The 230,686-nt window shown below is 70.5% G+C and carries 181 protein-coding genes, 2 pseudogenes and 1 riboswitch (2 of these 184 running past the window's edge); of the genes and pseudogenes, 74 read left to right on the forward strand and 109 right to left on the reverse strand.

The features are described from left to right. The 5 genes from OG403_RS06200 to OG403_RS06220 all read right to left on the reverse strand — a co-directional run. Positions 1–1,375 carry the 5' portion of a radical SAM/SPASM domain-containing protein gene (locus tag OG403_RS06200; protein ID WP_329562082.1) on the reverse strand. The gene continues 107 nt to the left of window position 1, outside the view, so 1,375 of the gene's 1,482 nt are visible here — the first part of the coding sequence; its start codon is at positions 1,373–1,375; its stop codon lies beyond the left edge, outside the window. 267 nt (positions 1,376–1,642) lie between these two features. After that, positions 1,643–3,358, reverse strand: a complete 1,716-nt coding sequence (locus OG403_RS06205; protein WP_329562084.1) for a carbamoyltransferase family protein — start codon at positions 3,356–3,358, stop codon at positions 1,643–1,645. A 2-nt stretch (positions 3,359–3,360) separates the two neighbouring features. Continuing rightward, positions 3,361–4,467, reverse strand: a complete 1,107-nt coding sequence (locus OG403_RS06210) for a Gfo/Idh/MocA family protein (RefSeq protein ID WP_329562086.1) — start codon at positions 4,465–4,467, stop codon at positions 3,361–3,363. Next, positions 4,464–5,273: a sugar phosphate isomerase/epimerase family protein gene (locus OG403_RS06215; RefSeq protein ID WP_329562088.1), complete on the reverse strand. Its 810-nt coding sequence runs from the start codon at positions 5,271–5,273 to the stop codon at positions 4,464–4,466. Before OG403_RS06215 ends, OG403_RS06210 begins: the two co-directional genes overlap by 4 nt. Before the next feature lie 236 nt (positions 5,274–5,509). Beyond that, positions 5,510–6,064 carry an ATP-binding protein gene (locus tag OG403_RS06220; RefSeq protein ID WP_329562090.1) on the reverse strand — a complete coding sequence of 185 codons (555 nt, stop codon included), beginning with the start codon at positions 6,062–6,064 and terminating at the stop codon, positions 5,510–5,512. A gap of 293 nt (positions 6,065–6,357) precedes the next feature. Between OG403_RS06220 and OG403_RS06225 the strand changes: the two genes are divergently transcribed. The 4 genes from OG403_RS06225 (at position 6,358) to OG403_RS06240 (ending at position 10,764) form a co-directional block, all read left to right on the forward strand. Next, positions 6,358–7,575 carry a helix-turn-helix domain-containing protein gene (locus OG403_RS06225; protein ID WP_329562092.1) on the forward strand — a complete coding sequence of 406 codons (1,218 nt, stop codon included), beginning with the start codon at positions 6,358–6,360 and terminating at the stop codon, positions 7,573–7,575. 29 nt (positions 7,576–7,604) lie between these two features. After that, the gene (locus OG403_RS06230; RefSeq protein WP_329562094.1) at positions 7,605–8,078 is read left to right on the forward strand and encodes an NUDIX hydrolase; all 474 of its coding nucleotides are present in this window, start codon (positions 7,605–7,607) and stop codon (positions 8,076–8,078) included. A 99-nt stretch (positions 8,079–8,177) separates the two neighbouring features. Then, complete coding sequence (locus tag OG403_RS06235; RefSeq protein WP_329561723.1) at positions 8,178–9,497, forward strand: IS630 family transposase; 1,320 nt, start codon at positions 8,178–8,180, stop codon at positions 9,495–9,497. Between the two features lie 124 nt (positions 9,498–9,621). Then, a complete protein-coding gene (locus tag OG403_RS06240) occupies positions 9,622–10,764 on the forward strand; it encodes an IS630 family transposase (protein ID WP_329562096.1) in 1,143 nt (380 codons plus the stop codon). On the opposite strand, the gene OG403_RS06245 is transcribed toward OG403_RS06240, so the two are convergent. From OG403_RS06245 to OG403_RS06280, 8 genes are all read right to left on the reverse strand, one after another. Then, entirely contained in the window at positions 10,749–11,300 is a 552-nt protein-coding gene (locus OG403_RS06245) for a hypothetical protein (protein ID WP_329562098.1), read from the reverse strand. The two genes, OG403_RS06240 and OG403_RS06245, sit on opposite strands and share 16 nt — an antisense overlap. A 128-nt stretch (positions 11,301–11,428) precedes the next feature. Beyond that, complete coding sequence (locus tag OG403_RS06250) at positions 11,429–12,748, reverse strand: IS630 family transposase (protein WP_329560820.1); 1,320 nt, start codon at positions 12,746–12,748, stop codon at positions 11,429–11,431. A gap of 267 nt (positions 12,749–13,015) precedes the next feature. After that, positions 13,016–14,509, reverse strand: coding sequence for a type I restriction-modification system subunit M (locus tag OG403_RS06255; RefSeq protein WP_329562100.1), 1,494 nt, complete (start codon positions 14,507–14,509; stop codon positions 13,016–13,018). After that, complete coding sequence (locus OG403_RS06260; RefSeq protein ID WP_329562101.1) at positions 14,506–15,756, reverse strand: restriction endonuclease subunit S; 1,251 nt, start codon at positions 15,754–15,756, stop codon at positions 14,506–14,508. Before OG403_RS06260 ends, OG403_RS06255 begins: the two co-directional genes overlap by 4 nt. Positions 15,757–15,932: 176 nt before the next feature. Beyond that, positions 15,933–19,505: a type I restriction endonuclease subunit R gene (locus tag OG403_RS06265; protein ID WP_329562103.1), complete on the reverse strand. Its 3,573-nt coding sequence runs from the start codon at positions 19,503–19,505 to the stop codon at positions 15,933–15,935. 106 nt (positions 19,506–19,611) lie between these two features. Next, entirely contained in the window at positions 19,612–20,928 is a 1,317-nt protein-coding gene (locus OG403_RS06270; protein ID WP_329562105.1) for a hypothetical protein, read from the reverse strand. Then, a complete protein-coding gene (locus OG403_RS06275; protein ID WP_329562107.1) occupies positions 20,925–24,443 on the reverse strand; it encodes a DEAD/DEAH box helicase family protein in 3,519 nt (1,172 codons plus the stop codon). Before OG403_RS06275 ends, OG403_RS06270 begins: the two co-directional genes overlap by 4 nt. Before the next feature lie 374 nt (positions 24,444–24,817). Further along, positions 24,818–26,872, reverse strand: coding sequence for an AIPR family protein (locus OG403_RS06280; protein ID WP_329562109.1), 2,055 nt, complete (start codon positions 26,870–26,872; stop codon positions 24,818–24,820). Between the two features lie 271 nt (positions 26,873–27,143). Between OG403_RS06280 and OG403_RS06285 the strand changes: the two genes are divergently transcribed. Further along, positions 27,144–27,974 carry an IS5 family transposase gene (locus OG403_RS06285; protein WP_329562111.1) on the forward strand — a complete coding sequence of 277 codons (831 nt, stop codon included), beginning with the start codon at positions 27,144–27,146 and terminating at the stop codon, positions 27,972–27,974. After that, entirely contained in the window at positions 27,971–28,399 is a 429-nt protein-coding gene (locus tag OG403_RS06290) for a hypothetical protein (RefSeq protein ID WP_329562112.1), read from the forward strand. The genes OG403_RS06285 and OG403_RS06290 overlap by 4 nt, the downstream gene beginning before the upstream one ends. A 30-nt stretch (positions 28,400–28,429) precedes the next feature. Here OG403_RS06290 and OG403_RS06295 read toward each other — a convergent pair whose 3' ends face one another. After that, a complete protein-coding gene (locus tag OG403_RS06295) occupies positions 28,430–28,696 on the reverse strand; it encodes a helix-turn-helix domain-containing protein (protein ID WP_329562113.1) in 267 nt (88 codons plus the stop codon). Continuing rightward, the gene (locus tag OG403_RS06300; RefSeq protein WP_329562115.1) at positions 28,693–32,838 is read right to left on the reverse strand and encodes a sacsin N-terminal ATP-binding-like domain-containing protein; all 4,146 of its coding nucleotides are present in this window, start codon (positions 32,836–32,838) and stop codon (positions 28,693–28,695) included. The genes OG403_RS06295 and OG403_RS06300 overlap by 4 nt, the downstream gene beginning before the upstream one ends. A gap of 152 nt (positions 32,839–32,990) precedes the next feature. Between OG403_RS06300 and OG403_RS06305 the strand changes: the two genes are divergently transcribed. Continuing rightward, positions 32,991–33,257 (forward strand): helix-turn-helix domain-containing protein, encoded by a 267-nt coding sequence (locus OG403_RS06305; RefSeq protein ID WP_329562113.1) that lies wholly within the window; start codon positions 32,991–32,993, stop codon positions 33,255–33,257. 30 nt (positions 33,258–33,287) lie between these two features. Here OG403_RS06305 and OG403_RS06310 read toward each other — a convergent pair whose 3' ends face one another. The 4 genes from OG403_RS06310 to OG403_RS06325 all read right to left on the reverse strand — a co-directional run bounded on the left by OG403_RS06310 (position 33,288) and on the right by OG403_RS06325 (position 36,408). Then, positions 33,288–33,716: a hypothetical protein gene (locus OG403_RS06310; RefSeq protein ID WP_329562112.1), complete on the reverse strand. Its 429-nt coding sequence runs from the start codon at positions 33,714–33,716 to the stop codon at positions 33,288–33,290. Further along, positions 33,713–34,543: an IS5 family transposase gene (locus OG403_RS06315; protein ID WP_329562111.1), complete on the reverse strand. Its 831-nt coding sequence runs from the start codon at positions 34,541–34,543 to the stop codon at positions 33,713–33,715. The genes OG403_RS06310 and OG403_RS06315 overlap by 4 nt, the downstream gene beginning before the upstream one ends. Before the next feature lie 88 nt (positions 34,544–34,631). Further along, complete coding sequence (locus tag OG403_RS06320) at positions 34,632–34,883, reverse strand: hypothetical protein (RefSeq protein ID WP_329562116.1); 252 nt, start codon at positions 34,881–34,883, stop codon at positions 34,632–34,634. Positions 34,884–35,115: 232 nt separating this feature from the next. Next, positions 35,116–36,408, reverse strand: a complete 1,293-nt coding sequence (locus OG403_RS06325) for a tetratricopeptide repeat protein (protein WP_329572132.1) — start codon at positions 36,406–36,408, stop codon at positions 35,116–35,118. Between OG403_RS06325 and OG403_RS06330 the strand changes: the two genes are divergently transcribed. The 3 genes from OG403_RS06330 to OG403_RS06340 are packed head-to-tail and all read left to right on the forward strand — an operon-like array spanning position 36,340 to position 39,437. Beyond that, positions 36,340–36,771, forward strand: coding sequence for a hypothetical protein (locus tag OG403_RS06330; RefSeq protein WP_329572722.1), 432 nt, complete (start codon positions 36,340–36,342; stop codon positions 36,769–36,771). The genes OG403_RS06325 and OG403_RS06330 overlap by 69 nt on opposite strands. A 39-nt stretch (positions 36,772–36,810) precedes the next feature. Beyond that, complete coding sequence (locus tag OG403_RS06335; protein ID WP_329561174.1) at positions 36,811–37,119, forward strand: transposase; 309 nt, start codon at positions 36,811–36,813, stop codon at positions 37,117–37,119. A gap of 5 nt (positions 37,120–37,124) precedes the next feature. Then, entirely contained in the window at positions 37,125–39,437 is a 2,313-nt protein-coding gene (locus OG403_RS06340) for an IS3 family transposase (RefSeq protein ID WP_329562117.1), read from the forward strand. A 56-nt stretch (positions 39,438–39,493) separates the two neighbouring features. Here the strand turns inward: OG403_RS06340 and OG403_RS06345 are convergent, their stop codons facing one another. Both OG403_RS06345 and OG403_RS06350 read right to left on the reverse strand, forming a co-directional pair. After that, positions 39,494–39,769, reverse strand: a complete 276-nt coding sequence (locus tag OG403_RS06345) for a hypothetical protein (protein WP_329562118.1) — start codon at positions 39,767–39,769, stop codon at positions 39,494–39,496. Between the two features lie 238 nt (positions 39,770–40,007). Continuing rightward, complete coding sequence (locus OG403_RS06350; protein ID WP_329562119.1) at positions 40,008–41,744, reverse strand: IS1634 family transposase; 1,737 nt, start codon at positions 41,742–41,744, stop codon at positions 40,008–40,010. 154 nt (positions 41,745–41,898) lie between these two features. Between OG403_RS06350 and OG403_RS06355 the strand changes: the two genes are divergently transcribed. Beyond that, positions 41,899–42,864 carry a DUF4062 domain-containing protein gene (locus OG403_RS06355; protein WP_329562120.1) on the forward strand — a complete coding sequence of 322 codons (966 nt, stop codon included), beginning with the start codon at positions 41,899–41,901 and terminating at the stop codon, positions 42,862–42,864. 77 nt (positions 42,865–42,941) lie between these two features. On the opposite strand, the gene OG403_RS06360 is transcribed toward OG403_RS06355, so the two are convergent. Next, positions 42,942–44,096 carry an IS701 family transposase gene (locus OG403_RS06360; protein ID WP_442911037.1) on the reverse strand — a complete coding sequence of 385 codons (1,155 nt, stop codon included), beginning with the start codon at positions 44,094–44,096 and terminating at the stop codon, positions 42,942–42,944. A 613-nt stretch (positions 44,097–44,709) separates the two neighbouring features. On the opposite strand from OG403_RS06360, the gene OG403_RS06365 reads away from it, so the two are divergent. After that, the gene (locus OG403_RS06365; protein ID WP_329562122.1) at positions 44,710–45,159 is read left to right on the forward strand and encodes a hypothetical protein; all 450 of its coding nucleotides are present in this window, start codon (positions 44,710–44,712) and stop codon (positions 45,157–45,159) included. 840 nt (positions 45,160–45,999) lie between these two features. Here the strand turns inward: OG403_RS06365 and OG403_RS06370 are convergent. After that, the gene (locus tag OG403_RS06370; protein ID WP_329562124.1) at positions 46,000–46,743 is read right to left on the reverse strand and encodes a LuxR C-terminal-related transcriptional regulator; all 744 of its coding nucleotides are present in this window, start codon (positions 46,741–46,743) and stop codon (positions 46,000–46,002) included. 268 nt (positions 46,744–47,011) lie between these two features. Between OG403_RS06370 and OG403_RS06375 the strand changes: the two genes are divergently transcribed. Then, complete coding sequence (locus OG403_RS06375; protein WP_442910869.1) at positions 47,012–48,724, forward strand: IS1634 family transposase; 1,713 nt, start codon at positions 47,012–47,014, stop codon at positions 48,722–48,724. Positions 48,725–48,849: 125 nt separating this feature from the next. Here the strand turns inward: OG403_RS06375 and OG403_RS06380 are convergent, their stop codons facing one another. Then, entirely contained in the window at positions 48,850–50,865 is a 2,016-nt protein-coding gene (locus tag OG403_RS06380; protein ID WP_329562128.1) for an ATP-binding protein, read from the reverse strand. Between the two features lie 501 nt (positions 50,866–51,366). Between OG403_RS06380 and OG403_RS06385 the strand changes: the two genes are divergently transcribed. After that, a complete protein-coding gene (locus tag OG403_RS06385) occupies positions 51,367–52,290 on the forward strand; it encodes a hypothetical protein (protein ID WP_329562130.1) in 924 nt (307 codons plus the stop codon). A gap of 68 nt (positions 52,291–52,358) precedes the next feature. Here the strand turns inward: OG403_RS06385 and OG403_RS06390 are convergent, their stop codons facing one another. Both OG403_RS06390 and OG403_RS06395 read right to left on the reverse strand, forming a co-directional pair. Beyond that, a complete protein-coding gene (locus OG403_RS06390; RefSeq protein ID WP_329572134.1) occupies positions 52,359–54,911 on the reverse strand; it encodes a protease pro-enzyme activation domain-containing protein in 2,553 nt (850 codons plus the stop codon). A gap of 320 nt (positions 54,912–55,231) precedes the next feature. Further along, complete coding sequence (locus OG403_RS06395) at positions 55,232–57,043, reverse strand: ricin-type beta-trefoil lectin domain protein (protein ID WP_329562131.1); 1,812 nt, start codon at positions 57,041–57,043, stop codon at positions 55,232–55,234. A 574-nt stretch (positions 57,044–57,617) separates the two neighbouring features. Between OG403_RS06395 and OG403_RS06400 the strand changes: the two genes are divergently transcribed. Continuing rightward, positions 57,618–58,895 (forward strand): alkaline phosphatase family protein, encoded by a 1,278-nt coding sequence (locus OG403_RS06400; protein WP_329562133.1) that lies wholly within the window; start codon positions 57,618–57,620, stop codon positions 58,893–58,895. A gap of 114 nt (positions 58,896–59,009) precedes the next feature. Here the strand turns inward: OG403_RS06400 and OG403_RS06405 are convergent, their stop codons facing one another. From OG403_RS06405 to OG403_RS06420, 4 genes are all read right to left on the reverse strand, one after another. Next, entirely contained in the window at positions 59,010–60,641 is a 1,632-nt protein-coding gene (locus tag OG403_RS06405; RefSeq protein WP_329562134.1) for a sphingomyelin phosphodiesterase, read from the reverse strand. Between the two features lie 473 nt (positions 60,642–61,114). Continuing rightward, complete coding sequence (locus OG403_RS06410; protein WP_329562136.1) at positions 61,115–62,176, reverse strand: substrate-binding domain-containing protein; 1,062 nt, start codon at positions 62,174–62,176, stop codon at positions 61,115–61,117. An 80-nt stretch (positions 62,177–62,256) separates the two neighbouring features. Beyond that, positions 62,257–62,763 carry an ATP-binding protein gene (locus tag OG403_RS06415; protein ID WP_329562138.1) on the reverse strand — a complete coding sequence of 169 codons (507 nt, stop codon included), beginning with the start codon at positions 62,761–62,763 and terminating at the stop codon, positions 62,257–62,259. Between the two features lie 347 nt (positions 62,764–63,110). Beyond that, positions 63,111–64,217, reverse strand: coding sequence for a GntR family transcriptional regulator (locus OG403_RS06420; protein WP_329562140.1), 1,107 nt, complete (start codon positions 64,215–64,217; stop codon positions 63,111–63,113). 312 nt (positions 64,218–64,529) lie between these two features. Between OG403_RS06420 and OG403_RS06425 the strand changes: the two genes are divergently transcribed. Beyond that, on the forward strand, positions 64,530–67,487 hold the full coding sequence (locus OG403_RS06425; RefSeq protein WP_329562142.1) for a polysaccharide lyase family 8 super-sandwich domain-containing protein: 2,958 nt from the start codon (positions 64,530–64,532) through the stop codon (positions 67,485–67,487). 178 nt (positions 67,488–67,665) lie between these two features. After that, positions 67,666–68,724, forward strand: coding sequence for a LacI family DNA-binding transcriptional regulator (locus tag OG403_RS06430; protein ID WP_329562143.1), 1,059 nt, complete (start codon positions 67,666–67,668; stop codon positions 68,722–68,724). A 45-nt stretch (positions 68,725–68,769) separates the two neighbouring features. On the opposite strand, the gene OG403_RS06435 is transcribed toward OG403_RS06430, so the two are convergent. Both OG403_RS06435 and OG403_RS06440 read right to left on the reverse strand, forming a co-directional pair. Further along, on the reverse strand, positions 68,770–69,573 hold the full coding sequence (locus OG403_RS06435; protein ID WP_329562145.1) for a sugar phosphate isomerase/epimerase family protein: 804 nt from the start codon (positions 69,571–69,573) through the stop codon (positions 68,770–68,772). A gap of 4 nt (positions 69,574–69,577) precedes the next feature. Next, on the reverse strand, positions 69,578–71,518 hold the full coding sequence (locus OG403_RS06440) for a DUF2264 domain-containing protein (RefSeq protein WP_442910870.1): 1,941 nt from the start codon (positions 71,516–71,518) through the stop codon (positions 69,578–69,580). 302 nt (positions 71,519–71,820) lie between these two features. On the opposite strand from OG403_RS06440, the gene OG403_RS06445 reads away from it, so the two are divergent. From OG403_RS06445 to OG403_RS06480, 8 genes are all read left to right on the forward strand, one after another. Continuing rightward, positions 71,821–73,173 carry an ABC transporter substrate-binding protein gene (locus tag OG403_RS06445; protein ID WP_329562147.1) on the forward strand — a complete coding sequence of 451 codons (1,353 nt, stop codon included), beginning with the start codon at positions 71,821–71,823 and terminating at the stop codon, positions 73,171–73,173. 110 nt (positions 73,174–73,283) lie between these two features. Beyond that, positions 73,284–74,132: a carbohydrate ABC transporter permease gene (locus OG403_RS06450; protein WP_329572138.1), complete on the forward strand. Its 849-nt coding sequence runs from the start codon at positions 73,284–73,286 to the stop codon at positions 74,130–74,132. Then, positions 74,129–75,043 carry a carbohydrate ABC transporter permease gene (locus OG403_RS06455; RefSeq protein WP_329562149.1) on the forward strand — a complete coding sequence of 305 codons (915 nt, stop codon included), beginning with the start codon at positions 74,129–74,131 and terminating at the stop codon, positions 75,041–75,043. Before OG403_RS06450 ends, OG403_RS06455 begins: the two co-directional genes overlap by 4 nt. Before the next feature lie 122 nt (positions 75,044–75,165). Beyond that, complete coding sequence (locus tag OG403_RS06460; RefSeq protein ID WP_329572140.1) at positions 75,166–76,146, forward strand: hydroxyacid dehydrogenase; 981 nt, start codon at positions 75,166–75,168, stop codon at positions 76,144–76,146. A 142-nt stretch (positions 76,147–76,288) separates the two neighbouring features. Next, the gene (locus tag OG403_RS06465) at positions 76,289–77,440 is read left to right on the forward strand and encodes a Gfo/Idh/MocA family protein (protein ID WP_329562151.1); all 1,152 of its coding nucleotides are present in this window, start codon (positions 76,289–76,291) and stop codon (positions 77,438–77,440) included. Further along, the gene (locus OG403_RS06470; RefSeq protein WP_329562153.1) at positions 77,440–78,588 is read left to right on the forward strand and encodes a dihydrodipicolinate synthase family protein; all 1,149 of its coding nucleotides are present in this window, start codon (positions 77,440–77,442) and stop codon (positions 78,586–78,588) included. Before OG403_RS06465 ends, OG403_RS06470 begins: the two co-directional genes overlap by 1 nt. Further along, positions 78,585–79,406 (forward strand): sugar phosphate isomerase/epimerase family protein, encoded by an 822-nt coding sequence (locus OG403_RS06475; protein WP_329562155.1) that lies wholly within the window; start codon positions 78,585–78,587, stop codon positions 79,404–79,406. The genes OG403_RS06470 and OG403_RS06475 overlap by 4 nt, the downstream gene beginning before the upstream one ends. Then, the gene (locus tag OG403_RS06480) at positions 79,403–80,485 is read left to right on the forward strand and encodes a glycerate kinase (protein ID WP_329562157.1); all 1,083 of its coding nucleotides are present in this window, start codon (positions 79,403–79,405) and stop codon (positions 80,483–80,485) included. Before OG403_RS06475 ends, OG403_RS06480 begins: the two co-directional genes overlap by 4 nt. Positions 80,486–80,572: 87 nt before the next feature. Here the strand turns inward: OG403_RS06480 and OG403_RS06485 are convergent, their stop codons facing one another. Further along, positions 80,573–81,058: an ATP-binding protein gene (locus OG403_RS06485; RefSeq protein WP_329562158.1), complete on the reverse strand. Its 486-nt coding sequence runs from the start codon at positions 81,056–81,058 to the stop codon at positions 80,573–80,575. Between the two features lie 390 nt (positions 81,059–81,448). Here OG403_RS06485 and OG403_RS06490 point away from each other — a divergent pair, with 390 nt between their 5' ends. Next, the gene (locus OG403_RS06490; protein WP_329562160.1) at positions 81,449–84,010 is read left to right on the forward strand and encodes an RICIN domain-containing protein; all 2,562 of its coding nucleotides are present in this window, start codon (positions 81,449–81,451) and stop codon (positions 84,008–84,010) included. On the opposite strand, the gene OG403_RS06495 is transcribed toward OG403_RS06490, so the two are convergent. Continuing rightward, positions 83,944–84,609 carry a hypothetical protein gene (locus OG403_RS06495; RefSeq protein ID WP_329562162.1) on the reverse strand — a complete coding sequence of 222 codons (666 nt, stop codon included), beginning with the start codon at positions 84,607–84,609 and terminating at the stop codon, positions 83,944–83,946. The two genes, OG403_RS06490 and OG403_RS06495, sit on opposite strands and share 67 nt — an antisense overlap. Positions 84,610–84,702: 93 nt before the next feature. On the opposite strand from OG403_RS06495, the gene OG403_RS06500 reads away from it, so the two are divergent. Continuing rightward, on the forward strand, positions 84,703–85,794 hold the full coding sequence (locus OG403_RS06500) for an integrase core domain-containing protein (protein WP_329562163.1): 1,092 nt from the start codon (positions 84,703–84,705) through the stop codon (positions 85,792–85,794). A gap of 65 nt (positions 85,795–85,859) precedes the next feature. Here the strand turns inward: OG403_RS06500 and OG403_RS06505 are convergent, their stop codons facing one another. Then, on the reverse strand, positions 85,860–87,551 hold the full coding sequence (locus OG403_RS06505) for a serine/threonine-protein kinase (protein ID WP_329562164.1): 1,692 nt from the start codon (positions 87,549–87,551) through the stop codon (positions 85,860–85,862). A gap of 153 nt (positions 87,552–87,704) precedes the next feature. On the opposite strand from OG403_RS06505, the gene OG403_RS06510 reads away from it, so the two are divergent. Beyond that, positions 87,705–88,499 carry an FHA domain-containing protein gene (locus OG403_RS06510; protein WP_329562166.1) on the forward strand — a complete coding sequence of 265 codons (795 nt, stop codon included), beginning with the start codon at positions 87,705–87,707 and terminating at the stop codon, positions 88,497–88,499. 61 nt (positions 88,500–88,560) lie between these two features. On the opposite strand, the gene OG403_RS06515 is transcribed toward OG403_RS06510, so the two are convergent. From OG403_RS06515 to OG403_RS06525, 3 genes are all read right to left on the reverse strand, one after another. Then, on the reverse strand, positions 88,561–88,803 hold the full coding sequence (locus OG403_RS06515; RefSeq protein WP_101379487.1) for a hypothetical protein: 243 nt from the start codon (positions 88,801–88,803) through the stop codon (positions 88,561–88,563). A 32-nt stretch (positions 88,804–88,835) separates the two neighbouring features. After that, positions 88,836–91,334 (reverse strand): ATP-binding protein, encoded by a 2,499-nt coding sequence (locus OG403_RS06520; RefSeq protein WP_329562170.1) that lies wholly within the window; start codon positions 91,332–91,334, stop codon positions 88,836–88,838. Positions 91,335–91,412: 78 nt separating this feature from the next. Next, a complete protein-coding gene (locus OG403_RS06525; RefSeq protein WP_329562171.1) occupies positions 91,413–92,207 on the reverse strand; it encodes a Crp/Fnr family transcriptional regulator in 795 nt (264 codons plus the stop codon). Between the two features lie 172 nt (positions 92,208–92,379). On the opposite strand from OG403_RS06525, the gene OG403_RS06530 reads away from it, so the two are divergent. The 6 genes from OG403_RS06530 (at position 92,380) to OG403_RS36665 (ending at position 97,661) form a co-directional block, all read left to right on the forward strand. Beyond that, the gene (locus OG403_RS06530) at positions 92,380–93,150 is read left to right on the forward strand and encodes a hypothetical protein (RefSeq protein WP_329562172.1); all 771 of its coding nucleotides are present in this window, start codon (positions 92,380–92,382) and stop codon (positions 93,148–93,150) included. A gap of 7 nt (positions 93,151–93,157) precedes the next feature. After that, complete coding sequence (locus OG403_RS06535) at positions 93,158–93,574, forward strand: hypothetical protein (protein WP_329562173.1); 417 nt, start codon at positions 93,158–93,160, stop codon at positions 93,572–93,574. Then, positions 93,571–94,815 (forward strand): protein phosphatase 2C domain-containing protein, encoded by a 1,245-nt coding sequence (locus tag OG403_RS06540; RefSeq protein WP_329562174.1) that lies wholly within the window; start codon positions 93,571–93,573, stop codon positions 94,813–94,815. The genes OG403_RS06535 and OG403_RS06540 overlap by 4 nt, the downstream gene beginning before the upstream one ends. Further along, positions 94,812–95,999 carry a hypothetical protein gene (locus OG403_RS06545; RefSeq protein ID WP_329562175.1) on the forward strand — a complete coding sequence of 396 codons (1,188 nt, stop codon included), beginning with the start codon at positions 94,812–94,814 and terminating at the stop codon, positions 95,997–95,999. The genes OG403_RS06540 and OG403_RS06545 overlap by 4 nt, the downstream gene beginning before the upstream one ends. 14 nt (positions 96,000–96,013) lie before the next feature. Beyond that, complete coding sequence (locus OG403_RS06550; RefSeq protein WP_101379493.1) at positions 96,014–96,664, forward strand: vWA domain-containing protein; 651 nt, start codon at positions 96,014–96,016, stop codon at positions 96,662–96,664. A gap of 430 nt (positions 96,665–97,094) precedes the next feature. Then, the gene (locus OG403_RS36665; RefSeq protein ID WP_442910871.1) at positions 97,095–97,661 is read left to right on the forward strand and encodes a transposase; all 567 of its coding nucleotides are present in this window, start codon (positions 97,095–97,097) and stop codon (positions 97,659–97,661) included. Between the two features lie 304 nt (positions 97,662–97,965). Here OG403_RS36665 and OG403_RS06555 read toward each other — a convergent pair whose 3' ends face one another. Next, positions 97,966–98,148, reverse strand: coding sequence for a hypothetical protein (locus tag OG403_RS06555; protein ID WP_329562177.1), 183 nt, complete (start codon positions 98,146–98,148; stop codon positions 97,966–97,968). Positions 98,149–98,634: 486 nt separating this feature from the next. Between OG403_RS06555 and OG403_RS06560 the strand changes: the two genes are divergently transcribed. After that, positions 98,635–100,182, forward strand: a complete 1,548-nt coding sequence (locus OG403_RS06560) for a Na+/H+ antiporter (protein ID WP_329562179.1) — start codon at positions 98,635–98,637, stop codon at positions 100,180–100,182. 114 nt (positions 100,183–100,296) lie between these two features. Here the strand turns inward: OG403_RS06560 and OG403_RS06565 are convergent, their stop codons facing one another. Continuing rightward, a complete protein-coding gene (locus tag OG403_RS06565; protein ID WP_329562180.1) occupies positions 100,297–100,809 on the reverse strand; it encodes a MarR family winged helix-turn-helix transcriptional regulator in 513 nt (170 codons plus the stop codon). A gap of 220 nt (positions 100,810–101,029) precedes the next feature. Here OG403_RS06565 and OG403_RS06570 point away from each other — a divergent pair, with 220 nt between their 5' ends. Further along, positions 101,030–102,784: a chloride channel protein gene (locus OG403_RS06570; RefSeq protein WP_442911050.1), complete on the forward strand. Its 1,755-nt coding sequence runs from the start codon at positions 101,030–101,032 to the stop codon at positions 102,782–102,784. Between the two features lie 724 nt (positions 102,785–103,508). Here the strand turns inward: OG403_RS06570 and OG403_RS06575 are convergent. The 3 genes from OG403_RS06575 to OG403_RS06585 form a co-directional block, all read right to left on the reverse strand. After that, positions 103,509–104,000, reverse strand: coding sequence for a hypothetical protein (locus tag OG403_RS06575; protein WP_329562181.1), 492 nt, complete (start codon positions 103,998–104,000; stop codon positions 103,509–103,511). A 193-nt stretch (positions 104,001–104,193) separates the two neighbouring features. Then, a complete protein-coding gene (locus tag OG403_RS06580; protein WP_329562182.1) occupies positions 104,194–105,303 on the reverse strand; it encodes a glycoside hydrolase family 16 protein in 1,110 nt (369 codons plus the stop codon). A gap of 471 nt (positions 105,304–105,774) precedes the next feature. Next, positions 105,775–106,254, reverse strand: a complete 480-nt coding sequence (locus tag OG403_RS06585; RefSeq protein ID WP_329562183.1) for a hypothetical protein — start codon at positions 106,252–106,254, stop codon at positions 105,775–105,777. 539 nt (positions 106,255–106,793) lie between these two features. Between OG403_RS06585 and OG403_RS06590 the strand changes: the two genes are divergently transcribed. Continuing rightward, on the forward strand, positions 106,794–108,005 hold the full coding sequence (locus OG403_RS06590) for a 4-hydroxybenzoate 3-monooxygenase (protein WP_329562184.1): 1,212 nt from the start codon (positions 106,794–106,796) through the stop codon (positions 108,003–108,005). Positions 108,006–108,101: 96 nt separating this feature from the next. Next, entirely contained in the window at positions 108,102–109,847 is a 1,746-nt protein-coding gene (locus tag OG403_RS06595) for a methyltransferase (protein ID WP_329562187.1), read from the forward strand. 107 nt (positions 109,848–109,954) lie between these two features. On the opposite strand, the gene OG403_RS06600 is transcribed toward OG403_RS06595, so the two are convergent. From OG403_RS06600 to OG403_RS06615, 4 genes are all read right to left on the reverse strand, one after another. Next, positions 109,955–111,061 carry a SagB/ThcOx family dehydrogenase gene (locus OG403_RS06600; RefSeq protein WP_329562189.1) on the reverse strand — a complete coding sequence of 369 codons (1,107 nt, stop codon included), beginning with the start codon at positions 111,059–111,061 and terminating at the stop codon, positions 109,955–109,957. A 409-nt stretch (positions 111,062–111,470) separates the two neighbouring features. Beyond that, the gene (locus OG403_RS06605; protein WP_329562191.1) at positions 111,471–113,048 is read right to left on the reverse strand and encodes a fibronectin type III domain-containing protein; all 1,578 of its coding nucleotides are present in this window, start codon (positions 113,046–113,048) and stop codon (positions 111,471–111,473) included. 418 nt (positions 113,049–113,466) lie between these two features. Further along, positions 113,467–114,528, reverse strand: coding sequence for a CU044_5270 family protein (locus OG403_RS06610; protein WP_329562193.1), 1,062 nt, complete (start codon positions 114,526–114,528; stop codon positions 113,467–113,469). Next, positions 114,525–115,154 (reverse strand): RNA polymerase sigma factor, encoded by a 630-nt coding sequence (locus OG403_RS06615; protein ID WP_329562195.1) that lies wholly within the window; start codon positions 115,152–115,154, stop codon positions 114,525–114,527. The genes OG403_RS06610 and OG403_RS06615 overlap by 4 nt, the downstream gene beginning before the upstream one ends. A gap of 258 nt (positions 115,155–115,412) precedes the next feature. Between OG403_RS06615 and OG403_RS06620 the strand changes: the two genes are divergently transcribed. The 5 genes from OG403_RS06620 (at position 115,413) to OG403_RS06640 (ending at position 120,580) form a co-directional block, all read left to right on the forward strand. Next, positions 115,413–116,345, forward strand: coding sequence for a phosphoribosylaminoimidazolesuccinocarboxamide synthase (locus OG403_RS06620; RefSeq protein WP_329562197.1), 933 nt, complete (start codon positions 115,413–115,415; stop codon positions 116,343–116,345). A gap of 698 nt (positions 116,346–117,043) precedes the next feature. Next, positions 117,044–117,643, forward strand: a complete 600-nt coding sequence (locus OG403_RS06625; RefSeq protein ID WP_329562199.1) for a hypothetical protein — start codon at positions 117,044–117,046, stop codon at positions 117,641–117,643. Further along, on the forward strand, positions 117,640–118,521 hold the full coding sequence (gene bufB, locus OG403_RS06630; protein WP_329562200.1) for an MNIO family bufferin maturase: 882 nt from the start codon (positions 117,640–117,642) through the stop codon (positions 118,519–118,521). The genes OG403_RS06625 and bufB overlap by 4 nt, the downstream gene beginning before the upstream one ends. Beyond that, positions 118,514–119,320, forward strand: coding sequence for a DNA-binding domain-containing protein (locus tag OG403_RS06635; protein WP_329562202.1), 807 nt, complete (start codon positions 118,514–118,516; stop codon positions 119,318–119,320). The genes bufB and OG403_RS06635 overlap by 8 nt, the downstream gene beginning before the upstream one ends. A gap of 18 nt (positions 119,321–119,338) precedes the next feature. Continuing rightward, positions 119,339–120,580: a ferritin-like domain-containing protein gene (locus OG403_RS06640; protein WP_329562204.1), complete on the forward strand. Its 1,242-nt coding sequence runs from the start codon at positions 119,339–119,341 to the stop codon at positions 120,578–120,580. 170 nt (positions 120,581–120,750) lie between these two features. On the opposite strand, the gene OG403_RS06645 is transcribed toward OG403_RS06640, so the two are convergent. Genes OG403_RS06645 through OG403_RS06655 form a run of 3 tightly spaced genes read right to left on the reverse strand, consistent with a single transcriptional unit; the run spans position 120,751 to position 124,252 of the window. After that, positions 120,751–121,125 carry a UBP-type zinc finger domain-containing protein gene (locus tag OG403_RS06645; RefSeq protein ID WP_329562206.1) on the reverse strand — a complete coding sequence of 125 codons (375 nt, stop codon included), beginning with the start codon at positions 121,123–121,125 and terminating at the stop codon, positions 120,751–120,753. After that, positions 121,122–122,579, reverse strand: coding sequence for an ATP-binding protein (locus OG403_RS06650; protein WP_329562208.1), 1,458 nt, complete (start codon positions 122,577–122,579; stop codon positions 121,122–121,124). Before OG403_RS06650 ends, OG403_RS06645 begins: the two co-directional genes overlap by 4 nt. After that, entirely contained in the window at positions 122,576–124,252 is a 1,677-nt protein-coding gene (locus tag OG403_RS06655; protein ID WP_329562210.1) for an FAD-dependent oxidoreductase, read from the reverse strand. The genes OG403_RS06650 and OG403_RS06655 overlap by 4 nt, the downstream gene beginning before the upstream one ends. 263 nt (positions 124,253–124,515) lie before the next feature. On the opposite strand from OG403_RS06655, the gene OG403_RS06660 reads away from it, so the two are divergent. After that, the gene (locus OG403_RS06660; protein ID WP_329562212.1) at positions 124,516–124,737 is read left to right on the forward strand and encodes a hypothetical protein; all 222 of its coding nucleotides are present in this window, start codon (positions 124,516–124,518) and stop codon (positions 124,735–124,737) included. 600 nt (positions 124,738–125,337) lie between these two features. Continuing rightward, positions 125,338–125,727, forward strand: a complete 390-nt coding sequence (locus OG403_RS06665; RefSeq protein WP_442910872.1) for a hypothetical protein — start codon at positions 125,338–125,340, stop codon at positions 125,725–125,727. Positions 125,728–126,163: 436 nt separating this feature from the next. Here OG403_RS06665 and OG403_RS06670 read toward each other — a convergent pair whose 3' ends face one another. Continuing rightward, positions 126,164–127,063 carry a hypothetical protein gene (locus OG403_RS06670; RefSeq protein WP_329562213.1) on the reverse strand — a complete coding sequence of 300 codons (900 nt, stop codon included), beginning with the start codon at positions 127,061–127,063 and terminating at the stop codon, positions 126,164–126,166. A gap of 265 nt (positions 127,064–127,328) precedes the next feature. Here OG403_RS06670 and OG403_RS36670 point away from each other — a divergent pair. Continuing rightward, positions 127,329–127,660: pseudogene (locus OG403_RS36670) on the forward strand (IS1380 family transposase); the annotation flags it as partial. Positions 127,661–128,000: 340 nt separating this feature from the next. Here the strand turns inward: OG403_RS36670 and OG403_RS06675 are convergent. From OG403_RS06675 to OG403_RS06695, 5 genes are all read right to left on the reverse strand, one after another. Continuing rightward, positions 128,001–128,471, reverse strand: coding sequence for a hypothetical protein (locus OG403_RS06675; RefSeq protein ID WP_329562215.1), 471 nt, complete (start codon positions 128,469–128,471; stop codon positions 128,001–128,003). A 238-nt stretch (positions 128,472–128,709) separates the two neighbouring features. Next, positions 128,710–129,210: a hypothetical protein gene (locus tag OG403_RS06680; RefSeq protein WP_329562216.1), complete on the reverse strand. Its 501-nt coding sequence runs from the start codon at positions 129,208–129,210 to the stop codon at positions 128,710–128,712. Then, on the reverse strand, positions 129,201–129,764 hold the full coding sequence (locus tag OG403_RS06685) for a hypothetical protein (RefSeq protein WP_329562218.1): 564 nt from the start codon (positions 129,762–129,764) through the stop codon (positions 129,201–129,203). The genes OG403_RS06680 and OG403_RS06685 overlap by 10 nt, the downstream gene beginning before the upstream one ends. A gap of 157 nt (positions 129,765–129,921) precedes the next feature. After that, a complete protein-coding gene (locus OG403_RS06690) occupies positions 129,922–130,413 on the reverse strand; it encodes a hypothetical protein (RefSeq protein WP_329562220.1) in 492 nt (163 codons plus the stop codon). A gap of 105 nt (positions 130,414–130,518) precedes the next feature. After that, positions 130,519–130,866, reverse strand: a complete 348-nt coding sequence (locus OG403_RS06695; protein WP_329562222.1) for a hypothetical protein — start codon at positions 130,864–130,866, stop codon at positions 130,519–130,521. Positions 130,867–131,068: 202 nt separating this feature from the next. Between OG403_RS06695 and OG403_RS06700 the strand changes: the two genes are divergently transcribed. Then, positions 131,069–131,542 (forward strand): hypothetical protein, encoded by a 474-nt coding sequence (locus OG403_RS06700; RefSeq protein ID WP_225446715.1) that lies wholly within the window; start codon positions 131,069–131,071, stop codon positions 131,540–131,542. Further along, a complete protein-coding gene (locus OG403_RS06705) occupies positions 131,539–131,892 on the forward strand; it encodes a hypothetical protein (RefSeq protein ID WP_329562224.1) in 354 nt (117 codons plus the stop codon). The genes OG403_RS06700 and OG403_RS06705 overlap by 4 nt, the downstream gene beginning before the upstream one ends. Before the next feature lie 721 nt (positions 131,893–132,613). On the opposite strand, the gene OG403_RS06710 is transcribed toward OG403_RS06705, so the two are convergent. Next, a complete protein-coding gene (locus OG403_RS06710; protein ID WP_329562226.1) occupies positions 132,614–133,000 on the reverse strand; it encodes a winged helix-turn-helix domain-containing protein in 387 nt (128 codons plus the stop codon). 328 nt (positions 133,001–133,328) lie between these two features. On the opposite strand from OG403_RS06710, the gene OG403_RS06715 reads away from it, so the two are divergent. The 3 genes from OG403_RS06715 to OG403_RS06725 are packed head-to-tail and all read left to right on the forward strand — an operon-like array spanning position 133,329 to position 136,563. Further along, positions 133,329–135,056 carry a replication initiator gene (locus OG403_RS06715; RefSeq protein ID WP_442910873.1) on the forward strand — a complete coding sequence of 576 codons (1,728 nt, stop codon included), beginning with the start codon at positions 133,329–133,331 and terminating at the stop codon, positions 135,054–135,056. After that, a complete protein-coding gene (locus tag OG403_RS06720; protein ID WP_329562228.1) occupies positions 135,053–135,238 on the forward strand; it encodes a helix-turn-helix domain-containing protein in 186 nt (61 codons plus the stop codon). Before OG403_RS06715 ends, OG403_RS06720 begins: the two co-directional genes overlap by 4 nt. Next, on the forward strand, positions 135,238–136,563 hold the full coding sequence (locus OG403_RS06725; protein WP_329562230.1) for a tyrosine-type recombinase/integrase: 1,326 nt from the start codon (positions 135,238–135,240) through the stop codon (positions 136,561–136,563). The genes OG403_RS06720 and OG403_RS06725 overlap by 1 nt, the downstream gene beginning before the upstream one ends. An 88-nt stretch (positions 136,564–136,651) precedes the next feature. Here OG403_RS06725 and OG403_RS06730 read toward each other — a convergent pair whose 3' ends face one another. Continuing rightward, entirely contained in the window at positions 136,652–136,969 is a 318-nt protein-coding gene (locus OG403_RS06730) for an immunity protein TriTu family protein (RefSeq protein WP_329562232.1), read from the reverse strand. Continuing rightward, a complete protein-coding gene (locus tag OG403_RS06735; protein WP_329562234.1) occupies positions 136,969–144,282 on the reverse strand; it encodes a TreTu family toxin in 7,314 nt (2,437 codons plus the stop codon). The genes OG403_RS06730 and OG403_RS06735 overlap by 1 nt, the downstream gene beginning before the upstream one ends. Before the next feature lie 460 nt (positions 144,283–144,742). On the opposite strand from OG403_RS06735, the gene OG403_RS06740 reads away from it, so the two are divergent. Then, complete coding sequence (locus OG403_RS06740; RefSeq protein ID WP_329562236.1) at positions 144,743–148,429, forward strand: RICIN domain-containing protein; 3,687 nt, start codon at positions 144,743–144,745, stop codon at positions 148,427–148,429. Positions 148,430–148,831: 402 nt separating this feature from the next. Here the strand turns inward: OG403_RS06740 and OG403_RS06745 are convergent, their stop codons facing one another. The 6 genes from OG403_RS06745 to OG403_RS06770 form a co-directional block, all read right to left on the reverse strand. Next, positions 148,832–152,086, reverse strand: a complete 3,255-nt coding sequence (locus tag OG403_RS06745) for a S8 family serine peptidase (RefSeq protein WP_329562238.1) — start codon at positions 152,084–152,086, stop codon at positions 148,832–148,834. A 283-nt stretch (positions 152,087–152,369) separates the two neighbouring features. Continuing rightward, a complete protein-coding gene (locus OG403_RS06750) occupies positions 152,370–153,230 on the reverse strand; it encodes an immunity 49 family protein (protein WP_329562239.1) in 861 nt (286 codons plus the stop codon). 13 nt (positions 153,231–153,243) lie between these two features. Further along, entirely contained in the window at positions 153,244–155,799 is a 2,556-nt protein-coding gene (locus OG403_RS06755) for a hypothetical protein (protein ID WP_329562240.1), read from the reverse strand. A 118-nt stretch (positions 155,800–155,917) separates the two neighbouring features. Beyond that, positions 155,918–157,228, reverse strand: coding sequence for an MFS transporter (locus OG403_RS06760; protein WP_442910874.1), 1,311 nt, complete (start codon positions 157,226–157,228; stop codon positions 155,918–155,920). Between the two features lie 141 nt (positions 157,229–157,369). Beyond that, entirely contained in the window at positions 157,370–158,626 is a 1,257-nt protein-coding gene (locus OG403_RS06765; RefSeq protein WP_329562242.1) for an ABC transporter permease, read from the reverse strand. Beyond that, on the reverse strand, positions 158,623–159,537 hold the full coding sequence (locus OG403_RS06770; protein ID WP_329562244.1) for an ABC transporter ATP-binding protein: 915 nt from the start codon (positions 159,535–159,537) through the stop codon (positions 158,623–158,625). Before OG403_RS06770 ends, OG403_RS06765 begins: the two co-directional genes overlap by 4 nt. Positions 159,538–159,646: 109 nt before the next feature. Between OG403_RS06770 and OG403_RS06775 the strand changes: the two genes are divergently transcribed. From OG403_RS06775 to OG403_RS06785, 3 genes are all read left to right on the forward strand, one after another. Continuing rightward, positions 159,647–160,591 (forward strand): SPFH domain-containing protein, encoded by a 945-nt coding sequence (locus OG403_RS06775; protein ID WP_442910875.1) that lies wholly within the window; start codon positions 159,647–159,649, stop codon positions 160,589–160,591. Between the two features lie 6 nt (positions 160,592–160,597). Continuing rightward, positions 160,598–160,876 (forward strand): hypothetical protein, encoded by a 279-nt coding sequence (locus tag OG403_RS06780; protein WP_329572150.1) that lies wholly within the window; start codon positions 160,598–160,600, stop codon positions 160,874–160,876. Positions 160,877–161,011: 135 nt separating this feature from the next. Next, positions 161,012–161,644 carry a GOLPH3/VPS74 family protein gene (locus OG403_RS06785; RefSeq protein WP_329562246.1) on the forward strand — a complete coding sequence of 211 codons (633 nt, stop codon included), beginning with the start codon at positions 161,012–161,014 and terminating at the stop codon, positions 161,642–161,644. 62 nt (positions 161,645–161,706) lie between these two features. Here the strand turns inward: OG403_RS06785 and OG403_RS06790 are convergent, their stop codons facing one another. The 10 genes from OG403_RS06790 to OG403_RS06835 form a co-directional block, all read right to left on the reverse strand. Continuing rightward, complete coding sequence (locus tag OG403_RS06790) at positions 161,707–162,330, reverse strand: GrpB family protein (RefSeq protein ID WP_329562247.1); 624 nt, start codon at positions 162,328–162,330, stop codon at positions 161,707–161,709. Between the two features lie 64 nt (positions 162,331–162,394). Then, positions 162,395–163,444: an NADase-type glycan-binding domain-containing protein gene (locus tag OG403_RS06795; RefSeq protein ID WP_329562248.1), complete on the reverse strand. Its 1,050-nt coding sequence runs from the start codon at positions 163,442–163,444 to the stop codon at positions 162,395–162,397. Positions 163,445–163,447: 3 nt separating this feature from the next. Next, a complete protein-coding gene (locus OG403_RS06800; protein ID WP_329562250.1) occupies positions 163,448–164,011 on the reverse strand; it encodes a phage tail protein in 564 nt (187 codons plus the stop codon). A gap of 22 nt (positions 164,012–164,033) precedes the next feature. After that, on the reverse strand, positions 164,034–165,992 hold the full coding sequence (locus tag OG403_RS06805) for a putative baseplate assembly protein (protein WP_329562251.1): 1,959 nt from the start codon (positions 165,990–165,992) through the stop codon (positions 164,034–164,036). Continuing rightward, positions 165,992–166,414, reverse strand: coding sequence for a GPW/gp25 family protein (locus OG403_RS06810; protein ID WP_329562252.1), 423 nt, complete (start codon positions 166,412–166,414; stop codon positions 165,992–165,994). Before OG403_RS06810 ends, OG403_RS06805 begins: the two co-directional genes overlap by 1 nt. Positions 166,415–166,490: 76 nt before the next feature. Beyond that, entirely contained in the window at positions 166,491–166,799 is a 309-nt protein-coding gene (locus OG403_RS06815) for a PAAR domain-containing protein (RefSeq protein ID WP_329562253.1), read from the reverse strand. 76 nt (positions 166,800–166,875) lie between these two features. After that, positions 166,876–168,702, reverse strand: coding sequence for a VgrG-related protein (locus tag OG403_RS06820; protein WP_329562254.1), 1,827 nt, complete (start codon positions 168,700–168,702; stop codon positions 166,876–166,878). Beyond that, positions 168,699–169,421 (reverse strand): CIS tube protein, encoded by a 723-nt coding sequence (locus tag OG403_RS06825; protein ID WP_329562256.1) that lies wholly within the window; start codon positions 169,419–169,421, stop codon positions 168,699–168,701. The genes OG403_RS06820 and OG403_RS06825 overlap by 4 nt, the downstream gene beginning before the upstream one ends. A 61-nt stretch (positions 169,422–169,482) precedes the next feature. Beyond that, positions 169,483–169,908: a phage tail protein gene (locus OG403_RS06830; RefSeq protein WP_329562258.1), complete on the reverse strand. Its 426-nt coding sequence runs from the start codon at positions 169,906–169,908 to the stop codon at positions 169,483–169,485. A gap of 41 nt (positions 169,909–169,949) precedes the next feature. Continuing rightward, positions 169,950–170,618: a hypothetical protein gene (locus OG403_RS06835; protein ID WP_329562260.1), complete on the reverse strand. Its 669-nt coding sequence runs from the start codon at positions 170,616–170,618 to the stop codon at positions 169,950–169,952. Between the two features lie 2,302 nt (positions 170,619–172,920). Here OG403_RS06835 and OG403_RS06840 point away from each other — a divergent pair. Beyond that, positions 172,921–173,229: a hypothetical protein gene (locus OG403_RS06840; RefSeq protein WP_329562262.1), complete on the forward strand. Its 309-nt coding sequence runs from the start codon at positions 172,921–172,923 to the stop codon at positions 173,227–173,229. Here OG403_RS06840 and OG403_RS06845 read toward each other — a convergent pair. The 8 genes from OG403_RS06845 to OG403_RS06880 form a co-directional block, all read right to left on the reverse strand. Beyond that, on the reverse strand, positions 173,213–173,371 hold the full coding sequence (locus tag OG403_RS06845; RefSeq protein ID WP_329562264.1) for a DUF6760 family protein: 159 nt from the start codon (positions 173,369–173,371) through the stop codon (positions 173,213–173,215). The two genes, OG403_RS06840 and OG403_RS06845, sit on opposite strands and share 17 nt — an antisense overlap. Further along, entirely contained in the window at positions 173,368–173,847 is a 480-nt protein-coding gene (locus OG403_RS06850; RefSeq protein ID WP_329562266.1) for a hypothetical protein, read from the reverse strand. Before OG403_RS06850 ends, OG403_RS06845 begins: the two co-directional genes overlap by 4 nt. Further along, positions 173,844–174,284, reverse strand: a complete 441-nt coding sequence (locus OG403_RS06855) for a phage tail protein (RefSeq protein WP_329562268.1) — start codon at positions 174,282–174,284, stop codon at positions 173,844–173,846. The genes OG403_RS06850 and OG403_RS06855 overlap by 4 nt, the downstream gene beginning before the upstream one ends. Before the next feature lie 39 nt (positions 174,285–174,323). Then, positions 174,324–175,871, reverse strand: a complete 1,548-nt coding sequence (locus OG403_RS06860; RefSeq protein WP_329562269.1) for a phage tail sheath family protein — start codon at positions 175,869–175,871, stop codon at positions 174,324–174,326. 127 nt (positions 175,872–175,998) lie between these two features. Further along, positions 175,999–178,152 carry an ATP-binding protein gene (locus OG403_RS06865; RefSeq protein ID WP_329562271.1) on the reverse strand — a complete coding sequence of 718 codons (2,154 nt, stop codon included), beginning with the start codon at positions 178,150–178,152 and terminating at the stop codon, positions 175,999–176,001. Continuing rightward, a complete protein-coding gene (locus tag OG403_RS06870; RefSeq protein ID WP_329562274.1) occupies positions 178,149–178,883 on the reverse strand; it encodes a DUF4255 domain-containing protein in 735 nt (244 codons plus the stop codon). Before OG403_RS06870 ends, OG403_RS06865 begins: the two co-directional genes overlap by 4 nt. Next, positions 178,880–182,008: a hypothetical protein gene (locus OG403_RS06875; RefSeq protein WP_442911051.1), complete on the reverse strand. Its 3,129-nt coding sequence runs from the start codon at positions 182,006–182,008 to the stop codon at positions 178,880–178,882. Before OG403_RS06875 ends, OG403_RS06870 begins: the two co-directional genes overlap by 4 nt. Before the next feature lie 279 nt (positions 182,009–182,287). Next, the gene (locus OG403_RS06880) at positions 182,288–183,010 is read right to left on the reverse strand and encodes a helix-turn-helix transcriptional regulator (RefSeq protein WP_329562278.1); all 723 of its coding nucleotides are present in this window, start codon (positions 183,008–183,010) and stop codon (positions 182,288–182,290) included. Positions 183,011–183,216: 206 nt separating this feature from the next. On the opposite strand from OG403_RS06880, the gene OG403_RS06885 reads away from it, so the two are divergent. Together OG403_RS06885 and OG403_RS06890 are read left to right on the forward strand one after the other, a co-directional pair. Then, complete coding sequence (locus OG403_RS06885) at positions 183,217–184,539, forward strand: COG1470 family protein (protein ID WP_329562280.1); 1,323 nt, start codon at positions 183,217–183,219, stop codon at positions 184,537–184,539. A gap of 627 nt (positions 184,540–185,166) precedes the next feature. Next, entirely contained in the window at positions 185,167–186,375 is a 1,209-nt protein-coding gene (locus tag OG403_RS06890; RefSeq protein WP_329572152.1) for an eCIS core domain-containing protein, read from the forward strand. 73 nt (positions 186,376–186,448) lie between these two features. Here OG403_RS06890 and OG403_RS06895 read toward each other — a convergent pair whose 3' ends face one another. After that, positions 186,449–186,910: a cupin domain-containing protein gene (locus tag OG403_RS06895; protein ID WP_329562282.1), complete on the reverse strand. Its 462-nt coding sequence runs from the start codon at positions 186,908–186,910 to the stop codon at positions 186,449–186,451. Positions 186,911–187,038: 128 nt separating this feature from the next. Between OG403_RS06895 and OG403_RS06900 the strand changes: the two genes are divergently transcribed. From OG403_RS06900 to OG403_RS06905, 3 genes and pseudogenes are all read left to right on the forward strand, one after another. Then, positions 187,039–187,641 carry a TetR/AcrR family transcriptional regulator gene (locus OG403_RS06900; protein ID WP_329562283.1) on the forward strand — a complete coding sequence of 201 codons (603 nt, stop codon included), beginning with the start codon at positions 187,039–187,041 and terminating at the stop codon, positions 187,639–187,641. Positions 187,642–187,779: 138 nt separating this feature from the next. Continuing rightward, positions 187,780–187,968, forward strand: coding sequence for an NAD-dependent epimerase/dehydratase family protein (locus OG403_RS36675; protein ID WP_442911052.1), 189 nt, complete (start codon positions 187,780–187,782; stop codon positions 187,966–187,968). Next, a pseudogene (locus tag OG403_RS06905) lies at positions 187,949–188,452 on the forward strand (NAD-dependent epimerase/dehydratase family protein); the annotation flags it as partial. The gene OG403_RS36675 and the pseudogene OG403_RS06905, both read left to right, overlap by 20 nt. Here the strand turns inward: OG403_RS06905 and OG403_RS06910 are convergent. The 12 genes from OG403_RS06910 to OG403_RS36680 all read right to left on the reverse strand — a co-directional run bounded on the left by OG403_RS06910 (position 188,427) and on the right by OG403_RS36680 (position 202,077). Next, the gene (locus OG403_RS06910) at positions 188,427–190,025 is read right to left on the reverse strand and encodes an FAD-dependent monooxygenase (RefSeq protein WP_329562287.1); all 1,599 of its coding nucleotides are present in this window, start codon (positions 190,023–190,025) and stop codon (positions 188,427–188,429) included. The pseudogene OG403_RS06905 and the gene OG403_RS06910 overlap by 26 nt on opposite strands. A 156-nt stretch (positions 190,026–190,181) precedes the next feature. Next, positions 190,182–190,874, reverse strand: a complete 693-nt coding sequence (locus OG403_RS06915; RefSeq protein WP_329562289.1) for an acyl-CoA-like ligand-binding transcription factor — start codon at positions 190,872–190,874, stop codon at positions 190,182–190,184. A gap of 70 nt (positions 190,875–190,944) precedes the next feature. Then, entirely contained in the window at positions 190,945–191,610 is a 666-nt protein-coding gene (locus OG403_RS06920) for a TetR/AcrR family transcriptional regulator (RefSeq protein ID WP_329562291.1), read from the reverse strand. Continuing rightward, entirely contained in the window at positions 191,607–193,070 is a 1,464-nt protein-coding gene (locus tag OG403_RS06925; protein WP_329562293.1) for an MFS transporter, read from the reverse strand. Before OG403_RS06925 ends, OG403_RS06920 begins: the two co-directional genes overlap by 4 nt. A gap of 161 nt (positions 193,071–193,231) precedes the next feature. Continuing rightward, positions 193,232–195,379: a phosphocholine-specific phospholipase C gene (locus tag OG403_RS06930; RefSeq protein WP_329562295.1), complete on the reverse strand. Its 2,148-nt coding sequence runs from the start codon at positions 195,377–195,379 to the stop codon at positions 193,232–193,234. Positions 195,380–195,537: 158 nt separating this feature from the next. Continuing rightward, positions 195,538–196,062: a zinc ribbon domain-containing protein gene (locus tag OG403_RS06935; protein WP_329562297.1), complete on the reverse strand. Its 525-nt coding sequence runs from the start codon at positions 196,060–196,062 to the stop codon at positions 195,538–195,540. A gap of 122 nt (positions 196,063–196,184) precedes the next feature. Next, the gene (locus tag OG403_RS06940) at positions 196,185–196,850 is read right to left on the reverse strand and encodes a flavin reductase family protein (RefSeq protein WP_329562299.1); all 666 of its coding nucleotides are present in this window, start codon (positions 196,848–196,850) and stop codon (positions 196,185–196,187) included. Continuing rightward, positions 196,847–197,977: an LLM class flavin-dependent oxidoreductase gene (locus tag OG403_RS06945; protein ID WP_329562301.1), complete on the reverse strand. Its 1,131-nt coding sequence runs from the start codon at positions 197,975–197,977 to the stop codon at positions 196,847–196,849. The genes OG403_RS06940 and OG403_RS06945 overlap by 4 nt, the downstream gene beginning before the upstream one ends. 31 nt (positions 197,978–198,008) lie before the next feature. Continuing rightward, positions 198,009–199,079, reverse strand: a complete 1,071-nt coding sequence (locus tag OG403_RS06950; RefSeq protein ID WP_329562303.1) for an LLM class flavin-dependent oxidoreductase — start codon at positions 199,077–199,079, stop codon at positions 198,009–198,011. Continuing rightward, positions 199,076–200,452: an NtaA/DmoA family FMN-dependent monooxygenase gene (locus tag OG403_RS06955; protein ID WP_329562305.1), complete on the reverse strand. Its 1,377-nt coding sequence runs from the start codon at positions 200,450–200,452 to the stop codon at positions 199,076–199,078. Before OG403_RS06955 ends, OG403_RS06950 begins: the two co-directional genes overlap by 4 nt. 26 nt (positions 200,453–200,478) lie before the next feature. Beyond that, on the reverse strand, positions 200,479–201,708 hold the full coding sequence (locus OG403_RS06960) for an LLM class flavin-dependent oxidoreductase (RefSeq protein ID WP_329562307.1): 1,230 nt from the start codon (positions 201,706–201,708) through the stop codon (positions 200,479–200,481). Positions 201,709–201,837: 129 nt separating this feature from the next. Further along, positions 201,838–202,077 (reverse strand): putative leader peptide, encoded by a 240-nt coding sequence (locus OG403_RS36680; protein WP_442910876.1) that lies wholly within the window; start codon positions 202,075–202,077, stop codon positions 201,838–201,840. Between the two features lie 176 nt (positions 202,078–202,253). Continuing rightward, positions 202,254–202,362, forward strand: a riboswitch (SAM riboswitch). A gap of 309 nt (positions 202,363–202,671) precedes the next feature. On the opposite strand from OG403_RS36680, the gene OG403_RS06965 reads away from it, so the two are divergent. The 3 genes from OG403_RS06965 to OG403_RS06975 all read left to right on the forward strand — a co-directional run bounded on the left by OG403_RS06965 (position 202,672) and on the right by OG403_RS06975 (position 205,671). Next, positions 202,672–203,766, forward strand: a complete 1,095-nt coding sequence (locus OG403_RS06965) for an amino acid ABC transporter permease (RefSeq protein WP_329562308.1) — start codon at positions 202,672–202,674, stop codon at positions 203,764–203,766. Then, positions 203,763–204,572 carry an amino acid ABC transporter ATP-binding protein gene (locus OG403_RS06970; protein ID WP_329562309.1) on the forward strand — a complete coding sequence of 270 codons (810 nt, stop codon included), beginning with the start codon at positions 203,763–203,765 and terminating at the stop codon, positions 204,570–204,572. The genes OG403_RS06965 and OG403_RS06970 overlap by 4 nt, the downstream gene beginning before the upstream one ends. A gap of 70 nt (positions 204,573–204,642) precedes the next feature. After that, complete coding sequence (locus OG403_RS06975; RefSeq protein ID WP_329562311.1) at positions 204,643–205,671, forward strand: ABC transporter substrate-binding protein; 1,029 nt, start codon at positions 204,643–204,645, stop codon at positions 205,669–205,671. 372 nt (positions 205,672–206,043) lie between these two features. Here OG403_RS06975 and OG403_RS06980 read toward each other — a convergent pair whose 3' ends face one another. After that, a complete protein-coding gene (locus tag OG403_RS06980; RefSeq protein WP_329562313.1) occupies positions 206,044–206,454 on the reverse strand; it encodes a Fur family transcriptional regulator in 411 nt (136 codons plus the stop codon). Positions 206,455–206,831: 377 nt separating this feature from the next. Between OG403_RS06980 and katG the strand changes: the two genes are divergently transcribed. Both katG and OG403_RS06990 read left to right on the forward strand, forming a co-directional pair. After that, positions 206,832–209,054: a catalase/peroxidase HPI gene (katG, locus tag OG403_RS06985; RefSeq protein WP_329562314.1), complete on the forward strand. Its 2,223-nt coding sequence runs from the start codon at positions 206,832–206,834 to the stop codon at positions 209,052–209,054. 363 nt (positions 209,055–209,417) lie between these two features. Then, positions 209,418–210,890: a purine-cytosine permease family protein gene (locus tag OG403_RS06990; RefSeq protein WP_329562316.1), complete on the forward strand. Its 1,473-nt coding sequence runs from the start codon at positions 209,418–209,420 to the stop codon at positions 210,888–210,890. Positions 210,891–211,076: 186 nt separating this feature from the next. On the opposite strand, the gene OG403_RS06995 is transcribed toward OG403_RS06990, so the two are convergent. Then, the gene (locus tag OG403_RS06995; protein WP_329562317.1) at positions 211,077–211,346 is read right to left on the reverse strand and encodes a hypothetical protein; all 270 of its coding nucleotides are present in this window, start codon (positions 211,344–211,346) and stop codon (positions 211,077–211,079) included. 239 nt (positions 211,347–211,585) lie between these two features. Between OG403_RS06995 and OG403_RS07000 the strand changes: the two genes are divergently transcribed. Beyond that, entirely contained in the window at positions 211,586–211,738 is a 153-nt protein-coding gene (locus tag OG403_RS07000) for a hypothetical protein (RefSeq protein WP_329562319.1), read from the forward strand. Between the two features lie 228 nt (positions 211,739–211,966). Here OG403_RS07000 and OG403_RS07005 read toward each other — a convergent pair whose 3' ends face one another. Then, positions 211,967–213,100, reverse strand: coding sequence for a family 2 encapsulin nanocompartment cargo protein terpene cyclase (locus OG403_RS07005; protein ID WP_329562321.1), 1,134 nt, complete (start codon positions 213,098–213,100; stop codon positions 211,967–211,969). A gap of 558 nt (positions 213,101–213,658) precedes the next feature. On the opposite strand from OG403_RS07005, the gene OG403_RS07010 reads away from it, so the two are divergent. The 4 genes from OG403_RS07010 to OG403_RS07025 all read left to right on the forward strand — a co-directional run bounded on the left by OG403_RS07010 (position 213,659) and on the right by OG403_RS07025 (position 218,105). After that, entirely contained in the window at positions 213,659–214,501 is an 843-nt protein-coding gene (locus OG403_RS07010; protein ID WP_329562323.1) for a 2,3,4,5-tetrahydropyridine-2,6-dicarboxylate N-succinyltransferase, read from the forward strand. Between the two features lie 95 nt (positions 214,502–214,596). Further along, positions 214,597–215,805, forward strand: coding sequence for an acyl-CoA dehydrogenase family protein (locus OG403_RS07015; RefSeq protein WP_329562325.1), 1,209 nt, complete (start codon positions 214,597–214,599; stop codon positions 215,803–215,805). 33 nt (positions 215,806–215,838) lie between these two features. Beyond that, on the forward strand, positions 215,839–217,425 hold the full coding sequence (locus OG403_RS07020) for an AMP-binding protein (RefSeq protein ID WP_329562327.1): 1,587 nt from the start codon (positions 215,839–215,841) through the stop codon (positions 217,423–217,425). A 146-nt stretch (positions 217,426–217,571) separates the two neighbouring features. Further along, positions 217,572–218,105, forward strand: a complete 534-nt coding sequence (locus OG403_RS07025; RefSeq protein ID WP_329562329.1) for a hypothetical protein — start codon at positions 217,572–217,574, stop codon at positions 218,103–218,105. Positions 218,106–218,114: 9 nt separating this feature from the next. Here OG403_RS07025 and OG403_RS07030 read toward each other — a convergent pair whose 3' ends face one another. From OG403_RS07030 to OG403_RS07045, 4 genes are all read right to left on the reverse strand, one after another. Continuing rightward, positions 218,115–219,320, reverse strand: coding sequence for a UDP-N-acetylglucosamine--N-acetylmuramyl-(pentapeptide) pyrophosphoryl-undecaprenol N-acetylglucosamine transferase (locus OG403_RS07030; protein WP_329562331.1), 1,206 nt, complete (start codon positions 219,318–219,320; stop codon positions 218,115–218,117). Positions 219,321–219,526: 206 nt separating this feature from the next. After that, positions 219,527–220,291, reverse strand: a complete 765-nt coding sequence (locus OG403_RS07035) for an alpha/beta hydrolase (protein WP_329562333.1) — start codon at positions 220,289–220,291, stop codon at positions 219,527–219,529. A gap of 209 nt (positions 220,292–220,500) precedes the next feature. Next, on the reverse strand, positions 220,501–221,226 hold the full coding sequence (locus OG403_RS07040) for an SIR2 family NAD-dependent protein deacylase (protein WP_329562334.1): 726 nt from the start codon (positions 221,224–221,226) through the stop codon (positions 220,501–220,503). A gap of 131 nt (positions 221,227–221,357) precedes the next feature. After that, on the reverse strand, positions 221,358–222,779 hold the full coding sequence (locus OG403_RS07045) for a DUF2252 domain-containing protein (protein ID WP_329562336.1): 1,422 nt from the start codon (positions 222,777–222,779) through the stop codon (positions 221,358–221,360). 221 nt (positions 222,780–223,000) lie between these two features. Here OG403_RS07045 and OG403_RS07050 point away from each other — a divergent pair, with 221 nt between their 5' ends. Together OG403_RS07050 and OG403_RS07055 are read left to right on the forward strand one after the other, a co-directional pair. After that, positions 223,001–223,504 (forward strand): universal stress protein, encoded by a 504-nt coding sequence (locus OG403_RS07050; RefSeq protein ID WP_329562338.1) that lies wholly within the window; start codon positions 223,001–223,003, stop codon positions 223,502–223,504. A gap of 175 nt (positions 223,505–223,679) precedes the next feature. Next, on the forward strand, positions 223,680–224,099 hold the full coding sequence (locus tag OG403_RS07055) for a tetratricopeptide repeat protein (protein WP_442910877.1): 420 nt from the start codon (positions 223,680–223,682) through the stop codon (positions 224,097–224,099). 10 nt (positions 224,100–224,109) lie between these two features. Here the strand turns inward: OG403_RS07055 and OG403_RS07060 are convergent, their stop codons facing one another. From OG403_RS07060 to OG403_RS07070, 3 genes are all read right to left on the reverse strand, one after another. Further along, complete coding sequence (locus OG403_RS07060) at positions 224,110–224,841, reverse strand: response regulator transcription factor (RefSeq protein ID WP_329562339.1); 732 nt, start codon at positions 224,839–224,841, stop codon at positions 224,110–224,112. After that, on the reverse strand, positions 224,841–226,064 hold the full coding sequence (locus OG403_RS07065; RefSeq protein ID WP_329562341.1) for a sensor histidine kinase: 1,224 nt from the start codon (positions 226,062–226,064) through the stop codon (positions 224,841–224,843). Before OG403_RS07065 ends, OG403_RS07060 begins: the two co-directional genes overlap by 1 nt. Positions 226,065–226,216: 152 nt before the next feature. After that, positions 226,217–226,861, reverse strand: coding sequence for a hypothetical protein (locus tag OG403_RS07070; RefSeq protein ID WP_329562342.1), 645 nt, complete (start codon positions 226,859–226,861; stop codon positions 226,217–226,219). A 242-nt stretch (positions 226,862–227,103) separates the two neighbouring features. Here OG403_RS07070 and OG403_RS07075 point away from each other — a divergent pair, with 242 nt between their 5' ends. Further along, complete coding sequence (locus tag OG403_RS07075) at positions 227,104–227,649, forward strand: hypothetical protein (RefSeq protein WP_329562344.1); 546 nt, start codon at positions 227,104–227,106, stop codon at positions 227,647–227,649. Positions 227,650–227,700: 51 nt separating this feature from the next. Here OG403_RS07075 and OG403_RS07080 read toward each other — a convergent pair whose 3' ends face one another. The 3 genes from OG403_RS07080 to OG403_RS07090 all read right to left on the reverse strand — a co-directional run. Then, a complete protein-coding gene (locus tag OG403_RS07080) occupies positions 227,701–229,485 on the reverse strand; it encodes a hydroxysqualene dehydroxylase (RefSeq protein ID WP_329562346.1) in 1,785 nt (594 codons plus the stop codon). Between the two features lie 171 nt (positions 229,486–229,656). After that, the gene (locus tag OG403_RS07085; RefSeq protein ID WP_329562348.1) at positions 229,657–230,223 is read right to left on the reverse strand and encodes a cupin domain-containing protein; all 567 of its coding nucleotides are present in this window, start codon (positions 230,221–230,223) and stop codon (positions 229,657–229,659) included. 59 nt (positions 230,224–230,282) lie between these two features. Continuing rightward, positions 230,283–230,686 carry the end of an MFS transporter gene (locus OG403_RS07090; RefSeq protein ID WP_329562350.1) on the reverse strand. 1,015 nt of this gene lie beyond the right edge of the window, so 404 of the gene's 1,419 nt are visible here — the last part of the coding sequence; its start codon lies beyond the right edge, outside the window — the gene reads right to left on this strand; the stop codon is at positions 230,283–230,285.

The following is a 230,686-nucleotide window of genomic DNA, read 5'->3' on the forward strand; positions in this document are numbered from 1 at the left end:
TGTCGGAAAGCTGCCCCTGGGGTCGAACCTGCTGGAAAAGGTCGTCGATGAAGAGCCTGTTGAACCGCTTCGTGTACTGGCAGCTGCGGATGTCGATGGCCATCTCGTCGCCGGTGTGGACCATCGCGTCGTAGGCGCAGCCGTTGCCGCACATGCCTCGGGCCTGGCAGCCGTCGCAGTGGGTGTAGTAGATGGGCGAGCGCTTGCGCCACTTGTCCACGACGGTGGACCGGTAGGCGTCGATGTCGAGTTGGCGCATGGCGAGCCGGTCCATGACGAGGAAGCTCTTGCACGGCCCGACGTTGCCCTTGGCGTCGACGTTGAGGTTGGTGCCGCCTGCGGCCCCGCAGTCGTGGAACCGGTAGCGCTGCTGCACGAAGGGCTGGAGCTTCCGGTAGACGAGTTCCAGGAACAGCCCGCGATCGCGGAACCGCTGGTGGATGGCATACATCCGGTCGGCGTAGTGGCCCGGGTCGATGAGCTGGTCGTAGTCCTTCTGGTCTGGGGTGGGTGGCTTCATGAAGTTCACGCCGAGGCCGGTGGGCTGGTAGGTGTCGAGGAACCATTCGATGATCCCCTCCGCGCGATCGAGGTTGTGCTGGCCGAGGACCATCGACAGGGAGACCTCCGCGCCCGCCTTTTTGAGCTGACGAACGCCCGCGTCGACCATGCGCCACGAACCACGGCCGCCGTGATTCCGGCGCAGGGCGTCGTGAACGTCGGAGGGGCCGTCCATGGAGACGATGCACTTCACGTCGTGCTCGGCGAGGAACGCGGCCTGACGGTCGCGGATCAGGGTCGCGTTGGTGCCGATGACGAACCAGAAGTTCTCGCCGGGGCGTGCGGCGCGCTCGGCGACCTCGACGATGTGCTGGATCTGGTGGAAGAAGAGCGTCGGCTCGCCTCCGGTGATGTGGATGATCTTCGGGCGGCTGACCTCGGAGTGGGTGAAGAAGAAGTCGATCACCTCCGCGAGGCGGTCGGCGTCCGTCGGTTCGGCCTGCGGGGCGAGGACGTTGGGGATGACCTTGCAGTACGTGCAGGAGAGGTTGCAGACGTCGGTCAGCAGGATGCGCAGCAGGGTGAACGAGGGCTGGACCTCCGTCTTGGTGTCCTCCTGCCGCATCAGGTCGCGGTGGAACGCCTCCGCCTGTCCGCCGGCTGCTGTGATGAAGCCCTGTGCCTGCATCACCTGGGCGAGTGCCGGGTCGGCGGGCTTCCTCCCGGCCTTGAGGTCTTCGAAGGTGTCCCGCAGGACGCGTCCGCCGTAGAGCTGTTCCTGTCGCAGAGCGTGGTTCAGGCACCATGCGCCGCCGCCGAGGTCGATGAGCGCGGTGTTGGTCTCCGGTTGCGGTCCACCCTTGCGGACGACCACGGCCGGAAGGGCGCCAGCGTCGAGGTACACGTGAGTCGTGGCGGTGCCGGTGCTCGTGCTGAGGGCCGGGAGGCCGTCACGACCGTAGTCGTCTGCGGACGGGACGAGGGCCGGACGCAGGCGCGGGATCGGGAGGATGACCTGCGGTGGGGCAGCTGCGGAGGACGAGCATGAACCGCAGCCACCGGCGTCGATGCTGAACGAGGGTTCCACGATAACTCCCAGTAGTTCGAGGTGGGTTGGATCACTCTGGGGACATCAGTCGGGTCAGCGGCGTCGAGGCGTGATGAGGAGACCGTCGAGCACGAGGCAGTCCAGCCCCATGGCGAGGAACTCGGCGATGGCGTCGCCTGGGGTCTCGACGATCGGGTTTCCGGCAGCGTTGAAGGAGGTGTTGAGGAGGACTGGGATTCCCGTGAGCTGGCGGAATCGCTCGATGAGTGCGTGGTAGTCGGCGTCCTGACCCGGGTGTACGACGTGGACTCGGGCCGTGCCGTCGACGTGTACGACGGCGGGGATACGGAACCGCAGATGGCGCCGGACGGGTGCGGCCTGGAGCATGAAGGTGGCGGGAGCGCCGGGAGCGATCTCGCGATCGGTGAGGTCGAACCATTCGGACGCCGACTCGGCGGTGACGCTCGGGGCGTACGGACGGAACGCCTCGCGGCATTTGATCTCAAGGTCCAGGCGGGTCTTGGTCTCGCGCCGTCGCGGGTCCCCGAGGATGCTGCGCTGCCCGAGCGCTCGTATCCCGTACTCGCTGCCGCCGCTGAACCAGCCGACGATCTGTCCTTGGGCGAGCCTGGACGCGACCGCTCCCACCACGTCTGGCGACGGCTCGACGTCGATGTGGGCCCCGTACCCCTCGGCCGCTGCCCGGATCTCGGCCGCCCCATAGGGACGACCGAGTGCCGCGCTTTTCATGGCCCAGCGGCGCGGCTGGCCAAGCAGGCGGTGCCAGGTCCAGAGCGCGTTGCCGAGGGCCTGCCCGACGTCGGAGGCGGCCGGCTGAATGAAGAGGCCGTCGAGATCCAGCTCTCTCGCGATTCTGTGGTTGGCGACGCAGTTCAACGCGGTACCGCCGGCCAGGCAGACCGTACGGATCCCGGTCTCCTCGACGGCGCGGCGCACCAGGTCGAGAAGGGCGCGCTCCAGGGCGGACTGTGCGAGTCCCGCTACTTCGTGGTGGAGGTCGGAGATGGGCTCTCCGGGGTCGCGGCCCTGATCGAGCGAGATCCCGAACTCTGCGGTGAGCCAGTCGGTGACGGCCTCGACCTTCGCGTCGTGCCGCTGCGGAAGTCGGCATCGCAGCCGGCCCTCCTCCCACTCGAAGAGCCGCGAGTCGCGCCACTTCCCCGTGGCGTGGGCCGCCAGGGCCATCGTCTGTCCGGCATCGTGGTAGCTGGAGAAGCCGAGCCACTTGGTGATGTAGTTGTACGCCGCGCCGAGTGAGATCTCGTCAGGCTGGTCTCCATGGCTGGCAATCCGCCGGATCTCCGTCCCGCTGCCACTCGTGCAGGCCCAAACGGTGGTCCGTTCCAGGCTGTTGAGCCAGTACTCGTGCCGGGTGCGCGGCCCGAGGATGTTTCCCTCGTTGTCGGCCACTACCGTGATCGCCTGCTGGTAGGGACTGGCGAGGAAGGCGCTCGCGGCGTGCGAGAGGTGGTGCGACGGCACGACGACGACCTGGTCGTCTCGGACGTCGAGCCCCTGCAGGCGCAGCGAGTGGGCGGCCCAGTCCGCCGGTGGCGGAACCTCGCAGCAGATGCTGACCGCGACGTAGTCGACCGAGCGGATGTCGGTCCCCATCGCGTCGAGGCAGTACTGGCTCGCCTGTTGGACCGATCCGCAGTGCTTCGCGCGGGTGAGTCGCTCTTCTGCGATGGCGACCATCGGCACCCCGTCGCGCAGGAGAACCGCCGCCCCGTCGTACAGGTCGGTGCCGGTGGATGTCCGAGTCAGGTTGACGCCCAGGATGTCCATGCTCAACGCCTCCCCAGTTGTGGTCGCCTGCTTGCGACGGCCGCCCGGTCAGGTACCTCCGCCTGGCCGTCCCGGGCCGTCGAGCGGGCGGCTGCCTCCAGGACGCTCGTGACCGCCACGAGGTGATCCGGTCCGGTCACCGTGGGGCGACCGGTCCGGCAGGCCACGGCGAACTCTTCTAGCTCGACCTTCAGCGGCTCCCGATAGCCGTGCAGGCTGCCACTCCGCGGGCCTTGGTTGCAGCCGTCGACGAGGACGTTGTCGCTCCCTGGACTGCTCTGCGCGCCCGTCCGCGTCAGGGTGTCCTCGCCGTTCACGTGGCCATGGCGGTAGGTCACCGCCCAGTCCTCACCCAGCACGCGCAGCGAGCGCTTCGCGCCAGGGTGTCGCCAGCCCAGATAGACCTCACCGCGGACCCCTGAGGCGAATTCCAGGTCGAGAGTCACGGCGTCCAGATGTCGACCGCTGGGGAATCGGTGGCCCCGCGCTGCCACCTTCAGTACCGGTTCGGCCATCAGGTGAAGCAGGATCGACACGTCGTGCGGCCCGAAGTTCCACAACACGTCGCAGTCGGGCCGGCGTTGGCCGCCGAGTCGCTCGCTACGGAGCAGCCACGGCGTACTCGGGGCGCCCTCCCACAGCCACCGTGCGAGGTTCCGGACAGGCTGGGTGTAGAGGAAGGTGTGGCCCACCGAGACCTGGAGGCCCCTCTCGTCCGCCTCGGCCACCATGGCCTCGGCGTCGGCCGTGCTCGTGGCAGCTGGCTTCTCCACGAGCACGTGGCGGCCGGCACGCAGCGCGGCACCGACCATGTCCGCGTGGGTGTGTGCCGGAGTGGCAATCACCACGGCCTCGACCCGGTCGTCGTCCAGGGCGTGCGCCAGCGTGGACCACACCGGCACGCCGTACCGCTGCCGAGCGAGATCGCGAGCCTCGGGCCGAGGGTCCACTACGCCCTGCAGCCTGACGCCGTGCGCGTCGGTCACCGCTCGGGCATGGTTGGCGCCCCAGCGCCCGTGCCCCACCACGACGACGCTGAGTGGGCTGTCTCCCATAGGCCCTGCGGGTCGGTTCGACAGCACCTCGGGGATGCGAGCGAGCTGGGTCACGGAGTCACCCACTTGCGCAGCGCCGCGATCGAGCGGTCCAGGCCGTCAAGGTCGCCGCGCAGGTGCGACTCCAAGGTGACGGTGCCGGAGTACCCGAGACCGTTGAGCCGGTCGAAGATTTGCGGCCAACGCAGGGTCCCGTCGCCAACCGGTACATACCGCCCGTCCTGACGGTCCTTCACGTGCAGGTCCACCGTCCGGGCCAGCAGTTCCTCGCTGAGCTCGTCGAGCCCGTCGCTGCCCGCCGCGAGGTAGCTATTGCAGGGGTCCACTACAGCGGACAGTCCCGCGAGGGCGGTGAAGCGCTCAAGCTCAGGGAGCGTCCGCACGTAGCAGAAGTACTCGTTCTCCACGGCTGCCAGACGGGCTGGCCAGCCCTCCACGGCCTGCGTGATGCTGTCGATCTGAGGCGCCGTGAGGGTAGCTGCGATCGGCTCCGCTGTCAGGAAGGTGAAGATCCGGACGGTCGGCGCCTGGAAGGCAGCGGCGAGCGCGGGGAGCCGCGCCGCGGCGTCGATGTGATTCGAAAGGATCGGCGGAAAGCCGACGAAGTGAGGATCGACCAGGTGCGGCCCAGGGGTGTCGATGGGGAGGCACTTGAAGAGCGGCGACATGATGGACGTGACCGCGAGGTCGTGCCGCCGGAACAACTCCGCGAGACGCTCGACGTCCTGGTCGTCGCACTGAAGGATGTTCTTCCCCCAGATGGAGCGCACGGCTACGTGCCGGATGCCCTGCGCGACGGCGTACTTGATCGCGACCAGCGGGTCCTGGGAGACCTCATCGGTGATAATCGAGAGCTTCACGCTGTTTCTGTTCCTCTCGTACAAGCGAGGGCGAGGCCCTTCGCGGTTGAAAGCTGACATCGGCAGCAGCAAGCACTCGGGACAGGAACTTCGGCCTTGATCAGGCGAGTTGCGATCCGGGATCCGCTCTACCAGCTGAATACGGCGCTGGTGAGCGCGATGAAGCTACGGCTGTGTCTTTGTGAGGACCGCGGGCCCGCCGGTTGAGGGAGCCGTCACGGGGGCGACCCGCTCCGTCACCGTCTCCTACGTCTTTCACCGATCGGCGACGCGCCGTTGGCGGCGATATCGGGTGCCTGCGTCGGCGTCGGGCCGCTGCCGAGTGCCGGCGCAGTCCGGTCAGGCAGGGCGCACAGGGCCCAGACGACCTTGCCTTCGCCGCTCGGGTACCAGCCCCAGGACTCGCTGAGCTCGCCGACCAGGAGAAGGCCGCGGCCGTCCTCATCCAGATCTGCGGCTCGACGAGGTTCAGGTGCCCGGTCACAGGAATCGGTGACTTCGATCAGCAGACGAGTGCTGTACGGCCGGACGTCCACGTGCACCGTGGCGCCCTCCACCGTTACCGCGCTGGCGTTCTCCACCAGCTCAGTCACGATCAGCTCGAGATCCCCGGCAGTGTCCGGGGTCAGCCGCCCCGCGTACTCGTCCCGCACTGCCCATCTGGCCGTGCGCGCAGCGGCTGGTCCTGCCTCGATGTCACGGGCCAGCCGCGGTATCCCCGCTTGGTGATCGGCCAGTTGGGACAACGCCGGCACCGTGCCAGACCCGCTGATCGTGCCATGACGCAGCATCTGCCCACCTCCTCGTCGCGTTCGGCGGAACCCGATCACCGGGCGGAAGAAGACGCGGTTCTCCCGACGGCCTCCGCCGCCCTCACTACGATCACTACGATGCCGACCAACACCCCGGCCAGTTATGAGCGTTTATGAGCGAGCGGCCCGTCCGCGTCTGCCCTACGCTCCAGCCAACGCATCGTCAGTTCCGAAGTAGAGTCAGAACGCTAGAGCTGGGAAGGGATGACAACCCGGAAAATTCTTCCGGGGTCCGATCGCGGCTGGATGGGACGCTGGGGGGCGAACCAACGATGACCGACGGCTTGAGCATCGGCGAGCGCATCGCGTGGTACCGGCGACGTCGCGGGATGTCTCAGGAGGTGCTCGCCGGCCTCGTCGGGCGGAGCACCGACTGGCTCAGCAAGGTAGAGAACGACCGCATCGCCATGGACCGCCTCGCGGTGATCAGGAGCGTTGCCGACGCGTTGCGCATCCGGCTGGGCGACCTGCTTGATGAGCCCTCAGTCCAGGCCCGGAGGGCAACTGCCCGCGCCAGCGCCGTCGAAGCCCTCCGCGACGCCCTCACGGACTACCGCCGCATCTCGCCCGTGCTGGATCACGGGTCGAATGGAGGACTGATCGAGCTGGACGTCCTCGACGCCCGCCTCCGATCCGCCTGGGACGCCTGCCAGCACGCCCACTACTCAGTCGCGGTCCACCACCTCCCCTCGCTGCTCGCTCACACCCACCAGGCGGCACAGCGACATCACGGAAACGAGCAGTTACGGGCCTACTCCATGCTGGCTCTGACCCACCACCTGGCCGCCACGGTCCTGGCGCGCACCGGCGAAGCGGATCTCGCATGGATCGCAGCCGACCGTGGCCTTACAGCCGCTCAGCACGGCGGCGATCCTCTGGTCATCGGGTCGCTCTTCCGATCCGTGGCGCATAGCTTGCTCTCGTGCGGCCGCTTCACCGCCGCACAAGACGTCACCACCGACGCAGCCAGCTATCTGACGGCCGCCCGGCATCCCGCCTCCCCCGCATTCCTGTCGGTGTACGGCACCCTTCTTCTCGTCGGCGCTATGGCTGCTGCCCGAGATGGCGAGCGGGCCGCCGTCCAGGACTACATGCGAGGTTCGGACCGCGCAGCCGGACAGCTCGGCCACGACGCCAACTACCTCTGGACGGCTTTCGGACCTACCAACGTCGCCATCCACCAAGTCTCCACCGCGGCTGAACTCGGCGACGTTCACATCGCCCTCGACCTCGGCCCCTCGATCGAGGCCGCAGGGCTCCCGGTCGAGCGCCAGGTCCGGCACAAGCTGGAAGTCGCCCGCGCCCACAGCGCTCGTAACCGATTCGACGACGCGCTCACCATCGTGCTCGCCGCCGAGCAGCTCTCCCCCGAGCAGGTCAGAGACCACTTCATCTCCCGCCAGCTGGTTGGCACTTGGGTCCGCACCATACGCGGGAAGCCCAGCTTGCGGCTGGCTGCGCTCGCGCAGCGCCTGCAGATTCTCGAATGACCCTTCATCCACCGACTAAAGTCACAGCCGTGAACACGGCCCAGGACCACGAACCAGTCGCCCAGCCACGCGTCGCCGCCGGCGTGCTCTTCTTCGACGCCTCCGGACACGTCCTGCTGGTCAAACCCACCTACAAGGACGGCTGGGAGATCCCTGGCGGCTACCTGCACCCCGGAGAGACCCCGACCGAAGGGGCCGCCCGCGAGGTCCTCGAAGAGCTCGGCATCACGCCGCCGGTCGGTCGGCTTCTGGTCGCCGACTGGGCACCTCACCCGGCGGAAGGCGACAAGCTGCTCTTCGTCTTCGACGGCGGCGTGCTGGCGGACGAGCACCGCGAGACGATCGTCCTCGATGGCACTGAGATCGGCGAGTACGCCTTCCACCCTGCCAGCGAGATCGACAGCCTCTTGATCCCCCGCCTGGCCCGCCGCGTCCACGCAGCACTGCTGGCAAGAAGTCAGGCCCGTACGGCCTACCTCGAGCACGGAGCGCCGCTTGGCTGAGTCGCCCTCGCCCGTAGATCGCTGGCCCTAGTGTGATGCGCCGCAAATCACGAGGTAAGTTGATACCCTTTTAGAGTGGCGCATCCTGGACCTTCTGCCGTGGCGATCACGCTGTCTGGTGACGAGCGTGCCGAGTTGGTGCGTCGGGCCGGGTCGTGGGACCGGAGAGCGGCCGAGCGGGCCCGGATCATTCTGGCGTGCGCTGACGGTAAGTCGAATGCCGCTGCCGCGGAGCAAGTTGGCGTCCAGGCAAAGACGGTGTCCAAGTGGCGGCGCAAGTTCGCGGCCGAGGGGCTGGCCGGCTTGCAGGATGCGGGCCGTATCGGTCGACCGAAGGCCGACCTGGTCCTGAGTGAGGCCGAGCGGGACCAGTTGGTGCGCTGGGCGAGACGGGCGAAGACCGCGCAGTTTCTCGCGCTGCGGGCCAGGATCGTGCTGCGCTGCGCGGAGGGCGGGACGAACCGGCAGGCGGCGATGGACCTGGGCGTCGACGATTCGACTGTGGAGCGCTGGCGGGCCCGGTTCATCGACAAGCGGCTGGACGGCTTGCAGGATGAGCCGCGTCCAGGCAGGCCGCCCTCGATCCTGCTCGATCAGGTCGAAGACGTCATCGTCGCCACTCTGGAGTCCGCCCCGGGTCAGGACACGCACTGGTCGCGGGCCTCGATGGCCACCCGCACGGGGCTGTCGAAGTCGACCATCGGGCGGATCTGGAAGAGGTTCGACCTCAAGCCCCACCTTCAGGACAGCTTCAAGCTCTCCACCGACCCGCAGTTCGTGGACAAGGTGGTGGACGTCGTCGGGCTCTACCACAACCCGCCCGAGAAGGCCGTCGTACTCTGCGTCGACGAGAAGTCCCAGATCCAGGCGCTGGACCGGTCCCAGCCAGTGCTGCCGATGATGCCAGGCATGCCCGAACGCCGCACCCACGACTACCTGCGGCACGGCATCACCAGCCTGTTCGCGGCCTTCAACATCGCCGACGGAACCGTCATCAGCGAACTCCACCGCCGCCACCGGGCCCTGGAGTTCAAGAAATTCCTGATCACCATAGACAAGGCCGTCCCCGCCCAGCTCGACGTGCACTTGGTGTGTGACAACTACAGCACTCACAACACCGCCGAGATCAGAACCTGGCTCAGCCGGCACCCACGCTTCCACGTCCACTTCACCCCAACCGGCTCATCCTGGATCAACCAAGTCGAGCGCTGGTTCGGCCTGTTGACCGACAAGCTCATCCGCCGCGGCGTCCACACCTCCGTCAAAGCCCTCGAAGACGACATCAAGGCCTGGATCGACACCTGGAACCAGGATCCGAGACCGTTCACCTGGACCAAGACCGCCGATGAAATCCTCAAGTCCCTCGCCGACTACCTCGCCAAGATCAACCCTCCTCGCCAGCAACCATCACAGCAATAGTTACCCTCGTGATTTGCGGCGCATCACACTAGTGCTGTGACCGCATAGGTTCGCCGGGTTGGCTGTGGTGCCGCCTCAACCGGTTGGATATGGAGCGACATCCGATTCGGCGCGGGGAGGCGTGGTGGCGGAACCGGTCAAGGTTCGGAGGTTGACCGATCAGGAGGGCCAGCAGTTACAGCGGATCGTGCGTCGGGGCAGCACCAGCTCGGTGCGCTACCGGCGGGCGATGATGCTGCTGGCCTCGGCCGGTGGCAACCGGGTCCCGGTCATCGCCCGGCTCGTGCAGGCGGACGAGGACACGGTGCGGGATGTGATCCACCGGTTCAACGATATCGGGCTGGCCTGCTTGGACCCTCGGTGGGCGGGAGGCCGTCCCTGCCTACTCAGTCCTGACGACGAGGACTTCGTCGTACAGACGGCCACCACCCGACCCGCCAAGCTCGGCCAGCCCTTCACCCGCTGGTCCGTCCGCAAACTGCTCGCGTACCTGCGTCGTGTCCACGGCCGGGTGATCCGGATCGGCCGTGAGGCCCTGCGCTGCCTGCTCGCCCGACGCGGCGTCACCTTCCAGCGCACCAAGACGTGGAAGGAGTCCACCGACCCCGACCGGGACGCCAAACTCGACCGGATCGAACACGTCCTGGAACGCTTCCCCGACCGCACGTTCGCGTTCGACGAGTTCGGCCCGCTCGGTATCCGCCCCACCTCCGGCAGCTGCTGGGCCAGCGAGGGCCGGCCCGACCGTCTCCCGGCGACCTACAAGCGCACCCACGGCGTGACCTACTTCCACGGCTGCTACTCGATCGGCGACGACACCCTGTGGGGCGTCAACCGCCGCCGCAAGGGCACCACGAACACCCTGGCCGCGCTCAGGTCGATCCGCGCCGCCCGCCCGGACGGTGCCCCGGTCTACGTGATCCTGGACAACCTGTCAGCCCACAAGGGCAAGAGGATCCTGCGCTGGGCCGAGAACAACAACGTCCACCTGTGTTTCACCCCGACGAACGCATCCTGGGCGAACCCGATCGAGGCTCACTTCGGACCGCTGCGACAGTTCACGCTCGCCAACTCCAATCACCCGAACCACCCGGTCCAGACCCGCGCCCTGCACCACTACCTGCGCTGGCGCAACGCCAACGCCCGCCATCCCGACGTCCTCGCGGCCCAGCGCAAGGAACGCGCCCGAATCCGCAGTGAGAAGGGCCTGCGCTGGGGCGGACGACCGCAGCACGTGTCAGCCGCGGACGTTCAGTCCCTCGGGTAAGTGGCATGCCCACGGGCGTGGATGATGCGATCCGGCGGACGGCGAAACCTTTCCGGGCCCGCGACGCCGCCGACCACCAGCCCGGTCCCGGTGTCCGCGAAAACGTAGTCGTACGTGAGACGGCCATCCGACCACCACTCGCGCCGCTCCACCGGCCGGACCAGGATCCGCTCGAACCACTCCGCAGCGATCTCGCCCATGTCCTGTGGGGTGCCCGTCGCTTCGAGCACTTCCACACGCGACTGATCGTCTGGCCGGGGATAGTACGACTGACTGTGAACTTCGCTGCACCGGATGTTAGTGCCGTCGAAGCACGCTCCGAGCGTGAGCAAGCCGAGGCTCCTGGGCTCCATCTCGACGCTGACGTCCAGCACGGCTCGCCAGTACGGGTAGCCGTCCTCAGGCTTCACAAGCTCCGTGTTCTGTGGCCTGCAGGACCAGGTCCTAGCCCTCATGCGCAGATGCGCCAGGAAAGCACGCTCGGCCTGGCTGAGGTCGTCTTCCTTGTCCTCTTCGAACCAGTCGAACTCATTCACGGACGGCACCCTACCGCCGTGACCACCGATTTCAACTGGCTTACGCAGCTGCCACAGAACGAGCCGCCAACCCGGCGAACCTTGCCGGTCAGAGCACTAGTGTGATGCGCCGCAAATCACGAGGGTAACTATTGCTGTGATGGTTGCTGGCGAGGAGGGTTGATCTTGGCGAGGTAGTCGGCGAGGGACTTGAGGATTTCATCGGCGGTCTTGGTCCAGGTGAACGGTCTCGGATCCTGGTTCCAGGTGTCGATCCAGGCCTTGATGTCGTCTTCGAGGGCTTTGACGGAGGTGTGGACGCCGCGGCGGATGAGCTTGTCGGTCAACAGGCCGAACCAGCGCTCGACTTGGTTGATCCAGGATGAGCCGGTTGGGGTGAAGTGGACGTGGAAGCGTGGGTGCCGGCTGAGCCAGGTTCTGATCTCGGCGGTGTTGTGAGTGCTGTAGTTGTCACACACCAAGTGCACGTCGAGCTGGGCGGGGACGGCCTTGTCTATGGTGATCAGGAATTTCTTGAACTCCAGGGCCCGGTGGCGGCGGTGGAGTTCGCTGATGACGGTTCCGTCGGCGATGTTGAAGGCCGCGAACAGGCTGGTGATGCCGTGCCGCAGGTAGTCGTGGGTGCGGCGTTCGGGCATGCCTGGCATCATCGGCAGCACTGGCTGGGACCGGTCCAGCGCCTGGATCTGGGACTTCTCGTCGACGCAGAGTACGACGGCCTTCTCGGGCGGGTTGTGGTAGAGCCCGACGACGTCCACCACCTTGTCCACGAACTGCGGGTCGGTGGAGAGCTTGAAGCTGTCCTGAAGGTGGGGCTTGAGGTCGAACCTCTTCCAGATCCGCCCGATGGTCGACTTCGACAGCCCCGTGCGGGTGGCCATCGAGGCCCGCGACCAGTGCGTGTCCTGACCCGGGGCGGACTCCAGAGTGGCGACGATGACGTCTTCGACCTGATCGAGCAGGATCGAGGGCGGCCTGCCTGGACGCGGCTCATCCTGCAAGCCGTCCAGCCGCTTGTCGATGAACCGGGCCCGCCAGCGCTCCACGGTCGACTCGTCGACGCCCAGGTCCATCGCCGCCTGCCGGTTCGTCCCGCCCTCCGCGCAGCGCAGCACGATCCTGGCCCGCAGCGCGAGAAACTGCGCGGTCTTCGCCCGTCTCGCCCAGCGCACCAACTGGTCCCGCTCGGCCTCACTCAGGACCAGGTCGGCCTTCGGTCGACCGATACGGCCCGCATCCTGCAAGCCGGCCAGCCCCTCGGCCGCGAACTTGCGCCGCCACTTGGACACCGTCTTTGCCTGGACGCCAACTTGCTCCGCGGCAGCGGCATTCGACTTACCGTCAGCGCACGCCAGAATGATCCGGGCCCGCTCGGCCGCTCTCCGGTCCCACGACCCGGCCCGACGCACCAACTCGGCACGCTCGTCACCAGACAGCGTGATCGCCACGGCAGAAGGTCCAGGATGCGCCACTCTAAAAGAGTATCAACTTACCTCGTGATTTGCGGCGCATCACACTAGGAGCACTCCCGGGATGCGATTGGCCGGTCTCCCGCCGCCGACGCGCAGACCGTTTACCACCAGGTGGGACGTCCTCATCGAGGCCGGCCGGGGACGGAGCGGCCCGAACAGCCACGGCTCTGGGCCCAACCGCGGGAGGAGGTTGATGTCCGGTCGCGGCGGGCCCAGGGCCACACTGAGGGTGGCGGCCAGCGTCTACCCCTCGTCAGAGCCCTCAGTGCCGGCCAAGGCCTGGGCGATCGCTGCGAATTCGCTAAGCGCAGCTTCGAGGTCCTCGACGATTTCGCGAGCGATCTGCTCGGGGGGGAGCAGGCTCGCAGCGTCCTCAAGGGAGGGGTCCTTGAGCCAGGTGATGTCGAGGTTGGCCTTGTCACGGGCGATCAGCTCATCGTACGTGAAAGCCTTGAAGCGGTCCGACTCGATGCGCTTATCCAGGTCTTCTCCTGGCATATACGCCTCAACGAACGGCCGGAGCGCTTCCCGGGTCAGCGGGCGGGTCTTAAGGGTGAAGTGCTCGCCAGTACGAAAGTCATAGACCCACAGCTTCTTGGTCCACGGCTCTTCGCGGACCGGCTTGCGTTCGAAGAACACTACGTTGGCCTTGACGCCACCGGCATAGAAGATGCCAGTGGGCAGACGCAGGATGGTGTGCACATCGAACTGCTTGAGCAGACGGCGGCGGATCGCCTCGCCGGCGCCTCCCTCAAACAGCACATTATCGGGCAGGACGACGGCGGCACGGCCGTTGACGGTGAGCATGGAAGTGATGTGCTGGACGAAGTTCAGCTGCTTGTTACCTGTAGAAGCCCAAAAGTCGTCCCGGGTGACGCTGTTCTCGCCCTTCCGCGCCTTACGGCCGTCGTCTCCAATCATGGTCACCGAGGACTTTGTGCCGAACGGCGGGTTGGACAGCACCAGGCTGACCGGCTTGGCCCGTTGGGCAAGGGAGTCGCCGACATCGATGGGCGAGTTGTCGCTAGGCTGGACGATGCCGTGCAACACCATGTTCATCGCAGCGAGGCGAGCCGTGCCATCTACCAGCTCGGTACCACCGATGGAACCCTGACTGATCCGGCGGCGCTGCTCGGTGCTCAGATCCTCCGCTCGGTTCTGCAGGTACTCAAAGGCATTGATGAGGAAGCCGCCGGTGCCACAGGCCGGGTCAGCGATGGTGTCGTCAGGGCGCGGTTGGACACAGTCGATGATCGCCTGAATCAACGGGCGCGGGGTGAAGTACTGACCGGCCCCGGACTTCACATCGGTGGCGCTGTTCTCCAGGAGGTTCTCGTAAGCCTCGCCCTTTACGTCAACGCCTTGCCGGGACCAGTTCTCCTTGCCGATCAAGTCGACGACCAGGCGCTTGAGCTTCGCCGGGTCCTGGACCTTGTTCTGCGCCTTGCGGAAGATAGTGCCGAGGATTCCGGGCTGCTTGCCGAGCGCCGTCAACGTACGGCGATACTGCTCTTCCAGCTCATCACCGTCGGAGTCGACAAGCTTTTGCCAGCTGTACTCGGCCGGGACAACCTGCTCGGGCTTGAGGGGCCGGCGAGCGCGCTCATCGGCCATCTTTAGGAAGAGCAGGTATGTCAGCTGCTCGACGTAGTCGATCGCTGACACGCCGTCATCCCGCAGGACATCGCAGTAGTTCCACAGCTTGGCGACCAGCTGGCGGGTCTGGGCGTCGCTCACGCGGACTGCTCCTTGGTGGTGCGGGGGGTCGGGTTGGCGATAGTGGTCGCGCCGCGCGTTCGCTTGGGTTTGGGCGCGGCGGCACGTTCGGTCCGAATACGAGCCAGGAGTTCCGAGGCGGGCTCATCCACAGGGTCTTGGGTAACGAGCTGTCCCGAGAAAGCCTGCGCCAAGAGGGCGCGTCGGAGCGCGGCAGCCTTGCGCCCCGCAGCCTCCAAAAGCGCCTCTGCATTGTCGGCCAGGGAAATGTTCCGCTCACCTGCTGCGACGAGTTGAGCCTGCAGATCCACTGGAGGAATCGGAACAGGGAACAGCTTTACCTTTTTCAGGCTAATTGAGGCCAAATTTACACTCTGCGTGCCATTAGCCTCAAACCATTTCCGCCCCGCTCCATTGGCATGCCAGGCCAACAGCTTTGGATGAATTGTGCCATTTGTAACCCGGGCACGGAATACATGATTCTGATGGATGCAGTCTGGGATTTGATCCTCCCAAATCCAGCCACGGCCGAGCTTGTCTCGGTCTCCACCCTCATTGAGCAAGACATCCCCCGCGAGGAGGCGCAACTTGGCCGCCTGCGCCTCGGGGATCCTAATCTTCGAAATGGTCGCCAGATCCAGCCTGCCCCGCTGAACATTTGCAACCCGCAAGTAAGGAACTTCAGGGACTGTCGGATCAGACTGCAGCTTACTGTCCTTTGTGACACCGCCAACCACTTCGGCAATTTCGCCCAACCTGCGCCATTCCCAATCCTCGGGAACGCGGGGCAGGATTCCGTCTTGCGTCCCGACGGAAGTGGGAAACGCTGCTGTCCCAGATCCAGAAACGTCGGACACTCCCCGACCCATACTCGCGGAAAACATGATGCCATCACGCAGGAGCCCCAACCGCTTCCGGGCTGATTGGACAAGCGTGCAGGCTCGGTCCCATCTAGACATGTGATCTTCGAGGACAGCGACGATGCGTCGTTGTTCATCAAGGGGCGGCACTGGGACAGGAAGGCCCTGAAGTGCCCGAGAATTAATTTTTGGCAGAACGTTCCGACCCTGATGCTGGCTAGCTACCTCAGTAAATGAGGGCGACAGCATCCACCAGCGAAGATACCTCGCATCGATCATTGAATCAATCGGATACATGTCCGCGCTACAGAGTCCAGAGAATTCGACGATCACCGCTTTGGCCAAATATGGGCGGATCTTCGAATAGAGAATCTGCCCCGGCTGAAATGCATGCTTGGCGCTGATCACGCCATCTTCCGCCACAGTTGCATATGGAAGAAGCCGACCTGTCTGCGACTCGATATGGTTCGGTGCAATGTGTGGAGCTGACGGGTGTTCTGCTGGATCCGTGAGATTGCTCGCGACCACCGCAACGTCTCCGAAGCGGGCCCACACCCAGCTGTCAGGGATTGGGAAAAGACCCGTCACGCGCTCAGCTCCCGGTTCAGTTCGTCAATAAGTTCGGGTGCGCGATCGTCACCGAAGGTTCCGAGGAAGCCCTCGATGCCACCACGCTGGGTGAACGGTACTCGTTCCAGGTCGTCCGCCGTGAATCCGGCGCTTGTGACGACGATGTCCTTGATGTGGTCGATCCACCAAAGTTGGCGGTCGCTCAGCACCATCCCCGCCTGCTCCTGCCGCGCGAGCCAGTCGGCAAGGCGATGCTCTACCAGGCTGCCGTACGCCATCAGCTCCTCGTCCAGCCCCAGCTCATACCGGATGAGAGTGATCAGGTCAGTGACAGTACGCTCCCCTGAAACCTGTGGCGCCTTGCCTAGCCGCTCATACAGCTCCCAGATCTTCTGAGGCGTCCACCGCTGCTCAGTGCGCTGGATACGCGCCGCGAGCTGCTGAAGCTCGTCATACGTGACACGCCCCCTGCCGCCGTAGATGCTCTGCAGCGCAGGGATGTGGTCCCGGTGCTCGTCCAAGTAGGCACGCCAGTCCTCAATCGTCACCGCAGGACGGGCCTCACGCGGGACGGCCCCCGCCGATTCCAGCGTGTCGCTGTTGACCTCGTCGTGGGTGATGTCAAGGGCCCGGCGGATCTCCATGATGCTCTCACGCAGTGGAACGTTCTCAGCGAGCGGCCGGACGGCCTCTGTGACGAGCCTCCGGACGGCTTCCCGGCCCTGCTCCTTTGCCGTGACCAGCTTCTCTGGGGCAATCGCATCGACCAAGCGCCTGGTGATGTCAGTGAGGCGAGCACCGCCGGCCTGCTGGGCAAGCTCGGCACGCTCTTCCTCGCTGATCTGCTGGTTGAGGCGGGCAAGCCGCGAGGCAAGGGTGGAGATCTCGTCTGGGGAAATCGTCCCCTGGCTGGTCTTAGTGAGCAGCTTGGCCAGCGAGATCTGCTTGCCCGTGTCGAGGTCCAGAGGGACAGCCTCTTCGAGCTTATGTTCCTTGTCAGTGACACCCACCGCGTCGACGATAACAAAGCGAGTCTTCTGCTTGACGTCTGGGGTGACCGCCTGAAACTCCTCAGGACCGATGCTGCGCGCGCCGCGGCCCTTCATTTGCTCGAACAGGGCTGCGGACTTAACTGCCCGCATGAACAGCACGCATTCCAGTGCTTTGATATCCGTTCCCGTGGCGATCATGTCGACCGTGACGGCGATGCGCAACTCGGGCGAGTTTCGGAAGGAGCGGATTAGATTCTTGGGGTCCTGGCCATCCCTTTTGCTCTGATAGGTGATCTTCGCCGCGAATTCATTTCCCTTTCCGAAGATCTGCCGAACATATTTGAGCACCTGGTCGGCATGGTAGTCGCTGGCCGCGAAGATTAGGGTCTTGGGGACTGTCCGGTTGGGTAGCCCGGCACGCTCGGGGAAGATCTCGCTAAAGAGGCGGTCGTGGAAGGTCTGGATAACCATCTGGATCTGACCGTCGGAGATCACGGAGTTGCCGAGCTGCCTTCCGGTGTAGCTGAAGTCGTCGTCCAGTTCCTCGTAGCGCCGCTCGCGGGTTTTGCGATCCACCTTCGGCACCACCGTGCCCGTCTCCGGGTCGACCTCGATAGTGTCACCGTGATCGGTCTGGCGGGTGCGGATGCGGTAGACGTCGAAGTCGACGTTGACGCCGTCCGCGACGGCCTGTTCGTAACTGTAGGAAGAGACGAGATTCCGCTCGAAAAAGCCGAAGGTCTGCTTGACCGGTGTGGCGGTCAGACCGACCAGGTAGGCGTCGAAGTACTCCAGGACGGCGCGCCACTTGCCATAGATCGAGCGGTGGCACTCGTCTACCACAATCAAGTCGAAGTACTCTGGTGGCAGCTTGGGGTTGTAGGTGACCTCTGCCGGGTCGTCCAGATCATAGGAGTCCAGTGCGTCGTCGTCCACGTCCGCATTTGGTAGGTCACGGTTCTGGAGGCTGGCGAAAAGCCGTTGCACCGTAGAGATAACGACCTTCGCGGCGTCTGCTTCGCCGTTGCTACCTAGTCGCTGAATGTTGTAAAGGTCGGAAAAGCGTCGGCCGTCATCGGGGGTGAGGTAGTTGGAATACTCGCGTGACGCCTGCTCACCGAGATTGTTGCGGTCGACGAGGAAGAGGATGCGCTGCGCCTTAGCGTGCTTGAGCAACCGGTAGGACGCGCTGACTGCGGTGAACGTTTTGCCCGCACCAGTGGCCATCTGAATCAGTGCCCGAGGCCGGTCGTGGGCGAGGGAGTCCTCCAGGCCGGCGACGGCCGTGTGCTGGGCAGGCCGCAGGCGCCGGTCCATGAGAGCCGGCATGGCTCGCAAACGGGCGCGCAGGGTGGGACGAGCTTCGTCTTCCTCGGCTTCACGCAGCCACCGCGCCAAGGTCTCGGGGCGGTGGAAGGCGAACACCGGGCGGCTGCATGGTTCGGGATCGAGCCGGTTGACGAACTGGGTCTCCACTCCGGTGGCTAGGTAACCGAACGGCAAGCCACCGTCGAAGGTGTCACTACTCCATGCGGTCATTCGCTGATCCGTGGTGAGTCCCGAGCTGTAGCGCGCGAGTTGAAGCTCGGCCCCTGGCAGGCTGGTGCCTTCCCGTTTAGCCTCGATAACGCCAACCATCTTCCGGTCAACGTAGAGCACATAGTCGGCACGGCCTGTGGCCATGGTGACCTCGCGGACTGCAACTGCAGGGAGGTCGCTGCCATTTTGGGTGGCACCGAGGTTCATCTGGTGGGCGTTCTGGATGACCCAGCCTGCGGCGTAGAGCTGCTCGTCTATGGCGCGGCGCGCCTCGGCCTCATTCAGTGGCCCGCGGGACGCCCTTCGGCCGCGCTGGATGAAGTGCTCTCGGTCCTCGGCCTTGACCCTTGGACGCTGTTCGGCGTCGAAGGCCTTGACTTGTCCGGCGAGTTGGTCCTGGAGTTGCTCGATCAGGGCCGCCATCGCGGCCTTCTCTGTGTCGGCGGCCTGGATGGCCGCCTCGGCTTCTCTCTGAGCTGCCGCTACGGCAACCTGTAGATTGTCAAAGCCCTGCAGTTTGAGCTTTGCCTCGGCCAGCTCCTTGCGGTAGACGCTTAGGGCCTCACGCAACTGGCTGCTGCCCTGTGAAATGGCCTTGGTGGGTGGCTGCGGCGGGACGAAGGCAATGGCCGCCCGGTCCTCTGGGTTGAGAGTGCGGTGCAGCCATACGCCGAGGACGAAGCAGGTGCGAACGCACGCAAGCGCAGTGGCCAGGTCGTCATAGTGTGCGTGCGCCGCCTTGTTGCCCGCCGAGCGGATCTTCTCCAGTCCGTCGTAGACCGGCTTCGGGATCACGTCCTGGGCATAGAGGAGGTTGGTGAGGTCGACCAGGTGAGTCTTTCCCTGCGGTGCCGGAGTGCCCGTGGCGCGGATGACCATCTCGGCGACGACCTCGGCGAACTGCCGGGACTTGGTCATCGCACCCTGGGGGTCGGAATACACGGTCAGCTCTGCCCCGCAGCCGTACCACACGAGCAGCGGTGCGTGCTGCAGCAGGCGCCCGAAGTTGGGCGAGGCTGCGGCTAGCTGCTTGATCTTTTCTGCGTGCACTGCCACTGAGTGGACTCCGTATCCCCATCTGAACCGATGAAGCAATGATCTGCTTGCGAGAATAGTGACGAGCACTGACACCTGGCCTAGTGCACAGGTCCCGGCCGCGGCGCTAAGGTCCGGCGCTAGCCGCGCGCGGGATCCTGATCAAGGCTCGCTCGGCGGCCCAGCGCAGCATGTGGATGTAGGGCCACAGAGCCTCACCCTCGCGACTGGCTGGCAGGATCGGATGCTCAACGAAACCATTCCTCGAGGCCCCGCCGTCCTTCGCGTGCACGATGCGGCACCGCAGCTGATACAGCAGCGGTGCAAATATCTCCACGAGGTTCGGCTGACTTGACGACGGCGGCTTCGCAGGCTGTTTGCCGTTCATCCAACCTAGGACGCCGTTAGCTGCCGTAAAGGCCTTGACCGCTCCGGGCTGCTTCAGCGCATTGCTGAACTCGCCATCTTTGACACAGGCGCTCAACACAATCAGCAGCTGCGCCCGCTCGTTATCTCGCTCTTTGCGGACTTCCTCGACCCTGGCGTACCACTCGTCAGACCCCTCTGACAGGTTCGGCTCCCCACGCAGGGTCTCGATCTCCTGCTCCACGGCGTGCTCCATGCGGCGCAAGAAGTAGTACTCCAGGACGCGGTAGTAACCCATGAACTGCTCGGTGGGCTCGACAGCGGTCCTGGCGTGCCGGTAGTAGTGCATAGGGACCCGTTCGTATGCACGGTCCGGATGCCGCCAGCGGTTGACTTCGGTGCGGCGCTGTTCGAAGGGGTCTGCCGGCTTGGTGGCATCGGAGCGAGGCTGGAGCCGATAGCCGATACCACCTCGGGCAGTGCCCACGCTGAACAGGACACCGTCCGCGATTCGCCGTAGTTCCTCTTCCATGTCTGCGGGAAGGGGCTCTTTACCTCGGTGGTAGCGGATGCGAAGGGCAAGGCGGCGGCGGGAGTGCGCATTCCCCGTGACGAGACAGGTCAGCATCGGTGAGGCTGTTCCCAGCGCGATCGACTTCACCCCCGGCGGGCAGTTCTCGATCCGCACTTCCCAATCGTCGCCTTCCGCTGGGCCAAGCGGCGTGAACCCCTCGAACTGCCTTGCTGCAGCGCTGCTCAGGCGGTCCCCGCTACCCGTCGGGTCGATCTCCGCCTCCAGTCGGGCCGCACTTTCCCACCAAACGGCTCGCAGGTCTCCTACGAAGCGAGCCCTGAGGGCACCCGATCCGAGCATGCTGCGTGCTTGGTCGGTTCCCTTAATTGGGACCTCAACCCGGCGACCGTCGACCGTCTGCAGGGCAAGTCGTCTGGCCAGTGGGACCCATTCCAGGCCGAGGGACATGCACGTGTCGGCCAACTCCTTCCACACCAGCTCTGTTTGCTCAGTCTCATGTCCCCCGATGCCCAGACCGGGCACCGGGGTGCCTCCGGCGGTCACAGGCTCAGACTTAGGTTTAGGTCAGCGAGGAGGCTGCCCGCGTCCGGACCGAAGACATCGATGAAACCCTCCAGGCCGCCCCGCGCAGTAAATGGAGTCAGCTCCAGATCGTCGACGCCCACCCCAGCTCCCACGACAACGGTGTCGCGAATGCGGGTGAGCCACCACATTTCCTGGATTCCGAAGCGGCGCCCGGCTGCCTCCTGCTTGACCTGCCATGCAGCGAACCGCCGATTCACCCCGTGCCGGTAGGAGTGCAGCTCCATATCAAGGCCGAGTTCAAAGCGGGCCAGTGGGATGAAATCGGTGGTGGATGTGCGGGTCGGCGGCTCCGGTGCCCTACCCAAGCGGTGATAGGCGGCGTACAGGAGATCAGCGTCCAGCAGGTGCGGCGGCCTTCCGACGCGCACGGACAGCTCCCGCAAAGCCTCGGACGGCGCCACGCCGTTGTCGCCCCGAATCAGCGCTCTCACGGCAATCCCCCCGTCATCCTCTGCCAAGTAGGCCTTCCAGCGAGCGATGATCTCCTCATCAGTCGGCAACTGCCTCGGGACGCCGGCCGCGTGCAAGAGTTCATCGCGGTTGACCTCGTCCACACGGACCTGGAACGCCTTGAGGATTTCCCCGATCCGGTCGCGCAATCTCGCGTTGCTGCTGAACGGCTCAACTGCCTTGGCAACCAAAGCCCTTACCGCACCCTCGCCCTGCTTACGCGCGGCAGCCACGGCAGCCGGCTTCAAAGCGCGGACCAGATGTCCCGTCAATTCCTGCACGCCACGTTGCTCAGGGATCAGCGAGCGCAGCTCCTGGTGGTCAGCGGAGCTCAACTGGCGGGAGAGGCGCGACAGACGCGAAGCGAGGGTGAAGGCCTCATCAATGCCCAGGTCCAGAGGATCGGTGCGACGGAGTAGGTCTGGGAGCGTTGCACTGCGGCTGCGGGACATTGGTACGAGTTCCTCGAGATCCGCGTCCATGATCCCTGCTGCATCGACGATGACGAAGCGCTCCTTCGCGGTAGCGTCCGGGGTCACCGCCTGGAACTGCTCGGCATCGATCGTCCGGGCACCGCGCCCCTTCATCTGCTCGAAGTAAGCCGCAGAACGAACCTCCCGCATGAACAAGACACACTCCAGCGCGGGTACATCAGTACCCGTCGCGATCATGTCGACGGTCACCGCGATCCGGAGCTCCGGACTGTTGCGGAAGCGCTGCAGCCGTTCCTGAGGGTCACCCCCTTCAGCTCGGACGGCTGAGGTGATCTTCGTGGCAAAGTCGTTGCCGCGGCCAAAGACCTCCCGGACCTGCTTAGTGATCTCTTCGGCGTGTGTCTCGCTCTTCGCGAAGATCAAGGTCTTAGGCACAGTAGAGCGTCCAGGGAAGATCTCGGTGAACAACCGGTCGCGGAAGGTGCGCAGCACCAGACGAATCTGATCCTGGGGAATCACGCTGCGTCCGATTACCGACCCTGGATACTCAAAGTCGGCCTCCAGTTGCTCGTACCGCTCCTGTCCCGTGAGCCTGTCTCGGATAGGGATGACCAGGCCGCTCTCAAGGCTGGCGCCGGACCTCGTGATCTCCGTGCGGATACGGTAAACGTCGAAGTCGACGTTCACCCCGTCGGCTACGGCCTCCTCAGACGAGTACTCCGCTACGACATTCTGGCGGAAAAACCCGTAAGTCTGCCGGACGGGGGTCGCCGTGAGACCCACAATCGGGGCGTCGAAGTATTCAAGGACAGGACGCCACTGCCCATAGATCGAACGGTGGCACTCATCCACGATGATCAGGTCAAAGCTCTCCGGTGGGAGCTGCGCGTTGTAGCGAACCTGGACCGGGTACACAAGGAGAGCCTCGGCGTCCTCCGACTGCTCCAGGTGGCCTGATTGTCGCGGGTCCGGCTCCTGTCCGGGCTGGACAGGAGCCCCTCCAGCGCGCAGCAACGCATGCAGGCGCTGAATAGTAGAGACCACCACAGAGGCAGACTCGGGGAAGCCGGCGGCGGTCAGGCGATCAGTTGGGTACGCCGCCCCGAATACGCCCTGCCCATCCGGGAGCGGATAGCCGGTGAATGCTGCCAGTGCCTGGTCACTCAGGTTGACCCTGTCCACCAGAAACAGCACTCGTTTCGCCTTGCTGTGCTTGAGCAGCCGGTAGCTGAAGGCTGCGGCCAGCCGCGTCTTGCCGGTAGCTGGCGCCATCTGGACCAGCGCCCGGCGGTCCCCAGCAACCAGGGACCGTTCGAGGCCGCGCATGGCCTCCTTCTGTGCCTCACGCAAAGAGGGGTCGATGTCCTGTGGGAACCGCTGCATCTGGCTGAGCAGGGTCGGAGAGTCAGGGGCCTCGTCTGCGGCGCGCCACCATCGCAACAGGGTCTGGGGGCGGTGGACCGAGAAGATCTCCCGACTGGCGGCGTGCGTCTCCAGCCTGTTCACGAATCCGGTCTGCGCACCGGTCAGCAGATAACCGAAGGTTAGTGGTTCGTCCTGATTCTCGGCCTGGAGAATCTCCTTCGAGGTCAGTTCTGCCCTCAACACCTGCATCTCTTGTTCCAACGCGCGGATCCCGGAGGAGGGTGCCGCGATCAGCGCGCCAATGAGTAGACCGTCGGTATAGAGCAGATACCGTTGGGCCCCGGAGGCGGCGGGCCGTGGCCAGCGCACCGCGCTGCCATCCGGCATTGTGATGTTGTGACGTCCACTCTCTTGCACTTCCCAGCCGGCGAGCTGGAGCTGGTGTTCCGCGAAGACAGCCAACTGGGTTGGCCCCAAAGCTGGCATCGCAGCCCGTCCGGCCCGCCGCAGGATCTCCTCCCGTTCTGCGGAAGGCACCTCCGGAGGCTCGTTCGCGCGCTGGCGAAGCGCGACCACTCGCTGCTCGAATTCCTGTGCGAGCGATTCCAAGGCGAGAAGGCCGCCCGACCTAACCGACAGGGCCTGCTCTGCCGCGCTGGCCAGTTCCACACGGAGATCCTGCAGGTCGCATCGCTCCTGGACGGCGGCGAGGGTCGTGACGCCGTGGTCAAGGAAGGACTCGCGAGCCTCCTTGGCGTGAACTGCGGCAAGGTGGTCGGTCTCATCGGGGATCTCTGGTGGCACGAACACGCCGTCCACGCGCTTCCCCGTAACGACCTCAACAGCCCATGCCGTGATCTGCCGGCAGCATCGCAGCGCTTTGAGACTGCTGTTGACGCCGAGTTTAGGATCGCCGGTCGCGTCGTCCAGGCTGTCGAGCTCGGTGAGCGCAGTGGCGATTACCGGGGCGAGGAGGCCCGTGGCGCCCAGCAACTGAGTCGTCGTCCGGTTCTGTGACGGCATTGGACTGCCAAGCCATGTGAGGAGTATCGGTCCGACCAGTTCCGCGCAGCGTCGAGCAGACCGCACAGCCTCGCCCGGGTCCGTGTACACAAGAAGCTCGGCCCGGACGGAGAGCCAGAGAAGCTCGCGATATTGCTCTTGGAGGTAAGAGAAGTTGGCGGTGCACTCCACCACGCTGTCCCATGACTCGCCCGCGCCCATCCACCCCGCCCAGCAGTCAATCCATCCGGCGGCCCAGCCTACGAGGCGACTCACCTCAAGCACAACACTCCGCAGCACACGGGGCGTTCCACCACGCTGGTGCTTGGGTGCCGCCCCGACGGCCGCACCCACCATCACCCGAGGGCGATGACTCGGCAGCGGGCGCGGGTGAGCGCGACGTAAAGCTTGCGGTGGTCCTCATTCGCACGGTCCAGGCCCTGGTTCAGGGCACGGACGTCGCTACTGAAGTCGCGAACCTGCTGTCGGCGGCTGCGGCATTTCCGGTGGCCAGCACCCTCTCTGTCAGCCTGGACTCGACTGGCCGCACCCCTGGACTTGCCACGGCCGCCGACAGGCCCCGTTTGCGATGCCCGTCATATCTCGGTCTCGTCGTCCTTCGCCTTAGTGGCGTTCCATAGCTGTTCAGCCAATTCGACTAGAGTCCCCTCACCGGGCAGAGCCCATTGCTTCGGGCCCTGAACAGAACTCCACGCGTTTCCCCAGTCGGCTAGCTTCCACATATGGGTGGTCAGCCCCGTCGGGGAGTAGCGCTTGCCGTCGGCCTCCCAAAGCAGCGGTTTCATCCGATCATTCACCCATGTTGCCTGGCTGCGGAGAGGATCGGCGGCGAGCCACTCGGCCAGCGCCAGGGCTTCCTCCTCGCTACCGGTCTGGTAGACAACCCGTACCCCGTCTTCGATGCGTCCGCCGTCGACGAGGAGCGCAACCGTGGTGGGACGACGAGGCCGTCTGGCCTTCCGCTCCGGTGCATATACCGCGAGGCTCGGAGCCAACGCCCCGCCCGCCAGCTTGTCCAGCACCGAGGTGACAAGCTGCCGACACCGCTGCTCATTCACGAACGTGGTGGAGACGTAGGCAGTACCACCAATCTCCTCATTCACGCAATGGATCAGGTGCGCAAGTACCTGATCCACCCATTTCGGGACAACGGCCAGACCTTTCTCCCAGTCCGAGTCCGGGTCGTCCATCCCCTCTTGGCCGACCAGCTGGAACACCATGTGCGCGACCAGTAGGTCTCCGTGTTCCGCTATCGCCGACGGCCGCTGGGTGAGCGCCAACTGCCGCTGCTGCAGCGTCTCACCGACAGCTCGGTGCAACCGCACGGCCCGCCAGAGCTGATAAGGGGAGGGCTTCCGGCCAAAGAGAATGCGGTAAGCACCCTGTGCACCTGCTGCCCAGAGATTGTCGAGATTCTGCTTTGCTCGGACGACCAGATCCGGGTTGTGATGAGCGCACGCCAAGGCAACAGCGGCCTGGAGCATCGAGCAGCCGGCCTCGGGAGCCGGATCAAGCTCGCCGCGCTTGAAAACGTAAGCCTTCTCCAGCGACAACAGGAAGTCATCCCTGATATCCGAATGCACTGGGTCGCTCGCGATCAAATCGCGTCGCTCGATTCGGTTCTGTGTGTTAGTGCTTCGCGTGATGGCGACGGCGGACTCGGCAGTCTCGCGTCCCACCCGCATGATTCGGACGCTTACATCGGCCTGCCTAACGGCCTCCGGGTTCTGTTGCCAAGCGCGATGAATCGCTGTGACAGTCTGAGCACCGTTGACGACGCTGGCGCCTTTCAGGCTCAGCTCGACAGGCTCATCCCGGGAGCGCCGGCTCCCCCAGAACCGTGCCTCGATTCCATCGCATAGCAGCACGATTCCGTTATTTCGCTCCCAAAAGGACTGCGGTTCCTTCAAGAGAGTGTCGGTGATCCCCTGGTTGACCTCGGTTCGACCGAGCGAGCGCCGTACGTTCTGCTCGAAGAGACGCTCCTCGTACTGCTCGTACCACTCGGCTACGTCGTCGGCCTGCATGACGCCGTAATAGGCCTCGTTCTCTCCCGGCCTGCTGTGCCACTGTCCCATTCGGGCTACGATGCTCAGCGGCTCCGGCGAGACATCATCTTTCACGGTCTGCCAGAAATCGGCCGCAGTCAGTACCTTCTGATCGAGCCAAGGGCCGAAGTGCCCGAATCGCTCCTTGTTGTCGTCAAGGATGGCTTGCACGTCGGGGTGAATGTGACCATCCCCCATGAGAGCGATCACAAGGGTGATTCTCAGGCTGTGGTCGCGCAGCACCGCCTCGACGTCCTTCGCCATGGCCTGAAAACGCTCGTTGAAGCGTCCGAACTCCCGTGACTCGATCTTCTGGAAGCCGTCCACCAGCGCGCGGGCCGCGTTGCCGTCGAAGCCGGCAGTGCCCGTCTCTCTCCACTTGGCCTGAACAAGCCACAGGTGAGGACTGTCCTCAGAGATGGCGACAGCATCGATCCCCTGGTCCGCGCGGCCGTCGATCACGGCTGCGGCGGCTTCAGCGCTATCACAACCGGTGAGCCTACGAACAGCGAGGGCCGCCAGCGCGCGGGACAGAAAGGCCTTCTCGATCTCTGTCGGCTGCGTGCTCTCCGCGTTGCTCATATCGATGAGCTCAGAAAACTCACGCTTCAGCGCGTCCCGGACCTGACGGACAGGGGTCGGAACCACGCCATTGCTACCCCGCCCAGCTCGTGCCACGGGCCCGCCTCCCCCTACTACCTGTCAGAACATCTAGCCATGGTACCGGCTAGCACCTCGTCAAACGGCCCTTAGTGGGCGGAATGAGAGATTAAGTCCGTTCTGTCGTCGCCTGAACGTGTGGCCTTGCTACCTCTGGCAGGTCGCGGGGCTGGCGCCGTGCTGAGGTGACTGCGTGAGCGACCGCAAGCCCTACAAGAGCGACTTGTCCGACGAACGCTGGGCGCTGATCGAGCCGGTGATCACCTCGTGGAAGGTCCAGCATCCCTCGGTCAGCGGCCACGAAGGCCGCTACGAGATGCGGGAGATCGTCAACGCGCTGCTCTACCAGTCCCGGACCGGCTGCCAGTGGGACTACCTCCCGCACGACCTGCCACCCGCCGGCGCGGTGAAGTACTACTTCTACACGTGGCGCAATGACGGCACCGACCAGGTCATTCATGACCTGCTGCGCTGGCAGGTCCGCGAGAAGAGGGGCCGATTAGCCGACCCCAGCCTGGTGGTGCTCGACACCCAGAGCCTGCACGCGGCGGCCGGGGTGCCGGCCAAGACGACGGGACGCGACGTGGCGAAGAAGGTGCCCGGCCGCAAGCGGGGCCTTGCCGTGGACGTGCTGGGCCTGGTGATCGCCGTGGTCGTGCTGGCCGCCTCCGTCCACGACAACGCCTTCGGCACCGCCCTGCTCGACAAGGTCGCAGTAGCCAGTGGCGACACCGTGACGAAGGCCCTGGTGGACCAGGGGTTCAAGAAGACCGTTGTGGACCACGGCAAGCAGGTGGGCATCGACGTCGAAATCGTCGAACGCAACCCTGCCGAGACCGGGTTCGTCCCGCAGCCGATCCGGTGGCGGGTGGAGCAGACGAACGGGATCTTGATGCTGCACCGGCGACTGGTACGTGACTACGAGCACCGCCCCGCCTCGGCCGAGTCCCGGGTCTACTGGGCGATAAGCGACGTGATGACCCGTCGGCTGACCGGCGGCGCGATGTCATGGCGCGGCGCGTGACCAGCGGGGACCTGACCCTGGGGGCGGTGCTGGTGCGTCTGGAGAAGCGCGAGCGAGAGATCGCCGCGCAGGCCGAAGAGACCCGCGAGCAGATCACGCGGCTCATCGCCGTGCTGGACGAGCTCGATCGGGCCGCCGAGGAAGTGCGGATCACCCGCAAGACGCTGCTGGGGCTGCCCGACCCGGACCCGCCCGCGCCGTCGGCGTCCGCCCCGCAGGTGCCGGACGGGGCGGCCTACCAGGAAATCATGGTGGTGTTCGCCCAGGCAGACGGTCCGCTGCGCGCGCGGGGCGTGTGCGAGGCGATGGACCTGGACCCGGCTCCGAACAACATCAACAACGTCCGTTTGAAGCTCAAGCGCCTGACCGGGCGCAACATCCTGGCAGAGCCCGAACCGGGCCTGTTCGCCCTGCCGCGACCGTAGCCGTCCGGCAAGCAGGCCTGACCAGCGCGCCTACTTGAGGCCTGAGCTCGAATCGGCCGATGACACAAGGCCCGTCGCCTCGGACGGCGTGGCCTTGATGCTCCCCGGAGCCCAGCCGAGGACTTCCTCGAACGTTCGGGCCACGGTCGGAGTGGGCAGGCCCGCGCGGTCGCGTTCGAAGGTCCTGATGGTCGCGTGACTCAGCCAGGTACGTCGTGCGAGCTCGCGCTCCGAGATGCCTTCGGCCTCACGGAACTCGACGAGGGCTCGCGCCAGTCGTGCCGATTCCTCACTCATGACCGCAGTATGCCGCTGAGCCCCGGCTGGGACAGCCCTCTGTCCCGATCCCAGGCCGCGAGGGCAGTGGGAGGCCCGCGAACTGCCCTGTCCTGCAGGTCAATCCCGCGACAGGGATAAGTCGGGCGAATCCTTGCGTACCGCCCTCTCAGGTCGCGGAGGTCGTCATCGTCCCGGCTGAGCGCCCTTCGGACAAGATCCAGCGCCACCTTCTCCTGCTCCAGTGTGGTGAACGACCTGGGCCCGGTGCGCCGGACGGTGGCTGCGGAATGCTGCCGGGGCTGTGGTAGGACAGCTCGGGTGCGCGGCTCGCTCGGACTGCTTGTGGCGGGGGCCGCAGTGGGGCTGCCGGTCACCCGCCCCTGCGGCTCCTCCAGGACGAGACGGTTCGGGTCGACCAGGGCCCGTGGCGGCTGACTGGTCCAGGTGACTGCCGACGAACTGGCGGCTGTGCCTCCCTGCGCCGGCAGGCTCGGTTTCGGCGTCAGCTTCTCCCGGCGGACAGAAGCCTCCTCCGCCAGCTCACGCAGCCGTTGTTGACGAACGGCGTCGGCCGCCTCCTGCTGACGTTGTGTCTGCTGGGCTGCCAGGTCCAGATCGATGGGTCGCGCGCCGGCTTGGGCCTGGTCCCAGGCTGCTGGCCAGGCGTTCGCCACCTCACGCTGGCCTCTGGTGAACTGTCCGGCGATCGCCCGGCCCGCCGTGCTCGGACGTGCGAGCAGGTCGATCTCGCGGACGTAGAAGACGCCGGCGTCGCGATCGATCGCCGCGTTCGCCGTGACCTCGACAGTCTGTCCGTCGAGGGGCAGCTTGATCACCCGGCGCAGGTCCGGATCGACCTGGACGGTCAGCTCGCTCAGTTCAGCCCATGAGCAGGTGAGAGCCGTCGCGATGGCCGGTGAGTTGCGCTGCAGGTCCTCGCGCAGGAGCGCCACTGCCTCCCGGGCCAGGTGAGTCCCATACAGGTCGACCTGAGCGAGTGGGGACGGCTTTACGACCATGTCGCCCATCTCGAGCTGGGTGATCCGCAGGACCTCCAGCAGTGGCTGGAAGCTCTGGAGTTCTGCGCCGGGGCGCCATACCGGCAGCTGGGGGGCGAGTGCATCCGCGATCGACGGGTCTTGGACCGCATAGACCGGGCGTTTCCCCGTCCATCCCATACTCGTCCACAGTGGGAGTCTCGTGGGGCGGGCCTCGGATGAAGGCCGGCCGCCCTCGCGGGTTGCCTCTCGTGCGAGCAAGTTCAGGCTCTCCAGGAGGACAGCGTGGGTTGCGGCGTCTGGCTCCGCTCGTCGGTTGGCGTTCTCGGTGCGGGCGACGTCTCGGATGACCGCGCAGGCGTCGTCCGCGCTCGGGAGCTTCACGCCGAGCCTGCTCCATAGCAGGTCGCCCTCCGGTAGCACCGGCGCGAAGTCGCGGAGTCGGCCGAAGATGGGCGGGCCCTGGAGACACTCGGCTGGCTTGCGCCAGCCAGACTGAGTGAGGATCAGCCCGTTGTCTCTATCGAAGGCCCGCTGAATCTCCGTTAGCTCCTTGACATCGCGGGTGGCAGTGGGCAGCCGTTGGGCGAGCGCGCTGTAGACGATTGTCGCTGTGGCCGCCGTGTCCAACTCAATCTCCGGCCCCGACCTGCCCGGTGAATCGCGCAGCGTGACCAGCCGCGCGATCAGGTCCGACACGCTGGCGTCACCGGCAACGCCCAGGGCTTCCAAGACCTCGGCGCGACTGTCGAGCGGGCCCTGGATGGCGTGATGGAGGTACTTCGCCCCGTCGTTCCCGTAGACCACCGCAGTGCTCCTGGTCCGCAGGCGAAGCTCCAACGGGCTGCGCAATTCAGCCTGTTCATCCTCCAGCCACTTCGTCTCGCGCAGCCGCCAGAGCCAAGACGCGGCCGTCGTCCCTTCCTTCTGCCAGGTGTAGTAGTCGCTGACCGCCTCCACCTCGGCGTGGTCCGCGTAGTTTGCCTGCCAGGCGCGCGCCAGCACGTCGACGAGCGCCACCGCACGGCTGCGCCGCAGGGCGGCGTCGGATTCGCTTGCGATGTGCTCGGCGACGGCCTGAAGATCGGGGCTGTCGTAGTCCTCGAGGGTGTAGGTCGCTCGCAGCCTGAGCAGGTCTTCGAACCGCTTGGACGAGTTGTCCTCAAGCCATCGCGGCACGCCTCTCGCCGCTTGGGAGAAGCGATACGAGCGGGACGGATGCGGGCGCAGCCGCGGCGCCGATGCCGCGCCAAGCAGGCGCATGAACCGGGTGGCGCCAAGTCCGGTGCCGCTGCCTTGCAGGACCTCCGCATACCGCGAGCGCAGCCAGGTCGTGCCGGGGGTCGCCCCGGCGGCGAACGCGAAGCCGTCGCGGTCGGTGGAGTCGAGAGCCCGCGGCAGGTACGCGTCCGCCGGACTCGCTGCCACAGTACGGGGCTTCCCATCACTGTCGTACTGGTATGCCTCCAGCAGGACTGCCCGCCCGACATCACGCCCAAGCCCTGGACGCTCGGCGTCCGGAATCGCGACGAAGCCGTCCCGGAGGCTCTTCACCTGTTCGTCCGAGAGCGCCTCAGGGCTCAGCTGCCGGCCTGCGGCGCCGACTGCTGCGAGGCGCCGGATGACGGCGGTCGAGCCGGAGCCGGTGAGCAGCGCGCCGTGTCGGCGCAGCCAGGCCCGGGTGCCTTGCGCCTCCGGCGAGGTGCCCCGGTACGCGGGGTGGAGCCGGCGAGCAATGCCCAGGATCTCGGCGAGCTCACCGCTCGGCTCGGCGAAGACCCAGGCGGCCGATTCGCCTGGCGGCCGGTGCCGGGCGCCCTGGTCGTCGATGATCCAGCGGTAGTCCGTGAGCCGTCCAGCGGACCAGCCGTCCTCGAGGCAGACTGCGGCGAGGGCGAGGGTCGCCTCGGGTGAACGAGCCTGGTCATTAAGCAGCACCATGGCATCGGCCACGCTGACCGGCACCGGGCACTTCCCACCCGCCTCCGACCAATCGGCTAGGACGGCTCGCCAGCGCCCGGCCGCGTCCCGGGCCGAGTCCGGCAGGGCGGCGGGGCAGCCCGCCACCTGAGCCACCTCGGCGCAGGTGAGTACCGACGTGAGCTCCGCTTCCTCAAGTGCCAGGTCGGCCAGACCCAAGGGCTCGTGGCCGCCCGGCACCGCCAGGGTCAGGCGCCGGGACACCTCGGTCCGAGCCTGCTCCGTGATCACGGCCTCCAGCCTGGTGACGAGCGGGGAGGGCGACTGGTCAGTTAGGTCAAGTGGCATCACCTGCCATGCCTGCTTGGGCGACTGGGAGAACATCCGCAGAACCACGGCTGTCCACAGCTCCGCCACGATGTCTGCGAGTGCGCGGTTCCAGGCGTTGTCGGCGATACCTCGGCGACTCGGGACGGGGTCGAATGGCGCGCTCACCCTGAGCGGGAGCCCGGTTGCGACCACCGGCAGGCCAACATGCACGTGGCCCCGCGACGTGCCGCCGCGAGGGATGGCGACCGACACCGTGATCGTCTCAGCCGTGGCCTTGTAAGCGCGGGAGACGCCCTGCGGGGTCGGCACAACTGCCGTGAAGCGCATCCAACGTGTGCCATCCCCCGATACAGCGCTCTGCCGGCGGACCGGCTGCCGGTCCCCGGCGACCCGCAGGACACCTCCCGTTTCCCGGCCTCGTTCCAGACGCAGCTCACGCCGGGTGCGCAGATCGGCGTCGTAGAGAACGATCCGGGTGACGTACCGAAGGAACAGCAGCGCGCTGTCGCTCCAGTCGCCCAACCAGCGATCGATGTCGTCGGCTGTCACGATGCTGTCGGCTGCCGAGCTGGTCTCCGTGAGTGGAATCCTGAGGACGGTCCAGTCCTGGCTCGCAAATTCGGGCGGTACCGTCAGGGCGTCGACGACGCTAATCGTGGGATCGCCGAACTGGGCGTGATAGTGGCCGCAGTGGACCTCCAGCACCGGCGAGATCGCCCTGAGGGTCATCAGCCCGATCCCAAATCGGCCGGTCGCTTCGGCATCCTCCGCCTTGGTGGTCAGCCACGGCGTGGCGAGCGCCAGCACATCAGGCAGCCGTACAGAGGCGCCGTTGTGCGCCAGCAGAAGTTCTCCCTGCCGAACGAGGATCCGCAGCTCGGAAGCACGGAGGTCCTCGGCGTTCTGCACCACCTCAGAGGGCGGTACGCAAGGATTCGCCCGACTTATCCCTGTCGCGGGATTGACCTGCAGGACAGGGCAGTTCGCGGGCCTCCCACTGCCCTCGCGGCCTGGGATCGGGACAGAGGGCTGTCCCAGCCGGGGCTCAGCGGCATACTGCGGTCATGAGTGAGGAATCGGCACGACTGGCGCGAGCCCTCGTCGAGTTCCGTGAGGCCGAAGGCATCTCGGAGCGCGAGCTCGCACGACGTACCTGGCTGAGTCACGCGACCATCAGGACCTTCGAACGCGACCGCGCGGGCCTGCCCACTCCGACCGTGGCCCGAACGTTCGAGGAAGTCCTCGGCTGGGCTCCGGGGAGCATCAAGGCCACGCCGTCCGAGGCGACGGGCCTTGTGTCATCGGCCGATTCGAGCTCAGGCCTCAAGTAGGCGCGCTGGTCAGGCCTGCTTGCCGGACGGCTACGGTCGCGGCAGGGCGAACAGGCCCGGTTCGGGCTCTGCCAGGATGTTGCGCCCGGTCAGGCGCTTGAGCTTCAAACGGACGTTGTTGATGTTGTTCGGAGCCGGGTCCAGGTCCATCGCCTCGCACACGCCCCGCGCGCGCAGCGGACCGTCTGCCTGGGCGAACACCACCATGATTTCCTGGTAGGCCGCCCCGTCCGGCACCTGCGGGGCGGACGCCGACGGCGCGGGCGGGTCCGGGTCGGGCAGCCCCAGCAGCGTCTTGCGGGTGATCCGCACTTCCTCGGCGGCCCGATCGAGCTCGTCCAGCACGGCGATGAGCCGCGTGATCTGCTCGCGGGTCTCTTCGGCCTGCGCGGCGATCTCTCGCTCGCGCTTCTCCAGACGCACCAGCACCGCCCCCAGGGTCAGGTCCCCGCTGGTCACGCGCCGCGCCATGACATCGCGCCGCCGGTCAGCCGACGGGTCATCACGTCGCTTATCGCCCAGTAGACCCGGGACTCGGCCGAGGCGGGGCGGTGCTCGTAGTCACGTACCAGTCGCCGGTGCAGCATCAAGATCCCGTTCGTCTGCTCCACCCGCCACCGGATCGGCTGCGGGACGAACCCGGTCTCGGCAGGGTTGCGTTCGACGATTTCGACGTCGATGCCCACCTGCTTGCCGTGGTCCACAACGGTCTTCTTGAACCCCTGGTCCACCAGGGCCTTCGTCACGGTGTCGCCACTGGCTACTGCGACCTTGTCGAGCAGGGCGGTGCCGAAGGCGTTGTCGTGGACGGAGGCGGCCAGCACGACCACGGCGATCACCAGGCCCAGCACGTCCACGGCAAGGCCCCGCTTGCGGCCGGGCACCTTCTTCGCCACGTCGCGTCCCGTCGTCTTGGCCGGCACCCCGGCCGCCGCGTGCAGGCTCTGGGTGTCGAGCACCACCAGGCTGGGGTCGGCTAATCGGCCCCTCTTCTCGCGGACCTGCCAGCGCAGCAGGTCATGAATGACCTGGTCGGTGCCGTCATTGCGCCACGTGTAGAAGTAGTACTTCACCGCGCCGGCGGGTGGCAGGTCGTGCGGGAGGTAGTCCCACTGGCAGCCGGTCCGGGACTGGTAGAGCAGCGCGTTGACGATCTCCCGCATCTCGTAGCGGCCTTCGTGGCCGCTGACCGAGGGATGCTGGACCTTCCACGAGGTGATCACCGGCTCGATCAGCGCCCAGCGTTCGTCGGACAAGTCGCTCTTGTAGGGCTTGCGGTCGCTCACGCAGTCACCTCAGCACGGCGCCAGCCCCGCGACCTGCCAGAGGTAGCAAGGCCACACGTTCAGGCGACGACAGAACGGACTTAATCTCTCATTCCGCCCACTCAGAGAGGCCTTGCAACGGATCGTCCGAGAGGTTGGCAGCGTGCGCGCCCGAACGGTCCAGGACGTGCTGGACCATACCGGGCAACGCCGCGAACCGCTCACCCAAGCGGGTAACGGCTGCCCGCGCCGCCTCCGCACCCTCCGGCTCGGGTACGACCAGCCCTGGCTCGCGGCCATAGCCGTCGAAGAGCCGGTCTGCCGCCGACACGGCCGCTGCTGTTGAATCGATTGATCTCAAGCGCTTATGCTAGGTAACTGATCTGACACTGCGTCTGGGATTCCGCGCTACCACCTGCGTGGCTCTGGCGAACCAGTTCCCTCCGCCGGAGGGCGATAGCGGCCCTGCACCCACCATCGTCACTCGAACGGGTGAAATCGGCTCGCCTCTACCTGCCTCCCCTACCGCGGTCGCAATGTGGCTGTATAGGCTTCTGCGCAGGCAGCTTCGAGCGCCCGTCCGGCCAGAGTCGTCAGTAGCTCCCCTTTTCACGGAATTCACCAAGCTCCTGCCGCTTTTTCTTCCAATAGGCAAGCTGGGAGAGGGCGTTGAGGGTTGTGGGGTGCGAGGGACCCAGGACGCGCAGCATATCGGCCAGCAGTTCTTTGAACGCCGTAGCGGCCGCCTCCCCATCCCCGGCGTGGCCACGCCAGGCACCAAGGTTGCTTCGGGTCGCGAGGGTGTCGGGGTGATCAGGGCCGAGGATACGGAGCCGGTCAGCCAACACCTCCTCATACTCGGCAGCGGCACCTGCCGCGTCTCCCGCCTCTCCTCGCCAGCCTGCGAGGTTGTTGCGAGTCGCGAGAGTACCCGGGTGGTCAGGACCGAGAATGCGTACTTGGACGGCCAGCAGTTCCTCATAGGCGGTCACGGCCGCAGCTGCATCCCCGGCCTCTCCCCGCCAGCCGGCCAGGTTGTTGCGAGTCACGAGAGTATCGGGGTGGTCAGGACCGAGGATGCGCATCTGGTCGCCCAACAACTCCTCAGTAGCTGTAGCGGCGCCGGCCACATCCCCCGCTTCTCCCCGCCAGCCCGCGAGGTTACTACGGGTGGCGAGGGTATCGGGATGGTCAGGACCCAGGACCCGCAGCCGGTCATCCAGCAGCTCCTCAAAAGCGGATACGGCACCAGTAGCATCCCCCGCTTCCCCTCGCATCGCAGCTTGATCGCTGCGGCTGCTGAGGGTGTCTGGGTGGTCCGCGCCCAGGACACGCAGCCGGTCAACGAACAGCTCCTTGTACGCAGCGGCGGCGCCTTCCAGGTCCCCGGCCTCTCCCCGCCAGAAGGCAAGGTTGCCGCGAGTGGTGAGGGTATGCGGATGGTCAGGTCCGAGCACTCGTCCTAGCTCTTTGAGTAGCGCCTCGAAAACGAACACGGCACCAGCCGTATCGCCGGCATAGCCCTGGATCGCGCCGAGATTGTTGCGGGTGGTGAGCGTGTCAGGGTGGTCAGGGCCCAGAACCCGCAGCCGATCAGCCAGCACCTCCTCATAAGCGACGGCGGCGCCTCCAAGATCCCCCGATTCCGCCCGCCAGTGGGCAATCTCGGCGCGGGTGGCGAGGGTGTCTGGGTGGTCGGCGCCCAGGACCCGAAGCCGGTCGTCCAGCAGATCCTCGTACGCGGCGCTGGCTGCGGCCACATCCCCCATCTGACCTCGCTGGCCGGCGAGGTTCGCGCGGGTGCTGAGAGTTCGAGGGTGATCAGGACCGAGGACCCGAACCTGGTCGGCCAGCAGTTCCTCTGTAGCGCTGGCAGCGGCTGCCACATCCCCTACCGCTCCCCGCCAGTAGGCAATCTCATTGCGGGTGGTGAGGGTGTCAGGATGGTCAAGGCCTTGGACGCGCAGCCGGTTGACGAGCAACCGCTCATATGCGGCGAGAGTGCCTGTCATATCACCCATCTGCCCTCGCCAGAAAGCAACCTCGTGCTGGCTGGCAAAGCTGTGGGGATGGTCAGCGCCCAGATTCTCGCCCGCCGCGTCTGCCAAACGTTCGAAGTGCGCGATCGCGGCCTCGACCTGGCCACTCTCTCCAAGACTGCGGCCAGCGCGGAACAGTACCGGGTGGGCACCGTCCTGCCACAGGCCACGGACGCTCCTGAAGTTCCCCCGTTGATCTGGACAGCTTGATACTGGGACGGTTGAGTCCCGGAGGAAGCAGTCCAGGTAGTGAGTGGCAAGAGCAACATGAGCAAGCGGTACACGGCGGAGTTCAAGCGGGACGCGATCGCGCTCGTCCGGTCCTCGCCCCATCGGAACGTCACCGATATCGCCCGGGAGCTGGGCGTGAGTCCGGAGGGGCTTCGCGGCTGGGTGAAACAGGCGAAGGTCGACCGCGGCGAGGGGGCGCCAGGCGCGCTGACGACGGCGGAGAAGGACGAGCTCCAGCGGCTGCGCAGGGAGAACCGGGAACAGCAGCAGACGATCGAGATCTTGAAAAAAGCCGCGGCCTTCTTCGCGAAGGAGACGATGAAGTAGGCACGTTGTGCCGCTTCATCGACGCGGAGAGGGCTGCCGAGGACAGACCTGACGGCTTCAGTGTCGCGCTGTTGTGCCGGGTTCTGAAGCTCCCGCGCACCAGCTACTACGCCTGGCTCGCCAGTCGGCCGGCCGCCGCCGAGCGGCAGCGGGCAGAAGACGAACTGGCCCAGGAGATAAGGGAGATCCACGCCTCCTCGCGCGGAGCCTACGGCGTCCCGCGCGTGCACGCCGCACTGCGGCGGACGGGCCGTGCGATCAACCGGAAGAAGGTCGAGCGGATCATGCGCGAGCGCGACATCCGGGGTATCACCCGCCGCAGGCGCCGCCACCTGACGAAACAGGACACCAAGGCCGCCCCGGCCCCCGACCTGATCGGCCGCGACTTCACCGCGAAGCGGCCCGGTACGAAGCTCGTCGGCGACATCACATATCTGCCCACGATCGAGGGCTGGTGGTATCTGGCCACGGTCATCGACCTGGCGACCCGCGAGGTGATCGGGTACGCGATGGCCGACCACCACCGCGCCGAACTGGTCACCGACGCCCTGAAAATGGCCGCCGGCCGGGGCGGCCTGAAGCCGGGCTGCATCATGCACACCGACCGCGGCAGCGAGTATACGAGTAGCGAATTCCGCCAGGAGATAAGGAAGTTGAACCTGAGACAGAGTATGGGGCGAACCGGCATATGTTACGATAACGCCGCAGCCGAGAGCTTCTTCGGCTTGCTGAAAGCGGAGATCGGCACCACCGTCTGGGACAGCCGGGAAGCGGCCCGAGCCGACGTCTTCCGCTTCATCGAAGTCGAATACAACCGCACCAGGCTCCGCAGGCACCCCGAGTTCGGGTACCTCACCCCACTCGAAACCCGAGCCAGGCTGCAGCACGACTTCACCCCCCGCAGCGTAAGCACCCGCTGTCCAAGATCAGGGGGGAACTTCAGGCTGATCCCGCGCCTCCCTGCGCAGGAGCCCTGGGTGGTCGACAGCGCTGCACGATACCGGCGTATCGCCCTGATGGCTGCGGCCCTCGAGGCGCGGTACCTGCCCGTCCTCGACCCCGAGCGAATCCGGCTTATCAACGCCGAGCCGGCCCAGTATGACCACTACCGCACGACCTTCGACCCAGCCGCCGTCAGTAGGCACCTCGGCTATTCGGCGGAGCAGGCCCGAATGGACGCGGAGATGCTGCTGATAGCCGCACACCACATCGAGCCTGTCCAAGGCCCGTGGAGCCAGATCCTTCGGCGTGCACCGCGGGACTCCTGGAAGCACCTTAAAGACGCCGCGCTCTCGGCCATGGACCTGCGCGAGACTGCCGAGATCCTGCTGCGCTTCTACGAGGACCTCGCTGCCCAGGGGCTGGCCGACCCGCTGCCTTCGATCGAGCCTCGCCTCGGGTGGCACCCGCTCCACGAGCGGCTCAGCTACCGGCGCGACACGCTGGATCAGAACCTGATGGACGCGGGCATCTCCCCTCACCCGCGTGTCGTACTCGCCGTCGAGGGCTACACCGAAGAACGGCACGCGCCCAGGGTCTGGACCACGCTCGGCTACGCGAAGGCTCCAGAGCTCGTCCGGTTCATGAAGCTGAGCGGCGTAGACACGGACCCCGTCAAGGTCGGCGCCCTCGCGGCGGCCCCGCTCGTCGCACGCAAGGACGAGAGCGGTCGGTTCTGGTGGGTCATCAAGCCGCCCGCTCGTTTCATGATCGCGACCGATCCCGAAGGCAAGTACAGCACCGAGAACGCGGAGAAGACGAGACAGCAGATCCTAAACGAGATCAAGGACGTCCTGACGGCACAAGGCGCGGAAGCGAGTGAAGAGGAGCTGAACCAACTCGTCAGCATTCGGACCTGGACGCAGTCCTGCTACGAGTTCGAGCACTTCACTGACGCAGAGCTGGCGAACGGGATCACGGAAGTTCATGAAACGTGCGACGGCTGGTCCACAGACGAGCTCGAAGAAGCGCTCGCCTACTGGCGCGCCAAGGGCAAGGACATCAAGCGCATCTGGGAAACCGGCCGATTGGACCTCCAAGCCGGCACAGCGAGCGGCAGGTGGAAGCCCGAGGTGTCCAAGACAAAGCTCGCCGAGGCTTTGTGGCCCGTCCTCGAGCAGAAGATCCGCGCCGCGATGTTGGATCCGGACGCCGACATGCCCTCGATCGCAAGCGTCATAGCCGAAGCGCACGCTGTCGCACAGAACTGGCGCTACCAATCCTTCGTGCTGACCGCCCCCGCAGCACCCATTGACGCCACGCGGTCCGCCGGGCCCAACCAGAACATCGGTTCTCCGGAGGCGAGCGCGCTCACCTGATCGATTCAAATCTGCCGTCGATCGGTGCCTGTCCCCACTGCGCACAGCGGCCAACCTCACCTGGTGCCGGAGTGGAAGAGCCGCGCCCACTGCCCGGGACCGACAACATCCAGATGAAGCACCCCGAACAACTGCTGAGCATCTTCTCCCGTCAGACGATGCCGGTCGGCATCCTCAGTGCCGGCCAAGGCCTGGGCGACCAAGTGGATCCGGAGGAGACCGGCCGCGGCGAGGTGAATCGTGCCCTCGGGAAGGCGCTGGGCACGGACCAGCGGACGCGCGCCAGTGGCTGTGTCACCGACTGCGGTGCCAACCTGATTCACGATAAACATGAGCCGACTGAACGGCTACCGGCTTCACCACCGGCGCCCACCACCGGCTTGAACGCTCGGCCACCCGGCTGCAGCGCCAGCGTGCGGTCCTGTCCTGGGCCACAATGAAGACTGTGAAGCCCGACTTCGACAGTTGGTGGGCATGTAAGTGCCCGTGATCATGGGGTTGAGCTGGGGTTTTGGGCAGTGCGGGGGTGAGGGGGCGTGTGCCCACGCTCCCGGAGGATGTTTGGCCTGGTCAGCGCGTGATCGCGGGTTCCAGGCCGTCCGTCTTTGGCGGCATCGGGATGCCGCAGTCCTTGAAGATCTGTGTCTGCAGGTCGGTGGGCTCGGTGAGCTGACGGAGGCTGCCGGCGGGGCCGGTGAGGGTGACCTGGTGCAGGCGGCCGAGCTCGTTCCTGATGGTGCGCCAGGTGGTGCCGGTGCGGCGTTCGGCGACGCGGACCAGCAGCAGGGCGAGCCAGCAGAGCAGCACGTGGGCGCGGATGCGCTCGTCGACGCGGTGGTAGACCGGCCGCAGGTTGAGGGTGCTTTTCATGGTTCGGAAGGCGCGTTCGGCTTCCAGCAGGTTCTTGTAGCCGAGTGCGACGTCCTCGGGTGTGAGGTCGGGGTCGGAGGTGGCGAGCAGGTACTTGCCGTCCAGGTTGGCCTCCGTCTTGACCTTCGCCCGGTCGATGGAGAGCTTCCCCGTGGCGGGGTGGTGCTTGAGCCAGCGGCCCAGGCTGGGGTGGTCGCGTAGGGCGCACTCGGCCTTGCGGTGCGGTGCGTCGGAGGGTTTCGGGGCGCGCTTGAGGCCGGCCTTGGCGGCACGTGCCCGGGCTCGGGCGGCGTCCTGTTCGCGGGCGGTCTTGATCCGTGTCAACTCGTCTTCGATCGCGGCGAGTTGCGCGGTGCGTCGGGTGGCGTCGCGTTCGGCTTCGGCCGGGTTGTGGCAGATGATCCACCGGCGGGTGGGATCGGAGGCCAGGCGCACTTCCTTGACGCGCAGGTTGTCGCGGACGTGCTGGTAGCGGCCCTGGCGGGCGAGGGCTTCGCCGGCCTTTGCGGAGCCGTCGCGCATCTTGACGCCGGCGATGTAGTGGCCGCCCGCGCGGGTCAGGCAGGCCAGGTTCGCCTCGGAGCTGAAGCCGGAGTCGACGACCGTGACCACGCGGCCCAGGCGCCAGGCGCGCATGTCGGCGCGGACCTGCTCGATCACGGTCTGGTCGTTCGTGGAGCCTGGCCAGACCCAGCAGCGGACCGGGATGCCTTCGCGGGTGACCGCGAGCCCGATGACGATCTGCGGCAGGTCGGGGCGGTGGTCCTTGGAGTGCCCGAACCGGCGAAGCGAGCCCTCGGTGTCGGGGGTGTCGCGTTCGAAGTAGGTGCTGGTGGTGTCGAAGAAGACGACATCGACCTCCAGGTCGAGCAGGTTCGCGGCGGCGAAGAACACCGCTTCCTGCACCGCGGTCTGCGTGCTCTCGTTCACGAGCAGGTCCATCGCCCGGTAGGCGTGCTGCTCGGCGACCTCGCCCGCCGCGGGGATCACCACGTCCGAGGTCGCCCAGTCGACGGCGGCCCGCTTGGAGTCGGGGGCGATGGCGCGGTTGGCGACCAGGGCGAACAGCGCGCGTTCCACGTCGGTGCGGAAGTGGCGTGTGTCCAGCACCTTGGCCAGGGCGGTGTCGATGCCCAGCAGCTTCCACAAGCCGTCCAGGAGCCAGGTCGCGCCGATCGCCCGGGACGCGGCCACCTCCAGCGGGCCGTCCTCGCTCACGGCGAGCGGCGCGGCGGCGTCCTCGCCACCATCGCCGAGGTAGCGGTTGAGGGAGGCGACCAGTCGGCGAAGGGAGTCCAGGTCGAGCCGGTCCTCCCGGCCCAGGTTCAGCAGCACCTCGGCCTTCGTGGTGCCGTTGGCACGGTAGTTGGTGGCCAACTGAACATAGCGGACCACGCTGCCGTCCTTGTTCCGGCGCTGGATCCTCCGCACGTACATGCCCGCAGAATGCCGCATCCACCGAGGTCACAGCAGCCGAAGACCGGGATTGCACATGTCCGCCCACCAAGGTGCTCTAGACCACTCGCAGCCCGCTCACCAGCGATAACACCCGATCAGACCCGGACGTGTGCCCGCCAACTGTCGAAGTCGGGTGAAGGTCTTCATCAGCTCGTTGATCAGCGGCTACACGGCCTATCGCGCGGCCGTCGCAGATGCGGTCGAGACACTGGGGCACCAGGTCGTGCGGGCGGAGGACTTCCCGGCGTCACCCGGGACGCCGCAGCAGGCATGCCTCGGCGCTGTCCGTGAGTCTGACCTCATCGTGCTGCTGATCGGCGAGCTCTACGGATACCCGCAAGCGTCTGGGCTCTCGGCTACTCACGAGGAGTACCTAGAAGCGAGAGAGCGCAAGCCGGTGCTCGTCTTTGTTGAGTCCGGGGTGACTCGGGAAGCAGCGCAACAGCCGTTCCTCGACGAGGTTCAAGCCTGGAACACGGGTCACTTCCGGGCCTCGTTCTCTTCGCCCGCAGAGCTGACAGCCGGGGTGCTGCGAGGACTCCACGACTACGAGCTCGCGACAGCCGCAGGGCCAGTCGACGAGGCGGAAATGCTGGCGAGAGCCCGGGCCCTCTTGCCCGACGGCCGCAAACCCGCTGGCGTACCGCAACTAGCCTTCGCTGTGGCTGGTGGTCCACACCAGCAGATCCTCCGACCTGTCGAGCTCGGGCAGGCCGATCTACACCGTGACATCCAGCGCGAGGCGCTCCTTGGTGAGCATCCGATTCTCGATACCGCCGAGGGCACCAGCGCTGCCCACCGTGGAAGTGTCCTGGTGTTTGAGCAGCGAAGCGCGTCGCTCAGCCTGGATCAGACCGGCTCCATCTGCGTCGTCCAGCCCGCCCGCCAGGACACCAACCGGTACCGAGCCGAGATTCCTGCCCTCATCGAGGAAGACCTCGCCGCAGCCCTGGCACGGGCTATCCGATTCTCCGGGTGGCTCCTTGATCGGCTAGACCCACTGCACCGGCTAATACTGCAACCGCATCTGGGGAGTGTGGCCTCGGCGTTTGTAGTGGGATCGGCGTGCTCGGGCTTGGCTGCGTCGTCGGAAGCGTGACCAGTGCAGATGGTGTTCGTTGGTCTGGTGGCGGGGTTTGACGAGGTGGCCCATCAGTCGGCGGATCTCCGGGACGCTCAGGGGTATGAGGTCTTGCTCGTCGTCTGCGGTGCCCCTTTTGTGGCTTCCTGGGCGCGTAGGGCGGTCAGGTAGGCGAGTGCGGCCATGGACAGGGTGATGTGGCGGTACCAGGCGCGGTAGAGCCGGACCTGGTAGTGGTCCAGGCCGCACTCGTTCTTCGCGATCTGAAACGACTCCTCCACGGCCCACCTGGCCGCGGCCACCTTGACCAGGTCTTTCAGGCGGGTGTCGACGGGGCCGTAGCAGACGTAGTGGGCGATCTCGGTGGGGTCGCTCACCGACCTGCGGGCCAGGACCCAGTGCCCGAAGCCGTTCTCCCATACGGGGCGGATCGCGACGCGGGCCCAGTCGTATATCCGTTCGCCGTGTGCGCCCTGCCCGCCGGAAAGGCGTTTCCATGCCTGGCGGGGCAGGGCGGCGATCAGGGAGTCCACGCGGATATCGGCCCAACTGGTGGTGATGACGGTGTCGTTGACCTTGGTGGCCAGCACGTGGGCGACGCCTCGTTCCTCCAGCCAGGAGCGCAGGTGTTTCACCTGCCCGTACGCCTCGTCGGCGGTCACCCATGCGAACGGGACCCCGGCGTCGATCGCGCGCTGCAGCATCCACTTGAGGTGCTCGTTCTTGGTCGCGAACGGGATCTCGTCGTCGATGCCGGCAGCTCGGCAGCGCTCGCGGTCATCTGTCCAGGAGACGGGAAGGTAGAGTTCCCGGTCGATCAGCGCACGGCCCTTGGTCGAGGCGTAGGCCAGGAACGTTCCGATCTGGCTGTTCTCTGTCCGGCCGGCGGTGCCGGTGTACTGGCGTTGGACGCCGGCGGACTTGGTGCCCTTCTTCAGGAAGCCGGTGTCGTCTCCGATCAGGATGCCGTCCCTGGTGCCGATGGTCTCCACCACGTAGTCGCGCACGTCGTCGCGGACCGCGTCCTCGTCCCACTCGGAGTGGTTGAGCAGGCGCTGGACCGAGTCCGGGCGCAGCTGCCCGACCTGCTCGGACAGCGTCCAGCCGTTTTTCCGCTCCAGCGGGGCCAGTAGCCCCCTCAGGTAGTCCAGCGCCCGCTCGCGGGGCTCCGACCTGCCGAAATGGTGGGCGAACCGGGCATGGAACCCGGCTATGCCATCGGACCACGACTCGACCTGCTCAACCGTCAGCTCTTCAGCACACAGTCACTTCAACGAGCCAAAACCATGATCGTCACGCAAGTGCAGTTGCAGTACTAACCGACGTTGTCCCGATCACCCATCTCGCTGGGGCCGGCTACATGGCCTGGCGCACCAGGGCTGAGCACGCTGCCAGCCCCACCGCCGCGACCCTCTCCGAAAACGCCGACGCCGTGACCGCCACGTTGACCCCCGCCCGGCGGCACCGGCAGGCGCTCACGCTGGACTCCGGCCACATCGCCGAGGACCTGATCGTGCTGCTGCGCCGGGAGATACGTGGATGAATGACACCATTCATGACGTAGACGCTCAACGGAGCCGGTGGTTGCGGTACCGGACTAGCCAGGCGCTGACGTCCGACGCCGACGACCGGTTCGCTTGTGGAGGGCTGGGGCGGCAGGTCGACGGTCTCGACTGCAGGTTGCTGTTCCTGCCTGCTGACCCCGACGGGGATGCCGTTCCGATCGATGGGGAGGTGCTGGCGTGGCTTAAGGAGCCACGAGTGTCGCCTTACGGAGGCCCGGGACCAATCTGAGGGCCCGGAGAGCAGAGTGTGAACGGCGCCTTGGCGTGCTATACCCAGTATCGGGACGATGCTGGATGGGTGCGATATCTCGCGCTTCATCGCCACGGCGGTATCGAGATCGGCCTCGGGCACCTTGCCTATCAGGTCGGGAAGGTCCGTGTCTTTCCGTTGCGGCGGATTGTCGGGCTGGCATGGATCACCGCCGCACTCCAGACCGAGGTGGTCGGACGGTGGGCGATTGACGGCCCGTTTGAGATCACAGTCGCGCTCCGAAACACGAGCCGGGCCACGTTGGGAGCATTCGCCGAGGGCTGGGCGGAACCCGGACAGGGTCTTGCGGACTTCGCCACCTGCCTGGACGAACACTTGCTGCTACATCGAGAAACCGACGGCCTGCCCGATCCAGAAACCTTCGCACTCGACCTTGGCGACCGGGTCGAACAGGCATTTGGGACAGTCCACCGTCGGCATCTCGCCCGTCGAGGCGAGCATGAGGGCGGCTTTGACCCTCGCTTCCAGGTGTTCTGAACTTCTGAACACTCGGCCTATTAGTTGAACGGAGCCAAACCGCTCAAGCGCTTACCGATTTGACGCCCGGCAGGCGGGCCAGACTGGCCGCTCCCGTCGAATCCCCACATCGGTCACGCTCCGACCTCCGCGTTCAGCGATACCTCCAAACGTTGTCGGTGTCGACCCGCGAGGTGTCGAGCTATACGAGGCCAGACTGCTCAAAGGCACCCAATACGGAAGGTACTGGACGCACCAGAATCTACCGGGCACAGGACTGTGTCCGCTCCGACCACCGTCCCGGGTGGCCGACGGCGCCTACCTCAACGCCGGCCTGGCGTCCCCCGCCGCAGACGGGCCGAACGGCCGCTCCCGAAGATCCAGCAGTAGCCCAATGCCGGGCCCTGGCCAGGATCGAGCGCACCTTCGCCCACATCCTGCACCACCGCATCGACCTCAAGTCAGTCCGTCCAGACACACTCGAACGGGTGAAACTCAACCGCCGCCGTTGCCCAAGCCCCTCCGTGCTGCCACTATTCCTACATAGGACCGTGGGTCGACCGGCGTCGAACGCTGGCGCGCCTTCCTGTCCACCGCCCAGTGCGGAGATCAGGAACCATCCAGATCCAGGACCGCAGAGGCCCACTCCAGGGTGGACGGTGGTACAAGTCCGTCCTCGGACACGACCCATTCGCCAACGTCGTTGGCGAGGCAATGCAGGTCAGGAGCAATCCTGACCTGCATTTTGCGTTGTGCGTGGTTGTAGTCGCAGCGCGGGCGGGTGAAACCGAGCTGCGCTGTTGGCGCAGGCGGGGGCGGCGGCTCCGCAGCAACATGCCGCCGACAGGCGGCCTCGGCCACTCAGCGGGTCTCGCTCTCGGCGGGGAAGACCCCGTGGACGGATTTCCTGGTGGTCTGGAGTTTCCTGAGGACGTTGGCGACGTGGTGTTCGACCGTGCGGGGGGAGAGGAACAGCGATTCGGCGATGTCCTGGTTGGTGGCGCCTTGGACCAGGAATTCGGCGACCTGCTTCTCACGCGGTGAGAGTTGGCCTCCGTAGCCGCGGCGGCCACGGGTGGGTGTCCGGGCGAGGCCGAGTTCGTGTTGGAGGTGCCGGCAGCGGCCGAGGTCGGCGGTGGCGTCCAGGTCGTTGTAGACGTCGGCGGCCTCGGTCAGGTGGCCGGCGGCGTCCTCGGGGTGCGATCGTGCAAGGGCGTGGCCGAGGTGTTCTGCGGTGTGGGCGCTCTCGTAAAGGTGGCCGATCTGCTGCCAGCGGCGGTGGGAATCGGCGAAGTGCTCGGCGGCGCGGTCCGGTTCGGTGTCGCGTAGCAGCATTCCTCGGGCGGTCTGGAGTTCGGCCGTGCCTGCGGGAGAGTCCGTGCCCTGCAGGGCGCGTGCGGCGTCGGCTGCGAGCTGTTCGGCTTCCTGCCGGTGGCCGCAGGCCAGCGCGGCCTCGACCGCGACCGGTACCAGGGCGGTCTGCTGGGCCCACGTTTGCGAGCGGCGCAGCACGGCGGCGGCGGGCGCGGCGATCGCCCAGGCGTCCTTGGGCGCCTGCTGGGCGAGCCGGATGCCGGCGAGTCCGGCGGCGGTTCGAAGCTCCACGCCGACCTGCGGGTGCCTTTCACCTTGGGCGGCGGCCTTCTTGAACAGTTCGACGGCCTGAGCGTGTCGGCCTCGGGCGCGGGCCAGCTCGCCGAGGAGCGTTGTCTGTTCCCCGCGTTCCGCGTAGTTCGACGGTTCTGGAGACGTCAGCGGGGTGAAGTCGCAGGCCAGGGTGGTGAGGCTGTCGCTGCGGGCCGAAAGTGCCTAGAGACGCGACTTCCGTGATTTGGCTGCGCTGGCCTGTGGCTTCGGCCTATCGTCTGGAGCTGTGTACGTGAAGACGACGAAGCGGGAGAACAAGTCCGGGACGGTCCGGTACCTGCACCTGGCCCACAACGAGTGGGATCCGGTGAAGGGCCGGGCGGTACCGAAGGTGCTGTTCACCTTCGGCCGCGAGGACGACCTGGACCGCGACGCGGTCAGGCGCTTGGTCGCGTCTCTATCGAAGCTGCTGGAGCCGGGTGACGCCCCGGCCGCGACCACGGCGTCGGACCTGGAGTTCACCTCGTCGCGCGCGTTCGGCGGTGCCTACGTGCTCGATCAGCTGTGGCGCCGCCTGCGGATCGACCAGATCCTGGGCCGGGTCGGGCAGCCCAAGCGCGGCAGGCGACGGGACATGACCACCACCGAGCGGGTGCTGTTCGCCCTGGTCGCCAACCGTGCGCTGGCGCCGTCGTCGAAGCTCGCGGCCGCGGACTGGATCACCAACGACGTGCACATCGACGGCCTGTCGGCAACCGACGACGACACCTGCTACCGGGCGATGGACTGGCTGCACGAGGTGACCGGCGACCTGGAGAAGCAGGTGTTCGACGAGGTCGCGAACCTGCTGAACCTGGAGGTGGACCTGCTGTTCTTCGACACCACCAGCACCTACTTCGAGTTGGAGGAGCCGGACGAGCCCGTCGCCCGGGACGACGCGGGCCGCCGCCTGAACACCGAGGATGTGGACGGCGAAGCGAAGCAGGTCGGGTTCCGGACCTACGGCAAGTCGAAGGACTCCCGCGACGACCTGCCGCAGATCGTGATCGGCATGGCGGTCACCAGGGACGGGATCCCGGTCCGCTGCTGGTGCTGGCCGGGCAACGCTTCCGACCAGACCCTGATCCGTCAGGTCAAGGACGAGATGCGGGACTGGACCCTCTCCAAGATCGTGTGGGTGGCCGACCGCGGTTTCTCCTCCGCCGAGAACCGCCGCTACCTGCGAAAGGGCGACCACGCCTACATCATCGGCGAGAAGCTCCGTTCAGGGAGTCCCGAGGTGCAGGCCGCCCTGTCCCGGCAGGGCCGCTACCAGGACGTGGGCGAGAACATGCGCGTCAAGGAGGTGCGGATATCCGACACCGACCGGTTCGTGATCTGCCACAACCCCGAAGCAGCCGAGCGTGACAGACACATGCGCGAACAACTCGTCGCCCAGCTAGCCGACTTGATCACCGATACCGACAAGCTCAGCGACTTCAAGCGGGGCGAACTGCGCGGCCGGATCGCCGACAAGCCCGGCCTGAACCGCTACCTTCGCGCCACCCCGGCCGGCAAGCTCCGCATCGACCAGGCCAAGATCAAGGCGGAGGAGAACCTCGACGGGAAGTACCTCCTGCGCTGCTCGGACCCCCACCTGAGCGCCGAGGACATCGCTCTGGGCTACAAGCAACTGCTCGAAGTCGAGCGCGGCTGGCGCGACATGAAGCAGATCATCGACCTGCGGCCCGTCTACCACCGACTCGAAGAACGCATCCGAGCCCACGTCATCCTGTGCTGGCTCGCCCTCCTGCTGATCCGGATCACCGAGACCACCACCGGCGACACCTGGCCGCACATCCGACGCGAGCTCGACCGCCTCCACCTGGGCACCTTCACCGGCCCCACCGGAACGTTCCAGCAGGTCACCACTCTGACGAAGCCCCAGCGAGACCTGCTCGCGAAGCTGCAGATCCCCATCCCCAAGCAGGTCGTCGCGCTTCAGCCCGCATCCCGCTGACCAGCCGAAACGCGACCGCCTAGAGAAACGCCCTCCAGGCGGCCGAAGCCATGTCCGCCCAGGTCAGACCCCAGATTCGATCCTCCAGGCCCCTGAATTACGCGGAACGCAGGGTTCGGCGTCGGTCAAAAGGATGTCCGGGTACTCGGCGCCGAGCGCGGCGAGCCGCTCCTCGATCCCGTCCAGTGGCCGGCCGCGAATTCCAGCCGCAGCAGGTCGACCCGGCTGTAGCAGTCGACGAGCGGGATGCCCGCGCGCTGGGCCAGCTCCCGGCTCTCCGCGAGCAGGGCCGTGGCCCGGCGGTAGTGGCCGAGGTCGATGGCGCAGTCGCCGCAGTTGAAGAGCGCCCGGGTGGTCTGGCGCAGCACCTCGATGTCGTCCGCATGGCGCGGTAGCCGATCCAGTTGCTCCCAGACCGCAGGATCCCCGGTTTTGGCGAGGACGGTGAGGCGGGACGCCCGGACGGTCGCCCGGATGCCTTCGTCGGTGCTTCCCCGGACAGCCTGCTCGGCACGGTCCAGCCAAGCCTGTGCCTGTTCGGTGCCGCTGCGCTCGTCGATGGTCATAGCGATCATGGCTCTGGCCGCCCGCTCCGGCCGGGTGGCCAGCTCCAGGGCGGCCTTCTCCAGTTCGCGGACACCTGAGCGGTCGGCGCCGTGGTTGATCATGAGCAGTGCCAGTCCCAGGCGGATCTCGCCGCGCGTGGGCTCCGGAAGCTGGGGGTCGGCCAGGATGCGGCGGAGCATGGCGGCGTTGGCCGTGTAGTCCGTGCCGTCGACCACGATCCGGGCCAGGGCCAGGGCGGCGCGCGACCGGAGGGCGGTCTCCACGCCCGGCTGTTCGAGGATCTGGTGGAGCAGGGCGGCGGCGGTGCCGGTGTCGCCCAGGGAAACGGCCTGGTCGGCGGCCTCCTCCGCGCGCTGGAACCAAGCCTCCCGGTCGCCGACCGCCAGGGTGTGGTGCGCGATCTGCACCAGCGGGATCGGCGACCTGGCCTGAAGCTCCGCGATGGCGCGGCGGTGCAGGCGGGCCCGGCGCGGGCCCGGGATGTGCTCGTAGACAGCCCGCTGGGCCAGGGCGTGCCGGAAGACGTAGCGGCCGGAGTCGCTCTCGCTGAGCACCGATGCGCGAAGCGCGTCGGTGAGCCCCTCGGCGCCCTGCTCGGGGTCCAGCCCCGCGACCCGGGTGAGCAGCGACTCCGTTGCGGGCACGGCGAGCACGGCGGCGCTGTCGATGATCGCCGCACCCGCCTCCGACAGCAGGGCCAGGCGCTCGGTGACGGCCTCGCGCAGCCCCACCGGCACCTCGGCGCGATCGAGTTCGGTGACGGCGTCGCGGTAGCCGTGGTTGCTGCCGTACTCACGCAGCGTGATGAGATCTTCCTCGGCGGTCAGCGGCAGGCCCTCGCTGCGCCGGTGCAGGGCCCTGGCGAGTGCGGGTGGCGCGTGGCCGCCGAGTGCGGCGGCGGCTAGCTCCTGGACGTCGCTCTCGGTCATCGGGGTGAGGTGGATCGTGGTGCCGGTGGTGCCGGGTGGACGACGGTAGGCAGCGCCTAGCACGGGGGCGCGGGCCGGCAGGTCCTCGGCCCGGTAGGTGAGGACCAGGCTGAGCTGTTCGGGCAGGTCGCGGGCGAGCAGCAGTAGGAGATCCCGGGTGGCCTCGTCGGCCCAGTGCAGGTCTTCCATGATCAGCACCGCTGGTCCGATCGCGGTCAGGAACGAGCGCACGGCCTGGACCACCTGGAAGCGTTGGCCGGGCACCTCGCCGGGCCGCGGCGGCACGGGCGGCAGCAGGTCGGCCAGGTCGGGCAGCAGCGGGGCCAGCGCGCCCGTGGTCGGTGGGAGGCCGGTAGTGGGCAGCCAGCGGCCCGCCGTGCGCAGCGCGTCCACCACCGGACCGTAGGGGAAGGGTTCGCGCAGCGGATGGCAGAAGCCGGTCAGCACCCTGCGCTCGTCCGGGGCGAGGGCCGCGGCGACCTCTCGGACCAGGCGCGACTTGCCGATCCCGGCCTCGCCCTCGACCAGCACCACCGCCGGAGGGTGCCGGATCGCGGCCAGCAGCAGGCCGAACTCCTGACGACGGCCGACGAAGGGGAAGCCCCCGCCGAACGCCGGTGTACCAGGCTCCAGAACGGCCGCCACACGATCACCTTCTTCGCCTTGACCACGCTAGAGCGGGCCTCCGGCACGAGCAAGCCACCGTCTGCTTGCCGGTGCCGGTAAGGGATCTGCTCGGGCCTGTGCCGGTCAGCGGGGGTCAGGCAGCTGCGGTGTGGCAGTCCGACTCCGCCTCCAGCCGAGCCGCCTGCGCGGTGGACCTGCCTGGCGATGGCCGCGGCGGTGGCACCGGCGGAGGTGACGATGTCGCGCACGCTCATGGGCTCGACGTGCTTCGGCCACAGCCGTCCCAGCTCCAGACCACAACGTCGTCAAAGTCGTCACCACCTCCGGCCACCGCGCCCTGGTGTTCTCCCGCCCGCTGTCCTGCGGGTGGCGTTCGACGATCTCGACGTCGATGCCCGCGCCTCGGGCACCTCGGGCACCGGTCGAGGACCGGCTTGCCGTCTTCGCGATCCCCCTGGACCTTTCTGCCACGCACCTCGATAGTGGTCCGGACGCTGCGGGTCGGTCAGGAGGTACGTGATGCCGGATGGTGTGTCGTCGCTTCCGGTGGACCGGGAGCTGCGCAGGGTGCTGCGGCACGGCACCTTCGCCCAGGTGCTCGACCATGCGCTCAGCGCTCGTGGGCTGAGCCTGGAACGGGTCCAGTTCCACCTCGCCGGGCACGGGGTCCGGGTCAGCCGAGCGGCGTTGAGCTACTGGCGGCACGGGCGCAGTCGTCCGGAGCGGGCGGAGTCGCTGCGGGCGGTGCGGGCGCTGGAAGCCGTGCTCGACCTGCCCGCCGAGTCGTTGGTGTCCCTGCTCGGGCCGCCGCGCCCGCGTGGCCGGCTCAAGGCCGGGCCGGACGCGATCGACCGGCGGCTGCTGTGGCCGGCGCACAGGCCGTTGCTCGCGGCCGTGAACGCACCGCAGGACGACCGGGTTCGGCTCCTCGACGTGCACGAGCACGTCCTGGTCGGGGACGATCGCGGGCTGGTGAGCATGCGGTCGCGGCTGGTGCTGGAGGCAGCGGCCGAGCGGGTGGACCGGTACCTGGTGTTCCTGTGGGCCGAGGGATCGACGGCGGCCGTCCCGGTCGATCCCAAGTACTGCAGGCTGGGCCGGGTGCGGGTCGACGACTCGGCCGGCGCGACCGTCTGCGAACTCCTGCTGGAGCAGCGGCTGGCGGCGGGCGAGCGCACGGTCGTGGAGTTCAGCTCGGAGTTCCCACCGGGGCACGAGTTGACCTTCTTCCACCACCGGTTCACCCGACCGATCCGCCAGTACGTGCTGCAGGTCGAGTTCGCAGGTGCGGTTCCGGTGGGCTGCGTGCCGTTCCGGCAGGCGAACGTGCACGCGCCGCGGCACCTGGGCGCGCCGCTGTGGATCGGGGCGTCGCGGACCGCGCACCTGGTGGTGACGGACAGCCCGCCCGGCATCACGGGCCTGCTCTGGGAATGGGACTGACCGGCAGCCAGGCGGCCGCCGGTCAGTCAGTCGATCAGTCGGTCAATCCTGTGCGTTCGTCAGGACCGTCAGAAGATGAACCAGCTGAACGCCGCCTGGCCGCTCGTGCCGCTGGTGTCCGTGGCGGTCACCGTCACGCTGAAGCCGCTGCTGCTGATCGGCGTGCCGCTGATCAACCCGGTGGAGCTGTTGATCGACAGGCCCGACGGCAGCCCGGCCGCCGACCAGGTGTAGCTGCCGGTGCCGCCGCTGGCCTGCATCTGCAGGCTCACCGGCTGGCCGAGCTGGCCGAACTGGAAGCCCGGGTTCTGCACGGTCACCGGGCCCGCCGTGCCCGACTGCACGGTGAGGGTGAACGTGCTGCTGTGGCTGGTCGCCGCGCTCTTACCGGTGATCGTCACCTGGTAGGTGCCCGCCGGGGTGGACGCGCTGGTGGCGATCGTCACGGTGGACGAGCTACCGGCGCTGACCGAGGTCGGGTTGAACGTCGCGCTCGCGCCCGACGGCAGGCCGCTGGCCGACAGTGCGATGTTCCCGGGGGACGTCTGGGTCGTCGCCGCGGTCGTGACGGTGGTGCCGGCCGACTTCCCGGCGGTCACGGTCGCGGACGTCGGGCTGAGGCTGATCGAGAAGTCGCTCTGCGCGGAGCTGTTGACGGTCAGTGACACCGGTGTGCTGTGGCTGGCGTCAGTGCTCTTGCCGGCCACCGTGACACTGCTCTGTCCCGCCGCCGCCGAGGCGGAAGCGGTCAGGGTCAGGGTCGCGGAGTTGCCCGCCGTCACCGAGGTGGGGCTGAAGGCAGCGGTCACGCCGGCGGGGAGGCCGGTGGCCGAGAGCGCAACGGACTCCGCGCTCCCCTTCGAGACCGTGGTGCTGATGGTCGTGGTCACCGACTGGCCCGGGTTGACGCTCACCGAGGTCGGGCTCGCGGCGATCGTGAAGTCGTTCGACGCGGGCGGGGTGGCGCCGTTGATCAGCGGGTCGGCCAGGTTGTCGCCCTGCGGCGAGCCCCAGCCGGTGCACAGGTCGTAGCCGGTGCCCGCGCTGTAGGTGTTGTTGTTGCCGGTGGTCACGTCGTGGAAGGTGGACGCGTACTGCGAGGACTGCCCGATCGCGTAGATGGTCGGGTTGAGCGCGCCGACGTCGGCCGTGCCGGCCGCCTTGGACTTCTGGTCGACCATGGCGATGTATCCGGCCATCAGCGGCGAGGCCAGGCTGGTGCCGCCGATGTCCTCCCACTTGCCGTTCAGGTTGACGGACAGGGCGCCTGCGCCGTAGTCGGCGTCGAGCGCGATGTCGGGCACCGACCGGTACTGGTTGGTGCCGGTCTGCCAGGACGGCTTGGCGAATATCTGCGAGTAGCCGCCGCCGGAACGGGTGTTGCCGGTGCTGCCCTGGTTCCAGCACGACTCCGACTGGTACGTGCCCGCGCTGTCGCTGGTGAGCAGCTGGGTGCCGCCGACGCCGGTCACCAACGGGTCGCTGGCCGGGTAGTCCGCCTGGACGGTGGTGTTGTCGCCGTTGTAGCCGCAGCCCGTCGCGCCCCAGTCACCGGACGCGGACAGCAGCGTGATGCCCTGCGCGGCCATCTGGGTGAACGAGTTGTGCGAGCCGTTGATCGGCCCGGACTCGCACGACTCCCCGGCGAGCCAGGACCCCGAGAGGATGTTGATCTGGTTGTCGCTGGCGATCTTGGCCATCTCGTCGACCCAGGCGGCATCCGTGTTGGGCGCCTCGTAGGCGATCTGCGCCGCCGCGGGGGCGGTCGAGGCGACGGCGTCGATGTCCAGGGTCACCTCCAGCTGGCCGCTGCCGGGGCTCGAGACGCCGCCGTCCACCGACACGACCTTCGGCGTCACCGACGGCTGGTTGAAGTTGCTGGTCCAGGCGTTGATGTCGGACTGGTTGAAGGCGTCGAACTCGACCAGGCCGACCGTCTGCCCGGCACCGGTGTAGGAACCGGAGAGCTTGGTCATGCCGTAGGCGGTGCGGAACTGGGCCGGCGTGTAGCCGCCGCCGGGACCGGCCGGGCCGGCCGAACCGGCAGCGTGGTGCGCCATCGGCTGGTCGGTCAGGCCGGCCACGGCCTGCACGGTGCCGGCGAGGGAGGACGGCACGCTGGGCGCCGTGTCGTTGGCGTAGAAGTGCGCGCCGGCCGCGTTGGTGTAGTCGCCGATCGAGGTGCCGAAGGCGGCCGCCACCTGCTTGGCCGAACCGCTGGCGTCGATCACCTCCCGGTTGTCCGCGACCTTGGTGACCTTCAGGCCGTTGGCCTTCAGGAACGCGCGCGCCTTGTCCACGTCGGCCTGAAGGGGCGCGTACCGCATGTTGTACTGCGCGCTGGTGAGGTAGTGCCGGTAGTTCGGCGACGCCGGATCGCTGAGCGAGGCGACGAACTGGTCGAGGCCGGCCTGGTCGTGCGGCTTGAGCGAGAGCGCGACCGAGACCTGTCGGTCCGCGGCCGTCGCACTGATCCGGTGCGCGTCGGCCGGCGCCGATCCGTTGAGCCCGAGGGACACCCGCGGGGCGGTGGGGGCAGCCACCGCGGGAGCGGCCGCGGCCATGGCTGCCGCCATGGCCAGGCAGGCCGCCACTGCGACCGTCCGCGCCGATTTGGGCATTCGTGACACGAGTTCCTCCAATTGGGGGGATGGGAACTCGGGCCAAGCTAGCGAGGGGAGCGGCGCCTTCCAGGAGGCAACTGAACATCTCACGATGTTCACGAAGTGCTGTGAACGCGCGGCTCCGTCCCAGGTGGTCGCTGGTGTGTGGAGCCAGTTGTCAACAATGTTTGCAGCGCGGTGAGTTCAATACCGTGGAACACCGCGGGCAGTGGCAGCAGCCCACCGGACGCGGCGTCACCCGACAGGCGTGCGAGGCGGTTCCCGAAGCGGACGCTGCGTCAGGTCTTCGAAGTACTGGGTGCACTCGACCCGTCGGGTCAACACCGAAGGCAGGTGCGAGACCGAGGTCTCGCACCTGCCTTCGGTGGCGTCGCTGTTACTGGGGCAGGGCCCAGAATCTGGTTCTGCTGGTTCGCCTCGGAGACGCCGCAGCCGTCGACGATCAGCGGGTTGCCGTCCGTGGTGGCGGAGTAGTAGTCGTCGAGGCAGTAGTTCAGGCTGGCGTTCTCGAGGAAGCCGTTGCGCTGGTAGGCCCACTGCTCGGTGGCCCGTCCGTCGCAGGTGTTCAGCTTCGCCCAGTACCCGACGTAGCGGCTGTCGGTGGTCTGGTCGACCGCGTCGAGGCACTTGCCGAGGGTCCGCACGATGCCGTCACCGGGGAGGGACCAGCGCTGGTTGCTGTTGCCGCTGCAAGAGTGCAGGGTGACCGGGTTGTTGGCGCCGGTGCCGCTGTACGAGTCGTCGACGCACTTGCCGCCGATGCCGGTGAGCTGTCCGGTGGGCTGCTGTCCGGTGCAGCCGGTGCCAGGGGTGATGCGGTAGATGGCGGTGCCGTGGGCCGGGACGGTCGCGCTGATCGAACCGGTGCTGGTGGACGAGGTGCCCGCCCAGAGGTCCTTGACGGTCGCCGAGCAGCCGGCGCCGGTGAAGCCGACCCCGCCCAGGGTGGTGCTCGCGGTCGTCACGGTGGAGCCGCGGTTGAGCAGGGCGACGGCGCGGTCGCCGTTGGCCAGCGGGCGGGCGAGCACGTCGATGGTGCCGTTCTGGGAGACGATGCCGGCCTGCTTGCCGAGCGTGTCCTGGTCGATCGCGAGGACGCCGCCGTTCTTCAGGGTGGTCAGCGAGGCCGCCGAGAGCGCGGAGACGTCGGTACTGAGGATCAGCGGCGAAGCCATCATCGACCAGAGGGCGAGCTGACTGCGGGACTCGTCGTCGGTCAGGTGGTCGCCGGTGATGAGGAAGTCCGGGTCGTTCCAGCTGCCGGGGGCCGAGTAGCGGGCCAGCAGCGAGTTGTAGCCGTACTGGACCAGCACGCCGGCCTGGTTGCCCGGCTTGTTCCAGGCGGATCCGCCCGCGTTGTACATCTTCACGTCGTAGCCCTCGCGCCACAGTTGGCCGCTCTGGCTCGCCCCGTCGATCACGCTGTACCAGTTGCTGAGGTCGGACACGCCGATGGAGAAGTAGGCGGGCGAGGACTCGGAGAACACCATGTCGCGCTTGCTGGTGTTGGCCTTCATCGCCGCGCCGAAGTCCTTGTACGCCTGGATGTAGCCCGCGGCGGTACTGGAGGCCGAGGGCATGTTGCAGCCGTCGAGCTTGATGTAGTCCACGCCCCAGGAGGCGAAGGTGTTGGCGTCCTGCTGGAAGTGGTTCCAGCTGCCGGGGTAGCCGCCGCAGGTGTAGGTGCCGATGCCCTCGTAGAGGCCGAACTTCATTCCCAGGGAGTGAAGTTGACTACCCAACCAGGCCATGCCGTCGGGGAACCTGGTGGAGTCGGCGACCAGGTTGCCGTTGGCGTCGCGGGCGCCGCCCATCCAGCAGTCGTCGACGGTGACGGTGGTGAAGCCCTTCGCCGCCAGGCCCTGGGTGACCAGGGCGTGGGCCTCGGAGAGGATCAGGCTCTCGCTGTTCCCGAGGTCGCCGGTGTTGGGGTTGTTGGGCGTACAGCCGAACCGCGCCCAGTTGTTGAAGCCCATCGGCGGCGTGACAGCAAGGGAGTTGCCGTTCGGACTGGTCGCCGTCGGCGATGCGACCGCGTTCGGTGCGAGTAGGCCGCTCGACAGCGCGGCGACGGCGCAGGCCATCGCAACGGCCGGGATCAGCGGGCGGATGCGGGTTGGGTTGACCATGGGGGTGATCTCCTGACCGGAGAGGGTGGGCGGCGCTCGCGCACGCCAGGGGGGAGCCCGTCTCGTCCGGAGCCGAGTCACGCCCTTCGGTCGTGAGACTGCGGCCGGGTGCGGCGAAGCGGGGAGAGCGCGTCTATATCGTCAAATGCTCGATGGTGACAAGAGTCACATGTTTTCGAGCAGAAAAGTGCACCCTGGTCTCGCTGTGCGCGCCGTCGAACGGCTCCGACAGCCTGCGGGCACCCGGGCGAGTCCGATCGGTCGCCTTCGCTGGTCAGCGTGATCCGACCGGGTTGCCGACCGGGCCCGGCGCGGTCCTGACGCCCCCTCGGCGATGAGCTCGGCGATCAGCAGGACCACGTCGTCATCGTCGTCGTCCGCCCGCCGCAGGGCGGCCAGCAGGCAGGCGAACCGTCACCGCATCCCGATGAGAGGTCGGCGGAAGTTCTGCCAAAATCTGCTCGGTGTTGGCGCATTGCGAGCAGATCCTCACTACCGTGCTCGCTGCCACGGGTCGTCCGGGCACCGGCCCGCCGACCGTGGAATCCGCTTACCACTCTCCAGGGAAACCTCCGTGAACCGAGTTCTGACTCCTGCCCGCCGCCTCGGTGGGCTGCTCGCCGCCGCACTCGCCGCCGCCGGCGTGCTGGTCGGCCCGGCCGGCACCGCACACGCCGCCGCACTGCCGAACCCCGATCACGTGGTCATCGTGATGATGGAGAACGAGGACTACAGCTCCATCATCGGCAACACCGCGCAGGCCCCGTACATCAACTCCCTCGCCCAGCAGGGCGCGTCGTTCAGCGACTCGCACGGCGTGTACCACCCCAGCCTGCCGAACTACGAGGCCCTGCTGTCCGGTTCGACCCAGGGCCTGACCGACAGCACGCCCCCGCCGGTGGGCTCGATCAACGCCGACAACCTACCCAACGAGCTGATCCAGCACGGTCTCGGCTTCGCGGACTACTCCGACGAGGCCACGCCGGCCGCCTGGCTGCGCTTCGCCGACCTCCCCGGCACCGCCACCGCACCGAACCCGGTCGACAAGTGGCTGAGCTGCCCGTCCCCGACCCCGGGCCAGGGCTGCGGCTTCCCCGCCGGCGCCGCCGGCTACAGCGCCCTGCCCGCCGTCACCTTCGTGCACGGCAACGCCAACCAGTCGATGCACGACGGCAACATCCTCGAAGGCGACACCTGGGTCAAGAACACCGTTGGCGGCTACGCCAGTTGGGCCAGGACCCACAACAGCCTGCTGATCGTCACCTGGGACGAGGACGACTTCACCGCCGCCAACCACATGCCCACCGTCTTCTACGGCGCCAACGTCAAGCCGGGCAGCTACAGCGAGACGATCAACCACTACAACGTCCTGCGCACCGTCGAGGACATGTACGGCCTGCCCGAGCTGGCCAACTCCGCCACCGCCACCCCGATCACCGATGTCTGGGGCTCGACGACCTTCGGCACCGGCTCCGGCCCGGGTGTGGTAAGCGGTTACAGCAACCGCTGCCTGGACGACAGCGGCAGCAGCACCACCAACCTCAACCCGATCGTCCTCTGGTCGTGCACCGGCAACCCGAACCAGTCGTGGACGCTGCCCGGCAACGGCACCGTCCAGGTCTTCGGCAAGTGCATGGACGTCCTGCACAGCGGAACCGCCGACAGCACCCCCGTCGAGCTCTACACCTGCAACGGGGGCGGGGCCCAGCAGTGGGCCGCCCAGGCCGACGGCTCCCTGGTCAACCCGGAGTCCGGCAAGTGCCTGGACGACCCGGGCTCCAGCCTCAGCGGCGCCCAGCTGATCATCTGGGACTGCAACGGCGGCGCCAACCAGAAGTGGGCCCTGCCGTAACCGTCCTCCCCACCGTCAGGGCGGCCCCGGCTACCGGGGCCGCCCTGACGGCCAGTCACCGTCCGGCGGCAGCGGCGGGGCCGCGGGCATGAACGGTGAGTCGTGGGTGGGCCGTCAGGCCAGCTTCTGGCAGAGCAGCGCGTAGGGGCGGGCGGCCCACGACTGCCACCAGGGGTGGCTGTAGGCCACGCCGGCGACGTACTCGTCGTCCGCGCACTGGCCCTTGTAGTCGCCGGGGGCGAAGTCACCGCCGCCGGCCGCCGGCGGGCGGTTGTCACCGCCGTTGAACCACACGGTGCGCGTGGCGGTGCCCAGCGGGACGGCGGACTTCGCGCACAGCACGCCGATGGTGTCGCCGTTGCGGCTGTAGCCGGTGGCGACCGACCCCTGCGGGCACTGGGCCTTGGTGTACCCCGACGCCCAGTCGGTGCTCACGTACGTCTCGCCGTGCACCACGGTGACGTCACGAGCGGCGTCCCACGCGGTGGTTGACGTGGCGTCGGTGCACAGTTCGCGGTCGCCGCCGTAGCTCAGGCCGGCCAACCGCTCGCCGTCGAGGCAGGTCGCCTTGAGGGCACCGGGGTCCCAGTCGGGGCGGTTCTGCATGGTGAGGGAGAGGTTGTCGTCACCGCCGCTGGAGTCGAGCGCCTTCCAGTCCACCGCCGGCATGTTCGTCCGGCCGATGGTGAAGGTGGTCATCACCGGGTAGTGGTCGCTCGGCGCGTAGGTGTCGAGCTGCCCGTTCGCCCAGCCCGGCTGCGGGTCGAAGAGCACCTGCACCGGGGCGACGGCGGCCGGGACGGGCCGCGTCGTGCCGGAGGCGTCGGTGTCGTTCAGGTAGCCGAGGTAGTCGAGGCTGTCGTCGTACGTGCTCGGGAAGCTCTCGATGCCCGACATCGTCTTGCACCAGGCGCCGACGTCGCAGTCCAGGGTGCGGACCGGGGCGTTCGGGTCCTCGACGGTGTGCAGCACCGCGCTGCCCGCCGCGCTCGCCCGGTCGAGGTCCGAGTCGCCCGGCGCGCGCCCGACCTGCCCGTTGAAGTACTCGATGTTGAGGTCGCCGCCCATCAGGACCGGCCCCTGGGTGCCGACGGTGGCGTTCACCCAGTTCTTGATCTCGCCCATCTGCTCGACCCGGGTGGCCCGGGTGGTGTCGACGGACGTGCCGGCCTGGTCGGCCTGCAGGTGCGTGCCGACGACCCAGGACCGGGTGCCGTTCTTGTCGATCTCGGCGAGCACCGCGCCCTTGTTGGAGAACCAGTCCCAGGAGACCGCGTTCTCGAAGACGTAGGCGTGCTGCGCCATGATCGGGTACTTGGAGAGGATCATGGTGCCGCCGCGGATGATGCCCGCGGCGGTCGAGCAGTCGCCGCTGATCGAGTCCCAGCCACCGCCCGAGCAGACCTGGCCGATGTTCGGCGTGTGGTACGGGTACTGGGCGGCGAGGTCCGCGGGGATCTGGTCGGACGAGGTCTGGTTGAACAGCTCGTCGAGGATGACCACGTCGGCGTCGTGCTCGCGGATGACCGCCTCGACGGCGGGGGTCCGTCCGGCGGCGTTCTCACTCTTCGCGGAGTCCACTGCCGAGGTGGCGAGGTCGACGTTGAAGGCCAGGACGGAGAGCGTGCTGGTGCCGGTCGTCGTAGCGGTGGCGGTGGCGGCCGTCGCGGTGCCAACCGAGGCGGACAGCAGCGCGCCGGCCATCGCCAGCGAGCAGGGGAGGACGAGGGTGCGGGTTCTGGACAACTGCGTGTGCTCCATCAATCAGTAGGGAAGCGCATTCCCGGAGGACGAGCAGGAGGCGGACGGACTGTCGGCCGAGCAGGGCGCGGCGGACCGGTCCGCCGGGTGTCGCGGTGTCTCCGACGCGCCGATGCGCCGACGGGCCGGGACGAGGCGGACCGGGTATCCGTCGGCGACCGGCCGGCGCGGGCGCCGACGGGGCGGGAGAAGCGCGGGACAGGGCCCCCGGCTGCCCCGCGGTGAACTTAGCGCACGATTGCTCAGTTTCAGGAGCGGTTGATCACAGTTGATCAGAGCGCGCTTGAGCTTTCATGCCCGCGCCATCTCCGCGTCGCCCCTCCGTCACTCCGGCGGACAGCCACCGCACACCAGTCGCTACGGCTCGTCACCGTCCTGAGCCCCACTCAGTCGCTCCCGGACGCCTCCGAGCAGACGCTCGCGACCTGACGGCGGTCCGCCGTGCCCGCCGGATGCGGTCAGCCGATGGCGCCGCAGGAGCCGCGGACCTTGAGTTCCGGCAGCAGGTCGATGCGGTGGGCGGGCAGGTCGGCCTCGCCTTCGAGCCGGCGCAGCAGGAGTGCCATCGCGGTCGCACCGACCGCCCGCCGGGGCGGTGCGACGGCGGTCAGCGGCGGGGCGGCCAGGGCGGCGAACACGTCGTCGTAGGAGATCAGCGCCAGGTCCTCGGGGAGCCGCAGGCCGCGGGCCCGCAGCAGCATCGAGAGCCGGACGGCCTCGTGGTCGTTGTGCACCAGCACGGCCCGGACGCCGGTGCCGGCGGCCGCCGCGATCCGGTCGGCCAGCCGCTCGATGCCGCCCGGGCCCTCGCCCGGCGCACCGGGGTCGCGGATGTCGAGCACCGGCTGCGGGTCGAGGCCGAGCCGCCGCACGGCCTCGGCGTAGCCGGCCCGGACCTGGTGGGCGGTCCAGCTGTCGTCGCGGGCGGCGAGCAGCACCGCGCAGTGGCCGAGCGCGGCGAGGTGGCGCAGTGCGAGCAGGACGCCGTGGCGGTGGTCGGAGGCCACGGTGTCGAGCGCGACCGCGGGCGCGCCGGGAGCGCCGCGCCGTTCGATCAGCACGGCCGGGACGGGCAGGTCGGCGAGCCAGTCGAGCGGACTGTCCGAGCCGGGCAGCCAGTGCGGGCTGAGCAGCAGTCCGTCCACGGCGGAGCCGAGCAGGTGCTCGACCTGGGCGCGGTCGTCCCGGGCCTGGTAGGAGGAGATGCCGAGGACCAGCCGGGCGCCGGCGGAGGCGGCCCGGGCCCCGGCGATGATCTCGTCGAAGTACGAGCCGACCGTGGGGACCAGCATGCCCACCACCGGCGGCCGCTCCGGCTGCTCGGCGGTCGCCCGGGACGGGGAGCTGACGACACCGTGCGAGCGGTGGAGCCGGCCGTCGGCGGTGAGGGCGGCGAGGTCCCGGCGCAGTGTGACGACGGGGATGCCCAGGTGGGCGGCGAGCTCGATCACCCGAACCGTGCCGAGCCGGTCGACGGCGCCGAGGATTCGGGCGCGTCGTTCTGCCGCCGTGCTGACCACTGCGACCTCCCCTGGGCAGTTGCGTGGATGAGCCGTAAGATCACTTTCTATCATTCGATCTCATTCGGTCCAAGTGTTCATCAGACGGCCAGTCCGTCGGGGCCGACCACCGGATCGGCATCGATCGGGCAGCGAAGCGGCTCCCCCAGCGGTAGTTCGGCTGTTACCCGGGTACCCTCCGCGGTCGGCAGGACGGTGCACCGCGCCGCGTAGGCGCGCACCAGGTCCAGCCCGCGGCCGGAGCACGCCTCCTCCTCCGGGCATGCCGGGGGCTCCGACGGCCGCCAGCGCCCGGAGTCCTGCACGTGCAGCACCAGTCGGCCGTCGCCGCAGCTCATCCGGAGCGCCAGGTCGTCGCTGCCGCTGTGCCGCACCGCGTTCGCGGCCAGTTCGGTCACGATGAGGCCCACCGCCTCCTCCACCGAGTCGGACAGGTGCCACTGCCGGACCACCCGGCGGGCGAAGCGGCGCAGCACGGGAACCGCGGACGTCTCGGCGGCGAGCACGCAGCCGATCGTCCGGATCCGGGCCGCGCACCCGCAGCGCGGGGGGCGGACCGGGGAGACTGCCGCATCGATGCTGGTCATCGGGAGCTCCTTCACGCCCGGGCGGCACACCGGCCGGACTGTGGAAGGGACGTGCTTCGGGGCACGACGGCGCCCGGAGCGGCAGCACGCGGTCGGCGACTCGCGGTGCGGACGGGCGTCGGCGGCGCTGGCGAGGCCGGTCGGGGACCCTGGGGCCCGCGTGCCGACCGTTACCGACGGGAGACGGATGCCGAGAGCGGCATGGACTCACGGTAGGGCGATCGATTGATCGCGTCAATCGGATCTGGTCAGTAATTAGCTCATTTGCTCAGCAAATGAGCGGGAGACGGACCCGTCAGCGGCGGCGGGCCGGAGCACAGCGCTCAGCCCAGGGGCCCCGCGGGCCCCTACCGGGCCGCCCCGCAGGACTCGCGGACGGTGATCGCCGGCCGGAGCAGGATCTGCCGGTGCGAGTCCTCCGGGTGCTCCAGCCGGTTCAGCAGCAGGCCGGCCGCGGTGCGGCCCAGCAGGTGCTTGGGCGGCGACACGGCGGTGAGCGGGACCTCGGCGATGTCGGCGATCTCGTCGTCGTAGGCGATCAGCGCCAGGTCGTCCGGCACCCGCACCCCGGCCCGGCGGGCCGCGGCCTCCAGCAAGGCCGCCTGCCGGTCGCCGAAGCAGACCGCGGCGGTCACGCCGGCCCCGCGCAGGCCGAGCAGGCAGCGGTCGGCCGCAGCCGGGCTCCACTCCTCCAGGGCGGCCCGGAACTCCGTTCCCGCGAGCCCGAGTTCACGCACGGCCTGCTGGAAGCCGCAGTCCACCGGCTCGGTGGTGGGGCTGTTCAGCCGCAGCACCAGCCCGATCCGCCGGTGCCCGAGCCGGGCCAGGTGGCGCACGGCGTCGTACCCCCCGGCCTCGTGGTGGGTGCAGACGCTCTCGGTGACGTCGCCGAGGCTGCGCCCCCGCCGCTCGACCAGCACGACCGGCACCGGTAGCCCGGCCAGCTGGTCCAGGTAGCTCTCCGGGCTCTGCGGACCGGCCAGGGTGGGCGCCAGCAGCAGCCCTTCGGCACCCGCCTCCAGCATGTCGGCGAGCGCCCTCGCCTCGCGGGCCTGGTCGTAGCCGGAGCAGGCGATGACGGACCGTGCGCCGGCCGCCGCCAGCCGCTCCTCGATGCCCCTGAGGACCCGGGGGTAGTAGAAGGCGGTATCGGGCACGATGACGCCGATCAGCGCGGAGCGGCCGCCACCCGCCTTCGGGGCGAGGACGTAGGTGCCGGAGCCCTGCCGCCGCACCACCAGCTCCTCCGCGACCAGGTCGGCGACGGCGCGGCGGACGGTGCTCACCGACGCCTCGTGCGCCCGGGCCAGCTCCTGCTCGGTGGGCAGCCGGCTGCCGGGCGGCCAGACGCCCTCCCCGATCTCCCGGCGCAGGCGGTCCGCGAGCGTGCGGAACTTCAGCCCCCTGGCTCCCGGGGCCGTGGTCCCGGCCGGTCGGTGGGCCGAGCCGGTCATGTGCGCTCCCTGGTCCGTCGCCTGGCGGGGTCCGTGCGACCGACGGCACCGCCACCGCCAGGATTTTCCATGATCCCGCTCCGGTCAACACCCGATCGGGCACATGACTCCCCCATGAATCGATCGGCCGTTCATCCCGTCACGACCCCGCGTCCACTAGGGAAACCGCAGCCCGACGCTGGGTGACGCCTGCCGGCGGCCCCCGGCGAAACATGTGGCCGGTCATGTGCTCCAAGCTCGTTGACCGTCCGAGTCGGGCGCCCTTACGGTCCTCACCAATCGGATCGGGGGGTTCGTCAAGGAGGACGCCCCGTGGACGCCACCCAGCCCACCGCTCGATCCGGCCCGGCCATGAGCCGCCGCCGGCTGCTCCAGATCACCGGTACCGCCGCCGCGCTGGTCGGCGCCGCCCAGCTGCTCCGCCCGACCATGGCCTGGGCCGACACCTACGACTCGATGCGCGGCACCTGGGTGCAACTGCTCACCGGCAGCGGCTTCACCGCCACGGCTGCGCCGTTCTCCACCGTGCTGTCCACCACCGGCTCCCAGGCGAGCGGCTACCAAGGCTCGATGGCACCGACCACCGGCTCGCTCTGGCCGGACCTGCCGATCGGCACCGTCTCCGCCAACGTCACCAGCAGCTACGACCGGCTCCGGACCATGGCGCTGGCGTACGTCCAGCCGAACACCGGCCTCACCGGGAACGCCGCGCTCGCCTCGGCGATCCTGACCGGGCTCGACTGGCTGTACGGCAACGCCTACACCCCCTCCACCACCACCTACAACAACTGGTGGGACTGGCAGATCGGCGCCCCGCAGCGGCTGCTGGACGCCGCGCTGCTGATGTACCCGCAGCTGAGCACCAGCCAGACGGCCAACTACTGCGCGGCGATCGACCACTTCGTCCCGGTCTCCCTGGTCGCGACCTACAGCGGCACCAGTACCGGCGCCAACCGGGTCGACCTCTGCCGGGTGCTGATGCTGCGCGGCGTGCTCGGCAAGAGCACGGCCTCGCTGACCAGCGGGCAGACGGCGCTCTCCCCGGTCTTCCCGTACGTGCTCAGCGGCGACGGCTTCTACTCCGACGGCAGCTTCATCCAGCACACCTACACCCCCTACGCCGGCCACTACGGCGACGTGCTGCTCGGCGACCTGAGCAAGCTGCTCACCCTGACCGCGGGCACCACCTGGGCGATCACGGATCCGGGCGTGCAGAACTTCTACGCGGCGGTGGACTCGGCCTTCGCGCCGTTCGTCTTCAACGGCCTGGTGATGGACGGCGTCTGCGGCCGCGCCGTGAGCCGCGGCATCGGCGCCACCAACAACCCGACGCAGTTCCAGCAGGACGACAACAACCGCGGCCACGGCGTGGTCTCCGACATCCTGCGGCTGGCCACCTCCGGTGCGGCCTCCCCGGCCCAGTCGGCGGCCTGGAAGTCCATGGTCAAGGGCTGGTTGCAGCGCCAGTACTACGAGCCGCTGATGAGCAACACGACCCTCGGCGTCGCCGAACTCGCCCGTGCCCAGGCCCTGCTGAACGACTCCACGGTCACCGCCACCGCCGAACCCGTCAACAGCGTGGTGTTCGGCATGGACCGGGCCGTCCACCGCCGCCCCGGCTGGGCCGCGCAGCTGAGCATCTGCTCCTCCCGCACCACCTTCTACGAGACCGGCAACGGCGAGAACCTCCAGGGCTGGCACCAGAACAGCGGGATGCTCTACTGGTACGGCTCCAACTACGGCGACGGGCAGTACGCGGACGCGTTCTGGCCCACGGTCGACCCCTACAAGCTGCCCGGCACCACCGTCTCCACGCTGGCCCTGGCCAACGCCGCGGGCGGAGCCTGGGGCGCCTCCCACCCCAACTCCGCCTGGGCCGGCGGCGCGACCGACGGCACCTACTCGGTGGTCGGCCAGGACGTGCGCGGCCTGCAGTCCACGCTCACCGGCAAGAAGTCCTGGTTCCTGCTGGACGACTCGGTCCACTGCCTGGGCGCCGGGATCACCTGTACCGACGGCGTGGACGTGCAGACCACCGTCGACAACCGCAACCTCGGCCCGAACAACACCCAGGGCCTCACGGTCGACGGCACCGTCCAGCCGACCACCCTCGGCTGGAGCCAGACCTTCACCGGCAGCCAGTACATGGCCATCGACGGGATGGGCGCCTGGGTCTTCCCCGGCGGCGCGACCGTCAACGCCAAGCGCGAGGCCCGCACCGGCGCCTGGTCGACCATCAACACCAGCTCGGCCACCACCCCGATCACCCGCAACTACCTGACCATGTGGTTCGACCACGGCACCGATCCCAGCGGCGCGAGCTACAGCTACCAGCTGATGCCGGGGGCGACGGCGGCACAGGCGGCCGCCCGCGCCGCGAGCCCGAACGTCACCGTGCTGGCCAACACCGCGACGGTGCAGGCGATCAGCTGCCCCTCGCTCGGGCTCACCATGGCCAACTTCTTCGCCGCCGGCTCGGCCGGCCCGCTCACGGCCTCCGGTCCGTGCTCGGTGCTGGTGCGCGAGCAGGGCGGCACCCTGACCGTCGCCGTCAGCGACCCCACCCGGGCCGCCACCACCGTCCAGGTCGGCATCGCCCGCACCGGCTACGCGGCCGTCAGCTCGGCCGCCGGCATCGCCGTGCTCGCCCCCTCCGGCGGGATCAGCCTGCTGGCGGAGACCGGCGGTACGCACGGCGCGAGCCGCACCGCCGTGCTGACGACCACCGGCAGCGCGCCCGCCACGGCGACCGCCACCCAGCTCACCGCGACGGCGTCCACCTACGTCCGCGACGGGTCCTACGCCAACACCAACTACGGCAACGCGACGACCGTGGTGGTGAAGAACACCAACACGGCCAACAGCGGCTACACCCGCGAGTCGCTGCTCGCCTTCGACGTCTCCGGCCTCACCGGCAAGGTCTCCCGGGCGGTGCTCTGGCTCTACGGCAACGTGCAGGACTCCGCCGGCACCGAGACCACGCTGCAGGCGTTCGGGCTCTCCTCGACCAACTGGACCGAGACCGGCGTCACCTGGAACACCGCCCCGAGCCGCACCACCGCGCTCGGCACCGGCCTGCTCTCGACCGGAGGCGACTGGATCGGCCTCGACGTCACCAGTGCGGTCGCGGCCGCCCAGACCTCGGCCGGCGGCAACGGTACGGCGGCCCTCGCCGTCTTCGAACCGGGCGGGGCCGTCGGACTCGCCGTGGTCCTCGACGCCCGGCTGAGCTCGACCAACCCGCCGCAGCTGGAGGTGGTCAGCTCCTGAGCCCTCCCCTCCCGGTCCCGCCCGGTGGGCCCGCGCCGGCTGTGCGCGGGCCCACCGGGCTTTCCGCTGCGCGGCCAGTCGCCTACTGTGTACTCGATCAACACCTGAGCAAGTGATACACAAGCGGTCTTGGCGGCCTGTCGTCAGCCCGGGTGCACCGGACAGGGAGAAGAGAAGCATGACGATCACCGCGGAGCAGCGGCGGGCCCGGATCCTCGATGTCGTCCGCGAGCTGGGCACGGTCCGGGTGGTGGACCTGGCCGACCGGGTCGGCACCGCCGCGGTCACCGTCCGCCGGGACGTGGCGGCCATGGCCGAGGCCGGCCTGCTGTACCGCTCGCACGGCACGGTCTCCCTCCCCCGCGACAGCTCCGCGCCGGACCGGCCGGACCGCGACCGGATCATCGGCATGCTGGTGCCCACCGTCGGCTCCTACTTCGACGAGATCATCGCCGGGGCCCGCACGGCGGCCACGGCCGCCGGGGCCAGGCTGGTGCTCGGCATCTCGGCCTACGAGTCCTCCGACGACCGGGCCCAGGCGGAGCAGCTGCTCGAGGCCGGGGTCGACGGCCTGCTGCTGAGTCCCAACTGGCGCCCGGCGACCGGCGCGGTGGACACGGCCTGGATCCGCGAACTGCCGGTGCCGGCCGTCCTGGTCGAGCGCCCCGCGCCCGCGGACAGCACCGCCGCCGAGCTGGACTCGGTGAGCTCCGACCACCGGCACGGCGTGCTGCTGGCCCTGCGGCACCTGCTCTCGCTCGGCCACGAGTCGGTGGCACTGGCCGCCCGGCTGGACTCCTGGACGGCCGGCCAGGTACGGGCGGGCTACCAGGAGGGCGTCCGGCTGCTCGGGCTGAAGCCGCAGCCGGTGCTCGACATCACCCGCCCCGGCCTCGACCCCGACGGCCTCGCCGCGCGGATCGCGGAGGCCGTCGGGCAGGGTGTGCGGGCCTTCCTGGTGCACAACGACCAGGAGGCGATCCAGCTGACGCCGCCGCTGCGCGCCCGGGGGCTGCGCGCGCCGGACGACCTGGCGCTGATCTCCTACGACGACGTCTTCGCGGCGCTGGCCTCGCCGCCGCTGACCGCCGTCTCGCCGCCCAAGCACGCGGTGGGCACCGGCGCGGTCGAGCTGATCCTGCGTCGGATCGACGGCGACTCCGAACTGCCGATCCACCACGTCCAGTTGCTGCCGAAGCTCAAGGTCCGCGGCTCCTGCGGCGGCACCAACGGCTGACGGGGCGCCTGCCGGCGCCCCGTCAGCTCGCCAGTCATCGCCCCGTCAGACTGCCGGTCCGTCAGCCCGTCGGTCCGCCAGCCGCGCCAGCAGGGCCGCCCCGGACCCGAGCAGGCCGTCGAGCGGAGCGGCCGACGGGAACCACGGTGCCTCGTACTCCCAGGAGACCCAGCACTCCGGGGGCAGCAGCCCCAGGCACTCGGCCAGCGGCAGCACACCCGCGCCGAGCGGCAGGGGGGTGAGGTCGTCCGGCCCGGCGACGTCCTTGACCTGCACGTAGCCGAGGCTCGGGGCGAGCGCGGCGTGCGACACCGCCGGGGACTCCCCCGCCAGCCAGGTGTGCAGGACGTCCCAGAGCGCCCCGACCGCCGGGTGGTCCACCAGCTCCAGCACCCGGGCCACATCCCGCCCCGCGCGGTGCGAGTCGTGGGTCTCCAACAAGATCCGCACGCCCAGCGACTCGGCCTCGTCCGCCACCGCGGCGAGGCGCCGCGCCGCCCGCCGGTCGGCCCCGACCGCCGGCGCGTCCCCGCCGCGCGGGAAGACCCGCAGGTGGCGGGCGCCGAGGTCGGCGGCCAACCGCAGCTGCCCGCGCAGTTCGGCGACCGGCCTGGCATCCTCCCCGGGGGCTGCCACGGCGGCGTAGCCCGCGAGGGCCAGCGGGGTGACGCCGGCCCGCCACAGTGCCCGGGCGGCGGCGGACCGTTCGGCTGCGGTCATCTCCGGGTGCACCGGCTCGCCCGGCGCGCAGCGCAGTTCCAGGCCGGCCCAGCCGTGCGAGGCAGCCAGCCGGAGGACCTCGGCGAGCGGGCGGCCGGGCAGGCCGAGGGTGGAGAAGGCGAGGCGCATCCGGTCAGCCCTCCGGGCGGTCGGTGGTGACGGTGACCCGGCCGGGGGCGAGGACGGCCTGGTGGGCGCCACCGTCCGGCCAGCGCACCCGGACCCGGTCGCCCGCCACCCGCACCAGCGGCTCCGGAACGGGTCCGGGCGCAGCGGACCGGTCCAGCCTGGCCCGGCTGACGAAGAGTGAGCTCCCGGTCCCAGTGGCTCCGGTGAGCACCGGCACGGCGGCCGCCGTGCCGAACGCCGTGCCGCCGGGCAACCGGTGGCAGTCGGCGTCGGCGAAGCCGTGCAGGCCGGCCAGTGCGGAGACCAGGGGCAGGCCCCGCAGGTCGGTGGCGGTCACCCTGGCGTGCCGCGTGTCCGCCCACTGCTCGGCCGCCGCACCGGCTGCGGCCCACCCGCTCTGCCGCACTCCGGTGCCGGGCTCGGCACCGCTGACCAGGTGGATCCGGACCTCGTCGGCGCCGGCGGCGAGGACCAGCGAGGTGACGGTGACGCCGGGCAGCTCCCGGCCGCCGACCAGCGGGTGGTGGGCGGAGGCGGCCCACCCGTCCCCGGCGCCGAGCGGCCTGATCCGGCCGCGCTCGCTGAGCTCGCCGTCCACCACCAGGCCGAGGTGGTTGTCCGGGGTGCCCTCGAAGGCCGGGCCGGTCGCGGTGGAGTAGGCCAGGCGGGCGTAGAGCGGGTCGTCGGCGTGCACCTGGTCGGCGGGCTGGTCGTCACTGCCGTGGTTGTGCAGCCGGACCAGGCCGTCGGCGGCGGTGGACTGGATCAGCCAGCCCGGCTGCGGGAGGGCGGTGACCGCGTCCGCCGTCTCGGCCGGTCCCGGTTCCTCGACGGCCGTCCACACCGGGTGGTCGGCGGGCAGCAGCAGGCCCAGGAACCCCTTGCTCGCCCAGTACGCCGAGGCCGGTCCGGAGTAGTTCTGGACCATGGCCGGGTAGCGGCCGAACCAGCCGGGCGGGAGCAGGCCGTCGGCGTCGACGGCGCCGCCGTCGACGAAGTACCGCAGCGTGCCGGAGGCCAGCCGGCGGGTGGTACCGGGAGACAGCGGGGTGTGGCCGGTCAGGGTGCCGGCCCAGAGCGGTGCGGCGGCGGCGAACCGGTAGGCGAGCGAGCGGCCCTGGTGCACGGGCGCGCCGTCGGTGCCGAAGGTGCGGGCGTGCCCCGCGAGGTGGGCGGCCAGCCGGGGGCCGTAGGTGTCGAGCAGGCGCTGGTCGCCCGTCAGGTGGGCGTGCAGCACGGGGTAGAGGTGGAAGGCCCAGCCGTTGTAGTGGTCGAAGGCGCGCGGCCGGCCGTCGGTGTACCAGCCGCCGCCGAGGTACCACTGCTCGATCCGGGCCAGTCCGCGGTCGACGGCGCGCTGTCCGGCGCCGTCGTGGTCGAGTCCGGCCTCGACCAGGAAGGCGCCGACCATGGCGGGGAAGAGCCACCAGTTGTTGTCGACCGGGGAGGGCGCCAGGCCCGGGGCGAGCCAGGCGCGGACCTGCTCCCGGGTCCGCCCGTCGAGGGTGTCCCAGAGCCACGGGCGGGTGAGGCGCAGGCCGACGGCGATCGAGGCGGCCTCCACCAGGGCCTGTCGGCGCTCGACGATGCTCGGCCAGGAGACCTGGTCGCCGTCGGCGAGGTCGCCCTCCGCGGTCGGGGTGCGGGTTCCGGCGGCGAGTCCCTCGGCGTACCGGCGCAGCAGGCCGGCGGGGTCGGCGCCACCGGCGCCGGCCACTCGGAACGCGGCGAGCAGGAAGGTCCTGGCGTACCCCTCCAGGCCGTCCGAGCGCCGCCCGGAGATGCTGGGCCGCTCGCCGGGGAGCGGGATCAGCGCGTGCTCGGGGCCGGCGAACCGCGCCACGGACTCCAGCAGGCCGTCCGCGACGGCCTCCCAATGGGCCCTGGTCCATCCGGTGTGCGGGCTGAGCGTCCGGTCTTCCGGTGGCAACTCGATCGCGGGCACGGCAGTACTCCTTGCTCTGGAAGGGGCTGATCGAATCTAGGAACCGTCAGATCATTCGTCAAGCCGATCAGAGCGAATGATCAGCCTGCTCTTGGCGGCAACCATGACAATCCTGATTTAGCTGCAGATTTGGCAGCTCGCACTGGTCACGATTCGATCACCTTGGATCACTTGATCTCTTACTCTTGACTCTGATCGCAGGTGGTCGCAGGATAGCCGCGATCCACCGTCGCCGACCTCGCGACGACCGGTCGCAACCGGCACACCGCCCCCGCCCCGCCCCGCCCCCCAGGAGCCGAGCCATGTCGATCCCCCGCACCAGCGCCCGTTCGCGCAGATCGCGCCTCGCCGCCGCCACCGCCATCGGTGCGCTCTCCCTCTCCCTCGTCGCGGCCTGCGGCAGCAGCGGTTCCAGCACCGGCGCCCCCAGCGCGAGCGCCGGCCCGGTCACGATCACCTTCTGGGGTTGGGCCAAGGGCACCCAGGACGTGGTGAACGCCTTCAACGCCTCGCACAAGGACGTCCAGGTCAACTTCCAGCAGATCCCGTCCGGCGTCGCCGGCGGATACGCCAAGATCTCGGACGCGGTCAAGGCCGGCAACGCCCCGGACGTGTTCAACGTCGAGTACGCGGCGCTGCCCGACTTCGTCAGCCAGGGCGCCGTGCAGGACATCAGCAAGCTCGTCCCGGCGAGCCTCAAGGCGCAGTACCTGCCGCAGTCCGTCGAGCTGACCACCCTGGCCGACAAGACCTGGGGCCTGCCGCTGGACGCCGCTCCGCAGGCGCTCTTCTACCGCAAGGACCTGTTCGCGCAGGCCGGCATCACCACCCCGCCGACCACCTGGGACGAATACCTGGCCGACGCCCAGAAGCTGAAGCAGGCCGAGCCGAACACCCGGATCGGCACCTTCTTCCCCGACGACCCGAGCACCCTGGAGGCGCTCTCCTGGCAGAACGGCGCGCACTGGTTCACCAGTGTCGGCGACACCTGGAACGTCGCGGTCAACAGCCCCCAGACCAAGCGGGTCACCGACTACTGGCAGCAGCTGGTCTCCGGCGACCTGGTGCGGGTGCAGACCTCGTTCAGCCAGCAGTGGGTCGCCTCGCTGCAGAAGGGCGAGACCGCTGCCTACGTCGGTGCCGCCTGGGGTGGCGGCGTGCTCAAGTCCGACCTGGCGAGCTCCCCCGGGGCCGCCGGCAAGTGGGCCGTCGCCCCCATCCCGACCTGGGACGGCAAGCCCGCCAGCGGCATGCTCGGCGGAACCACCTTCGCCGTCTCCAAGGACAGCAAGAAGGCCAAGGCCGCCGTGGAGTTCTCCACCTGGGCGACCACCACGCCCGAGGGCATCCAGGCCCGGATCGCCTCCGGCACCTCCTCGATGTTCCCCGCCGCCCCGACCCTGATCCCGAGCGCCAAGGCCGCGTTCAACACCGACTTCTACGGCGGCCAGGACATCTACTCCGTGTTCGTGGACGAGTCCAAGGCGATCGTGCCCAGCTGGCAGTGGGGCCCGGCCCTGAGCGTCACCAACAGCACCCTGTCGGACGCCTTCGGCAAGCTCGGCAGCGGCGGCAGCATCGGCTCGGCGGTGGACTCCGCCCAGCAGGCCACCGTGGACGCGCTGAAGACCCGCGGGCTCAAGGTCGCCCAGTGACGCAGCCCCGAACAGCGCCTCCGGCGCGGGGCACCACCTCCTCCGTCCGCGCCGCCACCGTCAGGCGGCGCGGGCGGGGCGGGGCCCCCGCCGTGCTCATCGCCCCGTTCATGCTGCTCTTCACCGCGGTGATGCTGGTCCCGATCGGTTACGCGGTCTACCTGAGCCTGTTCACCGAGCAGCGCTCCGGGCTGGGCTTCGGCGACGCCCGGACGGTCTTCACCGGCTTCGGCAACTACGCCCGGGCGCTCGGGGACTCGGCCTACCGGACCGGGTTCCTGACCATCGTCCAGTACTGCGTGATCTACATCCCGGTGATGCTCGGGGTGTCATTGCTGGTGGCTCTGCTGCTGGACTCCGCACTGGCCCGGGCCAAGCGCTTCTTCCAGCTGGCGCTGTTCCTGCCGCACGCCGTGCCGGGCATCATCGCCGCGCTGGTCTGGACGTACCTCTACACCCCCGGCATCAGCCCGGTGCTCGGCGTGCTGCACTCGGCCGGCGGCCAGCTGGACCTGCTCGGCCACCCGCTGCCCGCCGTGGTCAACATGGCGGTCTGGGAGTGGACCGGCTACAACATGGTGATCTTCTACGCCGCCCTGCAGGCCATCCCCCGCGAGGTGCTGGAGGCCGCCGTGGTGGACGGTGCCGGCCCGCTGCGCACCGCGCTCAGCATCAAGCTCCCGCTCATCCGCGCCTCGATCACCATGGTCGGCATGTTCACCGTGATCGGCTCGCTCCAGCTCTTCACCGAGCCGATGATCCTCTACCGCACCGCACCCGCCGTGGTCAGCTCCTGGACGCCCAACATGTACGCCTACACCGCGGCCTTCGACCGCAACGACTACGGCCTGGCGGCCGCCTCCTCCGTACTGCTGGCCCTGGTCGCCGCCGCACTGTCCTTCGTCGTCACCCGGGCCACCCGCAGCCGCGCCGAGCGCCGATCGGAGGCCACCGCATGACCACGCTCTCCTCCCCCGATCGCGCCGCCGCGCGGCGGACCCGGCCGACTCCCGCGCCCGGCCGGGCAGTTCGGCGGCAGTGGAGCCTCTCCAAGGCCGCTGTCAACGGCGCCCTGGTGCTGTTCACGCTCTACACCCTGTTGCCGCTCGGTTGGCTGGTCACCGCTTCGGCCAAGAACACCCCGGACCTGCTCGGCGGCAACACGCTCACGCTGTCCAACATCCACCTCGGGCAGAACCTGCACGACCTGGCCACCGCCGACGGCGGCATCTACTTCCGCTGGTACCTCAACTCCCTGCTCTACGCCGGGATCGGCGCCCTGCTCTGCGCGTTCATCTGCGTCTGCGCGGGCTACGCCTTCGAGGTCTACCGCTTCCGCGGCAAGGAGAAGCTGTTCGGCCTGGTGCTGGTCGGCGTGCTGGTGCCGACCACCGCGCTGGCCCTGCCGATGTACCTGCTGGCATCCAAGGTCGGCCTGGTGAACACCTTCTGGTCGGTCCTGCTGCCCAGCCTGGTCAACCCGTTCGGGGTCTACCTGGCCCGGGTGTTCTGCGCCGGCTACGTGCCCGGCGAGGTGCTGGAGGCGGCCCGGATGGACGGCGCCGGCGAGCTGCGCACCTTCTGGTCGATCGGCCTGAAGATGGTGATGCCCGGCTTCGTGACGGTCTTCCTGTTCCAGTTCACCGCCATCTGGAACAACTTCTTCCTGCCGCTGGTGATGCTCTCCGACAGCAAGCTCTTCCCGGTCAGCCTCGGGCTCTACTCCTGGAACACCCAGACCCGCGGCGAGCCCGGCTACTACCCGCTGGTAGTCACCGGTGCGCTGCTCGCGGTCCTCCCGCTGGTGGTCGCCTTCGTGGCCCTGCAGCGGCACTGGAAGGCCGGTCTCACCGCGGGCAGCGTCAAGTGACCGCCCCTCCCGTCCACTCCACCGACACCCCGGAGAGTCCCGTGTCCGATCCGCAGCCCGCCGCCACGGGCGGGGCGGAGCCGCTGCCCGGCGGACGCCGCCGCCCACGGGCCGTGCTGGCCATGCACCCCGAGCTCGCCCCGCGGCTGCTCGACCAGCGCACGCTCGGGCGGCTCATCAGCCTCGCCGAGCTCGACCCCGGACTCGTCCTCGACGACTTCGGCACCCCCGCGGCACTCGCCGCCCTCGCCGAGGCCGAGGTCATCGTCAGCAGCTGGGGCTGCCCGCCGATCGACGCGGCCGTGCTGGCCGCCGCGCCCCGGCTGCGCGCCGTGCTGCACGCCGCCGGCTCGGTCAAGCACCACGTCACCGACGCCTGCTGGCAGCGCGGCATCCAGGTCACCTCGGCGGCCTGGGCCAACGCCCTGCCGGTCGCCGAGTACACCGTCGCCGCCATCCTGTTCGCCAACAAGCAGGTGCTGCGGATCAGTTCCGAGTACCGGCAGCAGCGCGGCCGGCGCGACTGGCAGCACGCGCACCCGGAGATGGGCAACTACCGCAAGACGGTCGGCATCGTGGGCGCCTCGCAGATCGGCCGCCGGGTGCTGGACCTGCTGCGGCCGTACGACTTCGAACTGCTGCTGCACGACCCGTACGTGACGCCGGAGCAGACGCAGGCGCTCGGCGCCCGCGCCGTGTCGCTGGGCGAACTGTGCACGCTCAGCGACCTGGTGAGCGTGCACGTGCCCGAGCTGCCGACCACCCGCCACCTGATGAGCCGTCAGATGCTGGGGCTGATGCCGGACGGCGCGACCCTGGTCAACACCTCCCGGGGGTCGCTGATCGACCAGGACGCCCTGGTCGAGGAGTTGGTGTCCGGCCGGCTGAGCGCGGTGCTGGACGTCACCACCCCCGAGGTGCTGCCCGCCGACTCGCCGTTGTACGAGCTGCCGAACGTGCTGCTCACCCCGCACCTGGCCGGCTCGCTGGGCAACGAGCTGCACCGGATGGCGGCTGCCGCCGCGGACGAGCTCGCCCGCTTCGCGGCGGGCCTGCCCTTCGCCCACCCGGTCCTGCCGGAGGCGATCCACCAAACGGCCTGACGGTTCGTCAGGCCACCGAGCCCCCGCCGGGGTCCCTGCCAGGGCCCCGGCGGGTCCAGCACCGCGCCGCCGATTTCGGAAAGCGCTTACCATGCTTCGTCCGCACCGGCCGGAGCCCCCACCGCACAAGGAGAGCCGCGACATGTCCCGCAGAGTGATCGGCATCGTGATGAACGGTGTCACCGGCCGGATGGGCTACCGCCAGCACCTGATCCGCTCCATCCTGGCCATCCGTGCGCAGGGCGGCCTCGCCCTGGGCGACGGCGAGGTGCTCTGGCCCGAGCCGATCCTGGTAGGTCGCAGCGAGCAGAAGCTCCGGCAGCTCGCCGATCGGCACTTCCTCGACCACTGGACCACCTCGCTCGACGAGGCGCTGGCCCACCCGCTCGCCGAGATCTACTTCGACGCCCAGGTCACCACCGCCCGGGAGCCGGCGATCCGGCAGGCCATCGCCGCCGGCAAGCACATCTACACCGAGAAGCCGACCGCCGAATCGCTGGACGCCGCGCTGGAGCTGGCCCGGCTGGCGCGAGAGGCCGGCGTCCGCAACGGCGCCGTGCAGGACAAGCTCTTCCTGCCCGGCCTGCTCAAGCTCAAGCGCCTGGTGGACGGCGGCTTCTTCGGCCGGATCCTCTCGGTGCGCGGTGAGTTCGGCTACTGGGTCTTCGAGGGCGACTGGCAGGACGCGCAGCGCCCGTCCTGGAACTACCGGGCCGAGGACGGCGGCGGGATGATCCTGGACATGTTCCCGCACTGGCGCTACGTGCTGGACAACATCATCGCCCCGGTGCGCTCGGTCTACGCCCACACCGCCACCCACATCCCGCAGCGGGTCGGCGAGCAGGGCGAGGCGTACCAGGCGACCGCCGACGACGCGGCCTACGGCATCTTCGAGCTGGAGGGCGGCATCACCGCCCAGATCAACTCCTCCTGGGCGGTCCGGGTGGACCGCGACGAGCTGGTCGAGTTCCAGGTGGACGGCACCGAGGGCAGCGCGGTGGCGGGCCTGCGCAACTGCCGCTTCCAGCACCGGGCGGCGACGCCGAAGCCGGTCTGGAACCCGGACCTGCCGGTCACCGAGTCGTTCCGCGCGCAGTGGCAGCAGGTGCCCGACAACGCCGAGTTCGACAACGGCTTCAAGATCCAGTGGGAGCTCTTCCTCAAGCACGTGGCGACCGGCGCGCCCTACCAGTGGGACCTGCTGGAGGGTGCCAAGGGCGTGCAGCTCGCCGAGCTCGGCCTGCGCTCCGCCGCCGAGGGCCGCCGCCTCGACGTTCCCGAGCTGGAGATCTGATGGCCGAGATCGACCTCCCCGGCAGCGGCACCCACCGGCTGCGCGACCCCGAGCCGCTGGAGCTGCCCGGCACCGCCACCGCCTACCGCACCGTCTTCGCTGCCGCGCACGTGGTGGCCGATCCCCTCGGTGCCAACGCCCCCGGCGCACCCGCCGCCGTGGACTGGGACGCCACCCTGGCCTTCCGCCACCACGTCTGGTCGCTCGGCCTGGGCGTGGCCGACGCGATGGACACCGCCCAGCGCGGTATGGGCCTGGACTGGGACGCCACCCGCCAGTTGATCACCCGCTCCGGGGCCGCCGCCCGCTCGGTCGGCGGCCGGCTCGCCTGCGGTGTCGGCACCGACCAACTCGCCGCTCCCACGGCGACCCTGCCCGCCATCCTGGCCGCCTACGAGGAGCAGCTCGACGTGGTCGAGGCCGCCGGCGCGCAGCCGATCCTGATGGCCAGCCGGGCGCTCGCCGCCACCGCCCAGAGCCCCGACGACTACCTGCGCCTCTACGGCCAGCTGATCGGCCAGGCCCGGCAGCCCGTCGTCCTGCACTGGCTCGGCGAGATGTTCGACCCGGCGCTGCACGGCTACTGGGGCTCCCCCGACCTGGACCGGGCCACCGAGACGGTGCTGGCGCTGATCAAGGAGCACGCCGGGCGGATCGACGGCATCAAGGTCTCGCTGCTCGACGCCGACCGCGAGATCGCCCTGCGCCGCGCCCTGCCGGCGGGCGTGAAGCTCTACACCGGCGACGACTTCAACTACCCGCAGCTCATCCGCGGCGACGAACTGGGCCACAGTCACGCCCTGCTGGGCATCTTCGACCCGATCGCAGCCACGGCCGCCGCCGCCCTGCACGCGCTCGACGCGGGCGACCTGGCACGCTACGACGCGCTGCTCGCCCCGACCCTGCCGCTGGCCCGTCACCTGTTCGCCACGCCGACCTACCACTACAAGACCGGCATCGTCTTCATCGCCTGGCTGGCCGGCCACCAGGACCACTTCACCATGGTGGCCGGCGCGCAGAGCGGTCGCTCCGTGCCGCACCTGGTCGAGCTGTTCCGCCTCGCCGACCGGGCCGGCGTGCTGCCCGATCCGGACCTCGCCGTGCACCGGATGCGCCAGTTCCTCGCCGTGGCGGGGGTGGAGGCATGACCCGGCTGGCACTGAACCAGATCACCACCAAGCACTGGAGCCTGCCCGAGGCCGTCCAGGGCTGCGTGGACGCCGGGATCCCGGCGATCGGACTGTGGCGGGACAAGGTCGCCGAAACCGGCCTGGCCACCGCCGCGAAGCTGGTCCGCGACGCCGGTCTGAGCGTCAGCAGCCTGTGCCGGGGCGGCTTCCTCACCGCTGTCGGGGCCGAGGGCCGGCAGACCGCGCTGGCCGAGAACCTGCGGGCGCTGGAGGAGGCCGCCGAGCTGGGCACGGACACCCTGGTGATGGTGGTCGGCGGTCTGGCCGAGGGCAGTCGCGACCTGGTCGGCGCGCGCGCCCGGGTGGCCGAGCTGCTCAGCGAACTCGCCCTACACGCCGGGGACTTCGGTGTGCGGCTGGCGATCGAGCCGCTGCACCCGATGTTCTGCGCCGACCGGGCGGTGGTCTCCACCCTCGGCCAGGCCCTGGACCTCGCCGAGCAGTTCCCGGTCGAACAGGTCGGCGTCGTGGTGGACAGCTACCACGTCTGGTGGGACCCGGAGTTGGCGCGGCAGATCGCCCGGGCGGGCGACCGCATCGCCTCCTACCAGGTCTGCGACTGGACCCTGCCGCTGCCCGCCGACGCCCTGCTCGGACGCGGCCACGTCGGCGACGGCCACATCGACTTCCGCACCCTGACCGACCAGGTAGCGGCGGCCGGCTACACCGGCTGGATCGAGGTCGAGATCTTCAACGAGACCGTCTGGGGGACCCCGGGCGCGCAGACCCTGCGGACCATGATCGAGCGTCACCACGCCCACGTGGAAACCCCGTGAAGGTCGTTCTCGCGCCCGACTCCTTCAAAGGGACCGTCACCGCCGCTGAGGCCGCCCAGGCCCTGGCCGACGGCTGGCGTTCCATCAGACCGGCGGATCAGCTGCTGATCCGCCCCATGGCTGACGGCGGTGAGGGCACACTGGGCGCCGTCAGGGCCGCCCACCCGGGGATTCCCGTGACCCGGGTGGGCGGCTGCACCGGCCCCGACGGCCGCCTCGTGCCCGGCGCGTTCGCGCTCCTGCCGGACGGCACCGCCGTCGTGGAACTCGCGGTCGCCAGCGGCATCACGCTGATGACCGAGCTCGCCCCGCTCACCGCCACCACGCGCGGCACCGGCGAGCTGATCGCCGCCGCCCTCGACCACAGCGCGACCCGCTTGCTGATCGCCCTGGGCGGCTCCGGCTCCACCGACGGCGGTGCGGGCCTGCTGGCGGCCCTCGGTCTGCGGCTGCTCGACGCCGACGGGGTGCCGCTGCCCGACGGCGGTGGCGAGCTGGTCCGCGCCCACTGGGTGGACCGGGGCCGGTTCCGGGCGGCGCCGACCGGCGGCGTGCGGCTGCTCACCGACGTCACCAACCCGCTGCTCGGGCCCGAGGGCGCCGCCGCCGTGTACGGCCCGCAGAAGGGCGCCTCACCGGCCGACGTCGAGCAGCTCGACCAGGGCCTGCACCGCCTGGCTTCGCTGCTCGGCGGCGACCCGGAGCAGCCCGGGGCGGGCGCGGCCGGCGGCACCGCCTACGGGCTGACAGCTGCCTGGGGCGCCACCGTCACACCCGGCGCCGCGGCCGTCGCCGACCTGCTCGGCCTGGACGAGGCGCTGGCCGGGGCCGACCTGGTGGTCACCGGCGAGGGCCGGTTCGACGCCACCAGCCTCAACGGCAAGGTGGTCGGCGAGGTCCTCGCACGGGCTGAGCGGGCCGGAGCGGCCGCCCGGATCGTCGCCGGCGAGTCGGCCGAACCGGGCGTGCTGACCCTCACCGGGCTGGCCGGCGACCCGGACGAAGCACGCACACACGCCGCCGATTGGCTCCGGGCAGCCGGCGCCGCGCTCGCCGCCGAGGCGGACCCTCGGGGCTGAGCGGGACCGCGGGTCGGACACGGAGAGCCGGACCCTGCTGCGGCGTCAACGCCTTCGGCAGGGTCCGGCTCGTCGGTGGGACGGCGGCTACCGGGTACCGGACCGCAGCGGCACCTTGGCCACCGCACGAGTCCCGTCCGGCCCGCACCACAGGACGCACCCGGTCGAGAACGCGTTCACCAGGGTCAGGCCGCGTCCGCCGACCCGCTCGGTGATGCCGCCCAGCTTCTCGGCCGCGGAGGCCGAGCACCACTGGCCCCGGTCCTTGACCTCCACGGTGACCGCCTCGCGATCCGTGCTGATCAGCACGGCGACGTCCGGGCTGCCGCTGTGCCGGACGGCGTTCGCGGCCAGCTCGGTCACGATCAGCGCGACGGCTTCGTCGATGCCCGCCGGCAGCGCCCAACTGCGGACCACCCGGCGGGCGAAGCGCCGCAGCGCGGGCACGGAGCCGGTCTCCGCCGCCATGACGCAGGCGGCCCGCCGGCCGAGGGCCACACCCGGCGCGGGGCGCTCCATGGTGAGGGTGCTGCGCTCCATGGTGGGGGTGCGGTGCTGGGCGGTGGCGAACATCTCGGACTCCTGGGCTGCTGGACTGTTCTGCTCTGCCTCCCACAGTCCGCCTGCCAACGCCGGGAAGCATCGGGATCACCCCACGATGCGGATACCCATCAATAGGGATGGAGCGGGTGAATCACCCAAAGCCGCCCCCGCTTCCCGCCGCCTGCCGCCCGCCCGGCTGCCCGCGCCGCTGGTCAGCCACCATTCATGTGGTCAGTCATGCGCCGGTTGTGCATTGTCTGCGCCGGTCGCCGCTCCTAGGTTTTCCCCATCGAACAGACCGGTGGGAAAACCGGTCTCGATCTCGCGGTCCGACACCGGGTTCCGCATCCGTCAGCACACGCGACGGCACATCACCCGCGTCAGCCGCTCAGGCTCCCCCCACCTTCCGGAGACGCTGCCATGAACTTCCGAACCCCCAGGCGGGCGCGCGCCGCGCTCGCCTCCCTGGTGCCGCTGGCGCTGGCGGTCACCTGCGTCGCCCCCGTCACGTCGGCCGGCGCGACGACGCCGAGCTACACGATCACGACCGGTACGACCGGCAGCTACGCCTACGCCGACGACACGCCGGCGTACCCCTTCATCGACAGCAACGGCCAGTTCTACTTCCAGTCCTCGCACTCGCTCTACGCGGGCAGCGACAGCCGCGCCTGGAACTTCTACACCGGGACGGACATCGACACCAACGTCAGCAAGGCCGCGATCTCCTCCGCGCCCGACAACGCCGACACCACGGTGCGCTGCAACACCAGCCCGACCGGACAGATGTCCACCTACGACCCGCGCGGCTCCCAGACCTCGGGGTACGCCGAGAAAAACTACTGCGACCTGATCGGCGTCTGGGTCGACCCGGACACCGGCACCTGGTACGGGGCGGTGCACGACGAGTTCACCCCGTCGCCGTTCGGTGACGGGCTGCACTACGACTCGATCGACTACGCGCAGTCCACCGACCACGGCAGCACCTGGACGATCACGGACCACATGATCACCTCGCCGTTCACCACCTGGCGCGAGAACGACCAGTTGTTCACGCCGGCCACCGACGGCAGCGTGCACACCAACGGCGGCCAGTGCCTGGACATCACCGGCGGCGGCACCACCGCCGGCACCGCGGTCGGCAAGTACGGCTGCACCGGCAACGCCAACCAGAAGTGGACCGTCTCCAACGGCACCCTGGTCAACCCGGCCTCGGGCCTGTGCCTGACCGCCTCCGGCACCGGAGCCGGATCCACCTTCACGCTCCAGACCTGCTCCGGCGCGACGACCCAGACCCTCACCACCCCGGCCGCCGGGGCCAAGGGGCAGATCAAGCTGACCGGAACCCCCACCAGCTGCATCGACTCCACCAGCACGCTGCAGCTGGCGGCCTGCAACGACCCGTCCAAGGACGGCAAGGCCCAGTTCCCGAACCAGACCTACTACTACGGCGACGGCGACCCGAAGCTCTTCGTCGACTACGCCTCCGGCTACTTCTACCTCTACTACGACACCCAGATCCTGAACCAGGCCGGCGGCGGCCGGGTGGACCTCGGCCACGTCGCGCGGGCCCCGATCTCCGGCAAGATGGCGCCCTCCTCCTGGACGAAGTGGTACAACGGCAGCTGGACCCAGCCCGGCCAGGGCGGCAAGGAGGCCGACCTGATCGCCTCCGACGGGACCACCAGCGGGTACATCAACGACGCGTACAACCCCGCCAACACCGGCACCACCGCCCAGCAGCTGACGGCCGGTCAGCTGCCCAGCGCCGCGCCACTGGCCTGGCTGGACGTCGCCTACGACGCCTACCTGGGCATGTACATCAGCACGGCGCGACCCGAGAACCCCGTCACGGCCACCCCGCTGCACTTCTACGGCACGACCGACCTGTCCACGCAGAAGTGGGTGGACCTCGGTACGACCAGCAGCCCCAGCGGCGCGGCCTGGTACCGCTCGCTGCTGGACGGCACCAGCAGGACCGCCAACCAGCTGGTCGGCAAGTCCTTCCGCAACTACTGCATGTACAGCTGCGGCACGCTGAGCTCGGCCGGATACGTCAACACCACGATCGACACCGCGGCGGCCAACCTGCCCGTCCCGCCGGTCACCACCGGCAGCGCCTACCAGATCGCCGCCGGCAGCGGACAGTACCTGGCCCAGTCCGGCAGCACACTGACCACTGCGGCCGGCAGCAGCACCTCCGCCTCGCAGGCATGGACGTTCACCGCCACCGGTGACGGCTTCTTCACCATCGCCAACGCCGCCTCCGGCCAGAACATCGGCGTCAACGACACCGCCAACTCCGGCCGCGCCTGGGGCGCCCCGCTCACCCTCAGCACCGGGACCAGCGTCGGCTACCAGTGGTTCGTCCAGGCCGTCAACGACGCCAACCTGCCGTCCGGCAGCTACCGGCTGGTCAACCGCTACAGCGGCCAGGCCCTCAGCCTGACCACCGGCACCGGCGGTGCCGCCACCGCCCCGCAGCGCGACTGGGCCAACACCGGAACCTCCGGCGACACCCACGCCGTCAACGCCCAGACCCTCACCTTCCCGGCCGGCTCCGCGAACGCGAACCTCATCCCCGGCGGGAACTTCGAGTCCGGCAACCTGACCGGCTGGACCGTCCACAACGCCACGATCGTCACCGACGCCGCGGCCCACAGCCCCAGCCACGACCTTCAGCTGGCCGCCCCGGCCGGCGACTACGCCACCATGGAGTACACCGTCACCGGGCTGACCCCGAACACCACCTACACCTACTCCGGCTGGGTCCGCGCCGACTCCGGTGCCTCCACCAGCGTCGGCGTGAAGAACTTCGGCGGCACCCAGGTCACCACCCACAGCACCGCGACCGGTTGGACCCCGGTCTCCAACACCTTCACCACCGGTCCCACCAACAGCACTGCGACCGTCTTCTGCTACTTGCCCGCCGGGGCCGCCACCGCCACCTCCACCTGCGACGACCTCAGCCTGACCACCGGCTGACCGCTCGCCCCGGAGACAGCCTGAGGCCCGCACACCCGCCACGTGCGGGCCTCCGGTGTTCCCAGGCGCTGACGGCACGCCGCTCCGCGGGTGATCCGGGATCCGCCGCCCGCTGGAACAGCCGCGGTAACGGATTCGAACCAATCGACCGAGCCCGCCGGGCCCCGCCGGCATGGACGCAAACCGATCCGGATGCAGGCAACCATCACGACGGTACCAACGCCAGCACCCCCACAGTCCCGGTCCGCCGTGGGGCAACGGTGCGTGTCCCCCCTCGGACACTTCGTTACGCACATAGAAGTTGCGGGTCGAGACTCAACGGTCACGATCCGCTTCTTTGCGTTGTAGACCAGGTTAAGGCCGAATGCCTCGTAGATGGGCGCCTTCCGCTCGGGTTTCGCCTGCATGAGGCGGTCGGTCAGGTTGCCGAGCTTGGCGATCATCGCCTCGATCTGGTCGGCCGTCAGGGTGCGCGGTGCTTCGGCGGTGAGCTGGTTCAGACGCTGCTGGGCGGTGGCCTGACCGAGGCGGGCTTCGTTGATCCACCCGGCGACGGTGGCGGGGTCTGCGGGTGCCGATAATTCATCCGGCCAGGTCATGAGCTTGATCGTCGATCAGAGGCCGTCTGTGATTGCGCCGCTCGCCCCAGCTGTCTTCACGTGGACACGGAGCGAGCGGCATCATGATCTGCCGTGCTGCTGCGCCTGGCTTACCTCGCCGTGACCAACACCTTCATGCTCCTTCGCCTGTGGCCGATGAGCGAGCGGGAGAAGGACATCGAAATCCTCGCGTTGCGGCACCAACTGCTGGTCCTGCAACGCCAGGTCGGCAAGCCCGCGTTCACCAATACTGACCGCGTGGTACTCGCCGGCCTGCTCCACCGCCTTCCGACGGACAAGCTGCGCCAACTCCTGCTCCTGGTGCGCCCGGACACGATCCTTCGCTGGCACCGCGACCTGCTCAAGCGACGCCATGCGGCGACCTGTACGCCGAAGCGGCGTGGACGCCCGCCCACCGTCCGCTCGATCCGCGCTCTCATCCTGCGCCTGGCCCGCGAGAACTCCTCCTGGGGGTACCGCAGGATCCACGGCGAACTCGCCGCCCTCGGCATCAAGGTCGCCGCCTCCACCGTCTGGGAGATCCTGCGCGAGCACGGCATCGCGCCCGCACCGGAACGCGAGAGCACGACCTGGGCCGACTTCCTGCGCAGCCAGACCCACGCACTGCTCGCCTGCGATCTCTTCGAGACCCGCACCCTGACCGGGGCGCGCCTGTACGTCTTCGCGGTCATCGAGCACGCAACACGGCGCGTCCGCATCCTCGGAGCTACCGCGCACCCCACCGCGGACTGGGTGGTGCAGCTCGGGCGCAACCTCGTTATGGACCTCGAGGATGCGGGCAGCAGGGCCAGGTTCCTGATCCGTGACCGGGACTCGAAGTTCACGGCAGCCTTCGACACCGTCCTCGCCGACGCCGGGCTGGAGGTCGTCAAGAGCGGTGTCCAGATGCCGCGAATGAACTCCATCATGGAGCGCTGGATACAGACCTGCCGACGCGAACTGCTAGACCGCACCCTCATATGGGACCAGCGCCACCTGCTCCACGCCCTGCGCGAGTTCGAGTCCTTCTACAACGGGCACCGGCCGCACCGGACCCTGGGCCAAGCGGCTCCGTTCCGCCCACTACCCGAACCGATCACCGAACCAGGGCAAACCACGCCGCTGGAGATACAACGACGAGACCGACTCGGCGGAACCCTCCACGAGTACCAACACGCCGCTTGACCTGGGCGGACGATTAATCGGCACCCACAGTGTCGTCCGGGGCCGTTCGCGTTGCCGGGTGGGCGTCACTGGTGCACCGGGGTGGTGCCGTTCATGGCGAAGTGCGGGGAGCACTGCTCGTCCGACTGGGCGCTCGCGTTCCAGACGCAGATCCACATCGTGGTGCCGGCGTTCGGGAGGGAGCTGGTCCGGGCGGCGCCCCAGGAGGCACGGAAGGTATAGGCGACGCCGTCGCTGCGGTAGAGCTCGGCGACGCAGGTCTGACCCAGCGAGGTGTTGAGCACGCCGGAGAGGCCCCCCGCGCCATCGGTGTCCAGCCAGGCGGAGCAGGCGGCGTCGTTGCCGACCCAGTCGGTGTCCGCCTCGGATCCCTTGACCTGGGCCGGGTCGTCGCCGCCGTTGATGCCGCTGATCGACGAGGAGGTGGGGGTGGGGACGGCCGCCGAGGGCGCGGGGGAGGAAGCGAGGGCCGGGTTCGGAACCGGGGCCGGGGCCGGGCTCGTGCTGCGGCTGGTGGGAGTGCCGGGGGTGCTGCGGGGGCCGGGAGTGCCCGGGCTGCCCGGGCTGCCGGGGGGAGCTGGCTGGGGGGCTCCGGCGGAGGCCGCCGGGGTCGGCGGAGTGCTCTGGGCGGTTGGGGCGGCCTGGGTGGGCGACGGGCTCGCGGTGGGCGGCTGGGTGGTGCCGGCCGCGAGCTGGGTGGTGACCGGCGAACTGCCGGACGGCCGGGCGGCGCCGCCCTGCGGCGATGCTGAAGGGCTGAACAGGAACGCCGCCACCGAGCCGAGGGCGATCACGGCGGCGGCCGGTACCAGCAGGCGGCGCCTGGCTCCGGGCCGGGCCGCGGACTTCGGAACCGGCTCGGGTTCGGGTTCCAGGTCCGGCGGCGGGACTGTCTCCAACTTGCTGACTGGCGTGGCGGCGAAGTCGCGTCGTGCGGCGATCCGCGCCGCGACCTCCGGGGGCCAGGACGGGAGCGGAGCGGGCAGCTGTGCGCGGGTCGCCTCGACGAGCTCGTGGGCGGTGGGCCGCGCACCGGGGTCGGCGGCGAGGCAGGGCGCGAGGACGGCGGCGAGCTCGGCATCCACCGTGCGCAGCGGTTCGAGGTCGGGGACGACACCGGGCGTCCGACCCGAGGCGGCGTAGAGCAGCAGCGCGCCGAGCGAGTAGACGTCCGCGGGTGCGGCCACCTCCTCGGCCCCGGCCTGCTGCTCGGGCGCCGAGAATCCCTGCGTGCCGAAGCCGCCACCGCTCCTGGTGAGCTTGGCCTGGTCGGCGGCGCGCGCGATGCCGAAGTCGATCAGCTTCACGCCGTCGCGCACCAGCATCACGTTGCCCGGCTTGACGTCGCGGTGCACGATCCCGGAGGTGTGCACGGCACGCAGCTGGACGGCCGTCTCGGCCAGCAGCAGCCACAGTGCGCCGGCGGGCAGCGGCCCGCGCAGCCGGACCGCCTCGTCCACGGTGAGGCCGGGCACGTACTCGGTGGCGAACCAGGGGCGTTCCGCGGTGCCGTCGCTCGCCAGCACCCGCGGCCCGACGCCGAACGGCACGCGGTAGAGGATGCCGACCTCGCGCTCGAACCGCTCGGGGGAGACCAGCCGGGGTCGCACGCGCTTGACGGCGGCGTAGCCCCGGTCCGACGCCCCGAGGTAGACCTCGCCCATCCCGCCGACGCCGAGCACGCCGATGACGGTGAAGCTGCCGATCTCCTGCGGATCGTCCGGACCGAGTGGTTCGGCGATCGTGCTGTCGATCATCAGCAGGTTTCCGGTTCCCGACCGATCGCGCTCACGGCGGGTAGATTATCGAGCAAGTTCACCGTATGCAACACAAGTTGACGGAGCATCCGGGAGGACCGGTCCCCGGGGCGTGTTCGTACACTGGCCCGAGCCGAGCCGGAGGTACGCGAGATGGCGCACGGAAGCTTCCCACCCCAGATACTGCCGCCGGGCAGCCCCGCCGACCGGGTGCCGGCGGCACCGCCGAGGACGATCTTCGTGCTGGGCCCGGAGGGCGGGTACGCCGTGCCGCCGCGCCGGTACACGCTGCTGTTCGGGCGCGACCGCGAGGACGTGCACGTTCCGGTCGGCGTGGACGACCCGACCGTCAGCCGGCGGCACGGCATCCTCACCTGCACCGGCGCGGACCGGAACTGGTGGCTGGTCAACACCGGCAACCTGCCGATCGAACTGCCAGGCGGCGTGCTGGTGCTCACCGGTCACAAGCGGATCGTCGAGCCCGGGTACACCCCGCTGGTGATCAACTCGTCCAAACGGCGCTCGCACCTGGTGGAGGTCCGTGTCGTGGACGGGGACGACAGGCAACCCCGGTCCACCACCGGCGCGGAGACGGTGGATCCCGAGACGGTCTACGAACTCTCGCCGCACGAACGGCTGGTGCTCACCGCGCTGGCCCGGCGCTACCTGCTGGGTCAGGACGCCTTCCCGCTCCCGCTGGCCTGGGAGGACACCGCCCGGCTGGCCAACTCCTCGCCCTACGCGGCCAAGTCCTGGACTCACAAGTCGGTCGCGAACACGGTCGAGGACGTGCGCGAGCGGCTGCACCGGCGGGGCGTGCGCGGACTGCTGCGGGACGAGGTCGGTGAGCCGGTCGGCTCGACGTTGAGCGTCAACCTGATTCGGGAGCTGCTGAGGACGGCGACGCTGAGCGCCCAGGACCTGGAGCTGCTGTCGGGCGAGGAGTGAGTGGGCGGGCAAGAGGGGAAGCGTGCCCCGGTCGGTTGTCGGCCGGGGCACGCGGGTTTGTTCAGTGGTCCGGTGCGGGGTCTTCGGTGGCGGGGTGGTTGTGCTGGTTGTAGGTGACGTGCATGGTGCCGTGTTCAACCGCGAAGACGGCGGCCTGGTCCTCGGCGGAGTTCTGCTGGTGCGGTTGGGGTTGCGCTGGTTCGGGGGTGTGCGTCGTGGTCGTCACCTGGTTGTTGTCGCCGACGATGACGGTGCCGGAGACGTCTCCGGTGTGGATGGTGGGGTGGGTGGGGCCGGTGGGCATAGGGCTGCCCTTTCAGTTGATGTGATCGACCATCAGTCGTAACAGGTCGAGATCAGATTGAGGTCTGCGGAGTTCATGGCGGTTGACTGGCTCGAGTCGTCGTACGTGCGGGTCTGACCGCTCTCGAACGCTTGGTACAGCTGGATGTCCTGCTGGGTGGGAGTCAGCATGCCGTTGAGGTCTGCCACCACGGAGGAGTCCTGGGCCTGCGACAAGGCGCTGTGCAGTGTGGCCTCCATGGAGTTCAGATCGCCGACGACGGTGCCGGCGTCGGAGTGCATCGTGCTGTCGTCCGGAGTGGTCGACGTTTGACCCGAGTTGTACGAGTCCACGGCGCGGTTGTAGGCGTCGGTAGCGGCGCCGAGAGTGGAGCCGTCGGTATTGAACTGGTCGATCTCCGACGGCCAGGCGGGATACACGATGGCGCACGCAGGATCGGTGGTGGGCGTGGGCGTGCTGTCGTCGACGGGGGGCGTCCAGGGAGCGGGGACCGGCGGGAAAGTGGGCACCGGCGGGAAACTGAAGCTGGGGAACGACGTGACGACCGGTGCCGCGCTCGGCTGGTTGTCCGCATAGACCACGGCCCCCACGCCGACCACGGCGACGAGACCGAGGGTGCAGGTGAGGGCGAGCGCGGACAGGCCGCCCTTGGCGCCTGCTGCGCCGACGGCGGCGACCGTGCCGTGGCCGGTGCCGGCCGCGGTGGCCCCGGTCGCGGCGTGCGCGGGTTGGGCGGCCGTGGTGGCGCTGTTCGCGGCGTGTGTGGAGTGGGTGGCCGTGGTGGCCTGGGTGTGGGCCTGGGTGTGGGCCTGTGCGTTGATCTGCGTGTGCGCCTGGTTCTGCGCCTGCGTGTTCGCGTTCGAGAGGTCGACGCGTGACTGCGTGACCTGGGTGGGAACGTGCGGCGCGGGGGCGTGTGCAGCGGGCACGTGGGGGGCGGTCGAGGGGGGCTGCGGCGCGGAGTTGGACAGGTTGACGACTGGCCGCACCACGGTCGGGTGCACGGGAGGCGGCGGGCCGGGCGTAGGTGGCACGGGGTGGGCGATCGTCGGCGGGTGCACCGGTGGGGCCGGACTGCCCGGCGGCGGGGGGAAGCTCGCCTGAGCGCCGATCTGATGGGCCGTCGAGTGCGCTCGCAGAGCGGCGAGTTCGTGCCAGAGTGCCTCGGCCTCCAGTACCAGGGCCGTCCGCTGCAGGCCCGTGCCGATCGCCTTGCGGCGGCTGCGCGCCTCGCGCACGAAGAACTCCTCGGCCGCCGTGTTTCCGGTGCTCTTCGCCACCGCCCAACCGGTGCCGAGTAGGCTGCCCCATGCGTCGAACTGCCGGGACAGCGCCAGCTTCGGCGAGGCGGCCCGGGCCAGCGCGAGGCCGAGTTGCGCCTGTCCGCCCCGCTCCGCGCGCAGCACGGCGGCGTCCAGCGCCCGGAAGTGCGCCGCGACGTCGTCCGGCGCGGTATCCCGCGCCTCCACCCACGCGGTGAGCGCCCGGCAGAGCGGCTCGGCGGGGTACTCCGTCATCCGGCTATTCAGCACGCAGTCGGCGACGTCTGGCGGGCAGCCGTAGCCGGTCTCCGAGGCGATCAGCAGGCCGTGCCGCACCAGGCCCTCGGCGATCCCCTCGGCGTCGGTGCGGCCGAGCAGGGTGTTGAGCTGCCGGGCGGCCAGCTCGGCGCCGGAGAGCGTGCTGAGCAGGTGCAGCAGGTCGCGCTCGGCGGGCGTGAGCGTGTTGAGCAGCGCGGGGAGCAGTCCGGGGAGGTCGGTGATGCCCGGCAGGCCCCGGCCGCTCGCGGCCGAGGAGGCGATCCGGCGCAGCCGGAGCGGGTTGCCGTCCACGGCGTTGCTCAGCGCCGTGACGGTGCGCACCTCGTCGGGGCGCAGTTCGCGGGGCAGTACCGCCTGGACCAGGCGCGCCCCCGCCGCGGCCGACAGCCCGGCGAGCCGGATCTGGTGCACTCCGTTGGCGGCGGACGGCTGCTGCGAGGTGAAGACGAACGCGGACTGCTTGGCCATGTCGAAGAGCCGGCGCAGCTCCGCGTGGTCGAGTCCGGTGTCGTCCAGGTAGATCCGCAGGTACAGGGTCTCCAGGTGCTGCTTCAGCACCTCTGCCGACGGCTTGTAGTTCGGCGCGTCGAAGCTGATGTCGAAGATCGCCTGCGCGATGTCGTCGGCCGTCCGGCCGCCGGCCTCGATGTAGGCCACGCCGTCGGACCCGCCCGGCAGCGTGCAGGCGAGGTGGCGCAGCAGGGCGCTCTTGCCGACCCCGGCCGTGCCCCAGAGCTGCACCACCTTGTTCGCTCCGAGGGCGGCGCGGAGGGTCTGGAGGTCCTCCTCGCGGCCGATCAGCGGCTCGGTGGCGGGCCGCGGGAGCTGGGAGATCGGGTGGCGCTTGACCGGGTCCGGCAGCGGGCCCGTGTGGACGATGACGTTCGAGTCGGAGTCGGCGTGGATCGTTAGCTGGTTGACGGTGTTCCCGTCGCCCACGATGACCGCTCCGGACACGTTGCCGAACTGCATGGCCTGTTTCTCTGGCACCTGCTTACCCCCTGTCCAACGGACGGACCCCCGCATCAGGTCATGCTGGCGCCGACCCGGTGCGCGAACCCGGTACTGTTACGTGTTCGGCGAGATCCCCGGCGAGCCGGTCGGCCCGGCCGCGGCGGCGATCCGGGCGAGGTGGTCGAGGTCGAGGATGGTGATCCTGCGGTAGCCCGTGACGATCGCGCCCGACTCCCGCAGGGCCCGCAGGGCTTTGTGGACCGAGGACTCGGCTGCGCCGACCAGGGTGGCCATTTCCGGCTGGGTCAGCGGGAGTTGGGCGTCGTTGCGGCCGGGGCGCCGGTAGGTGACGGCGAGGTGGTGCAGGATCCTGGCCAGCCGTCCGAGCACGTCGCAGCCGGTGAAGTCGACGATCCGTCCGGTCGCCGTGCGCAGCTTGGCCACCACGCTCGCGCTGACGGCGAGTCCGATGGCCGGGTGCTGCTTCGTGCACTCCAGCAGCTCGGAGCGCAGGATGTAGCGGGCCAGCACCCGGCCGCAGGCGGTCACGGTGGCGATCCGCGGCTGGCCGTCGATCCCGGCGAGCTCGCCGACCAGGTCGCCGGCCATCCGCACGGCGAGCAGCGCCTCGCGGCCGTCCTGGGCGCGCGCGGTGGCCTTCACCGTGCCGCCGATCAGCAGCAGTGCGAAGTCCGAGGTGTCGGCCTCGCGGATGGTGATCTGCCCGGCCGGGTAGGCCACGCCGTGGCCGAGCCCGAGCAGGACCCGGCGGTTGGCCTCGTCGACCCGGCCGAGCAGCCCGGCCGGCGGCCAGTAGGGCTCGGCCCCGCGCACCCGTGTCCCGCCGGCCGGTGTCCCGCCGACCCGTGTGCTGCCCACCCGTGCGCTGCTCGCTCGCGTGCTGCCCATCGGCCACTCCTCTTCCTCGACCGGCCGAAGCCGGACAAGCGGTATTAGTAGCCGTTCTACCCGAGGACCCCTCCCCTACGATCTCGTCAATCATCGTGACGGCATCGCCAGTTCGGTGCTCCGGCAACTCGATCTCCGGTTTGCCGGCCCCCGTCGTGATCGCGGAGGGAAAGTGAACCCGAGGTACGAGTACCGAGCCCTGCTGGCGTGCGACATCGCCGGTTCCGCGGGCCGTGGCGAGCACCGGTTGCAGGAGATCCGGAGGGTGCTGCGAGCGGCGCTGTCCGGGGGGCTGGCCGTCGCGGACCTGGGCCCGAGGGACTTCGGTTACGTGGACACCGGCGACGGCTGCCAGCTCATCGCCCCGGCCGGGTTGCCCAAGGCCGCGCTGCTGGTCCCGCTGCTGCCGGAGCTGAGCGTGCGGATCCGCGAGCACAACGAGCAGGCCTGCCCGAACGCCCGGTTGCGGGTGCGGGTTTCGGCGCACGCGGGCGAACTCCGGTTCGAGCCGGCCGGTGCCGTCTCCGGCACGCCCTTCGAAGCGCTCGCCCGGCTGCTCGACTCGGACCCGCTGCGGCAGGCCTCGCTGGCCGGGCCGGAGGGCACCCCGGTGGCCGCGATCCTCTCGCGGCACGTCTACGAGGAGACGGTGGGGCACGGCTACCCGGGGCTGGAGCGCGGCGCCTTCACCGCGGCCGAGGTCCGGGTCAAGGAGTACGCCGCCGAGGCCTGGCTCTGGTACCCGGGCAGCCCGGTCGGGCCGCAGCCCGCTGCCGGCCGGGGCACCGACTCCGGCACCGGCACCAGCCCCGACGAGCGGCCCGAGCGGCCCGAGGGGGGCGAGCCGCGCCGCGTGGAGCAACTCGTCCAGGCCCGCGGGCGCAGTGCCGTCTTCGCCGTCAGCCGCGGCGAACAGCACGTCCACTACACCGAACGGAGCTGACACCCCGATGAACGAGGAACTCGCCGAGCTGGCCGCGAGCGGCGCCACCGCCCTGGTGTCCGCGATGGGCACCGACCTCTGGCAGGAGGCGAGGCGGCTGATGGGCGGCGTGCTCGCGCGGGCCCGGGGCAGCCGGCACGAGGAGCTGTCCGCGGCGCTGGAACGGCGGTCGACCGCCGCAAGGGGAGCGGTCGACCGCACGGTCGTGGACTACTGGGCCGAGGCGCTGTACCAGTTGCTCGACCGGGACCCGGCGCTCGCCCAGGAGGTCAGGGCGCTGGCCGCGCTGCGGGTGTCCGAGCGGCCGGACATCGCGGTCCAGAACAACTCCGCGACCGATTCGGGCGAGGTGTTCGCGGTGCAGTACGGCAGCCAGCACTTCGGCTCCGGCCCCCGGTCCCGCGATTCCGGGGGCCGGCCGTGAGCGAGGACGGCATCCGGCTGGACGGCCGGAGCGGTCGGGGCGGCCTGCTGGACGGGTGGGTGCGGGCGCTGTTCCTCGCGGCCGTGGTCGTCGGGGCGTTCGTCGAGGTCAGCACGGCGCACCGGCACTTCGGCCGGCTGGTGGACCTGCTCGCCCTCGCGGCGGTGGGCCTGGTCGGCGCGGCGGCGGTGCTGGGTTCCGAGGCCGCCGCGACGCTCACCCGGGAAGACGAACGGGAGCAGGACAGGGTGCGGGAGCGGACCGACCGGGAACCCCAGCCGGAAGCGACGGCACCGATCTGCCGCTACGTCGCGGCAGCGGTGGCGCCGACGACCCGGCCCGCGCAGCCCCGGCCGTTCCTGCGCGAGCGGCCGACCGACCTGAGCGTGCCCCGCTTCGGCGAGGGCGCCCCCGCGCAGGGCTACCCGTGGCTGCTGCCGGAGCGCACGGTGCAGAACGGGATCGCCGCCGACGAGGCCCAGGTCGGTGTGCTCGGCGTCCGCGCGGCCTCCGTGGTCGGGCCCGGCCACCGCTGCGGCCGGCCTGCCGGGCCGCGGCAGGACTCCTACCGGATCGGGCGGAGCAGGGACAGCCGGTACGTCATCGTGGCCGTGGCCGACGGCCTGTCCAGCGCGGCCCTCTCCGACACCGGGGCCACCATGGCCTCCAGCCAGGCCGTCACCCTGCTGCGCGAGCACGTCGAGGCGGTCGGCTTCGACCGGCTCGACGTCGCGGGGCTGTTCGGGCGGATCGCGGAGTCAATCACCGCGCACGCGGCCGGCCGCGGCATCGACGCCGCGCACCTGGCCACCGTGCTGGTCACCGCAGTGGTGGCCGAGCCGGACGCGAACGGTGTGGCGCGGGCCTGGATCGGGTCGCTCGGCGACAGTTCGGCCTGGACCCTCGACCCGCGGGTCGCGCAGTGGCGGTTCGCCGCCGGAGAGGCCAAGGACCGCGCGGCCGAGGTGGTCTCGAACGAGGTCGCCGGGCGGCTGCCGGACACCCCGCAGCTGGCCGTCGCCCGCTACCTCAGCCTGCCCGCCGGTGCCGCGCTGGCCCTGGTCACCGACGGGATCGGCGACGCCTGGGCGGACCCGGCGGGCAGCGTCAACGAGTACTTCGCGAACGCCTGGCGGGCACCCGTGCCGGCCACCCGGTTCACCGCCGACGTCGGCTTCGACGCGCCGCAGTGCCTGGACGACCGCACCGCGGTCGTGGTGTGGAACGGCGGTGGGGCATGACCGGCCCGGAACCCCTGGTCGACACCGTGCCCGACGGCAAGGTGCCCAACGGAACCGTGCCCGACGGCAAGGTGCCCAACGGGACCGTCCCCGGCGGCAGCCCGGAACCGCGGGGCTGGGCGCTGCCGCGGGCCGTGCCGCTCGCCGCACTCGGCGCGCTGGCCGAGCCGATCTCCGAGCACAACGGCCAGGCCGTCGCGGTGCGGCCGCTGACGGACCATCCGGGCTGGCTGGCCAAGCTCTACCGGCCGGACCTGCCGACCGATGACGCCCGTCGGATGGACCGGCTGATCGCGGCCCCGGACGCGCTGCCGGAGGCGGACCGGGCGCTGCTGTACGCCGGCACCTGCTGGCCGGCGGCGCGGATCGAGGAACCGGGGAACCCGGTCGTCGGCTGTGTGATCCCGATGGCGCCCGAGCAGTACCGCGCCGAGCTGCGGCGCGGCGCGTTCGCCGAGCGCCGGTTCGTCGAGATCGACTGGCTGGCGAAGTCCGACGAGTCGATCCGCGGCGTCGGGCTGCCGTCCCCCGGGTTCGAGGGCCGGCTGGCGGCCTGCCGCGAACTGACCCGGCTCGCCGCGGTCCTGGAGGGCCTGGGCCTGGTCTACTCGGACTGGTCGTTCTCCAACGCGTTCTGGAGTCCGGACCGGCGCTCAGTCTACCTGATCGACGTCGACGGCTGCCGGCCGGCAACGATGCCCGACATCCACCAGCCGAACTGGGCCGACCCGCTCACGCCGCCGGGCGTCGACGCGGACCGGTACACCGACCGCTACCGGATCGGCCTGCTCGCCGCCAAGTGCCTGACCGGCCGGCGCGGGGCGGACGCCTTCCACGCCGTCGCCGCGTCGCACTGGCCGAACCAGGCCGCTGTCGCCGAGGTGCTGCTGGACATGCTGTTCGCGATCGACCGCGAGCGGCGCCCCTCGGCGGCCCAGTTGAACCAGGCGCTGAACAGCGGGCCCTACCTCAGGGCCGTGCCGCGTCCGGTCCGCAGCCCGCTGCCTCCGCTGCCCTCGCGACCCGCGCCGGCTCCGTCGGCGGATCCGGTCGTCCAGCCCCCCGCCGGCGACGGCCCGGTCGTGCCGGAGCCGCCCAAGCCAGGGGCCCCCTCGTACGCCGGGTGGGTCTGCGTGGTCGTCATCGCCGTGTTGCTGATCGTCCTGCTCGCCGTCAACCACTGACCCAGAGGTGCCCAATGCCCCAGTGCCTGCCGACCTACGTGGTGATCGACGCGTCCGCGTCGATGAAACCGCAGGAGGCCGTGCTCAACGCGACCCTCGCGCGCCTGCACTACAACCTGGCGACCAACCCCAAGGTTTCGGAGTTCGCCCGGATCTGCGTGATCGCCTTCTCCACCGACGTGCACGAGGTGATCCCGATGTCGGACATGGAGCAGGTGCCGAGCATGCCGGAGGTGATCTGCGGCGGGCGCACGGAGTACGGCAAGGCCTTCGCCCGGCTGCGGCAGAGCATCGAACGGGACGTCAGCGACCTGCGGGCGCAGCACTACAGCGTGCTGCGGCCGACGGTCTTCTTCCTGACCGACGGCGGCCCGACCGACCCGAACTGGCAGGACGCCTTCCGCGCCCTGGTGGACCGGAGCTGGCCGCGCCACCCGCACGTGATCGCCTACGGTTTCGGCGGCGCCAAGCGCGACGTGCTGGAACGGGTGGCGACCAAGGCGCTGTTCGTCGCCGACGGGTCGGACACCGAGTCAGCGCTGAGCGGAGCGATCTCCAGCCTGCTCAACACGCTGATCGCCTCCTCGCAGACCGGCAAGATGACGATCCCCACCGACGTCAAGGGCTTCGAGTACATCCAGGTCGCCCAGGAATACGTGGACTGAGGATGGACTCCGACCCGCGTACTACGCCGTCCCGGGCGCTGCGCGCCGCCGTCGGGCTGAGCGTGCTGGCCGCAGCGCTGCTCGCTTGCGGCGGCGCGGTCGAGGCGGCCGGCAACCTGTTCGGCCCGACGGCGGACGCCGGCGGCGGAGGCGGCACCCGCCCTGCGACCGTGCTGCGGCCGACCTTCGGCCCTCCGACCGTCCCGCCCACCGTCACCGCTTCGCCCTCGCCAAGTTGCCCCCTGCCCACACCGCCCCTGCCCACACCGCCACCGCCCACGCCGCTGCCCGAGCCCAGCGGTACGGCTACCACCAGGGGGTTTCCGACCGGGCACCCGCCTGGTCGGGAGCGGACACCCCCGACCAGGCCTGCCGATCAGTGACCCGGAGGCCTCCGGGCGCTGACGTGCCGGGGGGCGGTTGGCTCAGGGTGGGGGGATGGGGGACACGAACGAGGCTGAGGTCCTGGTGTACCTGGTGCCAACTGGGCCGGACGCCCGGCGGGATCCCCCTCCATGTGATCACCACCGCGGCCAACGTCAACGACGTCACTCAGACCCTCGCGCTGGTCGACGGCGTCCCGCCCGTCACCGGCCGCGTCGGCCACCCGCGAAAGCGCCCCGACGCCCTCCTTGGCGACAAGGGCTACGACAGCAACCCCAACCGCCGCGAGCTGTACAAACGCGGGATCCTTCCGGTCATCTCCGCAAGGGCCGACCCGACATCAAGGGCCTGGGCAAGCTCCGCTACGTGGTGGAGCAGACCTTCGCCCTGCTCCACCAGTTCAGCGCCTGGCCGTCCGCTGGGAACGCCGCCTCGACCTCCACAACGCCCTCGTGTCCTTGGCCTGCTCACTGATCTGCCGGCGCCGCCTCAAGAAGGCTGCCACGTGATCGCGTTACGAGCTCATAGGAATCGATTCAGAGGTCGTGCTAGAGCTCGAACCCGCTCTAGCGCCGGTCGGCGCAGCAGGCTCCCTGAAAGCCTCCAAGAGTGACTCTAAGTGATATCCAGGTCCCCACGCCACACCGGCATGTGCGTATGGTTCAACTCCCCCCTCGGACACCAGCAGATACCCCACTTCATGTGGGGTTTTTCTGTTTCCAGACCCTGAGCGTGACCAACCAGGTGACCAACAGGGCCAGGAACGGGCTAGACGCCCCATCCGCCGCGCGCTCCCAGCGGCGAGCTTCACAGCCCCGTCCTTACGACGATGTCCGTACCGAGCCATCGTGTAGCCGGGCGAGTGGTGCCTGACGTTCGCCGACACCTCTACCGGCCCCCTGCTTCCAGGTCGTTGGTCACCTTGCTGTGACCCAGTCATGGATGCGGAAGTCCTCCGGCAGATGCAGCCGGTTGCGAAGGACAGTGAGCCGATGACGCAGTGCGAGGATCTCCACATCCTTGTCCCGGTCGCTCATCGGCAACAGCCGCAGGGCGGCGAACGCGTTGGTGACAGTCAGGTATGCCAGGCGAAGCAACACGTGATCAGCCTGCCGCAACCGCCGACCAAGTCCTTGAACTGCATGGATGACATTCTCGGCAGGCGCAGAGATGTACCGCAGCCTCGGCTTCGACGGCCTCTGCCGCTACACGTACCTCGGGTAATGCGCGGCCTTGCGTCGGACGCGAAGCCGCCACGGAGCGCGTGCCCTTGCGACCCGTGCTCTCTGTCGGTTGGGCGTCGGTCTCGGGCCGGTCCCCAACGACCGGGCGGGAGTGGGCAGGGCGCTGCCGAGGTGGTGATCTTGCCTTGGCTGCAATCGAGTTCGCGCCACGAGCCTGGGGCCGTGGAAGCGCGATGGCCGGTTGTAGCAGCCTCGGTCCTTTCGAGCCAGCCGGTGGTCTGTCCAGGCCCGCTAGAATCCCGATAAAATTACCTTTGGTGTGCCGGGAAGCCTGGTCGGCTCGGGGGATGACTGCAGCGATCGGCGGCAGCGACCCCGCTTGTCGTGATGGGGTTTTCGTAGATGCGCGCAGTCGGGGTCGTTCTCTTCCTGGTGGTGCTGGCCACCGCGGTGGCGACGTTCGCCCGGCGCTGGCGGGTGCCCGCGCCCTCGCTGCTGGTCCTGGCGGGTCTCGGGGTGGCGCTGATACCCGGGGTGCCCGCGCTGCACGTGCCGCCGCAGACGATCGGCCTGGTCGTGCTCCCGCCGCTGCTCTACGCCTCCGCCGAGGAGTTGTCGCTGCGCGACCTGCGGATGGTCTGGCGGCCGGTGACGATCCTGGCCTTCGGGCTGGTCTTCGTCTCGGCGGCGGCGGTGGGCTTCGTGGCGGTCGCGGTCACCGGGCTGCCGCCCGCGATGGCCTTTGTCCTCGGCGCCGTACTGGCCAGCACGGACCCGGTGGCCGTCACCGCGCTCGGCCGCCGACTCGCCCTGCCGGGCCGGGTCCAGGTGCTGGTGCAGGCGGAGAGCCTGTTCAACGACGCGACCTCGCTGGTGCTGTTCAAGGTCGCCGTCGGTATCGCGGTGGCCGTCGGGGGCACAGTGAGTATTCCCGCGGCCGGTGGGGAGTTCCTGCTACTGGGCGGCGGCGGCAGCGTGATCGGTGCCGTCGTCGCGGGCCTGGTGTGGCTGATCCGCCGCCGCACCACCGATCCGGTGCTGGAGACCGTGATCGCCCTGGTCACCCCGTACGCGGCCTACGTGCTGGCGGAGTCCGCGCACACCTCCGGCATCACCTCCGTGGTCGTCGCCGGCGTCCTGCTCGGCCGCTCCGGCCACCGGCTCACCGATGCGCACAGCCGCCTGCAACTGCACGCGGTCTACGCGGTCGTGGTGTTCGTGCTGGAGAGCGTCGTCTTCAGCATCGTCGGCCTGGAACTGCCCGCGCTGGTGCGCGGCCTGCCGACGGACAGCGGCTGGTGGCCGCTGCAGGCCCTGGCCCTGGCCGGCGTGCTGATCGCGGTGCGCGTGCTGTCGACCCTGCCGCTGACCCGCGCCGTCAAGCCCAGCGGCGGGCGGCTGTCCTGGCGGGTGGCCGGGGTCGTCACCTGGGCCGGCACCCGCGGGGTGATGCCACTGGCCGCAGCCCTGTCCATCCCTCTTGTCGCGGACAACGGCACCGCGCTGGCCGGGCGGCCCCTACTGCTGGTCCTGACCACCGCGGTCGTGGTCTTCACCCTCGTCGTCCAGGGCCTGAGCCTGGCCGCCGTGGTCAACCGCTCCGGGCTGGCCCTGGAACCCGAACACACCGCCCGTGAGGAGGACGACGCCCGCGACAGCCTCAACCACGCCGCGCTCAGCCACGTCGACCACCTCGCCACCCTCGAAGCCATGCCCGAACCGGCCATCGACCGGGTCCGCCGCGCCCTGCACGCCCGCCTCGACCGCGACGACGAGACCCCCGACGGCACCTCCGTCGACACCGCCCTGCGCGCACTGCGCCACGAGGTCCTGGCCGTCCAGAACACCCAACTGCGCCGCCTCTACGACGAACACCGGATCAGCGACGCCACCCGCCGAAGCCTCCAGCACGACCTCGACCGCCAGGAAGCCGCCCTCGGCGGCCGGTGACAACCCGCAGGAGACCGACCCCACGCCGCCGGCGGCGCGTCGTGCCGCCGGACGAAGGACGACGGGACGGGCGCTGAGCCGGGGCACGACCCATGGCTCTGCGCCCTCCTGAGCTCACCAGCCGAGCAGATCCAACTGCCTGAGCGGCGCCGCCGGCTCGCTGCCGGCCTCGGCGAACGCCCGCAGCGCCGCGACCAGGCCAGAGCGCTGCTCCGGCGGCATCGCCGCGACCACCTGGGCGATCTCGGCCCGGCGCCGGTCGGTGGCGTCCACCACCGTGCGAACCCCCTCCTCGGTGAGGACGATGCGCACCTCGCGCCGGTCCTGCAGGCCCGTCTCGCGCACCACCATGCCAGCCGCGACCAGACGCTCGATCATCCGCATCGCCGTGGACGGGTTGACCGCCAGGAACTCCGCCAGCCGGGACAGGCTCATCGCGCCACGGCTCTGCAGCACGACCAGCATCCGGAACTGAGGCAGCGTCAAGGACTCCTCCACCTCGCCCAGCGACCTCGCGGAGATCGCGACCAGGACCCGCGAGGCGGTGAGTACCGCCGTGACGAGGTCCTCCTCCGCGCTGAGCGGGGACGGATCGGTGGCGGGCGGCTGGGCGCGGTCGTGCGGCATGCCTCCTTTCTACCTCCCGCACGCCGTGGCGTGCGCCGCTCCGGGGGCGTACGCGCTCCACAGGGCCCGCCGTGCGCCCGCCTGTCCCACATCGCGGATCGGGCGTCTCGAAACGGGAGACCCTTGCGCAATGCAAAGATATTATTTGCATAATGCAAGAGTGACCGCAGCCGAAACCACACCCCCAAGCCCCCAGCCCCTCGACACCCGTGCCCCCGTCGTGCGGCGCGGCCTGGCCGCCACCCCCACCGCCCTGCGCGACTCCAAGGGCGGCCTGCTCGTCCTGGCACTGCTGGTCGGCGCCGGCGCCGGCCTCGGGGCGATCGCCTTCCGCTGGCTGATCAAGACGTTCACCCTGGCGCTGTCCGGCCACCCCGACTACGCCGCCGCCGGGCACGCCGCCAATCCGCACGTCCCCTGGCTGGGACGCTGGTTCGTCCTGCTGGCTCCTGTCGTCGCCGGCCTCCTGTACGGGCCGCTGGTGCAGCGCTTCGCCCGCGAGGCACGCGGCCACGGCGTACCCGAGGTCATGTACGCCGTCGCCCGGCGCGGCGGACGGATCGCCCCGCAGGTCGCCCTGGTCAAGTCCCTCGCCTCCGCGCTGACCATCGGCGGCGGCGGATCCGTCGGCCGCGAGGGCCCGATCGTCCAGATCGGCTCCGCGCTCGGCTCCACCCTGGGCCGCGTGGTCAGGGTGCCCGAGGAGCGGATGAAGGTGCTGGTGGCCTGCGGAGCGGCGGGCGGCATCGCCGCCACCTTCAACGCCCCGCTGGCCGGGGTGTTCTTCGCGATGGAACTGATCCTGCGCGACTTCACCGCCGAAGCCTTCGGCATGGTCGTCCTCTCCTCCGCGACCTCCTCGGTCATCGGACGGGCCGCCTTCGGCAACACCCCCTTCCTCCAACTGCCCGCCTTCGGCGTCCACCACCTCTCCCAGTACCTGCTCTTCGCGCTCCTGGGCGTGATCGCCGGCGCGGTCGGCGTGGGCTTCACCCGCATCCTGTACTGGATCGAGGACGCCTGCGACTACGTGTGGCGCGGCCCCGAATGGGCCCGCCCCGCCATCGGCGGACTCCTCCTCGGCCTACTCCTGCTCGCCCTGCCGCAGATGTACGGCGTCGGCTACCCGGTGCTGGAGAACGCCGTCAACGGCAAGTACGTCATCGCCTTCCTCCTCCTGCTCCTGGTGGCGAAGATCGCCGCGACCAGCCTCACCATCGGCATCGGCGGCTCCGGCGGCGTCTTCGCCCCCTCCCTCTTCATGGGCGCCATGCTCGGCGCCGCCTTCGGCGCCACCGCCCAGCACCTCGCCCCCGGCATCACCGGACCCCTCGGCGCCTACGGCCTGATCGGCATGGGCGCCGTCTTCGCCGGCGCCGCCCGCGCCCCCATCACCGCCGTCATCATCCTCTTCGAACTCACCGGCGAATACACGATCATCCTGCCCCTGATGACCGCCATCGTGCTGGCCACCGGCGTCAGCCGCGCCCTGTCCCGCGACACCATCTACAGCCTCAAACTGCGCCGCCGCGGCATCGACCTCGACGAGAACCCGACCACCTCACCCTTCGCCGGCCTCACCGTCGCCGCAGTGATGGAGCCGCCGCCCGAGGCCCTCAACGAGATGATGCCGCTGACCACGGCCGCGGACATCCTCGCCGCCTCCCGGCACGGTGTCCTGCCCGTCCTGGCCACCGATGGCAGCTACCTCGGCACCGCCACCGCCCGCGCAGCCGCCGAAACCCTCGCCGACGGCACCCACTCCACCGTCGGCGCCATCACCCACCAGCCACACCAGGTCACCACGGACACCGACCCGGCCCGGGCGCTCGACGCCCTCGTGGCAGCAGATGAAGCCGGTCTCCCTGTTCTCGACCCCACCCGCGCCCACCTCGCCGGGTGGCTCACCCACCAATCCGTCCTCGCAGCCCTCCACCGCATCCCGGACCAGGAGAACTCCAGCTCCGCTACCTGATCCGTCTGGATTGTCCCGATAGTCCCAGATGTTCACGGTCCACGGCACAGCGGTCCGTTGTGGCGCCTGCTGGTCAGCTCAGCCGCCACGCCTCACAGCCGGTCCAACTCCATTACCGCAGAGGCCCATTCCTGGTTGGCCAATGATTCTCGGACACACTTTTTGTACACGGTGCTCGGTTTTCGGACAGCGGTCATCGGCGCCCGTTCCTGGCCTTCGGCGAGGAACGGGCGTTCGCCGTTTCACCCCCTGCCCTGGTGGGCGTCGACACTGCGCCTGCCGAACATTCGTCCACCCAGGTCAAGCGGCATGTCGGTACTCGCGGAGTACTCCTGAAGGGTGTCAGAACTGCGATCAGGCCGCTGATCTGGGTCTTTCCGTCGGGTCGACGGGCCGAGGCGTCGGGATGGCGTGGTACTCGTTGAGCAGGCCACCGAGCGCTCGGCGGCGCCTGACTGCGGCGGCTCCCAGGGGGATGACATTCGGTTCGTCATCCGGGGCGCGCAGGTCGAGGCTGCGATGGCTCTTCAGAGCACTCGACGCAGCCCTCGCCTCGGCCGTCCTCGGCCGGCTCCTGCCGTGAACGGCCGAGGACGGGACCGGACCGTGACTGTCCGTAGACAACGGAGAGTGAACACGGTCCCCGGTCGGGTGATCTCCGATTGTCCCGGTCAGTGCGCCTGCCGGCTGTCTGCGACTACTGGTGGCCCTGGGCGCCCTGGCGCTACGGCGTGACGATGTCGAACTCCACGTCACGGAGCGGGCTGACCGCGTCGTCGGCGCTGCTGAGGTGCACCCAGCCGCCGGACAGCTCACTGTGGACCGGAGCGGTCGGGGCGATCTGAACCGGGATCAGCACGGTGGCCGTCCGCAGTGCGGGCAGGCCCGGCGGGAAGGTACAGGTGACGACCGTGCCCTGCGCGCTGGTCGTGCATGCCGAGGGGAAGGTCGCGCCCGGTGTGCTGGCGCCGTCGGGCAGGGTGACCCGCACGCTGTGGGGGGATGCACTCGTGTCCGGGCCGTTGTTGACAACCAGGACGTTCACGGTCGTCGTCCCGCCGGGGGGAGCGGGCGGGACGGTGACACCGACCACGGCGTAGTGCGAGTTCGAGGGGGCGGGGGCCGGGGCGGCCATCGCCGGTGTTGCGCCGGCCGTGCATACGGCGGCGACCGCCCACAGCGCCAGCTGTCGGCGCGGGCGTGGTGCGCGAGTCATGGACATCACCTGTCTTGTCTGGGATTTCACGTGCGGGAGTGTGTGCGCTGCCGTGGACCTGGGGGGGTGATCCGCCGCACTGGGCCGCTTCCTCGCAGCGGCTGTGGACGGCGGGTCCCTGAAGGCCTGTCGGCGGGACGGAGCCTTCCGTAGGTGTGGCGTCCGATGCGGTCGGGGAAGACGGTGGGCGTGCTCACCGGTAGACGCGCACGTAGTCCGCTGCCGAGGTGATCGGGGTGTTGTTCTGGGGCGCGGGGTGGTAAGTCCCGGCGTCCACTGACAGGTTCAGGATGAGGTAGGCGGAGAACGACGTGCCGACGCCGGTGGTGTCGGAGAAGACCTCGACGCCGTTCACGTACCAGCTGACCGAGTTGGCACCGTAGAGGACCCCGATGGTCACCCAGTCGCCGGGGGCGACCGCGGCGGCGTTGGTGTAGTAGTCCTGGGAGGGCTTGACGTGGTTGGTCAGCTCCAGCAGGTTCGGGTTGTCGGGGTGGTACTCGTACTTGTCGATCTCGGTGTCGCCGTTGCGCCAGCTCCACAGCGCGGGCCAGGCGCCGATGCCGGAGGGCATCTGGACCCGGGTTTCGATGTAGTCGTTCGTCCGGACCTGGAATCCCTCGGACGAGCCCTCGGTGGTGAGCAGCCCGGTGTTCCACGCCTGCTTGCCGTTTTCCAGGGTGTGGGTGCTGGGCTGGGCGGTGAAGGTGGCGACTCCGCCCGCGACGGTCACGGCGGACTGCTGCAGCCAGTCGAGTTTGTCGTCGTTGGGGTTGTGGTTGCCGTACTGATAGGCGCTGGTGGTGGTGCCGATCCAGCGTGTCCCGTAGGCGATGGGCTGGTTGAACTCCTCGTCGAAGGTGAGGCTCTTCCCTTGGGCCGGGTTCGAGGGAGTCCCTGATGGCGCGGCCACCGTCAGCGTCTGTGCGGTCAGGTTGTGGTATCCGGCGCTGTCCAGGTAGTAGCCGAATTCCGTGTAGGTGCCGGCAAGGAAGGTGCGTGCGCCCGAGGTGTAGGTGAATCCCGACGGACAGATGGTCACGTTGCTCAGCGAGTTCGGGAAGTCGAAGTTGCGCCCGGCCGAGTCGCGCACGGCGACACCGAGCTGTTTTACCGTGGTGCAGCTGGTCGAGTGGACCTTCAGGGTGGCCGTAGTGGAGATTCCGGGCGAGGTGCTGGTCGGGGTGAGGCTGTCCTGCGTGATCGTGGTGGCCGCATGAGCCGGCCCGGGGACAGCGAGGACGATCGTCAGGGCTGCCGCGGCAGTTGCCGCGGCAGCCCTGATACGGCCAAGTGTGGGCATGGGTTCGATCCTTCTTCGGGGAAGTGGGTCGTCGGGGGCGCTCGGAGAGCTCGCCTCGAAGGAATCAACACGTGTTCCGAATCTGGCGGCCGTTCATGGGATAGGTGGGCCATGCCACCTGCGGAGAGATGTCCGCGCCGGGGACCCAGTCGCGCTCGCGCCGCCGAAGGCACGGATCATCTACTCGCAGCGCGCCCCCCATGTGCGACTCCCGCCGTTGGAGGTGCGGCCCACGGGCACCTGCCGAGCTGACGGCCCGACCGCCCCCAGGGCTATCGCCCATCACCTCCTGTTACGAAGAGTGTCTGCTTTCTGTGAGCAGAGTAGCGGTGCGCCGTCTCGAATGAGCGTATACGACCGGATATGCGAACCGCGTCCCATCAGGTGACGCCACGCCACCGCACAGCGCGGCAGGTCCGCCGCCACGTGATCTTCGCGTGCGCACTCCCCGCATCGGGCCCGGTTCGAGCGTCACCTGCCGGGCCCGCAAGGCGGCGAGGAGATCGGGCGCCACCTCGACCTGCAGATCATCGACCAGGTCGTGGCGGCAGTCGAAGTGCCGTTTCGCGATATGGCGCTCTGCCGGCAGACCGGCTGCCGGTCCCCCGCGACCCGCAGGACGCCTTCCGTTTCCTGGCCTCGATCCAGGCGCAGCTCGCGCCGGATGCGCAGATCGGCATCGTAGACAGCGATCCGGGTGACGCACCGAAAGAACAGCAGCGCGCTGTCGCTCCAGCCCTCCAGCCAGCGATCGACTTCATCGGCTGTCACGCGGCTCTCGGCTGTCGCGGCGCTCTCCGTGAGCGGAATCCTGAGGACGATCCAGTCCTGAACCGCAAATTCAGCCGGTCCCGTCAGGGCATCAACCACGCTAGTCGTGGGATCGCCGAACTGGGCATGGTAGTGGCCGCAGTGGACCTCCAGCAAGAGCGAGATCGCCCTGAGGGTCATCAGCCCGATCCCGAATCAGCCGGTGGCTTCCGCATCCTCTGCCTTGGTAGTCAGCCACGGCGTGGCGAGCGCCAGCACATCAGGCAGCCGTACGGGGGCGCCGTTGTGCGCCGGCAGGAGCTCTCCCTGCCGAATGAGGATCCGCAGCTCGGAAGCGCGGAGAGCCTCGGCATTTTGCACCACCTCAGAGAGGCCTTGCAACAAACAGCTTCAAGCGCCCGCGCCGCGAACATCAGGGGCCATCCAGCTCCAGCACCGCAGACGCCCACTCCACGTTGGCCAATGGTTCAAGTCCCCCCTCGGACACATTCGTCAGATGACCTGATCAGCTTGCTGATCAGGTCATCTGCTTTTTGGTCTGCATTGGGCACGTTTTCGCCCACGCGGAGACCCTGGAAGATCTCCTCGGCGGCCGACCCACCTCGCCCCCACCACAACGACGGCGTCAGGTCGTCCGTGACGATCAGTCCTGGCACCTTGCGACCATATGGGTGATTTTCAGTAATCCGTGCAGTTTTCAGTGATTATGATCCACCTCTGTGACAGAAAGTCAGAACCTCCAGGCAGCAGAGAACTTAGCCGACGTGGTCATCCTCGGCGCAGGGCCGGCCGGCCTGGTCCTCGGCAGCCTCCTCCACAGCAGCGGGATCGACTGCGTCATCGTGGAACGTGCGAGCCGTGAACACCTGCGGGCCCGGGCGCGGGCCGGTTTCCTCGCTGCGAACACGGTGCGGATCCTGGACAGGCACGGGCTGGGCGAGGATCTGCATCGCTACGGCCGGGAGCACGGTGTGTGCGAGTTCCGCACCGAGGACGGCCGGTTCAGCCTGGATTACGGCCGCCTCGGCAGCGGCGAGCGGCACACCGTCTACCCGCAGCAGGAGTTGGTCAGCGGCTTGCTGACGCGGTTCCTGGACTCCGGCGGGCGGGTTCACTTCGAGACCGAGGCACTGGCCGTGCTCGACGCCGACAGCCGGCGCCCGTCGGTGACGGTGCGTGGAGCGGACGGCCGGCGCGGCCGGTGGCGGGCCAGGTACGTCGCGGGCTGTGATGGCCGGCACGGTGCGGCACGGCGCTCACTTCCGCCCGGTGCGGTCCGCCACTACCGGCGCGACCATCACGTGTCCTGGCTGGGCGTACTGGCCGAGGCGGCGCCGAGTCTCGACGCCGTGGGCTACGCGGTGCATCGTCGGGGCTTCGCCGGGCACATGGCGCGCTCGGCCGAGGTTACGCGCTACTACCTGGAGTGCGAGCGTGGTGCGTCGGCCGAGACGTGGTCCGAGGACCGGATCTGGGACGAGCTGGCACTGCGGATGCGTGCGGCGGACTACGGTCCCCTGCGTACGGGGCGGATCATCCAAGCCGGCGTCGTCGAGCTGGAGTCCGATGTCCTGGACCCACTGCGTCACGGCTCGCTCTTCCTGGTGGGCGACGCGGCAAGTCTGATCAGCCCGTCCGCCGCCAAGGGCGCGAACCTCGCGGTACTGGAGGCGGAGATCCTCGCGCGCGCCCTGGTCGACGACCTCGCGCACGGCGACCCCGAACCGCTCGCTCGCTACTCGGCGCGGTGCCTGGCGCACATCTGGCGGGCGCAGGAGTTCTCGGCCTGGATGATCCGGCTGCTGCACGGCACGCCCGGCTCGGACAGCGAGTCGCTGTTCCAGGACTCCCTGCGCCGTTCCCGCCTCGAGTCGCTGCGTCTTTCACGCACGCAACAGGACTGGTTCGCCGAGAACTACGTCGGCGTCTGAGACCTGTTGCCCCTTCCCCTTTCCCTGAAGAACCACCACTTTCCCTGAAGAACCGCCACCGACCGGAACGAGGATCTCCTCGCAATGACGACGACGATGACATCTGGCGACACGGCCCGCCTGCGCGCGACGGTCGACTTCGTCACGAACCAGGACACCGGCACCTTGCTCCCGCTGCTGCTGCCCGGCCTCGACGGCCCGGAGCTGCGGGCGTTAGCGGACCGCTGCCGCTTCGCGCACGCCGCGCTGCTCGTCTTCCCCGCCGATCCGCCGATGCTGCGCGCGGAGCTGGCCGCCTGCGGGCTGACCGCCGACGTGACGGAGCAGCCGAGTGTCGTCGTCCGCAAGCGGCTGGCCCTGCGGTACCAGCGCGACGCCGCGGAGCTTGACGTAAGGATTCTCCGGCCCACGGTGCACGGCCCGGAAGGGGAACACCGGGTCGTCGAGGTGTTCACGCTGACCGTCCCACCGGGCTCGGAGCTGGCCACGATCGCCGTGCACGAACGTATCCAGGAGAACGAGGCGCACCTGGCCTTCGAGGTCGAGCGGCCGGATCCGCTGGTGCTGCGCGGCCTGTCCTCGATCCTCGAGCGACACGGCGCGGTCGCCGACGGCGGCGGGTACAACCCGCACGAGGACGGCACGGTGTTCTACTTCACCGCTCCCGCCGACTCGAAGGCCGGGTACCGGCGAGTGGAGCTCTACGCGAGCGGTGACCATCGGGACGTACTCGCCTCCCACGTGGGCTCGGACCGCACCGACGAACCTGCTGAAACGCTCCTGCGCCTGTTGACCGGTGCCTGGACGACCCAGGCTCTCGCGACCTGCGCACAACTGCGGCTGCCCGAGGCCCTGGACACCCGGACCGCCGTGGACGTCGAGGCGCTGGCACAGACGGTCAACGCCCATCCGGACAGCCTCGCGACGCTACTGCGCTATCTCGCGATGCTGGGTGTGGTGTCGCAGGGCCCGGACGGATTCCGGCTCACCGAACTCGGGGCGCTGCTGCGCGCGAACGCCTCCGGATCGATGCGGCCGCTGGCCCTCATGTACGGCGGCCCGTTCTACCACTCCTTCGCGCTCCTCTCCCATGCCGTACGAAACGGGCAGACGGGCTTCGAGCAGCTCTTCGGCGAGAACCACTTCGACTACTTCGCCCGCCACCCCGAACTCGCCGAGCGATTCGACCGGTCGATGGCCGCGAGCTCGCGCATGTTCGAACCGCTCCCCGCGCATCCGGTCCTCACCACGGCAGGCCGGGCGGCCGAACCCAGGACGATCGTCGACGTCGCGGGCGGCAACGGGGCACTGCTCGGCCGCGTGCTGGCCGCACACCCGAGCCTGCGCGGCATCCTGCTCGAACGCCCGAACGTCATCGAGGCCGCCCGCCGATCTCTCGTCCCCACCGTCGGCGACCGTTGCACCTACCACGCGGGCGACTTCGCCGACGTGCCACCGGGCGCAGACGTCTACGTCCTCTCCCGCGTGCTGCACGACTGGGACGACGATCGCTGCCGGGAGATCCTGCGCGACTGCGCCCGTGCGATGCCCGCCCACGCCGACCTGCTCATCATCGAACGCCTGCTGCCGGCCGACGGCTCGGCCTCGCTCGCGACCGCCTGGGACCTTCACATGATGTGCAACGTCGGCGGCCGTGAACGGCGCGCCGACCACTACTCCCGACTACTGGAGAGCGCGGGGCTCCACCTCGTCGACCGCTCGCCGCTGCCGTTGGACGCCCACGTGCTGCACGCCCGCAAGGTCGCCTCCCCCGCGTATGTGCCGGCTCCGCACCGCGTGGCAGCGAGCTGCTTCGAAGGATCGCGCCCCGCTTCCCGCTGAGCCTGTCCCCGGTCCTGATTCTGCTGTAGAGCGCGGCTCGGTCGGCGGGTTCGGCGTCGGCGAGGATGGCGACCTTCCTCGCCGGCGACGATTCCGTCCGAACAGCCTCAGTCGTTGAGGGTGCGGGTGCGGCGGAAGGCGGCGAGTCCCGCGGTGGCCTCGTCGGATCCGGCTGCCGGGGTGCCGGCGGCGAGGGCGTAGAGGGCGACGTGGGTGGTGCCGTCGATGCCCAGGAGGTCTTCGACGGCGGTGTCGTGGAAGGCGGCGCTCTGGTAGGGGCCCAGGCCGAGCGCGGTGGCGGTCAGGGCGAAGGTCTGGCCGAGGTGGCCGGCGTTGAGGAGGCTGACCCGGTAGGCGCGCGGGTGACGGTACTTGACCCGCATGCGGTCCAGCACGGCGGTGACGAAGACCACGAACGCCACTTGCCCGGCGGCGGGTTGGTCGGGGAGCAGGCTGCGGGCCTCGGGGCGGGTGAAGCCTTCGGTGAGCAGTTCCAGGCTGTGTTCGAGCACGTTGTAGTGGTAGACGCCCGGTTCGAGCCCGGCCACGTTGATGATGCCGAGGTAGGCCTCCAGTTCCTGGCGCGCGCCACCGGCGGCGCTGGTGCGGCGCATCAGGGCCCCGTACTCCTCGGCGTCGATGAAGTCCGCCGGGCCGAAGACGTGGGCGAGCAGCGTGGCCAGCGTGGGCAGGGTGACGGGCTCGGTGGTGAAGGCACGGTGGGTGCGGCGCTGGTGCAGGACCTGCTCGAAGGGGGCGGTGGCCGGGATGCGGGTGCGTGGCAGGAGGATGCGGTCGGCCCGCGGGTAGCTGGTGAACAGGCCGGGTTGTCCGTCGCGGGTCAGTTCGCGGCGCAGTTCGGGTGTGGCGGCTTCGAAGGGGGTGTCGCGGGTGGCGTAGTGGAAGAACGCGGCCTCCGGTGCCCACGGGCCCCAACTGCCGGCCAGTCCTTCGTCGCGTGCGGCTTCGGGGCTTGCCTCCTCGCAGAGCAGGCCGAGCTGGTGGAGTGCGGCCACCGCGTCGTCGACGGTCCGCTGGTCCAGGTGGTCGAGCGCGGCGGCTGCTTCCTTGGGCGTGGTCCAGGTATCGAAGGCCGCGAGGACTTCGGCGGCCGCGGAGTGGATCTCCACCGGTCCGGGCTGGGGGTAGCCGTGGATGACGAAGGAGCCGTCGTACCAGTAGCAGGTCAGGCATCGCAGCCGACGAAGCCGCACCGGGTCTCTCCCTTGGACGTATGAGCTATCTGGGGGGCGGAGCCGGCGTGCGGGGCCGGCCCCGCCGCGCGGTCACTTCCCGTAGTAGACGCTGGTGCGGCGGTCCGTGCGCTCCAGCGGCTGCGGCTTGATGACGATCTGACGCATGCTCTTCACCTCCCTCCGATGGTCTTGGCCGCATCCCTGCCCTTGTCCCTGTCCCGGGACGCAGGGGTGGTGGGAACCGGACAGCCGTCGGCCGGACATTGGCGTGATCGACGATGCTCCGCACGGCCGACTCCGTGACAGAGCCGGCCGTGGCCAGAGCTGCGGACGGTTCGCGCCGAACGGCGCCGCCGCGTGCGGCATCCCAGGAGCGGTAACCAAGCTTCCCGACAGCGTCAGGTGCTCGGTAGGGCTTGGCCGGGGCTCACTTCTGGTACGTGGCGATGATCTTGGTGAAGTCGAAGGGCTGCTGGTCGACGCCGGTGCCCTGGGCCATGGCGCCCGGGTCGGCGTCGCGGTTGGCGGTCCAGCCCGAGAGGCAGCCAATGCTGCGCTCGGTGGCGAAGGCGGCGAGCTGGCGCATGTTCTCCAGCGTGAAGACCTTGTCGTTGAAGTTGCGGCCGAACATGGGGCAGGCGCCGATCCGCCGCCACACCTTGGCGCTGTCCCAGTCGGGCCAGACGGCCTGGAGCTGGGTGAACATACCGTTCAGCGCGTTCTTGCTCGCCTCGAAGACGCCAGCGGGCGCGCCCGGCCCGAACCCCATCAGCGCGCCGTTGATCAGGGCGGGCTGGATGCCGGCGGCCGCCAGGCGCTGCAGCAGCCGCACGCTCTCCCCGGTCAGGCCCAGCAGGCCGGTGGGGTCACCGTCGGCGGGCAGGGTGTAGGAGAGCTTGAGCGTGGGGTTGTCCTGCAGGAGCCGGCCGATCGCGGCGACGTGCCGGGTCTGGGCGTCGTTGTCGTACAGCAGCGCACCGTCGAAGCTGAAGTCCAGGTGGCTGACCTGGTAGTTGTCCAGGACTCCCTGGTAGGACGCCGTCAGGCTGGGGACGTCGGTCTCGATGATTTCCAGCGGCTCGCCGAACCCGCCGAAGGACAGGACCACGGTTCCGCCGGCCTCGGTGAAGGCCGTGAAGTCAGCCTTGCCGAAGTCGCTCACCGTGGCGTCCTGCGATGCATCGCCCCCGTCGCCGGATCCCGTCACCCAGCAGGGCTTCTTCGTGCCGCCAAAGCCACGGGTCACGGATCCCACGAGGAAGCCGTCGACGCCCGACTCCTTCGCGTAGGCGGCGATCTGCGGGATCGGGTCGTCGAGGTAGTTGACGACGGCGGCCCGGGGCACGTCCCAGTCCCCGTGGTCGGCGGGCGCGGCGGTGGTGGTCCCCGTGACCGCTTCGGACTGGTCCGAGAAGTTGTCGGAGTAGTCGAAGGCCCGCACCCGCACGGTGTACTCGGTGGCGGGCGTCAGCTGGTACAGGACGACCGAGGGCCGCACGGTCCTGACGGTGAACGCGCTGTCGCCGGCCGAGTAGGCGACCTCGTAGCCCGCGACCGCGGTGTTGTCGCCGGCCGCGTCCCAGTCCAGGGCCAGCGAGGCGGCCGAGGCCGAACCGACGCGCAGGTTCAGCGGAGTGGTGGGCGCTTCCTTGTCCTGGGACGGGTCGATGGAGGCACCGTTGGCCGTGAAGGTGTCGGGCAGCCATGCGGGCGGCGTGCTGTCACCGCCCCGCAGGTTGAACCCGACGGTGAGCTCCTGCACGGTGCCGGCCGCGATGGTGTTCTGGTAGGAGGGCAGGAGCGCGGTGACCGTGTTGCCGTCCTGGCTGACCTCACCGCTGTAGGACGAGGCGGTGACACCGTTCGGCACCCGGAACGAGATCGTCGGGTTGACCACGTCGGTGTCACCGTAGTTGGTCAGTGTCACCCGGCAGGTGGAGTACCACTGGTTACCACCGGGCAGCCACTGGGCCTTGGCGACGAGGCTGATCTGGTTCGCACTCACAGACAGGCTTCCTTAAGACGTTCGGCGAGGAGACCCGGCCCTCCCACGGGCACGGGGCATGCGGGCACGCCGAAACGGCGCCTGGCGGCGGCCGCTTCGGACGGCGGCATAACGGAATGTACCGATCCGGACACCTACGGCGATACGGCCGGATTCGGCCGCCCACGACACCCGTGGCGTAAAACCGCTCGGGCCATGGGGGGAGCGCTGGAGCGTCACCGTGGCGCGGGCGGCGGGAGCGCTGGGGGGTCAGGCATCCACCCGTGGTACTGGGCCGCGGCGTTGTTCTCGCGCAGGTGGGCGACGGAAGAGGTGCCGGGGATCAGGACGGTGGTGGCCGAGGGAGTCCAACTCTGCTCACAGGGCTCCGCCCGCTGCCTCGCCCGAGTCTCCGGGGCGGGGCAGCGGGCGAATGCCGTCAGGCCTGTGCGTTGCCCGGCCGGTTGCCCGGGGCGTCGGCGGCGGCGCGCTTGAGGACGGCGGTGTTGGCGGTGACGGTACCGGGCTCGACCCCGTCGGCCTCGGTGACCTGGACGCTGCACTCGCCCAGGAAGGCGTACGAGGTGCGGTCGAAGATGATCTCGTCGCGGGAGCCGCTGGCGGTGTTGGTGCGGGCGATGGCGATGCCGGTGCGCCCGGCGGCGTCGGTGGCGGCGTCGACCAGGACGACGCCGGGGATACTGGCCGCGGCCTGGTAGAGCGCGGCGGCGAGCTTGCCGGGCACGGCCTGTTCGCGGATCAGGTCGCCGATGGTGACGAAGGCCTCCTGGTCCGGCCCGCTGCCGGCCCCCCTCGTCTCGGCGTAGATCTTCCGCAGCAGTTCCTGCGGGTCGGTGGGCAGGGTGCGCAGGTAGTCGTAGGAGGGGCTGTTCAGGGAGGCGCCGCTGTCCGAGTTGAGCGCCTGGCCGCCTTCCGGGGTCTTGCCTTCCTCGGTGAGCCAGCCGGTGCGGCCGTCGGCCGAGAACCACACCTGCCGCTGGTGGGGCTTGTCGACCCACACCTTCGACGTGCCGCTGCTGAGGTCGACGGAGCCCTCGAGATGGGACACGGTGCTGTCGATGTAGACGTACTGCCCCGGTCGCAGGACAAGGTCGGGCGCGGCCTGCGCGGCCGAGGAGATCCGCTCCACCACGCCGGCCAGGCCCGTGGTGGAGCCGACCGTGACCGGGACGACGGGGGCCGCGACGCGCCCGCTGCGCGCGGGGGCTGCCGCTTGGCCGCCGTGGGTGAGGACCGCCACGGTGGCGGCCAGGGCGAAGGCCGCCACCGTGGCGGGCACGGCGATCAGCAGCCGGCGCCGGCTGCTGGCCGCCGGGCGGACCGGCACTGCGCCTTCGGGGGTGCGGGTGATCTCGCTCATCAGGAACTCCTCGATCTGGCGTCGCCGGCCGAGCGGGGCGGCAGCTACTGCGGCCGCGGGCAGCAGGTGCTTCAGCTCCGTGTCGTCAAGCGGCTGCCGCCGCCGCGGGATGCTGGTCATCTGTTCCACTCCTTGTCCGACCGGGCCGGAACCATCCGGCCACCCTGTACTTGTCCGGCGCCCCGCAGGGGTTCCGGGCGAGTTTTCGAAGCCCGCCGCAGTTCCTTGTCGGCCAGGGAACGCAGCCGGGTGCGGGCCCTGGAGAGCCTGGAGCGCACGGTGCCGACCGGGATGCCCAGTGCCTCAGCGGCCTCGGGATAGCTGAGGCCGGCCCACACGCACAGCGAGAAAACCTCACGCTCCGCACGACGGAGTTTCTCCAATGCCGCTTTGGCTGCCAGGAGTTGCTCGTGGTCGGCGAGACGGCCGACCAACTCGTCGGCGAAGTCCGGGGCCGGTTCGGTCAGCGGCATGCGGGCGAGGGCGGCCGCATGCCGGCGGGCGGCCCGGGCTCGGTTGCGCAGCACGTTGACGGTGATGCCCATCAGCCAGGGGCGGGGAGTGGTCCCCTCGTCGCGCAGCTTGTCCCTCAGCCGCCAAGCCTCCAGGAAGACCACCGCCATGACGTCCTCGGCCCCGGCGCGGTCCCCGCTCACCCGGACAGCGTGCGCCAGGACCGCCTGCGCGTGCTCCTGGAACAACTGCCGGAAGGCGCCGGGATCCCCGGCTCTGATCCGTTCGTGCATCGAAAAGTCCACACCTCTGGTTGTCCGGCCGGCCCGGAGCAGTTCCGGTGACCCGCGTCACACAGGTGCCCCGGGCAGCCCCGTCGGCCGGCGGAAGCCGGTCAAGGCACCCGGGGAAGCATCGGGCCCCGGTCCGCTCCCGGCGCGCTCGGGTCCTGGCGTCGTCGTACACCAGGTCCTTCGGGGCGTCGGACTCCCCCGGTTGCTTCTCGCCGTAAGGCCGGTCCAGCGAAAGCACCCCGAATCCGGTACGGAAGAATGATCGTCAACACCCCTGTCGAGGAGGACAATTTATCTGGATTTGTCGTGAAGCCCGACCCCGTTCAGGTACCGGGGCTGGTGCACCTGCACACCGGGAAGGTACGTGACCTCTACCGGAACGCCGCCGGTGAGTTGGTGATGGTGGCCAGCGATCGTACGTCCGTGTATGACTGGGTGCTGCCGAGCGAGATTCCGGACAAGGGTCGTATTCTCACGAAGCTCTCGCTCTGGTGGTTCGACCAGTTCACCGACCTGGTTCCCCATCACGTCGTCTCCACCGACGTGCCTGAGGGCGCGCCGGACGACTGGGTGGGTCGCACGATGATCTGCCGGCCGCTGCGCATGGTGCCGGTGGAGTGCGTGGCGCGCGGCTACCTGGCCGGCTCCGGCTTCACCGAGTACCAGGAGCGGCGCACCGCCTGCGGAGTGGCGCTGCCCGAGGGGCTGGTGAGCGGTTCGGAGCTGCCGGATGCCATCTTCACCCCGGCGACCAAGGCCGAGGTGGGCGAGCACGACGAGAACGTCACCTTCGAGGAGGTGGTGCGTACGGTCGGCGCCGACACCGCGGAACTGCTCCGCTCGACCACGCTCGCGGTCTACGGCCGGGCTCGTGAGATCGCCCGGGACCGCGGAATCGTCCTCGCCGACACCAAGTTCGAGTTCGGCTTCGACGGTGACCAGCTGGTCCTGGCCGACGAGGTGCTGACCCCGGACTGCTCCCGCTTCTGGCCCGGCGAGCAGTGGGAGCCCGGCAAGCCGCAGGCGTCGTTCGACAAGCAGTTCATCCGCGACTGGCTGACCTCCCCGGCCGCGGGCTGGGACCGTCACGGCGAGCTCGCGCCGCCCGTGCTGCCGGCCGAGATCGTCGAGCAGTCCCGGGCCCGGTACGTCGAGGCCTACGAGCGGCTGACCGGCACGACCTGGTCATAGTCCGGTGGCGCCGGACCGACCACGCGGAGGCCCTCGCGGCCAGCCTCGTGGTCCATACGGCCAGGCCGCGATCATCACGACCTCGCTCGCCTGGCGGGCTCCCCGGATGACCGGGATCAGCAGCACGAGCGGGATCGGGACGACTACCAGCAGGATCGCCAGCGCGAGGGCCGAGTGCATCCCCATGTGCGCGGCGACGGGCCCTCGCCGGCTTGGACACGGCCGACGCCGCGCCGTAGCAGACGGCGGCGACCGGGAGCAGCGCGACGCTGCCGTGGCCACCCAGGATGAGCAGCACGACCGTGCTCTGCACGACGGCCAGGGTGAGGTCCGAACCGACCAGGACCCGCTGCCTCGGCAGCCGGTCGGCCGACACTGCGCCTGCCGGATATCTCATCCGGCCAGGTCAGGCCGCGTGTTGGTACTCGTGGATCACTCATCCGAGTCGGTCGTGTCGGCGTATGTCCAGACAGGCGATCTGTCGCGAGGTCCTTCGTCGAGCGCGACACCGACCCGCAGACGGCCGGGCGCCGACCGTAGGCGGCCGGACGCTCACCCGCCAGGCGATCAAGACGCGACTCGGCGGCAAAGCCATGCGCGACACGCACCATGACCGCGCAGTCACCGTGAGTCACCCGGGCTACTCTTTTGATCTGCCTACGCACGAACTGCCGGCAGGAATCCGAAGGAGGCCTGACTTGGAGCCACAACAGCAGGGCGACGGGCACGTTGGCGATTTCTTCGACGGGCTGCTGACCGACGCCGACGAGATCAGCCTGCTCATCTCCGGCGGCGAGATCGGCGAGACCAAGCGCAAGGATGCTTCCGAGGCGGGCCCGGTGCGCACCGAGGCCAAGGAACTGCAGGCGGCGGTCGAGCTCCACGTCTGCATGGGCCTGAACGCCTGTGCGGGCCACGGCTTCGACGGCACCGGCGTGCTGGCGGGCATGGGCCAGTGCGCGACCGTCCAGCACGTCTGCCACGGCGCCAACGAGTGCCGGGCGCAGGGTGGTTGTGGGTACTCCGGCTCGGACGCGGAGCAGGCCAAGCCGGGCGACCAGGCCTGCCGGCAGAACGGCAGCTGCGCCAGCCCGATCAACGAGAGCCGGGTGCACGCGGCCGGCCCCTACCGGGGCACCAGCGTCTGGAAGCGGGCCCGGGCCATCTTCGAGCACCGCATGTACGAGGCGGGCGTCCCGTTCGGACCCGCGCCGGGCGAGGGATACCCCGACGACCTCGTCCCCAGCTACGAGACGCCGCGCGGCGTCCAGAACGCCGACGACTCAGCCGGCTCATGACCCACGGTACCTCCGGTCAGCCTCCGCGCAGCCTGGAGTTGGGGCTGGGGCTCGGCCTGCGGTCCCAGCACCTGCGCCACGTAGTGGAAACCTGGCCCGAGGTCGGCTGGTTCGAGATCATCTCGGAGAACTTCATGGACTCCGGCGGCTATCCGCGCCACGCCCTGGACCGGATCGCCGAGCGGTATCCGATCGTCATGCACGGAGTCTCACTGTCGATCGGCAGCACCGACCCGCTCGACCTCGACTACCTCCACCGGCTGCGCCGACTCGCACAGGCGACCGGAGCACGCTGGGTCTCCGACCACATCTGCTGGACCGGGGTGGCCGGGGTGAACACCCACGACCTGTTGCCAGTGCCCTTCACCGAGGAGGCACTGGCCCACCTGGTCCGCCGGGTCCACCTCGTCCAGGACGTCTTGGAGCGGCAGTTGGTGCTGGAGAATCCCAGCAGCTACGCGACCTTCGCGGGGGCGACCATGCCCGAGTGGGAGTTCGTCGCACGGCTGGCCATCGAGTCCGGCTGCGGCCTGCTGCTCGACGTCAACAACGTCTACGTCTCCGCCGTCAACCACGACTTCGACCCCGAGCAGTACCTGCGGGCGCTGCCCGCCGAGCAGGTGAAGCAGCTCCACCTGGCCGGCCACACCGATCTGGGCAGCCACCTGATCGACACCCATGACCAACCGGTGGCCGAACCGGTGTGGGAGCTCTACCGGTTGGCGACCAGCCTGACCGGTCCGGTGCCCGCCCTGCTCGAATGGGATGACCGCATCCCACCGTTTCCGCAGCTGCTCGCCGAGTTGGACAAGGCCCGCCAGTACACCGCAGGCCCACCTGCCGCCCACCCCGCCCTCGCCCCGGTGCGCTGTGGCTGAGGCACCCGGGCTGGCCGAGCAGCAACACTGGCTCCAGCGGGCCGTGCTGGCCCCGGCCGGGCCGCAGTCCGCGGAGCCGGCCGAGGCCATGCTGACCGCCTCCGCGCGCCTCGGCGCCGGCCAGCGGCTCGACATCTACCGGCGCGGCTACCGGCTGCGCTTGCTGGAGGCGATGCGCGGACTCCATCCGGGCCTGTGCGCACTGCTCGGTCGCGAGCTCTTCGAAGACTTCACCCTGGAGTACCTGGACGCCTGCCCCTCGCGCTCCCCCTCCCTGCACCAGCTGAACCGGCACTTCGCCGACCATCTCGCCAAGCGTCGCCCCGACCGGGACAGGCCACCGGAGCTACGCGAGCGGTGGATCGACGTGGTCATCGATCTCGCCCGCTACGAGCAGGTGTTCGCCGAGGTCTACGACGGCCCGGGGATCGAAGGCGGCAGCAGCCAACTCACCCCTGAGCTGATCAGGTTGGACACAACCATCCAACCAGCGCCGTGCCTGCGACTGTTGGCACTCTGCGCCCCGGTGCACGGCTACGTCGCGGCCGTACGCCGCGGCGGACGGCCCGCTCCCCCCGAACAGCGCCCGGTGCGGCTTGCGGTGTCGCGCCGCTCCTACCTCGTCACCAGCACCGAACTCGCCTCCGACGCCTACGAATTCCTCGCTGCCCTGCTGCTCGGTGCCACCGTCGAGGCGGCGGCCGCCAAGACCGAGCTCGCCCTGCCCGCCGCCGCCCAACTGCTGCGCGACTGGGCGGCGGACGGATGGCTGTGCCGGCAACCTCCCCACCCCGCCTGACCTGAGGAGACACCGACCATGACCGTAACCACTCCACGGCGGAGCAGCGCGCCCCCCATTCTCACCAGTGCGCCGATCGACGCCAGTATCGAGATCACCACGCTGGAGCAACTGGTCAACCACCTCAAGCAGGCGGCCTACCTGGAGTTGTCCACCATCCCGATGTACCTGTACGCGGGCTTCTCGATCGGCTCGCGCGGCTACTCCCAGTGGAACCCGGGCATGGGCGCCTTCCGGCTGATCCGCAGCATCGTGGTGGAGGAGATGCTGCACCTGTGCCTGGCCCGCAACCTCCTGGTGGCGCTCGGGCATGGCGACGACATCACCTTCTACCAGGAGCAGTTCATCCCGGCCTACCCCGCGCCGATGCTGCACCGCCACCCGGAGCTCACCCTCCATCTCGGCCCGTGCAGCGAGAAGTTGGTGCGCGACGTCTTCATGGAGTTCGAACGGCCAAAGCCCGCCAAGGGCGAGAGCAAGCCGCCCGCGGGGCAGTACGCCACCATCGGCGAGTTCTACAAGGCCGTGGCCAAGGGGCTGACCACGCTCGACAAGACGATGGGGCCCAGCCTCTGGGCGAAGAACAAGCTGGACCTCCAGTACGTCGCCGCGTACTGGAACAAGGACGGCGGTGGCGAGCCGGTGCTCGTCCACGACCTGAAGAGCGCCCTGGACGCCGTGAAGATCATCGTGGAGCAGGGCGAGGGCATCGACCCCGACAAGCCCTCGGTGCCGATCGACCCGCTCAAGCCCATCCCCGGACTGGACGAGCTGCCGCACTACACCAAGTTCAAGCGGATCGCGGACCGCGTCGAGCCGCTGGGCGCCGTGTGGGCGCTGCCCGAGGACCCCAAGACCTCGGACTACGCGAAGGACAGCGCCGTCACCAGCATCAACACCCTGTTCAATGCGGTCTACTGCTATGTGTTGCACATGCTGGACGTGATCTACCGGACCTCCTGGAAGGAGATGAAGCCAGGGGAGCCGAACCCGCGCTATCACTACGAGCGCACCTTCATGTCAGCGATGCAGGGCATCCTGGTCACGGTGGCGGACCTGATGACCGCCACCCAGATCACGGCCGGCAAGTTCAACGGCAAGTTCAACGCCGGGCCAAGCTTCCAGTACTACGAGCTGCCCGCGACCGGAAAGAAGGAGCACCTCATCAAGCTCTGCGACCAGGCGATGGCCTACTACCCCAAGCTTGGTGGCGACAACAGCGTGCGGTGGCTGATCGGCAAGCTCCCTGACGGACTGTGAGCACCGCTGGGGCCCGCGCTCCTGCCTGGGAGCGCGGGCTATGACGGACGAGTTGAAGACGACTGGCCTCGTGGGCACGTCCGTCGAGATGGAACTCGCAGCCTCCCGGCGGGGCGCTCTCGGGACGCCGCCGGGCGGCTGGGACGCTCACGCCGGCGGGCGACGCGCTGTCATGCTCCGCGGGCGGCGTCGCGAGCGCTCAGCTGCTCTGCCCAGTCGGCCGGCACCCGGCCGGCCGGGCCCGGGACCGGCTGCTCCGGGGGGTGGTTGTCGGGCGGGACCAGCTGCGGACCGGACTCGTAGAACTCGGAGGTGTCGTAGTTCCAGAACCAGCTCTCGCCCGGTTCGAAGCTGCGGATCACCGGGTGGCCGGTGGCCCTGGCGTGTGCGGTGGCGTGCTGGGAGAGCGAGTCGTCGCAGCAGCCGATGTGGCCGCAGCGCGCGCAGCGCCGCAGGTGGAACCACCAGCCGCCGGCCGCGTCGCACTCGACGCAGCCGGTCCCGCTCGGCGGCACGGTGGGATCGATCGGGGTCTCGGTGTTCATGGCTGCTCCAGCGGGGTGTCGGGCGTGGCGGGGTTGATCGGGAGGCGGACCTGGAAGCGGGTGTCGCCCGGCACGGATGCGAGCCGCAGGTCGCCGCCATGGCGGTTGACGATGATGCGCCAGGAGATGTCCAGGCCGAGCCCCGTGCCTTCGCCGACCGGTTTGGTGGTGAAGAACGGGTCGAAGACGCGGTCGCGCACCTCGGGGGGCACGCCGGGGCCGGTGTCGCGGAACTCGACCAGCACGTGGTCCCCGTCCTGCGCGGTGCGAACGGTGAGGGTCCCGCCGGAGCCGGTGCTGCGCATGGCCCACACCGCGTTGTCGATCAGGTTCGTCCACACCTGGTTCAGCTCGGCGGGGTACCCGGGGATGCGGGGCAGGGTGGGGTCGTAGTCGCGCACCACGGTGATGTTCGGCCCGATCTTCGCGGCGAGCATCATCAGCGTGCTGTCCAGCAGCTCGTGTACGTCGGCGTTCTGGTACGGGGCCCGGTCCAGTTGCGTGTACTGCTTCGCCGCGCCGACGAGTGCGGAGATGCGGTGCGTGGCGTCGTCGATCTCGTTCAGCAGCAGTTCGGTCTCAACCGTGCAGCCCAGCCAGTTCAGGGCGCTGCCGAGCATGTCCTCGGGCAGGGCCGCGGCGATCCGGTTGAGCCAGTCGGTGCCCAGGTTCGCCTGGACGAGGACCGGCGCCAGCTGCCGGCCGTCCTCGATGCCGTGCTCCTCCAGCCAGTCGCCGAGCTCGTCCTCGTGGTCCGCGGCCTGCAGCGGGCTGAGCGGCTGGGCCTGGCCGATCCGGCCGACGGTCATGTCCGTGAGCTCGCCCAGCCGGGCCAGGTCCTCGCCTCGGTGCGGTCCGGCCGCGAGTTCGCCGAACTCGCGGCGTACCGCGGCGATGCGTTCCCGCAGTGCGGCGGCGGCGCGCACCGCGGCGGCAGCAGGGTTGTTGAGCTCGTGGGTGAGCCCGGCGGTCGCCGAACCGAGCGCCAGCAGCCGCTCGCGCTGGCCGACCGCCTCCTGGGTGTTCTTGAACCCGAAGAACAGGCCCTCCAGCAGGTGGACGGCCATGGGGAACCAGCCGCGCATGATCTGCGCGAACGCCTCCGCGGGCAGCACGAAGAACCGGGACCGCTCGGTCACCCGCATCGAGTTGTTGTACACCTGGGGCACCTGGTCGCCGAGGTACGCCTGGAAGGCCCCGGCATAGACGCCGGGCGCGGACGTGCGGCTGAAGTCCACCTCCTGGCCGCCGACGGTGCGCGAGAGGATCACGGTTCCCTGGAACAGCACGTACAGGTTCGCGGCCGGATCGCCTTCCCGGTACACCGGGCCCGGGTCGAACCACTCCACGTGGCCGTCGCGGCACAGCCGCGCCAACTGGTCGGACCCCAGCTTCTCGAACAGGAACAGCGAACGCAGCTCGCCCTCCTCGCACCGCACCGGGCCGCCGGTCATGACTGCTCCAGATAGCGGTGCACGAGCATGACGGCCATGGCACCCTCGCCGACCGCGGAGGCGACCCGCTTGGCGGACTCGGCGCGGGCGTCCCCCGCCACGAAGACCCCGGGCACGTCCGTCTCCAGATGGTACGGCGGCCGGTCCAGCGCCCATCCGGCCGGCGGGCGCCCGTCGGCCGTCAGGTCGGGGCCGGTGGGGAGGAAGCCGTGCGAGTCCCTGGTCACCGTGCCGTCCAGCCAGTCGGTCATGGGGGCCGCGCCGATGAACACGAACATCCACTGCGCGTCGACCTCTTCGGTCTCCCCGCTCACGGTGTTGCGCAGGGTCAGCCCCTCCAGATGCTCCTTGCCGTGGACGGCCGCCACGACCACGTCGGTGCGTACCGAGATCGTGGGGGCGTCCTCGACGCGCTGCAGCAGGTAGTGCGACATGGAGGCCGACAGCGACGGGCCGCGCACCAGCAGGGTGACCGACTTGGCGCCCCGGGCCAGGAACGTCGCGGCCTGGCCGGCGGAGTTCGCGCCGCCGACGATGTACACGTCGTGGTCCTGGCAGGCGGCGGCCTCGGTCAGCGCCGAGCCGTAGTACAGACCGCGCCCGGTCATCTCGGCCGCTCCCGGCACGTCCAGTTGCCGGTAGGACACGCCGGTCGCGAGGATCACGCAGTGCGCCGAGACGGTGGAGCCGTCCGAGAACCGCAGTGTGCGGGCGGCGCCGTTCACCTCCAGGGCGGTGACCTCGCGCGCCGTCAGCATCTCGGCGCCGAACTTCGCCGCCTGCCGGCGGGCCCGATCCGTGAGCTGCGCGCCGGAGACGCCGTCGGGGAAGCCGAGGTAGTTCTCGATCCGTGAGCTCTGGCCCGCCTGGCCCCCGGTCGCCGAGCGCTCGACCAGGACCGTCCGCAGCCCCTCCGAGGCGCCGTACACGGCCGCGCCCAGTCCCGCGGGCCCGCCGCCGACGATGACGAGGTCGTAGAAGTCGGCCGCCGGTGTCGTCGAAAGACCCACCCGCGTGGCCAGCTCCCGTTCCTCCGGCTCGACGAGCGTCGCGCCGTCGGGAGTGACCACGAGTGGCAGCCGGAGCCCGTCCTGCCCCGCGGCGGAGAGCAGCCTGCGGCCCTCCGGCTCGTCGGAGTTGTACCAGCGGTAGGGCACCTGGTTGCGGGCCAGGAACTCCCGGATCTGCGAGGACTGCGCCGACCAGCGGTGCCCGACGACTTTGATGGTGCCCGCCGTCCGGCCGTCGGTGGCCCGCCAGGACTCCAGCAGATCGTCCACCACGGGGTAGAGCTTCTCCTCCGGCGGCTCCCACGGCTTGAGCAGGTAGTGGTCGAGGTCGACGACGTTGATGGCGTCGATCGCCGCGTCGGTGTCGGCGTAGGCGGTCAGCAGCACCCGCCGCGCGCCGGGGAACAGGTCCAGGGCCTGCTCCAGGAACTCGATGCCGTCCATCTGCGGCATCCGGTAGTCGGCCAGGATCATCGCGACCGGGGTACCCCGCAGCTTCAGCTCCCCCAGGGCGTCGAGCGCCGCCGCGCCCGACTCGGCACGCACGATGCGGTACACGTCGCCGTAGCGGCGGCGCAGGTCGCGCGCGACGGCCCGGGACACCGCGGGATCGTCGTCCACGGTCAAGATCACGGTCCGTGCCGCGTCGGTGGTCTCCGCCATGGTTCACCGCCCAGACTGTCGCGGGGCCGGAGAGGCAACAACTCCTCCAGTGTGCTCGCCGAGACGCGGTACGGCCCGATGTCGCCGGGCCGTCGGGCCGTCGGGCCGTCGGGCCGTCGGGCCGGGCGTCGGGTTGCGGCCTTGCGTAGAACACCGGCCGGGGCCTCGAGCGTTCGGTCCGAACTGGGCGGGGCGGGGCGGTGCGGCCTGGGGGCCGGGAGCGGAGTTGGGAGGTGTGCCGGTCCCGGGCGAGAATGAGGCCCATGAACGAGAACACCCCCGACGCACCCACCTCGGCCATCGAGAGACGAGACCAGCTCCTTCAGGCGATACGGCAGGACGGCGGCGCCTGGGACTGGGTGCGCGCCCGCACAAGCTATGTGGTCGAGCCCGACCCGCGCACCGTGCGGCGGGACCTGGAGCAGCTGCGCAAGTCGGGCGCGATCTACCGCGACCGGGAGACGGGGAAGTACCAGGCCGCTTAGCCGCTTAGTACGCCTCAGTACGCCTCAGTACGCCGGCGGCGGTTCCCCGCGCAGCGACGGCATGTAGGCAGGGTTCAAGTCGATCCTCGGACACCAGCAGAGACCCCACTTCCGGTGGGGTTTTCTGTTTCCAGGCCCTGGGCGTGACCAACCACGTGACCATCAGGATCAGGAACGGGCTGGACCAGACCGGACAGCCCTGTGCGTGCCGACAACGCTGTCCCCCTATGCGACCTGCGTGTATTCGTGGATGAGACCGCCAAGGCGGTCGCGCCGGATGACACGCGATTGATCATTGGCGGCGGGCAGTGCGGGCGGGCCGACACCGTCGGGGCATTGTTGTCCTCACAGAACGGTTGGTGCTGCGTGGAGGTGAGGGTACCCGTGGTAGACGTCTCCGAGTCCTCGCCCGTAGCCGGGTTGTCCACGGTGAAGGTCAGATCTGTGAAGGCCTGGTCGTCCGGAATGACAGGCAGGCACCGGGCGCGGACGGGCTGCGGGCCGGGCGGTGCGGGTCGGCTGATGGTCAGTCAGCCGCTGGGGTCGTAGGGTTGAGGGCAGAAGCTCGACAGGGAGGGGTGCACGGTGGATCCGGTTTCAGTGAGCATGCTGCTCGCGGCGTTCGCGGGCGGGGCCGGCGGCGAGGCGGGCAAGCAGGCGCTGGAGGGGGCCTGGAAGCTGGTGCGGCGGCCGTTCCAGCGACCCGCGCACCTGCCGGTCGCGAGTAGCGGGGAGGCGGAGCTCGTCGCGCTGGAGCAGGCGCCCGCCGATCCGGCGCTGGCCCAGCAGTTGAGCATGGCACTGGGGATGCGGGCGGCGATGGACCCGGAGTTCGCCAGTGAGCTGACCGCCTGGGAGGGCCAGGCGAAGTTGGTGCGGATCGAGAACAGCACGGTGTACAACAACACGATCAACGGCGGCATCCACGGAATGACGATCCAGGCCGGGAGGATCAACCACGTCTACAACCAGACAGAAGCCAAGAGCTGACGTGGTGCCAGAAAGCGCAACAGGGCGCCCGGCCCCCTGGACGTGTGGTCAATTCCGAGCCCTCTTTCGTGACGTCGGCTCCCAAGACCCGGTTGTGGTCTTGGGAGCCGACGTCGTCGTTTGGGGAGGATGTCAGATGTTGAAGTTCCACCCGCGGTTGGACGCTCTCCGTCTACGCCGCGAGGGTGTGACCTTGTAGGTGCCGTTGCCGGATCTCGAGTGGCGTGAGGTAGCCCCAATCGGGGTGCCCGCGTGGACGCCTGTGGTTACAGCAGGTCTCGATGAACGCGAAGACCTCAGCGCGGGCGGGGCGGTGGCACGGTCCGGCCAGACCAGCGTGCCGATCTCTTCCTTCCATGGTCGGCCGCGTCAAGAACCAGCGCCTGGCCACAGTCGGCTACGTCTGGGGGTGAGGGACCGCGGCGATGGCGACGGTTCACTGGGTACGGGCCGGATCGGCTTCTCGGTCGACGTCAACCTGGGCTCCGGCGATCCTGCCGTTGGCAATCGCACGTAGGAACGCCTTTCTGTCCGTCAGCGGAACAGAAGGATCCTCCTTGGCTGCCAGCCCGACCACGTTCGACACCAGACTCGTGAAGGCGGTCTCCAGATTGGACTGGTCGTCCGCGAGCTGATGGATCTTCGGAAGCCCGAACGTCGCCGGCGGCACGACGAGCAGCGTGACGCTGCTCCGCGCAGTCAGGAGATCCGCCACGCCTGGATCCGCCCCACCGGATCCGCCCGAACCGATGAAGACGCCAGCACTGGAAACCGCCTTGCGCCCAGGGACGCCGACGACCGCGTTCAGAGCGCCCTGCGGCGTCAGGAGCACCCTCCACTCCGGCGCCTTTGGCAGGTCGGCCAGCCCGGTCACGACGGAGAGGCGCTCGAAGCCGTCCTGCTCGACCAGCGCCTCGAGGACGTCGCTGACCGCAGTGACCGTCCCATCGGCCTCCTCATGGAAGATGATCCCGGTGTTCTGCAGCTCTACAACGAGCACCAGGTGCTCCGCTCCGTCGGCCGCCGGAACCCTCTCGAAGAAGTAGAACCCGTGGCCGATCTGTTGCCCGAACCACCGGCCGTCGGCGCGATCCCGCTCGGCGCTGTCCATCTCGACCAACTGGGATGGTGCACATAGCGGGTGGCTGAGCGTGTAGGTGAACTGATCCTCTGTGTCGGTCACGCGGCAGACGATCAGGTTCGCGGGTTCGATGCGAAGGTCGATGGTCTGCCCGCACTCATCGCAACGCTGGTACGGCGCAAAGGTGAAGGCCGCACACAGGCGCTTCCAGTCCCTGTCAGGAATCGCGGCGCGCACCTCCTCCGCAACGGTCACGGTGGGCATCATCTCACCGGTATCCAAAGGTCATAACCCTATTCAACCGCATGCCGAGATCCGTAACAGAGAGATAGAGAATTCTGCGCAACGCGACGTCCTTTCAGTGGCGTCGCCAAGTTGTTGATGGTGCGCCTGGTCGCGGGTGAGTCGGAGATCGTGGCGTTGCAAGCTCAGGCTACCGCGGGCACGGTGTCACGCCGGTGACACAGTCCCAGAAGGCGAAGCGGATGATCATCCCAGTGCGGCAGGGGGGTGCGGTCATCAGGAACGGCAGTACCCCGGCGCCCTTTGCGCTTCACCGGGCCGACGGGATGCGGCTGACCTGTTCGCCACCGGCACCCCGATCACGCGCCTGGGGCCGCGGCGCCGCCAGCGCGCCCCCGCCGAGGACCGCCGCATTCGCGCCGCCTGCGACACCGGCCTGCGTAACCCGCCCTGCACGACACCGCCCAGAACCGCACCCGGCTGGAGATCGTCCGGGCTCGCGCTCGACCTGCTGGCCTGAACGCCCATGCTCGCCCCGACCGGCCAGCCGGCCAGTGGGAACCCAAACGCCTGCGGCTGCGGCTGTTCTCCGCCTCCATCCAGTCCATCGCGATTTCATAAGTGCCCTTCTCCTGCTGCGTCTGACAGGCTGGCCGGAGAGCACGCTGCCCTGCGGCCAGCCCGAACAAATCGCATGCTGCGAGGGCTGACCAGTACACCGGATCACTGCCGCCAGCGGTTCGCGGTTGTTCTAGCTTCGAAGACAGTTCCTCTGGCCATCACCGCCCCGAGGACCAGCATCCCAATGGCTGGCGAGGCGACCTGGCCGCCCACAAGCACATTGGTACTGCCGGTCGAGGTCACCTGGTACGTGCCCAGCGTGCCGCCACCCCTTGCATAGACCCGAGGGGGCGGGCCCATCAGTGATGGACCTGCCCCCTCGTCTGTCTTACGCCGGATGCAGAGTGACGCCCTGGGCAGTGAGCTCCCGCTCCTTCTCCCTGACAAGGCCGACAAGTTCGCCGACTGCCATGGGAAGCGACCGGCTGATCACAAAGGACAGACCGCTGTGCACCCGCACCCGCTCGGAGAGCGTCAGCCCCGGCGGGATCCGCGGGATCCGACCGCGTGCGGCCGCGATCACCGACTCGCTCACCGCGCGGTCCGGGACACGCGGGCTCTGGCGACGCTCGAAGTCCTCCAGCAGCCCGGCCTCACTGGTACCGTCCATGGCCAGATAGCGGTCCAACAGTACCTTGAAGACCTCAGCCAGGATCGACACTTGGTCCAGCTCATTCGGGACGTCGCCGAACCGGCCGGCGTAATGCCGCCCGACTTCCACCTCGTCAGTCAACTCGGCAACCAGCCACCGACCAACCAGCGAATCCGGTTCGGCGGCCCGGCCTTTCAGATGCTTCAAGGCGCCTCCCCATCCACTTATCTGCCATGCCCTTCAGCTCTCTGCACACCCGCAAGACGAAGCAGCGCCGGCGATCAAGCCCATCCCAAGCGCCCGACCAACACGGACGCCATTTCCGGCACACACACCGTCAGGAGGTCAGGCGCTGGCCCAGGAACCACCGCCGCTGCAACCCGTAGCGTCTCCTGGCGGCCGCTCAGAGAGGTGGGCCACCGGGGTGGCCCACCTCTCAGGCGAACTACGGCGCGATCAGCTGAACGCCGCTGGAAGCCACCCAGTCCTCGGCCTCGACCACCAGCCGCGTGACCTGCTCGGGCGCAAGCCCCTTCTCGCGAATGATCGCGGCAACGAACCCGCCGCGGATCCTGGTCGCCAAGTCTTGATCGATTCCCGACAAGGAGACACTTTCCTCCCCGAGGGCGTGCCGGATCAACGCCTCGGCCTCCAACCGGCCGAACCGCACGGACCGGTCCATGGCCATCACAATGGCCGCGACGTAGTCCGAAATGTCGCGCACCGGCTGGCCGGGCATGAAGCGCATCGCCACGAGCCGCATGAAGAGCCTGTCACTGATCGCGGACTGAGAGTTGCCTTGCTCCATCGTCAACTTTCCCAGCGGTTCGCCGTAATGCTCGATCAGCTCCGGCGGCCCGTAAAGCAGGGCGAGCAGCCACCGGCCGTAGAGCGACCTCGGCTCCGGCTTCGCCCGGCGGAAGTGACGCCGCCATTTCATGTCCACCTCACTGAGTCTGTCTCGTCCACGAGCTCGTCCAACTCCGCCTGGCCAAGGTCACGCCAGGCGAAGATCCGATCTAGCTTCAGATCCGTCAGGGCTGCAAGAGGCCGATGGTCCGTGGCCACCTGTGCCGTGATCCGGCGTAGCTCAGCGAAGTCCGAGGGGTTCGCCACCGCCTCCTCGAAGGCGAACCGGGTGACCATCATCATGGCGCTCCGCACTGGGATCGCGTCGATCGGGATGTCGGCCACGAGATCGGCCTCGCCGTTCAGCTCCGCCCTGATGAAGGCTTCCGCCTCCCGCACGGCCAGTTGGTTGTCCACCCCCGCGGGGAGCAGGGCCAGCCAGCCGGCGAGCGCCCGGCTGACCTCGCGCGGGTCGCATGGCGCCGGAAACCGCCACCGGATCGCCGCCCGGAAGAAGCGGACGGCCGCCACCGGGTGGAGCGAGTTGTTCCGGGCGAGCGCCAACGCGACCTCCTTGGCGGTGCCCGCCGCCCACACGGCGGCCACGTCCTCAGCGAGTCCTTCCGGCACCCCAAGCTGACGCTCAGCCATCTCTCTCAACTCACTTCCTCACTATTCCGGCGCGAAGCAAGCCACCCCCCAGACCTCGATGGCGCCACCGTCTACGACCTGACGGCGCCGACCTCCTGACCCGCCGTCATCAGGACGCGCGCGGGGGCGGGCCACCATAGGTGGCCCGCCCCTGGTCTCACGCCGGGTGCAGGGCGATACCCCGGACGGTGAGCTCCTGCTCCTTCTCCCGGACCAGGTCGACAACCTGAGGGTACGGAAGGTCGAGGCGGGGCATCATCAGCATCGCCAGCGTGCCGTGCGCCACCAGCGCGGGCAGCCACAGGTCCGGCGGGACCCGCGGAATCCGGCCGAGCGCGGCGTAGATCGCCACCTTGCCCACCGCCCGCTCGGGCACGTCCGGCCGCCCGATGCCCTCGTACTCATCGAGCAGCCCGTCCTCGCTGGTGCCCTCCAGGGCCAGATAGCGCTCCAGAAGCCGGCCGAACACCTCCTGGACGATCAAGCCCTGCTCCGGCTCGTCGGGGACCTCGCCGAACCGCGCCACGTACCGCTTGCGCTCCTCGGGCCGGTCGACCAGGCGGGTGACCAGCCACCGTCCGAGCAGTGACTGCGGCTCGACCTCCTCCTTTCCCAGCAATCGCCGGAATCCGGCTCCCAGACCGCTCATCTGCGCTTTCTCCCCTCTGTCTCGCCGGTACCAATGTCGCGCGCCCGGGTGGCCGGAAGAACCTCCTGCGACGCCACGGCCCGGGTCAGGCCTGCCCTGCGGTGACTACCCGGTCGTGCCCCGCCACCGTTTGGCGATGTCCTTCCCGCTCAGGACGGCGGCTCGCAGGAGCACGGTCGCGGTGACCAGGACGTCGCTCGCCCCTGACGAGTTCGGCGCTTCCAGCGGCGAGGCCGGCAGCTTGCCCACTGTGGTGCTCAGCGGCCCGGCGCCGGGCCCACGCGCGGCCAGGTGGTCGCCAATGCTCTCCAGCTCGCCCAGCGCGTCCGTGATGGACTTCAGGTGGGTCCGCTTCGTGATCGGGTTCTTGATACACGTGCACTCGTCGTCAGTGTGGATACCCAGCGGGCACACGTCGTTGTGAACCAGGACCAGGATCCCGTCGGCTACCACATAGTACGTGTGGCACGCGGTCGCTCGCTACCTGCATTTTCGCTGGTCAAGGGCTATATAACGGTCCGTCGAGGTGTGCCGATGTGCGTCGGTGTGCGTGATTGTTGCCGTCACTACTGCCGCCAGAGGTCTAGTCCATTGGGGAAGAGTCAACCGCCGCGCCGTCTGTCCATCGATTGACATCCGAGCTACTGTGGATGTCATGACTGCGGCCTACGAGGACATGCCCTTCAGTGAGCTTCTCCACCATCCCGCCGCGACTACGCGTCGGCTCGACGCCGTCCGCGCGCTGCGGCTGCGCAGACGCGACGCGGAGGACCTGGCCCTGATGCGCGTCGACCAAATGGAGCGCGACACCACCGTCGTGGACTTCACCTCCCGCCTGCTCGCCGGGCTGGTCCGGACCGAGAACATCGGCGCCCTGCGCCAGGCGCTGCCTGAAGCCCTCCCCTGGAGCACCTTCCTGCCCGCCGAGGACATCGACACCCTGCTCGCCGAGCTGGTCGACACGGCGCGCGGCGCGGTGGCCCTGGACAACCTCTCGCCGATCGCACTGCTGCTCGCCCAGTGGAGGCACAGCGCCGAGATCTATGCGGACCCTGCCTTGCACGCACTGCTCACCCGTGAACCCGAGGGCGACCTCGGCCCCGTCCCCGCGCCCGGGGCAGCGGAGTGAGCCCGAAGCGCGGAGACCGGGCCGCGCCACCCCCGACCGGCGACGAGTACGACCTCCGGTTCGCCAACACCGAGGCCGCCGACGGCTGGGAACACCTGGGCCGCCAGGCACCGGGCAACCTGCGCCGCGCCTTCGAGCGGATCCGCTCCACTCCCCGCGCCGGCGACATCCCCGACCGCCAGCACCGACTCAAGGGCAAACTCGGTACCACCACCTACAAGGGGCAAACCCTGGAACGCTGGCAGTACGAAGTCACTGGTGGAGGACGTATCTGGTACCTGCTCGACGATGCCAACCGCACCGCCTGGATCACCTACGCCGGCACCGGCCACCCCAAGGCCACGGACTGACGTGCTCACGGGCGACTGTCCGGCAGAGCACGCACGACCCGCCCCCGGGTCAGCCCCTCTTCCCGTTGGATAGCCCGTTGGGATATCCAACGGGACAACTTGCTCTGCCAGGAGCCCGGTTCCGGTCAGCCCGTCGTGCTGGCCGGTTGTCGCTTCCGCTGCCCCACCGTCTCGTCGGCTCGGCTTGTCGCTGAACTGCTCGCGTCCTGACCGTCCCGACCGCGCGGGGGCGAGTTCGGGGAACTGCTGGTCGGAGTCCCGGCACACGGCACGGCTCGTCCGTGGGCCGGTCGCTCGGCACGGGTGCGGTCAGTGGGTCGGCGCGACGTCGGCCGCCGCCCTCGGCGAGCGTGACGATAGAAACGAAGAGTCGGCCCCCTGGCCGACCCCGTGCCTGCGATCCGGCCGTAGGACGGTCGCAGGCGACAACTTGCCCGACCCGCAAGGCGCAAGGAGTCCTTCCCCCACAACTTGCTCCGACCTGGTCGGTGCCGGGGTAAGCAGCGCTTACCCCACAACTTGCTTTCATCGGGCACCGGTTGAACCTGCCCACGACCCGGCTGACTGCTGACCGCCGACATCCGCGAGGGCCTCGGGTGCTGGTCCGGCCTGGGTCGGTCGGCGACGTCGGGCCAGCTCCAACGAGCGGAGCCCGCCTTGAACCTCGTAGAGAAAATCTGGACGCACAGCTACAGCCCCTGGCCCTCCAGCGGCCGACGGGTCAGCGGCCTCGCTCGGCGTTGCCCGCTTCAAGGGCTTCGACGCGGGCACGCAGAGCGGTGAGCTGATCAAGCGTCTCGGCCAGTGCCAGCTCCAGTGCCTCGATGCGGGCCGCCGTCCCGCCGACGGTCGTGTTCCCAGCCTCCCCGTCACCTGGGTCAGTGTCGGTGTCGGCGTCGGGGTGGGCGACGAAGGCTCCCTTGCCGGGTCGGGAGATCGCGTAGCCGTCCTGCTTCAGCAGGGCCATGGCCTTCTGCACCGACAGGCTGGAGGCCCCGTACTCCGCCATCAACACGGCCTGCGTCGGCAGCGCATCCCCCGGCTTCAGCCCACCGGAGCGGATCCGCTCCCGCAGGGCCTCGGCAATGACCTCGAACGTCAGCAGCACCGTGCCGCCCGCCGGTCTACGCCCCCGCCGCCCCACCGTCACCGCAGGTCACCCCGCCCTCTCTGCGCCATTACCACCGAAACCCGGCCCGTCCAAAACGGAAAACCAGGCCACAGTACCCGCATCCGAACCACCCACCGAAACAGATGAGGATGGATGCACTTGAATGCGCCCTTGAAGCGATGCTACCTTCACGCACCGCCGGTGAACACCACCGCTGACCAGGCCAGACGCCCCCGGCCCACGGCCCGCGCCCGCCGTTCCCTCGCGCGCCGGCCACTCGGTTCACCTCTCCTCTTCTCCCGACTCCTGCCGGAGGTCTGTCCCCATGCCCGCACAGCTCCAACTCCTCTCCCCCGCAACCATCTCCGCTCCGGCTAACGGGGCATCCGCCGCACCGGCGCTCGCCAGGAGCGCCGACGCGTCCGCGAACAGGGACTCGGCGCTGGAACGCCGGGGTCGCCTGACGGCCCGGTTGGCCAAGCTCGCCGCCGCCGGTTACTTCGCGCCCCTGGCCCGGCAAGTCGGCTCGCTGGGCGGCTGCGCCCGCCCGATCCGCATGACAGGGCACCGCACCCGCCTGGACACCGCCACCGGGCAGATCCTCGACCACTTCGACACCCGCCATCTGCCCGCCGGCGAACTCCTGGTGCGCTGCGGCAACCGCCGCACCACCCGCTGCCCGTCCTGCTCGAACGTCTACCGCTACGACACTTACCAGCTCATCGCCGCCGGACTACGCGGCGGCAAGACCGTCCCCACCAGCGTCGCCACCCACCCCCGCGTCTTCGCCACCCTCACCGCCCCCGGCTTCGGCCCCGTCCACAACCAGCCCGGTGCCGCCCCCTGCACCTGCGGTACCCGGCACGCCGACGGCGACCCGCTCCTCGGCACCCCGTTGAACCCGGAGCGGTACGACTACGCCGGTGCGGTGCTATGGAACGCCCACGCACCCGCTCTGTGGGCCCGCTTCACCACCCACCTGCGGCGTGAGATCGCCCACGCCGCCGGACTCACCCAGCGCACCCTGCGCCACCACGCCACGCTCTCCTACGCCAAGGTCGCCGAGTACCAAAAGCGCGGCCAGATCCACTTCCACACCGTCATCCGCATCGACGGACCCACCGGCCCCGCCAGCGGCCCGCCTGCCTGGGCCACCACCGCGCTCCTCGACCACGCCGTCCGCGCCGCTGCGAAGCGGGCCCGCGTCCGGCACCAACACCGCTCCGCGTCCGGGGAGACCGACGGGATGCAGCCGTCGGAGTCCACGGTGTTCCGGTTCGGGCGGCAGATCGACGTCCGTGCGATCCGCAGTACCGACTTCACCGGCGACGCCCCCGTCACCGACCGCCACGTCGCCGCCTACATCGCCAAGTACGCCACCAAGGGCGCCGAAACCACCACCGGCACCCTCGACCGCCGACTGCGCTTCCTGGCCGAACTCGCCCAGCACGACCTCACCGACCACGCCCGCCGCATGATCCACACCGCCTGGCACCTCGGAGCTCAGCCCCAGCACACCCACCTCCGCCTGCGCCAGTGGGCCCACATGCTCGGCTTCCGAGGCCACTTCTCCACCCGCACCCGCCACTACTCCACCACCCTCACCCAACTCCGCGCCGAACGCACCACCTGGCGCACCCGTCAAGACGAAACCGCCACCTCGACGCCGACCGACCCGGCAATCGTCGGCGGACACGCCGGTCAGGAACCGGCCGGTGCAGGCCAGTCGATCACTGACCGGCACGGTCACCGCGATGACCGCGCTGACCTGACCGCCGGTCACAGTGACCCCGGTCCCGGTCACCATGCCGGTCACCGCACCAGGGACGGGCGACGCAGCAGCACCGACACGACTCTGGTGATCTCGCACTGGCAGTACACCGGATCCGGCCTGTTGCCCGAACTCGCCCACCTCGCCGAGCTCCTGGCCACCGCACCGAAGTCTCGGCCCGAGCAACCGAGCCGTCCCCGGCGCGCACGGCGCACCAGTGACCGAGCCGGCTACTCCGCCGGTCCGCTGACCGTCGCCGTCCAGACGGAGGTGATCGCGTGACCGCCGACGCCGAGCTACTGACCGTCCCTGAGGTCATGGCCCGCCTGAACATCAGCCGCTCCACCGTCTACGACCTCATTCGCACCCGGCGGCTGGCCTCGATCACCATCGGCCGCGCCCGCCGCATCCCCGCCCACGCCCTGACCGCCCTCGTCCACCACCAACTCGCAGAGGCAGCCTGATGACCAGCTCCGAAACCAACCCCGGCCCCAGCACCAGCACCAGTTCTCGCAGGGTCCGCGCCAACGGCGACGGCACCGTCTACCAGCGCAAGGACGGACGCTGGGAAGCCGCTGGCTACGTGCTGGCCGTCGGCGACACCCGCAAGCGCGTCCGCGTCTACGGCAGCACCCGCAAGGACGCATTGACGAAACTCACCGAGAAGATCGCCACCAGCAACCGCGGCGTCCCCGCCCCCTCCGCTCAGGGCAGCGTTGCGGCGTTCCTCACCTACTGGCTGGAGACCGTCGCTGTCCACCGGCTCCGCGAGAACACCCACACCCGCTACACCGCCTGCACCCGTCTCTACCTCATCCCCGGCCTCGGCCGGAAGAAGCTCGCCAAGCTCACCGCCAAGGACGTCCGCACCTGGCTCGACCAGCTTCGCGTGACCTGCCAGTGCTGCGCACGCGGCCTTGACGCCGCTCGCGAGCAGCCCCAGTGCTGCGCAACCGGGACCTGCTGCCGCAGGTGGCTGTCGCCGCTGACGCTGGCCTACGTGCACTCCGTCCTCAAGTCCGCCCTGGAGCACGCCGTCCGCGAGGAGGAGATCCCCCGCAACGTCGCCCGCAACGTCCGCATGGGCACACCCCGACCCCGCCGCTTCGAACCCCTCACCACCGAAGAAGCCCGCGCGCTCCTGACCGCCACGGACGGGCACCGGCTGAGCGCGCTGTTCGAACTCGCCCTGCGCACCGGGCTCCGCAAGGGCGAACTCCTCGGCCTGCGCTGGGAAGACCTCGACCTCACCGGCGGAACCGCCAGCATCCGCCGCACCCTCCAACGCACCAACTCCGCCGGCCTGACCGCCCTACCGACCAAGACCCACAGCTCGGAACGACGCATCGCCCTGCCCACCGAGTGCCTGCACTCCCTCGAACAGCACCGCGAACGCCAGGCCCATGAACGCGGGGCGGCGGGGGCAGCCTGGAAGGCGAGTGGGTACGTCTTCACCCGGCCCGACGGCTCCCCCATCGAGGGCGCCACCCTCACCCGGCACTTCAACGCCCTACTCCGCCGAGCCACCCTACGACGCATCAGGTTTCACGATCTTCGGCACTCGGCGGCCACCCTCCTACTGGAGCAGGGCGTCGAGCTCGTGGTGATCAAGGAACTGTTGGGCCATGCCCACATCGGGGTGACCGCGACGGTGTACGCCCACGTCCGACTCCGGCTCCAACGCGACGCCATAGACCTCCTCAGCAACGCCCTCCGCAACCCCGTCGAACCCGCCACCCGATCCGAGAACAGGGACGAACAACACCTTCGTGCAGCACCCGTCCGCTGACGTTGCCGTCAACTACTGCCGTCAGACGCCTCGGAGGCCCCCGCCGGAAGCTCATCCGGCAGGGGCCTCTATCGTTATCTCACGATCATCACGAATTCCTCGAGATTCGAAAGACCCAAGAGGCCAATCTGTCGGCGATCACCGGCAGATCTCCAGCCGGGACGTTCTCGCGGTACTCCTCCTTGGGAGCGGAGTCAGTATCCAGGTCGATCGACGAGATCTGGATTTCTCCGGAATCCCAAGCTGTCAAGTACGAAATCCTTGAGCCCAGCTCGAAGGAAATACCGAAGGAATTCTTATCTCGCCCCTCAGGTGATTCAAAAATTCCAACCTTGACGCCTCTCTCCACTAGCAGAGGGGACTTCCGCTCATGCCATTCTTTGAGACTTGACAGCAGGTCAGGCATCACTTCACCGTCCCATCCCAGAACAGGTTTTCAAAACTCGGCATCTCCGGCGGCGGTAGTCCACGCCTCGCATTTAGCGGTCCGTAGATCGGGTGGTTTGGGCCAGGGATTTGGGCCCAACCCGGCTCCCCGCCCGGCTTCAGTGAAGCCGTCGGGACATCAAACTGCACATACCTGCTACCTGGAGCAGCCTGCCTGAAATACGCCTCAGGATCCGCAGGATTAGCTACATAGGTAGAAGTCCCACCACTACCCGCCTGAACCTTTCCAGTGTCAATCATTGCCTGGTGCTCCTCTGGCGACATCCACCTTCCCACCGTCGTGGTCGGGCAGGCACCATCCGTATTGTGCACCAAGATCGGCGTGGTCCCGGCGAGTACATAGTACGTGTGCAGGTCAGCGACCGACAGGTTGTAGGCGGTGCGCGGTGCGGTCTGGTAGTTGCGGATGGTCAGGACGGTGGCGGTGCCGAGGTTCGTGCCGGAGGCCACCTTGTCGCCGACTTGGAGGTCGGCGGCGTCGGTCCAGCGCTTGGTGGTGGCGTCCCAGTACGGGTGGTGCTGGGTGGAGGTGATGGCGCCGTCGGTGGGCACCGTCGCGACCGCCGCACCGGCCTGGCTGACCGTGGGCTGCGCTTGCGGCGTCTGGCCGACGGCCGGGGCGTCGGTGGCGAAGGTCAGGTCGGTGAACTGGGTGTCGTTCGGCGTGATGATGGTCTGGGTGACCGTCTCCGCCGAGGTCTGGCCGGTCTGCGGGTCGGCTGAGGCCACCTGGTCGCCGACTGCAAGGGTGTTGATCGCCTTGGTCGAGCCGTTGGCCAGCAGCACCAGGGTGCCTGCTGGGAAGCTGTTGGCACAGGTGGTCACGGCCCTGCTGGCCTTGGTCGCAAGCCAGTTGCCGGCATCTCCGAGCAGTGGTGCGGCCTTCTGCAGGGCGGCGCGGCCGGCGATGTTGGCGCCCTCGCCCACGACGGCTCCACCGGCTCCGAAGAGTGCGCCGCTGGCGATGTCCGTGAGGGCTCCGCCTGGTGTGGTGGGCCCGTCGGGGCTGAGTAGGTCGTAGGTGGCGGCGCCGGCCGCGCCTGCGGCGGCGCCGCAGCCGGCCACCGCCATGAGGCTGGCGCCTCCGGTTTCGGCCGCGCCGGCGACGGATCCGCCGATGCAACCGCTGTAGACGACGGTCTCCACCACCGCCTGACCGATGTCGGCCCGGTGGTTCCAGGCCCACTTGGCGCCGCTGACGGTGCCGCCGGCGACGTCCTTGGCGCCGCTGGTGACGACGCCACCGACCTTCTTCGCGGCGTGCTTGAACCAGCCCAGCACCGAGCTCCCGTTGTCCGCCTTGCCACCGCCGTTGCTCGGCGTGCTGGGGTGGGCGGAGGTGTCCGGCAGCGGAAGGTTGTCGACCGTCGGCAGGGTGGCCTGGCAGGCGGTGTCGCAGGAGCCGTTGTCGCCGCTGCCGTCGTAGAAGTCGGCCTGGTGCATGGCGCCGGTGGGGTCGCTGCTGGAGACCGGGTCGTTGTCGCTGTACGCGTAGCCGTTCCACTGCTGCGGACTGGCGACGTCCAGGAGTGGGTCGGGGTTGAGGAACCGGCCGTGGACCGGGTCGTACTCACGAGCGCCGAGATTGGTCAGGCCGGTGGCGGTGTCGAGCGTGCCGCCGACGAAGCCCTTGTCACCGGACCAGGCACCGGAGGCGGGCTGGGTGCCGCGCGGGTTGCCGAACGGGTCCATCGGACGACGGGTGACCGTCTGCGCCGGGTCGGTGTTGATCTGGACCTGCGCGGTGTTGTGCGGGTCGGACGCCTGGTAGACCAGGGTGCCGCCGCCGGTGGCCGCGGTGACCCGGGTGATCGTCAGACCGCCCGGCGAGGGGTAGTAGCGGACATCGGAGAGTGAGCCGCTGGCGGTGTCCAGCGTGAGCTCGTCCGTCCCCAGTTCGAGGGTGGTCTTGCCCGGATCGCGGCGGATCAGCTGGTTGCCGTCCGCGTCGTACAGGTAGGTGGTACCGCCCTGCTGGGCGGTCGCCTGGACAGCGCCGAGGGTGTCGTCGCCGTTCCACGTCAGCGTGGTGGTTCCGGTGGTGCCGGTGATGGCTGTGGTGTTGCCGAGCTGGTCGTACTGGAAAGTGGTCTTCTGTGTCCCACCGCTCTGCGAGCTGGTGGTCGAGGAGAGCAGCGCGTGCGGGCCGCCGGAGCCGGTGTTGAGCTGGCCGGGGGTGCCGAACGTCTGGGTGGTGGTGGCGTCGTTGGCGGTGTTGCCGGTGACGTCGTGCTGCACCAACTGCGTGCGGTTGCCGGTGGAGTCGTAGCCGTAGGACTGCCAGTACGGCGAAGGACCGCCGACGCTCGGGGTACTGCCGGTCATCGCCGGACCGCTCGCGTTGGTGCAGCCACCGATACCCGGTACCGAGACCGGGGTGCCGGAGCCGCTGCTGGCGCCGGAGGTGTCGGTCCAGGTGCCGGTGGGCTTGGTGGTGACGGTGCCGGTGTCGGTCCACGCCTGGGACAGGCGGCCCAGGTAGTCGTAGCTGAAGCACTGGCGGTCGCTGGCCGAGGCGTTCTGCAGGTCGGTGGCCGAGGTCAGCATGCCGGCCGGGTTGTAGGTGTAGCCGGTCTGGTCGAGCGAGGTGGTACCGACCTGCCGGTCCAGGAAGGATGCGACGACCTGACCGGTGGCGATGTCGTACTGCTGGGTGGAGACCACCTGGGTGCCGTAGTCACCGAGTGTGGTGCGGATCGCGTTGCCGTAGGCGTCGTACTGGACGTCCTGCACGAGGGTGTTGTTGCCCCAGGAGTTCTGCAGGTTGCCGGCGATGTCGTAGACGTTGCTGACGGTCTCGGACGGCAGGCCGCCCATCGCCGGCAGCGTGGTGCTGGCCAGCGTGCCCAGGATGTTGTTGTAGGTGTTGCTGGTGGAGTACGTACCGGCCAGCGCACCCTCGGCCGACGGGATGGAAACCGTCGTGCCCAGCGGGCGGTAGGCCGTGTCGTAGCCCGTGATCGCCTGGGTGTAGGCCGTTCCGGTGGCGCCGCCGACGTAGCGCGTGGAGCCGGTGGGCTTGCCCTTGGCGAGCGTGTCGTAGCTCCACGAGGCCAGCTCGTTGGCCGGAGCCACCGAGCCGTTGTACTCCCCGGTCTTACGACCCAGCAGGTCGTAGCTGTAGGCCAGGGTGTTGCCCTTGGCGTCGGTGGTGTGGTCGATCCGCGAGTTGACGTCGTAGAACGTCTTGGTAGTGCCGGTGTCGGGGTCGCTGGAGGAGATCTCGCGGCCCATCAGGTCGTAACCGTAGGACCAGGTGTTGCCCGCGGCGTCCGTGCGGGTCGCCGGCGAACCGGCCGGTGTGTAGGTGTAGGTGGTGACGTCCGCGTCGGAGGCGTTGCCGGTCGGCGCGGAGCCGTGGTACTGCCACACTGCGCTGGTGTTGCCGCGCGCGTCGGTGAACGTCGACGTCGGCGTGCCGCCCTGAGGCGGGGTGACGTCGGTGCGGTCCGCGCCGGGGTAGGCGGTGGTCGTCGACCACTGCGGCTGGGCGTAGGACATGAACGCCGAGTTGGTAACCCGGCCCTGTCCGTCATAGGTCAGCCAGGTCTGCGAGGGGACCTGAGAGTCCTGCGGCAGGTAGATGGTGCTGTTGGGGAAGGTGGTCTTCTCGTAGTACGGAGCCGACTTCTTGATGACCCAGCCGTGCGAGTCGTAGATCACGTCGGAGATCAGGCGGCCGACACCGATGGTCGGCGAGGTGGCCTGGGTCTGACGCAAGCGGCCCAGGCCGTCGTAGAGCTGGGTCTGGTACGAGTAGGTGCTGTCCTCGTTCAGCCACTGACTGGTGACCACCGAGGGGCCGGTGACGCCGTTGACGGCGTAGGAGTACTTGTAGCTGGCGTTGGCGTTGGTGGGCTGCTGCGGCAGCCAGACAGCGGTCAGCCGGCCCAGGCCGTCGTACTGCTCGGTGGTGGCCCGGCCGTTGGCGTCGGTGGAGACCAGTGGCAGTCCGCGGCCCGGATCCTGGGACACGGTGGTCGCCCAGGAGGCGCCCATCGGGCCGGTCAGGGTGACCTCGGTCGGCAGCGCGCCGGTCGCCGGGGCGTAGGTGGTGGTGGAAGTCGCAGCTGGGGCGGCCGGGTTGGGGCCGGTCAGCTGGTTGCCGTTGACGTCGTAGGTGGAACCGTCGGTCTCGCTGGTGGAGGCCGGCCGACCGTAGACGTCGAAGGTGGCACGCGCGGAGTTCACGAACACCGGGTTGCCCGAGCTGTCGTAGTGGTCGATCTGCTGCGAGCTGGTGGTCTCGCCCAGCGAACCGGCCTGACCGAACGGCTGGTTGTCGTAGATGCTGCGGGTATCGCTGATCGTGTTCGTCGCGTTCGCCAGGGTGTTGCAGGACCCGGCGACGGACTTCTTCTCGTCCAGCAGGGTCAGCAGCATCGGGTTGCTGCTGCTGGTGGCGTAGGAGTCGGTGGTGCAGACCTCGGGCGTGGCGGCGGTGCCGTCGCCCTGGTCGTCGACCTGCTTCTCGCGGTTGCCGTTCGCCGGGTCGCTGGTGGCCACCGTGCTGGTGGTCCGCCAACTTCCGTTCGCGAGCAGTTCCTTGTTGACCGTGGTCATCTGCGAGGCGGGGTAGCGGGCGACCAGGTCGGGCATCCCGCCGGACTGCTTGTGGGTGGCGGTGGCCTGCTGCCCGTTGGTGGTGCTGCCGCTCATCGCGGTGACCGTGCCGCCGGCCTGGTTGTAGACCTGGGTCGCCACCTCGTTGCCGGCCAGCCAGTCGCTGTCGGTGACAGAACCGCCGAGCGGGCTGGTCACGCTCACGCTGCGGGTGTTGCTGTTGGCCAGCACATCGCCGTCCATGCCCCGCAGGTACGTGACCGTCTGCTGAGTCTTCGGGGCCTCACCCGTGTACCCGGAACCGGTGATCGTGTCCACCGACTGGTAGCCGCGGAAGCTGTCCCATGTACGGGTCTTGGGGTCGGTGAACTCCGCGTCGTTGCGGTGCCACGCCGCACCGCCGTTGTAGGTGTAGCTGGTCGCCTTGATCAGCGAACCGGTCACCGCGTCCTGCTCGCTGACGGAGGTGACCAAGTACTTGTTGAACCAGTCATTCACGGGGGTGTTGGACGAGGAGTCCGGCAGGTACCAGTGCACCGGCATGCAGGCCATCGTGTTGCTGTCCTCGGAGGACGGCATGGTGTTGTTGACCCGCGAGCACTGCGGTGAGCTGTAGGCGACGTCGATCTGACCGCCGGTCTCGGTGGTGATCTGCTGGATGCGCGGCCGGTTGAAGATGGGAGCGGCCGGCACCAGCCCGTCCACCCGGTTCGGCAGCTCCCGGGCGGTGAAGGTCACCGCGGGCAGCGGGGTCTTCGCCTGCCCGTTGAAACCGGTGCGCAGAATCGAGGCCAGCCACAGTGTGGGCTTGGTCCCGTCCCCCGGGTCGGGGAGGGTATGGGTCAGCGCATAGGTGTCCACTGTGCGGTAGGTCGACCCTACGAGCACCTGGGTGGTGATCGATGTCAGCCGCTTGGTGGTGAAGAACGCCGGGCTGTTGTTGGTGCACGGCGTCCCGGTGCACACCTGGTCCAGCGGCACGTCCGGCCACAATGAGGCGTTGGCGGTGGTGCGCTGCGAGGGGTCGCAGGTGATCGAACCGGACGGCAGGCACCGCTCCGAGGTACCGAAGACCACCTGCGCGGCGGGCTGGAGCGTGCCGTGCGCCGCCACCTGCTCGGTCAGGCGCTGGCCCCAGGAGATCTGGGTCGGGTAGCCACCGCGGACGTACGAGGTCAGCGAGCCGGCGCCGTTGTTCTGGCCGCCACCGCGGTTGTAGGAGTTGGTCTCGGTCGCGTAGTCGTAGGTGACCAGGTTCTGGTGGGTGTCCACCACGTAGTCCAGGTTCCAGCGCCAGCCCATGGTGCAGTTGGAGCCCTGCCCCGAGCCGGAGCTGTAGCACGGGTCGCCACTGTTGGGCGAGTAGACCGGCTCACCCCACGCCGAGTTGGTGGCCGGGTCGGTGCCGTCGCCACCGGGCAGGTGGTTCTGCCCGAAGTAGTACTGGGTGCCGTCGCCGGTGGTGACCCTCCAGTACTCGCCGTTGTTCAGTCCGTTCGGCGCACCCGTCAGCTGCTCGATCTTCGAACCGTCGTCACTCTGCAGGTGCCACACGCCGGTGGTGTCGTCGCGCACCAGCGTCCCGGAATGGCCGCCCAGCGACAGCGTCGCGTTCTGCCCGCCCCAGCACAGGTCGCCCGAGTTGGCGATCCCGTCGTTGCTGCACGACTTGTAGGAGCGCTCGATGAAGCCGGGCGAGTAGCTCCACCCGTCACCGATCCACGAGGACTGGGAGTTGGTGGAGGACGTCATGCCGTCCACCGCCGACGAGTCGTAGGACAGTTCGACGTTGGGTGCCTTGCCGCCCATGCCGCCCGGCAGCTGGATCGGGTACGAGTACGTGAAGTTGCCCAGGTTCGACCCCGCGCCCCAACTCATCGACGGCGTCAGCGAGGTCGCCGCGTAGGAACCACCTGAGCCGGAGGGGCCGGACGTTGCCGCCAGCACCATGGGCGCGGCTGCGGACATACCCGCGGCGGTCGCGTCCAGGCCCATCACGTTCGCCTTGACCTCACCGGCGGCCGGCTTCGGCAGCCCGACCTCGGCGGTCAGCTTCCCCGAGGCTGGGTTGACTTGGGCGGCCACCGGGGTCTGCGTCTGGCACTGCGCCAGCTGCGGAGTGGTCAGCGCACACGCCGGCAGCTCGACCAGCCTGGCGCGGTCCGCCCACAGCCCGCCGCCCAACGCCTTGAGGTCGATTCCGACGTCCACCGTGTGACCGCCGTCACCGGCTGCGGTATCGGCATCGGAAAGCGCCACCACCGGCCCGCTCACCCCGGCGGCCCTGGCCTTGGCCGGATCCGCCAGCTCGACCTTCACCGGGTGCGCGCCGCTGCTGTCCTTGGCAGACGGCGCCAGCGAGACCGGCAGCGAGCCCGCTTGCACCGCGTTACTACCTCCGGCCGCCGGCGAGGCACCGCCGGCGGTGGCCAGCTGGGCCCGAACTGCCGGCGTGTCGGCACCCACCATGACGGTGGCCGAACCGGACACGTTCGACATCGCCACGGCCGCCGGCTGCCACGCCTTCGGCACCGGGTACTTCGGCGGCTCCACTGGGCCGATCTTCAGATTCGCACCCGGGACCGACTTGGTCGCGGCGCCCAACGGAGTGCCCGGCGGCACCCATGTCTTGCCGTGCGGCCGCCGCGCGGCCCAAGCCTCCGTCGAGGGCGCCGCCAGCAGCGTCATCGCCAGCACCAGAACCGACATGACGCTAAGCCAGGGATGCTCCCGGCTCATCAGCCAGCGTCCGAAACGCGTACGCGAGCGCCAAGTCCCCACTGCCACAGACCCCCCAGAGCCGACTTGTCGCACACGAGTGCGACGATCGGATCGACCCTATGGCCGTGACTGATCATCACACCACCACTACCTAGCGCCAGACTGAGAAATTTTGTGAACCCATTACCTTTGGGTCATGGGCTAATTGGGACAAGTCATGACAAGGCTTCAATGCGCTTGACCACCCCCGCAGGAACAAGCATCGTTCAGACGCGAACAGTGCACCAAGTGCGCCCCGATCGAGCGGCGCCCCAGCGACTCTTCTCAATCACCATCAAAGCCACGAAGACCACCACAAGGTAGCCATCACATGTCGAGCCTGATACCCAGGCACCGAAGCCGACTGATCAGCCTTACCGCCGGAACGGCGATCAGCCTGCTCCTGTCCGTGGGCACACCGTTCGCACACGCGGACGCACCCAGTACCCCGACCGCAACCCCCAGTCCACAACCGCAGCTGACGGCAGCGGCCAAGGCCGTCGCCGACGCGCGCGCCCAGGCGAAGGCGACCGGACAGCCCGTCCCCGTCGACGCGTTGACCACCGAAGCCTCGGACACCGTGGTCGACCCGGACGGCAAGCTGGCCACCACCAGCTACGCCCAGCCCGTCCGGGTTCAGCGCGGCAGCTCCTGGACGGCCATCGACACCACGCTGCACGCCAACGCCGACGGCACTGTCAGCCCGGCCGTCACCCCGCAGTCACTCACCCTCTCCGGCGGCGGCAGCGGCACACTGGCCACCCTGACCACCGGCGACGGCAAGACGCTCGCTGTCGGCAGCCCCTTCACCCTCCCCAAACCGACCCTCAGCGGCTCCACCGCGACCTACAGCGGCGTGCTCGGCCCCGACGTCGACCTCCAGGTCACCGCCGAGCCCGACGGCGGCTGGCGCGACGTCATCGTGGTGCGCACCGCCACGGCCGCCGCCGACCCGGCCCTGACCAAGCTGCACTTCCCGCTCACCACCACCGGCCTGCAGACCGCGCAGGACAACGCGGGCAACCTGTCGTTCACCGACAGCAGCGGCAAGGTCCGCCTGCACGCGCCCACCGCCTTCCAGTGGGACTCCACCGTCGCCGCGCCCGCGCCCAAGGCTGCCACTGCCCCGGCAGCCGCGCCGGCCCGCGTCAAGGCGCAGGGCACCGAGCCGCTGGACGCGACACCGGCCGCCCCGGTCTCAGGCCCGGACGGGCCGGGCGACTCCGCGGTGGTCTCGCCGATCACCACCGCCGCTTCCGGTGACGGCATCGACCTGACCCCGGACCGGAGCACCTTCGGACACGGCACCGGCCCCTGGTTCCTGGACCCGACGATCACCGCCGACAGCGGCACCCAGGCCTCCGTCCAGGTCCAGGAGAACTTCCCGGACACCAAGAACTACAACGTGCTGAGCGACCTGGGCACCGGCTACTGCGGCTACTCCGACTGCAAGGGCTACGGCCGCTACCGCGCCTACTTCCAGCTGGGCATCAACTCCGCGATCTACACGACGCCCAGCGGTGCGCCTGCCGCGCCGACGGTCTACAGCTCGACGCTGTACACCAACGTCTCCAGCCAGGCCAACCCGAAAACCCCAACCCCGATGGGCGTCTACTCGACCGGAACAGCAACGATCGACGGCAACACCACCTGGAACCAGCAGCCCTGCCTCAGCAACCTGTCCAACTGCGGGAAAGTGGCCGACAAGACCATCACCGGCATCGGCGGACTGACCTTCGACGTGACCTCCACGGTCCAGCAACTCGCCACGAGCCACGCCGGCACCTGGACCTTCGCGCTGATCCCGGACGACGAGAACAACCTGAACTACCGCGTCCACTTCAGCAACAACCCGCACGTCACCACCACGTACGACATCACCCCCAGCACCTGGAGCCCGGCCACCTCGCCACAACCCGGCTGGGCGAACCCGCCGGCCGGCCTGCCCGCCAACTACCAGTGCAACAGCGGGGTCGGCAATCCCTGGGACTACGTCGGCTGGATCGGCGCCAACCAGAACATCACCCTGTCGGCCAGCAGTTGGTCACCCGCCGGCCTCGGCCTGACGACCAACTTCCACATGTGGGACGACAACAACTCGACCTGGTCCCTCAACCAGAACTCCGCGCCCGGCGGCGGCTGGAACACCGGCAACGGCGCGCTGAGCATCACGGCCGGCTCCCTCACCGACGGCCACCAGTACGGCTGGACAGCCCAGTCCACCGACGGCCAGCTCACCTCGCCCAACACGCCCTGGTGCTACTTCCGCGTGGACAAGACGCCCCCGACCGTCGGCCTCACGTCGACCGACTTCCCACCCTCGGGCACACCCAACCCGACCCCGAAGATCTTCGCCGGAGACCCGAACCACCCCGGCACGTTCACTCTCACCGGCGCCGACCCGGCACCAGCCGGCGGCAACGCATCCGGCGTCGCCTGCATGCGCTGGACCAGCATCCCCACCGACGCCACCGTCACCGGCTGGCACTGCGGCGACCCCAGCGGCAAGTCGGAGGGGATCGTCACGGGAACCAACGGCACGTTCACCTACAGCCCGGGCACCTGGGGCACCAACACCATCTGGTTCCAGGCCCAGGACAACGCCGGCAATTACAGCCAGGTCGGCGCCTACACCTTCTACGCCCCCTGGAACAGCAACCACACCCCCGTCTTCGGCAACGTCACCGGCGACAACCAGCCGGACATCCTGACCGCGGACGGCAGCGGCAACCTGCGGGTCATGGAAGGCAACACCGACCCCGACACCGTCCCCAGTGCCCCGGCCGCCGCCGCACCCGGAGCACGGGACCCCCTGTACCAGGGCACCACCTGGGCCAACTACCAGATCACCCACCGCGCCAGCCTCAGCAAGAGCGCCTCCAACGACGACGTCCTGGTCCACAACACCACTACCGGCAGTGACCTGGCCAAGCACCTCTACAAAGCGAAGAACGACGGCAACGGGCACTTCGACGGCCTGCCGACCGACATCTCCAAACCCACCATCTGCTTCAACGCCGCCAGCACCACGTCGGTCGACTGCGGCACCCTGAACTACAACTCCACCGACTGGTCGACCACCAGCCAGATCCTCGCACTCGGCACACCAACCGGCGAGAGCAGCGCGAAGGTCACCCTGCCCGACCCCAACAACCCCGGCCAGACGATCACGAAGTACGTCATCTCCCAGACGTCACTGCTCACCGTCGAGAACGGCGCGCTGTGGCTCTACACCCCCACCCCCGGGGGCACCCTGGCCAACGCGCGCAAGCTGTCGAACGACAACATGTGGAACGGCTATGACCTGATCAACCCCGGCCCCGCCGCCGGCAACAACCAGGCCACCCTGTGGGCCCGCAACCAGGCCACCGGACAGATCCGCTCCTACGCCATCACCGGCGGTACCACTCCCGACTACAGCCTCCTCGCCGACCCCGCCAAGGGCACCCTGATCCTCGACGGCAGCGGCACCACCGCGGCCAACTACCCGCAGATCGGCTCCTCCGGCGACCTCGACGGCGACGGCCTGCCGGACCTGTGGACCATCGACACCAAGGGCCAGTTCGCCATCTGGAAGGGCACCACCACCAGCACCACCCCCGGCACCAACCAGGTCACCGGCTTCCTCAACCCCCTCGCCATGGGCTACGCCAACGCCACCGTCCAGATCCAGTCGAACTACGCACCCAGCCCGTGCATGGACGCGGACGGCGGCCCGGCGATCGGCAACAGCATCGACATCTGGTCCTGCTGGAACGGCATCAACCAGCGCTTCTCGATGGCCTTCGACGGCACCCTCCAGGTCGGCGGCGCTTGCGTCACCCTGGCCGGGAACGCCACCGGCAACGGCACCAAGGTGGTCCTCGCCACCTGCGTATCCGCCACCACGGACGCCGCCACCGCCACCGCCCAGCAATGGCGCTACGACCCCACCACCGGCCGCATCACCAGCCCGGCCACCGCGTCCACCGGCGTTGCCGCCCGCTGCCTGGAAGAACCCGGCTGGGCCACCGCCAACGGCACCCTGCTCGACGTCTGGGACTGCACCGGCGGCGCCAACCAGTCCTGGACCCTCAACCCGCAGAACAGCGGCTGATCCACCAGGCACGCCGACACCGGCGCTCCAACAGCCGGGGCCGACGGGCAAACCCGTCGGCCCCGGCCCACACGACCCCGTGGGACTACCGCACCACCAGCACACCCCGCACCATCGGCATGTGCGTATGGTTCAAGTCCCCCTCGGACACCAGCAGATACCCCACTTCAGGTGGGGTTTTTCTGTTTCAGACCCTGGGCGCCCCGGGGGTGGCCAACCACGTGACCAACAGGATCAGGACCGGGCTCCGCCGGACCTGTCGTGCCGGGCTGATCCCGACGGCTGCCGCCGTCGGGATCAGCGCCGGTCCTGCGGAGTTGGGGCCGACGGTCGGCAACCTGCCTGCGAGCCGGGCCGCTTGTGTCGGCAGTCCGCTCGCCCACCCCGCGTCCTGTTCGGCTCTCAGCCGATCGTGTAGTGGTAGGGGAACGCGAGGAGTTGGTCTCCCGTGGGCGTGTAGCCGTTCTGGCTGAGCGAGCTGGCGTCGTCGAGGTAGAGGTTGCCGGAGACCGTGCTTCCGGTGGGGCCGCTCGGCGTGATGTTCAGGTAGAGCGTGGTGCTCTGGCCCGGCTGGACGACGATCGGGGTGAACGGTGCGGTCGGGTGCAGGCCGAGCTCCCACAGGTCGCCCGAGGGTGAGGTGGCGGACGGATCGAAGGCCTGCGTGGTCGCGGTGAGCCCCAGGGTCGCCACCGAGGAGGGCGCCGGGGCGGCTCCGAGCGGACCGGTGGGCTGCGGCACGATGTCCCAGTCGCCCTGGGTGAGGTTCGGCATCGTGTAGCTGCCGTAGGCGTTGTTGCCGGCGGCCGTCGAGGCGAGATCGGGTTCGCCGTTCGCGGGCGAGAAGTCGAACATGACGGGTGCCGTCGAGTTGGCCGTCGCCACCAGCTGCGAGGTGCCGGTCGGTACGATCCACTGCGGCTCGGGCGCGGTCGCGCTCAAGGGCAGCGTCAGGTTGCTCGACGGGGTGAACGAGCTGAGCGGCAGGGTGGCCTGCTGGTCGAGCCGGGCGTCGAGGAAGTACGACTCGACGGCAGTCGAGTCGTTGTGCACGGTGACGCCGACCAGGTGCGACGTGCCGGCGGCCAGCACGCCACCGGTCGGCACGCCGGTGGTGCTCGCCGCGACCGGTGCGAAGTCGACCGTACCGTCGAGCGGCGTCGACTGTGCGTTCCCGGTCACCGGGTTGCTGAAGCTGACGATCAGCGTCCACGAGCCCGCGGCCGGCGCGAGCACGTGCAACCGGGCGGCGGAGGTGGCGACCACGGTCTGGTTCGCGCCGGGCGGTCCCACCAGCACCTGGTTGCCGGCGCGCGCCGGGTTCTGGCCGTCCGGTGCGACCAGGTAGGCCGTGAACGGATCGGTGGCATCGTTGCCCAGCGCCAGCCGCACGTCGAGCGCCGGTTGTCCCGCGGGCACGTTCACGTCGTAGAAGAGGGTCTGCGCCGGTACCTCGCCGCGGCCGTTCCCGCCGACCACGGTCCCGGTGAACCGGCCGACGCCGTCGTGTACCGCGATGACCGAACGCAGTGTCATCGGGACGGAACTCGGGCCGGCCTGCGGCGAGTCGATCGCCAGCGACGCGCTCTGGTCGCCGGCCTGCGCGGGAAGCGGAGCGGTGACGCGCACCGTGGTCGAGGCGCCGGGTGCGAGGGTGACCCGCGACGGCGTCACCGTGCCGAAGGTGTGGAACGACGCGACCGTGGCGGCGAAGCTCACCGGACCGGTGTACCCCGTGGGACCGGAGGCGGGGGTGCCGAGGAAGTCGGTGATCACCGCGGTCCAGTTGCCCGGTGCCGGGGCACGCAGGTCGATGTGCCCGTGGTTGCCGTCGCCCTGCGGCAGGCTGTAGCCGGTGAGCCGGCCGCGCGGATCCAGCAGGGTCAGGTCGGCGGGTTGCTGGCTGCTGGTCCCCGGATACGCGATGTTCGCGTCGAGCCGGTCCGCGCCGGGAGGCACGGTGAAGGTGAACCGGGCCACGTTGTGGGTCAGCCCGGACGCGTCCTGGTAGGTGGGGCCACCGTCGCGCAGCGTCGCGGTCCTGCTGTCGATCAGTCGGCTCGCGCCGAGCGTGCGACCGGCGAGTGACACCGTCTGCGGGTCGCGGCCGGTGTTGGTCAGCTGCAGTGAAAGCGGCGCGGTGGTACCGGGATTGCCCGTCGCGTCGAGCTGGTCGGTGCTGGTCAGCAGCGTGTCACCGACCGGCTGCGGGGCACCGTCGCCGGTGGCGACGGAGCGCGCGGCCTCGACGGCCCGGTAGGCGTCGACCAGGCCGCCGCCCTGCTCCGAACCGACGACGCCGAGGTCGTCGGCGGTGCTGGTGATGAGCTGGTCGACCAGTTGCGGGGTCGGGCCGGCGCCACCGTGCGTGTCCCGGTACGCCTGGATCACCAGCGCGGCCACGCCCGCCACCAGCGGTCCCGCCTCGCTGGTGCCGCCGGACTGGAACACGCCGGTCGGCAGGCCGCGGGCGTTCAGGCAGTCGGGCGAGATCGACGTGTTCGCCGTACAGATCGCCCAGTCCAGGTCGCCCGGCGCGACCACGTCGATGCTCCGCCCCTGCTCGGTCGAGCCACCGGAGGACAGCGAGCTGATGTTGTCACTGACCCAGCCGTGCGCGCCGATGCTGTCGTAGCCGGCCGAGTCCGCCTGGGCGTAGGAGCGGAAGGTGGTGGACGCACCGACGGAGATCACGCCGGGCTGGGACGCAGGCGACCAGATGGTGCTCTCGGGGCCCGCGTCGTAGGAGGGCACCGTGATGGTCACCCCGGCCGCCATCGCGTTGGCGTTGGCCTGCTTGATCAGGTCCGCGCTGGTGTCCGGCATCGGGAACGAGCCGGCCTCCTCGTTCAGCACGTTCACGTGGTCGACGCCGACCGCGTAGTCGATCGCTTCGAGGAAGGCGGAGGTGGTGGTGAAGTCGTTGGTGGCGTACACCTTGTAGGCGTCCAGCGTCACCTGCGGCGCGACGCCTTCGAGCCGGATCCGGCAGGGCTGCGCCAGCGGGTGCGCGGTGTAGTCGGCGAGGTCGTACACCTGCCGGCCCTGCGCGGCGATCATGCCGTCGTCGAGGAACGACTCCAGGTCCTCGGACTCCACCGAGCCGCCTTCGCCGGTGAAGTCCTTGTAGTCGGCGATGACGTGTGAGCCGTCGGCTCGGATCAGCTCGGGCGTGTTCACATCGATGCTGCCGGCGATGTCACCGACGATCACGCCCTTGCCGGTCGCGCCGAGCGAACGCGCGGTCTGCTCGCCCGGGTTGTCGGAGTCCGCGTGCACTGCCCCGATCGCCTCGGGGTCGAGTTGCACACCGCCCGCCGGTGCGCAGCTGCCGGGCGGCGGGCCGGCCGGCGGCTGGGACCCGCCCGGGGCGCCGTGGGCCGCGGCCGGCGACACCGGCGGCGCGGGCTGGTCGATCACCTTGACAGCGGCGTCGGGCACGACTTCGGCGACGCCTGAGTCGGACCGCAGCGCGGCCTCCTCCTGCGTCGAGACCGTGGCAGCCACGGCGTTCAGCACGTTCATCGAGTGGATGTTCTTGGCGCCGGCGGCGTGCAACGCGTTGATCACCGGGGTCTGTGACGCGGCCACCGCCGAGTCGCGGGCGCCCCCCATGGCGCGTGTGTCCGGCAGGTTCTGGTGCTGGTCCGTGAGCACCACGATCACCGGCCGGCCCGGTCCGGCGGATAACGCGGTCGCTCCTGGCGACGCGACCGCGGCCGGCATCGATCCGAGAGCCAGCGCGGTGGCTGCCAGAACGCTGACAGCCACCCCGGTCTTCGGTTTCACGCGCCTCATGAGTCCCTCCCCATCCCCGCGCCACCTGAGTCGCGGCGCGGCGATTATCGTCGCCATGCACCTGCCAGCGCTAGAGGGAAATCCCCGGGCCTTCTTCGGACTTGAGCGCCGCGCGGGGGTACTTCGCGGCACCAGTCGTGACTCAGGTGTCGAACTCGCCGAGCCAGCTGCGCTGCAGCAGGTGCTTGGGCAGGTACTCGGACTCGACCTCGATCGGGAACCCGGCGTCGTAGGCCAGGCAGGCGATGGCCAGTGGGCCGAGCGCCACCAACCCCCTGATGTCACAGGCCCGTTCGGCGTCCTTGGTCCAGTACTCCTGGTGCCACCGCAGGGCGTTGGCGAGTTCGGCGTTGAACCGCTCGTGGTCCTGCCGAAGGAAGCGGTAGAAGAGGTTGATCGGCGGATAGAGCTGCTTCAGCACCAGCTCGCGGTCGGCCACCCGCAGCACCTCGGGATCGGTGCCGTCCATGGCGGCGCCCAGCTTCTCGACCAGCTCGGGTCCTTGCAGCCAGTACGTCTGCAGGGTGTCCACCCAGGCGTAGGCGTACTCGTCGATGACCACCCCGGACTCGCGCAGCAGGCTGAGCGGCACGTTGGCCAGCTGGGTCATCCGCCCCTGCTCCCGGCAGATGACGGCCAGCCAGAAGGAGGTGAGCCACTGAGCCGGATTGGCGTAGTACTGCGGGCCGGAAGCCGCGATCGTCCGCGTCTTGCCCGCGATCCGACACTGCACCGTCCCCTCGGTCGCGACGGCCGAGGCGAACAGCGCGGAGCCGACCTGCATCGCCGAGACGTACGCCTCCCAGGTCGCGAACTTGTCCGCGACGGGATCCACGGCACAGTGCGCCTGCGCCGTCATCAGCGCCGCGCTCAGCGCGTTGTTGAACCAGCGCGGCGAGTCCTCCAGGTCGTCGATCGCCTCCCTGGTGTCCTCGCCGAGCGTCTCCAGGCCCTGTACGGCGTTGGCCGTGGGGAAATCGTGCCGCGTTACCGTGACAGCCACCCGCGCTGCTCCTCTAGTCGATATTGAAGTACTTCATCAGGTAGCCAGCATACTGGCCGGCTCCGTCGTCCTTTCCCTTCACCAGCAGGTAGCTGACATCACCCTGCTTCAGGGCCTTCTGCAGTTCCCTGCGGAGAGCGGCCTCCTGCGGGTCGTGGAAACCGCGCGTACGCATTTCCTCGAGGATGCTGTCGAAGTACTCGCGAGTCCCCTGCATGGCCCGGATTCCGCCGCCCACCTGGCGGTCACCGAGCTGCGTGTGAGGTCCGCCCTTGGCCTCCACGATGATGTAGTGGCCATCCTCGGTTTTCCAGATCTGGTCGAATCGATTGTTTCCGGTGGCCCGGTTGTCGATCCGTACCGCGTCGGGAAAGTGTTCCGGAACCGCGTGGAATTCCGCGGTGCGGTCCCCGTGGGACTCGCTGTTCACGGTCATTTCCGTGTGCGGCGCCTTGTGTGCCAGCTTTCCCTGGTCGATCTGGTGCTGCGCGTCGGCGATGGCCTGCGGATCGCCGGTGTGCACAGCGGCTTGGTGCGCGTTTTTGAGCTGTTCCAGCTGCTTGTGGGCGGCCTGGTCGACAGAGATCGCGTGGTGCCGCGCGGCCGCCGAATCGTCGAGCTTCGGGAGCTGCGGGTGGTCCTCCGGCAGCCGGTACCCGTGGACGTAGTCGGGGGTGTGGAACCGCGGGGCGATCGGCGGCGGCCCGTCCGTCGCCAGGACCCACTTCGGACCGTTGGGATCGGGGTTCGCCCGCAGCTGCGGCACTTCGTTGCCGTTGTCGTCCAGCGCCTGGATGGAGTCCCGGTGGCCGTTGACGTGGTAGTACTTCTTGAAGTACGCCGGATCGTCGTTGGCGCGTTCGACCTGCTTGCGGACGATCTCCTCGCGCTGCGCCTGCGTGAGGTGCTGGTTGCCCTGGTGGCCGGTGCCCTGGTGGCCCGCGTCGCCACCGCCGCCGGACCCACCGTGGCCGCGCTGTCCGGGCAGCCCGCCGTCCGGCCCCGACCCCGGCTGGTGCGAACCGTGGCCCGCCGTCGTCCCCGAGCCGTCGGGGTGCCCCGCGTGCCCGCCGGCCGCCGTCGCGTCGCCGCCGGTGTGGCTCGGAGCGTGAGCCGTGTCCGCACCGCCGCCGCCCACCGAGTTGTGGACTTGGTGGCCCGCCCCGCCACCCCCCAGGGACGGCTCGTGCCCGCCCGGGACGTGGCCCAACTCGTGGGTGCCGCCGCCGACATGGGCACCGACGAGCTCCCGGGGAGCCGGGACCTGCGTGTGGGCCAGGACCGGGGACGGCTCGCGGAACGCCGGGGGCTTGATCTCACCGTTGGGCAGGCGGAGGTCGCCGTTGCGGTACAGCACGGAGCCGTCGGGGAGCTTGAGGGAGCCGTCGGGCAGCTCCGTGCTGTGCAGGCTGCTCAGGTCGTCGAGGCCCTTGAGGTCACTGCCCCTCAGGTGGTCGAGGGCGGCGGTGAGTTGAGCGACGGTGGGGAGCCTGCCGAGCAGCGGGCTGAGCGCCTTGCTCACGTAGGTCATCGGGTCGATGACCTCGCCGACCTTGGCCAAGGCGCTGAGCGCCTTGGCGCCGGTGCCGGCCTCGCCTGCCTCGCCGAGGGCGCCCAGCTTGCCGATCTTCAGCGGGGCGATGACGCAGGTCAGGATGTTGAAGGAGACCGAGCCGGCGGCCGTGGCGGGGTTCTTCTTCCACTCGTCCCAGGCGACCATGCTCTTGGCGAAGGCGATCGGGGCGTTCTTGGCGTCCTTCAGCCAGCCGGGCAGCATCGAGTCGGGGGTGGCGAGGAAGGCCGGGTCGAACTGCGTGATGGTCAGGCCCAGGGCGAGCTCGCCGATGCCCTTCCAGGCCTGTTCGAAGTTCTTCAGGCCGCCGAAGCCGACCAGCGTGCCCAGGCCCTTGATGGTGCCCCAGATCCCGTCGACGATCAGGCCGTCCCAGACGAAGCTCTTCGTCCAGTAGCCGACGTCGTACCAGTGGTGGGACTGCTGCTCGGTGCTGCCCCACGGCACCTGCGCGCCGTCCAGCTGGTCACCGGTGTAGCCGTACATGTCGGCCTTGTTGCTGCCGTCGTTGCCGACGTACTGGGTGCCGCCGAAGACCGAGTCGATCTTGTTCGCCGCGGTCCGCTCGGCGGCCCAGAACGCGGCCACCGCCGTGTCGACCTGGTGCAGCAGGTCGTTGTTGTGGTCGACCTTGTTCTTGTCGTACTTCCAGTCGTCGTCACCCTTGACGCTGGCCACGAAGGTGGCCGCCTGCGTCTGCAGGTCCTTCAGCTTCGCCGCGATCGGCCGCACCTCGGAGGCGTACGAGCTCAGCGCGGACGCCACCTTCTCCACGTCCGAGGCGAACGAGTCCGCCTGCGTGGAGACCGGCTTGGTGGTCGCGAACAACTGGTCCGCGTCCGGCGAGTGGTAGTACGCCGACAGACCCTGGAAGGTGCTGTGGATGTTCGAACCGTCGGTGCGGATGTTCCCCGCGTCCGTGGTCAGCGACTTGGCGTCCGCCTCGAGCTGGTCCAGGTTCCCGGCGAACTGCGGGATGTCCTCAGGCTTGATCACTTCTTGCTCCGCCTTCCCCGACCCGGAGGGGACTTGAGCCCGTTCGACTCCCCCGTGCCCTTAACCTCCGCGCGCTCCGGCGATCATACAGTGGCCTCCCGCAGCACCTGATTGATAATCAGCAGCCACTTACCGACACCGGCTGCGCCTCTGGGGTGTCGGCTGCGAACCGGCGCAGGCCGGGTGTGGTCGCGCCGATCGCCGCGACCGCGGCGACGCACAGCAGGCCGCCGCTGACCAGCGCGGCGGTGCCCGAGGTCGCCCCCGCCAGCAGGCCGCCGCGCAGGTTGCCGAGGTCGGGGCCGGCCTGGCCGACGACCTGTTCGGCGGCGCTGACCCGGCCCAGCAGGGCGTTCGGGGTGTGCAGTTGCACGATCGTGCTCCGGGAGACGACGGAGACCGTGTCGGCCGCGCCCGCCAGCACCAGGAAGCCCAGCCCGACCCACGGGTTGTCCGACAGGCCGAAGAGCGCCAACGCCGCTCCCCAGGTGGCCGAGCCGGCGAGCATCAGCAGTCCGGGGCGGGCCAGCCGGGTCATCGCCCCCGACAGGACGGAGGCGGCCACCCCGCCGACGGCGATGGCGGTCAGGAAGAGCCCGAGGGTGCGTGGATCGTCGTGGAACCGTTCGGCGTTGATCAGCGGAAAGAGGCTGATCGGCATCGACAGGACGGTGGCGGCCAGATCGGTGAGCAGCGCGCCGCGCACCGCGGGGTTGCGGGCCATGAAGGCGAGGCCGTCGCGCACACCGGCCAGGCCCGGTCGGGACGGCTCCCCTTCGGGTCGCATCGGCGGCAGCCCGAACGCGCCGTAGAACGACGCCCCGAAGGTCAGCGCGTCGATCAGGTAGCAGCCACCGACGCCGAACCGGCCGAGGACCAGCCCGCCCAGGGCCGGTCCCAGCAGCATCGCGCCCTGGAACGAGATCCGCTGCAGGGCCAGTCCGGCCGCGAGCCGGTCCTTCGGCAGCAGGTGCGGGACGAAGGTGCGGGCGGCGGGCCCGCCGCCGGCCGTGCAGCAGGACTGTGCCGCGACCAGCAGCAGCAGCCCGGCCGCCGGCAGGTGGCCGAACAGGCCCTGGACCGCCAGCAGGGCCGAGCAGGCGGCCTGGCCGGTGGTGGTGGCCAGGTAGAGCCTGCGCCGGTCCACCCGGTCCACGAGCGAGCCGGCGAAGAGTCCGAACGCGATCAGCGGGAGGGCCTGGGCCAGGCCGACAGCGCCGGTCCAGGCGGTGCTGCCGGTGGTCTGCCAGACCTGGAACATCACGGCGACGACGGTCAGTTGGCTGCCGAGGCCGGAGCAGGTCCGGCCGATCCAGAGCCGCCGGAAGGCCGGCGAGGTCCGCAGCGGCGAGAGGTCGATCAGCGCGCGTCTCAGGTCCAGTCGCCGTTGGCTCTGCTCGGTCGGATCGAGTGCGCTGTCCTCGGCCATGGGCGCATCGTAACAGTACTTATATAAGGGCTGTCGGAAGTTCCCGACTCCCCCGCTGTCAGCCCGGTACCGCCTCGGCGGGGCGGGACGGCGCCGGTGCCGGCCTGGGCGATCCGGGCGCGATCCAGGGCGACCGGGTCACTACGCCGCCTTCAGCGCCTCCCGCCAGCTCACCCGGGCGCCGCTGCGCAGCACGGAGTTGCGGTAGATCCGGGCGGCGAACCGGATCAGCAGTGCGGCCAGCAGCAGGGTCAGCGCGAGCGCCGTGACGCTCTGCCAGACCGGCACCACCCCGAGCGCGATCCGCATCGGCATCAGCACCGGCGCGAACAGCGGGACCATCGACAGGACGGTCAGCAGCGTGTTGTCCGGGTTGTGCGGCAGCACCGAGATGCCGATGACCCAGGAGGCCATGATCGGCATGATCAGCGGGAACTGCACACCGCCCAGGTCCTCCTGACGGGAGACCAGCGCACCCGCCGCGGCGAACAGGTTCGCGTAGAGGGCGAAGCCGGCCAGGTACCAGGCCACCGCCCACAGGACGGCCGAGGCCGAGCCGCCCAGCGAGAGCGACAGGGCGCCGGTCAGCCGGCCCGCGGCCACGCCCGCGCCGCTGACCACGGCGATCTGGATCAGGCCGAGCACTCCGATGCCGAGCACCTTGCCCGCCATCAGCTGCCAGGGGCGCAGGGTGGCCAGCAGCAGTTCGACCACCCGGCTGCTCTTCTCCTCGACCACGCCCTGCGCGATCAGCGGACCGCAGGTCATCAGCGAGAGGTAGATCAGGAAGCCGGCGACGATCCCCACGATCAGGTGCTGGGTGTGGGCGGGCTTGGCCGGCTGCAGGGTCGCCACCCGCACGTTCGCCGCGCTCACGGCCTCGGTCACCTGGCCCGGGTCGCCGCCCAGCCGGGTGATCTGGGCATCCAGCGCCTGCTCGCGCGCGATCGCGCCGAGCGCTCCGCGCATCGTGCCGTCCAGCGACTTGTCGACAGTGACCTGCAGCCCCTGGGGCACGCTCACCACCAGGGCACTGAGCTGCCCCGCGCGCACCTGGGCCTGGCCGGTCGCCTGGTCCGGGACGATCCGGGTCGCGATGTGCTCCCCGGCCGCCGTGCCCGCGACCTCCAGCGGCGCTGCCAGCGAGACGTCCTGGCGCAGCAGGCCGACGGTCCTGGTGCTCGGCCCGCCGGCGTGCACGAAGTGGAAGATGACGCTCGTCGCGACCACCGCCAGCACCATGACGGCCAGGCTGATCCGGAACGCCTTGGAGCGGATCCGGGTGCCCAGCTCCCGCCGGGCGACCAGGGTGACGGCGTCCCGCGAGCTCAGCCGGAGGTCGTGATCGTCCGTTCGGTCCGTTCGGTCCGTTCGGTCCGTTGCGTTCAGGTCGGTCATGACGCGTCCTCCTGCTCACTCACCACGTGCCGGAACAGTTCGGTCAGCGACGGCCGCCGCCGGGCGAACTCGCGGACCGGCCCGGTGGCCAGTGCCGCCGCCAGCACCGCTTGGTCGTCGGCCCCCGCCGCCAGTTCCAGCACGGTCCGCCCGCCGTCGGTGCCGCGCACGGTGACGCCGGACAGCCCGCTCGCCCAGCCGCTCGCGGCCTGCGGCGCGTCCACCTCCAGCAGCTCGGTGCCGCCGGTGCGCAGCTCGTCGACCGTGCCGCAGGCGACCATCGCGCCGGACCGGACGATGCCGACCCGGTCGCAGAGCCGCTCCACCAGCTCCAGCTGGTGGCTGGAGAAGATCACCGGCACCCCCGCCGCCGCCTTGTCCCTGAGCACCTCGCTCATCACGTCCACCGCCACCGGGTCCAGCCCGGAGAACGGCTCGTCCAGCACCAGGATCACCGGGTCGTGCACCAGGGCAGCGGCGAGCTGGACCCGCTGCTGGTTGCCCAGGCTGAGCTTCTGCACCTCGTCGCCGATCCGGGCCGCCACCCCCAGCCGCTCGGTCCACTCGCGGGTGGCCCGGGTGGCCGCGGTCGCGCTCAGGCCGTGCAGCCTGGCCAGGTACTCCAGCTGCTCGCCGACCCGCATCCGCGGGTAGAGGCCGCGCTCCTCGGGCATGTAGCCGATCCGGCTGCGGGTGCGCAGGGTGACCCGCTCCCCGCCCCAGCGGACCTCGCCGGCGTCCGCCGCCAGCACGCCGAGCACGATCCGCATCGTGGTCGTCTTGCCCGCGCCGTTGCTGCCCACGAAGCCGAATATCTCGCCGGCGCGGACCTCGAAGGTCATCTCCCGCAGGGCCACGGTGTCCCCGTAGCGCTTGGAGATGCCGTCCACCTCCAGCCTTCGGTCGCTCACGTTCACTGCCCGCTCCTCCCGTTGTCGGGCGGTTCCGGTTCCGACCACCCAATAAAGTGATATCACTATGCTAGATTGATGCCAACAGCAAGACGGAAGGAAACTCGCGATGAGCCAGAACCAGCAGCCTCCGGTCAACGACCTTCCGGCCATGCCCGCACCCAAGGTCCGCGAGCGCGCCATCAGCGGCGCCCCCGGGCTGGCGATGCTGGGCCTGTGCCTGCTCCTCCTGCTCGGCGGAATCGCGCTGGGCGTCACCGGCCTGGTGATCACCACCAAGCACCACAACGGCCTCGGCATCACGCTGCTCGCGGTCGGCGTCCTGGTCCTGCTCGGCGGCCTGCTCTGCTGCCGCGGCCTGGCCGTGGTCGCCCCCGGGCAGGCCAAGGTGGTCCTGCTGTTCGGCCGCTACCTCGGCACCCTGCGCAGCCCCGGCCTGACCTGGGTCAACCCGTTCGCCAACCGGTCCACGGTGTCCACCAGGATCCGCAACCAGGAGACCGAGACGGTCAAGGTCAACGACCTCGACGGCAACCCGATCGAGATGGCCGCGGTGGTCGTCTGGCAGGTCGAGGACACCGCGAAGGCCGTCTTCGAGGTGGACGACTTCCGCAAGTTCGTCGCGATCCAGTCCGAGACCGCCGTGCGGCACATCGCCAACAGCTACCCCTACGACGCCCGCGAGGAGGGCCGGCTCTCGCTGCGCGACAGCGCCGAGGAGATCACCCAGACCCTCTCCGCCGAGATCTCCGCCCGGGTCGCCTCCGCCGGCGTGAGCGTGATCGAGTCCCGTATCACCCGGCTGGCCTACGCCCCCGAGATCGCCCAGGTCATGCTGCAGCGCCAGCAGGCCGGCGCGGTGGTCGCGGCCCGGACCCGGATCGTCGAAGGCGCCGTCGGCATGGTCGAACTCGCCCTGGCCCGGCTCGCCGAACACGACATCGTCGAGCTCGACGAGGAGCGCAAGGCCGCCATGGTGAGCAACCTGCTGGTGGTGCTCTGCGGCGACCGCGGTACGCAGCCGGTGGTCAACACCGGTTCGCTCTACCAGTGAGCCCCGCTGGTGACCACCGAACGCAAGAAGATCCTGCTGCGCCTCGACCCGGCCGTGCACGACGCGCTGGCCCGCTGGGCCAGTGACGAACTGCGCAGCACCAACGCGCAGATCGAGTTCCTGCTGCGCCGCGCGCTCAGCGAGGCCGGACGGATGCCGCGCGACGCGGGGGGCATGGCCCGCCGGGGGCGGCCACCGAAGGCGGAGCGGGTGCCGGAGACCGGGGAGCAGGAGACCGGGGAGCAGGAGGCCGGGGAGCGGGAGGAGCGGGCGGACCAGGCCTGACCGCTCGCGCCGAACCGCCCCGCCGACTTCCCAATCCCGGCGGCCCGCTGATCGGCCGCCGAGCGCACAACACACCCGCCGCCTGGGAATGAACCGCTCTGGACGGCGTCGCCCTTACCGGATTGGAGCAGCTCGATGGACCTCCCCGACACCCTCCCCGGCCGGCTCTACCTGCTCGCCTACCCGCCCGACTCCGACCGCCTGCGCTACCGCTCCGACCTGGATCTGCTGCTGCGCGCGGCGGCCCTGACCGACCTGCTCCAGCGCGGCCTGCTGGCCGACCGGGACGGCCGCCCGGAGCCCGACGGCCCGGCCCCCAGCCGGCTCGACCCGGTCCTGGTCACCGTGCTGGACGAGGTCGCCGAGTCCCGTCCGCGCAGATGGGAGCACTGGGTCAGGGTGAAGGGCCGAGCCATCAAGCCGGCGGTCCGCGACCGGCTCGGCGAGCAGGGCTACCTGGACCTGGTCGAGCACCGGGTGCTGGGGCTCTTCCCCACGCTGCGCCCGGTGCCGCGCGAGCCCGACGTGCGCCGCCGCCTCGCCGCCGAGTTCGAGGCCGCGTTCACCAGGCCGGCCGCGGAGGTCGAGCCCTGCCAGGCCGCCGCCGTCGCCCTGGCCGCGGCCGGCGAGATGCGCACGGTGCTGAGCCGCCAACGCCAGCGCGCCGAGCGGGACCGGATCGCCGAACTGACCGCCCGCACCGGCCCGGTCCCCCGGGCCCTGCGCAGCGCCATCCAGGGCCGGCGCGCCGCGCACTCGGCGGGCTGACGGGCCGGGCCGGCCGGGCCGGTGCCCTGGTCCGACGGCTGATCAGTTCCGGTCAGTTCCGGTCAGTTCCGCTCGGATCCGGGGCCCGTTGCGGCGTGCGGTGTCCAACCGGCCTCGCCGGCCCAGGACTCGGCGACCGTGATGACCAAGTCGACGACGGGATCCTTGACGTCGGCGTAGCTTCCGATCTCCCTGACGTTGTCGGCCAGGACCCTCTTGAAGGCGGCATAGGCGGGCACCGCCTCGGGGTGGGCCCGGAACCAGTCGCGGAACAGCAGGGCGAGCCGCTCGTTGGGCGAACCGAGGAGGCGGACGTGCAGGTTGACGTCCGCCTCCTGCGAGTGTCCCCCGCGCCGTGACCACAGCCTCTTCGCCCAGCGCTGCGGGTCGTCGTCGCGGCCGGCGGGGACGTGGTCGTGCTGGTAGCGGGACCGCTGGAACCCTCGGTCGGCCAGCGGCTGGTCGAACGCGTCCTCGGCCTGCCGCAGGTCCAGCACGCTGACCTGGAGGTCGAACATCGGTTTGGCCGCCATGCCGGGGATGGCGGTGCTGCCGATGTGCTCGACGTGCAGGGCCAGTGGCGCGAGCAGCGAGCGCAGTTCGCTTGCCAGGGCGATTCCCTGGGCCTGCCAGGCGGGATCGGGGTCGACCACGATCGGGGCGGCGGGCTTGGTGTCCTTGGGCATCTGAGCAAGTGTAGGGAACGGGAACCGGCACGGCCCGCGCTCGGGCCGGCGCAGGCCGCGCGACTCAGGTGCGTTTGAAGAACTCCACCTCGGCCAGCGCGAGGTCGCGTCCGGGACCCGTGCCGGCGGCGGTGCGGACGACGAGCGTCACGCGCACCACGTCGCTGACTCCGGTCACCACGGTCTGCGGGCCCGGCTTGTCGTTCAGGGTCACCTTCTGGTCCTTCACCTTTCCGTCCGACGCCGTGACCCGCAGGTCCAGGCTCGTGGGCCGGGCCTCCTGCAGGTACTGCTGCGGATCGGTGGAGCAGCCGGTGTGGATGATGAGGTCCACCAGCCGGAACGGGCCCGGGAAGGCGAAGGCGATCGAGTCCCCGAGCTGCGGCGCTCCCCAGTAGGTGTTCGTCAGGCCGTCGACGGCCGCCGACGCGGGATGGCCAGGGTCAGCGGCACTCGCCGAGACCGCCGTGGGGGTGATCGCCGACGCGCTGCGGAGCTTGTCCAGCACGTCCTGGTAGGCGTTTCGGCCGGCCGGGTACAGCACGATCCCCGCGACCACCAGCGCCACCACCACGAGCAGCGCGATGATCCGGCGCAGGGCGTTGCCGGAGCCGCCGATCCGCACCCGGCGGCGGAACGGCCAGCGGGTGCGCCACCACGGCAGGGCGGCCACGGGCGCGGCGACGGTGAGCGGCGCGGCGCAGCGCCGACAGAACCGCCGGTCGGGCCGGTTGGGCGTGCCGCACCGGGGGCAGGGCGGACCGTCCTGGGCGTCCTCGGCCGCCGACGACCGGACGACCGGGCGGGGCGCGACGGGCCTGGCGGGCTGCACCGCCACCGGGTCGGCCTCGGCGGCGGGGGCAGGCGAACTCGGCGGCTCGGCAACGGGCGTGGGGGGCTTCGGCTGCGGCTGGGGCTTCGGCTGGGGCTTCGGCTGCGGCTGCGGCTCGCCAGGAGTGCCGGTGTCGGTGGCCGCCTCGGTGGCGGGCTCGGTGGTCGCCTCGCTGGCGGGCTCGGTGGTCGGCGATGCCTGCCAGCCGAGATACGCACCGCAGTTGCCGCAGAAGTCGTCCCCGTCCTCGTTGGCCACTCCGCAGTCGGGACACGTACGCATCCGTCAGCTCTCCTCTCTCCCGGGTGGGCCGGGCAGAATCTGCACCCGGTAGCTGAGATGGACCGGGCAGGACGCCCTGACCACGGCCAGTACCTGTTCCTCGTCCACCTCCGGAGTGCGCTCGGGCCAGACGCGGACCAGCAGTTCCCCCGAGGGCGCGGGCGGCAGCGCGGGGGCCGGGCTGGTGGACCAGGCCACGCCGCCGCCGTCCACGATCTGCGCGCCGACTCCGAGGACCAGGCCCAGCCGTTCCTGGAGTCCGCGCCGGGTGCCGCGCCAGCGGTGCAGCTCCGTCGCGCGCTGGACCACGGTGCGGCAGACCTCCTCCGGCCAGGCGGGGTCGGCCTCCACGGCCAGCCAGGTCGCCAGCCAGGCGAGGAAGTCCGCCGGGGCCAGGCGTGGTTGGAAGTAGGCGGGCAGGTTGTCCAGGGTGGCGAAGACCGGGGCGAGGACGGTGTCCAGACCGGCCGTGAACCGCTGGGCGAAGTCGTCGTCGGCGTAGAGCGCGGGCAGCAGCTCGCCGATCGGGTGCGGGCTGGGCAGCCCCGGGACGGCGGCCCGGCTCATCCGCCCACCTCCAACTCGCCCATCACAGGCCGCCCGGGGCGACCGTGCTGACCGCCACCTGGTGCTGGTGGGAGAAGACCAGCGCGTCCGGCGCGACGTCGACCCGCTCGGCGGGCGCGCCCCGGCGACCGGTGACCGGGTCCGCCGGGAACAGGCGCAGTTCCTCCACCGCGGCTCCGCCGGCCACCTGCTGGAGCACGGCGAAGATCTCCCCGTACTGCACCGCCCGGCCGAACGGCCAACCCGTTCCGTCGGCGCCGCCGGACAGCGGGTCGAGGTAGCGGAACAGCGCCGCGAGCGCCGCCTCCCGCACCCGGTCGGCGTCCGGGGACCGGGTGGTGAGCCGGGCGACCACCGTCACCCCCTGGTAGTCCGGGGGTTGCACGACGAGCCGGGTGCCGATCAGCCGCCGCTCGTCGAGGGCCACCGCGATGGCGGAGAGCATCTGCTCGGCGGGGATCAGCTGCTCGAACCGCAGCCGGCCGCCCTCGTCCGCCACCGCGCCGGGCACCACGAGCACCCGCACCGCACCCGCTTCCCCCGCGACGGCCGGCACGCACTTGACCCGGGCCGCGGCCGGCGCGGCCTGCCGGGCGATCAGCTCGAAGTCCCCCGCGGTGACGGCCCGTTCCTGCAAGCGCAGCAGATGGGGGGCGCGCAGCTTGGCGTTCTCCACCGTCTCACCGTCGACCCCGCCCGTGGCCGCCTCGCGGTTGTCGACACTGGCCACGTACGGGACGGAGCTGCGCAGCACCGAGATCGTGCCCCGGGCGACGTTTCCGGCGCTCCCGCCGCCCGTGCGGTAGTGCGGCACCCGCAGCTGGGCCCCCTTGGGCGGCACCGCGCCGAAGGCGCGCAGGCTGCCGTCGGGCTCCCGGACGGCGGGCGGGAAGCTGAACTCCCCCGTGGTCGCGTCGATCACCACGTGCCGGTCGGTCGGTGCCGAGTCGCCGAAGTGCTCGACGGCCGTCCACCGCTCCCAGCCGTCACCGGCCGAGACCTCGACCGCCGGGGGCTCGCCGTCCAGCAGGACGGGCAGCCGCGCGAGGCGGAAGCGCTGGCCCGCGACCCCTTCCGAGGTGCCCAGCGGCGCGTCGGTCACGGACTGCGCGTGGCCGACGGTCGCGGTGCCGCCGACCGTGAACACCTCGGCCCGGCGGATCGTGGGGGACTCGGAGTAGAACGGCTGGCCCGGCGCCGGTTCGGTCACCCGGCAGCGCAGCCAGCCCGCCCGGCGCCCGGCGACCACCGAGGCGGCCTGCCCGGCGGGCACGAACACCACCACCTCACCGGGCCGGTTGAGGCCGCCGGTGGTGTCGGAGCCGGTCTCGCAGGCGATCCACCGCACGCCGTCCCAGACCTCCCAGACGATCGGCGGCTGCCGCGGGTCGACGCCGACGCCCTCCACCCGGCTGTCCAGCCGGACCACGAGGATGCACCGCGGCACGACGGCCGGCAGCGCGAAGAGCATGGCGTCGCCGACCTCGGGGCGCAGTTGGAAGCACGGCACGTCCACGCCGTCGGCCAGCCGGCCCGTGACGTCACTCTGGTCGCCCGAGACGGAGATGGTGACCAGCCGTTCGAGCGAGCTGGGGACGATGGGGAGGTCCTCGACCGTGGTGAAGACCACCGCCTCCTCGGTCTCGGTCCGCAGTGTGGAGACCTCGGTGCCCGCCCGCAGCAGGACGGTCTCGGGCTGCGGGGCCGACAGCCAGAAGTCGACCTCGGCAGTCGCGGCGGACGGTGGGAAGAGCCGGATGCCCAGCAGGTCGAGGAAGGCGGAGTAGTTCTTCTCCGGCACCCGGTTCAGCCGGTACAGGAGTTGGTCCACCAGGTAGGCGAAGGTCTCGATCAGGGTGACCCCCGGATCGGAGACGTTGTGGTCGGTCCACTCCGGCGCGCGCTGCTGCACGTAGCGCTTGGCCTCGTCGACGAGTTGCTGGAAGCGGCGGTCGTCCAGGTTCGGGGAGGGCAGCGCCATCAGCTCGCTCCCCCGTCCTGGGCGTCCGGGGCGACCGGGATGGTGTAGAAGGGGAAGACGAGGTTGCGGCGGTCGTTGGTGGACCGCACGGTGTAGTGCACGTCGATGTAGAGCGTGCCCTCCTCGACGCTGTCGAAGGCGATCACGACGTCGTCGACCTCGATCCGGGGCTCCCAGCGTTCCAGCGCGATGCGCACCTCGCGCGCGATCCGGCCCGCCGTGGTGCCGTCGCCCGGTGCGAACACGTACTCGTGCACGCCGCAGCCGAACTCCGGGCGCATCGGCCGCTCGCCGGGCGCGGTGCCGAGGATGAGCCGGATGGCCTCGGCGATCTCCCGGTCCCGGTCGACCATGCCGATGCCGCCGGTGGCGTTCACCCGGAGCGGGAAGGCCCAGCCGCGGCCGATGAAGCCACCGCTCATGCGACCGCCTCGCAGAGCTCGGCAGGCGCTTCGCGGCACGCGCACCTGCTAATGATGACCTCGCTCCGCTCGCTCATCACACCCCTCCGATCAGCACGTTGAAGGCGCCGACCACGATGGTGGCGCCGCAGACCGTCTTGTCCCCCAGCCGCGCCGCGGGCAGCCCGCCGATCAGGACCACGCCCCCGGCCGCCGCCGCGAGACTGGGCATCACCAGGTTGGCGGGCCCGAGTTCCACGTGCGGAACGCATTCGTGCAGGCTGCCGGTGACGGCGGCCGGCCGACCGCCGATCAGCACGGTCTCCACCGCGATGGCGCCGGGTGGCGCGGTGGTGAGGACGCCGCCGTGGTCGGTGGCGTCACCCGTCCGGGCTGCGGGAGGCATGTGCACTCTCCAATCAAGGTGGTTCGAGTCCAAGGTGGTTCGAGTCCAAGGTGGTTCGAGTCGATGGCGGCGGCGGTCAGTTGATCTCGACGAGGTCGGCCTTGAGCACCGCCAGCGCGCCGCCGTTCACCGTGACGTCCGTCTCGCCGTTGACGCTCACCGATGCCCCGCGCAGGTTCACGGCCGTCTGGCCGTTGACGGTCACCGAACCGCCGCGCACGGTGACCTCGCCCGTGCCGGCGTCGATGGTGATGCCGGACTCGGCCAGCCGCACCGAACTCGCCGCCGCCGCACCGCCCGCGCTGTAGACGGTCAGCACGATCTCGCCGCGCTGCTCGTCCAGCCTGACCTCCAACTTCTTGTCGCCGCTGGCCAGTCGGACGCCGGACGGGCCGCCCGGCACGTCCAGCAGTTCCAACCGGTTGCCCGAACGGGAGACCAGCGAGCGGCGGTTGACCTTGCCGGCGGCCGGGTCGATCAGCGGCACGTCGTGCGGCGAGGGCTTGTCGAGGCCGTTGTAGAGGCCGCCCAGCACGTAGGGGCTGTCCAGGCAGCCCTGTTCGAAGCCGACCAGCACCTCGTCGTTGACCTCGGGGCTGAACACGCCGCCGCCCCCCTGGCCACCCCACTGGACCGTGCGCACCCAGTCGGAGACGTAACTGTCGTCCAGCCACGGGAACTTCAGCCGGACCCAGCCGCGTTCCGCGCCGCCCGGCTCCCGGACGTCGGTGACCACGGCGATCGCCACCCCCGGCAGTCGCGGGCCGCGCGGCGGCGCGTTGCCGCCGGTGGCGAGCCCGGCCAGCGAGCGGTCCGGGGCGGCGCTGACCACCACGGTGGTGCGGTAGCCGCGGTAGGGCTCGAGCAGATGGCGAACCGCCGTGGCGGTGTAGCGGCCGGAGAAGGCGGCGCCGACGTTGCCCAGGGCGACGGGTGTGCCCGCCCGCAGCCTCGGGCTGCCCTCCACCACGGCCTCCAGCTCACCGAATCCGGCGGCGACCGAGGCGGCCAGCGACTGGGCCGCGGCCGTCGTCTCCGCCTGGGTGCGGTACGGCGTGTCGGCGGTGGTCAGCCGGCTGGGACCGGTGAAGGCGGCGGTCACCACCGACGGGCTGAGGCCCGGTTGCACGCTCTGGCCGGTCACCGACGGCTCGGTGGCGACCAGGGCGTTCTTGGTGGTGACGTTCCAACCGCGCACCTCGACCGTGTCCGCGCCGCCGGCGCCGGTCAGCACCCCGCGCAGCTCCAGCAGGTTGCGGCCGTACTCCAGGACCATCGGGTTCTGCGGCGCGGGGGTGCTGGGGGCCGGGGCGCCGGCCGCGGGCTCGGGCTTGACGAACTCCAGCAGCCCGTTGTCGTCCACCCGCACCTGGGCGCCGCTCTCCTGCGCCAGGTACTGGAGGAACTCCCAGTCGGAGACGTTGGCTTGCGAGAGCTGCTGGTGGACCACCGCGAACGCGTCGACCCGCCCGCACTCCAGCCCCGCGCCGGCGGCGACCTCGCGCACGATGTCCGCGGTCGTCATGTTGCGGAACGCCTTCACCCGACGCCCGCGCATCAGGCGGTGGGTGATCGCCGACGCCCGCACCACGGTGTAGGAGCCCGTCCCGTCCACCTCGAGCTCCAGCGCGGTCACCTCGCCGGCGAACAGCCGCACCTGCGCGTGCCCTTGGACGGTGACCACCGAGACCCGCAGCCGGGTCCCGATGGTGATCCCGGTCGCGGCAAGGAACTTGTGCTTCTCGTCGCGGAACGACAGGACAGCGGTGTCGGGCAGGCCGACGCTCTCCTCGATGTCGCAGCAGACCAACTCGGTCGCCCAGATCGGCGGCAGCGGACCCGGCGCCTCGACGACGGGCTCCGCGGCGAAGGACCGGCCACCGCGTGCCTCGGGAGTGGTCACGGCCGCCCGCCCTGGCCGAGTTCGTCGATGCCCGGCACGATCAGTTCCGTTCCCGGGACCAGCACCAAGGGGTCGTCGATGTCGTTGGCCTCGGCGATGGTGCGCCAGACCGTCGCGTCGCCGTACTCGCGCCAGGCGAGCAGCGGCAGGCTGTCGCCCGCGATCACCCGGTGGGTGCTGCGGGCCTCCGGCGAGCCGGAGGTCGGGTTCTGGCCCGCCGGATCGACGCTGGCCTCCTGGATGGTGAGCGAGCAACTGGCCCGCAGCGGCTTGCCGTCGACGTCGAAGAGCGTGTAGGTGACCGAGAGGCCGGTCAGCACCCCGTTGAACGAGGTGGTCTTCGAGGTGCCCCAGTCCAGCCGGATCCACGGGCTCGCCGGGGTCTTCTGCGCCAGGCTGCTCGGGGTGGGGACGCAGGCCGTCAGCAGCTGCTCCACGGCCTTCTCCACCGCGTCGTCGTGGGTCGCCGTCGCGTCCAGGAAGACGTCGAGGGAGAGCGTGCGCGGTCCGCTGCCGACGAACTCGGGCAGCGCGGACTGGCCCGCCATCCGCGACGGGGTGCGGCGCCACTCCGTGGACTTGCTCAGCACCAGGGTCGCCGGGTTGAACTGGAGCGGAAGCCTGGCGATCGTCCCGCCGGGCTGCGCGCCGACCGTCGAAGGGGGCTCCATGATGGTCAGTTGGGCGCGGGTGACACTCGCGGGGACCGCTGACGACATTCCGTACCTCCTTCCGTGGGGTTTCCTGTGAAGTGTCGTGTGAGCCGTTTCTGACGGTGCGTCATGACGGGCGCAGACCCACGTGCGCGATCTCCAGTGTCTCCATGGCGGCTTGGGAGTTGGCGGGGTCGAACGACGGGCCCTGCCAGCGCACCGGGACGATGCCGAGCACCTGCCAGCTGACGATGCGACTCAAGTCCGGCCGCAGCGCCACGATTTCGCCGTCCTTGGGCTCCACCCGGCGGACGATCTCGTCCAGCCAGCGCGCGATCTTGGCGGTGTCCGCGGTGACCGCGCGGGTCAGCGTGATGTTCGACCAGGTGATGCGGCCCGGCAGTTGCCAGGAGAAGCCGTTGTTGCCGCCCTCCGCGTACTGCTCGATCTCGACCTGGGCGCCGAGTCCCGAGCAGGTCGCGAACTCCCCCAGGTCGTTGCCGCCGATCGTGAGCGTGAAGAACACGCTCGTCGCGAAGATGTTGTCGGTCATCCCTGCCTCCGTCGTCTGCCCGCCGATACCCTGCCGCGCGCTCAGCGGCGACCGTCGTACGGCCGCCCGGCGCGCTCTCTTCCCCTGCGCAGTTCGGCGCGCAGCAGCCGTCCGACGGGTTCGATCAGGCGCCGGGCCAGTTCGTCGATGTCGACACTCGCGGCGGCCGCGACCGGTGAAGCGGTACTCCGCTGCACCGGTGCGGCGGCCGGGGGCGACGCGGTGGCCGGGGGCGCGGAGACGGTCGGCGTGCGGGCCGGTACCGCGGTCAACGGCACTCCGGACAGGCCCGCTTGCTCGGCCACCCGCTGCAACACCCGTGCGGTGGCGGCGGGCGAAGGCTGCGAACTCCAGGACAGCCCGGGAGAACCGGCCGCACCGTCGGACGGCGGCGTCGGCCGCGACACGGTACGCACCGGCGCGACGGCGGGACCCGGCGCCGCTTCCCGGTCCGCACCCACTGCGACCACGCCGCCCGGCGCGAGGCCGCGCAGCGTCCAGCTGACGCCGCTCGGCGGCTGCGTCTGGAACGGCTGCGCGGGCCGGGCACCGACCATCGGCAGCCGCTGGACCGCCGCCGGGGCCGCTCCCGGGGCCGCTGCCGCCGCGCTCGGCGGTGCGAGGCGTACCTGTACCCGGGGAACGCCCTGCGGGGCGGTCGCGGAGGCCGAGGTCTCGATGGGCGGCGGGGTGCGGTCGCCGCCGCGCACCCGCCGGGCGGGGGCTGCGGCAGGGGCTGCGGCAGGCGACGGGGCGGGCGACGCGGTGGGCGCTGAAGCGCTGGTGAGCGGCGCCGGTTGCGCGTTCGGTGCCGACGGGCGGGGACTGCCGGACACCGCACGCTGCACGCTCGGACGCTCCACGCGAGCGGCGCCGCGCTCCGGAGGTCGTGGGCTCGGCGGCGCCGCGTCGCCTGGGCCGACGGCCGTCGACGGGTGCGGGACGGGGGACGGGGCGCTCGGGGCTCCGGGGCGCGACGGCCTCAGCTCCGGCCCGGTACCGCCGGGGTTGACCGGTGACGCTGGTGACGCCGGTGACGCTGATGGCTCCGGGTGCGAGGCATCGGGTCGGCGGGCCGCCGCGCGCCTCGGGAGCCGCAGGACGGCGGTGGCGCGATGCCGCCAAGTCCCGCCTGTCGCCGACTCGGTGGCCGACCGGACGGCCGGCTGGGTGGCCGGCTGGTCGACGGTGCGTGCGGGCGGTTCCTGAGGCTGGTCCTGGCGCCAGACGGCCCGGACGACGGGTGTGGCCGACGCCGCCGCCCGGCCGGTGCCCCTGGCAGGCATTCCCGTCGTCGCGGGCACCGTCGCGGGTGCGACGAGGGCGAACACCGGCCGACGCTCACCGAGCAGTCCTCGCGCGCGCTGGATGGGCTTGACCGTGCGCGTCACGATGCCGCCGATCGGGATCGGCGAGCGTGCCGGGGCTGTTGGGGCTGTTGGGGCTGCTGTGGCCCCTGGGACAGCCGACTCGGCGTCGGTCTGCGGCACGACAGGCGGCAGGCTCCCACCGGTGCTGCGGGGGCGGCCGGCCGGCGGCTGCGGCGCAGCGGAGTCACCCGAACTCCTCGGCGCGGCGCCGTCACGCTGCCCGCCCGTGCCCGTGCGCGTATCCGCGTTTGGACTTCGGACACCGGAGACTGCGGGGAACCCGGGTCCGGAAGGTCCGTCAACAGCCCCGCGCTGGATCGCCGTTGCATCCGATGCGGCGTCGCGGGGAGTGCCTTCGCCGCGCAGCGCCATCCCGACCCGCGCGGCCGGCTGCGGTGGCGTGGGGACGGTGGGCGCGCCGTGCTCCCGCGCGGATCCGCTTCCCCCGGCCGTGCCGCCGGTCGGCGCCGTGCCCGTGATCCGCCGAGCGGGGCCGCGCCTGCCGAGCAGCGCGGCCGTGCCGCCAGGCACGCCTGCGGTCGGCGGCAGCGCGCTGAGGGGGGCGCCCAGTCCGCCACGGATGCGCGCGGGGGCGGCGTCGGCGCGCGACAGTGTGCTGGGCTGCGCACCGGGCGCTGCCGTGCGCGGTGCGACGGAGGAGCCACCGCCCGGAGCGGGCGCCCGCTGCACCTGGGTGGCGCCGGGCTGTCCGGGCACGGGGCGGGACTGTGCCGGTCCACCCGCTTGCGGGTCAGGGGCAGGGGCCGGGCCGACCGGTTGGGCGGCGGGCGAGGGGACGATCGGCAGCGGTCCGGACGCGGGGCCTGACGCGTCGTCGGCACGGCCGAGGTCGCCCGTCGTCGGCCGGGGCACAGCGCCGGCGGGCCGGGGCACGGCGGTCGCGGGCAGTGCGGCCAGCGGCGCGCCGAGGACCGGCCGCCCCGTACCGGCGCCGCCCGCCGCAGCACGCCGCAGCGCGCCGTCGGTGGTGTGCGGGGCCGACGAAGCGGCCGGCGAAGGGGCTGCTGCGTCGGCCGGGCTCGGGTCGGCTCCGGCTCGCCGCGCCACGGTCGGCATGGCGGGCTCGGGCGGGCGGGTGACGGCGGTCGGCTCCGCTGTCATGACGGGCTGCGCCACGACAGCGGGCCGCTGGGTCGGCGCCGCACCCGCAGGCCGCTCCGCCACGCGGGGCGGCACCACGGTGAGCGTGCGGGCGGGCAGCGTCCGGGGACGCCGCGCCACGATCAGCGGCTCGCCGACGGAGCGCGGCACGACGGGGCGAGGCTGCGGCGAGCGGGGCTTCGGCGAGCGGGGCTGCGCCGTGCCGGCCACGCCACCGGGAGCCGCCGGGGCGCCCGAGACAGCCGTACCGCCGTCGGCAGTTGCCGCAACGGCCCGCCCGGCGGCGCGGACCCCGGGAGCCGCCGGGGTGGCCGATCTGACGGGAAGCCGGCGGCGGACGGCAGCGGACCGCTGCACCTGCCGCACCGGCCCGGGCTGCGCTCCCCCGGGCTCCCCCAACTCCGCCGCTGGCTCAGGCCCCAACTCGGGTGCCTGCGGCGGCAGTAGGGCGTACCGCAGCGCGGGCCCGTCGGCGCCGGCGGAGGTCGCCGGACCGAGCGGCCGTGCCACCGCCCGCAGGATGCCCGCCGGAGCCGAGTCGAGCACCGCGTGGCCGAGCGTGCCGCACCGGGACGGGTCCTGCCAGGCGGCGAGCCGGGAGCGGAACCGCAGGCCGTCGCTGACCCCGGCCGCCGACCCCGAGACGGTCGTGGCCAACGGCGTCACCGCCCGCCAACCCCCGTCCCGGGCGCCGCCGGAGCGCTGCACGGCGGGCGCGGCGGGCGCGGCGGGCGCGGCGGGAGCGGCCGGAGCGGCAGCCCCCGCGCCCCCGGCACCCCGGCCCGTGAACCTGTCCCAGAACCCCATGCCGCTCACCCGCCCTCGTTGACACGGGTGTTGATCCGCGCGATCTCCCGCACCCACTGGCGGCGTTCACCGTGGGAGAGGTCGAGGATGTCCTCCCGCTGCCAGTGGAAGTGGTAGGCGATGTACGCGATCTCCTCGTACAGCCGGGTGGTCGCGTACGTCACGATTCCCCCAGGCGCCCACCAGCGAGGTCCACCTCGAAGGAACCGTCGCAGTGCGGGCAGGTCACCGCGGCGAGCGTGTGGCCCTCGCTGTTGATCCGCTGGTAGAAGTCCTGGAGGAACGCGACGTCGGTGGCGTACATCCGCTCGACGACACCGGCGTGCACGTCGGTGACGCTCCCGAGCCTGGTGATCACGTGGCTCAGCAGCACCACGCTCAGGTACGCCGGGTTCTCCTTGACCCGCTGGTCGATCTGCGGCATCAGCTCGTCGCGCGCGGTGGCCAGCCGCATCGCGCCGTGCCGGTGCAGCGTGCCCTCGTCGTCGACGTACCCGCGCGGCAGCTCGAACTCGAACTCGGTTCGCAGCGCGTGTCCCTGGGGCTCGCGCTGCCGCTGCGGCGCGCTGCTCGGCGGCGCCGCCGGAGCCGGTACCGGTGCCTTCTCCAGGAGTTCGTCCAGGCCGATCCGTCGCCTCATTCGACGGTGATCTCCTCGAACACGATGGTCACCGTCTCGGTCGCGGCATTGGACTCGCCCGCGGTGAGCGTGGGGCCCTGCCACCGGCTTGCCCAGGCGTTCATCAGCTGGATGCGCCGCAGGGTGGCGCCGGTGGTGTCCTTGACCTCGATGGTGAGGTTCTGCCGCGCGGTGTTGATCGCGCCGTTGTTGAGGGTCTCCTTGATCCAGTCCGTGAACGCCCCGCTCTTGTCGAGACCGCGGGTGATCGTCACCTCGCCCGGCAGCCGCGCGCCGGGCTGCTTGCGGACGATCAACTTGCCCTGCTGCGTGACCTGCTTGTACTCGACGACATCCTGGTCGACGGTGAGGTTGCTGATCTCCTTGACGGATTCGACGTTGTAGCCGCCGAGTTGGACGCCGAAGATATGTGTGGAGAGCGGATCGCCATCAGCCATGACTTGCTGTCACCTTCCGGTCTGTTCGGGCCCTGCTGGTCACTCGTTGACGAGGCTGGTGCTGTCGGAGAACTGGGCCAGCCGGAACACCACGAACTCGGCGGGCTTCACCGGAGCGACCCCGATCTCGCAGACCACCCGGCCGAGGTCGATGGACTCCTGGGGGTTGTTGTCGCGATCGCACTTGACGTAGAAGGCCTCCGCGGCGGTCTGGCCGAACAGCGCGCCGCGCCGCCACTCCTCGCTCAGGAACGCGGTGATGTTGCGGCGGATGCTGGACCAGAGCCGGTCGTCGTTGGGCTCGAACACCACCCACTGGGTCCCCAGCAGGATGGACTCCTCCAGGTAGTTGAAGAGCCGCCGCACGTTGAGGTACCGCCACGCCGGGTCCGAGGAGAGGGTCCGCGCACCCCAGATCCGGATACCGCGCCCGGGGAAGGCCCGCACGCAGTTGACGCCGATCGGGTTCAGCAGGTCCTGCTCGCCCTTGCTGAGCCGGATCTCCAGGTCCACCGCACCGCGGATGATCTCGTTGGCCGGCGCCTTGTGCACGCCGCGTTCGGCGTCGCTGCGCGCCCACACCCCGGCGGCGTGCCCGCTCGGCGGGACCAGGATGTTCCGGCCGCTGGCCGGGTCGAACACCTTGATCCACGGGTAGTACAGGGCGGCGTAGCGGGAGTCGTAGCCCGCCTCGTCGTGGCGCCAGTTGCGCGCCTGCTGCGCGCTCAGGCCCGGCGGGGTGTCCAGCACGGCGATCCGGTCGCCCATCTGCTCGCAGTGCGACATCACCGCCAGTTGGACGGTCCGCACCCCCTCGGCGTCGATGTCGCCGCGCTGGAAGGCGCTCATCAGGTCGGGCACCGCGACCATGGTGATCTCGTCGATCGCCTCCAGCCCGGCGAATCCGGTGCGGGCCGAGGCGTCGCCCACGTACTCGGCGGGGTCGAGCCGGGCGGCGGGGGCCGCCGTCGCGGGCGCGGGCGCGGGGGCGTCGGCGAGCGCGAGGGTCTGGCGCTCCGGGCGGCTCGGCGCGGTGCCGGGCTGCTCGGTGACCGCGACCAGCTTCGACTCCCGCAGCTGGGTGACGACGTATCCCTTGTTGTTCCGGCGGGTCGAGACCTCGTACGTCTCGACCACCGCGCCGCCCTGGTGGACCAGCAGCTTGAACCGGTCGTCCGGGACGTTCTCCCCTTCGAGGTCGGCGATCTCGACGGACACGCCGCCGCCCGCACCGGGCAGGGCCGAGAAGAGGAAGCCGGCGACCGGGGTGGGCGCGGGCGCCTCGCGGACCGGGACCGGTCCGCTGCCGGCGGCCGTCCGGGCGGACTCGCCGATCCGGACCACGAAGACGGAGCCGCCGCCGTTGGCGAAGAAGCCGTAGACGGCGTGCGCCAGGTAGGTGCCTTCGGTGAAGCCGCCGAACAGCTGCACGTACTGGTCCCAGTTGGTCACCAGGGTGGGCTCGTGGAAGGGACCGGTCTCGGCGAAGCCGACCAGGGCGGCGACGGCGGTGCCGACTCCCTCGATCGGCCGGGCACCGGACTGGACCTCCTCCACGTAGACGCCCGGGGTGAGGTACGACGGCATACGCGCTCCTTCGGGTGGCCCGATCAATTCGCCACCGAGTCTGCGGCCGGGGCGGCCTGTCGGGACATGTCCCGCGGTCCCGGACCAGGGGCAAGGACGCTGCCCCGGCGGGCATCGCGGCGGGTACTCAGCGGTCGGCGGCCGGCCTGCCCGGCGCGGGCTGCCCGGCGGAGTACCACGGCCCGAACTCGCTCTCCAGCACCAGCCGGCCGAGCTTGCGGTACTCCAGCAGCACCGCGGAGACCAGCTGCGCCATGCCCAACGGCCCGCCGGCCTCGGCGGCCAGGTAGGCCGCGGTCACCGCGCAGGCCCGGATGGAGCCGCCGGCCAGCTCGAAGTGGAGCGCGCAGAAGTCCAGGTCGAGGTCGTCACCGCGCGGGAGCTGCGGGCCGAGGCAGCGGTCCCACAGGGCGCGCCGCCGCTCCTCGTCCGGCACCGGGAACTCGGCGATGACGTCCAGCCGCCGGGTGAACGCCTCGTCGAGGTTGGCGCGCAGGTTCGTGGTCAGCACCGCGATCCCGTCGAAGGACTCCATGCGCTGCAGCAGGTAGGCGGACTCCACGTTCGCGTGCCGGTCGTGGGCGTCCTTGACCTGCGAGCGCTTCCCGAAGATCGCGTCCGCCTCGTCGAACAGCAGGACGCCGTTCACCTGGGACGCCTCGGTGAAGACCCGCTCCAGGTTCTTCTCCGTCTCACCGATGTACTTGTCCACCACGGTGGAGAGGTCCACGACGTACAGCTCCATGCCGAGTTCGGCCGCGACCACTTCGGCCGACATCGTCTTGCCGGTGCCCGACTCCCCCGCGAACAGCGCGATCACCCCGCGCCCGCGCCCGCCGCCCGGCCGCATCCGCCACCGGCCGAGCACCTGGTCGCGGTGCCGGGCGCGCAGCGCCAGCTCGCGCAGCTGGCGCTCGGTGGTTTCGGGCAGCACCAGGTCGTCCCAGCCGACCGCGGGCTCGATCCGCCGGGCCAGCCGCGCCAGTCCCGCCCCGTTCTGCGCCCGCACCGCGGCGCGCAGGTCGTCGGCGCGCACCGGGCGGCGTTCGGCCGCCGCCGTCCTGGCCGCCACCTCGGCGGCCCTGGCCAGCTGCTCCTCGTCCAGCCGGTACGGGGCGAGCGCCTCGGCCAACTCGCCGCTCAGCGCGGCGTACCCGTCCGGCGGCGCGCAGCCGTCCGCCGCTCCCGGCGGCCCGCTCAGCGCGCGCGCCCACTGCTCGGCCCGCCGGCGCGGGTCCGGCGGCGGCAGCACGATCACCACCGGGCTCTCCCGGGCCCAGGTCGGATCCCAGCCGTGGCTGCCGTGCGTGATCAGCGGAACGCCGGCCAGCTCCGCGCAGAGCTCGCGCAACAGCCGTGCCCGCTCAGGGCGTTCGGGTTCCAGGCCGTCCAGCGGGCCGAGCACCACGCCGCTGCCGCTGAGCCGCGCCTCGCGGGCGAGCGCGCGCACGACGGCCTGCGCGGGGCGGTCGGCGAGCGGGGCGCGGTCGGCGAGCGCGGCCAGGTCGACCAGCAGCGGCCGCCGGACCAGGCCCGCGAGGGCGTCCACCGCCAGTCGGCCGGCGCTGCCGCCCTGGTCCAGCAGGTGCACCAGGCCGCTGCCGCTCGACGCGGCGGCGCGGATCCGGCGGGCCGGCTCGGTGGCGCGGTCGGCGCCGGGCCGGCCGACCCGGACCACTCCGCGCAGCGCGCCGTCGAGTTCGTCGTCCCCGAGCAGATGGGCCGTCACCCGGTCGGGCACCCGCAGGCCCCGGGAGAGCAGCGGGCGTTCCGGCTCGGTGATCTCCAGCAGGCCGCCGGCGATCAGCGGGGCCTGCGCGGAGAACCGGAAGCGGCCGGCACCCGCCCCCGGCAGACCGCACAGTTCGAGCGCGAGCCCGATGGTCGGCCGGCGCAGCGTCAGGTCGTCGTTGAGGTAGCCGTAGAGCCGTTCGAACCGGGTGTCGAGGTCGGGGGCGATCGCCACCAGCAGGAGTTCGAGGTCGACCGGGAGCAGGCCGAAGGTGTCGATGAGCCGCTCGGTCCTCGATCCGGGTGGCGGCGCCGGAGGTTCACCGAGCTGCGCGCCGGCCCGGCCGTCCGGAGCGGCTGCCGCCAGGATCCGCTCCGCCGCCGCCGGGGTGAGGTACTGGCCGCGGTACGGGTCGTCCGGGTCCGGGTCCTCGGCCCTGCGCGCGCGGACCGCCGCGCTGACCCGCTGCTCGAGGCGGCCCAGCCGGTCCCACAGGTGATCGGGGCCGACCGAGGGCTCGCTGCTGACCGCCTCGACGTCGATGGTCATCGCGCCGCACCGCCGCGCCGCCGGCGACCGGGCGGCAACGGGCGCTGCCGCAGCGCCGCGAACCCGTCCGGACCGGGATCCGTGCCGTCGCGGTAGCGCAACCGGCGACCGGGGTCGCTGCCGCCGGCCTGGCCGGCCGCCTCTGTTGTCACGGATGCGTCGGAGGTGTCGGTGGCACGCAGCACCAGCCCCTCGGTGACCGGCGGCTGCGCGGGGCTGCGCCGGCCGGGCAGCGGGGCGAGCACCCGCAGGTCGATCGAGGGTTTCAACTCCCCGCCGAGGGCGGACCAGACGTCGGAGACCGAGGGCATGCCCTCGCTACTGCCGGCGATGTCGAGCCCGACGGTGAGCCCGAGTCCGGCGAGGCTGCCGGTGAGCAGCTCCGCCGGCAGCACATCCGATGCCGTCAGGCACTGCAGCGCCTGGGACAGCAGCCGGTGCTCGTCCTGCGGCCGGTTGGTCCACGCGGTCACCAGGTAGGCCAGTTCGAACCAGCGGGGTGCGGTGTGCCAGGCCACCAGCACGCCGTCCGCGTCATGCTCCTCGGCGGCGCCGGCCTGCCTGCGGGCCGTCTCCTCGCGGATCCCGTAGAGGAAGACGCTGACCGTCGGGGCGTTGCGCCGGGCGGCCCAGTCCCGGGTGGGCGGGTCGAAGACCAGCTCGACCCCGCGCTCGCGCAGACCGCTGTCGGCGAGCAGCAGCCGCAGCGCTTCGTCGACCTCGTGGATCACCGCCGCTCCACCTCCCCCGGCGGGCCGATGCTGCCGGCCACCACCAGGAAGGGGCAGGTCACCGGGGAGAACCCGGGACCGCTCGCGGTGATGGTCCGCGGCCCCGTCTCGTCCTTGGGCAGGATGAGCAGCTGGCCGGCGAAGGTCCCGTCGGCCCGGGCGACGGTGGGCGCCGCGGCGGCGGTGATGCCGGGCTGCCAGCTGAACCGCACCGGCACGCCCGGCGGGAAGTCGGTGCCGCGCACCGAGGTCACGAACCCGGGCTTGCCGATCGGCGGCACCGCGACGATGCGGGGCTGGAGGATGCTCAGCGGGGTGCTCGCCAGGTGGTCACCCGGGTCGGCGTCGGTGCCGGTGGTGGTCAGCACGGTGGTGATGGTGGTCCGCAGCGCCGCGTCGGGTGAGAGCACCACCTGCACGACCTCGGTGCCGCCCGGCGAGAGGTCGCCCAGCTCGCACACCCCGCCCGGACAGCCGGGCGGCAGCGGCTCGGTGGGGACCCCGGCGGGCAGTCCGAGCGACAGGCGCAGCCCGGTCGCCAGCGCCTGGCCGCTGTTGCGCACCGTGTAGCTGACGGTCACGTGGCCGCCGACGTATCCGGGATCCGGCTGCGCGCCGATCGACACGCCGGGGCCGGCCTTCGCCGGGGGCGGCCTGAGCTGCGGTGACAGCGAGGGCGCCGGTGACGAGGGGGGCGCGCCGGAGGCGGGCGGCGAGGAGGGCGGCGGTGACACCGGGGGCGGCGCGGCCACCACGGGCACCACCGTCTGCGCCGCGTTGTCTCCGGGGTTCGCGTTGACCACCGACCCGGTGACGCTCCAGCCGAACTGCTGGTCGCCGAGCTGGGTGCCGATGACGGTGGCGGTCACCTGCACGCTCGCGCCCGGTGCCAGGGTGCCGAGGTCGCACCGCAGCGCCCCGGCGTCGCACTGCCCGACCGGGGCCGTCAGCGCGCCGAGTCGGGCGCCCGCCGGTACCGATGCCGTGAGGACGGTGCCCGGCGAGGGCGCGGGTCCGTGGTTGGTCACGGTGATGCCCACGGTCGTGCTGCCGCCCGGCACGACCGCGGGCGTGCTGGCCGGCGCGCTCAGCGACAGGTCGACCGACTGCTGGACGCTCGGCTCCTTCTGCCGTCCCGGCAGGTTCCAGTCGACGGGGGTGAGCTGACCGGTCGCGAAGTCGTAGACCGACAGCCCCTCCGGCGAGTTCGGCGCCAGCGCCCGGCGGGAGGTCAGCACCAGCTGCGAGCCGTCCGCCGTGTAGGAGACGTCGCGGGGCTGGAACGGGCCGGTGGCGGAGGGGTCGGGCAGCGGGTTCAGGCAGGCGTTCTTGTCCTGGCTCAGCCCCGCGGGCAGGATCACCGTGCAGCCGGTGCCGGTCGACGAGATGACCAGGATGCCGTCCTGCTGGTTGTCCCCGCCGTCGCCGCCCTTGCGGTTGAACGCGATGCTCCGGCCGTCCGGCGAGAACGCGGGGCTGTCGTCGATGACGGCGCAGGCGCCTGGGCAGGCCGTGCGGCTCAGGTCGGTCTGCTGGCCGAGCGCGTCGACGGGGACGGTCCACACGTGCTTGTTGCCGCCCCGGTCGTCGATCACCTCGGTCCTGGTGAAGACGAGCAGCTTGCCGTCCGGGGACCAGGAGGGCTGGGCGTCGTAGGCTCCCTGCTGGTCGGCCGGCGGCTCGATGGTGCCGACGATCGCGCCCGTCGACACCTGCGCGATCACCACCCGTCCCGGCCCGGAGGCCGCGCCGACCCCGCCGGGCGAGGTCCGGGTGAAGGCGATCAGCGTGCCGTCCGGGGAGATCTCCGGGTCGGTGTCCCAGTCGTTCGGCCCGCGCCCGGCGATGTTCATCGGCTGCGGATCGGAACCGTCCGCATTGGCCAGCCAGATCCGTTCGATCCGGCCGGCGGGCGAGTCCTCGAAGCGGGTCACCACGATCTGCCGGCCGTCCGGGGTGTAGTCCTGCCGCTCGAACCACGGGTCGTAGCCGGGGGCGGGGTTGAACAGCGGGTCGACGTCGGGATTCGTGTTGGTGTCGGCGGCCGGGTCCTCCCGCAGCACGCTGATGCCCAGGTCGCGCGGGTCCGTTCCGTCGGGCAGCATGTCCTCGACGTCGGCCACGTCGGCGGCGGCGGCGCTGCTCTCCGCCACCACCGGCCCGCCCTGGCTCAGGGTGCCCAGCCAGGTCGGTGTCGCGATCAGGCGGTCGTCGCCGTAGATCAGTTGGGGCGGGGTGCAGGAGCAGGTCGGCGCGCGGTACACGTTCTCGAACGGCGTCGGACCGCCCTCGGCCCGGTTGGGGCTCAGGAAGAGCACCCCGCTCCCGTCGGGCAGCCAGGCGGCCGATCCGGTCTGCCAGTCGGAGCCGGTCGCGGGGAAGAACGCCTTGTCGCCGCCGGTGGGCGAGGTGAGCCGCAGCGAGGGACCGGTCTGGCCGCCCTGGTCCCAGGTGTAGACGATCTGGTTGCGGTGCGCGTCGTCGTCCACCGGGTTCCAGGCCGGGTCGATGGCACTGCCGGTGGTCACGTCGGTGATCCGCGTCGCGGCGCCGCCGGCCAGCGGCTGGACGTAGATCTGGAGGTGCGCCGGGTCGGCGTCGCAGGTGTACGCGACCCAGTCGCCGTCCGGCGAGACCGTCGGCGACGTCTCGTTGGAGGAGGTGTCGGTCAGCCGGCGCAGCCCGGTGCCGTCGCTGCCGACCACCCAGAGGTCCCGCTGCTGCTGCCCGTTGAGCCCACCGGGTTCCAGCGCGTCGAACACGACGGACTTGCCGTCCGGGGTCAGCGTCGGGTCGGCGGTGTCCATGCCGGTGGTGAGCTTGTGCACCGCGCCGGACGCGTCGCGCAGGTACACCTGGGGCTTCGGCTCGTCCCGCAGGCTGGTGAAGACCAGCTGGCCGCCGCGCGCCGAGGGGTCCTCGTCGAAGTGGGCGGGGCCGGGCCCGAACAGCGGTGTGCTGGAGGCCGTCCCGGTCACCTGCGCCAGGCTGCGGTGGTCGGTGCCGGCGAAGAGGATCCGCCCGGCGGTCGACGGGTCCGCGGCGGCCGCCGGGACCGGGCCCGCCGCCTGCCCGCCGGGGCCGGCGGTGCCCAGCGTCACCACGGCGGCGGCCACGGACAGCACGATGGCGGCGGCGGCTCTCGCCGACCGCCGGATGGAGCGGGGACTACCGGTGGCGCCGATCACGCTCAACCTCACAGACCGAGAAGGGCGTTGCTCCCGGCAGTCTCCCCGGCCCGGGTGCCCGGGGACAGACCCCAGGTACCCGAGCCGGGGGTAGCGGGCGGTGCCCCCGAGGGCAATCCGCCACTGCCGGTCGGTGCCGGGCCGGGCCGGGCGGTCACGGGCCGTTCGCTGCCGGGCCGTTCGGTGGCGGCTCGGAGGCTCGGGGGCCGGTCGGTCTCAGATGAGACCGTGGCGCATGGCGTACCCCACCGCGTGGGCCCGGTTGCGCAGCCCCAGCCGCGTGGTGATCTCGTGCAGCACGTTCTTGACCGTGCGTTCGGAGTACGAGGTCTGCGCCGCGATCTCGCCGGTGTCGAAGCCGTCGGCGACCAGCCGGAGCATCTCCGCCTCCCGCGCCGTCAGGGTGGACAGGGTCAGGCCCCGGGGGTCGAGCATCGTGCGCTGGAGGTTCCCGACCCGGTCGAGCAGCCTGCCCAGCAGGTCCCCGGGCATAACGCCCTCACCGTTCGCCAGGGCCGTGACGAGGTGCACCAGCCGGTCCTGGTCGGCATCCGAGCGGCGCAGCACGGCGGCGACCCCGCACTCGATGACGGTCTGCAGCCCGCCGGCCTCGAAGTGGCCCACCACCAGGCCGGTCCGGCTCGAGGTGCTCAGCCGCAGCCCGCGCAGCCGTTCGGCCACCGCCTCGGTCAGCCGGTCGACCACCATCAGGGAGACCTCGGCCTTCGCGGCCTCGGCGTCCGTGAGCAGCTCCACCTCCGGCCGCTGCCGCAACTGCTGGACCACACCGGTGTACAGGATGATGTCCTCCGCGTACACCGCTACCAGCACCCGGCTCGGCTTGACCCGCGGCTGGGCGGATCCATCGGGTCCGGGCCGCTGGGCGGGGACGAACTGCGGTGCCACGGCAGTCTCGTGGGGTGTGTCGATCGTCGTCATCAACCGCTCCGTTCTACTTCTACGGCGCCTATGGACGTGTGGTGCTGCCGACCGGGCCGCCCTGTCGCGAGGTCGGCCGGGGGCATCGGTGGGGCGGGGGCGACAACACCGGGCAGGGCCGGATTGTTCGCGCGGGCAAGGCGTCTGCCCGTGGCTTGCCCGCGCGTCCCTCTCCCCGGGGTGTCCGGCGGTCCTACCGTCGCGACATGACCACATCCGCCGAACTCGGCCTTCCCGCGCTGACGGTGTCGCCCGGAGGGGTGGCGACGACGACCCTGACCGTCCGCAACGAGACCGACATCGTCGAGGCGTACTCGCTGGAAGTGGTCGGCGCCTGCGCCCCGTGGACGACGGTCGAGCCGGCCCGCGTCTCGCTCTACCCGGGAACCTCCGAGACGGTGACGGTGCGCCTGGCGCCGGCCCGCTCCCCGGACGTGCGGGCAGGTGAATTCCCACTCGGTATCCGGGTGTTGCCGGCCGAGCGGGCTGATCTGGTGACCGTTCCCGAGACCACGGTCACCGTCACGGCGTTCCACGAGCTGCGCGCCGAGCTGGCACCCCGGCGCCGCCGCGGCTGGCTGCGCGCGCGCTACCGGACCTCGGCGCAGAACCTGGGGAACGCGCCCACCACGGTGGCCTTCACCCCCGCACAGGCCGGCGAGGACCTGCGCTTCCGGGCCGCCCCGAGCTCGCTGCGCCTGGAGCCCGGCGAATCCGGCGAGGCCCGGTTGCGGGTCCGCACCCGCAAGTTGATCTGGTTCGGCAAACCGGTCACCCGGGCCTTCGAGGTCACCGCCGGCCAGGACGTCGCGGCCGCCGACCAGGGCAAGCCGGCGGCGGCCGAGCGCCGGCCCGTGCTGAACGGCGAGTTCGTCCAGCTCTCGATCTTTCCCAAGTGGCTGCTCGCGCTGCTGGCGGCGCTGATCGCGCTGCTGCTGGCCTGGTTCGCCCTGGTGCGGCCGGCCGTGCAGAGCTCCGCGAAGCAGGCCGCGGCGCAGGCCGTCGACCAGAAGGTCGCGGCACTCGCTCCGACCCCCACCCCCGTAACCCCGCCGGGCTCGACCGGCGGGCAGCCGAGCGGCCAGGGCCAGCCGGGCGCCGGGCAGCCGAGCAGCACCACCGGCGGCGGCGGTTCCGGCACGGACGCCGGCCCGGCGGTGCCGGGGACCGGCCAGCAGAGTTCGGCCACGATCGACGTGCAGACCGCCGGCGGCGGCTCCGCGGTGGGCAGTTACCAGGTACCGCAGGACAAGGTCTTCGGCATCACCGACATCGTCATCGCCAACTTCCAGGGCGATCAGGGATTGTTGACCATCAAGTTCGGCGATCAGACGATCACGACCATCGCCTTGGAGACCTTCCGCAACCAGGACTACCACTGGGTGACTCCCATCAACGTCTCCGCGGGCCAGACCGTGACGGCGAGCGTGACCTGCCAGCAGCCGGGCACGCCGGCCTCGGGAAAGCAGGCCTCCGGGTGCCACGAACTGCTCAATGCCAGCGGAGAACTGAGCGATCTCAAGCCTTGAGGCGGCGTGCAGGGCAGCCCTCCCTTCCCCGAACGGCCCGTCCGGAGGTCTCCGGACGGGCCGGGGCCGGTACCGGCCCCAGGGGCGTCGGTCGCCCGGACCTGCCGGCCGGAACCGACCGGTTCATCCGTGCATCACCACTCCCCCTTTGCTCCCCTTCATACTTTCTTACACCATGCCCCTGCCAACCCAGCAGGCTCGGTAATGCCGGTGCGAGAAGTCGATTCCAGCAGTACAGGACTCAGGTGGGACAACGGAAAACCGAGCGGTGCCCCGAGCCGCCGGGGGTGCGGATTATCCGCCCGGGACAGTCAGCACGTCCCTTTCGAACAACGAAGTATGCCCCGGTGAACAACTGACTCATCGCCAGGCCCGTTGTAACGTTACGGGGTTGCGCGGCCCGGCCGTCAGGAGAACCGCATCGCACACCGACCGCTGCGGACCGGCGCACCGACGGAAAGGACCCTCGCCGTGCGCGCTCACGAAGCATCCCGAGAAGCCGGCCACGGCAGCCCGCCCAGGAGCGCCCAGCCGGCGCGGCGGACGCCGCACCCGTCCCCGGGCGTCCGGGGACCGGCGGCAGCGCTCGCGCTGCAGCGGACGGTGGGAAACGCCGCCGTGGCGCGCATGATCGAGGAGGAGCGGCGCGGGTCGGGCGGCGACCCCGCCCCGGTGCGGCAGGACGCGGAGCCCGTCCAGCGCTCCTCGGTGCACCAGGTACTGCGCAGCGCCGGGCGGCCGTTGGACGGGGCCACCCGCCACGAGATGGAGTCCCGCCTCGGCGCCGACTTCTCCGACGTGCGCCTGCACACCGGCAGCACGGCCCGCGCCTCGGCGGCCGAGGTCGGCGCCCGTGCCTACACCTCCGGCAACCACGTGGTGATCGGGGAAGGCGGCGCCGACCGGCACACCCTGGCACATGAGCTCACCCATGTCATCCAGCAGCGCCAGGGGCCGGTGGCGGGCACCGACAACGGCGCGGGCCTCAGGGTCTCCGACCCGTCCGACCACTACGAGCGCGAGGCGGAGGCCAACGCCACCCGCGCGCTCGCCACGCCGCTCGCCGCCGACCGCGCTGGGGCGTTCGGCGACGGCGTGCCGCCGCCGGAGGCCGGGACCCAGGTGCAGCGGACCGGGGCGCGACGGACCGGGGCGCAGCGGACCGCAGTGCAGCGGATGCCCCCCAAGCGCGACACGGACACCGCGGAGATCAGGGGGAACAGCCCGCCGCGCCGCCACACCCGCGCCAAGTCCCGCGCGGAGAACCTCGATCTCAACCGGCCCACCCTGGAGTTCGAGTCCAGCTATGACGGCCCGCAGGAACAGCGGATGCACGCCAACCAGAGCATCGGGTTCACTCAGGTGGCCAAGCTGAAGAACCCCGAGGGCGCCCCTCAACGAGTCTCCACCAACTACCACTTCTGGCAGGAGGTCACCGACTCCAACACGCAGATCGTCGAGGCCGACGGCCCGCACGGCCAGGACTCCGAGCGCCCCTGGGCGCAGGACGGCCCCTACCGCCCGCCCTACACGAACCCGGTCATCACCGACGCCCAGAACAGCATCAGCTTCACCGACGACCCCGGTTTCTCCACCAACCGGAGCATGACCTCCGGGTACTGGCTGCGGTCCTACCAGGTCTCGTTCCGCTGGAAGGTCGCCCGGAGGACGGGCGCCTGGAACCGGAACCTGCCGAGCTGGACCAGCCCCGTGGTCACCCACACCCTGGAGTCGGTCTTCGACCCGGAGAACCCGGAGGCGTCCGCTCCGATCACCCATGAAGCGGCGGGAGACCACACCTGGGCCGTCGACCTGTCCGCGGTGGGCGACGCGTAGGGCCCATCCAGCCTCGGGTCCTGTCCGGCGAGCCGGGAGCGCGGCGACTCCGGGTCAGCGCGACGGCCCCGGATCAGCGCGGCGGGCCGATGATCACGTTGCCGTACTTGTCGGCGATGGCGGGATCGGGCTTCACCTGGAAGCCGGGCGGGCGCGGCGTGGCACGGTCGCGACCGGTCTCCCGGAACATCCCCTCGATACCGGCCGGCGTGTTGATCACCAGCAGGTCGGCCTTCTTGGAGGTGATCCGGTAGCCGTGCGGGACCTGCTTGGGCAGGAACACCACGCCGCCCTCGGCGAGTTCGTACTCCTGGTCGTCGCACCACACCAGGGCGGTGCCCTTGATCAGCAGGAAGATCTCGTCCTCCCGGGTGTGCAGGTGGTACGGCGGCGCCTCGCCCTCCGCGACGTCGAAGCGCCCCATCATCAACTGGCCGTCGGTGGCCTTGCCGTCGAGCAGCATCGCCAGCGTGCCGCCGTCGAGCCACTCGAGTTGCTGCTGCTGTTCGGCTTGTGCGAGATAGGCCATGCTCATCGCGGGCTCCGTTCGGGTACGGGACGCTCATGCAGGCGGAACAAGCGGACGGTATCGTCCACTTGATGGAGTGTCAACAACGCCTCCGGGGTGCCGGCGGGGGCTGCGGTGGTGCCATCATCGACGGTGTGACGAAGGCACACACGAGCGACGGCACCGCGCGGCGGGAACTGCGCCGGGACGCGGCGGACAACCGTGACCGGGTGCTGGCGGCCGCCGCCGCGGCGGTCCGGCGGGAGGGCACCGCGGTGCCGATGGCGACCGTCGCCGCGGACGCGGGAGTCGGCGTCGGCACCGTCTACCGCCACTTCCCGTCGCGCGAAGCCCTGCTCGGCGCCCTGACCCGGCGCTCCTTGCGGCTCGTGCTGGACGCGGCCGGCCGGGCCGCCGAGGGCGACCGGTCCGGCCTCGAAGCCGTGCGCGGCTTCCTCGACCGGACCGTCGAGCACGGGCCCGACCTCGTGCTGCCGCTGCACGGCGGCCCGCCGATCGTCGACCAGGAGACCCTCGCGATCCAGGCCGAGGTGCACCACGCGCTCGGCTCACTGCTCCAGCGGGGCCGGCGGGACGGCACGATCCGCCACGACGTGTGCACGGCCGACCTGGTGGTCTTCGGCGCGCTGCTGGCGCAGCGGCTGCCGCACCTCACCGACTGGCGTCGCACCGCGCGACGCCAGGTGGACATCTACCTCGCCGGCCTGGCGCCGACGGCGCGGCCGCTCAGGCGCTGAGTCCGGCCGCCGGGTTCGCTCGCCTCGGTATACCGATATGCCGATTCCGGTCGACGGCGATCCGTCATTTCTGTCAGGTGTTCCCGCTCGGGTACTGAGCTTTTTCCTGACCACTCGTGAGGCGGGAAAGGGCCGGTGGTGCTGCCGTGGCAGAGGGAATTCGTCCTCGCCACCGAACGCGTCCGGTCGGCCTGCGAGGAAGCCGGGGTGCCCCGCCTGGTCTACGCCTCCTCCTCCAGCGTCTACGGGACCAGGAGCGGCGCCACCCCACGAGGAGACGGCGCCGAGCCCCGAATCCCCCTACGCGGTCAGCAAACTCGCCGATGAGCAGCTCTGCCTGGCCCACGCGGGCCAGGCCGGCGCCACGATCACCGCGGTGGCGCTGCGCCTGTTCACCGTCTACGGGCCCCGCCAGCGCCCCGACATGCTGATCGGCCGCGCCCTGACGGCGGCGCTCGGCGGCCCGGAGCTGAACCTCTACGGGGACGGCAGCCACCGGCGCGACTTCACCTACGTCGGCGACGTGGTCCGCGCCGCCATCGCCGCCGCGACCGCGCGGACCGGCACGACCGTCCTCAACATCGGGGCCGGGGTCAGCACCAGCGTGCTCGATGTGCTCAGCGCCGTCGAGCAGTTGACCGGCCGCCCGGTGCCGGTCAACAAGCTCCCCGCCCAGGCCGGCGACGTGGACGCCACCCTCGCCGACCGCTCCAGGGCCGCCGCCCTGCTGGACTGGCGGCCCCGCACCGCACTCGCCCAGGGCATCGCGCAGCAGCTGCGCCGGCTCAGCGCCGACTCCCGGCAGCCGTGAGGCCGCAGGCGTCGCTGTCGGTCGCGGCGCCGAACCACCGCTGCGCGGCGGTGCGCAGGGCCGCCAGGTCGGCCGGGTCGGGGTGGGGTGCGGCCGCTGCCCAGGCGACGTAGCAGTCGGGACGCAGCAGCAGGGCGGTCGCCCCGGGTGCGGGTGACTGGGGACGTGCGGTGATGACGTCCACCCGGTCGCGCCACGGTGCGAGGGCTCCGGCGAACGACGAGTCCTCGGTCAGGTCGAGCAGCAACGGCCGTGCGGTTCTGGTGAGTTCGGCCAGCCGGACCGTCCCGGTCGGCGTGCGCAGGTCCAGGTCCGGGGCGAACCGGCCGATCAGCGGGTGTCCGTCCGGGTCGACCGGGTCGTAGCGGATGTCGGCGCCCGCGGTGAGGTCGGCGAGGTGCTGGACGGTGTCCGGTTGACCGAGGAGTTCGGTGAACAGCTCGCGCAGCGCGGTGACATCGCTGCCCGGGGCGGTGAGCGCGGACTGCGCCTGGGCGTTGACGACCATGCGGTGGGCGGCTTTCCGGCGCTCGCTCTGGTAGCTGTCGAGCAGGTCGGACGGGGCGCTGCCGTGGATCTCGGCGGCGAGCTTCCAGCCGAGGTTGACCGCGTCCTGCAGGCCGAGGTTCAACCCGGGCCCGCCCCCTGAGGCGTAGACGTGGGCGGCGTCGCCGATCAGGAACACCCGGCGGTCCCGGAACCGTTCGGCCACCCGGGTGTTGCCGCCGACCAGCCGGCGCAGCACGTGCGGTCCCTCCCCGACCGGCGGGCTCAGCGGCAGGTCGGCGCCGAGCACGCGGTGGATGCTCGCCCCGAGTTCGTCCAGGCTCATCGGCGCCCCGGGCTCGGGCTGGTCCCACTCGACGGTGCTGATCAGCGGCGGGTGGCCGGGGAAGGGCGCGTAGGAGAACCCTCCGTGGTCGGTGCGCTGGGGCAGGAACGGCAGGACGGTGCCGTGGCCGGGTACGTTCAGCGCGCCGGTCGCGGGATCCACCCAGTCGGCCGGCACGGTGGCATGCGCCGTCCGGGTGGTCGTGCGGTCGTAGCTGATGCCGGGGAAGCCGATGCCGGACAGCTTGCGCGTGATGCTGCGCGCGCCGTCCGCACCGACGACGTAGCGGGCCCGCAGCCGGTGGGCGCCGTCCGGCCCCGCGATGTCCAGGGTGACCGCCTGCTCGTCCTGCGCCAGGGCGACGACCTGGTGTCCCCGCCTGAGCTCCACCCCCAGTTCGCCGGCCCGCTCCTCCAGGACCTGGACGAGGTGCTGCTGCGGAGCCGCCAGACCGTAGATCGGACTGTCCGGCAGCAGACTCAGGTTCAGCGGCAGCCCGGCGAACATGAAGTAGGCCGAGTTCGGCCGCGGCGGCCCCGGCAGCGCGCTGAGGCGCTCGTGGAGCCCTCGCCGGTCGACCAGCTTCACGACCTGACCGAGCAGCCCGTTCGCCTTCGGCTCGGTGCTGGGCGTGGCCCGGCTCTCCAGCACCACCGGCCGGACTCCGGCCAGGGCCAGTTCGCAGGCCAGCATCAGCCCGTTCGGGCCGCCCCCGACGATGACGACATCCGTGATGGTCAAGGTGTCCCCCCTTGTGTGAACTTACGCGTGGGCTTCCGTACGGACGTCCGTGCGGACTCCGGAAGCAGGATCGAGGAAAGCAGGATCGAGGAAAGCAGGATCGAGGAAAGCAGGATCGAGCAGCCCGGCAACTGCCGGGCGGGATCGGTTCGTTCGCTACGGAGTTGGCAGGCCCGCGGTGACCCGGTCGAACACCTCGCGCAGGACCGGGCCGAGCGGGGCGGGCGGATCCGCGCGCAGGCAGTGCTCCACCGCCACGGCGCTGCCGGCGCCGATGACCGCGGCGACCAGCGTCGGGTACACGTCCCGGGCCGCGTCGGTGCCGGTGCGCTCGGCGACCGCCCGGGCCAGTTCCTGCTGCGCGGCCGCGTTCGCCTTGACGACCTCCCCCTGCAGGGCCGGTTCGGCCAGCATGAGCCGCAGCCCGTCCGCCCAGCGCTGGTCGGCGTGGTCCGGGTGGTCGGGTTGTCCGGGTTGGTCGGGTTGGCCGGGGTGGTCGGGGTGGTCGGGGTGAGCCCCCGCGGCGGCCTCGCCCGGCGGCGCGAACTGGGCCTGGACCACGTGGGCGACCGACTCCCAGAGCGGCTCGCCGACCGGTCGCGCCCGCAGGTCGTCGGCGATCCGCAGCATGCGCTCCAGGTGGCCGGCGGCGATCGCCTCGGCCTTGTTGGCGAAGTAGTTGCGGAAGGTGCGCACGGACACGTTCGCCGCGGCGGCGATGTCCTCCACCGTCACGTTGTCCCAGCCGCGTTGGATGCACAGCCCGATGGTGGCCCGGCTCAGCGCGACGCGGGTCTCCCGCTTCTTGCGCTCCCGCAGCCCGACGCCGGTGTCGTCTCCCTCTGTCATGACGACCACCGTAGCAAATCTTGCCGGATGTGCAAGATTGCCGAGACGGCAAGATTATTTGGCGGCAGGCTCAGCGGCGGGACGGGCGCGGCGGCACGCCGGTGGCCACCAGCGAGTCGTCGGCGGGCCGGTGCTCCAGCGGGTGGTCGGCGGGGCGGAAGCCGGCCAGGTGGACGGAGAGGTAGCGGCGCCAGATCTCGGGGGCCTGGGCTGCGGTGTCCTCGATGAGGCTGCGCAGCGACAGGACGCAGAGGTAGACGTCGGTGAGGGTCAGGTCGGCGCGGACCTCGCCCGCCTGGCGGGCCTGTTGCAGCAGGGTGTCGACCAGTGCCCAGAACTCCGCGCGCCGGGTGTCCGCGGTGGGCGGGACCACCTGCCACAGGCGCGAGAGGCAGCCGCAGTGCGAGGACATGGCCGTCCCCATGTGCCACAGCGCGGCCTCCAGGCCCAGGCCGTGCGGCTGTTCGGCGAGCAGCCGGCGGCTGCTGTCCAGCAGGTGGTCGAGGAACTCGTCGTTGAGCGCGGTGATCAGCGCGTCCTTGGTGGGGAAGCGCCGGTAGAGGGTGCCCATGCCGACCCCGGCCCGCCGGGCGATCTCCTCCACGCCCGCGTCGGGGCCGAGTTCGCCGAAGACCTCCCAGGCGGCACGCAGCAACCGCTCCCGGTTCTCCGCCGCGTCACGGCGCAGCGCCCTGGTGCCGGTCGGTGCGGGCCCGCCTGGGTGGCTCGTGGTCATACGACGGTCGATTCCTCGTGTCCGGTTGCCTGGGTCGGTACGGCCCGCTGCTCCGGCGCGGCGTCCGCCGTGCCCTTGCGGAGCGTCGGGATGAGCAGTGCGGCGACCGCCGCGAGCACCGCGGCCCCCGCGAGGAACCAGAAGGTGCTGGTGTAGCCCGAGTCCGGCGGGAACGGGTGCGTGGCGGTCACCCTGGAGGCCAGGATACTGGCCGCCACACTGCTGCCGATCGCGCCGCCGATGGTGCGGATGTTGGCGTTCATGCCGCTGGCCACGCCGGTCTGCACCGGCGGCACCGCCTCGACCACGATCGAGGACATCGAGGAGAACGCCAGCCCCATGCCGATGCCCATCAGGCTGGAGGAGAGGTAGATCTCCCAGCCCTTGTCGTGGCCGAGCGAGAGCAGCACGAACGGCACGATGGTGACGGCGCCGCCGGCGACCAGCACCAGCTTGGAGCCGAACCGGGCGGCGAGCGGCCCGGTCAGGACGCCGAGGATGAACATGCCGATGGTCATCGGCAGCATGTAGATGCCGGACTGGGTGATGCTGGCGCTGAAGCCGTAGCCGGCCAGCTTGGCGGGCGTCTGCACCAGCTGCGGCAGGAAGGTCATCACGGTGTACATCACGACGCCGAAGAGCAGCGCGACCAGGTTGGCGGTCCAGACGGCGGGTATCCGCATCATCCGCATGTCGATCAGCGGGGCGTCCGACCGGAGTTCGACCAGGATCCAGACGGCGGCGAAGACCACGGCCGCGGCGAACAGGCCCAGGATGCGCGCCGAGCCCCAGCCCCAGCTGGGTCCCTCGCTGACCGCGAGCAGCAGCGCGACCAGCCAGACGGAGAGCAGCAGCGCGGCGCCCCAGCTGATCCGGCCCGGGGTGCGCACCGGGGACTCGGGGACGAACAGGTAGGTGGCGACGGTGGCGATCGCCGTCATGATCATCGGGAACCAGAACAGCCAGTGGTAGTCCAGGTTGTCCACGATGGGCCCGGCCAGCAGCAGGCCGAGGCCGCCGCCGACGGCGGTCAGCGCGGCGGTGATGCCGACGGCGCTGCGCACCCGGGCGGCCGGGAACTCGTCGCGGATGATGCCGAAGGCCAGCGGCAGCACGCCACCGCCCAGGCCCTGGATGACGCGGGCCACGATCATCAGGCCGATCGAGTGCGACAGTCCGGCCAGAGCGGAACCGGCGGTCAGCGCGACCAGCGTGACGATGAGCATCCGCTCCTTGCCGGCCTTGTCGCCGATCCGGCCCAGGATCGGTGTGGCGACGGAGGCCGACAGCAGGTAGCCGGTCATCAGCCAGGTCACGGTGTCCTGGCTGGTGTGCAGGTGCAGCATCAGGGTCGGCAGCACCGGGATGATCAGCGACTGCAGCAGGGAGTAGGCCGCGACCCCGACGAGCAGGACCGCGAAGGTGACGTTGTAGTGCGGACGGGACGTGGTCCGAGCCATAGGTGTGGGCCCCAGGTGAGTAGGAACCGGAGATTAAACTCCGGATAAGGAAGTTAGCAGAACCGGAGAATCAACTCCGCATGAGGTGGCCACCACGGACACCGGCCCCGCCGCCCGCACCTGGTGGGGGCGCGGGCGGCGGGGCCGGTGGGCAGGACAGGTCAGTTCGCGACCGGCCCCGGGTCACTGGTGCTGTGCTCGCCGTTCTCCAGGTGGCCGGCGTAGCGGCGGCCGAAGGCGGGACCGTCCACGGCGGTCACCAGCACGTCGTACCAGTTGCCCTGACCGCCGGTCTGCCAGCTGTACTCCAGGCTGTCGTGGGCCTTGAGCACCCTGGTGGCCTGCGCCTTCCCGTCGCGCTGGTAGCTGTTGGCCACCCGCACCGTGCGCCGGTCCTTGCCGTGGTTGCGGATCCGCACCCGGACCTCGTCGCGGCCGTGCTGCGAGAACTCCACCACCAGGTCGTCGCCGCCCTGCCCCTGGAACTCGAACTGACTGCCGTTGGGGCCGTAGGCGGCGAGCTGGTAGCGCGCCCCGTCGGCCACGGTCCAGAAGTCCCGCAGCCCGTCCTGCGCGGCCACGGTGTAACGGCGCGGCACGGACTGCGGGTTCTGCCGGTCGTAGACCTGGAACGCGGCGCCGATCCGGCCGTGGTTGCGCAGTTCGAGCTGGAGCGTGCCGCTCTTCCGCGGGCCCTCGTTGACCAGCGCCTTGTACTGCAGCGGACGGGCCGGGCGGGTGCCGGACTCCTGGACGGGCATCGACTGCGGCACCGGAACGCTGTACGGCTTGCCCTGGCTCGCGATCGGGTCGGGCACCTGGAAGTGCACCGGAGTGGTGTCGGCCTTGCCCTTGAAGTCGAACATCGAGGTGAGGTCACCGCAGACGGAGCGGCGCCAGTCGCTGATGTACGGGGAGGCGATGCCGAAGCGCTGCTCCAGGAAGCGCAGCACCGAGGTGTGGTCGAAGGTCTCCGAGCAGACGTAACCGCCGCGCGACCAGGGCGAGATGGCGATCATCGGCACCCGCGGGCCGAGCCCGATCGGCTGCGGGCCGGTGGGGCCGACGGTGCCCGCGGGGCTGGTCCACGGGAGGCCGGTCATGTCCAGGAACTCGTCCTGCAGGCTGGTCAGCAGGCTGTCGGAGACCATCCCCTCGCCGCCCGGGGCGCTGTGCAGCGGCGGCACCGGCGGCACGACGTGGTCGAACAGGCCGTCGTTCTCGTCGTAGTCGAGCAGCAGCACGGTGCTCCCCCACACCTCCGGGTTGGCGGTCAGCGCCTCCATCACCAGGTTGATGTAGTAGGCGCCGTCGGTCGGCGAGGAGGACGGGTGCTCGGAGTACTTGGCCGGCGGCACGATCCAGGTCACCTGCGGGAGCGTGCCGTTCTTCACGTCGGCGGCGAACTCGACCAGGGTGTGGTCCGAGGCGCCCTTCTGCACCAGCGCGCTGTTCGGGTCCGCGCCGTCGGCGGGCTGGAAGTTGTGGAAGAACATCAGCGAGTTGTCGGTGAAGTTGTCCGTGGGCTGGCCGGGGATCCCGCTGCCGCCCTGGTACAGCTTCCAGCTGACGCCCGCCTGCTCCAGCAGCTCGGGGTAGGTGGTCCAGGTGTAGCCGTTGGTGTCGTCGCGCTCGCCGGTGCCGGGACCGTTGAGCTTGGTCTTCCCGTAGACGTTGCGCGGGTCCATCGTCCCGGTCCACAGGTAGATGCGGTTGGGCGCGGTGTCGGCGTGCACCGAGCAGTGGTACGCGTCGCCGATGGTGAAGGCCTCGGCCAGCGCGAAGTGGTAGAGCAGGTCCTGGCGCTTGAGGTGACCCATCGTCAGCACATCCTGCTTCTGGGTCACCCAGGAGTCCCAGTGGCCGTCGTTCCACGCCTGGTGGCCGCTGGCCCAGCCGTGGTCGGTGCCCGCGGTGTGCTCGGTCGTGCTGCGCGGGTCGATGTACCAGGGCAGCACCTCGCTCTCGCTCGCGGGCAGGTTGCGACCCTGGTAGCGGGCGGTCTTGAGGGCGGCGGTCGGCTGGTGGAACACCGGCTTGCCGTTCGGCAGCAGCGCCGGACGCGGGTCGGCGAAGCCGCGCACCCCGCGCAGGGTGCCGAAGTAGTGGTCGAAGGAGCGGTTCTCCTGCATCAGGATCACGACGTGCTGGACGTCCTTGATCGACTTGGTGCGGGAGATCGCCGGCAGCGCCATCGCCTTGGCGATGGCCGGCGGGAACACGGAGAGCCCGGCGGCCGCGGCACCGGCGCCGCCGAGCTGGAGGAACCTGCGACGGCCGAGCTGGGGGGAGGTTTCGGAAGAACCCATGGATCTGCCATTTCTGCCGACTTGTCTGGACAACTGGACCATTCAGGGAGCCAGGGACCGGCAGGGGGCGAGCAGGGGGCGACCATGTGATCATCCGGGCAACGTTTGACCTTTCCTTTGCACAATCCGCCTCGGGCTCGGGCTGCGAGGCTCGGGGCTCAGGCCTCGCGGACGGGCAGCGGCTCGCCGCAGCGGCTGCAGTAGCGGGCGCCGGGCTCGGAGCTGACCCGGTCGCAGGCCGGGCAGATCCGGTCCAGCAGGCAGGGCGCCTCACCGCCCTCACCGGCCACCGCGAGAGCCCCGCCCACCGCGTTCCTGATGCCCAGTCCGGGGCGGCGCTGATGGACCGTGAGGTAGCTCAGGCCCTGCGGGCCGGCGCTCAGCGAGCGGCGGGCGGAGCGCGGCAGCCAGACCAGGGCATGGGGTTCCAGGGCCAGGTCGCCGGCGCGGAGGCTGATGACCCCGCTGCCCTCGACCACGAGCAGCAGGACGTCCAGGTCGTCCTCGGCGTGCTCCCCCACCGCGGCGCCGGCCGGCAGCCGCACCAGGTTCGCGTCCAGCTGGCGGCCGGGCTCGGCGAGGCGCCAGAGCGCTCCGCCCTGGCTGTCGGCCGCCTGCGCGGCGGCCAGGGCCAGGTCGGTGAGGATGCGGGGAGTGGCGGGGGTGGTGGGGGTGGTGGGCATCGGTGACCGTCTCCGTCATAGGCCGCCGGGTGGGCAGCGTTCAGCACATCGGTTCGCACCGCCCATGGTGCCCGACGCCTGCCCGGTTCTCTGCTGCTCTCTGCTCTCTGCCGCCCGGACCGTCAGGTGGACTCCTGGTCGCCGGCCGGGCGCGGGTCACCCGGCGACCGGCTCTCGGCGGCGGACTCCAGGCGGCGGAACCGGCTGGCGTGGAAGACCAGCGGCGCCACCGCGCGGTCGGCGTCCAGCGCGTGGACCCGGAGCAGCACGATGTCGTGGTCGCCGGCCCGGAGGTGCTGCTCGATGCCGCACTCGAACCAGGCCCCGGCTCCCTCGATCAGCACCGCCCCGGCGGGGGTGACCCGCCAGTCGAGGCCCTGGAAGCGGTCGCCGTCGCGCGCGGCGAGCCGGCGGCAGGCGCTCTCCTGGTGGGCGCCGAGCACGCTGACGCCGATCCGGGCCCGGTCCCGCAGCAGCGGCCAGGTGGTCGAGGTGTGGGCCACGCAGACCGAGACCAGCGGCGGGTCGAGGGAGACCGTGGTGAAGGAGCTGGCGGCCAGGCCCACCGGTGTCCCGTCCACCAGCGCGGCGATCGCCGTCACCCCGGTCGGGAACGCCCCGAACACCCGCCGCAGCTCGTCGGGTTGCGGGGGCCGGCCGGTGCCGGCGGCGTGCTCCGGATCGGCCCGGCGCTCGGCGGCACCGGTGACCGCGGCGGGCCGGGCGGGTTGCCGGGGACCGTGCCGGTCGTGGCGGGTCTCGGGGCACTGCGCTCGGGTCGCGGTCATCGTCGGCTCCACTCGTCGGCGAGCAGCTCGTAGGAGCGGACCCGGTCGGCGTGGTCATGGGTGATGGTGGTGATGATCAGCTCGTCGGCACCGGTGGCATCGCGCAGCGTCTCCAACTGGTCGGCGACCTGCGACGGTGACCCGACGAACTGGGTGTCGGTGCGATCGGCGACCAGCGCCCGGTCCGCTTCGGTCCAGACGTGCGCGCGGGCCTCGTCCGGTGTGGGGAAGGCGATCGCCCCCTCGCCGCTGCGGATGCTGCGCACCCACAGGCCGTATCCGGTGGCCAGTTCGCGGGCGGTGGCCTCGTCCTCGGCGACCACGACGTCCGCGGAGACGCTGACGTACGGACGCGCCAGCTCGGCGGAGGGCGTGAACGCGGCGCGGTAGCCTGCCGCGGCCTCCAGCACGGTGGCCGGGCTGACGTGGTAGTTCGCCGCGAAGCGCAGCCCGTGCGCGCCCGCGACCTCGGCGCTGATCCCGGCGCTGCTGCCGAGGATCCACACCTGCAGGTCGGCACCTTCGCCGGGCACCACGTGCGCCTCGACTCCGTCGGCGGTCGCGTAGCTGCCGGCCAGCAGGGCGAGGATGTCGGCGATCTGCTCGTCGTAGGGCTGGGATTCGGCCCGCGGCTGCTGGAGCAGCTTCCGGTGCAGGGCGAACCGCGGGGAGCCCAGCAGGTGTTCGAAGGAGAACCGGGCCGGGATCTTCAGGCCGCCTCGGGTGCGGCCGTCGGCCACGGCCGCCGCGCCGACCAGCGCCGGCTGCCGGGTGGCCGGTGCGGGCCTGCCGCCGGAGCGGCCCAGGCCCAGGTCGAACCGGCCGGGGTGCAGCGCGTCGAGCAGCCCGAACTCCTCGACGGTGGACAGCGCGGTGCGGTGTCCGAGCTGGACCGCGCCGGCGCCGAGCCGGATGGTGGAGGTCGCCGCCGCGGTGAGCGCCAGGACGACGGCCGGAGAGGTGCCCGCGACACCGGGGTTGAGGTGGTGCTCGGCGAACCAGTAGCGGGTGTAGCCGAGTTGCTCGGCCCGCTGGGCCAGGTCGATGCTGTTGCGCAGTGCCCGGGTCGCGGTGGATCCGGAGGAGATCGGCACGAGGTCCAGCACTGCGAGGGGCGTGTTGGCCATGAGGGTGCTCCTAATCAGTTGGCCGTCGTGGTCAGTCGGCCGTCGCGGGCGCGACCGGGCCCCAGCCGAACGGCGGGTCGGGGATGTCACGGCGCAGCGTGGGGGCGATCTCGGACTGGAACAGCGCGAGGCTGTCCCGGTGCTGGGCGTCGGTGAGACCGCCGGCGTCGGCATGCAGATGAAGCACGCTGTGGCCGAGCCGCTCGTGGTAGCGGTGCACCTTCTCGATCACCTGCTGCGGGCTGCCGATCAGCGCGGAGCTGCGCTCGACGAAGTCCTCCAGGCTGGTGAAGACCGGTTCCAGTCCGAGGCTCTTCTGGAAGGCCAACTGGCCTTCGAAGACCGGTCGGTAGACCTTCAGGGCGTCCTGCGAGGTGGGTGCGGCGTAGTAGCCGGCGGTGCCGGCGCCGACCGTCGCCAACGCCGGGTCGTGGCCGTAGTGCTCCCAGCGCTCCCGGTAGTGGCGGACGAGTTCGGCGTACGGCTCTATCGGATGGGTGACGTTGGCGGAGAAGACCGGGTCGCCGTAGCGGGCGGCGAGGTCGACCGATTCGCGGCTGGTCGCGCTGCCGTGCCAGACCCGGATCGGCTGCTGCAGCGGCCGGGGCCAGACCTCGGCCTCGGCCAACTCCGGTCGGAAGCGCGCCGGGTAGGTCACCTTGTCCTGCCGCCAGATGCGGCGGAACAGCTCGTAGGACTCGGCGTTGCGCTCCCACTGGTCCTCGGGGGTGACCTGGAAGAGCTCGCGCTGGGCCGCGCCGTTGCCCTTGCCGATGATCAGTTCGAGTCTGCCCCCGGAGAGGTGGTCCAGGGTCGCGTAGTCCTCGTAGGCGCGCACCGGGTCGAGCAGGCTCAGTGTCGTCACCGCCGTGAACAGCCGGATCCGCCTGGTGAGGGCGGCGAGGTGGCTGAGCACCACCGGCGGCGAGGAGGAGATGAACGGCCGCTCGTGGCGCTCGCCGACGCCGAAGCCGTCGAAGCCCAACTCCTCGGCGAGCAGCGCGTTGTCGATCACCTCGCGGAAGCGGTCCTGGGTCGACTTCCGCGCGCCGGTCACCCGGTCCGGCGCGTGCACGATCAGGGTGATGGCCAGGAACTTCACGAGGCCACCCGCTCGCTCGCCGCGTCGGCGTCGGGGTGGGCCAGGCCGAGGTGGTCGCGCAGGGTGCTGCCCTGGTACTCGGTGCGGAAGACGCCGCGCTCCTGGAGCAGCGGGACCACGGTGTCGGCGAAGGCGTCCAACCCGCCGGGGGTGAGGTGCGGGACGAGGATGAATCCGTCACTGGCGTCGGCCTGGACGAAGGAGTTGATGGTCTGCGCCACGGTGGCCGGGGAGCCGACGAAGGACTGGCGGTTGCCGGTCTCGATGACCAGCTCGCGGATCGACCACTTGTTGGCGGCGGCGAGTTCCCGCCACTGCCGGGCGGTGGCCAGCGGGTCGCGGTACATCCGCACCTGGGCGCGGCCCTGGGCGATCGCGTGCTCGCCGGGGTCCGGATCGATCTCGGGCAGCGGGCCGTCCGGGTCGTAGCCGGACAGGTCGCGGTTCCAGACGAACTCCAGGTGCTTGAGCGCGGTGGCGCCGCTGACCTGCTGACGGCGCACCTCGCGGGCCAACTCCTGTGCCTGGGCGTCGGTGTCACCGAGCACGAAGGTCGCGGCGGGCAGGATCAGCAGCTGGTCGCGGGTGCGGCCGTGCCGGGCCAGCCGGCCCTTGACGTCCGTGTAGAACGCGCGCCCCTCCTCGAAGGTGCTGTAGCGGCTGAAGATCGCGTCCGCGCTCGACGCGGCGAACTCGCGCCCCTCCTCCGAGTCGCCGGCCTGGAAGATCACCGGGCGGCCCTGCGGGCTGCGCGGGACGTTGAACTGTCCCTGGATGTCGAAGTGCTGCCCCCGGTGGACGAACGCACCGGCCCGCGCCTCCCGCAGGAAGCTGCCGGACTGCTGGTCGGCGGCGATCTCGTTCCCCTGCCAGGAGTCGAACAACTCGGTGGCGGTGCTCAGGAACTCCTTCGCCCGCGAGTAGCGCTCGTGCTGCGGCAGGAAGCCGCCGCGGCGGAAGTTCTCGCCGGTGAAGGCGTCCCACGAGGTGACCACGTTCCAGGCGGCCCGGCCGCCCGACAGATGGTCGAGGCTGGCGAACTGGCGGGCCACCTCGTAGGGCTCGTTGAAGGTCGAGTTGATCGTGCCGGCCAGGCCCAGGCGTTCGGTGACGGCGGCCAGCGCGGCCAGCACGGTGAAGGTGTCGGGTCGCCCGACGACGTCCAAGTCGTAGATCTCTCCGCCCTGTTCGCGCAGCCGCAGCCCCTCGGCGAGAAAGAGGAAGTCGAACTTGGCTCGTTCGGCGGTCTGCGCGAAGTGCCGGAACGAGCTGAACTCGACGTGGCTGCCCGCCTCCGGGTCGCTCCAGACGGTGGTGTTGTTGACGCCCGGGAAGTGGGCGGCGAGGTGGATCTGCTTGACAGGCTTGCTCATGGTCCTGACGTCCTTCTGACCTGGAATCAGACAGCGGCGGTGGCATAGCGGTTGGCCGGGCGAGGCAGGCCGAGCAGCCCGCGCAGGGTGTTCGCCCGGTACGCGGTGCGGAAGGCATCGCGGCGCTGGAGTTCGGGCACCAGGTGGCGGGTGATCTGCTCCAGGTCGTGCGGCAGCACGGCGGGCCGCAGCCGGAATCCGGTGAGCCCGGCCTGCTGCAACTCCTGTAGCAGATCGGCGAGTTGCTCGGGCGTGCCAGTGAAGACCGGCGCGTCGCCGGTGAATTCGCCACCGGCGCTCTGGTCCAGGCGGGCCCGGCGCTCGGCGGCGGCGCCGGGGTCACTGTCGAGGAAGACGGTGAGGTCGCCGAAGACGTGCACCGTCTCCTCGGCCCGGCCGGCCGCGGCCTGCTCGCCACGGATCTCGGCCACGATCGACCGGGCGTGCCCGGTGTCGCGCGGGGTGACGAATCCCAGGTCGGCCGAGCGGGCCACCAGCCGGTACGGCACGGTGGCGTGCGCCAGCGCGGCGACAACGGGCTGGCCCTGCGGCGGGCGTGGCGTGATGGACGGCCCCCGGACGCTGAACCTGCTGCCCTCGAAGTCGATGTAGTGCAGCTTGCGGCGGTCGATGAAGCGCCCGCTCCCGGCGTCGCGGATCTCCGCGTCGTCCTCCCAGCTGTCCCACAGCCGCCGCAGCACCTCGACCCAGTCGCCGGCCTCGTCGAAGAGCTCCGCGAGCAGCGCCTGCCCGGCCGGCGAGGCCAACTCCTCGATCCGCAGCGGCGGCACCGTGCGGCGGCCGAAGTGCGCGGCCTCGTCGGAGCGGCCGGACACCTGCACCCGGACCCCGGCCCGCCCACCGCTCACGTAGTCGAGGGTCGCGATCGCCTTCGAGAGGTGGAACGGTTCGGTGTGGGTGACCACCGCGGTCGGCACCAGCCCGATGTGCCGGGTCAGCGGCGCCACCCGGGCGGCGATCAGTACCGCGTCCAGCCGCCCCCGCACCTGGTCGGTCCGCCCGTCCGGGCCGGTGTACCGGGAGGACTGCAGGCTCAGCGAGTCCTCGATGGTCACGAAGTCCAGCAGGCCCCGCTCGGCTTCGGCGACCAGCTCGGACCAGTACCGCGCGGTGAGCAGCTCACCGGGCCGGGCACCCGGCTCCCGCCAGGCCGCGGGATGCCAGCCGGCGCCGTCGAGGGCAACGGCCAGGTGGATAGGTGGAGTTGACGGTCCGGGCTGGGCTGGTCCAGGCATGGGCGAACTGCTCCCTGTGGGCATGCCGACATCACGTCCACGTCCACGCCCGTACGGCGGCCGGGCTGGCGGGTCGGCAGGTCGGCGAAAAGGAGGAAAGCGGGGAAAGGATGCGAAAGCGACTAGCGACTAAGCGGCGATGCGCTGGTACGCCGGACAGAGGGCGGCGGCGACGCGCTGCAGATCGATGTGGCGCCGCGAGTACGTGGTGGCGACGCGGCACCGGGCCTTGGCGACGACCGCGGTGGCAGGCTCAGCGGCTTCCCGCACCCTCGCCACCTCCATCCCGGTCGGCTCTCGGCCGTTCACGTTCGCGCGTGCCGGGACTTGACGCCGACACTCACAACCTGACTGCAAGCTACCCGGCATCCCGGTCGGACACAATCCTCTTCGGGAGAACACGGATCATGACCGGCCGTGTTCCCCCGGGTGCGGGCACGACCGGGCCGACCGGCCGACACCGCCCCGCCCGCGCCGCCGTCTCACCCTGCGGCCGGGCAACGTTGACGCACATCCCGACCAGGGCCTACTGTCCGGCGCAGAACGGTCATGAGCGTCAGCGACAAGCCCTGGCTTGCTGACCGGCAACCCTCGCGTCGCGGTGGGGTGCCCCAGGTGACGACCGGGCCGAGACGATTTCGGTAAGCGCGAGGCCCTGCGGGGCGGATGGCGATGGTGGCGGCGATGTACGCAGGTTCGGGGACGGCGGCCGGCCGGCGTCATCGCCGTGCCGCCGCCTACCTGAGCCGTCACATCGACCTGCTCCGCGTCAGCAGCGCACTCTGTACGGCCACCCGCAGCGCCCGTTGTCCGCGCTGACGACTTCCTGACGCCCGCCCCGCGCGGCGCTCCCCTCCCGTCCGTCCCACCCGGTGCGATGTGCTGTGCCACGCCCGGGTGTCCTCGCTCCGCCGGGCCGCGACCACGCGGCGGGTGGAGTGCGGGAACTCGCTGGAGTCCTCGATGAGTGAATCCCTTGTCCCTGCCGTGCCGTTGGGCGCGGCACCGCCATCCGAGGCGGTCCCTCCCCCGCCGCCGACCAGCACGCCCGCCCAACCCGCCGAGCCCGCCGAGCCCGCCGAGCCCATCGAGCCCACCGACACGGCGCCGCCGCGCCCGCGGTCCGCCGTGGGGGTGCCCCCGGCCGCAGGCCGGGGGCGGGTCATCCCGCTGCGGCATCCCGGCCGGTGGATCGGCACCGCGGCGATCCTGGTGCTGCTCGCCCAGCTCGGGCACGGGCTGGTCACCAACCGGTTCTACCAGTGGGACCGGTTCCAGTACTGGTTCGCCCGCCCGGTGATCACCCACGGCCTGTTCGTCACGCTGCAGGTGACGGCCTACAGCGCCGTCCTCGGACTGCTGGGCGGCATCCTGCTCGCCCTGGCCCGGCAGTCCAGCAACCCGGTCCTGCGGTCGGCCAGTTGGGTCTACATCTGGCTGTTCCGCTCGGTGCCGCTGATCGTGGTGCTGCTGTTCCTCTACAACTTCAGTGCGCTGTACCACAGTTTGAGCATCGGAGTGCCGTTCGGACCCGCCTTCGCGCACTTCGACGAGTCGAAGCTGGCCACCGACCTCGTGGTGGCGGTTGTCGGGCTGAGCCTGAACGAGGCCGCGTACGCCGCGGAAGTGGTGCGGGCCGGCCTGCTCTCCGTCGACCAGGGCCAGCACGAGGCGGCAGCCGCACTCGGACTGCCCAGGCGCTACCAGTTCGCCCGGATCGTCTTCCCCCAGGCCCTGCGGGCCATCATCCCCTCCTACGTCAACCAGCTGATCGGCCTGGTGAAGAGCACCTCGCTGGTCTTCTACGTCTCGCTGCTCGACCTGTTCGGCTCCGTGCAGAGCCTGGGCAGCACCTACCCCGGCGACATCGTGCCGCCGCTGCTGGTCGCCACCGTCTGGTACGTGATCCTCACCAGCGTGGTCTCGGTCGCCCAGTTCTACGTGGAGCGCCACTACGCACGCGGAGCGCTGCGCGCTCTTCCACCAACCCCGTTGCAGCGGCTGCGTGTCGGCCTGCGAACCGTGCGGGCGCGCCTGCGACAGGAGACGGCGGTATGAGCACCCTGACCCCGAGGACCCCGAGGATCCCGGTCGACGCAGCCGCCCCGGCCGCCGTCGCGGTCCATGACGTGCACAAGTGGTACGGCACCCACCGGGTGCTCGACGGCGTGGACCTGACGGTCCCGGCCGGTCAGGTCACCGCGATCCTGGGGCCGTCCGGCTCGGGCAAGTCGACCCTGCTGCGCGTGATCAACCACCTGGAGAAGCCCGACATCGGCCACGTCAGCGTCAACGGCGAGCTGATCGGCGTACGTCGGCACGGCGAACGGCTGAAGGAGCTGAGCGAGCGGGCGATCCTCACCCAACGCGGCCGGATCGGCTTCGTCTTCCAGAACTTCAACCTCTTCCCGCACCTGACCGTGCTGGACAACGTGGCCGCCGCTCCGGTGGCCACCGGAGCGCTGCGCAAGCCCCAGGCCCAGGAGCTGGCACGCACCCTGCTGGGCCGGGTGGGGCTGGCCGACCGGACCGGCGCCTATCCGCGCCAGCTGTCCGGCGGGCAGCAGCAGCGGGTGGCGATCGCGCGGGCGCTGGCGCTGCGACCGGGGGTGATCCTCTTCGACGAACCCACCTCCGCGCTGGACCCGGAGCTGGTCGGCGAGGTGCTGGCCGTCATCAAGGACCTGGCCACCAGCGGCGCCACCCTGATCATCGTCACCCACGAGATCGGCTTCGCCCGCGAGGTCGCCGACCACATCGTCTTCCTCGACGGCGGCCGGATCCTCGAACAGGGCCCGCCCGCCGAGGTATTGGACAACCCGCGGCAGCCGCGGACCAGGGAGTTCCTGAGCAGGGTGCTCTGACCCGCGGACCGCCCCTCCCCACCTGCCCATCTGCCCGCCCGGCAGCCACCCCGAACGATCAAGGACAACCATGCCCAGCTCCAGCCTCCGCAGCAGACTCCTGCGCGGCCTCGCCGCCGGCACCGCGGTCACCACCCTCAGCGTCAGCCTCGCCGCCTGCGGGAGCGACGCCGGCTCGACCACCGCGTCCACCGACCAGGCCGCAGCCGGTGTGGTCACGGTGGGCGCCCTGTCCAACGGGGCCGCGAAGCAGGCCGATCTCAAGGTGTCCGAGGTGGCCGCCATCCGGGCCGAGCTGCCGAAACCGCTGATCAGCAGCGGAAAGCTGGCCATCGGGGTCGGCGCGCTGCCCGCCGGGTTCCCACCGCTGGCGTACGTCGGCAGCGACCAGCAGACCCTCACCGGCGCCGAGCCCGACCTCGGCCGCCTGGTGGCGGCGGTCCTCGGCCTCAAGCCGGTGGTCTCCAACGCCACCTGGGAGAACCTGTTCGTGGGCATCGACAGCGGCCGGACCGATGTCGGCTTCTCCAACATCACCGACACCGAAGACCGCAAGAAGAAGTACGACTTCGCCTCCTACCGCCAGGACAACCTGGCCTTCGAGGTCCTGAAGAGCAGCAACTGGAACTTCGACGGCGACTACGAGAGTCTGGCGGGCAAGACGGTCGCGGTGGGCTCCGGCACCAACCAGGAGAAGATCCTGCTGGAGTGGCAGGCCAAGCTCAAGGCCGAGGGCAAGGACCTGACCGTCAAGTACTTCCCGGACAACAACGCCGTCTACCTGGCGCTGGCCGGCGGGAAGATCGACGCCTACTTCGGCCCCAACCCCGGCATTGCCTACCACATCACCCAGGACGCGGCGACCACCAACCCGACCCGCAACGCGGGCAAGTTCTCCGGAGCGGGCGCCACGCTCCAGGGGCTGATCGGCGCGACCGTGAAGAAGGACAGCGGCCTGGCCAAACCCATCGCGGACGCCATCAACTACCTGATCGAGAACGGACAGTACGCGCAGTGGCTGGCCGCCTGGAACCTGTCCAACGAAGCCGTCAGCAGCTCGCAGGTCAACCCGCCCGGCCTGCCCCTGAGCAACTCGTGACGCGGCGCGACTCCTGACGCCGCGTCATTTCTGACGCCGCGTGATGTGTGACGCCCGGCTGCCCCGCCGAACGCGAGCGGGGCAGCCGGGCGAACGGTGTGCCAGTCGCCGAAGTCGCCGGCGGCCCGCACCGAGCGGGTGACGTCCGACATGCCACACCGCGCGTCAATGCGCGGTGAAGCCCCCCAACTCCCGCGCGGGCCGCTAAGGTGCAGGCAGTCCGCGCCGACGAGCGGCGGCAAGTCCTCGGGGAGCGTGGTGGGGCATCAACTCGCGGCTCGCGCTGGTGGCGGAGCCCGACGGTCGGACCGGGGTGGTCCCCCGGGTGTCCCGGGCGTACCTGTCCCACCTGTCGCCGCGCTGCCGGGTCCCTCAGGCGCAGGCCGGGCACAACCCGCGGTAGGTGACCTCGACTTCGGAGACCGTGAAGCCGAACCGCTCCTCGGCCGGCAGGTCGGCCAGCGGGTTGCCCACCGGGTGGACGTCGCGGATGGCGCCGCAGCTGGAGCAGACCAGGTGCTGGTGCGGCGTGTGCGCGTTGGGGTCGTAGCGCTTGGCGCGGCCGTCGGTGGCCACCTCGCTGACCTCGCCGAGCGAGACCAGCTCGCCCAGGGTGTTGTAGACGGTCGCCCGGGAGATCTCGGGCAGCCGCTGTGCCGCGCGGGCGTGCACCTCGTCGGCGGTCAGGTGCACGTGGTCGCCGTCGAGGACCTCTGCCACGACCCGTCGCTGCGAGGTCAGCCGCCAGCCACGCCCGCGCAGTCGTTCCAGCAGGTCACTCATATCGGTTCACCTAACTCGGCTTCGGCGGGAAACCCCGGAGTTTACCAGTGGGCGTCCGGGCTCCGATCGGATATGGGATTGGCATGCTTCTTGACTTGGACTCTGTCCATCGTAGGATCGGATTGGGTTGTAAGCCAAGGGACGGGAAGGCTCCGGTACGGGCAGGAGACCAGGACGTGACGAACCGCCGCGGCGTAGCCGCGCGGCGACGGTCCCCGCAGCCGACGGCCGTCGGTCTCGCACCGCGCCGCTGCCGGCGCCCGCGGTTCTCCGAGCGACGAGGCCGAGGTCATCCACCGGTACCCGGACCCACCCGGACCATTTCACCACCTGCAGTTCTTGAGCACCGTAGTCCGCCTGGTCAGGAAGGATTCACCATGTCTGAGAACCATGAGGCAATCGTCGTAGACGCGAAGTCGGAGGGCACGGGCGGCTGTCCGGTGGCCCACGGGCGTGCCGCGCACCCCACCCAGGGGGGCGGGAACCGCCAGTGGTGGCCGGAGCGGCTCAACCTGAAGATCCTCGCCAAGAACCCCGCCGTGGCCAACCCGCTCGGTGCGGACTTCGACTACGCCGAGGCGTTCAACTCCCTCGACCTGCCGACCGTGAAGCGGGACATCGCCGGGGTGCTGACCACCTCGCAGGACTGGTGGCCCGCCGACTACGGCAACTACGGCCCGTTCATCATCCGGATGGCCTGGCACAGCGCGGGCACCTACCGGATCAGCGACGGCCGCGGCGGCGCCGGGGCCGGCCAGCAGCGCTTCGCCCCGCTCAACAGCTGGCCGGACAACGCGAGCCTCGACAAGGCCCGCCGCCTGCTGTGGCCGGTCAAGCAGAAGTACGGCCAGTCGCTCTCCTGGGCCGACCTGATGATCCTGGCGGGCAACGTCGCCCTGGAGGAGATGGGCTTCGAGACCTTCGGCTTCGGCGGCGGCCGGGCCGACGTCTGGGAGCCCGACGAGGACGTCTACTGGGGCCCCGAGACCACCTGGCTCGGCGATGAGCGCTACACCGGCGACCGGCAGCTGGAGGACCCGCTCGGCGCGGTCCAGATGGGCCTGATCTACGTCAACCCGGAGGGCCCCAACGGCAACCCGGACCCGCTCGCCGCGGCCCGCGACATCCGCGAGACGTTCCGCCGGATGGCGATGAACGACGAGGAGACCGTCGCCCTGATCGCGGGCGGCCACACCTTCGGCAAGACCCACGGCGCGGGCCCGGCGGACAGCGTCGGCCCCGACCCCGAGGCGGCCCCGCTGGAGCAGCAGGGCCTCGGCTGGAAGAACTCGTTCGGCACCGGCAAGGGCGCCGACACGATCACCAGCGGTCTTGAGGGCGCCTGGACGACCACCCCGGTGACCTGGGACAACACCTTCTTCGAGATCCTCTTCGGCTACGAGTGGGAGCTCACCAAGAGCCCCGCCGGCGCGCACCAGTGGAAGCCGAAGAACGGCGGCGGAGCGGGCACCGTCCCCGACGCCCACGACCCGTCGAAGACGCACGCCCCGACGATGCTGACGACCGACCTCGCGCTGCGCACCGACCCGGCCTACGAGCAGATCTCGCGCCGCTTCCTGGAGAACCCGGCCGAGCTCGCGGACGCCTTCGCCCGGGCGTGGTTCAAGCTGACCCACCGCGACATGGGCCCGGTCGTGCGCTACCTCGGCCCGGAGGTCCCGAGCGAGAGCCTGCTGTGGCAGGACCCGCTGCCGGCGGTCACCCAGCAGCCCGTCGACGCCGCGGACGTCGCCGCCCTCAAGGCGCAGATCCTCGCCTCGGGCCTGTCGGTCTCCCAGCTGGTCTCCACCGCGTGGGCGTCGGCCTCGTCCTTCCGCGGCAGCGACAAGCGCGGCGGCGCCAACGGTGCGCGCATCCGCCTGCAGCCGCAGAGCGGATGGGAGGCCAACGAGCCCGACCAGCTGGCCACCGTGCTGCGCACCCTGGAGGGCATCCAGCAGGCCTTCAACGCCGGCGGCAAGCAGGTCTCGCTCGCCGACCTGATCGTGCTGGCCGGCGGCGCGGCCGTCGAGCAGGCCGCCAAGGCGGCCGGCTTCGACGTCGAGGTGCCGTTCACGCCGGGCCGGGTGGACGCGTCGCAGGAGCAGACGGACGTGGAGTCGTTCGCCGCGCTGGAGCCGACCGCCGACGGGTTCCGCAACTACCTCGGCAAGGGCAGCCGACTGCCGGCCGAGTACCTGCTGATCGACCGGGCGAACCTGCTGACCCTGAGCGCCCCCGAGCTGACGGTCCTGGTCGGCGGTCTGCGCGTGCTGGGCGCCAACCACCAGCAGTCCTCGCTCGGCGTCTTCACCGCCACCCCCGGGTCGCTGACCAACGACTTCTTCGTCAACCTGCTCGACCTGGGCACCACCTGGCAGGCGACCTCCGGGGACGCCAACACCTTCGAGGGCCGCGACGCCGCGACCGGCCAGGTCAAGTGGACCGGCAGCCGTGCCGACCTGGTCTTCGGCTCGAACTCCGAGCTGCGCGCGCTCGCCGAGGTCTACGGGAGCGACGACGCGAAGCAGAAGTTCGTGACGGACTTCGTCGCGGCGTGGGCCAAGGTGATGGACCTCGACCGGTTCGACGTCGCCTGAGCACCGATCGCTGAACAGCTGACCGAACACTGAACACGGCGTCCAGGCCGGCCCGCACGGGTCGGCCTGGACGCCGTTTTCAGTGGGGCACTGCCGCGGGGCACGTCCAGGCGGGCAGGACGGACCATGAGCCAACTGTGACCACGGTCACACCAGGACAGATTGGCCAAGCCAGGCCCTTGCCGCCCGGCCGACATGCGCCCCGATCCGCATCTTCCGGTAGCCCCCGGGGGTAATGGCGTCAATCGGGTCACATCTGGAACAAAGTAGGATGACTTAACTCGCGTGCTACGCGGGAAGAGTTCCACAAATGTTCCACATGTCCGGTTTATCTCCCCGCTTCACACGCACGGAGCCACCCTCATGGACAACCTGTCCACCGCCGACACCGACGGCGCGATAGAGACCCGCGGTATCGAGCCCGTCCCGGACCACGAGCGACGCGGCAGAGTCCGCGAGCTCTTCCCGACCTGGGTCGCGGCGAACATCAGCGTCCTGCTTCTCACCATGGGTGCGGCCCTGGTGGTGTTCAACTCGTTGAACTTCTGGCAGGTCCTGATCGTCGCGGCGTGCGCCGCGGCCGTCTCCTTCGGCATGGTCGGCGTGGTGTCGGTCTCCGGGAAGTGGGGCGGCGCCCCGGGTGCCACGCTCTCGCGGGCCACCTTCGGGGTGCGCGGCAACCTCTTCCCCGGCGCGATCCTCTGGGTCGCCCGGTTCGGCTGGGAGACGATCAACGCGGTCACCGGCGCCTACGCCGTGCTGACCGTGCTCGACCTGCTCTTCGGCGTCAAGAGCAACACCGCGCTGATCGTCGTCACGCTGTTCGTCTTCGTCGCCTGTACGTTCCTGGTCTCCGGCCTGGGCCGCAAGGCGCTGAACGTCTGCAACACCTGGTCGACGTACCTCTTCGGCATCTTCAGCGTCCTGGTGCTGGGCTACCTGATCGCGCACATCCACTGGAGCGAGGTCTTCTCCAAGCCCGCGGGCACCACCGCGATGATGATCGCCGGCATCGGGACCATCGCCGCCGGTGGCATCAGCTGGGTCCCCACCGGCCCGGACTTCGCCCGCTACCTGCCGCACGCCGCCTCCGGCAAGAAGATCGTCGGTGTGACGGTCTCGGGTGCCGGTCTGGTGATGGTGCCGATGGTGCTGATGGGCGCCGTGATGGCGGTGGCCTCGCCCGGCCTGGCACAGGCCTCGGACCCGGTCTCCTTCCTCGGTGACCTGCTGCCGACCTGGCTGGCCGTGCCGTACCTGCTGACCGCGATCGTGGGCATGCTGCTGATCAACAGCCTCTCGATGTACTCGGCCGGTTTCACCGCCCAGACCATGGGCGTCAAGCTGCCGCGCGCCATGGCCGTCAGCATCAACGCCGTGATCTCGCTGGTCGGCGGCCTGATGCTGATGCTGGTCGCGAAGAGCTTCCTGGGTTCCTTCATCACCTTCCTGATCCTGCTCGCCGTCTCCTTCTCGGCCTGGATCGGCGTCTACGCGGTGGACATGTTCCGGCGCCGCTCGCGTGCGGTGCGCTACGACGCCGCCGCGCTGATGGACACCAGCCGAACCAGCCGGTACTGGTACAAGGGCGGCTTCTGCTGGCAGGCGATGGTCTCCTGGGTGCTCGCGCTGCTGATCGGGCTCGCCTTCACCAAGTGCGACTGGTTCGCCGGCCCGTTCTCCAGCACGCCGATCGGCAAGTACGGGCTCGCCTGGGCGGCGACCATCGTGATCTCCGGTGCGATCATGGCCGTGCTCCCGACGCCCAAGGAGAACACCTCCGCCGCCACCGCCGAGACCGAGCAGGCCGAGCAGGCCGAGCGGGTCACCGTCTGACGCGAAGACCGCAACGGCGCGGACGGCAGCGGGCCGCGCGACCCTGGGCAGGGTCGCGCGGCCCGCTGCCGTCCGCGGTCAGCTGTCCCGGCCACGGCGGCGGGTCTTCGCGGTGCGGGCGGTGCTGATCACCTCGGCCAGGTACCGGGGCAGGTCATCCGTTCGGGGCGGGGCCTCGACGTAGGTTCAGCTGTAGAAGTACTTCTCGGTCTCCTCCTGGAGGCGGGCGGGTCGGGCGGGTCGGGCGTCCTCGGCGGGGGCGGCCAGCTCCGGGACGATCCGGTCGCCCGGCGCGGTGAGCCAGACCGGGCGGGCCAAGGCGTCGAAGGCGGTCGCGATGTCGTCGAGGAAGTCGGGTTCGACGGCGAGCTGGAGCTCCTGGACGGACTCGCAGGCGATGAGCCACTGGTCCTCGTCGAAGAGCAGGATCGGATAGCGCGGAGCGGTCACGGTCACGGCTACCACTTTCCCTGCCACGGGCGGTGATTGCCGATATTGCCACCGCCGCGGCGGTGGTAGTGCACGACCTTCCAGCGCGACATGCCGCGGATCCGGTGGCTGTGGATGCGGAAGTTGTAGGCGTAAGGTCGGTGATGGTGTAACCGCCGGGCAGGCCCTGGGAGATGACGTCCCCGTCGGCGTCGTAGCCGACCTTGGTGGTCAGCGCGAGGCCGCCGGCGTCCTTGATCTGCTGGGTGGCCACGCCGAGCGTCCAGTCGAAGACGCTCCGGTCGGTGCGGGTCTCGACGAACAGCTCCGGCCAGGAGCGCAACCAGCCGTCCGAGACGGTGCTGGTGACCTGGTCCTTCACCTTGGCGGAGCCGTCGGTCGGCCGGCCCTCGTCATAGCTCCTGGCGACGTGGGTGCGGGAGACCACCTGGGTGCCGGCCTTGGCCACCGGGGTGCTGCCCGCCACGGCGTCGGCCGCCAGGGTCACCCGGTGCAGCGGGCCGTAGGAGTCGGTCTCGCGCTGCCCGTCGGCGCTGTAGACGGTGCTCTGCGAGAGCAGTTGGGCCCGCTCACCGGAGACGGGGCCGTTCAGCCCGCCACAGAGGCCACCGGCGGGGCCACCGGCATCACGGCGAAGTGGCGTACCGGGTACCGACGTTGCCCACGTGCCATTCGTGGTTGCCGCTGACCCAGTTCGCCAAACCGGTCATGAACCGACCGACGACGGGATCGACCGCGAGAGCCGCCGCCTGCTCCTCGAACTGGTGCATGAGCTCGTTGTGGACCTCGATCGCCTTGTCGAAGGCCTCGTGGATGGAGCACCCCTCCTCGGCCGCGATCACCGTGGGCAGGCTGTAGTGGAAGCGCTCGCTCGCCTGCTCCTTGCGCAGCGAGTAGAGGTCGTTGCAGATGGTCGCCGCGTTGGAGGAGAGCGCGACGGCTCGCTGGACACCCGGGTCCGCGAACAGGTGCGCGGGAAGCTCGTAGCCGCCGACGCTGTCCGTGATCGTCAGGCACGGACGGAAGTTGTTGAACTGCCGCTGCACCAGGTACTCCCAGACCGCCGGCGTGCGTTCCTGGGCGATGCAGTCGCCCTCGGCGTTGTAGCCGAGGTAGAGGTTGGCGATGTCGTGCCGGTAGCGGTGCGCCTGTGCCGGGGTGGCCAGCTGGTGGAAGTAGCCCATCGCCGACCACATCGCGCGCAGGGCGGGATGGGCGGCCAGCGCGGCCCGCCAGTCCGCCTCGTAGCGGGGCGTGTTGTGCGCGGGGTCGATCGCGGACTGGGCGACGACCAGGGCGGCGCCACGCCGGTCCGCGGTACCGCCGTACTCGGCCTCGCAGAGGTAGTCGTCAACGGCGTTCTCGGCGATCAGCAGCCGGGCGGCGGCCATCAGGTGGTCGATACCGGGCGCGTCCGGGTGGCAGAGGACCACCGACCGGCCGGCGTCGAAGCCGAGCAGGGCCGCGCGCAGGTCGGCGTCGGGGTACAGGTTCACCTCCCGCTCCGCCCAGTCGACGATCCGGGCGTTGACCTCGTCCGCCAGCACCCGGTCGTCGCGTACGGCCGGCGGGCAGTACAGACCCTCGATCCCCCGCGACGGCTCCGCCTGGTCCGGCTGGTCCGCCTGGCTCGCCTGGCTCGGCGATTGCGCCGGGTCGGCGCGCGGACCCGCGGGGCGCGGCCGGGCCAAGCCGGTACCCAGCCCGTTCGGCCCGGACAGCAGCCCCTGCAACCGACTGACCGACCTGTCATCGAGCATGGCCGACCCCGCCCCCAGCAGCCTTTCGCGACACCTCAAGGTGCACCGAGCACGCCTTCATCCTCACTCCATTCCGCGCCGCAGCGCACAGACCCGCTTCGCCGGCCGACGGCTAGGAGCCTTCCTGGGCCCGCGACACAAAAACCCGACAGCGCCGAGAAGTTCGCGCATCCGGTCTCGAACGCCACCGCACGCGCCCCACGAAGACGCCATGCGCCGCTCCTCACCTCCGGACGGCGGCGCCGACCCGGAGGCCACCAATAAGCGCACCTTTGGAAGACGCAAAACTTTACTTTTCAACCTTTCATTTGATGCCAAATGGCCGGTTTGATCTACGAATCGCAGGTATGCAAGGCTGTGTCCTGGCCGGCAGTTACCGAGAGATAACCCGCCGTGCCCATCGCGTGCTGACGTCCTGAGGGAGTGACGGACGTCGCGCGCCGCAGCCGGGACGGCATGGAGGGCACGTCCGTGCCAGCCGTCCGGCGCCAGGCCCCGGTGTTCACCGGAAGGGCCTGCCGATCCGAACCCGATCCGAACCAGGGAATGTGGAGAACGATGCCCAAGCGCGGTGCCGATGTGGCGATCTTGCAGAGCGAGATCGAGGACCTCTGGGAGCGGCGGGACGACGTCTCGCTCCAGTCCGCCGAGGCGGTGGCCGCCGTCGACGCGGCGATCGACCTGCTGGACACCGGCCACGCGCGGGTGGCCGAACTCGTGGCCGGCGAGGTCGTGGTGCACGAGTGGCTGAAGAACGCGATCCTGCTGCTCTACAAGCAGGCCAAGCCCGCGAACTCGCAGTTCGGCCCGTTCGAGTGCGCCGACAAGATCCCGCTGAAGTCCGGGATCAGCTCCTCCGGCGTCCAGGTGTCGCCGGGTGCCGTGATCCGGCGGGGCAGCTACCAGGAGCCGGGCGCCGTGGTGATGCCGAGTCACATCGGCATCGGCTCCTACGTCGGCGAGGGCACCCTGGTGGACTCGTGGGTCGGCATCGGTTCGTGCGCCCAGATCGGCCGCAACGTCCACCTGTCGGGCGGGGTCGGCCTCGGCGGCATGATCGAGCCGCCGATGGCCCGGCCGGTGGTGATCGAGGACGACGCCTTCATCGGCGCCCGGGCCATGGTCTACAGCGGTGCCCGGGTCGGCGAGGGCGCGCTGCTGGGGGCCGGTGCCCTGCTGACCGACACCATTCCGGTGATCGACGCCGCCACCGGCGAGGAACTGAGCCGGGGCGAGGTCCCGCCGTGGACGGTCGCCGTTCCCGGCAGCCGTCCGCGCGAGTTCGCCGGCGGCACCTTCGGCCTGCCCTGCCTGCTGGTGATCAAGCACCTGAAGAAGGGCGAGCGGCACGACAAGGCCAAGCTCAACGACGCGGTGCGGGCGCAGCCCCCCGTCCTGTGACGCCGGGCCCCGCCGCCGACCCCGCCGCTCACCTCGCCACTCCCTCCGCCTCCCAGCAACCCGCCTCCCATCGACCCGTTCGAGGAACCCTCACCATGTCTGCCACCGGTACCAACCCGGTTCTGAACCGTCACCCCGAGCTCAGGGAACTCCAGTCCCGGCTCCTGGACTTCCTGGACGCCCAACTGCCCGCACCGGTGTGCGAGAGCGACCCCCGGCCCGACTGGCTCGGGCTGCGCGCACAGGCCGCCGCCGCCGGGCTCACCGGCATCGACGTCGCAACGACCGACGGGCCGGGCCGAGTTGCCCAGGGGCTGGCCATGTTCCTCGCGGGGCAACGGGATTGCGACGCGCGGGAGATCTTCAGCACCGGCCACGGCGCGATGCCGCTGCGCTACGGGTCGCCGGCGCTGGTCCGGCAGACGCGCGAACAGGTGGTGGTGGGCGGGAAGTTGGCGGGCGTCGCGGCGAGCGAGCCGCACTCCGGCTCGGACCTGCGGGGATTTCGGACCGTCCTGGTCGACCACGGTGACCACTTCGTGCTGTCGGGCTCCAAGGGGCTGCTCAGCAGGGTCGAAGAGGCGTACGGGTTCGTCGTGTTCTGCAAGCTCGTCGACCGGCAGCAGGTCGGCGCGGTCGACCTGCGTGAGGTACCGCTGTCCGCGGTGTGGGTGCCGATGGACACCAAGGGCGTGCTGACCGAGACCACCGACCCGCTGGGGATGCGGGGTTGGAGCTTCGGGCACCTGCACTTCGTCGACACCCGGCTGGACAAGGACCTGCTGCTCGGCGAGCCCGGCGACGGCCGCCGGATCTTCGACGCGCACTTCTCCGCCTGGCGGTTGATGATGTCCCTGGTCTGCCTCGGCGCCGCCACCGCGGCGATCCAGGAGTCGGCGGCTCGCACCCGCCGGCGCAGCGTGGGCCGGCTGCCACTGGCCGCCATCCCCTCGGTGGCCGCCCGCCTGGGCACCTGCGCGGCCGAGGTCGAGGCCGCAACCGCCTGGTGCTTCTCGCTGCTGGAGCGGATCGACCAGGGCGACCTCGACGTCGCCGCCTGCTCGGCCGCCAAGGCGCTGGCCACCGACGCCGCCTACCGGGCCGTGGACCTCGCCCTCCAACTGCACGGCAGCGAGGGGTACACCCGGCACACCCCGATGGAGAAGCGACTGCGGGACATCCGCGGACTGCGGATCGCCGACGGCCCCAACGACACGCTCTACAGCGTGCTGGCCCACTCCCTGCTGACCGAGCAGCACCAGGACCGGCCGACCCCGGACGCCCAACTCCTCACCCACCACTGACCACTGACCACTGACAGAGGCGACGAAGCGCAGATGCCCGCCACCACGACCACGACCACGCCCCCACCACCGCCCTTCCGAACCGAAGTGGCCCAGATCCTCGACGTCCTGGGCACCCACCCCGACCGTACCGCCCTGGTCCACCACGACCGCCGCGTCACCGCCGGTGAACTGCTCGGCCTCACCCACCGGTTGGCCCGCGCGATGCACAACCGGGGCATCGGGCGCGGCCAGACCGTCACGCTGCTGAGCGGCAACCTGCCGGAGGCCATTGCCGCGCGCTACGCGGCCAACCTGCTCGGCTGCCGCGTCAACCAGCTCTACAACAAGCTGCCGGTCGACACCCAGGCCACCATGGTCCGGGACGTCGAGACGCGCGTGCTGATCGTCGATCCCCGCCATGCGGACCGGGCCGCCGGGATCACGGAGCGGGTCCCGGTCGAGGCCGTCCTGGTGCTCGGCCCCATCGACTCGGGCCCCGCCGGACTGGGCTCCACCGGACTGGGCGCGGACCTGCTGGCGCTGGCCGAGGAGCAGTCGGCCGACCCGTTCCCCTGCCTGGCCCGGCCGCAGGACGTGCGCACCATCCGGCACTCCGGCGGGACCACCGGCCACTCCAAGGGGATCTGCGTCGGCTACGGGCAGGTCCGCAGGTTCGGCCCCGACCTGCCCGACGCCCCGCCGGAGCAGCTGCGCCTGCTGGTGTGCACCACCATCGCCCACGCCGCCGGCCAGCTGACCGACAAGATGCTGCGGGCCGGCGGCAGCGCGCTGCTGCTGGACGACTTCGATCCGGCCACCGTGCTCGCCACGATCGAGCGGGAACGCATCACCGACGTGTTCCTGATGCCGCCGCTGCTCTACCAGCTGATGGACCACCCGCGGGCGGACCGCACCGACACCTCCAGCCTGCGCCGCCTCACCTACGGCGGCTGCCAGGCCTCCCCGGCCCGGCTCACCGACGCGATCCGCCGCTTCGGGCCGGTGCTGGTCCAGCTCTACGGCCAGCACGAGGCCGGCATCGTCAGCGTCCTGGACACCGCGGACCACGATCCGCGGCGCCCGGACCGGCTGCGGTCGGTGGGCCGGATCGCGCCCGGCTACCAGGTGGCGATCCGCGACGAGGCCGGCCGCGACCTGCCCACCGGTGAGCGCGGCGAGGTCTGCGTGCGCTCCGAGAGCCTGATGCGGGGCTACTGGCAGCAGCCCGAGCTGACCGCCGCCGTGCTCAGGGACGGCTGGCTGCACACCGGCGACATCGGGTACCTGGACGGCGACGGCTATCTGACCATCGTCGACCGGCTGAAGGACCTGATCAACACCGGCGGCGGCCACGTGTACACCTCCGAGCTGGAGGACCTGCTCAACTCCCACCCCGGGGTCCGGCAGAGCGCGGTCTTCGGCGTCCCGGACCCGAACCAGGTGGAGCGGGTGCACGCCGTGGTCGTCCCGGTGCCGGGCAGCCAGGTCGACGCCGGCGAACTGCGCGCCCTGGTACGGGCGCGGCGCGGCGCGCTGTACGAGCCGTCCTGCCTCACGTTCCGCGACGCACTGCCGCTGACCGACGCGGGCAAGCCGGACAAGAAGCTGCTGCGCCAGCAGGCCCGGCAGCTCGGCTGAGCCGACCTGGTCCTCCCCCTCGGCATCGGCGCATCGGCACCTCAGCAGCTCGGCGGCGCCGTGCCGTGGGCCCGCCATCGTGATCAACTGGACATAACCGGCGCCAGGGTCGCGGAGGTCGTCGGGTGACCGAGGAGGGCAGGCTCATGAGTGACGAAGTGAGTGACGAGGCGGCGGCAGAGCGCGACACCTCCCCCGCAACGCTCGTCGACGGCTGGCAACAGGCCGCGGACCGGCACCTCTCCCCCATGCGGAAGTCGCTGATCGTGACCTGGCTCGCGTTCGGCACGACGTTCGGCACCGTACGGGTGATCACCCACGGCATCCGCGGCGGCTGGCTGCCCTGGGGCAACATCTCCGCCGGCGGACGGCACCTGCACCACTACAACATCGGCATCGCGGCCCTGGCCGGGGTCGGCCTGGTCGCGGTACGCGGTGACCGGATCGCCGTCGGCCACCCCGTCGTGGCCGCGTCCTACGGCTGCGGCGCGGCGCTGATCGCCGACGAGTTCGCGCTGCTGCTCGACCTCCAGGACGTCTACTGGGCCAAGGAGGGCCGGGTCAGCGTCGACGTCTCCGTCGGCATCCTGTCCGCACTGGGCGCCTACCTCGCGGCCGTACCCTTCTGGCACGAGCTGGTCCGCGTCACCCGCGACGCCGCCCTCCCGAGCCGCTCCTGACCCCGCCGCTCAGGCCGCCCGGCCGACCAGCCGCACGCCCGCAGCGGAGAGCAGGACGTCCACCAGCCGCTCCGCGGCATCCGGTCGGCCCTGCTCCCGGGCCCGCTGCGCGACCTGGTCGCGCACCGTCCGGTCCGCGAGCAGCGGCGCGAGCGCGTCCCGCAGGACCTGCGCGGTCGCCCGCCCCAGCAGCGCCACCGCGGCGCCGGACTGGTGCAGGTGCCGCGCGTTGTGCTCCTGCTCGCCGCCCGCCGACGTCGCCAGCGGGACGAGGACCGCTGCCTTCCCGAGCGCCGTCAGCTCGGCGATCGTCCCGGCACCGGAGCGCGAGACCACCACGTCGGCCAGCGCCAGGACGTCCGGCAGTTCGGCCTTCACGAACCCCGTCACCAGGTAGCGGCAGGCCAACCCGGGCGGCAGCGACACGGCCCCCTGCCGCAGCCCTTCTAGGTTCGCCGGGCCGCACTGGTGGATGACGTTGGCGCGCTCCAGCAGCCACGGCAGGCAGCCCGCAACCAGGTCGTTGATCTGCTGCGAGCCCTGCGCACCGCCCGTGACGTACACGGTCGGCAGCGACCGGTCGAAGCCGTCCAGGCCCAGCACCTCGATCGCGCCCTCGGCCCGGCCGGCCAGCAGCTGCGGCCGCACCGGGTTGCCCGTGACCACCGCCGTCCCGCGGGCCGCCTCCGGCAGGAACTCCAGCGTCGAGGCGGACGACACGGCGAAGCACGAAGCCGCCCGCGCCAGGCCCCGGTTCGCCAGCCCGAGCCGGACGGTCTGCTCGTGCACCACCAGCGGCCGACGGCAGATCCGCGCCGCGAGGCCGACGGGCACCGCCACATAGCCCCCGGTGGCCAGGACCACCTCCGGGGCGAAGTCCGCGACGATGCTCCGTGCCTGCGCCACGCCCAGCGGCACCCGGCCCATGTCCTTCAGGTTCGCGGCGGACGCCATCTTCAGCGGATTGCCGCTGCGCCGGATCTTCCCGGTCGCCACGGCCCGGAACGGGATGTTCTCCTCGGCCGCGACCCGGGCCTCGAGTCCGTCGGAGGTGCCGACCCACAGCACCTCCAACCGCCGGCCCGCAGCCGCCAGACGCCGCTCCAACGCGCGTACGGCGGTGAGCGCCGGGTACGTGTGGCCGCCCGTCCCGCCGCCGGTGACGACCAACCGGAACGGCGGCTGTCCGACTCCGCCGACACCGTCACTGTTCACCAGGAACTCCCACTCTCGCGGACGCTGAACCAACTGCCACACCGACGTGGCACGTTGGGCAGCAAACGAGTCTCCTCCACAACACCCCGGCGCGGCGGCCGGACACGCCAGGAACGGTTCGGCGCGGTGAGCGGGCAGGCGGCCGACTGGAACAGGAAAAAGGGCCACGGTAGCGGCGTCCGGCCGGACGCCGCTACCGCTCACCTTCAGGACGGTGAGTTGACCGCCCCGCCAAGATGCCGGGCGAGGAACCGGACCGCGCTGTCGGCCTCGAACCTGGGCAGGTCGAAGTGCGTGCCCGCGTTGGCGTGCAGCGTCTTCTCCTTGGAGGCGAAGGCGTCGAAGAGCGCGAGGCTGGCCTCGCGCGGGATGCGCTCGTTGTCCCACTGCATGGCGAACTCGATCGGGATGGTGATCCGCTTCGCCTGCTCGAACAGGGCATCGGGCCAGTGCATGCCGAAGACCGCGGCCGTGATCCTGGGCTCGACCACCACCAGCGGCAGGCCGATCGCGGTGCCCAGGCCGATGCCGAAGTAGCCGACCGGCCCGTCGGCGCCGATCTCCGGAAGTTCCTGGAGGGCGTCCAGGGTCGCCCGCCACTCGGGCAAGGCGAGCTCCGCCAGGCGGGCGTTGTAGCGGACCACGATCGGGCCTTCCGGCTCGCCCGCCGCCTGCGCCTTGCGCAGCTCGGCGATCTCCCGCTCGTCCTGCGCGGTGCGCGGCCGGTCGCCGTGACCGGGCGCGTCGATGACGGCGACGTGGAAGCCGCAGCCGGTCACCAGGCGCTGGGCCCGGCCCGCCATCGCCGGGTGCTTCTTGTGGGCGCCGCCGCCGTGGCCCATCAGGACCAGGGGCGCGCGCTCGGTGGCGGAGGCCGGCGACCAGAGGACGCCGGGGACCTCGCCCACCGTGAAGCCGCGCTCGACCATGCCGTTCGACGACGAATCGGCGGTGAACTGCAGAGAATGCATGAGGTGTTGCCTTTCGGGAGTGCCTTGTTGTCCAGGCGCTCCCGGCGACAGCTACGTCAATCGCCCGACCGTGACGGCAAGGGGGAGCACCCACATCGATACAGCGTTCATGGGTCTCACCTCCTCGGGCGGTGTCGCGGTCAACGGCAAGGTATCAGCCCGGTCATCATCGCTCCAATCCCTTTCCGGGAAAGATCAATCGGCAGGTGTCACCCGGTCAGCCTGGTGACCAGCTGCGGCAGGGCGGTGGAGATCGGCTCGCGGATCACCTCGGCCGCCAACTCGTCGTAGGGGGTGGGCTCGCCGTTGACCACGATCAGCCGGGCACCGTGCTCCAGGGCGATCCGGGGCAGCGCCGCCGCCGGGTAGACCTGCAGCGAGCTGCCGACGGCGAGGAAGACGTCGCAGGCCTTGGCGATCGCGTCGGCCTGCTCGAGCACCACCGGGTCCAGCGTCTCGCCGAACATCACGGTGGCCGGCTTGAGCACGCCGCCGCAGTGCGGGCAGCCGGGGTCCGGCTCGCCGGCCGAGACCCGGGCCAGCGCCTGGCTCATCTCGCCGTAGCGCTTGCAGGCCACGCACTGGGTGCGCCGCACGGTGCCGTGCAGTTCGAGCACCTTTCGGTCGGGCAGTCCGGCCTTCTGGTGCAGGCCGTCGACGTTCTGGGTGAGCACCCGGACCGGGAGCTTCGCCGCCAGCTCGACCAGCGCGCGGTGACCGGCGTTGGGCTCGGCGGCCAGCGCCCCGGTCTCCAGGCGCAGCTGCCAGGAGCGGCGGCGGACCTGCGGGTCGGCCAGGTAGGGGCCGATGGTCACCAGCTGCTGCGCCTGCGGGTCGCGCTGCCAAAGGCCGTTCGGGCCCCGGTAGTCGGGGATGCCGGAGTCGGTGGAGATGCCGGCGCCGGTGAGCACGGCGACGAGCGGACGTCGGTTCATGAAGGGGACGGTAGGCGGTGCGGCGGACGGCCGCACGCGACTTTCCGGTGCGAGGGGCGAACGGCGTCCGCGCTCGTCTCCCGCACCGGGACCGGCCGTGCCGGTCAGGCCGGTCAGGCCGGTCAGGCCGGTCAGGCCGCTTCGGCGCGCACCCGGCCGCTCGCGGCCGCGTCGATCAGCGCCTGGTGGTCGCGCTCGTTCTGGTCGGCGTAGCTCTCCGCGAAGTGCACCAGGGCCCGGTCGAAGACGTCGCTGCGGCCCAGGTAGGCGGCGATGGCGATCCGGTCGCCGGACCTGGCGTGGGCCCGTGCGAGGGTGGCGCCGCACAGCTCGCCGAAGACGCCCAGGCCACGGGGCACCATCTGGGACGGGTCGGCGATGCCCTTCCAGTCGCGCAGCTGGCGCACGTAGAAGTCCCGTTCCCGGCCGTCCGGCGCGTGGACGTGCTCCCAGCCGAGGAAGATGTCGCTGGTGGCCTGCATCAGCCGCTGCCCGGCGACCACCCGCTGGCCCTGCGTGGCGTAGCGGCTCGCGCCGACGTGCGCCGCCAGCACGGACTCGTCGGCCTCCTTGGCCTGCAGGAACAGCGGGTCCTCGCCGTCCCGGCCGAGCAGCAGCAGGATCCAGCAGCGCGTGCCGACGCTGCCGACGCCCACCACCTTGCGCGCCATGTCGACCAGGGTGAACTGGCTGAGCAGGTGCTGCCGGTCCGACTGGAGGCTGGCGCGGTACCGGCCGACCAGGTCGCGGATCATCTTCTCCAGCGCCGCGCCCTCGAGGCCGGGCAGCAGCTCGCCGATCCGCGTGATCACCGGCGGCTGGGAGGCGATCCGCCGCTTGCCGTCGACCACTTCGGTGAGCTTGTCGAAGGCCTGCATGCTGTCATGGGTGCGCGCTTTGGCCAGCGCCTCGGAGAACTTGCGGCGCCCACGGCTGTGCAACCGCCCGGCCGCGAGGGCCTGCAGCTGCTCGGCCTCGGCCCTGGTGTACCAGACGTCCAGGTTGCCCATCCCGGCGAAGCGGCGCATCTGTTCGCGGTAGGAGCGCACGGTCGCCCGCACGATCGCGGCGCGCTCCGCTTGGGTGAACTCGTTCTCCCGGCCGGCGATCACCATGCTGGCGGCCAGCCGTTTGACGTCCCACTCCCAGGGGCCGGGCAGCGTCTCGTCGAAGTCGTTGATGTCGAAGACCAGTTTCCGCTCCGGGGAGGCCAGCAGGCGGAAGTTCAACAGGTGTGCGTCACCGCACAGTTGGGCCCGCAGACCGGAGACCGGGGTGGTGGCCAGATCACTGGCCATGATCGCGGCGGCGCCCCGGTAGAAGCGGAACGGCGACTCCGACATGCGTCCGTAGCGGATCGGCACCAGCTCCTGGACCCGGGCGGCCGACTGCTTCTCGATGATGTCCACCGGGTCCGGCCGGCGCGGACCCGGCTCGAACTCGGCGTGGCTGGACCGTGGTGTGTGCGCACGGGCCGCCCTGCCCCGCTCGGCGTGGTCCCGAGGGGACGGCGCCAGGACGTCAGGACCGGCGATCGTAGGGGTCCGGGTCATCGCAGCCTCCTGTCCGGCACGGCCGCCGAACCGACGGCCGGTGGCTTCCCCCTCAAAGGTGATGCCCGATCCCGCCCGAAGGACGCATCCACGGGCGGACCGCCGACCCCCGATCGCATCGGAGCCCGCCGCAGCCCGCCGCGTCGCGCCGGGCCGTGGCACCGGGAGGAGCATGGGAGGAGACGGGCTCGCCGCGCCTGCCGAGCCCCTTGGAGGTCCTGATGACCGAGACTCCCGCCACCGGTGCGGCCCGCCCGATCGTGGTGGGCACGGACGGCTCACCGCCCGCCCGCCAGGCCGTGCTCTTCGCCCTCCGCGAGGCGCAGCTGCGCGGCGTCACCCTGCGGGCGGTGTGCGCCTACGACTACGTCCCGGCCCGGCACACCGGCATGGAGCGGATGGCCTGGCCGGGCACCAGCGGTGCCTATCCCCCGCAGCAGTCCGACCTCGTCACGCAGGCGGTGACCGACTCGGTCGCCGAGCTCCAGCGGCAGCTCGGCGGGCCCGCGGTGGAGGTGGAGGTCAGGTGCGAACCGGGGCGTCCGGCGCAGGTCCTGCTGGAGGGGAGCAAGGACGCCGGCCTGCTCGTGGTGGGCACCCGGGGTTCGAGCGCCTGGGGCCGGCTGACCCTCGGCTCGACCAGCACCGAGGTCGTCCACCACGCGCACCTCCCGGTGGTGGTCGTGCCCGCCGGGCCGGACGACCCCCCGGCATCCCCGGCCTGAAGCCGGCACCACGCCCGGCCAGTCCAGCTCCCGGTCCAGCTCCCGGCCCAGCTGCCGGCCTGCCGCGCCCCTGGGGAATCGAACGGTGTAGTTGATGGTTCAACCATCAACTGGCCCGGCTCGGCCTCGAGAACGCCGAGCGGATGCCCCAGCCGACAGCCGGAGAGGACAACCCGTGACCGACCGCTTCACCACCGGGGACTTCAGTACCGACCGGTGGACCACCGAACTGCCGCCGTTCACCGACCGGAACGGCTCGACCCGCACCGAGACCGTCGCCGAGCGCTGGGCGCGGGCCGGCCTCTTCTTCGAGGCCGCGGACTACGCCGAGGCCGCCCGCCTGCTCGCCGGCATCGTCGAGCGGGTGCCCGAGCAGGTCGCCCCCCGGCTGCTGCTGGCCCGTGCCTACTACCACTCGGCGCAGTTGCGCCGTGCCGAGGAGCAGCTGCGCGCGGTGATCGCCCGCGACCCGGGCGAGCACTACGCCCACCTGATGCTGGGCCGCACGCTGGAGCGCCAGGGACGCGCCGCCGAGGCGGCGCCGTGGCTGCGGATGGCCGCCGCCTTCGCCGGCGACGGCGTGGCGGGCGACTGAGCGGGCGGGGTCAGGCCAGGTCGTGGCGGTGGGCGTAGCCGATGGCGGCGGCCCGGTCGCGGGAACCGGTCTTGGCGAAGATCCGGTTGATGTGGGTCTTGATCGTGTTGTTGCTCAGGTAGAGGCGGGCGGCGATCTCCGGGTTGGTCAGCCCCTCGGCGACCAGGTGGAGGATCTCGGCCTCGCGCTGGGTGAGGCCGTCGGGCAGCTGGGCGGGCCGGGGCGCCTCCTGCCGCCGGTCCGACTGCTGCCGCTCCGACTGCTGCCGGGCCTCGGCCGGGGCCGCCGGTGCGGGGCGCTGACCCCCCGCGGCCAGCAGCGCGGCCTGGACCCGGGGATCCAGCACCGCGAGGCCGCCGGCCGCGGCGTGCAGGGCGCGGGCGATGTCGGTGCGGTCGGCGTCCTTGGTCAGGTAGCTGCGGGCGCCGGCCCGCAGCGCGTCCAGCACCGAGGCGTCATCCGCGTAGGTGGTCAGCACCACCACGGCGGTCTGCGGGTACTCGGCGGTCAGCCGGCGGGTGGCCTCGATGCCGTTCATCACCGGCATGTTCAGGTCGAGCAGGATGGCGTCGGGCCGGTGCTGCCCGACCAGCCGCACGGCCTGCTGCCCGTCGGCCGCCGAGGCCACCACCACGATGTCGGGCAGCGTGTCGAGCAGCAGCACCAGCCCTTCGCGGACGCTGGCCTGGTCGTCGGCGACGATCACGCGCAGCGGAGCGGGCGGGGCGGCATCGGCGCTCATCAGGTGGCACTCCCCGGTGCGGGTGGGGTGGGTGAGGGGGCGGGCGGCTCGGTCGCCGGCCGGGTCGCGGCGGACGGCACCTCCGCCGTGACGGTCCAGGTGTCCCGCAGCCGGGCCACCTGGAGGGTGCCGTGCAGCAGCAGGAGCCGTTCGCGCATACCGGTCAGACCGTATCCCATGTCGGCGGTGCTCAGCGGGGCGCTGCCCGGGGCGGTGGGGCCGGGGCCCAGCGGGTTGCTGACGGTCAGGCAGACACTGTGCCCGGTGTGCTCGAGGGTCAGGTCGATGGCCTGTCCGGGGGCGTGCTTGGCGCAGTTGACCAGGGCCTCCTGCGCGGTGCGCAGCAAGGCGACGGTGGCCTCGGGTGTCACCGGGACGGGCGTGCCGCCGGCGTGGTGGCGGACCGCGACCTGGTGGCGTTCGGCGTGTTCGGCCGCGGTGCGGGCGAGTTCCTCGGCCAGCGGCAGGGTGTCCGTGCGCAGCGCCTGAACCGCCCGACGGGTCTCCACCAGGCCGTCCGAGGCCATCCGCTGGGCCGTGGCGAGCACCGCCAGCGCGCGCTCGATGTCCTGGCTGTCCGTCAGCAGCGCCCGGGCGGCCTGGACCTGGATGCCGAGGGCGCCCAGCGAGTGGGCGAGCACGTCGTGGATCTCGCGGGCGATCCGGGACCGTTCGTCCAGCACGTCGGCCCGGCGCTGCTCGGAGCGCAGCCGCTCGTACTGCTCCAGCAGGGCCGCCGACTGCTCGGCCTGCACCCGGTAGGCGCGCCGGTTGCGTCCCACCGTCAGGCCCAGCACCAGCAGCACCGGGTACCCGAGCACGGGGCCGACCCCGAGGCCGAACAGCACGGCACCGGTCTCGACTGCCAGCAGGGCCACCCCGCCCACGGTCAGCGCCAGGGAGAGCGGCAGTTCGGTGCCGGCCGTCAGCAGGGCGACCACGGTGTAGGCGACCAGGCTGTCGCCGCCCCCGCCCGCGGGGCCGGCCAGTCCGGTGACGGCGGCCATGACGGCCAGCACCACGGTGAGCGCCGCAGGGTGCGCCCGGGCCGGGCCGGGGCACAGGTCCAGCACCGCCCAGGCGACCAGCATCAGCCCGAGGACCGCGAAGGCCACCGTCTGGGTGACGGCGCCGAGGTGGCCGGCGGGCGGGTTCAGGAAGGTCAGCAGACCGACGACCAGGTAGCCCATCACCCGGGTGACCCAGGCGGCGCTGCGCAACATGCTCCGAGTATCGCGCAGCCGCCCCGACCGGTGGGCGCCCAGGGCCCACGCGCCGGCGCGGAGCCCGGCCGCGCCACCGCCCCCGGCCGGCTCGGGGGCACGGGCCGGGGGCGGCACGGCGGGCGGCGGGGCCGGCCGGGTCGCGGCGGAGGTCACCGCCGCCGCCCGCCCAGGTCGGCGGAGCCGAGCAACTGCCGTACCGCGTCGACCGCCGAGGGGATCGCGTGCTGGTCCCGGGTCGGCTGCTGACGGCTCGACCGGCGCGGGCTCGGCGGGACGGTGGTGTCGCGCTGGAAGGCGCCGGCCATGAAGGTCCGCCCGTCCTTCTCCGGTGCGAACGGCACCCGGGCCGCCATGGCGCGCGGCACGACGACGGCCGCCTGCGCCAGCCGGTTGAGCCCCAGGCCGAAGAGCAGTGTCGAGGACGAGGCGGCGACATGGGCGTGCAGCCCACTCGCCAGCACCACGACCGCCACCCGCCAGGCGACCAGTGCGGCCCACAGCCACAGCCCGCGCAGCGGCATCCGGGCCCACAGCACGCCGTCCCGGGACTCCAGTCGCATGATCGCCCCGAAGCCGAGGCCGATGGCGAGGGACCCCGCCGCGCCGATGGCCAGGCACACGGTGTCCACCGGCCGCAGCTGCCCGGCGCTGCCGTGCAGCTCGCTGAAGCCGATCGCGGTCAGCACCAGCGGCAGGACCACGGTGCGCTTGCCGCTCAGGTGCTGGCCCCTGAGCTGCTGGACGATGACCAGGGCGACGATCGCGATGACTGCCAGGATCTCCAGACCGGACATCTCTCCTCCTTCTCCCACCACACGAGGGTCGGACCGCAGCGGATGGCGACCGATCACCACCGACGCTACGGACGGGGGCGGTACCACCGCGTCACACCACGGGGTGGTGCTCGGGGTGAGCGCGCGGTACCAGCCGGGCCGCCGCGCGTCATGCCCCCGGTCACCCCGTGCTGCGATCCGCGCACGGCGGCGGACGGCGATCGTGGAGCCATCAGCAACCGACCGACCGTCAGGAGCAGCCGATGTTCTCCGAACTGACCCAAGCCATGATCATCAACGGCGCGGTGCTGACCGCGACCCTGCACGGCGACCTCGGCCGCTCCCGCAAGATCGGCCCGATGCGCGTCCTGCGCCCGCTGGTGACCGCCGGCGCCGTGGTCCCGCTCTTCATCGAGCCGCTCGTCACCCACGGCAGCGGGCTGGCGGTCGAGCTGGCCGGCCTCGCCGCCGGGGCCCTGGGCGGTCTGGGCGCGCTCGCCCTGCTGCACGTCCACCGCAGCCCGGAGACCGGGAAACCGGTCAGCCGCGCCACCTGGCCCTACGCGCTGCTCTGGATCCTGGTCATCGGCGCCCGGGCCGCGTTCTCCTACGGCGCCGTCCACTGGTTCCCCCGGCAGCTGACCGACTGGTGCATCGCGCACCAGGTCACCGGCGCCGCCATCACCAACGGCCTGATCCTGATGGCCGTCACGATGCTGCTGGTCCGCACGGTCGGCCTGGGCCTGCGGGCCGCCCACCTGCCGCCCGCCCGGTCGGCGTCGGCCGGCCCCGCCCTGGTGCGCCACTGAACCGGACCGGCGCGGGCCCCGGACCGGCCTGGCTGGTCCGGGGCCCGCCGTTCAGCCCAGGTCGAAGGTGTTGGGCAGGCCGAGCTGGAAGCGCAACTCGTCCACGCGCTTGAGCGGTTCCAGCTCCGGGGGCCGGAACAGGGTCCAGATCCGGCAGCGTTCGGCGCTGGAGCCGTCCGCGTCGAGCAGCGCGTTGACCGCCCGCCTGGCCGACTCGTTGGCGCCCTCCATGGTGGCCAGGTCCACGTCGGTGCGCACGTAGTCCCCGGCCAGGAAGAAGTTGGGGATCGCCGTGGCGGCGGAGGGCCGGTGGTAGAGGGTCCCGGCCGGGTGGACCAGGAGTTGCTCGCGGTTCGCCGGGGTGGGCCCGCCGATGCCGGTGACGGCCGGATCCATGAACCAGGAGTGCAGGTCGGCATCGTCCAGGACGGTTCGGCCGGTGTCGTTGAGCGCGTCCTTGCACTGCGCCCAGGCCTCCTGGGCCACCTGCTCGCGGGTGCACTCCTTGGCGGTCCTGCCGTACAGGATTCCGGGCAGGTTCCACTCGGACACGCAGACCGAGAGGCAGTCGGTCACGGTGCCGTCCCCGTAGTCGGCGGGGAAGTCGCGGCCGTCCCAGAACTGGGCCTGGTTGACGGTGGTGACCGACCAGGGCGAGTCGATGTAGTCGGCGTGTCCGTGGACGATCCGCACCGGCTTCCTCAGGTAGAACTGCACGCCGACCATCCAGTCGGTGCGCAGCTCGTCGCAGCGCGCCAACTGCGGATCGGCTGCCCTGAGTTCCGCGCCCCAGGTGGTCCGGGCGTGCTCCACCGGGAGGGCCGAGACGTAGTGGTCGGCGGTGATGGTCCGGGCCGCGCCGCCGTCCGGGGCGGCCACCCGCACCCCGGTGATCCGGCCGTTGCCGTACACCACCTCCCGTACCTCGGTGCCGAGTTCGAAGACCACGCCGAGCGCGCGCAGCCGCGCCGCCCACGGGTCGATCCAGGCCTCGCTGGTCGGCGCGTTGAGCACCCGGTCGGGCTCGCCGTCCACGCCCCGGCCCAGCACGCCGTTGATGATGAAGGCCTCCAGGACGGTCCGGGCGACGGTGCGGGTGCTGGCCTCCTCCGCCTTGGTGGCAACGAGGTTGCGGGTCAGGCCGACACCGAGCAGCCGCTGGTAGTCCTCGGACATCTCGGCGGCCCGGATGAAGTCCCACCAGGGCACCTTCTCCCACTGCTCCTCGCGGCGCCGGTCGCAGCTGGTCAGGTGGACCAGGACCCGGCTCGCGAAGTAGGCGACCTCGGTGGCGGGCAGGTGCAGCGCGGTGTCGAGCAGGCCGCTGATCGTCTGCAGCAGGGAGTCCGGGGTGAGTTCACTCGGATCCGGGGGCGCGGTGAGGGTACGCAAGGGCAGCCGGAGGTCGGGGCGGCCACCGTTGCGGGCGAGCAGCGCTTCCGTGCCGTTGCGCAGGTTGCCGTGGACCCCGTCGGCGTTGCCGGCGAACGGGATCCGGCGCATGGTGTCGGGCAGGTTGCGGTAGAAGCCGGGGAAGAACCGGAAGCCGTGCTCGCCCGGCAGCGGCCGGCGGCCCTGGGTAGCGGTGCCCGGCACGTCCATGCTGCGGGCCTTGCCGCCGAGCGCCTGGTAGTACTCGTACACCGTCACCGCGTAGCCGCGCTCGGCGAGTTCATGGGCGACGCTCAGCCCCGACACGCCGCCGCCCAGCACCGCGACGCTGGTTCTGCCGTCAGCGGCGGCAGTTGCCGGAGTCGAGGCGGCCGCCAGGGCGACCGCACCGCCGATCCCGCCGGCTGCGGCGAGGAACTGCCGCCGTGACCTGCTCGCCGTCATGCTGCCGGGCCCCTTACTGACGTACCGTCATGTCCAGGGCGCAGCATACGAACGATCCGACCCGCCGGTCCCGCGGATCGCCGCCGGACTACACCACCCTCACACGGCGTTCGACTCGCGCGCGAAGCCCCGGCCGGGCGGCCGGGGCTTCGCGGGTGGCAGCGTCAGGCGTCAGGCGACGGGGTCGGCCGCGCCGGCCACCTCGGCGCCGAGGAAGACGCAGGCCAGCAGGGCCGGGACGGTGCCGCGGTTGTGCCAGGCGTGCCGGGCGCCGCGCTGGACCACGCAACTGCCCTGGGTGAACACGGTCTCGCTGCCGTCATCGAGTTCCAGGACGAGCTCGCCCTCCAGGACGATGCCCAGGTCCACCGTGTCGGTGGCGTGCAGACCGGCCTCGTCGGGCTGGACGGCGCCGAGCAGACCGGGCAGCACCCGCTCCATCTCGCCCAGCAGCGCCGCGGGGTCCTCGGTGCCGCCCTCGGCGGCCGCCACCGGGCCCTGCTCCGGCGGGAAGCTCACCACCACGAAGCGGAAGCCGCCGTCGGCCTTCGGGAAGTACGGTGCGAACTCCGGTGCGCTGCCGCCGGTGCCGATCACCGGCGTGCCGTTGCCGCCCCAGATCCGGAAGAACTCCACTCCGGGCATCGCCCGGACGGTCACCGGCTCGACCGCGCCCTGCGCGTCGACGACCGAAGTACCGTCCGGTCCTTGGCCGGAGACGAACCGTCGTATCTCCATCTGTTTCTCTCCTCAACGCAGTCGTGAACCGCGGACGTGGGCAGGACAGCCGGAACCGCTCAGGCCGGTTCCGCGTGATGGCGCCTCGGCAGCAGGAGCGCCACCGTCGCCGTGGCGAGCAGCAGGGCGACGGCGGCCACCAGCAGGGCCGTGTGCATGCCGGTCATGAAGCCACTGGTCCCGGCGATCAGCGCACCGAACACCGCCACGCCGATCGCACCGCCGATCTGGCGGGCCGAGTTGAGGATGCCGGAGGCCAGGCCGGCCCGCTCGGCGTCCACCGCCTCCAGCATCGCCGAGGTCAGCGGCGGCACGGCCAGCCCACCGCCGATGCCCAGCGGCACCAGAAGCAGCAGGATCACCGGGGTCGCGGTGTGCCGGCCCACCGCCAGCAGCGCCAGCAGGTCGGCCGCCTGGATCAGCATCCCCAGGATCATCGGGAACCGGTGGCCGTACCGGTTGG

The sequence above is a fragment of the Kitasatospora sp. NBC_01266 genome (assembly GCF_036242395.1).
Classification (GTDB): Bacteria; Actinomycetota; Actinomycetes; order Streptomycetales; family Streptomycetaceae; genus Kitasatospora.

Excerpts from the sequence above, each read along its gene's own strand:
- OG403_RS06205 (WP_329562084.1), bottom strand. The coding sequence starts at position 3,358 with ATGGACATCCTGGGCGTCAACCTGACTCGGACATCCACCGGCACCGAC.
- OG403_RS06220 (WP_329562090.1), bottom strand. The coding sequence starts at position 6,064 with ATGCTGCGTCATGGCACGATCAGCGGGTCTGGCACGGTGCCGGCGTTG.
- OG403_RS06225 (WP_329562092.1), top strand. The coding sequence starts at position 6,358 with ATGACCGACGGCTTGAGCATCGGCGAGCGCATCGCGTGGTACCGGCGA.
- OG403_RS06275 (WP_329562107.1), bottom strand. The coding sequence starts at position 24,443 with ATGGGCGCGGGCGAGTCATGGGACAGCGTGGTGGAGTGCACCGCCAAC.
- OG403_RS06280 (WP_329562109.1), bottom strand. The coding sequence starts at position 26,872 with ATGAGCAACGCGGAGAGCACGCAGCCGACAGAGATCGAGAAGGCCTTT.
- OG403_RS06295 (WP_329562113.1), bottom strand. The coding sequence starts at position 28,696 with ATGAGTGAGGAATCGGCACGACTGGCGCGAGCCCTCGTCGAGTTCCGT.
- OG403_RS06305 (WP_329562113.1), top strand. The coding sequence starts at position 32,991 with ATGAGTGAGGAATCGGCACGACTGGCGCGAGCCCTCGTCGAGTTCCGT.
- OG403_RS06345 (WP_329562118.1), bottom strand. The coding sequence starts at position 39,769 with ATGTTTATCGTGAATCAGGTTGGCACCGCAGTCGGTGACACAGCCACT.
- OG403_RS06350 (WP_329562119.1), bottom strand. The coding sequence starts at position 41,744 with ATGTACGTGCGGAGGATCCAGCGCCGGAACAAGGACGGCAGCGTGGTC.
- OG403_RS06385 (WP_329562130.1), top strand. The coding sequence starts at position 51,367 with ATGCCGGATGGTGTGTCGTCGCTTCCGGTGGACCGGGAGCTGCGCAGG.
- OG403_RS06390 (WP_329572134.1), bottom strand. The coding sequence starts at position 54,911 with ATGCCCAAATCGGCGCGGACGGTCGCAGTGGCGGCCTGCCTGGCCATG.
- OG403_RS06395 (WP_329562131.1), bottom strand. The coding sequence starts at position 57,043 with ATGGTCAACCCAACCCGCATCCGCCCGCTGATCCCGGCCGTTGCGATG.
- OG403_RS06415 (WP_329562138.1), bottom strand. The coding sequence starts at position 62,763 with ATGACCAGCATCGATGCGGCAGTCTCCCCGGTCCGCCCCCCGCGCTGC.
- OG403_RS06420 (WP_329562140.1), bottom strand. The coding sequence starts at position 64,217 with ATGACCGGCTCGGCCCACCGACCGGCCGGGACCACGGCCCCGGGAGCC.
- OG403_RS06430 (WP_329562143.1), top strand. The coding sequence starts at position 67,666 with ATGACGATCACCGCGGAGCAGCGGCGGGCCCGGATCCTCGATGTCGTC.
- OG403_RS06435 (WP_329562145.1), bottom strand. The coding sequence starts at position 69,573 with ATGCGCCTCGCCTTCTCCACCCTCGGCCTGCCCGGCCGCCCGCTCGCC.
- OG403_RS06445 (WP_329562147.1), top strand. The coding sequence starts at position 71,821 with ATGTCGATCCCCCGCACCAGCGCCCGTTCGCGCAGATCGCGCCTCGCC.
- OG403_RS06450 (WP_329572138.1), top strand. The coding sequence starts at position 73,284 with ATGCTGCTCTTCACCGCGGTGATGCTGGTCCCGATCGGTTACGCGGTC.
- OG403_RS06455 (WP_329562149.1), top strand. The coding sequence starts at position 74,129 with ATGACCACGCTCTCCTCCCCCGATCGCGCCGCCGCGCGGCGGACCCGG.
- OG403_RS06460 (WP_329572140.1), top strand. The coding sequence starts at position 75,166 with ATGCACCCCGAGCTCGCCCCGCGGCTGCTCGACCAGCGCACGCTCGGG.
- OG403_RS06465 (WP_329562151.1), top strand. The coding sequence starts at position 76,289 with ATGTCCCGCAGAGTGATCGGCATCGTGATGAACGGTGTCACCGGCCGG.
- OG403_RS06470 (WP_329562153.1), top strand. The coding sequence starts at position 77,440 with ATGGCCGAGATCGACCTCCCCGGCAGCGGCACCCACCGGCTGCGCGAC.
- OG403_RS06475 (WP_329562155.1), top strand. The coding sequence starts at position 78,585 with ATGACCCGGCTGGCACTGAACCAGATCACCACCAAGCACTGGAGCCTG.
- OG403_RS06485 (WP_329562158.1), bottom strand. The coding sequence starts at position 81,058 with ATGTTCGCCACCGCCCAGCACCGCACCCCCACCATGGAGCGCAGCACC.
- OG403_RS06490 (WP_329562160.1), top strand. The coding sequence starts at position 81,449 with ATGAACTTCCGAACCCCCAGGCGGGCGCGCGCCGCGCTCGCCTCCCTG.
- OG403_RS06495 (WP_329562162.1), bottom strand. The coding sequence starts at position 84,609 with ATGACCTGGCCGGATGAATTATCGGCACCCGCAGACCCCGCCACCGTC.
- OG403_RS06505 (WP_329562164.1), bottom strand. The coding sequence starts at position 87,551 with ATGATCGACAGCACGATCGCCGAACCACTCGGTCCGGACGATCCGCAG.
- OG403_RS06510 (WP_329562166.1), top strand. The coding sequence starts at position 87,705 with ATGGCGCACGGAAGCTTCCCACCCCAGATACTGCCGCCGGGCAGCCCC.
- OG403_RS06515 (WP_101379487.1), bottom strand. The coding sequence starts at position 88,803 with ATGCCCACCGGCCCCACCCACCCCACCATCCACACCGGAGACGTCTCC.
- OG403_RS06525 (WP_329562171.1), bottom strand. The coding sequence starts at position 92,207 with ATGGGCAGCACGCGAGCGAGCAGCGCACGGGTGGGCAGCACACGGGTC.
- OG403_RS06535 (WP_329562173.1), top strand. The coding sequence starts at position 93,158 with ATGAACGAGGAACTCGCCGAGCTGGCCGCGAGCGGCGCCACCGCCCTG.
- OG403_RS06545 (WP_329562175.1), top strand. The coding sequence starts at position 94,812 with ATGACCGGCCCGGAACCCCTGGTCGACACCGTGCCCGACGGCAAGGTG.
- OG403_RS06550 (WP_101379493.1), top strand. The coding sequence starts at position 96,014 with ATGCCCCAGTGCCTGCCGACCTACGTGGTGATCGACGCGTCCGCGTCG.
- OG403_RS06560 (WP_329562179.1), top strand. The coding sequence starts at position 98,635 with ATGCGCGCAGTCGGGGTCGTTCTCTTCCTGGTGGTGCTGGCCACCGCG.
- OG403_RS06565 (WP_329562180.1), bottom strand. The coding sequence starts at position 100,809 with ATGCCGCACGACCGCGCCCAGCCGCCCGCCACCGATCCGTCCCCGCTC.
- OG403_RS06575 (WP_329562181.1), bottom strand. The coding sequence starts at position 104,000 with ATGACTCGCGCACCACGCCCGCGCCGACAGCTGGCGCTGTGGGCGGTC.
- OG403_RS06580 (WP_329562182.1), bottom strand. The coding sequence starts at position 105,303 with ATGCCCACACTTGGCCGTATCAGGGCTGCCGCGGCAACTGCCGCGGCA.
- OG403_RS06585 (WP_329562183.1), bottom strand. The coding sequence starts at position 106,254 with ATGACCCTCAGGGCGATCTCGCTCTTGCTGGAGGTCCACTGCGGCCAC.
- OG403_RS06595 (WP_329562187.1), top strand. The coding sequence starts at position 108,102 with ATGACATCTGGCGACACGGCCCGCCTGCGCGCGACGGTCGACTTCGTC.
- OG403_RS06610 (WP_329562193.1), bottom strand. The coding sequence starts at position 114,528 with ATGACCAGCATCCCGCGGCGGCGGCAGCCGCTTGACGACACGGAGCTG.
- OG403_RS06615 (WP_329562195.1), bottom strand. The coding sequence starts at position 115,154 with ATGCACGAACGGATCAGAGCCGGGGATCCCGGCGCCTTCCGGCAGTTG.
- OG403_RS06620 (WP_329562197.1), top strand. The coding sequence starts at position 115,413 with ATGATCGTCAACACCCCTGTCGAGGAGGACAATTTATCTGGATTTGTC.
- bufB (WP_329562200.1), top strand. The coding sequence starts at position 117,640 with ATGACCCACGGTACCTCCGGTCAGCCTCCGCGCAGCCTGGAGTTGGGG.
- OG403_RS06640 (WP_329562204.1), top strand. The coding sequence starts at position 119,339 with ATGACCGTAACCACTCCACGGCGGAGCAGCGCGCCCCCCATTCTCACC.
- OG403_RS06645 (WP_329562206.1), bottom strand. The coding sequence starts at position 121,125 with ATGAACACCGAGACCCCGATCGATCCCACCGTGCCGCCGAGCGGGACC.
- OG403_RS06650 (WP_329562208.1), bottom strand. The coding sequence starts at position 122,579 with ATGACCGGCGGCCCGGTGCGGTGCGAGGAGGGCGAGCTGCGTTCGCTG.
- OG403_RS06655 (WP_329562210.1), bottom strand. The coding sequence starts at position 124,252 with ATGGCGGAGACCACCGACGCGGCACGGACCGTGATCTTGACCGTGGAC.
- OG403_RS06660 (WP_329562212.1), top strand. The coding sequence starts at position 124,516 with ATGAACGAGAACACCCCCGACGCACCCACCTCGGCCATCGAGAGACGA.
- OG403_RS06685 (WP_329562218.1), bottom strand. The coding sequence starts at position 129,764 with ATGGCTGAGCGTCAGCTTGGGGTGCCGGAAGGACTCGCTGAGGACGTG.
- OG403_RS06690 (WP_329562220.1), bottom strand. The coding sequence starts at position 130,413 with ATGAGCGGTCTGGGAGCCGGATTCCGGCGATTGCTGGGAAAGGAGGAG.
- OG403_RS06700 (WP_225446715.1), top strand. The coding sequence starts at position 131,069 with ATGACTGCGGCCTACGAGGACATGCCCTTCAGTGAGCTTCTCCACCAT.
- OG403_RS06715 (WP_442910873.1), top strand. The coding sequence starts at position 133,329 with ATGCCCGCACAGCTCCAACTCCTCTCCCCCGCAACCATCTCCGCTCCG.
- OG403_RS06725 (WP_329562230.1), top strand. The coding sequence starts at position 135,238 with ATGACCAGCTCCGAAACCAACCCCGGCCCCAGCACCAGCACCAGTTCT.
- OG403_RS06730 (WP_329562232.1), bottom strand. The coding sequence starts at position 136,969 with ATGCCTGACCTGCTGTCAAGTCTCAAAGAATGGCATGAGCGGAAGTCC.
- OG403_RS06735 (WP_329562234.1), bottom strand. The coding sequence starts at position 144,282 with ATGTCGGTTCTGGTGCTGGCGATGACGCTGCTGGCGGCGCCCTCGACG.
- OG403_RS06760 (WP_442910874.1), bottom strand. The coding sequence starts at position 157,228 with ATGGCCGAGGACAGCGCACTCGATCCGACCGAGCAGAGCCAACGGCGA.
- OG403_RS06765 (WP_329562242.1), bottom strand. The coding sequence starts at position 158,626 with ATGACCGACCTGAACGCAACGGACCGAACGGACCGAACGGACCGAACG.
- OG403_RS06775 (WP_442910875.1), top strand. The coding sequence starts at position 159,647 with ATGAGCCAGAACCAGCAGCCTCCGGTCAACGACCTTCCGGCCATGCCC.
- OG403_RS06785 (WP_329562246.1), top strand. The coding sequence starts at position 161,012 with ATGGACCTCCCCGACACCCTCCCCGGCCGGCTCTACCTGCTCGCCTAC.
- OG403_RS06790 (WP_329562247.1), bottom strand. The coding sequence starts at position 162,330 with ATGCCCAAGGACACCAAGCCCGCCGCCCCGATCGTGGTCGACCCCGAT.
- OG403_RS06795 (WP_329562248.1), bottom strand. The coding sequence starts at position 163,444 with ATGCGTACGTGTCCCGACTGCGGAGTGGCCAACGAGGACGGGGACGAC.
- OG403_RS06800 (WP_329562250.1), bottom strand. The coding sequence starts at position 164,011 with ATGAGCCGGGCCGCCGTCCCGGGGCTGCCCAGCCCGCACCCGATCGGC.
- OG403_RS06805 (WP_329562251.1), bottom strand. The coding sequence starts at position 165,992 with ATGGCGCTGCCCTCCCCGAACCTGGACGACCGCCGCTTCCAGCAACTC.
- OG403_RS06810 (WP_329562252.1), bottom strand. The coding sequence starts at position 166,414 with ATGAGCGGTGGCTTCATCGGCCGCGGCTGGGCCTTCCCGCTCCGGGTG.
- OG403_RS06815 (WP_329562253.1), bottom strand. The coding sequence starts at position 166,799 with ATGCCTCCCGCAGCCCGGACGGGTGACGCCACCGACCACGGCGGCGTC.
- OG403_RS06825 (WP_329562256.1), bottom strand. The coding sequence starts at position 169,421 with ATGTCGTCAGCGGTCCCCGCGAGTGTCACCCGCGCCCAACTGACCATC.
- OG403_RS06830 (WP_329562258.1), bottom strand. The coding sequence starts at position 169,908 with ATGACCGACAACATCTTCGCGACGAGCGTGTTCTTCACGCTCACGATC.
- OG403_RS06840 (WP_329562262.1), top strand. The coding sequence starts at position 172,921 with ATGCCCGCCGGAGCCGAGTCGAGCACCGCGTGGCCGAGCGTGCCGCAC.
- OG403_RS06850 (WP_329562266.1), bottom strand. The coding sequence starts at position 173,847 with ATGAGGCGACGGATCGGCCTGGACGAACTCCTGGAGAAGGCACCGGTA.
- OG403_RS06855 (WP_329562268.1), bottom strand. The coding sequence starts at position 174,284 with ATGGCTGATGGCGATCCGCTCTCCACACATATCTTCGGCGTCCAACTC.
- OG403_RS06860 (WP_329562269.1), bottom strand. The coding sequence starts at position 175,871 with ATGCCGTCGTACCTCACCCCGGGCGTCTACGTGGAGGAGGTCCAGTCC.
- OG403_RS06865 (WP_329562271.1), bottom strand. The coding sequence starts at position 178,152 with ATGACCATCGACGTCGAGGCGGTCAGCAGCGAGCCCTCGGTCGGCCCC.
- OG403_RS06880 (WP_329562278.1), bottom strand. The coding sequence starts at position 183,010 with ATGACGACGATCGACACACCCCACGAGACTGCCGTGGCACCGCAGTTC.
- OG403_RS06885 (WP_329562280.1), top strand. The coding sequence starts at position 183,217 with ATGACCACATCCGCCGAACTCGGCCTTCCCGCGCTGACGGTGTCGCCC.
- OG403_RS06890 (WP_329572152.1), top strand. The coding sequence starts at position 185,167 with ATGATCGAGGAGGAGCGGCGCGGGTCGGGCGGCGACCCCGCCCCGGTG.
- OG403_RS06895 (WP_329562282.1), bottom strand. The coding sequence starts at position 186,910 with ATGAGCATGGCCTATCTCGCACAAGCCGAACAGCAGCAGCAACTCGAG.
- OG403_RS06915 (WP_329562289.1), bottom strand. The coding sequence starts at position 190,874 with ATGACAGAGGGAGACGACACCGGCGTCGGGCTGCGGGAGCGCAAGAAG.
- OG403_RS06920 (WP_329562291.1), bottom strand. The coding sequence starts at position 191,610 with ATGACCACGAGCCACCCAGGCGGGCCCGCACCGACCGGCACCAGGGCG.
- OG403_RS06925 (WP_329562293.1), bottom strand. The coding sequence starts at position 193,070 with ATGGCTCGGACCACGTCCCGTCCGCACTACAACGTCACCTTCGCGGTC.
- OG403_RS06930 (WP_329562295.1), bottom strand. The coding sequence starts at position 195,379 with ATGGGTTCTTCCGAAACCTCCCCCCAGCTCGGCCGTCGCAGGTTCCTC.
- OG403_RS06935 (WP_329562297.1), bottom strand. The coding sequence starts at position 196,062 with ATGCCCACCACCCCCACCACCCCCGCCACTCCCCGCATCCTCACCGAC.
- OG403_RS06940 (WP_329562299.1), bottom strand. The coding sequence starts at position 196,850 with ATGACCGCGACCCGAGCGCAGTGCCCCGAGACCCGCCACGACCGGCAC.
- OG403_RS06945 (WP_329562301.1), bottom strand. The coding sequence starts at position 197,977 with ATGGCCAACACGCCCCTCGCAGTGCTGGACCTCGTGCCGATCTCCTCC.
- OG403_RS06955 (WP_329562305.1), bottom strand. The coding sequence starts at position 200,452 with ATGAGCAAGCCTGTCAAGCAGATCCACCTCGCCGCCCACTTCCCGGGC.
- OG403_RS06960 (WP_329562307.1), bottom strand. The coding sequence starts at position 201,708 with ATGCCTGGACCAGCCCAGCCCGGACCGTCAACTCCACCTATCCACCTG.
- OG403_RS36680 (WP_442910876.1), bottom strand. The coding sequence starts at position 202,077 with ATGCCGGGTAGCTTGCAGTCAGGTTGTGAGTGTCGGCGTCAAGTCCCG.
- OG403_RS06965 (WP_329562308.1), top strand. The coding sequence starts at position 202,672 with ATGAGTGAATCCCTTGTCCCTGCCGTGCCGTTGGGCGCGGCACCGCCA.
- OG403_RS06970 (WP_329562309.1), top strand. The coding sequence starts at position 203,763 with ATGAGCACCCTGACCCCGAGGACCCCGAGGATCCCGGTCGACGCAGCC.
- OG403_RS06975 (WP_329562311.1), top strand. The coding sequence starts at position 204,643 with ATGCCCAGCTCCAGCCTCCGCAGCAGACTCCTGCGCGGCCTCGCCGCC.
- OG403_RS06980 (WP_329562313.1), bottom strand. The coding sequence starts at position 206,454 with ATGAGTGACCTGCTGGAACGACTGCGCGGGCGTGGCTGGCGGCTGACC.
- katG (WP_329562314.1), top strand. The coding sequence starts at position 206,832 with ATGTCTGAGAACCATGAGGCAATCGTCGTAGACGCGAAGTCGGAGGGC.
- OG403_RS06990 (WP_329562316.1), top strand. The coding sequence starts at position 209,418 with ATGGACAACCTGTCCACCGCCGACACCGACGGCGCGATAGAGACCCGC.
- OG403_RS07005 (WP_329562321.1), bottom strand. The coding sequence starts at position 213,100 with ATGCTCGATGACAGGTCGGTCAGTCGGTTGCAGGGGCTGCTGTCCGGG.
- OG403_RS07010 (WP_329562323.1), top strand. The coding sequence starts at position 213,659 with ATGCCCAAGCGCGGTGCCGATGTGGCGATCTTGCAGAGCGAGATCGAG.
- OG403_RS07015 (WP_329562325.1), top strand. The coding sequence starts at position 214,597 with ATGTCTGCCACCGGTACCAACCCGGTTCTGAACCGTCACCCCGAGCTC.
- OG403_RS07020 (WP_329562327.1), top strand. The coding sequence starts at position 215,839 with ATGCCCGCCACCACGACCACGACCACGCCCCCACCACCGCCCTTCCGA.
- OG403_RS07025 (WP_329562329.1), top strand. The coding sequence starts at position 217,572 with ATGAGTGACGAAGTGAGTGACGAGGCGGCGGCAGAGCGCGACACCTCC.
- OG403_RS07035 (WP_329562333.1), bottom strand. The coding sequence starts at position 220,291 with ATGCATTCTCTGCAGTTCACCGCCGATTCGTCGTCGAACGGCATGGTC.
- OG403_RS07040 (WP_329562334.1), bottom strand. The coding sequence starts at position 221,226 with ATGAACCGACGTCCGCTCGTCGCCGTGCTCACCGGCGCCGGCATCTCC.
- OG403_RS07045 (WP_329562336.1), bottom strand. The coding sequence starts at position 222,779 with ATGACCCGGACCCCTACGATCGCCGGTCCTGACGTCCTGGCGCCGTCC.
- OG403_RS07050 (WP_329562338.1), top strand. The coding sequence starts at position 223,001 with ATGACCGAGACTCCCGCCACCGGTGCGGCCCGCCCGATCGTGGTGGGC.
- OG403_RS07060 (WP_329562339.1), bottom strand. The coding sequence starts at position 224,841 with ATGAGCGCCGATGCCGCCCCGCCCGCTCCGCTGCGCGTGATCGTCGCC.
- OG403_RS07065 (WP_329562341.1), bottom strand. The coding sequence starts at position 226,064 with ATGTTGCGCAGCGCCGCCTGGGTCACCCGGGTGATGGGCTACCTGGTC.
- OG403_RS07070 (WP_329562342.1), bottom strand. The coding sequence starts at position 226,861 with ATGTCCGGTCTGGAGATCCTGGCAGTCATCGCGATCGTCGCCCTGGTC.
- OG403_RS07075 (WP_329562344.1), top strand. The coding sequence starts at position 227,104 with ATGTTCTCCGAACTGACCCAAGCCATGATCATCAACGGCGCGGTGCTG.
- OG403_RS07080 (WP_329562346.1), bottom strand. The coding sequence starts at position 229,485 with ATGACGGCGAGCAGGTCACGGCGGCAGTTCCTCGCCGCAGCCGGCGGG.
- OG403_RS07085 (WP_329562348.1), bottom strand. The coding sequence starts at position 230,223 with ATGGAGATACGACGGTTCGTCTCCGGCCAAGGACCGGACGGTACTTCG.